Here is a 230,686-nt window from a genome sequence, read left to right as displayed (position 1 = left end):
TCTCTTCAAGCCGGAGATTGATTTCCTGGTGCTCGACGGCATTCCGCGCAACATTGACCAGGCAAAGTTCATGGAGGAGGACATCGAGGTGCTGAAGGTCTTTCACCTGTCCTGCCCGGACCGCACGGAGCTGGCGCGGCGGCTGCGCAAACGCGCGCTGAAGGACAACCGTTTTGACGATGCCAATGAGAGCGTCATCCAGCAGCGCTTCGCCACGTATGAGGCGGAGACCAAGCCTATCCTGGAATATTACAAAGGCGACCGCATCAAGGAGATCGATGCCAGCCAGCCCCCGGCCAAGGTGCTTTACGACATCCTGGAAGGCGTGATGACGCTGCAGGCCTGGCGTGACATTGAGCAGATGAAGATTTAAAGAAGGGCCATGCGCATCCTTTTTATCGGCACCGGGTACATCGGCCTGCCCTCGCTGGAATGGCTTCTCTACACGCCCAAGCACCAGGTGGTGGGCGTCGTCACGCAGCCGGACAAGCCAGCCGGTCGCAAGCTGGTGCTCACCCCGCCGCTGGTGAAGGTGCGCGCCCTGGCCGCCGGCATCCCCGTCATCCAGCCCGTGAAAATTCGCAACGCCGTGGAAGAACTGAAAGCTTTCAATGCCGATGTGGTCGTGGTGGTGGCCTACGGGCAGATCCTGTCTCGCGAGGTGCTGGACGTGCCCAAGCTGGCCTGCCTGAACATCCACGCCTCTCTGCTGCCCAAATATCGCGGGGCATCCCCCATCCAGGCCGCCATACGGGCGGGGGATGAGCAGACCGGCGTCACCATCATGCACATGGATGAAGGCTTGGACACTGGCGACATCCTCCTAATGGACCGGGTGACCATTGATCCCACCGACACCGGCGGCACCCTGCATGACAAGCTGGCCCTGGCCGCCCCAGCCAGCCTGGAGGAGGCGCTGGATCTCATAGATTCCGGCCCCGCCCCCCGCAAGGCGCAGGAAAACCAGTTCGCCAGCCACTGCGGCAAATTGAAGCGCGAAGACGGCCGCCTGGACTGGACAAAAAGCGCACGCGAGCTGGAACTGCTCATCCGCGCTTATAACCCCTGGCCCGGCACCTTCACCCTGCTGCCCGGCACCGACAAACCCGTGCCCCTAAAAGTCCACCGCGCCCGAGTCATCCCCGACGCCGAAGCCTGCCCCGCCCCCGGCACCGTCGTCTCCAGCGACCCCAAGACCGGCCTCATCATCGCCTGCGGCGAGGGCCTCCTGAGCCTCGAAGAAGTCCAGTCCGAAGGCGGCAAACGCCTCCCCGCCGCCGACTTCCTGCGCGGCAAAGGCGTGGAGACGGGCGTGGTTTTGGGGTGAGCTTTTTTTTGAGGTATGACCGCACGGTTGCGCTCAGAGTGTCCGGATGATACCCTGTCTGTCATGAGCACCAAACAGCAAACCCTGTCCTGGCTGGCTGACCTGCCGGAGGAGGCAGAGGTATGGCGCGAGCTTCATGAAGATGCCCGCCTGCTGCGTGACGTCGCAGCCGCAGAGGAGGATGTCCGAAGCGGACGTGAGCGTCCCCTGGCCGAAGCAAAAAAACTGCTGGAACAAAAATGGGCTCAACGTCGTTCCATGTCCGCCTGACTGATTCGGCGCTTAATGATCTCTACGAGATTGACGATTACTGGTCCCTGAAGGGTGAACCAGAACGGGGTGAACAATACGTTCGCAATCTCATGGAAACCGCTGAGCGGGAGCTGTCATCTCTTTTGCGTGCTCAAAGTGGTCGTCTTGTACGTGTCGCCATATTGCCCGAAACCCGGGAACTCCTGGTCTTCAAAGGCAGCTATAAAATCATATACCGGGTCAACGCCGCAGAAAACATCGTCCACATCCTGCGCTTCTGGCATAGTCACCGCGATGAGGTGGATTTAGGTCAAATGGGCGGGCTGTAGTGACGCCGCAGGCCAAACTGCATCTCGCGGAGAATAGGTATGTTCGCCGAAGACCTTCTGTACATTGCCAGGATAAACGAAAAGCTGAACCATGCCCGTCATCAGTGACACCTGAACAAGAGAGAGGAGCTCTAGGGACTTATTTGCAGAGTATAGATGGGTGGGCTTTCTTTGTCCTCCCCCACCGTTCTACTCTTTACCTTCATATTGATTTGAATCCAGCGGTCGAGGGCGGCCAGATCGCCAAGCTGGTTTCCTGATATCGCCCGTGCGCCATCATAAATTTCTCGGGGAGAAGGAAGTTCCTTGGCTACCACCATGGAATCCTGGCCTTGGGCCGTTAAGGTGACTGCATACTGGGGCGTCGTACCAGTATCAAACGCCCACCGGTTAGTGACAAACTTCATTTCGCCAGCTGGTCGAGTCTCGATGTCTTGGGTGCTGATTTTGTCTTGCAGGAGAGTGAAGGACCGCTCTTGAGATTGATGAAAGCCCATGAGTTTTTGTTTGGCTAAGCCATAAGGCTCGTCAACCTGATAACGAGTCATTCGGGCATACTGCGGCGCACAAGAAGCGAGTGCCATTGCAATGAGGAAAAGGGAGCGTTGCAGTGGTTTCATGGGAAGCAAGCCTGACTCATTTTTTCTCCACCGCTTCCTCCACCTTTGGAGAACCGGTGATTTTTTCGGCGACGGTCTGGACGACGACATAGAGCCAGGGGATGAAGAAGACGCCGATGACGGTGGCGGCGGCCATGCCGAAGCAGACGGCGGTGCCAAGGCTCTGGCGGCTGGCGGCCCCGGCACCGGTGGAGATGACGAGGGGGACGACGCCGAGAATGAAGGCGAGGGAGGTCATGACGATGGGGCGGAGGCGGAGCCTGGCGCCTTCCAGTGCGGCTTCGCGGATGTCCATGCCCTGCTCACGGCGGGTGCGGGCGAACTCGACAATGAGGATGGCGTTCTTGGCAGCGAGGCCGAGCAGCATGACGAGGCCGATCTGCACGTACACATCGTTGGTTAGTCCGCGCAGCCAGGCGGCGGCAAAGGCACCGAAGATGCCGATGGGCAGACCAAAGATGACGGCAAAGGGCACGGCCCAGCTCTCATACTGGGCGGCCAGGACCAGGAAGACGAAGAGCAGGGCGAGTCCGAAGATGGTGGTCTGCTGGCCGCCGGACTCTTTTTCCTGGAGGGCAGTGCCGGTCCACTCATAGCCGAAGCCTTCTGGCAGGTGCTTGGCGGCCAGCTCCTCCATGGCGGTGATGACCTGGCCGGAGCTGATGCCGGGATTGCCGGTTGCGCTGATCTCGGCGGTGCGATAGACGTTGTAATGCGGCAGGAGGTCGGAGCCGGTAACGGTGTCCACTTTGGCAAAGGTGCTGAAGGGGACCATGCCGCCTTCGGCATTGCGGGTGAAGATGCCGTAGATGTCCTCCGGCTTCATGCGGTACTCGGGCTCGGCCTGCACCTTGACCTGGAAGCTGCGGCCAAAGAGGGTGAGGTCGTTCACATAGATGCCGCCCAGGTAGGCCTGGAGGGAGGAAAAGACGCCGTCCAGGGGGATGCCGAGGGTTTTGATTTTATCGCGGTCCAGCTCCACAAAGGTCTGCGGGACGCGGGTGCTGTAAAAGCTGAAAACACGGGCCAGTTGGGGATGCTGGGAGGCGGCGGCGATGAAGTCATCCGCCACGACCTGGAGCTGCTCCGGCGTGCCGCCGCTGCGGTCCTGAAGCTCAAACTGCACCCCGCCGGCATTGCCCAGGCCCTGGATGGGCGGCGGGGCTGTGGGGATGATCATTGCCTCAGGAATCTGGCTGAGTTTGCCAAAGAGGGCGGGCACAAGCTGGGGGATCTGCTGAGCGGGGTCGGTGCGGTCCTTCCAGTCATGCAGGGAGACGATGCAGACGCCGGCGCTGGAACTGCGGGCGCCGCTGAGCAGGTTCAGCCCGCCGATGGTGATGACATCGCGCACGCCGGGCGTCTCCTGCAGGATGGTTTCCACTTTGCGCAGCACCCGGTCCGTGCGCTGCTGGGAGGCTCCGTCCGGCAGGGTGGTGATGACAAACATATAGCCCATGTCCTCATCCGGCAGGAAGGAGGTGGGCAGCCGCGCCAGCAGGCCAAAGATGCCGGCATAAATGCCCAGCAGAAGCACGGCGGTAATGACTGCATAGCGCATCATCCAGCGGCAGATTTTGACATAACTTCCGGTTAGGCGCTCGAAGGTGCGGTTAAACCAGTCCAGGCCGCGGCCCAGCGGTCCCTTGTTAGTTTTGCGCGGGCGCAGAAGCATCACGCAGAGGGCGGGCGTGAGGGAGAGGGCCACCAGGGCGGAGATGAGCACGGAGACGGACAACGTCATGGCAAACTGCTGGTACAGCTTTCCCGTGATGCCCCCCATGAAGGAAACCGGGACAAAGACGGAGCACAGGACAAGGGCGATGGCGATGACGGGGCCGGAAACCTCCGTCATGGCCTTTTGCGTGGCCTCCAGCGGACTGAGGCCGTGCTCAATGTGGTGCTCCACGGCCTCCACCACCACGATGGCATCATCCACGACGATGCCGATGGCCAGGACGAGGGCGAAGAGGGTGAGGGTATTGATGGTGAAACCGAGGACGCCGAAGAGGGCAAAGGTGCCGATGAGGGAGACGGGCACGGCCAGCATGGGGATGAAGGTGGCGCGCCAGTTCCCCAGGAAGATGAAGACCACGAGGACGACGAGGATGAAGGCCTCCGCCAGCGTATGCATCACCTCCTCCAGGGAGGCGGTGACAAAGAGGGTGGTGTCAAAGCTGACCTTCGCCACCATGCCGGGCGGGAAGCTTTTGGACAGCTCCTCCATGCGCTCGCGGCAGGCAATGGCGGTGTCCAGTGCATTGGCCGTGGGAAGCTGGAAGATGCCCACCAGCGCGGCGGGGGCGCCATTGATGCGACCAAAGCTGGCGTAGTCCTTCCCGCCCAGTTCTGTGCGGGCCACATCCCGCAGGCGCACGACGGTGCCGTCCGGAAGGGTGGTGAGGACGATGCTGCCAAACTCCTCCGCATTCACCAGGCGGCCACGGACATTGACGGAGAACTGGAACTCGGTGCCGTCCGTGGCGGGTGGTGCACCGATCTGCCCGGCGGCTGCCTGGATATTCTGCTCTTGCAGGGCCTGGGTGACATCGGTGGCGGTCAGGCCCAGATTGGCCAGCTTGTCCGGCTGCAGCCAGACGCGCATGGAGTAGTCCTTCTGGGTGAAAATGTTCACTGCGCCGACGCCCGGCACGCGGTTCATCTGCGGCTGGAGGTTGAGAAAGGCGTAGTTGTTGAGGAAGAGGTCATCGTATTCGCCATTCTCCGAGCTGATGGCAAAGACCAGCAGCATGTCCGGCGACTGCTTGGTGACGGTGATGCCGTTTTTCACCACATCCGCTGGCAGTCGGGACTGGGCCCGGGCCACGCGGTTCTGCACGTCCACGGCGGCGTCATCAATGTTTTTTCCCACCCGGAAGGTGACCTTAATGGAACACTGGCCGTCGCTGGTGCTGCCGCTGGACATGTAGAGCATGTCCTCGGCCCCGTTGATCTCCTGCTCCAGCGGGGAGGTGACGGTCTCCTCCACCACCTGGGCGCTGGCGCCGGGATAGACGGCGGTGACCTGGATGGTCGGCGGCGTCATGGTGGGATACCGGGCGATTGGCAGGCCGGTGAGGCCCAGCCAGCCCACCAGGACGATGAGGATGGACAGCACCATCGCAAAGACCCGGCGTTTGATGAAAAAATGAGCCATGGCGTTCAGGTGTCCGGTCAGGGGTTACTGGGCGGCAGGGCCGGGAGCGGGGGAAGGGGACTTTGCATCCCCTGCCGGCTTTGCTTCGGCAGGAGGATTCGTTTCACCGGGTGGCTTCACCTCGGCAGCGGGCTTGGATTCACCCTTTTCTTCAGGGGCGGCTTCGCTCTCGGTCTTGGGATTGACCACCATGCCGGGGCGGGCTTTTTGGACGCCTTCGATGATGACGGTCTCCCCGGCCTTGACACCACTGGCGACGATGAAGAAGTCCTCGTAGCGGCCCTCCGTCTTCACGGCCCGTTGCTCCACTTTGTTCCCCTCTCCCACGATGAGCACAGATTGCAGGCTTTGGGTCTCGGTGACGGCGCGCTGCGGCACCAGCAGGGCGTCCGGACGCTCTTCCGGCTTGGCGCGGACGCGGGCAAACTGGCCGGGGCGCAGCAGGTATTCATCGTTGGGAAAGCTGACCTCAATCTTCAAAGTGCCCGTGCGGGGATCCAGGGCGCGATCGGCAAATTCAAAGATGCCTTTGTGCTCGTAAACGGAGCCGTCGCTGAGGATGAGCTCAAACTCCATTTTGGCGCTGTGCTCCTCCTGCGCCACTTCATCCCCCATGAACCGCCGCTGGAAGCGCAGGTAATTTTGCTCCGCCACATTGAAGGTCACGCGCATGGGGCTGGTGGTGGAGATGGTGGCCAGCAGGGAGTTTTCCGCACTGCTGCCGACGTAGTTGCCCACATCCACATTGCGGGCGCCGATCATGCCGTCAAAGGGGGCCGTCATGGTGGCGTAGCTGAGGTTCAGTTCCGCTGTGGCCAGGGCGGCCTTGGCGGCCAGGAGATCTGCCTCGGCAACCTTGGCGGTGGTGGCGGCATTGTCGCTTTCCTGCTTGGAGATGGCACTGGAGGCGACGAGCGGAGCCAGCCGGACGACGTCCGCCCGGGCGCGCTCCACACTGGCCTCGGCCTTGGCCACATTCGCCATGGACTGGTCCACCACGGCCTCATAGGCACGCGGGTCTATCTTGAAAAGCAGGTCGCCTTTTTTTACCAGGCTGCCTTCTTTGAAGGGCGCATCCGTAATGAAACCGGTCACCCGGGCGCGGATCTCCACCGTCTCCGCCGCCTGGGTCTGGCCGACGTTTTCCACATAGATGGGAACCGTTTTCTGCGTGACCTGGGCAACGATGACGGCCGGTGGCGGCGGTGCCGGGGGCGCAGGCGGTGCGGCGGGCTTGCAGGCCGTGATGAACAGGAGGCCTGTCAGCGCCCCAGGAATCCACAGTGACGAAGGCAGGCTCTTGATGGCGTTCATAAATGATGATGAGAGCACCGGCCATTCCAAATGCCAGTCGTTCTCATCTTTAAAACGTGTCTATTCCGTCTCCCGGCCCTTTTTTTCACGGCTGGCAGGGGGAAAATAGCGAGGTGGTGCGCAGGTGGATTTTACAAGGAGGCCGTCATCGGCGCCTTGATGGAATCCCGCGTGACCTGGTAAACCTTGGTCTCGATGTCCTCCACCATGCGGCGGACATGCGGCCAGCGGGTGCGGTCGCGCATGATGTCCATGCTGCGCTGGTAGGAGCCCCACTGCAGCACCTCGATGTCCACATGGCGCACGCCCCAGTCATTCATCTGGCCCTGGGTGGGCTTGTAAAGGTCAATGGTGCCGGTGCCCACCAAGGCGCTGCCGTAGTCATCCACTTCATAGACCACATCCGGCTGCCCGGCGATGCGGAAGCGTGTGCCTACCGGGTAGCGGGACCAGTCTGCGGCTGCACTGCGCACGGAGCCGAATTTCAATGGCGTGCCGATGGCGTTCTTCACCCCGTAGGCGATGTGGTCATCCTCATCATGGCAGTAGGCGGTGGTGCGGACGGTCATGCGTTTCCCCGGGGTCTGGGCGGCGGCCAGCATGGGCGGGCGGGGCGTCTCCATGACAAAGTAATAGCGCTTCATCTCCTGCGGTCGGAAGGGCACCCCGGCAGCCAGCGCCTTGCGCACCTCATAACGCACTCCGGCCTGAAGCGGTGCCCCGGCCTTCGGTTTCGGCTTAGCATTGGCCCAGCCCAGGGTCTCCAAGGGCAGCGCGCAGGAAGTCAGTGAGGAAACCGTCAACGCAGTGGTGAAGGACCAGCAAAGGAAGCGTTGTGCATTCATGATAATATTAATGATTTCCAGACAATTTAGCGAAGCGCCTGATCTTTTTCAATATAAAAACCATAATATCCATTAATTTAATCGCAGTTGTAGGTCGCGGCATCACTAGAGGACTAGAGGTAGGAGGACCCCGAGAAGGTGGGTGTTATTCAGTCGGCGGTTTCTTTTGGCGAACGCCGGTCTTGCGCATCAGAAGGTTTGCCGGAGCGCAGGATGGCAAAGACCTGCGCATTATTTGAGCATCGAAGCCCTCCCCAATCCTCGTTATGTCTTGCCAGGCCTTTTTTCTTGGGGTCAGCGGTGGCTTTTCTGGCTGCGGAGGAAGGGAAGGACCCGTGATGACCAATCAGATCTGAGGGATGGCTTCCTTTTCAGCCTGTTCGCAACCATAGAGGGGGCAGTGGCTGGTCAGCGTCAGTGGCAGGGGCCGGGCTCGCCGCACCCCGTCCTGCGGCCAGGAGGTCCACTGCCCAGGCAGGCGCAGGCCCAGTCCGGATTTCTCCACCTGCACATGGGTCATTTTCGCCCCCGGCTCACGCGGATCAATGATCATTTCTCCCACCTTGCGACGGTTAGTGGGGAAGAGTTCCAGCAGGGAAATCTCCACCATCCAAAATAGGTCTAGCGGGATGGTGTCCAAAATCGCCTGGATGTTTTCCGGGCTCAGCTTTTCCTTCTCATCCCAGCCTTCGATGCTTTTCAGGTGCTTCTCATATTGGTCCTTGGTCAGAAGCAGGGAACGCAGTACAAGCTGGCGTTCCGCCAAGTTTTCCAGCAGGCGCTTTGTCCATATTTCCTGATGTTTTTTGAGTTCCTGAGTGCGCAGTTGCAGTACGCTTGTGCAGATGGGTTCCGCCTCCACGCTGCGCAGCCTTACCCCCTTGGGCAGCGTGGTCAGCAGCCAGGCCACCCCCTCTGTGGACATGCTCTGAGGGTGCTCCATGGCGGCTGAGCGCATGCTGCGCAGATAATGCCGTGGGATGCTGTAATGCGGACCGAAATTGTCATCATGCCCGATCAGAGAACCCAGCCAGAAATCACTGGGGATGAAGCCCAGTGTGCGGCCCAGGTTAAAGCGCGCGCGCTCCACATGCGGCAGCCACATGTCCGGATTGAAGGTGTGACCGAAGACGGGAACGGCGTGAAGAAACATTTCCGTTTCCGCAGTTTCGCGCAGAGTGGAATCTCCAAAGATGAGCATGGCCGGATAGCCGGATTCCAGGCTTCCGTAGGCCAGCCTCTGGTACGGTACTTTGTTCACGGGCAGAGCCAGGTCATTGTAAGCATAAACGGAGATTTCCGCCCCTGTTGTCTCCAGCAGACTGGCTATTTCGTGGGTCAGCAGGCCGTTGGAAATGTCCTCCGGCTGCTTTGCCAGCATGTCATTCATCTGCCGGAAGGTCAGCACTTGGTCCTCCGGGCTGAAGCAAGCAGCGATGGTGCGTAATGCGGCGTGGGAGCAGACATTGGTCAGCGCATTCTGTTGGAAAAAGGGGTATCCATGGGCCGTGAAGAAATGGTCCTGCACGCGGCAGCGCCAACTTACCCCGCCTCGAATGTGGATGTAAGCGTGGTCAGGTGGAGGCATCACCGCTTCATACACGCGTCCTGAGGCTTTTCGCTGGCTCCTGGTGGTGTAGTCACATTTCCACAGAGCATAACCGATAAAAGAGGTCTGGGGCTGATTCGGGATATCAGCGGGCTCAGAAAAAGGCTGGCTGAAAAAACTGATGCGCAAAACCGGCGGACCGCCATGCCAGACCTTTAGTTTGGACAGATCTTCATTCTCCTCGGTGATCTCACCGGCCTTTTCCAGTTCCTCAATGACTACCGTGGTCACTCCCAGACGGCGGGCCAGGGAGCACACCCGGTGCAGTGGTGTGGAGAGGGAGGCCGTCTGTCCAAACTCCTTCCTCAGCAGATCAAAAAAGCTCTTCGGCCTGCGTAGATCCCGTACTTTGCAGGAAGCAGCTTGGGCCAGTCGGGCTGAATACTCTGGCATTAATGTTTACTGGCTGGGTATTGAACTGCCGCACTTCACCGCTCTATGCAGCTTAGCGCACCCGCAGCACGGTCATGCGGGACCGGTTCTGATGAGCTGCCAGCGAGCGCATGAATTGCATCACCTCAGAGATACAGGCCTTTTCGTCCGTCTGTTGCAGACGGCTCTTGGCTGCCGCAGTATTCGCCTTGCAGGCTGTCCCTACCTGGCCTGCACGCGCACTTGCGCGCCGCTGCTTGGCGGAAGCTTTTGCCCGGGAAACTGTTGTCTTGGCCATTAAAAGTAAGTTAGGGAATAAAATGGCATAAATAGGCTTTGGAGCTGAAATGCAAGCTATTTATGCAACCGGTTGCAAACCCAGAAAGCACTGCCCGTGTGCCAACCAAGTATCGCGGGAGGGCCAGAATTTGAGGGCATGACCTGTCTTGCCTGAGTTGGAAAAGGCTGTGCGCCGTCTACTAACCTGCCCCATTTCTCGTCAATGTCCAGCATTGGCTAATAGCAGCCAGGCGGCGTTCGAATGCACTGCGTCTCTCTGTGACATTTCGCGTTTCAAGGAGCCGGACTTGTCAAGTCCGCCGCTACACTTTCATGCCGTCCCGACACCCCCACCTCACATTCGCCGAAATTTCATTCCAGCGGCTTCGTTTCAGTGGGCCATCCAGTGCATTTTATGATCCGCTCCCTGCCTTTCCTCCTGCTTGTTCTCGGCCTCAGCGCTCCTTTGCGGGCGGATGAGGCGGCTGATGTGCTTCAGCAATCCGGCGTAAAGGGCGGCATTGTCGTCCATGTGGGCTGCGGGGACGGGAAGCTGACGGCGGCACTGCGGGCCAATGAGCGCTATCAGGTCCAGGGACTGACCCAGGACGCGGCGGCGGTGGACAAGATCCGGGAGGGCATCCATGCCGCCGGTCAGTATGGCCAGGTGGCCATTGAGGCCTGGGACGGCAAGCACCTGCCTTACATTGAGAACTTTGTGAACCTGCTGGTGGTGGAGGACGGGGCGGTGACGAAGGAGGAAATGGACCGTGTTTTGACTCCCCTGGGCGTGGCGCTGGTGAAGAAGGGCGGCCAGTGGGAGAAGACAGTGAAACCCTGGCCGAAGGGCATGGATGAATGGACGCACTACGCCTATGACTCCAAGGGCAACACCACCTCCAAGGACATGCTGGTGGGCCCGCCCACGCGCATGCAGTGGGTGGGGAATCCGCGCTGGAGCCGTCACCACGATCGCATGAGCTCAGTGAGCGCCAAGGTTTCCTCCGGCGGGCGCATTTTTTACATCATGGATGAAGGCAGCCGCATCTCCATCCTCATGCCGGCGAAGTTCATGCTCATCGCGCGGGATGCTTTTAATGGCACGGTGCTTTGGAAAAAACCCATCCCGCAGTGGAGCACACACCTGTGGCCGCTGAAGTCCGGCCCCACGCAGCTGACCCGCCGCCTCGTCTCTGTGGGGGACAAGGTGTATGTGACCCTGGGCATCGCCGCGCCGGTGTCCTGCCTGGATGCGGCAACGGGTGAGGTGATCCGCGAGTATCCGGAGACGGCTGGCACAGAGGAGATCATCGTCAACAACGGCACGCTCTATGCCCTGGCCAATCAGGAGCCCTGGCGGCTGAATGAGGAATTTGCCGTCAAGGCGCAGAGCGACCAGAAGCGCGTGGAGACGGAGTTCAACTGGGATGGCAAGCCGCGCAATCTCTTCGCCATCGAGGCGGAGACGGGCAAGACCCTTTGGAAAACGGAAGACCGCATCGCCCCGGTGACGCTGTGCCTGGATGACAAACGCATCGTTTATTACAACGGCGACGGCCTGGCCTGTCTGGATGCAAAGACGGGCAAGACGCTGTTTGCCGATACACCGGCGGAGCGTCGCAAGCTGTATGAGTTTAACTTTGCCCCCCGGGTGCTCCTGCACAATGACGTCATCCTTTACGCCGGCGGCGATGGCAGCATGAAGGGCGTGAATGCGGATACGGGCAAGGACATGTGGACCGCCAGCCATGAGAAAAGCGGCTACCGCAGCCTGGAGGACCTCATCGTGGCCCAGGGCCTGGTGTGGAATGCAGGCACCCTCAGCGGCAACCAGAGCGGCGAATACACCGGGCGCGATCCGCTGACGGGCGAGGTGAAGAAACAATTCTATCCCGATGTGCCGGAGGGCACCTACTGGTTCCATCACCGCTGCTACCAAGCCAAGGCCACGGAGAAGTTCCTGATGCCCTCCCGCACCGGCATTGAGTATGTGGACATGGAGAAGGAGCACTGGGATCTCAACCACTGGGTGCGCGGAGCCTGCCTGTATGGGGTGATGCCCGCCAACGGCCTGACCTATGCCGGGCCGCACAATTGCGCCTGCTATCCTGAGGCGAAGCTGGACGGCATGGCCGTGATGGCCTCTGAGCCGCGTTACCCCATGCCCCCGGCCACGCCGGATGCGCAGCGCCTAACCAAAGGTGCTGCTTATGCTGAAACGGTGGAGGAGGTGGACGCCACAAATCTGGACTGGCCCACCTATCGTGCTGACAATGCCCGCAGCGGTTCGTCCAGCCAGGATTTGAAAAAGGATCTCGGCATGGCCTGGGAGGTGAAACTGACGCCGCCGCTGAGCACCACCTCCAGCGCCGCCGGGCTGACCTATGTGGCAGAGGTGGACAGGCACACGCTGCATGCCTTTGATTCCGCCATGGGCAAAGAAGCCTGGCACTACATCGCCGGCGGCCGCATTGACTCGCCGCCCTCGTATTGGAAAGGCCGCGTGTATTTTGGCGGCAAAGATGGTTATGTCTATTGTCTGCGCGCCAAAGACGGCGCTTTGCTGTGGAAGTTTCAGGGCGCGGTGAGCCGCCTGTCACACGCCGCGTGGGAGCAGATGGAAAGCGTGTGGCCCATCCACGGAAGCGTGCTGGTGGAAAACGGCCTGGTCAGTTTTGTGGCCGGGCGCTCCTGCTTCCTGGACAGCGGCCTGTGGTTCTACCGCCTGGATGCGAAGACGGGGGAGATCAAAGTCAAAGAACACTACGATGACCGCGATCCCGAAACCGGCGGTGACCTGAACGACCGGCACAAGACCCTGCAAATGCCGGTGGCCTCCAATGACATTCTGAGCAGCGACGGCAAGTGGACGTACCTGCGCACGCAGAAGATCGGCACGGATGGCAAGCGCGTGGAGATCGGCCCCGTGAGCGGCGACTTTGACAAACAGGGCGGCGCGCACAAAGGCGAGGGCCAGCATCTCTTTGCCCCCATGGGCTTCCTGGACGATTCCAACTTCCACCGCAGCTACTGGGTCTATGGAAAGAGCTTTGCCGGCGGTCACGGCGGGTACTTTCAGGCGGGCAAATTTGCCCCTGCCGGGCGCATCCTGGTACACGATGACAAGAACGTCTATTCCTATGGCCGCGAGGCCCAGTATTACAAATGGACCACGACAATGGAGCACACCCTGTTCTCCACGCCCAAAGCGCCGCCGGAGGAGGCCTACGACACGGAAACCGCCACCACCGAGCGTAAAGGTAACTCCGTGGTGCTGGGCCCGGATGGCCAGCCTCTAGCCAAGCAGCCGGAGCCTCTGGCAAAGGCCAAAAAAGGCACCAAGGGCGATGGCAAAGGCAAGGGGAAGAAAGGCGCGGCCAAAGGAACCGCCGTAGCCAAGGGCCAGCCCATTCCCGGCAGTGTGCTGTTTCCCGATGCGGACCTGCTGGATCCCACCAAGACCGCCCTCAGCATTGAGGCCTGGATCCTGCCGGACAAGGACAGCGGCACAGTGCTGCATCATGGCGGCCCGCTTCAGGGCGTGGTGCTGGACATCCGGGAAAAGAAACCCCAGTTTCATGTCCGCAGCAGCGGCAAGGTCAGCAGCATTGTTTCTCCGGAGATCCTGACAGAAGGCTGGCACCACATCGCCGCCACGCTGGCGGAGGACAAAAGCATGAGCCTGTATCTGGATGGCAAGCTGGTCTCCCAGGGCAGCGCGCCGGACCTGGTGGCCTCACGTCCTAAAAACCCCTTGTTGTTAGGCAATGGCAAAGGCGCGGCGGAGGGCGATGCAGGTCCCTACAGCGGCCTGCTGGACCAGGTGGCCCTGTATCGGAAAGCGCTCAGCGCAGGTGAAGTGGAGGCCCGCTTTGCCGCGCCGGACACACGCCCGGCGGATGCCGTGCTGGCCATCAACTTTGACAATGGCGACTCCCGCGACAGCTCCGGCAATGACCTTCACGGTGTCGGTGCCGGGGTGGAAACGGGCAAGGGAAAGGTCGGCGCCGCATTGTGGTTCAAAGGCGCGGCGGGCGGGGCCAAGGCCGGCAGCTACGTCAAGCACACCTGGGACCGCTTTGTCCCCATCGTGGCCCGCAGCATGGCCCTGGCTGGCAAGACCCTCTTCGTCAGCGGCCCGCCGGATACGATTGATGAAGAGTACGCCTTCGAGCGCCTGGCCGCCCGCGACCCGGAGATCCTGAAGGAACTCGCCGAGCAGGACGCCGCCCTCAATGGCGAGCGCGGAGCCAAGATGTGGGCCGTGAACGTGGAGACCGGAGAGCAGAGCGCCGGCCTGGAGATCACCAGCCCGCCCGTGTGGGACGGCATCACCGTAGCCAGCGGCCGCGTGTACGTCAGCACCGTGGACGGCCGTTTGCAGTGCTTTGGCAAGGATTGATGGCCTAACAATCAAAGCGACTCCGGCAGCTCCTTGAGAAGCTTCAGCCCTTCCACATCATCAAAGTGCCCGTCCGGGGAGATCAGCGTGAGCCGGGCGCGCATGGCGCAGGCGGCGATGGTGATGTCCGTCACCGGCGGCCACTTGCCCTTGCGCCCGAGATCCCAGCCGATTTGGCTCACGTGCCGCCACAGGCGCGGGTCCGTGGGGACCTCTGGGATGATGTCGAAGAACTGTTCCATTTGCTCATACCGCTTGGGTTCCTTGGTCCCGCGCAAGACCTCCGCGCGGACCACCCCACAACTGTAGAGACTGCCCGCACGAAGGTAGGGGCCAAGGACATGACGAGGGTCTTTACCGGCTCTCATCAGCCCAATGTAAACGGCGGAATCAAGGAGGATTTCCATGGCTTATTTCGATTTGGCCCGGGGTTTCTTTTGATATTTAACCGGCACGGAGCTGTTCCGGATGGCGATGATGTCATAGTCAGGATCCACGGCATTCCGGGCTTCCTCGGGTGACCAGGGGTTTTCCATGATGTGGTTGATGGTGGCGATTCTGACAGCCTCATTCAATGCCCAGTCCACGGCTTCTTTCATGGTGCTGATGCCGGTCATCCTCATGATACTGCCCAATTTTTCCTCGTCTATTTCGATGGTTGTTTTCATATGGCCATAAATACGGGCATATGACCCATACGACAACTTTTATTTTACATTTCTTCCACTCTTTCGGTTATTCCGGCAGCAGCACCTCAGGGATCACGACAGGCTGGCTCTGGCCGATGCGGCCGCTGTAGAGATCAATCGTGCGGCGCGCCAGGATGTCCACAATGGCGGGTTGTAGGGTGCGCGCGGCGACGTTGGAGACGGCCACACCGGCCCACACCATGGGGGATTTGTATTTCACCACCTGCCACACGGGCAGCAGGCGGCGGTACCAGCGGCCCGCCGTCTGCATCGCCTCATGGTTGGCGATCTTGTGGGTCATCTCCCAGGTCTTCAGCGCGGTGCTGGCGCTCACATCCACCAGCCGGCCGATGGAGCGCGTCTGCAGGAAATCCGAGATGTCCATGGCACCCAGATGCACCGCGCGGGTGAACTGGCTGAGGCCCGGCGCCAGCAGCGGGTCCGGATGCTGCGGATGGTAGATGCGGGCGATCTCCCGCACCAGGCGCGGCACCTCATCCACCAGCGGCGGCAGCCACTCCGGGTTCACCTTTTTCTGCCAGCGCAGCCGGTTCTTGCAGGCCTCCACCGCCTTGCGCGCCTCGATGTCCTTCGGCGATTCGGCCGTGTTTAAATAGTCCGCCACCTCCGCGCGCACCGCCTTCACATCCGTGATGAACCGGAAGGCCATCCACAGCAGCCAGGTGGCCGTGCCGCAGATGAAACCCGCCAGGAAGGTGAGAAAATAGGTCATGGTGGGGCAGGGGAGGAGAGCAGGAGATGGACCGGGCGAGCAGGCCGGACAGAGACTTTGGAAACCTGCTGTCCAGTGTTCGTTGAGGCGTGGCCCAGCGGCCCCCCGCGCCTACATTTCCAGAAAGTTTTTCAGCAGCTTTTTGCCCTCTTGCGTCAGGATGGATTCGGGGTGGAACTGGACGCCGTGGATGGGCAGCTCCTTATGCTTCAACCCCATGATCTCGCTCTCGTCATCCCCGGCCACGGCGGTGATCTCCAGGCAGTCTGGCAGCGTGTCCCGCTTGACTAACAAAGAATGATACCGCGTGGCGGTGAAGGGCTGCGGCAGATCCTTGAAGACGGACTGGCCCGTGTGTTTGATGACGGAGGTTTTTCCGTGCATCAGCCGCCCGGCCCGCACCACCTCCCCGCCGAAGACATGGCCGATGCTCTGGTGCCCCAGGCACACGCCCAGGACCGGCGTGCTCTGCCCAAAGGTGCGGATGACATCACAGCTGATGCCCGCCTCCTTCGGCGTGCAGGGGCCGGGGGAAACACAGATGTGGTCCGGTTTCATCTTCGCGATCTCCTCCAGGGTGATCTGGTCATTGCGATGAATCTCCATCTGCGCCCCCATCTCGCCAAAGTACTGGACGAGGTTGTAGGTGAAGGAGTCGTAATTGTCGATGATCAAAAGCATGGCTGCCCGGACCATCCGCGCCCGGCCCAGAAATGCAAGCTGCGGCCACCGTCAGATCCTGCAAAGTCGGACGCGGCGCAGCGCGTCCCTACCATTCTTTGTCAGATCATGCCGTTTTCGCGGAAGCTGAAGTACGGCTGGCCCCGGTGCTCCCCCGGCAGGCCGATGATGACATGGTCCACAAAGTTCAGCCCCAGGATCTCCGCCCCCTCTTTCAGCCGCCGGGTCAGCGTCTTGTCCGCCGCGCTCGGACTCGGGTCCCCGGACGGATGATTGTGCACCAGGGCAAAGCCGAATGCCTTATGCACCACCGCCACCTGCAGGATGTCCCGCGGGTGCGCCACGGATTCATTCACCGTGCCGCGAAACAGCTCCTCATCCCGCTGCAAATGCAGGCGCGTATTCACCAGCAGCACCCGCACGGATTCATGCGCCAGGCACTGCATTTCTGCCGCCAGGTATTTATAAATCAGCTCCGGCGCATTCATCGGCACCTCCCGCGCCCACTCCCGCTCCGCCCGCTTGCCGATCTCAAACGCCGCCGCCAGGTGCGCCGCCTTCGCCGGGCCCAGTGCTCGGCTGGAGGCCAGCTCCGCCGGGCTTGTGCGGGAGAGCTGCCGCAGCGTGCCCACCTCCCGCAGCAGCCGTTGCGCCACCTGGATGGCATTCTCCCCCTTCACCCCTGTATTGATAAAGATGGCCAGCAGTTCCGCATCCGTCAGCACGCCCGGCCCCAGCCGCAGCAGGCGCTCACGTGGGCGGTCATCCTCAGGTAGATCATGAATGCGATGGCTCATTCCCACTTAAAAAGACGGATGCCCGCCCCCTGAAAAGTAAAAAATGCATGAGACTGCCCCTTTTCTGCCGTTAAAGCTGCGCCTGCCCTGCCGCTCCGAATGCTGAAAACCCTTCATGCCCTGCTGATCCTCCCTGTGCTCATCGTGCTCGGGGTGCAGGAGATCCTGCCCGGCACACTGGCCCTCGCGACTGGCAGCAGCAGCCCTTTCGATCTGGACATCTTCGGCCAGGAGCTGACCTCCGGCTTCCGCCACATCCTGCCGGACGGCATGGACCACATGGCCTTCATCCTCGGCCTCTTTTTCCTCTCCCGCACCCTTCCCGTCCTGCTCGTCCAGACCACCCTCTTCACCCTGGCCCATTCCCTCATGCTCGGCCTCGTCATTTTCACCGGCCTGCAGGTGCCCAGCCGCTGGGTGGAAATTGGCGTCGGCCTCAGCATCGCCCTCCTCGCCCTGGAGGGGCTTTATGCCGGCCGTCTGGAGCGCTGGCGGCCGCTGATGATCCTGATTTTCGGCAGCATCCACGGCCTCGCCTTTGCCCACAGCCTAGCCCAGGCAGAAAACATCCGCCGCAGCCCTCTGGCCGCCCTGTTTGGCTTCAATATCGGCGTGGAGCTCGGCCAGCTGGTCCTCATCGCCGGGCTGGTCATCGTTTTCAGCCCCTGGTGGCAGAAGGCCTGGTACCGTGCCCGTATCAGCCTGCCCGCCCTCACCCTCATCGCCCTCTCTGGCCTGCACTGGGCCTGGACCCGCTGGTGATAAGTCGCCCACATCACCAAAAGCGCGCCCGGCTGGATTCGAACCAGCGACCATCGGATTAGAAATCCGGTGCTCTAATCCACTGAGCTACGGGCGCTTTTTCTTGGTTTGGAATGGCCTACGTTTGTTCCACAAGTTTTGCAACTTACTTTTCGAGGTGCGGGCGATGGAAGGCGCTTCTTGATTTCTGGCAGGACACGCGCCTGGCCGATGCGGGCGGCGGAAGCTGGATGAGCCCGCTGATGGGGGAGGAAGTGCAAGCCGCCCCCGGCCTGCTGAACGGCTTTGCTCTGACCCTATTCAATATTACTGGATAAGCACCCCGGGAGGCCTGCTGCGCCTCCCGGGATTGCATCTACCCCAGCCTCACTTGCTGTTCTCAGCAAACTGCGCATCGAAGATGATCTTCGAGGGCGGGAAGTCGAGCTTCTTGACGTAGGCGGCGGATTCGGTGGCGCCGAATTCGCGGTCCATGGCGCCGTCTTCCCACTCGACGCTCAGCGGGCCGCCGTATTCGATGTCGTTCAGCGCGCGGATGATCTTTTCAAAGTTGATGTTACCACGGCCCACGGACTTGAAGTCCCAGTAGCGGCTCGGTTTGTGGAAGTCCACATGACCGCCAAAGACGCCGGCGTCCACGCCCAGGTTCCAGGCCACGTCCTTCATGTGCACGTGATAGATGCGGTCGCTGAATTTGTACAGGAACTTCACATAGTCCACGCCCTGGTAGCCGAAGTGGCTCGGGTCATAATTGAAGCCAAAGGCGGGATGGTAATCCACGGCCTGGAGGGCACGCTCGGCACTGGCGATGTCGAAGGCGATCTCAGTCGGGTGGACTTCGAGGGCGAAGCGCACGCCGAGTTTCTGAAACTCGTCAAAGATGGGGATCCAGCGTTTGGCGAAGTCGGCATAGCCGGCGTCAATCTGGCCGGGCAGGTTCGGCGGGAAGGAATACACCAAGTGCCAGATGGAGCTGCCGGTAAAGCCGTTCACCACGCTCACGCCGAAGCGCTTGGCGGCGTGGGCGGTTTTGATGATCTCCTCGGCAGCACGCTGGCGCACGCCTTCAGGATCGCCGTCGCCATAGATGTGGGCGGGCAGGATCTGGGCGTGGCGGGGGTCAATGTTGTCACACACTGCCTGGCCGACGAGGTGGGTGGAGATGGCATGGCACTGGAGGCCGGCTTCTTTCAATGCGGCGCGTTTGGCATCGCAGTAGGCCTGGTCGGCCTTGGCCACTTCAAAGTGGTCGCCCCAGCAGGCGAGCTCCACGCCGTCGTAACCAAAGGCCTTGGCCTTCTGCAGCATGGTGTCAAAGGAGAGGTCGGCCCACTGGCCGGTGAAGAGTGTGACGGGTCTGCCCATAGGAATTGTCAGGTTCGGTTTTCGTGGTTAGGAATCGGGGTCGGATCAACCGACGTGGGGCGATTGTCTTTAGCCAGGGGGGATTGGCAATCAAAATGTCACCCGCAGTCGCTTTCAGCATGTGCATTCCCGATAGTGCCCGGTGCGTAAATGGGCTTCCCAGCGGGCGTTCATATCGCATAACATGAAACCTACCATGAAGCGTCTCATCCTGGCGGTCGCCTTTCTTTCGTCCACCCTCCTTCCTCTCGCCACCCATGCGGCGGAGCCACTGCGCATTTTCATTCGCGGCGGAAAAAAATCCCATGCCCCCGGAGCGCATGAGCATGAGCAGTTTGTCAAAGACTGGGTGCCCCTGCTCAACGAGCGCGGGGCCAAGGCCAGCGGCGGACTGGAGTTTCCCACGAAGGAGCAGCTTGAGCAGACCGACGTGCTCATCCTGCATGCGCAGGAGGCGGGGAACATCAAAATTGGCGAGGAGCGCAAGAACCTGATGGCTTTCCTCAAGCGCGGCGGCGGACTCGTCGTCCTGCACGCGGCGGCGGTTTCAAGAGACCACGACTGGTTCAAGGGCATCATTGGCGGGTCCTGGCACTTTGGCCAGACGAAGTGGCTGGAGGCGCCCATGAGCCTGTATTTCACTGACCGCGACAACCCGATCACGCGGGAGATCTCCAACTTCGACCTGGATGATGAGATCTATTATGACATGGACATGCTGCCGGACGTGAAGATCCTGGCCGCCGCCTACACGCCGAAGGCGGCCGATACCGGCGGCAAGGGCAATAAAGAAGCCCAAGAACGCGCTGCCGAGGCCGTGGCGAAAAGGAAGGCGGTCAATATCTACGACATCCAGCCGCAGATGTGGACGTATGAAAAGGACGGCTACCGCGCCTTCACCAGCATTCCCGGCCACTGGTATAAAAACTTCAGCCATGTGGGCCTGCGCACCGCCATCCTGCGCGGCATCGCCTGGGCAGGAAAGCGTGAGAATGTGGACGAGCTCTGCAAGCCTGACGAACTCGGCGATGCTTTACGTTATGCCGAAGGCGGTGTGCCGCGTCCGCAGGAGATGCCCAAGCATCTGGAAATCCATCCCGAGTTTGAGCTGTCCCTGGTCGCTTCCGAGCCGCTGATCAACAAGCCGATGAACATTGACTGGGATGAAAAAGGCCGCCTCTGGGTGGTGGAGACGCCGGAGTATCCCAACGGTCTGCGCCAGGCCAATGTGGAGGCCTGGAAGGACTCGGGCTCCGTGGAGCCCGGCCAGTATGAGCGTGAGCCGCTGGACCGTGTGTCCATTCTTGAGGATACCGATGGCGACGGCGTGATGGACAAGAAGACCGTCTTTGCGGACAAGATCGAGCTGGCCACCAGCAGTGTGTTTTATAAAAACGGCGTCATCGTCTGCGCCGCGCCGGACATCTGGTACTTTGAGGATACCGACGGCGATGACAAGGCGGACAAGCGCACCAAAATCTATACCAACCTGGGCACGCGGGATACCCATGCCGTCATCAACAACATGCGCTGGGGCCTGGATGGCTGGGTGTACGCCACTCATGGTTATTCCAGCACGGAGAATGTGACCACGGGCGATGGCAGCCAAGGCTTCGGAGCCATAGGCGCAGGCGTCGTCCGCTTCAAGCCGGACGGCAGCGCCTTTGAGCAGTATGCCTCACGCGGCGGCAATACCTGGGGCTTGGACATCACCACGGATGGCCAGGTTTTTTACACCCAGCCGACCAGTGGCAACCATTTCATCCATGTCGTGCTGCCGGAGTATGTGCTGGCCAAGGGCAAGCTGCCGGGTGTTATCGGTACGAATGGCATGCTGCCGCGCGAGCCTACCTTTCCCGCCATGCAGTGGGAGCAGCAGGCCTATGTGCAGATTGACCAGGTGGGCAGCTATACGGCCGCCGCCGGATGCGCCATCTATGAAGGCGGCACCTGGCCGGCCAAGTATAACTACAGTTACTTCACCACCGAGCCGACGCTGAACATCGTCAGTCACTTCATGGTGGAGCCGGATGGCGTCACGTATAAGGCCAAGCGCGAAGCGGGCCGCGAGCAGACCGAATTCATCCGCAGCACCAACCTCTGGTTCCGCCCCATTGAAAATCGAGTGGGCCCGGATGGTGCGCTGTATGTCGTGGACTTCTGCAACCAAGCCATCATTCACAACGACACCCGCGGCCCCACGCATGGACCCGCCAATGCTGCCGTCCGCCCAGACCGCGACCATTATTATGGCCGCATCTGGAAGGTGAACCACAAGCAGGCAAAGAAGGTTTCCACTTCTGCAACGGCCAGCGCCAAAGTGTCTCAGGGCAGCGCAGCCCAAAAGGCTTATGAGGCCTCGCTGGAGTCCGTTAAATCTAACGAAGGGCGCAACAAAATCCTCGGTCTTTATGCCGCTGCCAAAGATGACTGGACGCGCTCCGCTCTCATCGCCGCCTGCGCTGGCGAGCCGCTTTCTTGCATCCAGGCCGCACTGGCGAGCAACGCCCCGGCCAACCTGGAATCCTTTGTCGGCAGCCTCTTGCCTTTGGCCTTGCCCGCCCATGCGAGCACACTCATCGCTGCCTGCGCATCGGCTGATTCCAAAGCGGACCTTCTCAAAAACACCCTCCTGCGCGGCATCGCCCAGCAGGTGAATGAAGCGCCGGAGTTCACGCCAGAGCTGACGGCCTCCTTGAAAAAACTGCTCGCTCAGCCATCCCTCGCTGCGGCAACTTTGCCGCTGATCACCAAGTGGGACAAAGCGGGTGCGCTGGCCGCTGAAGTGAAAGCCCAGCTCGCCACGCTGAATGCCACCTTGGCCGATGCCTCCGCTCCCGTCGAAGCCCGCATCAATGCCGCCAATGCCCTGGTGGCCGTGGGCGGGGATCTCAGTGGTTCTGTCGTCCCGGTTTTAGCCGGTGCTGACTCCCCGGAAGCCCTGCAATCCGCCATCATCGCCGCGATGGATGAAAGTGGGCAGGTGGGCGACCTCGTGCCCGCCATGAGCCGCCTAAAGGCAGGCCTGCAGAACAAAGCCTTCGAGGCGGTGTTGAAGCGGCCTGAGGCGGTGCGGACTCTTTTGGAGGCCGTGAAGGCGGGCAGCATTGACCGCGCGATTTTCGCCCCAGGCGATGTCGCCCGCTTGCGCTCGCACCCCAATAAGGGCATTGCCAGCGAGGCTAACCAATTGTTTAAAATCAACAACGCGGCCAAGGATGCCATCATTGCCAAGCTCACGCCCGAGGTGGAAAAGCCGGGCAATGCGGCCAATGGCAAGATGCTCTTCGGCGCGGCCTGCGCAGTCTGCCACAAATTCGGCGACATGGGCGCACCGGTCGGCCCGCCGCTGGATGGCATGGGTGCGCACGGTCCTGCGGAACTGCTCATCCACATCGTGGATCCGAACCGCGAGGTGGACCCCAGCTTCTGGGCCTTCAACATCATCACGAAAAAGGGCGAGGCGCTGCAAGGCGTCGTCACCAGTGAGAACAGCGCCACCGTCACCCTCGCCACCCAGGTGGGCGTGAGGGAGATCGCCAAGGTGGACATTGAGCGGAAAGAAAATACCCGCCGCAGCCTCATGCCCGAAGGCCTGGACGCCCTCGGTCCGGATGCCATGCGCGATTTGCTTGCCTACATTTGCGGCGATGCGATGAAGGAGTTTCGCATCCTCAGTCTGAGCCAGGCTTACACGGCGGACAGCCGGGGCGGGGTCTTCGCCGGCACGGGTCCGCGCCAGGGCCAGGTGCGCCTCTCCAAATCTGGCGATGTGAAGATCCAGAACGTGCCGTTTTACCTCCAGGACGCGGCCAAAAGCGCCACGGGCATGAACCTCATCGTGCTGAAAGGCGGTCCGTCAGGCACTTACAGTTCCAAGCTTCCGGCACGGGTGGAGATCCCGGTGAATGTGGAAGCCAAACGCCTGCAACTGCTTAGCGGCATCTCCGGCTGGGGATGGCCTGCGGTGAAGGAAGAAGTGCCCGTGCTCAAGGCGACCGTGCTTTATGCAGGTGGTGAAAAGGAGGAGTTCATTCTCCGCAACGGCATCCATTTTTCCGACTACATCCGCAAGGTGGAGGTGCCCGGTTCCTCGTATGTGAGCGGCCTCACCGACGGCCAGCAGATGCGCCTCATCTCCCTGGACCTGACGAAAAAGGCGGTGGCCGAAAAGCTGATCCTGGAAAGCCCTGAAGGCAATCCGACCGCGCCCGTCATTGTGGCCGTCACGGCGGACATTACCGGCAAGGGACCCGTTCCAGGCAGTACCGATGTTTCCACCCGGCCCGAGCCTGAGAAAGGCCCTGCTCCTGCGGAGGCTCCTAAAAAAGGTCCCGGCAAGGGCAAGGGAAAAGGCAAGGGCATGGCTGCGAAAGGTCCGCTGCCGCTCACTGGCCCCAAAGAAGGCGGCCAGGGCGACCGCCCGCTCCTGCCCGCCAGTGACCCTCAATGGGAAGCTGGCAAGACCAAGGTCCTGGTCATTGGCGGTGGCAGCTCCCATGATTTCGCCACCTTCTTTGGCACCACGGATGTGGCCACTCTGAAGGCCGCCGGTTTCAGCGTCCACTACACCGAAGACCGCGACCAGGCCCCGCGTGAGCTGGCCAATGCCGACGTGGCCATCATCAGCGTGAACCGCAAATTTTTCGATACCGCCGCCTATCGCAAGGCGCTCATGGACTTCGCCGCCGCAGGGAAGGGGATCATCATGTACCATCCCGGCACCTGGTATGGCTACGCCAACTGGCCGGAGCTGAATGCGCAGATTGTCGGTGGTGGCGCACGCGGGCATGACAAGATCCACCCCTTTGAGGTGAAGACCGTCAAAGACCATCCCATCATGGAAGGCGTGCCGGCCAGCTTCACCGTCGAGGACGAGCTTTATTACGTGAACGCCGAGCCTGAAAACATCCCTCCCGGTACCGCCAAGATCGAGGTCCTGGCCGAGACCAGCCCTAGCGACAAGTATAACAAGCCGCACCCCAGCATCTGGATCACCCAACATCCCAAAGCCCGCATCGTCGGCATCGCCCTCGGTCACGATGAGCGTGTGCATGACATGCCCGCCTTTCAAAAGATCCTCATCAACGCCACCAAGTGGGCCTCCGGGAAATAGACCGGTGCGACTTTCATAGCATCTGTGAGACCGATGGCCTCTCGCGCAGTTGATGGTGCCTCCTGGAGAGAGAAGGTTTTTATCGTGCACTGCGTCCGGCAGGATGCTTTTGGTAAAAAGAGAAACCGGGTCTCGCGCTGCGCAAAAAACAGCCGCATTTGTGAAGTGCAGGAGGCCTCCGGGAACCGTATCCTAAGGTTATGAACCTTCCCCAAACCTTCTCCATCACCGGCATGTCCTGCGGCAAGTGCGTGGCGAAGATCACGGACAGACTGAAGGAGCATCCGGAGATTCAGGAAGCCAAGGTGACGCTGGATCCTCCTGAGGCGAAGATCGCCACGCGGACGGCACTCGATAATGAGACGTTGAACCAGTGGCTGGCTTCGGCGGGCGACTACCGGGTGGCAAAGAATGGAGCGAAGGCTGCAGCCGCTGACCTGCCTGCCAAGAATGCGCAGACGTACCGGCCGCTGGTGATCTTGCTGGGGTATCTGGTGGCGGTGATCGTGGCCAACGGGCTGGCACAAGGGCACCTGGATCTGGCGACGGTTATGCGGCTGTTCATGGGCGGATTTTTCATCGCCTTTTCATTTTTCAAGATGCTGGACCTGCGCGGTTTCGCGGATGCCTACCGGAGCTATGACCTGGTGGCGAAGGCGGTGCCGGTATATGGCTTTGCGTATCCCTTCATCGAGCTGGCGCTGGGCCTGGCCTACCTGGCAGACTGGCAGCCGGTGCTGGTGAATGCGGTGACGGCGGTGGTGATGGGCGTGAGCCTGATCGGCGTGCTGAAAGCGGTGCTGTCCAAACAGGCCATCCGCTGTGCCTGCCTGGGCACGGTCTTCAACCTGCCCATGTCCACCGTGACGATCATTGAGGATGCCTTGATGGTGGCCATGGCGGTGACGGCCCTGGTGCTGCCGCATGGGGGATGAATGTTGAAGGACGGGCAAAGGAACGGAGCCGCATCCCTCTTGCCAGGGGCGTTTTGAAGGCGGTTAAATTCTGACAAGTTGCGTTTCCATGCGGAAAAACCTTGCCGCCGGGCAGGAAACCTCCAAGCTGGAGCTATCGCGACAGGGCGGTCACCGAATTTTCTCCCCTATATGAACTGGTATTTTACCCAAAATGGCGGTGCCCAACAGGGCCCGGTTTCGCAAGACGAACTGACCGCGAAACTCGCGAGTGGTGAATTGCGGCAAAATGATCTGGTGTGGCGCGAGGGGATGGCCGAGTGGGTGGCTGCATCATCCGTCCCTGAATTGCGTCAGGCTGCCGGAGGATCACCCATGCCGCAGACTCCGGTGTTTTCCAACCCGTATCAAACACCCCAGGCTGCTGGCGGGTTGACAGGGGAGATGGTGCCTAACTATTTGTGGCAGTCCATTGTGGTGACGCTGATCTGCTGCCTGCCATTTGGAATCCCGGCCATCATTTATGCCTCAAAGGTGGACGGGTTGATGGCCCGTGGAGATTTCGCCGGTGCCCGTGAGGCGTCCAAGTCTGCCAAAATGTGGTGCTGGGTGTCCTTTGGTGTCTTCATGGCTTTGTTTGGGATTTATATTTTGATGGTGATCCTTGGGGTGGCAGCAGGTTTGACCAGCGCTGCGGCTGAGGGTGGTGCCGGCTTCTGATTCCGGCCATGCACTGGCACCGGCTGGCACTCCTGATGGCCGTCCTGGTCATGCTGGGCTGGGGGGCGTGGCTGCTGCGCACGGAGGGGCCTGGTGGGGTGCCCTTCCTGCACGGCTGCCAGGTCCGGCGCTGGACGGGCCTATGCTGCCCTGGCTGCGGGATGACCCGGGCGGCCTCTGCCGCGCTGAACGGACAGTTCCTGGAGGCACTGCGGCTGAACCCGCTGGGCATGATCCTGCTGCCACTGGCACTGGTAGGATTGCTGCCGGAAATGACGGCGTGGGTGTCCAAAAAACCGATGGCCTGGAGGCTGCGGCCAGGGCTTAAGACGACCCGGCTCATCGTGGTGGCAATCCTTGTTTTCACGATATTGCGGAATCTGCCCGGTTGGCCGCTGGCTTAGGTTGTAGATTTCGCCACCACAGGCTGAGATTGACAATTGGGCCTAACCATGGCATACAGAGAAATGATTCGAGTCGCCCGCTCCCTATTTAACGCCATGCCAGGCATGAACTTGGCAGGCGCGGGGCCTGTGGAAGGATGAGCTGACTCAAAAGGAATCTGACTCTTGCCACCACTGCTCCGATGACCCTGGGGCGGTGGTTTTTTGTCCTGCTGCCGTCCCCTTTCTCCAACCTTTTTGCAGCAGCGTTTATGCACTCTCTTGTTTCATCCCCTTCTTCTTCAAACTCACCCCCGGAGGGCTGGCCCAGCTTTGGCCAGGAATGCCGGGCCACGCTGAAACTGTCGGTGCCGCTAGTGTCCGGGCAGCTTAGCCAGATGCTCATGGGCGTGGCGGATACGGTCATGATCGGCAGTGTGGGCGTGGTGGCGCTGGGGGCCTCCACGTTTGCGAATACTTTGTTAGCCGTGCCGTATGTGCTGGGCATCGGGCTGCTGAGCTCGGTCTCCGTCCGGGTGTCGCAGGCTCACGGGGCACAGGCTCCGGAGGATGCACGGCAGGCCGTCCGGCATGGGACCTGGCTGGCGCTGGGCCTGGGGCTGCTGGTGCTGCTGAGTACGGCGGCGCTGATCCCGCTGCTGCCATACTTTCAGCAACCGGCGGAGGTGGTGGAGCAAGCGCCGGTTTACTTGCTGACCTGCGCAGTTTCCCTGATCCCCGCGCTGATGACCATGGTGTGGAAGAACCATGCCGATGCGCTGAACCGGCCCTGGCCGGCTTTTTGGCTGATCCTGGGCAGCGTGCTGCTGAACGTGCTGCTGAACTGGCTGTGGATCTATGGCAAAGCAGGCTTTCCGGCCATGGGTCTCGAAGGGGCGGGGTATGCCACGCTGACGGCGCGCACGGTGGGAGCAATCGCGCTTTTTGTCTGGCTGAACCGCAGCCCGACGGTGCGGGAATGGAGCCCGGTGCGCTGGTTGGCGCGCACGCAGCAGCAGGGGTTCGCCTCTCTGCTGAAGATCGGCGGTCCGGCGAGCTTTCACCTGCTGGCGGAGGTGACGGCTTTTGTGACGGCATCATTGATGATCGGCTCCCTGGGAGTGGTGGCGCTGGCGGCGCATCAGGTGGCGCTGACGTGCATCGGCACGGCCTTCATGGTGCCGCTGGGCGTGGCCATGGCTACGACGGTGCGCGTGGGGGAGATCGTGGGTGCGCAACAGCGGGAGCGACTGCACCGTGTGCTGGTGGGGAGCTGGCTGTTTGCCGTGCTTTTCATGTCGGTTTCGATGACGGTGTTTTTCATCTTTGGGCAGCCGCTCGCTGCGCTGTTTGTGGGTGATGCCGATGTCGTCAAGGCAGCGGCGGCACTGCTGCTGGTGGGCAGCCTTTTCCAGCTCTTCGACGGCCTGCAAGTGGTGTCCGCAGCGGCACTGCGAGGGGTTGATGATGTCAAGGTGCCGGCCTGGATCGCCGTGCTCGCTTACTGGGCCATCTCCCTGCCCCTGGGCTGGATGCTGGCCATCCGGATGGACTGGGGCGCGACCGGCGTCTGGGCCGCCCTGGCCGTGGGCCTGGCGATCGCGGCGGTGATGCTGATGTGGCGGGCTTGGCGGTTGCTGGGGGTGGGAAAAATTCCCTTATCAGCGCAATGAAATATCCGGCTTGCCAGCAAATTCAATCATCGGTCCAAACTTCCTCAAACAACAAGCCGGTGAAACCATGTTTATCGTAACAGTGTTTGAATTCATTGTCTGGAACAGCCATCCCTTCATAGCAGTATATGTCTTGATGTGGACGGCTTTCGATTCTGAACAGGCACCCGATATAGCGCATATCACAGATTTTGGAGGGATCATCTGAGGGCGGTAAAACATCGCGAGGATGAATCACGCGAAAAGCATTTCCTCCCGCTTGTACTGACAGTAACTCAAGATCATTCTCGGTAATCACGTAATACATCTCCATGCAGTGTACCCAAGCTTGTTCCGAGATCGCAAAAGCATTGCTACCGACTCGATAAAACTGCTTCCACTCCTTGACCTCTGAAACCTTCCCTTGGAATGACTTATCAGGGGAAAGATGGATGACCGATTCACCCAGCAGTTGTTCTGCGACCGATCCATCCAGGATCAACTCAGGGGCCAATGGATCAGGCAGGACTTTATAGATTGTAGCCATAGATCAAAGCAGCCATTCGGAGTATTACTCCCCCGCCATGGACTTCGGATCCAGGGCGTCTCGTAGCGCATCGCCGATGAGATTCAGGGCGAGGAGGGTGGCGCTGAAGAAGAGGCCGGGGCCGATGAGCAGCCAGGGGTAGGTTTCCATGTTGTCGGCGCCTTCGCGGATGAGGACACCCCAGCTGGCATTCGGGGGCTGGATTCCGAGGCCGAGGAAGCTGAGGGTGGCCTCCAGCAGCATGACGCCGGGGACGGTGAGGCTGGCGTAAATGATGACGGGGCCCATGACATTGGGCAGCATGTGCTTATACAGGATGTGCCAGAAACCGGCCCCGCTGGCTCGGGCGGCGAGGACGAATTCCAGGTTCTTTAAAGCCATCACCTGGCCGCGTACAACGCGCGACATGGTGAGCCATTCTACCGCACCAATAGCGACAAAGATGAGCCACAGCTCCCGCCCGAAGATCACCACCAGGATGATGACAAAGGTGATGAAGGGAAAGGCATACAGGATATCCACCAGGCGCATCATGAGAGCATCCACACGGCGGCCGGTGAGCCCGGCGATAAGGCCGTAACCGACACCAATGACGGAGGCGACGGCGGTAGCCAGGATGCCGACGAGGAGGGAGATGCGCCCGCCGACGAGGATGCGCGTGGCCAGGTCACGCCCCAGGGGATCCGTGCCGAGCCAGTGGGCGGCGGAGGGCGCGGTGGCCTGGAGCTCCAGGTCCTGATCGTTCTGACCATAGGGGGAAAAAAGCGGGCCGAGGAGGCAGAGGGCGATGAGGGCCACCAGTGAAAGCATGGCGGCGACGGTGATGCGGCTGCGGGTGAGCCGACGCCAGGCGCGCTGGCCGGGGGATTCGGAGGTGACTGTGCTCATCCTTTAAAACCGATGCGGGGGTTGATGAGCGCCTGGAGGAAGTCCACCAGGAGATTGAAGCCGATGATGAGGACGGCGTAAAAGGCGGCCGTGGCCATGGCGAGAACGAAGTCCCGGTTTACCGCTGCACCGACGAAGTGCTGGCCGAGGCCGGGGAGCTGAAAGACGGTCTCGATGACGATGGAGCCGGTCATCAGGCCGGCAGCGGTGGGGCCGAGGTAATTCAGCACGGGCAGACAGGCGAGCTTGAAGGAATGGCGGAAGACGATGGCCATTTCCGAAGCGCCTTTGGCCCGGGCGGTGCGGATGAAATCCTGCGCCAAAGTTTCCCGCAGACCGCCTCGGGTGAGCCGGGCGATGTAGGCGCTGTAAATAATGCCTAACGTCAAGGATGGCAAGATCCAGTCATCCCAGTCATACCAGCCGGAAGCATTGAACCAGCGCAGTTTTAAACCAAGCACCAGGGCGATCACCGGCCCCAGGACCATGCTGGGCGTACAGATGCCCAGGGTGGCGATGAACATGCACGCCCGGTCATCAAAGGTATGGGCACGGACAGCGGCCAGCGCCCCCATGGGAATGCCGACGCCAATGGCGATGGCCAGCGCCGCCAAGGCAACGGTGGCGGAGACAGGAAAGGCCTGGATGATGATCTCATCCACGCCACGTCCGGGATTCTTGGAGGAAGCGGGGAAATCAAAGGTCGCAAAGCTGACGAGATGCCGCCAGAACTGCACATACACCGGCTTGTCCAGACCAAGCACAACGGCCTGCTGCTGGCGGATATGCTCGGGGATGTTCCGCTCGCTCTGCATCGGCGATCCAGGGGCGCTCTTCAGCAGCACGAAGGTGATGCAGAGCACGCCCAGGATGACGATAAAGCCCTGCAAGAGGCGGCTGAAGAGGAAGCGGAGCATGGGGGAGATTCAACAGGGAAGCAGACGCAGCATCAATGCCAAATCACCCTCAGGCCAGCAGCTTCTCCAGCGCTTCCCCGGAAGTGACAGGGGCCTGGCAAGTGTAGTTTTGGCAGACGTAGGCGGCGGGTTTTCCATTCACGGGCTGCATGGCGGCAAGGGCTTCGTTTTTGCTGCCCAGCCATGCCTGGCCTGCGCCGCCATCGGCGTGCAGAAGCACGGCGTGAGGCAGCAGGCGGTGATGGACGATGGCGGCGAGCGCCTGGAATTCGGGCGAGGACTTGTCCCCGGCGAGGACGATCTGCTGCTTGCCGCGCTCCAGGAAATCCGCCGCCATGACGAGGACGGGGACGGCGGCGGGGCTTTCCTGAAGTGTCTTGCCAAAGAGGGTGATGATCTTTGCGGCCTCGTCCGCATAGGCTTTGTGGTCGAGCATGGCGGCGAGGCGGGCGAGATTGAGCGCGGCGAGGGAATTCGGCGAGGGCTCGGCACCGTCGTAGTCCTCTTTGATGCGCAGGACGGAATGGGCCATGTCGGTGTGGACGCTGTAGTAGCCGCCGTTTTTCTTGTCGAGAAAGAGGCTGTCCATTTCTTCCTGAAGGGCGGCGGCCCATTGCAGCCACTTCGCATCGAATTCGGCCTGATAGAGATCCAGCAGGCCGTGAATGAGGCTGGCGTAATCGGCGGCGAAACCTTTGGGGCCGCGCTCGCCGGCGCGCCAGCTCCGGTGCAGGCCTTTGCCGGGGGTGGCGCAGAGTTCGTCATGGAGAAACTGCGCGGCCTCGGCGGCGAGTTTGAGGAAGCTGGCTTCTCCTAAGGCGGCCCCGGCACGGGCCAGGCCGGAGATGAGGAGGCCGTTCCAGGCGGTGATGATCTTGTCATCCAGATGCGGGCGGATGCGCTTGGCGCGGGCTTCGAAAAGCAGCTTCAAACCCCGGGCCTGGATGTCCAAGATCTCCTCCGGAGTCTTCTTGAAGAACTCGGCGGTTTTCTTGATGGAAAAAGCGCGGAAGAGGGTGTTCAGGCCGGTCAGCTCGTTGTGCGGATCGCTCTCCGGGCGGGCATTGCCATCGCGACGGGCACCGAAGGAGTAGCGGAAAATGCTTCCCTCTTCCTTGCCGAGAATCTCGTCAATCTCGCTGGCCTTCCAGACGTAAAACGCGCCTTCTTTTTTATGGTCGTCGCCTTCCTGGGCATAACTGTCGGCATCTTCAGCAGAGTAAAAGCCGCCTTTTTCATGGCGCATGTCCCTCACCACATAGGTGACAATGTCACGCGCCACATCCGCGAGAAAGGGGGACTGGGTGATGAGGTAGCCATCCGCATAGGCCCAGAGGAGCTGGCCCTGGTCATAGAGCATTTTTTCATAGTGCGGGATGTGCCAGTAACCATCCACAGAATAGCGGTGCATGCCGCCGCCCACGTGGTCCCACATGCCGCCATTGGCCATGGCGCGCAGGGTTTTCACGGACATCTCAGCGGCCCAGTCGGCCTCGCTTTTGCGGGCCTCATCCTTCTGCCAGGCGAGGTGGATGCGCAGGAGGAGGCTGATGGGGCTGGAGCGGGGGAATTTGGGCGCGCTGCTGAAGCCAGCCTCGTGGTAATCGTAGCTGCTGGAGAGGTCGTCATAGGCCTTTTGCACCAGGGCATCGGTCTCCACCGGGGTGTCGGCGTTTTCGCCGTCCAGGTATTCCTGGAGTTTGGAAATGGAACGGTCAGAGCTGGCCAGGACTTTTTCGCGGTCCTCCATCCAGGCTTTTTGCAGCTCGATGAGCAGGTTTTTAAAACCGATGCGGCCCTGGGCGTTTTCCGGCGGAAAATAGGTGCCGCCGAAGAATGGCTTCAGGTCCGGCGTGAGGAAGACGGACATGGGCCAGCCACCGCCGCCGCTGGCGGCCTGGACATACGTCATGTAAGTGAGGTCCACGTCCGGACGCTCCTCGCGGTCCACCTTCACGGGAATGAAGTGCTCATTGATGTATGCGGCGATTTCCTCGTTTTCAAAAGATTCCCGCTCCATGACGTGGCACCAGTGGCAGGTGGAGTAGCCACTGGAGAGGAAGATGGGCTTGTCCTCAGCCTTGGCCCTGGCGATGGCCTCGTCCCCCCAGGGCAGCCAGTTGACGGGATTGTGCGCGTGCTGGAGGAGGTACGGCGACTTTTCGCGGATGAGGGCGTTGGTGTGTTTGGGGGTTGGGTCGCTCATGATATGTATGAAACGTGGCGATGAGGGCCGGGGTTGCAAGCGGAGGACCGCTTGGTGGTTGCGTTTGGGGCGGCATGTGCTTGTATCCAGCTCCGAAAAACCAAGCCATGTCTGCGCATCCCCATCCAACTTCTGAAGAATCCGGCTCCATCTGGAAAATCATCAATGTCATCCTGGCCGTTGTTATCGCCGGTTTCACCCTGTTCTGGGCGGTGACACTGCTGATCGGCAGCAAGGCTGAGACCTCCGGCTGGAACGATGTGGAGGAGGTGGCCGAAGCTGCCCCAGCCGCCACGACTGAGGCAGCGGCGGCTCCTGCTGCTGCGGCTCCCGTGGCGGGCACAGATCCCGCCCCGGCTCCTGCGCCCGCTGCGGATGCGGCCCCTGCGGTCACGGCTGCCGGAACGACGCCTGCCCCCGCCGCTGCTGAAATTACCATCAAAGTGGATGTGGCCAACCCGCTGGCCTATGACCTCAAAGAATTCTCCGTGAAAGCCGGCCAGGCCGTGAAGCTGACCTTTAACAACGTCCATCCCGCCGTACCCCAGATGCACAACCTGGTGATCGGCGTTCCCGGCTCCAAGGACAAGCTGCTGGCCCTGGCCATGCAGATGGCCACCTCCCCGGATGGCATGGCGAAAGGCTACGTGCCTGAATCCCCGGACATCCTTTACCACACCAAGCTGCTGCAGCCCAACCAGAGCGAGACGCTCGAATTCACCGCCCCTGCCGTGGGCGAGTATCCCTACATCTGCACCTTTCCCGGTCACGGCGTGATCATGAACGGCGTGATGCGGGTGGAGTAATCGTGCCCTTTCAATGACAAAAAAGCCCGGGTGATGAGCCCGGGCTTTTTTATTTCGTTTTTCCTCCTCATCATGATCAACGGCCAGGAGAAAGGGTATCAGGAATGTCTCCCCTGGCCTGTCTGTCCCCCACCTTGAAGTAGCCTAGAGGTTTCCCCTGGAGGGAACGGAATTCCCAAACCACCCCTGGACGCGACTTTCGCTCTTGGGTCTTGGCCGGATGGAGGCGGCCAAAGGGCTTAGCCTCCCCAGCCGGTGAAATCCAAAACATGTCCACCGGCTCCTCCCGATGATTGACGAAAGTGATACTCAAAGGGTTGCCGTCAGGCTGGGAGGGCGGAGAAGGGTCAGCCCCCGCCGGATACCAAGGGAGTGCAGGCAGTGAGGCAAGCGGAACGGCCGGAACGGGGACAGCCTTCGCAGGTGCGTGGCTGCGAAGCTCCGTGGCCCGCCTCAGATGCTCTTCTTTGGGCGTGCTGTGGAGGAGATTTATTTTTTCGTAGGGGTCGTCAGCTGTGTGATAAAGTTCTTCATCACCGTTTTCATAATGGATGTATCTCCAATGAGCCTGGCTCACGGAATAGCTTTCAGGATGGCTTAGTTGCGTGATAGCTGAGTGTGGCCAATCTCCCTGAGGGGCCTTCAACAGGGGAACCAAGCTGGGCACTTGCGCCTGCGGCAGAGAGGGAATCCCGCAAAGCTCGCTCAAGGTGCGGTAAAGACTGGTTAGGCTGACGGATTGATCACAGACAGACCCAGCTTTGGTGCCGCCTGGCAGGCCTGGGCAACCGGGAGGCACGTGAATGATGAGGGGTACACGGGTACATAGCCTCCATGCTGTGAATTTTTGCCAGTGCTCTTTCTCCCCCAGGTGCCAGCCATGGTCACTCCAGAGGACGACGATGGTATTTTCCCGCGCCGGGCTTTTCTCCAGCGCATCCAGGACACGTCCGACCATAGCATCGGCATAATAAATAGACGCCAGATAAGCCTGGATAGCCTGTTTCCACTGCCCTTCCTTTTGAATATGCTCAAAGTAACGATTCCGTGCGACCTGTCGTCCGGCAGTCGGCACATCCTCCAGGTCGTTTGCCTCATAACCGGGACCGGTCTGGATGGAGTTTAAAGGAAATGGCTCATAGTACTTCCGGGGGACAAACCAAGGCTCATGAGGCCTGTAGATGCCGCAGGCAAGGAAGGAGGGTTTGTCGTGTTTGCGTTGGAGTTGCTCGCCGATCCAGCGGCTCACCAGCCAGTCTCCACCATATTCTTCATCGCTCAAATCCAGGGCAGCCCAGTCGGTTTCCACGTACTGCCACGCACCTGCGACTGGCAGGCTGACAGGGCGCTTTGAAGGAACGTAAGTACGGGGAAAGGGATAGTCTTTGGTCTTTTCAGGGAAGTAATCGTCCCAAGAGGAGGGATCAATGATGTAGTGCAGCAGCTTGCCTGAACCTGCAGACCAGTAACCGTGATCAGAAAAATGACGAGGCAGCAGGACCTTGTCCGGGAGTACATCCCGCAATTTTTGGGAGTTGTTATAAATGCCTGATTGGTGAGGAGGAATACCGGTGAAGACAGCCGCCCGCGAGGGGTTGCAAGATGGGGCAGCACAGTGCGCGTTCGTAAAGAGCATGCCGCTTTGCGCCAAGCGGTCCATGTTCGGTGTCCGGGCCTGGGGATGACCACCGAGGAAACCTGTCCAATCATTCAGGTCATCCAGAACAATAAAAAGCACGTTGGGCTTCTGCTCCGCCAGCCCCTGGGACGGTGTGAGGACCGCCATCAAAACGAAGACGGCGTGATGAAAAAGGTGACGGCACATGTTAGGACGCTCTTGGATTTGAGCGTGACCAATAATGAGGCGCGGCCCAAGTTCTGCCAACCCCAAATACGCTAACACGGTGAGCCGCCCTGGAGCAACCCACCGTGTGCAGTAAAGGAGAACCCAATCAGGCGAACAGCTTCGTCACCGGCTTGGCCTTCACCAGCTCGCGGGGCTGGTTGAGGTGGTTGTAAACGATGGTCTCAGGATCAATGCCGACGGCGTGGTAAATCGTGGCGAGAAGCTCCGTGGGGTGCACGGGGTCTTCGAGGGGTGACGAGCCGGTTTTGTCGGACTTGCCATGGATGTAACCGCGCTTGATGCCGGCACCGCCAATAACGGCGGTGTAGCAGTAAGGCCAGTGGTCGCGACCGTCGGCGCTGTTGCCGTTGCCGGAGGTGGAGACGCCTTTTTCCGGGCTGCGACCGAATTCGCCAAGGGCGACGACGAGGGTTTCATCCAGCAGGCCGCTGGAGTCCAGATCTTCAAAGAGGGCGCTGAGGCCCTGGTCCAGCATGGGGCCGCTCTGGTTCTTCATGCGCTGGGTCAGGCCGACGTGGTGATCCCAGGAATGGTTGTCCGAGTTGGCGACCTTGGGCCAGATGAGCTCCACCACGCGGGTGCCAGCCTCGATGAGACGGCGGGCGAGCATGCAGCTCTGGCCGAACGTGTTGCGGCCATAGCGGTCGCGCAGTTTCGGAGATTCACGGTCCAGGGCGAAGGCATCGCGGGCACGGCCGCTGGCGATGAGGTTCAGGGCCTGGTCATAGTAGCTATCGAGGCTCATGTCCTTCACAGCGGCCTCGATAGTGGGCATCTGGTCATTGATGGCATCGCGCAGTTTGGCACGGCGCTGGAGGCGGACACTGAAGAGGTCCGGGCGGAGCTGGAGATCTTCGATTTTAATGCGGTCCATCTTGCCCATGTCCAGGTCGTCGCCGTCCGGATAGAGGGTGTAGGGATCATAAGCCTTGCCCAGGAAACCGGCGGTACCGCCTTTGCCGACGACGTTGGATTCCTGCAGCGGGCGCGGCAGCATCACGAAAGGAAGCATGGGCTCATCCATGGGCTTCAGGCGGATGATGTTGCTGCCGAAGTTTGGGAAGTCCTTGGCGTTCGGTGGCTCAAGCTGGCCGGAGGGGCTGACCTTGTCCGTCGTGTAGCCGGTCATGATCTGGTAGATGGCAGCCGTGTGGTTGAACAATCCGTTAGGCGTGTAGCTCATCGAATTGATCATGGTGAACTTGTCGTTCACCTTGGCCAGTTGCGGCAGGATCTCGGTGAAATGATGGCCGGGAACTTTGGTGGGGATGGTCTTGAAGGCGGAGCGCACCTTGTCCGGCACGTTTTCCTTGGGATCCCAAAGGTCCAGGTGGCTGGGGCCGCCCTGGAGATAGATCATGAGGACGTGCTTGGCCTTGCCCCAGCCGACACGGCCGGCGGCGGGAGAATTGACGGAGGCGGCCTGCGCACGGAACATGCCGTTGAGCGTGAGGCCCATCATGGAGGCACCGCCCACACGCAGGATGTCGCGCCGGGTCATGCCCAGGTCTTTGTCACACAGGTCTTTGCCGAGGGCTCCAGGAATACGAAACATGGCGTGATGGGGATTGAAATTGAACAACTAAAGTTAACAGCCTGGCCTAACCAAGCCAAGAATAAAAATCAGGACACTGCGGATACGACACCCCTTCTCCATTCTTGCGAAAGTCAGAGACATCCTTGTCAGTCCGTAGGAAAGTCCATCACAGGGGTGGAATCGGCCATCGGTTGAACATCCGCTCCACCCCGGACATCCAAGCTTCACCCGCCATGCGCCATTGCCTTTTTGCCCTTTTGATTCTCTGCACCTCCTCCTGCAAAGCGGACCCGGCGGATCAGGCGGCGGCCTCCCGCGCCCGGCTGCCGAATGCAGAATCCAGCCTGGCAGTGCGCCTTTGCCACGCGGCCCTGGACCGGACCGCCGCCACCGTGCGCTATGACGGGGCCTACGTGCGCATCTCCTACCCTGGCGGCGATGTGCCAGCGGATACAGGAGTATGCACCGATGTGGTGATCCGCAGTTACCGGGCACTGGGCCACGACCTGCAAAAGCTGGTGCATGAGGACATGAAGCGGCATTTTTCCGCCTATCCGAAAAACTGGGGCCTGGCCAAACCGGACACGAATATTGATCATCGGCGCGTGCCCAATTTGCAGACCTTTTTCAAGCGCCAGGGGGCCTCCCTGCCCGCCACACAAAATCCGGCCGACTACCTGCCCGGCGACCTCATCACCTGCACCGTGGCCGGGAGGCTGCCTCACATCGCCATCGTGGTGCCTGCGCCTGATGGCGGGGAGACGCCCTGGATCGTCCACAACATCGGCAGCGGACCCAAGCTGGAAAACCGGCTCTTTGAGTTTCCGCTGACGGGGCATTATCGGTGGTTGCCGGAGTGAGCGGGCTCTATGTTTTCCCGGGTCCACCCTCTTGATAAATGTACTCAGCAATACCTGCGATCTCCCAAAACAGTCTCCCAAATGAAAAATGCACTGCCTGTCCTAATTCTGTTATTTGCCATCGGCATAGCGGGGTGCAAGAAAAGCATGTCAACCCATACCACGAGCGATGCCTTCAGCACGCTTGCTTCGAAGAAGGCATTTTTAGAACAGTATGTAAATTTCCGCCGCAGCTATGAGGACCTTCATTTTGAGATTGCTTTTATGGATGGCGGCACCGGAATAATCCCAGGTCCGAGCGAGTGGGATATCCGTCTGCTGGCTGTCATCCCGGCTGAGGAAATGGATGCATGGGTTCATGGACTCGCCGCTTCAGATTCCCCGGATATGGAGTGGGTTCAGCATCTTCCAAAAGCACCAGTCGATTTGGGGCGTTTTGTATGGTTTGCGGATCACAGCCGCCTCGTCGGCCTTGACCGCATTAACCGGATGGTCCTGTATCGGAACCAAGTCTTTTAATCGAGATGGGAGCGCAGCTCGCGCAGCAGCGGCTCACGCGCATGTTGCAGGCCTTTATAATGGGCGATGTTTTTTTCCATTGTTTCCAAAGCTCTTGTTAGGCCAGCCGCAACCTCTGGATCAGCGGCCAGTTCATCCAGCCGGTGATGACTGACGCGGATGCCAAAAAGCAGGGCTTTGCTCAACGGCAGACGCGTCAGGAACTGGCGTTCCAGACGCAGCCAGGTGGTGTGCAGGCGGGCACTCGCATCAAGACCGGGCAGATTTCGGGACGGGTGATGATTCAGCTCGGCATCGGCACTGAGACCCCAGTTGTCCCGCTCCCAGGCGGCCTCGGGCTGGATGCGGGAAAGGAAAGTTTGGATGGCTTTGCCCAGGCTGGCTTCCAGGCCGGGCACGGGGCCATGGACGGCGGAAAGCGGCAGCCCGACTTTTTCAGGCAGGGACCAGGAGGAGGGAAACACGACCTCCCCGCCGAGCACGCGCGGCTCATCACGGAGGCCGTCTGAAAGGACGATCCAGTCCGGCTCGCAGGTGGCGGTCCACTGGCGGATCCAGGTGCGGGCTTCCGCCAGGGCAGGCGCGCCATCGGGGATTTCGGCCCGGTAGTGAGCGGAGTCCAAATCCAGCCAGGACTGGCGCTCGGAGTACACTTTTCCAGTCGCATCCTGCGTGCTCCAAAACGAGCGCGCATCGCCCAGACGCAGGCCCATCTGAAAACGATGGTCCGTGGCGGGGAAAAGGCGCTGCCAGTCTGGGGACATGGAAAAAGCTAGCATGGATGGCTGTACTCCGCACTTGCCTAACGACGAGTAAACTCTCTAGTCTGGCGCGCATGCGCCTTTTATTGTCCTTACTTCTCTTCGCTCAGACGCTGGCATTCGCTGCGGACCGGCCACTGGCAGAGGTGGCGGAGGAAGCCGCCAAGAAACTGAAGGCGGGCGGCATCGCCACCGGGGAGAGCGTTGACGGGAAAGTGACCCTGGCAGGTTTTGCCTCGCCCAAGGAGAAGAAGGAGGACTACGAAGGGAAGGTGCTGTTTGAGATAGGCTCCATCACCAAGGTCTTCACCGGGCTGCTGCTGGCACAGGCGGTGGTGGAGGGGAAGGTGACGCTGGACACGCCCATCGCGAAGCTGCTGGATGCGAAGCTGGAGTTTAAAGATCCGCGTATCGCCGCCATCACGCTGAAACAGCTCTCCACGCATACCAGTGGCCTGCCGCGGCTGCCGGGAAATCACGGCGCCGGGGTGCGCGAGGGTGATCCGTATGCGGCCTATGACGAGAAGCTGATGGTGGAATTTCTGACCCAGGCCAGGCTCAAAGGCGAAGCGCCATTTCCATGCAGCTATTCCAATCTGGGCGTGGGCCTGCTGGGGCATCTGCTGGGTAAAGTCTATAGCATGAGCTGGGAAGATGCGGTGGTAAAAAAAATCTGCGTGCCGCTGGGACTGCAGGACACGCGCATGACCATCACAGGGAGCAAGCTGCCACTGGCCCCGCCTAACCAAGAAGAGAAACGGGTGAAGTCGTGGCACTTCGATGCCGTGGCCGGTGCGGGAGCGCTGAGGTCCACGACGGCCGATTTGGTGAAATTTGGCCAGGCATTGGCAAAGCCAGAAAGCACGCCGCTGGCGCAGGCGATTGCCCTGGCCATGCAGCCGCACGCGGAGACGGAGGTTGGTGGCCACATCGGCCTGGGGCCGTTCATTGGCAAACAATACGGCCAGACCTCCTGGACCCACAGCGGCGGCACCGGCGGCTACCGCACGGGTCTGCAGGTGATCCCGGAAAAGAACATCGTGCGGGTGACGCTCATCAATAACACGCAGATGGACGGCATGAGCGTCATCTCACAGACCCATGTGGAACCGCCCCGGGTGATGCCCAAGGAGGTGACGCTGGGGGCGGCGGTGATGCAGGAGTATCCGGGGGTGTATGAGATGGGTCCTGATTCAAAATTCACCATGCTGATGCATGAAGGCCAGCTCTGGGGCCGGCTGACGGGCCAGTCTTTCCTGCCGATGTTTGCCAAAGAGAAGGACCATTTTTTTCTGAAGGTGGTGAATGCAGAGATCCGCTTTAACCGGGAGGAGGACCGGGTGAAGTCCCTGACACTGTTTCAAAACGGCCGTGAAAAGGTGTGGCGGAGGACGGAGGCGCCGGCTCCAAAAATCACCCTGCACACGGCGGAGGAGCTGAAGCCCTATGCAGGCACCTACTTTGTGTTAGGTATGAAAAAGATGGCGCTGACGGTGCGCGGACGCACACTCTACGCGCAAATGGAAGATCAGGGAGCGGCACCCGTTTTTGACATGGGCGGGGAGAGGTTTGAATTCGACGTGGTGGAGGCCGCACTGGTCTTCAACCGTAATGCCGATGGCAAGATCCTGGGGCTGACGCTGCTGCAAAACGGCCTCGTTTTGCCTGCGGTGAAGGAAGTTAAGAAGAAGTGAGATGCCTGCATTCTAAAACGCATCTGGAAAATATCTCCGGAGACGCAGCCTGCGCCGTGATTTTCATCGTTGGCTTTGGCAATGGTGTGACGACCAGGCCGCTGATGCCGGAGATGAAGAAGATGATTCTGCTGGCCTTATTTTTTGAGCAGCAGCATGACATCCGCTTCGCTCCGGGTGATGAGACGGAATGGACTGGCCTGGGGCACTTGCACCTGATCGCCAGCCCGGAGGGCATGGTCACACCCTGCAATGCGGGCGCTGGCCTCGCCAAAGGTAATGATGACCGTGGCATCCTCCGGGAAGCAGGCCTCAAAGCTGGTGCAGCCGGTCTTCAGTCCCAAAAGATGCGCCTGCACGCAGTCGTTCCAGAACAGGCAGCGGTGGGCATGGTTGCCAAAATCAATGTTCCGTCTCATGCGCCAGACATCGCCCGTTCTTGCAGGCGATGCTGTGGCGCAAATGCGCTGCTTTGACGGTGAAATGATGTCTGGCTTAAAAAATCATGTCCAGGCCCCAGGCCACAAACAGGCCGGTGATGCCGACCAGTGTCTCCGTAACCGTCCAGGTGCGGAGCGTCTGGCCGACGGTCATGCCGAGGGTCTCTTTGACGATCCAGAAACCGGCATCGTTCAGGTGCGAAAGGAACAGCGATCCGCAGCCGATGCCGACGACAACCAGCTCCGGATTGACATCCGGATTGCCAATGACGAGGGGGGCCACCAAGCCGCTGGCGGTGACAATGGCGACCGTGGCGGAGCCGGTGGCTACGCGCACCATCGCAGCGCAAACCCAGCCAAACACCAGCGGCGGCAGGTGCGCCGCCTGGGCCATGTCGCCAATGGCATTCGCAGCGCCACTGGCCTCCAGCACACCTTTGAATCCGCCACCACCGCCCACCACGAGCAGCGTCATGCCCACCGCAGCGATGGCCTTTTCTCCAATCTTCAGCGACTCGCTGCGGCTGAACCGGAAGACCAGGCCGGCAAAGATGACGGAGATGCCCAGGGCCACGGTGGGATTGCCAATGACGGCGGTGATCTGGCGCATGATATGCTCAGGGTTCTCCTCCAGCAGCTCGGCCGCCGTCTGGGTCATAAGCAGGAAAATGGGCACCGTGAGCACAGCCACGGTGACGGCCAGGGACGGCAGGCGGCGGTTGGCCATGGAGGGATCAATCGGCGGCGGCTCCGGGGCGATGACCTGAACATGGCGCACGGCCCAGCGCGCGAAGATGGGCCCCGAAATGGCGGCCACCGGCACGGCGGCGAGCAGGCCCCAAAGCATGACCTTGCCCAGGTCCGCGCCCAGCGCCTGCAGGGCCACCACTGGCCCCGGATGCGGCGGCATGACACCGTGCATGATGGACAGCACGGCCAGCATGGGGATGGCCAGTTTCAAAAACGGCTCCTTGGTTTCCTTGGCCAATGTCAGCAGGATGGGCAGCAGCATCACCAGGCCCACGGCAAACCAGGTGGTGAGACCGATAAGCAAAGCCAGCACCATGAGACACCAGTGAACGCGCTTGGGACCGAAGAGATTAATCAGCGCCTTGGCCAGCACCTCCGCACCTCCCGATGCCGCCAGCAGGCCACCTAAAATGGTGCCCAGGCCCAAAATCCCGGCGATGCCGCCCAGAGTGCCGCCCATGCCGCCTTCAAAGGCCTTCACCATCTTCATCGTCTCCATGCCCGAGCCTATCCCCATGACCATGGAGGCCAGCAGCAGAGCCAGAAAAGCATTCATCCGCAGCCAGGCGATGAGGATGACGAGCACGGCCACGGAGCCGATGGAAAGATACAGAAGTTGGATGGATTCGGGAGTCACGGCAGGAAGAAAGACAGAAACGCGGGAGCGGGTCAATCCTTCAACGCGATTTATTCAACAGCCGCAGCGGCATCCGGTTCACTCATCCAGGTCCGCACCTGGGCGAGGCGGAGGCGCAGACCGTTACCCGCGTGATTGTTTTCCAGCAGAGCCTCATCCAAAACCAGCGTGGTGAGCCAGTGGCGCGGCGCCTCCTGCTCCATGGCCCCCAGCGCATCCCACCAGGCACGCATGGAGACATTTTCATGCAGCACATGGCCGACAAAACGGGTGATTCCCAGCGTCAAAGCATGCTCCCAAAGCACCGCCAGCAGCAGCGTGCCCACGCCTTTTCCCTGAAACTCATCCGCCACGGTGAAGGAAATCTCCGCCGCCTGCGGATCATCCTTCAACCGCCAGAACGAGCCTCCGCCGATGCCTGGAATGTCCTCCCGCGTTTGATGCCTGGCCACCCAGGCGACGTGGTCCTTCTGGTCCGGGGAGCAGATGGAATCAATCAGCTTCGGATTCAGCTCCCGCACCCGCGTCCAGAAGCGGAAGTACCGTGCCTCCGGCGACAGCCGGCGAAAGGCCTCCGCAATGAAATCACGGTCCTCCGGCCGGATGGACCGCACGCTCAGCGGCGTGCCGTCCTCCAGCGAAAAATGGAGCTCACGATGCGGGTCAAAAGCCATGGCCCATGGTGCGCCACGCCAGGCGACTTCACAAGCGGGATGCACCATCGGGGAGGTGTACGCCACTGGAAGACGCACGCAGGGTACGGGTGCTTTCATCAGGAAGCAGGGCCTGCCATGCATGATGCCTCATGCAGCGACGAGGCTGCATGAGGCATGACGAGAATGAAGGCTGGGTGAGAAACCGGGCTGCTTAGCGCCCGTTAAGAAACTCACGAATGAGATCCTGCAGCATCTCCTCCGTGGCAGTGGTCTCCACCTCGATCTGGATGACCTGCTCTCCGTCCGGTGCATCCTTTTCCAGCGGCACAGGGGGGCGCCATGGCTCCAGTCCTTTCTGTTTTAGGTGATCCAGGAACCGGTTTGCCAGAGGTTCTTCCACATGAAAGGTGAAGACGGACTGCTCGTGCGTGGGGGGGATGAGATTAATGGGAGTCATAAGAGTGCAAAAGGGGTGGTGAATGATTTTTTGTTAGGCACGAGCGTCATGCTTTTTACGGGTCTGCCTGCGCAGCGGGTGCTTGGGCAGGCGTGCCAGGGGGCTGCGGGTTGGACGGGTTGTTCGGAGCGGCGGGTGCCTCTGGCTGGCCGGGTTTGGCAGGGAGGCCGGGGTTGGCGGGCACTTCGGGCAGGTTCGGTTTGGTGGGGTTGGTCGGCGCGGTCGTTTCTCCCTCTGTCGCTGGGGCTCCGGTGCTGGAGGTGGCTTGAGGAGTCGCCGGTGCCGTGGCGGGATCTCCGCCCACCCCGGTTTGCATTGCCTGGCCGCTCACGCCGGTGGCGCCCGTGGCCCCGGTGATGCCCGTGGTGCCGGTGTTGGCTGCGGTACCCGCGCTGCCCACGGATGTCATGCGCTTGAATTCCTCCGGGCTCAACTGGCCGTTGCTGTCAGTGTCCAGCCTTTGGAAAAGACCGTCCGGATTGTGCAGCAGATCTGAAATGGCCTGGTTGATGCCCACCTTCATGCTGGCCTCATTGCCCCGGTCGCCCTCCTTCACTGAATTGCTGGCCGGAGCACGGTTGGTATTCATTTCGCGGTCCTGGGCAGGCAGCAAAACGGGGGAAAGCAGCAGGGCGGCAATGCCCAGACGATGATAAAGGGAAGTGTTCATAACAGGAAAAGGGTGGGGTGAAGTTTCAAAAAGGCTTCGCAAGAAAGACCCTTCCCGGATGTCTTTTGTGAACCCCTGAAGACCCGGTCACGGCCGCCCCAACAAACTTTATCACAAACATACATCCGCCTTCTCCCAGGCTGCCGAACTGTCTCAGTCCCCCGCTGGTGTGAGCGATGTTCTCCATGGCTGCGGGATGCCTAACCAAATATCTTGTTATCATGAAAAATACCTTCGTTAAATCTCTGCTCATCGCAGGCCTGGCCTGCACACCCCTGATGCTTTCCGCACAGACCAAAGGCGGCACCGCCAGCGGTGCTGGTCCGGCCTCCGGAACTGAAAGCGGCACCAATGCCGGCGAGGCCGCCCGCCCTGCCGCCGATCGCAAACACGATGCAGACAAGACCGATGCAGCCAAAAACACCCCGGACCGCGCCCGCAACAACGCTGCCATGTTTGACCGCCTGGATGTCAACAAGGACGGCAGCATCAGCCGTGAAGAATTCTCCAAAATGGGCGCCCAGCGTGAACGGCCTAACAAGAACCGAAACAATACGGAACGTCCTGGCCGTGAGCGTGTGAACCCCAAGGCAGACACTGACGCCGCCACGGACCGTCCAGCCACCGATGTCAAAGACAAGGACGTGAAGGAAACCACCACACCCTCCGCTGAGGCCGCCACCCGCAGCACAGGCACCACTGGCGGCACCGGCAGCAGTGCCAGCGGTGCCGGCCAGAGCGGCAGCGCCAACAGCGGCACCGGCGTCCGCCCCCAGTAACGCCTGAGGTTCGTCCTTGCTCCAGGAGCCGGACTGCCAATGCGCGCCCCCCTCCGCCCCGTGGATGCCCTTTCGCATTCATGGGGCTTTTTGCGTCCGCACCTCTTCCCTTGAAATGCTCCACCCTTTTCTGCGTTCCATGCGCCACCATGATCCGCACCGCATTCCTCCTTGTCATCGGCCTCGCCAGCCTGCTCGCCGCCGGCATCTCCCCGGCGGCGGAGGCCCCGCCTAACCATCTGCTCATCATCACCACGGATGACATGAGCTGCGATTCCGTCGGCGTTTACGGCTGCAAGCTCCCTGGCACCACTCCGCACATGGATGCGCTGGCAGGGCAGGGGATGCGCTTTGCCCAGGCCCACGTGGTGGTGGGAAACTGCATGCCCTCCCGCAATGTCATGTGGTCTGGCAGATACCCGCATAACACCGGTATCCAGGGTTTTTCCGCTCTGCCCAAAGAGCAGGTCAAATACCCCGTGCTGGGGGATCTCATGAAGGCCGGCGGCTGGTTCACCGGCATCCGGGGAAAGGTCCCCCACTCCACCCCCTACGTGCCTTATCCCTGGGACATCGTGCTGGATACCGATAACGAAGGCAATAAAGTGCACCCGAAGGACGCCCCCTCCTATGCCGCCTCCCTGCGGCAGGGCATCGCCGCCGCCAAAGAGGCCGGCAAACCCTTCTGCCTCATGATGAATGTGGCCGATCCTCACAAACCCTTTTATGCCGAGGGCAAAGGCGGTGCCATGGTGCCAGATGCGCACGTTCCCTCCAAGGTCTTCACGCCCGAGGAAGTACCCGTCCCCGGCTTCCTGCATGACGACCCCATCATCCGCAAGGAACTGGCCCATTATTACTCCTCCGTCCGCCGCGCGGATGACTGCGTGGGCGCCATTCTCAAGGCGCTCCAGGAATCTGGTCAGGCGGACCGCACCGTGATCCTGTTTTTGTCAGACCACGGCATGCCGCTGCCCTTTGCCAAAACCCAGCTTTACCATCACAGCTCCCGCACGCCCCTCATGATCGTCTGGCCGGGAGTCACGCGTCCCGGCAGCGTGGATGAAGACCACCTCGTCTCCGCCGTGGACCTCCTGCCCACCCTGCTGGAGATCACCGGCCAGCCGCTGCCGGAGGGCATGGACGGCCGCTCTTTCGCTCCCGTTCTCAAAGGGGAAAAACAGGCCGGGCGTGACATGGTCTTTAAATCCTACCATGAAAACTCCGGTGGCCAGCGCACGCCCATGCGTGCCGTGCAGACGAAGGACTTTCTCTACCTCTTCAATCCCTGGTCCAACGGTACACGCATCATGAGCGGTGCTACCATGGGCACGTCCACCTACCGCCAGATGCGCGCACTGGCCGCCAAGGACGAGACCATTGCCGCCCGCGTCGCCCTATTTGAAAATCGTACGCCAGAGGAGCTTTACGACATCCGCTACGATGCCGATGCCCTGACCAACCTCGTGGACCTGCCCGCCCATGCAGCCCAGCGCAGCACCCTGGAGACCGCCTTGGAAGAATGGATGGCCCGCACCGGTGACCCGCTCCTGGAAGTCTTCCGCAAACGTGACGATCCTGCCTTCCGCGAGGCCTGGATGCAGGACCTGGAAAAAACCACGGTCAGCCGCAAGGCCCGCAAAGCCGCCGCCGGTGCGAGCAAAAAGGCTGTCAATGCGCCTAACAAAAAGAACGCCAAGGGTGCTTCCAAAACCGGTCTGAAGACCCCTGACGGCCCGCCCCTCATCCAGATGCAGGTGCCGGAGGCCGTCCACCCTGGCCAGCCCGCCATCGTCAAAGTCAGCCATGACTTCCCCGCAGCCCTGGGAGAGAAAACCGTCCTCGTCACCCTCAAAGGCGGGGATGGCAGCCGCATTGAGAGGAAAACGCTCAAGGCAAGCGGGAAGGGAATTTTGGAAGTCACCTTCACCCTTCCGGCCACCCTGGACGTCAGGCAGGTGAACTTTGCCGCCCTTGTGGGTGAAAACATCCAGTCGGCCCTCCAGCACCTGCAAAGCGCCAACATTCCAGCCGGCGAATAGCCGGATGAGCCGTTCCCTACCTGCCAGCCTGGAGCTCTTTACTTGAAAATGCGTTTGAAGGTATCGCCCGTTTTCTGGAAGAAGCCGGGTTCCTCTTTGGGCGGAGTGCGCTTGCGATAACCGGAGGAACTGCCGCTGCTGTAAGAAGGGGCCCAGTCAGGTTTGTCCGGCTCGGCGGAAAGGTTCAAAGCGGCAAGAGTGGGCAGATCCAGGAGGCCGTTCGGGATGAGATTGTTGCGCACCTGGAATATCACGATGGCACTGTGAGTGCCTGACCCAGCCGCCCCGTCCAGGGTGGATTTATAAAGGCCTGCCTCTTTCAGCACCGTCTGCGTGCGGTACAGCAGGTGGCGTTTGCCTTTGGCGGAGTAGGAGGCATACGGCAGCACAGGAAAAACCTGCTCGATGGTCCAAAAACCAGACGCCGGCTGCGGCACGTCCGGCTGCGTCAGTGGCAGTCCGGTTGGCGGGGCCTCATATCCAGGAGGCATCGGCGGCAGATTGGGATCGGCAGCAGGTGCTCCAGGCGTGGCCACCGGGGCCATGGCGGCTAGTGCGCCAGAGGTGGCCGTGGCTGGATCCGGCGTCAGCGTCAGCTCACCTGGGGCAGGCGGTGTTCCTGCCGCGCCGGTTGTGGCAGGCGGCATGACCGGTGAACCAGCATCTGTCACTGCTGCTGTCGTTGCCGGAGGGGCGTCGGAGGTGTTGGCATTGGGAGCAGCGGGCGGATTCTCCACAGCCGGGATTCCCCCGATAAATGGGGCTGGCGCAGTGGCGTCAGGCGTGGCTGCCTGGACTGCGGTCATCGGCACTGTGCTGGCTCCGGTTGCAGGCTCTGCTGGAGTTTCTGTGGCCGGGGAGGATGCAGGAGGTGTCTCTGCCGCCGGTGTATTCACCGCAGCCACGGTGGGGCTGGCGGCTGGAACGGTGGCTGGCATCGGGGACGCATCACCTGTGTCAGTGACTGCGACGGGGCCGGTTGTTGCGGGCAGATCAGCGGTCTCTTCCGTTTCGCTCGCAGTGATCACCAGACCGCCTGCGGGAGCATTCTCCTCAGAAGTCTGGTTTTCAGTCTTTTTGGATCTGTCCTCGGCCACCACCGGGGCGGTGGTTTCAGCCGCAGCATCCACGGGCGGCGTGCTCATCAAATACCAGGCAGCGGCTCCCGCTCCCACCAGGATGGTGGCGGCAGCGGCGATCATGGGCGCGCGGGTGGCCGCTTTTTCCGGCATGCTGCGGGAAGCTGCTGTGGCGGCGTAGGTGCCCGTGCGGACAGAGACGGTGGACGGCTTCAGTCCCAGCATTTCCGCCATCACTCCGGCACAGCTTGGGCGCATGGTCGGCTCCTTGTGAAGGCAGGCGGCCAGGGTCTCCTCCCAAAGCTTTGGAATGGGTTCCTTGACGTTGATTTCCAGCTCCTGGCGGCGCTCCTGGACCGTGGGCGGAATTTTGGAGTTGATCTGGGTGGGCAGGTCACCCCGGTAAAAAGGCGGCTTGCCGGAGAGCAGCTCATAAATCGTCGCCCCCAGGGAATACACGTCATCCGTCGGCTGCGGACGCTCCCCCATTGCCTGCTGCGGGCTCATGTAGGGCAGCGTGCCGCTGGTGCCGATGTGCGCAGCGGACAGCCGGCTCATCGTATCTGAAAGACTGCGGGCGATTCCAAAGTCGGCGATCTTCGCCACCTGGTCCTTGCCGGCCAGCATGATGTTAGCGGGCTTCAGGTCCCGGTGGATCAGCTTGCGCTGAAAGTGGGCATAGTCCAGCGCATCGCACACGCCCAGTAGCCAGCGGGAGATGTCATCCACAGTAAAAACACCGTTTTCTGTGGCCATGCGCAGCTCGGACAGCGTCTTGCCATCCACAAACTCCATAGAAATCGCCGCCGCATCCTCATCATCCACAAAGTCATAGATGCGCACGATGTGCGGATGGGAAAGCTCCAGGCCGCGCCGGGTCTCCGTCTTCAGCTCCTTCACCGCTGCCGGGTCCAGGCCGATGAGGCTGGGCAGAAATTTCAGCGCCACGGGCCGCTCCAGCTTCAGGTCATCCGCCAGCCACACCACGCCCATGCCGCCCCGTCCCAGCACCCGCTCCAGCTTGTAGCGGTTAAAGACCGTCATGCCGCTGCCCGGCGTTTTAAACTTGATGGTCTGGTCAAAGTCCATGTCCCCGCCGCCTGTGCCGGTGCCGGGATGGAGAGTGTGCGACGTCACTTCCGCAGAACGCGGAGCGGCCACTTTGCCAAAACCTGATGGAGACGGGCTATCCATGACGACGAGTAAATTTGTGGCTCAGTTTAATTCCCCAGGCGCAACTGTCACCGGATAATTTCATTAGATGTGAATACGCTTCTAATGGCGCATGCTCTGCCCTGAAATGGGAACAGCGTAGCCATCATCGGAATCCTGGGCCATCGTTTCACGCAGGGTTTTGGCACTTTTTATTTCGTCTTTTTGCTCTTGGAGCTGGTCCCCAAGAGCCTCCTGAAAGTCTTTCTCCAGTTTTTTTTCCACCTTGGCACCGTCTGCTTCCAGGCTGGCGGCGGGCTCCCCGGGTTCCTGTCCTCTCACTGCCTGGGCCACCCGTGCTGCCCGCTCATTGGCGGCTTTATTGAGCACATCCCGCACGCTTTTGCCTGTTTCCTTCAGTTCATCCACCATGTTGTGGCGGTCTTGAAAGACTTTTTCCCCTCCCTGCTGGTATTCGCGGGCCATGCCGCCAGTCTTTTCTGTGCCCCGGTCCAGCGTGAACTTCACATTGTTTAAGTTCACGCCCTTGGTCTCCAGCTCACTCAGGGTCTGGGTGGTCTGGGCCTCCCCCGGTTTGTAGTGGCCACTGCGGTCAGTCACCTCTTTTAAAAAGCCATCCTGGCCCACCTTCATCTCCCCGGCCCCCGCCACATCCTCCCCGGCCAGAAAGCTGGAATGATGCACATGCACTCCCCGTCCGGTTTCATCCTTTTGGCTCAGGGCGGCCTGGGCCTCCTTCGCATAGATCTCCCCCGCACCATCCATCACAAAAATGTGCTCCTCGCCTGCTTCCATCCCACCGCCGTCCAGGCGGGCGTTCACTGCGCCCGTTGCGTCCACATCCAGGAGGAAGTCCACCTGATGGTCTGCGCGCTGGCTGTCATTCATGTACTGCGTGGTGGCCACATGTGCCTTCCAGACCTCATCTGTTACCGCCGGCTTGTTTTCGCTGGCCCGCCTGGCGTCTGTCTGCTGGCGCAGCCAGTCCTTTTCATGCACCTCCACCGTCTGCCCGTCCATTTCCACCTGCTCGGCGGGGGTGTTCTTTTCACCTGCCTGGTAGTCTGCCCCCAGAGGCTGCATGACAAAGTCACGCACGGGGGAGGATACGCCAGTCTGGGCGGTGGAGAGACTGCTCCTGCTGCCCGTATCCGCAGACGGAGATGTTTTGACGGACCCGGCTGCCGGCAGGTCGGGCACCGAATAGCCGTCCGCATCTGGGAGATCGGGGTTGGAATAACCGGAGGGTGGTCGTGGAGCTGGCATGGCTGCGATGTATCAGACTTTTCGTCAGGAGGCTGTTGTTTGGTACCGCTACTTCCGGTTGCCCAGGCCCAACCCCGGCGCTTGGGTGGGAGCGGTTCTTGTCCACTGGATGACTGCATTGTCCTTGGTCTTGTTGGAATTGACGGAAGCATCCGCATCCACGGAGTTGGAAGAGGATGAAGAGCCGTCATTCAGGGAGCTCGACAAGGAGGAAGAGGTCTCGATAGCGTTGGACGAGGAAGATGCGCCTGCATCCAGCGCATTGGATGAGGAGGAAGGCGCTGCATCCAGCGAGTTCGTGGCGGCGGTGCTTTTGAGGGCGCTTTTCAGGGGGCGCATTTCATCCCGCACGCTCTGTGCCTGGCTGGGCCGGGCACTTTTCCAGCCGCCGTCCGGGTTGTTTTGGGCCGGGTTTTGGGCGGCCCGGTCCAGGATGGCCTTCTGTCCGTGCAGAGCCTGGATGTCCTGGGCTGCCTGGGCCTGGACATCTGTAAATAGCTGGTTCTGCTCTGCCTGCAGCGCCTGGATCTGGCCTTCCACCCGCTCCCGGGTCCTGGCATCCACGGTCCAGCCGCCCTCATTGTTGATCTTTTGCTCCAGTTTGGCGATCTGCTCGGAAATGGCGTTGCTTTTCTGAATCAGTGCCGAGAACTCGGTCTTTACAGACGATGCGTCCCTGGCACCGAGCTGGGCGGGCGCGTTGTTTTTGAGATGACGGATGACGTCATTGTTGCCCAGGGTGGGGTCGCGGGCCAGTTCATCCAGCATCCGCGCGGCGAGGTGGGCTTTGACATGGCTGGTCTTGATCTTGGCTTCGACGTTGCCGTCCACTTCCACGGCGGTGTCGTCAAAGCTGACGCGCGGCGTGTCCGCCCCCGGCAGCTCCTGGTTCCCGGCAGACTGGCTTTCCTCCTCCACCCAGGCAGCATTGGCGCGGGCTGCATCGGCCGGACCGCCAAGGCGCACTGTGGTTTCCAGGGAGGCCATGCGCTGGTTCACCAAATTCAGCGAAAGCTGCTTGTCCGCCAGGGCCTCTTTCATGGCCGGCAGGGCGGCATGGGCTGCGGGATCATCGCTCTTCTCCATCTTGCGGATTTTGAATTTGTCCGCCTCGATGCTGGCCATCAGGGGCTGCTTGATGTATTGCTCGGTCAGGGCTTTTTCGATGAGGGCGATGTTTCCTTTGCCTTGGATGTCCATTTGCCGGGCGCAGTCCTTCGCCAGCTTGTCCATCACCAGTTCATCCTCGCGGAATCTTCCGATGAAGCCTTTGTCCATGTAGGCGCGGTAGAGGTCTGCATCTGCGATTTCCGGACGGTTGCTGGACTGTGCGATCAGGTCCGGGGCGATTTCGTCAACGATTTTGTCAAGTTGGTCAGTGGTCATGGGAAGGGATTGCGGAGAGGGGATGGATGATGGGGAACTGGGGCGGAATGCTGCCCAGGACCGGCTCAGCCACCTACTTTTCTGACAGGGGCGGACTCGCCGATGGAGGTGTCTTTATCTGAGGCGGAAAAGGCGACCGGTGTGGTGTCTGCCACGGTGGGTTTGGTGCCGCCTTTGTCAGCTTTCAGCCCGCCGGGGCCGCCCTCGGCAGCATCCGGCGTGGCGGTTTCCATCGCGGCTTTTTTCTCCGCCTTCAGCAGCTCATCCTGGATTTTAAATGGGTTGGCGGTGACAGTTCCGGGCCGCAAGATGTCACGCACGCTTTCACTGCGTTGCAGCTTCGGTGCCTGGCCGGCCTCATCTGGCAGCGGGGGCAGGGTGGTGGGCGGCGGGCGCGACAGCTGGGAGGCCGGGCTGACTTCGTCCGGAAGCGGTGGCAGGGTGGTCGGCGGAGGGCGCGACAATTGCGGTGCGGGGGTAGGCACCTGGAGGTCATCCACGTCCACTTCATCCACATTCATCTCGTCCGCCTGGAGATCGTCCACATCCACCTCATCCACCTGGATGTCATCCACATTCACCTCATCCACCTGGAGGTCGTCCACATCCACCTCATCCACCTTGTTCAGCTTGTCTGCAGCGGCTTGCAGCTTGCCGCGGTCATCGGCAGAGACGTAGGACGAGCTTTTTTTCGCCATCTCCAGCTGCACCAGGTTGGGGTGTTCTCCCTGGCTCAGACGGTCCTTCAGCTGGTTGTTGGCTGCGATGTCGGCAGCACGGTCATTGATGGCTCCCTGCAAGGAGTCTTTCGCAGCACCCGGTGCCAGGGTATCAAGCCGGGCCAGATCCCGGTCCTGAATGCGCTGGAGCTGCGCATTCTGCTGATCCAACTGTGCGGTGAGATCCTGCGCTGAGCTGCCCAGGATGGATTTCTGGGTGCTTGGGCCCGCCGGGGCCTGCGGTGCCGGTGCCGGGACGGGCACCGGCTGGGCGACGCCCGGGGCGGCCACTTCATCCGGCAGGGGCGGCAGGGTGGTCGGCGGCGGGCGCGACAGCTGCGGTGCCGGGGTGGGCACCTGGAGGTCATCCACATCCACTTCATCCACATTCATCTCGTCCGCCTGGAGATCGTCCACATTCACCTCATCCACCTGGATGTCATCCACATCCATCTCGTCCGCCTGGAGATCGTCCACATCCACCTCATCCACCTTGTTCAGCTTGTCTGCAGCGGCTTGCAGCTTGCCGCGGTCATCGGCAGAGACGTAGGACGAGCTTTTTTTCGCCATCTCCAGCTGCACCAGGTTGGGGTGTTCTCCCTGGCTCAGACGGTCCTTCAGCTGGTTGTTGGCTGCGATGTCGGCAGCACGGTCATTGATGGCTCCCTGCAAGGAGTCTTTCGCAGCACCCGGTGCCAGGGTATTAAGCCGGGCCAGATCCCGGTCCTGAATGCGCTGAAGCTGCGTGTTCTGCTCATCAAGCTGGGTGGTGAGATCCTGCGCTGACTGGCCCAGGATGGATTTCTGGGTGCTGGGGCCCGCCGGTGCCTGTTGTGCCGGTGCTTGTTGTGCCGGTGCCTGTTGTGCCGGTGCCTGTTGTGCCGGTGCCTGTTGTGCCGGTGCCGGGGTAGCCACTGGCTGGGCGACGCCCGGTGCCGGAGTGCTCACCGTCTGGGCCTGGGAAGCACTGGCTGCAGCTTGCGCCACCTTTTGTGCAACATAGGGTTTCATGATGTCGCGCATCTCCTGTTTGATGCCTTTGATCTTTTCCTCCGCACTTGCGATGGTGGCGTCCGCTTTTGCCAGATCCTTCTTTACCCGGCTCAGTTCGGCTTCGGGTGAACTTGGCCTGAGGATACGGTTGAGATTGCGCAGCACGGCGTTTTTGTTGCCGATCTGCTCCCGCAAAGCCTGCTCTCTCTCCTGCAAGTTTTCTTGATCCTGCCGGGCCTGATTCAGCCTGGCATTCTCAGGGGCCAGTTTTTGGGCCTGGCCTTGGATTTGATTCACCTGGTCAGGCACCGCTTGTGACAGGGAGGCGGGATCGCTGTAGATACCGTTGCGCACGTTGTAGAGCTCCTGCCGCTGGTCCTCCAGTGCCATGTACTGGTCCCGGATTTTGAGCGTGGTGTCATTGATTTGAATGTCGCCATCCACTTCCGCGCCATCTTGGATAAAACGGCTCAGTGTGGAGGTCACCACTGCGACCGGCGGCTTCTTTTGCTGCTCTTTATAAAAATCCGTGAAATCCTGCGTGAAATGTTGTTGCAGCTGTATTTTGCAATTCTCCATCTTGCTGGAGATCTCCTGAATCTGGCTGTCAAAAGCCTCCACCCACGCATCGCTGGCGAGCTCGTCTGCTGACCTGTCATCGGGCATAAAAGGCGGTGTGTTTGGGTCCGCACCCGGGGCTGAGGAGCTGGATGTATTTTTGGATTTCGCCATGGGATGTAGGAGTTGTCGGTTTGAAATGATCGGCCTGAAGGATTGGCAGCGGTGATCATCAGCCTGCCGGTGCATTCTTGGAACCGCAGGAAGCGACCCTGTCATGACCATTTAACCCGCAGGGTTCAAAGGTGTGACACATTTTCTCCCGCAGCACCTTCACCAGGACCGGAATTCCCGCGTCCATTCCGCCCTGAATTCGCTCTTCTGAAAGAACTTTTGTCACAACCCGCCGCCAAAGCGCAAATTCAAGGTCAGGCATAGCGTTCCCTTGCTCTTGTGAAATCGTCCGCGCGGCTATAGTCACCCTTCTCCTGCCCCATTTGTCCTCATGTTCTCCTTTCTAAAATTCCTCACCGCCGCCGCCCTGGCCACCTTTGGCATCTGGTATGCCATGGTCAAACACGACATCCAGGACATCAACGAGGTCACGGGCGGTGTGGCCTTCATTACCGTGCTGGGCGCCTTTGTGCTGCTGAAGTGGCAGCCGGACCTCAGCAAAAAGGAATACATCGTCCAGTATAAAAACCTGAAGTGGCTGCCGGGGGAGTTCACCCGCCACTGGCTCATCACCGGGGATACCGGTGTGGGCAAGACGACCTCCGGTTTCAATCCCCTCCTGCATCAGATCAGCATGAGCCGGCCCAACTGGGGCGGCCTCATCCTCGGTGCCAAAGGCGATGAGCACTTCTTCGCCATGGAGCACGCCGCCGGCCACGGCCGCCCGGAGGCCATCTGCGTGCTCGCCGTCCGCCCGGACCGCCTGGACCGGAGCTGGAAGCCCAAGGAGCGCTACAACCTCGTCTCCGATCCCCGTCTCCCCTACACCACCCATGCCAAAAACCTGGTGGACACTGGCGCCTCGCTCACGGAGGGGGAGCAGTCCTCCTTCTTCAAACCCGCCGCCCAGCAGGCTCTCACCAGCGCCTTTGAACTCCTGGAAACCCTCGGCCGCCCCGTCAACGTCCTGCGTGCCTATGAGATCCTGACAGACAGCAGCGCCCTGGAAAAAATATTCGAAGAGCTGCTGGATACCGACAGCACCCCGGAGCGCATCAAGCTGGCCAAATACTTCGACCAGACCTTCCTCAGCGCCAAGGCCGCCGAGCAGAAAGAAGGTCTTGTCGGCACCCTCAAGGTCATGCTCGGCTTCTTCACCCACCCGGACATCGCCGAGGTCTTCTGTTCAGACGAGCCGAACACCATTGACATCACGGATGTGGACAAAGGCCGCATCTTCTGCACCGCCCTGCCGCAGACCTTCCAGACGGAGCGCCGCTACATCAATACCTACATCAAGCTGCTCTTCTACACCCACGCCATGATGCGCTTCGACAAACCCAAGTCCGAGCGCAAAGGAGAGAACCTTCTCATCGCCCTCATGGATGAGTTTCAGGCCCTGGCCACCGCCAGTGAGGACGGCATCTCCGACCACAACGTCATTGACCGTCTGCGGGCCGCCAACTGCTGCCTCATCCTCGGCATGCAGAGCGATGCCTCCCTCTTTCCCGTGCTTGGCAAGGAGACCGCCCAGGTGCTCACGCTGAACTGCCGCTCCCGCATCGCCTTCCGCCAGCCGGATCCCGAAGGCGCGCTCGCCGTGGCCGAGTTCATCGCCAAAGTGGAGAAGAAAAAAGTCTCTAAATCCTCCGGTTTCATGGGCAAGGACGCCAGCAAAACGGTGAACAAAGAATGGGACTACGAAGTCCAGCCCGGCGAGCTCATGAAGATGCCGGATGCCACCGCCTGGATCATCCACCCCTCCAAAAAGAAGATCAAAATGCGTATTCCTGCCATGGATGGCGCCGGCAAGATCCCCGACTGGTGGAAGTAAAGACCAAACCCGAAAACGCATCCCTAACTAATTATGAACGACGACATCCAAGATCTCCACCGCCAGCAGCAACGCTCCGTGCCTACTTCATCAGATGATGGAAAACTTGGATGATCCCAAGGTCAACGAACCACCTGCGCGTCCTTGCAGCACCTGATGCCGCCAACCAGCGGCCCGGATCGATTTCCCATCCCCTTTAAAGTTCCGTTCCACCCAATTCAACTACTCCATTATGCCAAGCCCCCAAGTCGATGCCGCCGGCAGGTCTTGCCGGGCGGACACGAATCCTCACAGCGCCCGAGCCGCTCTGCCGTGGTCAGGCCAGGGGCGGATTTCAAGGCGTCAAGCCAAGGGTTCTTTTTTTATGTCACACTCCGGCACGTCCGGCCTAACTCCAATGTCAGCATTCAACTGACGGGAATGCTGCTGACCAGGACGCTGGCCGGTCTCTGAGATTCCTTCCATTTTATGGCGGCTGCCCAAGCGGGAATACATCACAAAACCAATTCTTAATATCTCATTCATTATGGCAGACGACAACAACCCTCCATCGCCAGTAGATCAGCACGTCACAAACATCCTTGCCGACCTCAGGACCAATCCAGGTAACACGGAGCATGGAAAGGCGGTCTTCAAGGCTGCGGAGGACACACTGCCTCCGCATCTGAAACAGAGCGTGTATCAGAAAGTCGGCATGGCCGGGGTGGAGGCCGAATGCCAGGCGGCGAACAACCAGGTCGGCACCCTCATGCGCGGGGCCACTTCCTACCAGGGTTTCAACACCCAGTTCATGGCCACTTATGCCCAGGATTATAGCAATGCCGTCGCCTATCAGACCATTGAGGCTCTGAAGGCGGCTCAAAACGGACCGGACATGCCCACCCAGGATCTGGCCGGCAATCCGCTGACCAGCAGCAACATTCGCGGGCCGCAGCTTCCCAATGACATGGATGTCGGCTCGCAAAAGTGGAATGACTTCTATGCGGATGCCAATGCTGACCTGACGGCTGCCGTGCAGACGCAAATGCCCAAGCTCAGCCCGGAGGCACGGGACTTTCTGGCAGCCTGCTCGGAAGGTGCCAGAAAGGGTTTTGCCGGTGCAGACCCTGTGGTCCAGCAGCAGGCCGTTAATAAGGCGATGGGGAACACCCTCATCCTCCGCTGCGCTCTGCCAGCCGTCATCAATGAAGCGAACCACCTCGTCGCCAACGGGCCGGCTGAGCAGGATCGTATTCTCGGCAAGATGCTCAATTCCACGGCTTCGCTGACCCAGACTCTGGTGAACGGCGCTGCAGACGGCCGGCTGAACGCCGCTACCGCAGCAGGCCATGTGTGCAAATCCATGACGGACAAAGACCCGACCATCACCCAAGGTCTGACGGCGTCGCTGGAAATGGCCTCGAATGGCACTATCCCGATTGCGGCTCCTGCCCAGCTTGCGCCGGATAATGCCGGGGATCTGCTGCCCAGACAAACAGTCCCTGTGGTGGCTCCGGCACCCGCCCAGGAGGCGGACTCGCCCGCGGCCAAAACCAGCGTGCGCGACATGCTGAAGTCCGCTGCCTCCTCCCTGAAAAACACGATCAAGGAAAAGCTGGGTCTGGATGACCAGAGCAAGCTGGAGCGGATGGAAAAGCAGCTCGCCAAGCGAGAAAACCATGTGGCCGACCTGGAGAAGCGCAAAGCCGCCGTGGATCTAACTCTGAAGGACCCGGACATCGCAGCCGCGCTGAACAAAAAGTATGACCTGGACAAACACATGAAAGGCACCGGCCCTGAGCGCGCCGAGCAGATGGAGATCAAAGAAGCGCAGGACCTGAAAAAGGCGTCCGACAAACTGGGCGGCCGGATCGACAAAAACGAAGACAAGGCCCAGGAGCTCAAAGACAAGATCGGAGCCCACAAGACCAAGATGGTGATGAAGGCCGCCCTCAAGGAGACCCCACAGGACGTCGGCGCAGCCGGCGGGGTCAAGGTTTGATGCAGGCCCGGTCGTAGAATCCCCTAACCCGTTTTACTTCACCCTCCAGTTCTCCACCTGCAATGTCAAACATGGACCAGATCAGCAAACAAGCCGCCGAGAGCAAGTCTCTTGGGGAAAAGGTTGGCACCACGCTACTTAAACCCATCCGTGTGCCCCTGGGCATGGCTGCCAACCATGTGGCCAAAGGGGAGATGCTGGAGAGTTTTGTTGCCAACACCAACCTCCCGGCTCCTGCGGTGTGGGACACGGACTTGAAAAACGCCCAGGGCGACAAGGTCCGTGATATCAACAACAAAGTGGTTCAGGATACCCGGCAGTTTGAAATTTCTAAGCTGGACTTCAAGCCCAAAGGCGGGTCGTCACAATCAGTCGAAGGCTGGGTGATGCCAGCCCAGCCTGGAAACCCCACGGTGGTCTTCTTTGGCGGCAGTGATTTTGACCGGAGCAAACAAAGCTATCAGGACGCCATCAAAACCATGGCCTATGAGGCCAAAGAACGTGGCATGGGCTTCGCTGTCTTTGACTACCCAGATGGCGTCAATGAAAAGACGGCCAGACAATACGTCAACCAGCTCCAGCAGCATCTGGCGGACCAGGGCATCCCGCTGGATCAGCAGGCCTATTCAGGTTACTCGCAGGGGAGCTTTGCAGCCACCTATGCCGCTCAGAGCAATGTCAACGCCGCTGGTCTGCAAATCACCTCCGGCTTTAGCTCCGGTCGCATGGCGCAGAAGGACAAGATGCAGGAAATTCTGGATGAAAATAACATCGGGCCGCTCTCTTCACTCATCGAAAAACGCCAGTTCACCGAAGTCTGGGACAACATTCCTCTGGCGGAGGAAATCGGTACGCGGCGCGCCCAGCAGCAGGCAGACGGTACCCCGGTCATGCCCATCGCCGCCGTTTACGATGATCAGGAGCTGTTTGGCCAGGATGGAAACCGCCACATGACCCCGTTGATTGCCGCCCTCTCCAACAATGATCCCACTTTCCAGGCGCGGATCACCAGCGGCAAAGACCACCTTGAAATGCTAGGGACAAGCGCCCAGCTCGCCTCCTTCCAAAACTTTGCCCAGGAGGCCAAAAATTTTGCCAACAACCCCAACCGCCAGCTTTTAGAACAGGTGGTGCAGGTGGACGTGGCGGTGGAAGCGCCCAAGACCAGCGTGCGCGACATGCTGAAGACCGCTGCCTCCTCCCTTAAAAACACGATCAAGGAAAAGCTGGGCCTGGATGACCAGAGCAAGCTGGAGCGGATGGAAAAGCAGCTCGCCAAGCGAGAAAACCATGGGGCTGACCTGGAGAAGCGCAAAGCCGACGTGGACAGGGCCCTGGCCGACCCCAACGTCGCAGCCGCGCTGAACAAAAAGTATGACGTGGACAAACACCTGACCGGCACCGGCCCCGAGCGAGCCGAGCAGATGGAGATCAAAGAAGCGCAGGCCCTGAAAAAGGCGTCCGACAAACTGGGCGACCGGATCGACAAAAACGAAGACAAGGCCCAGGAGCTCAAAGACAAGATAGGTGCCCACCAGACCAAGATGGAGATGAAGGCCGCCCGCCAGCAAAACCAACAGAACGTTGGCGTAGCCGGCGGGGTCAGAGTTTGATGAAGACCAAGTCCGTAGTGGCTCCTTAACCCTTTTTACTTCACCCTCCAGGCTCCGCCTCGCCTCCTTTCATCCTGAGCGGGGCGGAATCTTGATCGGCATATATTGTCTTGTTTTTGGAGCTCCCCGCTTTTTGTTTAACTCAACTTCCCTCACATCCCCATGCCTTCCCTGACCCCTCTCCTCGCCAATTTCACGCCCCAGGAACTCAGCCTTCTTTCCAGCTTTGGGGACTCACGCTCCTATGAGGCGGATGAGGTCGTCATCCGCCAGGGGGATGAGAATGATCATCTCTACCTGGTCCTCAAAGGCCAGCTCGATGTGTATCAGGATGTGGACGGCGTGAACAAAAAAGTGGCCAGCCTGGAGGCCGGTGATTCGCTGGGGGAGGTCAGTGTCTTTGATCCCGGCCCGGCCAGCGCGACCGTCTGTGCCTGCAATGAGACCGAGGTGTGGCTCATCACCCGGGACAGCCTGGACCGCCTGCACGCGGCCAATCCCAAGGTGGCCTACCGCCTGCTGAGCCGCATCACCACCTGCCTGTCCAAGCGCCTGCGCCAGATGAATGACAAGGTGGTGGACCTGGTGAACCGGTAGAAAGGTACACGCAGCCAGGGCTGCAGAAACGATGTGCAGGCGTGTGCACGCGCCCTTCACTCCAAAGGCGCAGGCCGCTTCTCCCCCTGTTCCATGCTGCGGCCCATTCTGAAAAAATTCATCAGTCTCGTTGCGGAAACCTACCGCCAGTGGGATGCGCATGGTGGACCGCGCATGGGGGCGGCGCTGGCCTTTTATACCGCCTTCTCCCTGGCCCCGCTGGCCATCCTGGTGCTGACGCTGGTCAGCCTGGTGGTGGAGCGGAATGCAGCCCGGGAGGAGATTGTGGAGCAGTTTGAATCCTTTGTCGGCAGCCAGGGAGCGGAGATCATGAAGATGATCCTGACCACCACCTCCCCGCATAACACCAGCTTCATCAGCACCCTGTTCGGATTCACCGTTCTGCTGGTCGGGGCTTCCGGGGTTTTTGCGGAGCTGCAGGGCTCACTGAACCAGATCTGGGGCATCTCCTCCCAGCGTCATCCGGTGTTCCTGCTGGTCAAGGAGCGCATCTTCGCCTTCATCATGGTGTTCGTGCTGGGCTTCCTGATGCTGCTTTCGTTCCTATTTTCCGCCTTTATCGGAGCGGCGGGCACCCTGCTGCTGGCGCGGTTTCCAGAACTGGACGGGCCTTGGGAGCTGGGAAATTCCGCCTTCTCCATGGTGGTGGTGACGCTGCTCTTTGCGTTCATTTTCCGCGTCGTGCCGGATACCAAAATCACCTGGCGGGATGTCGGCCCGGGGGCTTTGTTCACCGCGCTCCTGTTTGTCCTGGGGAAGCATGTGCTGGGCTTTTACTTTGGGCGCAGCGCCTTTGCCTCCAGCTACGGGGCGGCCGGGTCGCTGGTCATCATCCTGGTTTGGGTCTATTATTCCGCGCAGATCCTGTTCTTCGGCGCGGAGTTCACCAAGCTTTATACCGTGCGGTTTGGCTCGCGCCGTCCGGACCCGAAGCCAACAAAATGAAAGTTCAGCGACAATAGATGCAGAGGATACGGCTTATCCGGCGGTGACATGCGATGGTATAGTGCAGCGCGTAAGCTGGCTGCCTGCGCATATCCCTTCTTGCCATGAACGAGTATCCTTCATCCACCGAGCCTGTCTCCTCCGCCCAGCAGATCCTGGACGATGTCAAAAAATTTGCCCATGACGATCCCCCCATGGCCGCTGCGGCGGCGTTTGGTGTGGGGCTTCTCATCACCATGCTGCCTGCACGCGCCCTGCTGGGCACGGCGGCGGTCGTGGGCGCCACCCTGCTGCGACCGACCCTGCTGACGCTGGGTCTGATCAAAGGCATGGAACTCTGCTGTAAAAAACAACCCCGTCTGCCCAAGCCATGAATCCCAACGAAAACACCCCCGCCAACGTCTGCAACAACACGATTGAAACCCTGGAGAACCGTGTGCGTGAGCACCCCGCCAGCACTCTGCTGATGGTGGCAGGCCTGGGCGTCGCCGCCGTCTTCCTGGCCCGCGCACTGATCCCAGCCCCCACCCCGCAGAGCCGGGCCATGGACGTTCTGGAAGACATCCAGGACCGTCTGGCCGAGCTGGCGGAAGAAGGTGCGCTGGCTGTGCGCCGTGGTGCTGACCGGGTGGGCGATCTGCCCATCGAACGCACACTGAACCGCATGAGCCGGGGCCTGAAAGGCCTCTTCCATTGATTCCCAAAACCTGACCATTATCACTATGACTCCAACCACCCAACGCATCCTCCGGCTTGCACTCATCACCGGCCTGTTTGCCATCCTTGGCACCAGTTGCAACACGACTCGCGGCTTTGGCCGTGATGTGCAGAAGACCGGCCGCCACATCGAGCGCGCTGCCAACTAGGCCGCCTGCTTTTGAAGATCTGGCGCTGTCATCCGGCACACATGGCCGGTGGCAGCGCCTTTTTTGTACTTTCAAGTTAACTGCAAATCCCGTATCAGAATAACCAATTATTTAGAATTACCCATATGAAATTTCCTTCCAGCATCGGCATGATCACTTTGGCGATATATCTTGTCCTTGTCGGCCTCATCGGCGTCTTTGGGATCAGCCTAGGGCAGCTTAGCATTGTGGTTCCTGTGCTTGCCCTGATTGCCGGCATTGCGATCCTGGTGGGCCGGTAAGAGTTACTTTTTTACCGGCAGGTCACCGTCCTTGCCCTTGGCGCTGCGCAGGCGGGCGGTGAGCTGCTCCACGGTTTCGGCCTGGGCGGGCTGCTCGCTGAGGTTGATGTTTTCAGCGGGATCTCTGGTGTGGTCGTAGAGCATGCGGGCGGTGGGCTGGCCCTGGTTGTTGGAGTATTCGGTAAAGCGATGCTCCTCCGTGCGGAGTGTATCCCCGGCCATGAAACGGCCAATGGCCTGTTCCTTCCATTGCATGCCGGGTGTCTTCATGAGGGGTACAAAGCTGCGGCCCTGGACGTGCGCAGGGGTTGGCACGCCGGCGAGCTCGCAGAGGGTGGGATAGACGTCAATGAGCTCGGTGAGACCGGCGGTTTTGAGGCCACCTTTGAAGCCGGGGGCGCGGATGATGAGGGGGACCTGCATGGAGGTCTCGTAGCAGCTATGTTTGCACCAAAGGGTGTGCTCCCCCAGGTTCCATCCGTGATCGCCCCAGAGGATGACGATGGTGTTTTCGGTTAGGCCGAGGCGGTCCAGTTCTTCGAGGACCTTGCCGATCTGGGCATCGGTGAAGCTGACGCAGGCCTGGTAACCCCGGATCATGTTCAGAGCCATGTCTTCGGGCAGGGGGCCGGTTTTGGGAATGCCCTTGTAGGCTCGCAGCTCGCCGGAATTGTGGATGGATTCGGCGGGCGCGTCTTTGGGGGCGTGGTAGTTGGAGGGCAGTTTGATGCTGTCTTCAGGGTAGAGGTCCCAGTATTTTTTAGGGGCAATGAAGGGGAGGTGGGGCTTGAAAAAACCGGCGGCGATGAAGAAGGGCTGGTCCTGGTCCTTCAGGCGGCGGAGGTCCTTGATGGTCTTTTCGGCGACGAGACCGTCGCTGAGCTGGTGATCTTCCAGCGGGGAAATTTCATAGGGAACGCCACGCTCGGGTTTGCCCTTTTTGGCGGCGCCTTTGCCCTTGCCTTTGCCTTTGTTTTGGCCGGAGGATTTTTCCGGGCCATTGGCGGCTTTTTTCTTTGGCATGTCCTCGGGGGCGGTGGCGCCGGGTTTGCCAGGGCTGGGCCGCCAGGCGGGTTCGGTCCAGCCGATGGCGCTGTCTTCTGGGTGGTGGAAGATCTTGCCGTTGGAGACGGTGTGGTAGCCGTTTTCCTTGAGGTGCGTGTTCAGGGTGGTGATGCCAGGGGCGTCCTTTTCCGCATACGCCAGATGGGTGACGAAGCGCTTCGGCGCAGGGCGGATGCTGGTCATCAGGCTGGCGCGGGAGGCCCCGCAGGTGGGCACCATGCAGTAGGCGCGCTGGAAGAGGGTGCCCTGGGAGGCGAGGCGGTCCAGGTTGGGTGAATGGATCTGGCTCTGCCCATAGCAGCCGAGCTGCGGACGGAGGTCATCCACGGCGATCATGAGGATGTTAGGCCGGTCGGCGGAGAAGGCGGCGAAGGGCAGGGCCGCGAGGAAAAGGAGGAGAAGGGATTTCATGGTCAAAAGTGAATAACAAACTTTAGGGAATGGAGGCGGCGGATGGAAGAATAACTTCGACATCATTGGTCAGGTCCGTGCCGGGAGTGCTGCGACCTTTTGTGATCTGCTGCTTTAACAACGCGAGGAGGCGGGCGGCTTCGGCTAGACGTTGGGTGATGAGGTTGGTGGTCTCGCCAGGATCTGCCTGGAGGTCGTATAGCTGGGCATCGGGGAGGCCTTGTTTTTTGGCGTCTTCGTCGGTGGGTTTGCCCCAGCCACCGGAGGCGGCACAGAGGTTCAATTTCCACCGGCCTTCGCGGATGGCGAACTTGCCGGCGATGCTGTGATGGACGATGTGACTGCGGCCTTGGGCACTGGCGGTGGCTCTGAGGAGGGGCAGGAAACTCTGGCTGTCGGGGGCGGCGGTTTCAGCCAGAGGCTGGCCGAGGACATCGGCGACGGTGGCCATGAAATCCCCCAGGCAGATGAGGGCATCGCTGCGGCTGGCGGCGGGGATGGTGCCGGGCCAGCGGGCGAAGAAGGGCACGCGGTGGCCGCCGTCCCAGATATCCGCCTTATACCCGCGATACTGCGCACTGGCAAAGTGGCCCTGTTTTTCCAGCCCGGCCGTGTCCGCCTGGGGGGAGCAGCCGTTGTCGGCGGAGAAGAGGACGAGGGTGTTCTCCGCAAGCTGATGCCGGTCCAATGCGGCGAGGATGCTGCCGACGCTGGCATCCGTCTGCATGACAAAGTCGCCGTATTTGCCGAGGCCGCTTTTGCCCTGCCATTCGGCACTGGGCACGATGGGCGTATGCGGGGAGGTGAGGGGCACGTAAAGGAAGAAGGGCTTGCCAGATTTGGCAGTGGCGGCCTGTTCATCCAGATATTCGACCGCGCGCCGGGTGAGGCGGGGCAGCATGTCCACCGTGGGCAGGTCCTCCACAACGTGGTCCTGGATGATGAGGGAGGACATGGTGCGGGCATTGGAGCAGCCCCAAAAGAGGTCAAAGCCGCGTGTGATGGGGCCGCCGATGATCCGGGCGCCCAGGGGCAGGCCGCTGCGGCCCATGGCGTTTTTGTCTTTGCCTTTGCTCTTCGTTTTGGCGTCGGGCTTGAGGGTGGGGGATTCGGAGTTGAAACCAAGGTGCCATTTGCCGATGCACGCGGTGGCGTAACCCTGCTGCTGGAGGAAGGTGGCGACGGTGAGGCGGTCTGCGGCGATGAGAGGATCGTCATTGCCGCCATCCAGCACGCCTTTCTGCAAACGGGTGCGCCAGGAATAACGGCCAGTGAGCAGGCCGTAGCGCGTGGGGGTGCAGACGGAGGAGCCGCTGTGGGCATCGGTAAAGGTCATGCCCTGGCCGGCCAGGCGGTCCAGATGCGGGGTGGGGATTTTTCCACGATCCGGATTCAGGCACTGGACGTCACCGTAACCGAGGTCATCGGCGAGGATGAATACAATGTTAGGCCGGGAGGGGGAAGGGGGTTGGGCGGGGGATAGGGAGGGGAGGGAGATGAGCAGCGTAACAAGAAGGATAACAATATGCTTGGGCTGGCTCATGGGAGGGCGGCGATTCGGGGAAGGGGGCTTGTGCGCTGCGCTTACTTCGCGCCTCACCCGGAGAGTGAGGAGTACTGTACTGCTGGATTACCTGGCTTTCTTTTCCTTTGGCTGCTTGACGATGACAGGTTCGAATTTGGGGAAGGTGTTGCGGACAGTGGGCCAGGTGGGCTGGACATCGGGCTTGATGGTCCAGAAGGTGACATTGTCGAGCTCGACGCTGCCGCCTTTGGGACCGGCGACGCCCATGCCGGGAGCGCCGCTGGGCGGGGGCAGGGCATAGGAGGGGTGCCGGGCGTAGAGGGTGGGGCCGCCGGCAAAGCGGACGAGGAATTCCTCCCCCCTCAGCTCGGCCAGGGCGTGGTACCATTTGCCGGGTTCGTATTTAAGGTTGGTGTTTTCAGCGACTTTGAGACTGTCGTGGTCGGCCAGCAGGAAAACGCTGTCAGCGGTGAATTTGATGCGGGCGACGTGGTGGCCAAATTCCACAAAGGGCACGATGGCGGCCTCCTCCCCGTCCAGGAAGCGGACGGAAAACCGGGCGATGAACTGGGCCGGAGTGGCAGGGGAGCTGATGCGGGGCTCGAGGCCCTTGTGATCCGCTTTTGAAGCCTGGTATTCCGGGGTGGATGGGAGGCCGCGCAGAACACCGTCGGCCACGGTCCAGCGGGTGCCCATATTGGGTTTCCAGTGGGCTTTGTTAAGCTGGGCGGGATCTGAAAAGTCATGCTCCAGGACGATCTGGTCCGGCACGGCGAGGAGCGGTTTTAAAGATGGGGGCGGTTCCGCTGCATGACCCAGGGTGGCCGTGATGAAGGCGAGAAGGTAAGAAACTTTCATGGATGCAGGCGAGGGGCAGCGGGTTATGAACGGCCTGGCCACCGGGCCAGGCCATAGGTGAGGGCAGGGAAACTCCTGGCCAGGCTGGCTCAGGAGTGATTAGCACGCAGGGTTACTCTGACTTTTCCTTGGACTTGTTTTTGCCTTTGCCTTTGCCTTTGCCCTTCTCTTTTCCTTTTCCTTTGGCTTTGTTCCGGCCGCCGTTGTTGTCACGGACGGAGGGGACCTCGGTGCCTTCGGGGGGCAGGTGGGAGGCAAGTTTGGCTTTGACCTCGCTCATGCCGACCTCACCAGCCAGGTTGGTCCATTCATGGGGGTCTTGGGTGTGGTCATAAAGTTCTTCGCTGCCGTCCGCATAGCGGATGTAGCGCCACTGCTCATTTTTCACGGCGTGGTTGCCCTTGTCATGGGTGCAGATGGCCACGCCGTCCCAGGCGGCTTTGGGGTCTTTCAGCAGGGGCACCAGGCTGGCACCTTTGACATGGGCGGGCACGGGCAGGCCGGTCAGCTCGCAGAGGGTGGGGTAGATGTTCATGTAGTCCACGCCGGCATTGCAGACGCTGCCGGGTTTGGAGACACCAGGGGCGACGATGGAGAAGGAGGTGCGGGTGGTGTCTTCCCAGAGGGCAAATTTGCGCCAGTGCTGCTTCTCCCCCAGGGCCCAGCCATGGTCGGTCCACCAGACGATGATGGTCTTGTCCTTGCGCGGGCTGGCGTCCAGGCCGTCCAGCAGGCGGCCCACCTGGTCATCCAGGTAGGAGGTGGTGGCCAGGTAGGCCTGCACGGCTTTTTTCCACTGGTCACCCTTGACGACTTTGGCGTGGTCGCCTTCCGGTTTGGCCATTTTCACGCCGGCGGCGGGAATGTCAGCCAGGTCATCCTCCTTCACTTTGGGGAGCTGGATGCTTTCCAATGGGAAGCGGTCGAAGAACTCCTGCGGCACATACCAGGGCAGGTGCGGTTTGACATAGCCGGCGGCTAAAAAGAGCGGCTTGTCCAGGGGGGCGGTCTTCAGCTCGTTGATGGCCCAGTCGGTCATCTTGGTGTCGCCCATCTCCTCCGTTTTGGCGTCCAGCACGCCCCAGTCGAAGTGCCCGCTGTTGAGGCCGTTCATGTTGGATTCATGGGTCTTGGTGCCGGGGAACAGGTTTTTCCAGACGGTCCAGGTGTCTTCCCGGCCTTCGCTTGGGCCGCCGTGGTAGATTTTGCCGCCGCCCTGGGTGTTATAGCCCTGAGCCAGGAAGTGGCGGTTGATGGTGACGATGTCCTTGATGATGCCGCCGGCGGTGTCGTCATTCGTGTAGATGCCCGTCTGCCAGGGGCGCAGGCCGGTCATCAGCGCGGCGCGGGAGGGGTTGCAGGCTGGGGCGGCGCAGTGGGCATTGGTGAAGGCGGTGCCCCGGGCGACCAGGCGGTCAATGTTGGGCGTCTTCGCCTGCGGATGGCCTCCCAGGTGGCCCACCCAGTCGTTCAGGTCATCCACGGCGATGAAGAGCACGTCCGGCTTTTCAGCTGCGGGCAGGCTCAGAGAAAAAAGACCCAGCAGGGCAGGGAGGAGGCGCGTCAGTTTCATGCGCGCTGGAGAACGCTGCCGCCCTCACGCATCTTCCGCGAAAAACAATTTCCTTCTTGCTCCGCCGCAGGCTGCCGGGTTGATTTGTGCCTGTCATGAACCCGCCACCTGAGTCCGCTGCCATACCTTTGTCCCAGGCTGCCAGTCCGGCTACAGGACCTCTGCTGATCCGGCATGAAGGGCACACCGCCCGGGAACGCAGCACCTGCGGCTGGCGGGACCGCCTGATCAGCCATGAGGATGCCCCTCTGGCCCCGGCCGCCTGGGCGCATGCGGTGGATATTGACGGAGCCAGGCTGCACTATCACCGCCGCTCCACGGAACTGTATTACGTGCTGGAGGGCAGCGGCAGTGTGCTGCTGGATGGCGTGGAGCAGCCGGTCACACGCGGTTCTCTGGTCCACATCCCACCCGGTGTCATCCATGGCGCGCGTGGCCACATGCGCGTGCTGGTCATTGGCATCCCCGACATCGCCGAGGATGACTATTTCGAGGCGGAGAGGGAGAATGCAGAATGACGAATGATGAATCAATGTCGTTAAGATAAGGGTTTCACAAATTTTTATACGCGGTGGGTGGCATGCGTTTGGCGCGCGGCTTGCGCGGATTGGAACGACCCGGTCTCACCAGACATCGCGCTCGTTCGAAGAAGCTGTTTAGTGCCCGCAACGTTTTGTCCAGCAGGTGTTCCAGCCCCCGCCCCAACAACCCGTGCAGATGACGAAACACCGCCGCCAGTGCGTGCGTGCGGTTGATTTGCTGCGCGCGGCACTTCAGCAGCTTGTAACCGCTCTCCATAGAACTCACGCACGCAAAGCTCGTTGAGTTCGATGAAGGCCGTATGCCGCAGCTTGGCCCGCGCCTGGCTCAGGGCCGAGGCGGTGACCATGGCTTCTGCAGGACCGTCGATGGCTTCCAGCAGTTCCTCCAGATTGCGTTGCAGACTGCTGAGCATGAGGCGCAGTTGGAGCACCACAAGCATGACGAAACTCAGCCCGCGATGGCGTGTGATGTCCTCAGCCCGCCCGCGATGGGAGTGACAAAACGCAGGCATAGTGATGTGCTTGCGAAGGCATTGAGCCAGCGACCTCTGGTAAATGCAGTATTTTGAGGTCCCTGGTAATTATAGAGGCTCAGAATCCCGTAGAATCAAGGCTTCCTGCCGTCCCCCTGCTTCGCCCAGTCTTCTTCCGTTTCAAGGCTTTTGTATCGCGTTTCCTTATCTTAACAACATTGAATGCAGAATGACGAATGGTTCAGCAAGCGGGGTGAGGACGAGGGGGAGCCCCTGCTCACATCTTGCCGATCTGGCTGACCGTGAGGCCGCCATCGATGGTGATGATTTCGCCGGTGAGGTAGCGGCCGGCGGGGGAGGTGAGGTAGATGACGGCGCCGGCGCAGTCTTCGGGGGTGCCGACTTCGCCCAGGAGGATCTTTTTCTCGTAATGGCGGAGGAGGTCCTGGGCGCGGGGCTCCATCCAGGTGGAGGTGAGGGGGGTGCGGATGAGGCCGGGGGCGATGCCATTGACCCGGATGCCGAGGGGGGCGAGGGAGACGGCGAGGCTGCGGGTGAGCATGACCAGGGCGCCTTTGCTGGAATCGTAAGCGCAGGAATCCGCCTCGGCCTGGAAGCCATTGGTGGAGGAGGTGATGACGATGCTGCCAGGCACCCCGCGTGCGGCGCACTGACGGGCGAAGGCCTGGGCGAGGAAGAAGGTGGCGGTGACATTGAGCTGAAAGGTGCGGTCCCAGAGCTGGCGGGTCATTTCGAGAACAGGCAGGTCAAAGAAGCTGCCGGCATTGCAAACGAGGATGTCCACGTCCCCGGCGGCATCCATGAGGAGCTGGGGGCCTTCGGGATCGAGGAGGTCGGCCTGGACATAACCGGCGGCGGGGGAGAGGTCTGCGGGGCGCTCCTGCAGGCCGTGGTGGACGACGGTGGCTCCAGCCTCCTGAAGGCCGAGACCGATGGCGAGGCCGATGCCCTGGGAGGAGCCGGTGACGAGGGCGCGGTGGCCATCAAGCGAGAATGCTTTCATCTTTCAGCTTCAAATAGGCGCGGGTGTTGGTTTCGGCAATCCTTTGGACGACATCGGGCGGATTCTTTTTCAGCGCGGTCAGCTCCTTTTCATAGGTGCAGATGAGGCGGACGATCTCCTGGTCAATCTCCGCCGCATAGCTGTAAAAGGGAGAGTCGCTGCCCCACATGAACTTGGTGGGGTAGGCGGCGGCGAGGTCGGCGATGACGCGGGCGGGGTCGCTGTAGTCGCTGTCGAAGCGGCGGTCGCGGGGGGCGATGAAGGGCATGTCTTTGACCGCGCCTTCGCAATGGATGCAGTGGGCGGAATTGTCGAACCAGGTGTTAGGCAGAGCATTGACACGATCCAGGCACTCTTTGTCAAAGCGGCAGGAGTGGGCCAGGCAGAAACGGATTTGCGGGTTCTCTTCGGCGATGTCCAGGATGTCGCTGGCCTGGGCCCAGAGGTCGCTTTTGGCGACGCTGGAATGGATGAGCAGGGGCAGGTCCCATTCCTCCGCGAGCTCGAGGAAGACCTTGCCCCGGTCGCGCAGGTGCTTGATGTCGGATTGCAGGATGGTGGTCTGCATCTTGATGCCGTAAAAGGCGTATTCCTGGCGCAGGCGGCGGAGTTCCTCGGCCTGGGCGGCGGGGTTGCGCATGGGGTCCACCATGATGAAGGGCAGCATGCGGGGGGCGTATTCTGGAAAGAGATCGTAGATCTCCTTCATGAGGCGGCGGTTCTCCAGCGCGTAGGGCACCTGGGTGAGCTGCATGCCGCCTTCGCGGACCTCATGGGTCAGGAAGCCGCTGGCATCCAGGGCCATGTGGCTGACGAAGGGGAAGACGATCCAGCGGTCCACGCCATGCGCGCCGCCTTCCTCGACCATGGAGACGAGGTGCTGGGCATACGGGAAGTCGCCGTGAAGATAGAAGAGGACGTCCACGCCGACATGATTGTGACAGTCAATGATCATGAGGCAGAGGTACGCAGCTCGCAGGCGGGTACATGCAGGGAAGGGTGGGGCGGTTAAGAATCAGTTGGGGCCCAACTGAACTACTTGCGCTTTTGATGCTCCATGAAGGCCTCGCGGGCTTCGCTGTTGCGGCCGGCTTTTTTATAGGCGTGGGCCAGGTTCATCCAGGCATGGGGGTGGTCCGGGCGGAGGCGGACGGTGTTGCGGTAGGCTTTGGCGGCCTCGGCGGGTTCGTTGCGTTTGTCCAGCAGGAGGCCTTGGTAGTACCAGGCTTCGGAGTAGCCGGCGTTGAGCTTCAGGCTTTGGGAAATGGCGGCCTGGGCGGCATCGTAGTCCCGCAGACGGCCGCGCACGTAGGCCTGGAGATAGTGCGCCTGGGCGTAGTCGGGGGCGAGGAGGGTCACGCGGCGCAGGGCGTCATCGGCTTTGCCTAGATCGCCATCGCGCACATGGCGGCTGGCCAGCAGCAGCCAGGCGAGCTGGTCGTTGGGGCGCTGATCCACGGCCAGTTGCAGGGCCTCCAGATCCTCGCTGCTGGTGGGGAGACCGTCTTTGGCCTCACGCAGTTTGGCAAAGGCGAGCTGATGCCAGTACAGGCCGGCTTTGGGGTCCAGGGCCACGGCTTTGCGCTGGCAGTTCAGCGCCTCAGGAGCCGCGCCGAGGTAGGTGGCGCTGAGGCCGAGCAGGGCCCAGCACTCTGCGCTGCGCGGATACTTGCGGGTGAGCTGCACGAGCTGGCGCATGGCGGCTTCCACGCGCTTTTGCTGGAGAGTGTTAAAGGCGGCGATGAATTCGGGATCGGCCACCACTTCGCTGATGCGCGGTTTTTGGGGGAGGTTTTTCAGCGGCTGCAGGGCCACGCGCTGCTGGCGGATGGCCAGCGCGGCGGCATCGCAAGGCAGGGCAAAGTTCATCCAGCTTTTCAGCGGTACTTTCATGCCGACGATGGCCATGACGCGGCCGTCCGCACTGAGCACCGGGGAGCCGACCCCGCCGGGGGAATCCGTGCCGCGCAGGTTCAGCCAGCCCTGGCCGGTAAGGGCGGCATCCATCTGCACGGTGGCGTCTGCGAGCACCAGGCCGCGCTTTTCAGAAACGGCCAGGACATGGCAGGGGCGTTCTTGGGAGAAGTCGGTGCCCGGCATCATTTCCAGCGGCACGGTTGCCTCAGATTCGCTTTGCAGGAGGGTCACACCGCTGGTGAGGTCCGCCTGGTAAAAGCCGATGATACGGTGGCTGGTGCCGGCTGCGCCGATGGTGGTGATGTAGTCCACCTTGGCGGCGATCTCCGGATGCAGAAGGCCAGTGTCCGTGAGGATGACGCCGTCCGGGCTGACAAAGAAACCGATGCCGCTGCTGAGCTGAGTGCCGAATTCATCCCACACGCGAATGCCGACGACGGAGCTGGCCACCTTGCTGCCGAGGGCGCGGAGCTGTTCTTCCTCCGCCGTGAGCGGGCGCGCGGGCGCTACCTCAGGCACGGGTTCCCCGGGCAGGTAGGGGGAGATGGGCGGGAGCAGTTCCAGGTTGTCCTCATCGGCCAGGGGCAGGTCGCGTTTTTCCCCCTGGAAAAGCAGGAGCGGGTTTTCATAATTGTTTACATCCACAGGAAAGCCGGCCTCGCTGGGCAGGGCGGGCTCTCCGGGGGCGGTGGGGGCGGTGGGGGCAGACGGGGAGATGGGGTCCAGCACTGCGGAGGGCAGGGGGGCTTTGGCAGCAGGCTCCTGGGCAGCAAGCTGGGTCGTGAAAAGGGCGAGGCAGATCCAGATAAAGACGCGCATAACAAGGCGTCCAGTGTGACCTGGATGTGACATTTCTGCGGCGATTTGTCTGTGACGAATTCTTCACATGGAACTGATTTATGCGGGGCGTGAGGCGCATTAATACAGCGCCGTCCCACTCTCACTCCCCTCATGCGTTCACTAGCCCTGCTTGCCCTCTCACTCTGTGCCGCCGCTGCTCCGGCGGCTGAGCTTGAACTGAAGTCCCTTGGTGGTGGGGAGGCCGCGGCGGTGAAGCGGAAATTTGGTCCTTATGTGGGTGTGGCTGTGGGGGATTCCAATGGCCAGGAAGGCCGGGTGAAAATCTCTGACCGCTCCTTCAATCTGGATAACAATGACGGCGCGGCCATCTTCAGCATGGAAGTGGGTAAAAGCTGGCGGATGAAGCGCTTCCCCATCTTGGCATCTGTGGATGTGGAGGGTACTTTCATGGCCACTGAGCTGACCGGCCGGTCCAACGACGCGCGCCAGGCGGCAGGTGCGGGCGGACGGCTGGCGGATGACACTGTGTCCTACGCCACGGACATGAACTCCCTGATGTTTACCCTCAACGGTACCCTGGCTTTGGATCTGTACCGTTACCGGGCGCGCATCGGCAAGTTTGCCGCCGGGTTCAAACCTTACATCGGTGGCGGTCTGGGCGGCGGCCAGGTCTGGTATCGCAATGCGACCGCCAAGTCACGTGCCCAGTTCAACGGCACCGGCACGAACAGCCCGCGTGACACGCCGTTCAGCATTGATGAATTCATCAACACCTGGAACTGGTATGCAGGCGTGGAGTGGAGCTGGAAAGACCAATATTCCATCTTTGTGGAATACCGCGATACGAGCTTTGGCGACCTGGACCAGCTCACTGAATTCTCCACCGACGGCTACCTGGTCGGCTTCCGTTACCGCTACTAAAACCTGTTTCGTTTTCCCATCATTCTCCCCTCCCACATGAACTGCTCCCGCCTGTTTTTTCTGGTCCTTGCCATCGGCTCCCTTGCCTCTTGCAAGACTGTCTCCTCCCAGCGTTTCGCCTTTGCCAATGAGCCGGTGAGCTACCAGCTCGTCAGCGACATGATTGATGAAGAGACTATCGAGCACACGGTCAAGTTCCGCAATCTGGGCAACCAGGTGCTGAGCTTTGACTACACCATTGGCGATGAGCCGGGCATCCCCCACATTGACTGCCTGGGGCCAAACTCCGGTCTGATCGAAAACCTCTACCCCGGCGCAGAAGCCCAGGTGAAAAATCCGGTCAACAGCATGCGTGGCGTGTACGTCACCATGGGCCGCGTGACCTATGGCAAGAAGACCAGCGAGCAACTGGCCAAGCAGTACAAGCCCAGCACACTGCCTCCACCTGGCACCGGTCCGGCCACGCTGCCAGTCCTGGAATCTCTGAATATGCCGGGCGAATGAGCTCAGGAGCTTTGACAGCCTTCATTCTTCGCAGCCCTGTTTTTGCAGGGCTGCTTTGTTTTTTTGTCTGCGCGGGCCCGTGCCCTGGACGGGAGGATGACCAGGCGCGTGTACTTTATGCGCGTGCGCAAAAGCTGTTGTCCGAAGGTGACCCTGACGAGGCTCTGGACCGCTATCTGACACTGCTGAAAAAACATCCGCGCACCGAGTGGTCCGCCCTGTCTCTCTGGGATATGTACCGGATCTACATCCACCAGGATTCCCCGGAGCCGGCCTTTGAGGTGCTGAACCGCCTCATCGTCGAGCAGCCGGGCCACTTTGAAAAAGCCCACGCCGCCCAGCTGCAGCTGGTGCAGCGCATCCTGGGATCGGGCAAAGAGGCGCGGACTAACCTGGAGTCTGTCAAAAAGAAAAAGCCCCTGCCGCCGGAGATCGTGGTGGAGATGCTGAAGACGGTCATCAAAAACGGACCGCACAGCGAGGTGGGCATCCAGGCGCATTATTACCTGGCCATCGCCCGCGAGCAGGCCGGGGAGAAAACGGAGGCCATCGCGGCCCACGAAGATTTTGCCGAAACCTATTCCTCGCATGAACTGGCGGATGATGCCGGCTACCAGTCCGCCTACATCGCCTACAAATCCTGGAAGAGCATGCGCAGCACCGGGCCGCACCAGCGTGAAAATGCAGCCGTGGCGCTGGCCTGGTTCATCGCCCGGTTTCCGGAGAGTGACAAGGCGGCCCAGGCCAGGTCCTGCCTTGCGGAGGTGCGTGCGGCGGAGCTGAGTGAACTGCTGGGCCTGGCGCGGTATTATGAAGCCAGGTCCAATCCGAAAGCAGCGCTGATTTATTATCAGCAGATCGCATCCCGCTTTCCGGAGGTCATCCAGACGGATGAGGTCCTGCGTGACAAAATCCTCAGCCTCAAAGGCGCTGAGGAGGTGGTGGGCCCTGTGCGATGAGATTTTTCCGGTAATGAGGTATGAAAAACCGCCAGATTGCGTGTCGAAAACGTTGCTCAGAACAGGTTGCCTTTGTGACGTGCATTGGTGCCGCAGGCTCAGGCTGCAGCGGTGGTGGCCGGAGGCGCGGTGAAGGTGACAAAAGTGTTACCCTGGAGGTTTTGTGACAAGGGGGGATGTGGGTTCATATCAGGTCAGCCTGCTCTCACCTTGAGTCAGCTCATTCACCGCCTTCACACCAAAACAATGATTCGACCTCCACTCACCTTGTTAACCCTGCTTGCCCTGACGACGTTCTGCGTCGGCACGGTACGTGGCCAGTCTGACATGCTGCCAATGAGCCGCACCGTAGGTTCCATTAGCCTGACACTGCCGAAGAACGCCACCACCCTTGTGGCCCTGCCAAACGTCAAGATCGTTGCCGATGGCACCATCTCTGCCGTCGCAGGTGATAACCTGACAGTGGCCTCCACGCCGGCTGTCCTGCCAGATGTGAGCGGCTCTGCTTACGCCATCAAGATCACCAGCCGCAACAGCCATGCTGCCGGCAGCACCAACGCCTACGGCCTTTCCGCCACCATTACCGCCCAGGCCGGGCAGGAGGTCACAGCGGATCTGTCCACCGCCCCGAACGTCGGCGACAGCTTTGTCATCTATGAGCTTTCCACGATTGCTGACATCTTCGGTGCCAACAACAGCGCAGGTCTGCACGGCGGCATCACCCCGGCAGTGGCTGACATTGTCAGCCTGACCAGCGGTGGCGAGATCATTGGTTACTTCTATAACACCTCCGCCAATGCCTGGAGATTGGTTTCTGCACCGGATGGTGCAAACCAGGGTGATACCGTGATTGAATCCGGCTCCGGTGTCATGGTGACCCGGCAGGATGAGGGGTCGGCCATCACGCTGCGCCTTTCAGGCGAGGTGGTGACTGGCCGTCACGCGGCCAATGTCGGCAGCGGGTTTTCCATCGTGAACAATCCTTTCCTGATCCCGACGACGCTGGCTGCCAGCTCTCTTCAGGACAACATCACCGGCGGCACGGGCCCTGGTGCTGCGGACATCGTCTATCTGGAGTCCGCCGGTGAGCTCACCGGTTATTATTACAAGACCGGCGGCATCGGCGGCACCGGCTGGCGCGCACTCGGTGACAACGTCACCGACCAGGGTGCAACCATCATCGCCCCAGGCAAGGCCATCCTCTTCAAGGAAATCGCTGGCAGCGCCGGCTTCGCCCTTCCTGAGCCCTTCGCTGAATAATTTTTACACTTCACCTTTCCTCACTCAGACACATGAAAAAATTTGTTTTATCCGCCCTGCTGCTGCTGAGCTCCCTCGGCAGCACCCAGGCTGCGAACCTTTTCGCGTCCAATTTGGGCACCGGCATCACCTTGCGTGATTCGGTGACTCCCCTGTCCTCCGGGACGGTACGCTTCGGCGTTTTCCCTGCCGGCTTTGATGTCGCTGCCAATGCCAATGACATTGCTGCCCTTGATGAAGCTTTCATCACGGTTTACAGCTTCACCGGCAACCTGAATGCCCAGTCTGTTAACGGCTTCTTCGAAACCGCCCACGAATACGACACCTCTGCCACCTACGGCGGACTGCCATACGATTCATCCGCCGGCTCCACAGCCGAAGTGGCGGGCGACATCGCCGGCAGCGAAGTCTATGTCTGGGTTTACAATGGTGTGTCTCCTGTCGCCTCCTCGGAGCAGGCCATTTTTGTGACCGACCAGACCTGGGTGGATGCCGATGATTTCGTGGCAGACACTTTTGTCAGCATTGACGCCGGCGCCCTCGGACGCACTGCCATCGCGGGTCAGCTTAGCACGGGTGCCGACATCGGCGCCGGTGCCGCTTCCAACCGTGCAGGTGGTGTGCTGCTTTCCGTGACCATCGCCCGTAATCCTGGTGACGTCTCCGTCCTTCCTGGCACGGCTGTGACCTTCACCAGCAATGTCATCGGCGGTCTGGGGCTGGAGTTTGAGTGGTTCAAAAACGGTGCTAGCATCGAAGGCGAAACAGACTCCACTCTGGTGATTGATTCCGCCGTCATTGATGACACGGCCGACTACTCCGTCGCCGTGACAAGCGGTGCGACAACCGTTGAAAGCAACGTGCTGAATCTGACGGTCTCCGAGACACCTCCTTCCGGTGCTCCGACGATTGTGCAGCAGCCTGCTCCTCAGATCGTTGCAGTCGGCGATTCTCTTGACCTCAGCGTCGGTGCAGTGGGCCCAGGCACACTTCGTTACCAGTGGAAAAAAGGCGCCAACGTCGCCGGCGCAACAACGCCTTCCATCTCCATCCCGAATGTGACTCTGAAGTCTGCCGGTGCCTATTCCGTCCAGATCTCCAACACACCGGGCGCAGGCACGGGCACCGTCACCAGTGCCAAGGCTGAAGTTGCTGTCGTGGACACCACGGACCGCATTATTGCTGTCGCCGTTGGCGGCACCGCCAAGCTCGCTGTTGCCGCTTCTGGCAAAAGCCTCACCTACCAGTGGTTCAAGGATGGCGTTTCCGTCTCCGGTGCCACCAAAAAGGCGCTTTCTGTGAAAGTCACGGATGCAACTCTGGCTGGTGAATACGTCTGCGTCGTCACCGCTCCTGGCGGCTCCCTGGAGTCCGGCGTCCAGAACGTGGTGCTGATCTCTGAAGCTCCTGTCTTCACGGGCGGTTCCAGCATCACACTCCCAGCGGGTGTCGTCGGCGGCGATTACAGCGTGGAGATCTATCCTCTCATGGACCAGACTCCTGCCAAAACACCGCTTTCCTTCAAGGCCACCAAGCTGCCTGCAGGTGTGAAGATTGATACCAAAACCGGTGTCATCAGCGGTCGTCCGACCAAGGCTGGCACTTATTCTGCCACCATCACGGCTGTCACCAGCAAAGATCTGGGCGGCAGCGTCGTGACCACGGCTTCGATCACCATCAGTGATTTCCCGTCCGGCCTGGCCGGCACGTATGTGGCCTCGGTTGAATCCGACGAAGTGGTGGGCGCCGGTCTCGGTGGCCGCATTGACTTCACCATCACCACCAAGGGTGCCCTCAGCGGCAAGCTCCTGCTGGGCGGTGACAAAGTGGTACCTTTCAAAGGCTCCCTGGTCATCCCAAGCGGCGGTGGCAACCCTGTGCTGGACATTGACATCATCCGCAAGACTTCCTACCTGCCTCTGAACTTCTACACAGAATTCAACACCACGACCGGTCTCCTGGAAGGTGCTGAGCTTTCTCAAGAAGGCGGCAGCGCAGACGTCCAGGGCTGGAAAAACACCAATGTCGGTGCCACTTATGCAGGTCTGACCACCTTTGGTCTCCAGATCCCTGTGGATCTTGAAGGCAATGTCAACGTCCCTCAGGGCGTCAGCTACGGCACCATCACGGTGAAGGCTCCTGCCGGCACCCTGAAGATCGTTGGCAACACCGCTGATGGCCAGAAAATCACTGGCGCGACCTTCGTGGGTCCTGATGGCCAGGTGGTCATCCACAATGCCCTCTACATTCCTTTCAAGGGCTCCCTCAGCGGTGTGCTTGATCTGAACCGTGGTGCTACGGCTGCTGAAGACACCATCACAGGTGATGATGTCTTCTGGACACGCCCTGCTGCCACAACTCCCAAGTCCAAAATGTATCAGGCTGGTTTTGGCCCTATCGCTCTGACCCCTGTGGGCGGACGTTATGTCAACACCACTGGTGTTTATCTGGACGTGGCCGCTGGCACGACTGCTGAACTGGTTTTCGAAGAAGCTGGCATCAATCCTGAAGCCAATGATCCAAGCGTGGAACTCACCCTTGATGCCAAGAACAAGTTCACCATCGCGGCGAATCCTGAGAACACCAAGCTGAAGCTGGTGTCCAAGACAGGCGCTTTCTCTGGTAACATTGTCCAGCCGACCAACCGCAAAGCCAAGTTCCAGGGCGTGGCCGTCCGCACCAGCCCCACCACGGTGGACGGCCTGGGTTACTTCACCATCCCGCAGGTGGATGACACAACCCTCTCCGGCTATGTCGGTCTCTCCGTCCTCCCTCCGGTCATCGAGTAAGCAACCCTTAACTTCCCTCCGGTGAATTCACCTTTGAATAACACAATGAAAACTTCTCTTCAAAAATCCATCTGCGCGGCAGCCGCCGCCCTGGCGCTCTATGGCGGCCAGGCCCAGGCAGACTTCATCACGGTTGGCACCGCCACCGATAACCGGATCCAGACGGATACCCGCTGGACCCGTGACAACGTTTACATCCTCGGTCGCGTCATGTTCGTCACCAATGGTGCTACGCTTACCATTGAGCCGGGCACCATCGTCCGCGGCCTGCCTTCCAGCCTAACAGGTTTCGCTGAGGAACCCGGAACCCTGGTGGTCTCCCGTGGCGGCAAACTTATCGCCAACGGCACGGTGGACGCTCCGATCATCTTCACCACGATTGATGATCCCAACGTTCCTGGCGGCCTGAACACGGTCCCGGATTCGTTTACCAACGTTCTCGGCGTCAACATCCAGGTCAAAGGCGAAGGCCGTGCTCCGGAACTGAATCTGAACAACTACACCCCTGGTGGTCCGGAAGGCGATAACGGCTTCTCCAAATCAGGTGACTGGGGCGGCATCATCATGTGTGGTCGCGGCCACGTCTCTGCCAACACTGGCAACCTGGACGCCAATGCCGATGGCATCTGGGACCTGCATGCAGCCAGTCTGGCTGAAAGTGCCGGCCAGTTTCAAAACCAAGGCGTCGGCACCGACTTCCCAGAAGGTCTGGCCAGCGGTTCCGGCAGCCAGGTGCTCAATGCCAACCTGGCCCTTTATGGTGGCACGGATGACAATGACAGCAGCGGTGTGCTTCGTTACGTCGTGAACCGTTACGGCGGTTTCGTCCTCGGCGCGGCTGCCGTCGGTAACGAAATCAACGGTGTGACGATGTGCGGCCTGGGTTCAGGCACGGTGGTTGAGCATGTGGAAGTGTATCAGAACAAGGACGACGGATTCGAATGGTTCGGTGGCACGGCCAATACCCGCTTCCTCTTCTCCAGCGCCAACCAGGATGACTCCTTTGACGGAGACGAAGGCTTCCGCGGCAACCACCAGTTCTGGACCGCCATCCAGGGCACCATCAACACCACACCTGACGCCTCCTTGCGCGCCGGTTTTGCTGTGAACCAGCCCATTGGCCAGGTTGAAACAGCCTCAGACTATCGTTATGACAAGCTGCTGGAATGGGACGGTGGCGAGCCCAACAACGGTGACCGCCTGCCTCGGACCAACCTGAAGGTGTTTAACTTCACCTTCCTGGCTGGCAACGCTAAGAAAGAAGGCTTGTCCATCGTCTTGGAAGCCCTGGTCGGGGTGCATAACGGCATCATTGAAAATGCCAGCAGCATCAGCCGTGGCAGTGAATCCGCTGGCGGTATTTTCACCACCCTGCTGACCTGGAGCAATGTGTTCACCTACAACTCGGTCACCACCGGTGGTGTCATTGTGAAGCAGGACGCCACACCAGGCAACCTGGTCTCCACCGTTGCCATGGTTGACTATGACATCGTTGATCAGATCACACCTCTGACACCGACGAATGTCTCCCAGATTGCGTCCCCATGGAGCTTCTCAGCCACGGCCACCGTTCCGGTGCCGAGCCCGATCTACACCAAGAACGGTCTGGACCCACGCCTGGCTCCGGCTGCACCTGCTCGCACCAGTGCCTACGCTGTGGATCTGCCTGCCGGCATGGTGAACGCTGGCTTCGCCGGTTCCATGCGTGACAACAACCAGATGTTCGGCTGGACCTCCCTGCACGCCATGGAAGTCCTTGTGGAAGACAACCTGGCCCGTCCTGTGGTGACCCTGGGTGAAGATGAAGGCAACCCAAGCATCTCCTTCCCATCCGCAGGAGCTGACATCAAATACGTGATCGAAAAATCCACCGACGGCATCAACTGGACGGTCGTGACCGAAACGCCCGTGAGCGATGCCACCACGGTCTCCTTCACCGATGTGACAACCGAGATTGATGAGCGTGTTCTGTATCGCGCTTATGGCCTGTAACAGTCTGAAAAAAATCAGCTAACCCGGGTGGGGGACGATGCCAAAACATCGCCCCCCACCTTTTACTTTCTCTACACGAATGACTTCACGCTTGAGTTCCGCCTTTATTTGTCTCCTGGCCGCCGGGGCCTGTTTCTTCACCCCGCTGTCCATCCACGCAGTCCATGCCCAGGATGCTGAGGTGGCAAAGGCGCTGTCTGGACTGCCTCCTGAAGTTCTCAAGCACACGCGACTTGCACCCCCGGTGCCATCCGTCGCCCATTTTTCCGCCAAGGACCCCTTGGCCATTGCCATTGACTTTTCCGGTCGCATCACCGGAGATGACGATGTCAAAAACCGCATGAGATACGAGTGCGGTCTCCAGGCCCTGCGGCAGGGGAGAAACGCCACCGCCCGTGAACTGGCGGCCCAGATGACTGATTACCGTGCGGCGCTGCTGCTGCTGGAGATCGCTGAAAAGGAAGTGCGGAGCGACCGCACCCACGCCGATGAGATGGTGCAGACGGCAGCCGGCCTTGTGCGCCTGACGAAATCCTGGCAGGCCGACCTTATTCTCTCCCGCCTGGTCATTACCGGCACCATGCTGGAGCTGGATGAACAGACCCTGGGGATCTGGTTCAAAGGCATCAAAGATGAGGAAACCAGACGCATGGCCACCATCGGCATTCTGGGCTTGAATGCCGGCAAGACGAGCGTCTTCGACCTGGCGGCGCTGAAGGCCGAGCGGGACCGGTTTGGAGCCACCAAACCCATGCCCGGCCTCCTGGATACCGCCCGCAACCTGTTTGACCTGGCTTTGGAGCATCAGAAATCCGAAGATCCGGCCAGCCATGCCAAGGCCCAAGGGCTTGTGAATGCCGCTCTGGAAGTACTGGCGCTTTCCAACGTGGTGCGTGCGGAGGTGCTGCTCGAAGCAGCGGCCGATTTTTGGAAAGCCGGTGGCGAGGAGCTGTCTCAGAAACTCTTTGAACTGGCCGAAAAGGCCTTTGGGGCCCCGCATGAGGAGATGGCGCGGCTTAACTACAAGCTTGTCAAGCTCTGGCACCTGCGCGGTCGTGCGGAAATGATGCTGCCCGTGCTGGAAGAGGCAGAAAAAAAGGCCCGTGGACTGGAGCAGATGTACCGCCCCTTTGCCTACTCCTGGCTGGCCGCCTCCTGGGAGCTGGCAGGGAATGAAAAGCATGCTAAAGAGCTGCAGTTGGAAGCCATGAAGGAAGCTGTCTCCAACGTCAATCCCAGGACAGGCATGGTAGGTGCCGTGCATATTTGCCTGAGCCACGCCAGCACCGGGCGAGAACTTTCCGAAGAGGTGCTTAAGCTTGCCGGAAAATGGGCTCAAGGAAGCCTGCCAGGACAGTAAAGAGAGGCCAAATTCAAGCCCCCCCAGATGCGCAAATCAACTCCCGAACTGGTTCGTCGTTCACTTATCATTCATGCCTGGTTTTTCATCTGCCTGCTGCTGCTGTGCAGTGCAGGGCTGATCCTGGCCCAGGAGGGCCTGCGCGGCGGTCTGCGCGGTGCCATCAAAGATGCTGACTTTTATGTCGGTGTACCGGATGTCACCGTTATGCTGGAGCCTGGCGGGCAGACCGTCCGCACAGACAAAGAAGGCCGTTTCTTCATCAATGACATCCCTCCGGGCGTGTATCGCCTGGCGGTCAGTGGTGAAGGCTACATCCGCACCAGCCAGAGCGGCGTCGTGGTCACGGCCGGCAGCGTCCGTGAGGTGGATGTGGACATGACGGCGGAGGTGGTGGAGCTGGATGAATTCACCGTCCAGGAACTCATCTCCGAGGACAGTACGGTCATGCCTCTCAGCATTGGTGCATCCCTTCAAAGCTTTGCCAGCGCCATCTCTCCAACGCTCCTGAAGAGCGGCGGTGCTTCTGGAGATATTGGCAGCGCGCTCAAGCGCCTCTCCAGCACGGCCGTGGTGGACAGCCGCTACGTTGTCGTCCGCGGTCTGAGCGACCGGTATAACGTCGTGGTTCTCAATGGCGCACGCCTGCCCAGTTCCGACCCGGACAAGCGCGCGGTGAACATTGACATCTTCCCAACGGGCCTTTTGGAAACGGTGGTCAGCTCCAAGACCGCTGTCGCCTCCATGCCTGGGGAGGTGACGGGAGGCTATCTGAACATCATCACCAAGCGCATCCCTGCGGAGCCCTTTTTCACCATCTCCATGTCCACCGGCTACAATACCGAATCCACCGGTACCGGGCGCTTTCTGAGCTATCGCGGTGGGGGCACAGGGTTCCTGGGCAGTGCGGACACCCGGGCCCTGCCCAGCATCATGCAGGACATCAATGCCCTTCCCTCGGGTAACGGTACCCGTACTTATCTGGAGCCGGACGGCAGCCCCGGTGCGCCTGCGCAGACGCCGACTGACATCGCCAACGCCCAGTTTTCCGCCAACCGCCTGGCCGCCGCACGCGCCCTGAGCGGGCGGGGCATGGGCACCAGCTATAAAGATGCCCCCATGGATTTCAGTTTCAGCGCCATCGGCGGCACGCGCATTGACGACTTCATGGGCGGAACGCTCGGCCTCATTGGTGGCGTCACCTATGGGAAGAAGTACATTACCGAGACGGGGATTCGTGGTTTCGCCAACGTTGGTGCAGGAACACCCGCCCCGACTGAGCAGTTCGTTTTCGAAAAGGGCCAGGAAAGCCTGCTCGCCGGTGCCCTGCTTAGCGGCTCGCTGGAGTTCTCCCCCGGCAACAGCGTCACGCTTACTTACTTCGCCAACCTTTCGGCCCAGGATGATGCCATCTTTAGCTATGGTGAGACTGCCGCCCTTGGAACTCTTGGCAACGGTGTGCCTCTGGACCAGGAGGAGATCATCATCTTCAAAGAGTTCCAGTTTTACACCGAACGCCGGTTGCAGACCTTGCAGCTCGCCGGAGAGCATACGCTGGAAGGCATGAGCGACATCAAGATTGACTGGCAGGCTGCATACAGCATGTCCTCCCAGGACCAGCCGGACCTGCGCAAGGCCAACTACGCCTACTCCTATGATCTCAACAGCATCGTCGGCACCGGGGACCCTGCCCCGCCAGATCTCGAGCGCACCTGGCGCCGGCTGGATGACACCAATTTTAACATCGCCTTCAATGCCGAGATTCCTCTGGATGAAGGTGCCAAGAACGGGGGCACCGGCACCAAGTTCAAATTCGGTGGCAGCTTCGATCACAGCAAGCGTGACTACGTGACCGATAACTTCGAGTACGTCGGTCTTCCCTCAGATATCCTAATCCGCAATTACCTGGGTCTGACGCCTGACCAGGGCTACCTCGTGCGCCCGCCGACGGCGGATAACAACCTCAACCTCAGCCTGGGAGATCTCATCGGCGACCTGGACCAGATTGACCGCACGACTGTGCCTAATCCGTTCGTCCCCGGCACCAATACAGTGCGCGACAACTTCTTTCTGGCGCGTGCCTTTAACATCCCCCCGCGCGAGTCGTATCAGGCCTACCAGACCATTCCCGCTTTTTATGGCTCGCTCACGTTCTCCATGATGGACGACTTTGAGACCACAGTCGGCGCACGTGTGGAGGTGACCCGCATGGAAATCCAGGTGGATGTGCAGAGCGCCGGCGGCAGCAGTGCCACCGGGGATTTCCTCAGCCAGTTTGACAGCCTCGACTTCGAGCTCAACCGCACCGATCTCCTGCCCTCCCTTTCCAACCGCTGGAAAATCGCCGATAACATGGCGCTGCGCAGCTCCATCAGCCGGACCGTCGCCAGGCCCACCTTTAAAGAAATCGCTCTGGTCTTTTCACGAGATCCGGAAACCGGCAACTTCTTTGTCGGCAACCCCGGCCTGGAAATGTCCTCCATCATGAACTACGACCTTCGCTGGGAGTGGAATCCCAACCCTGGCGATGCCTTTGCCCTCTCGTTCTTTGCCAAACAGATCGACAAGCCGATTGAATTTGTGAACCTGGGTGTTTTCAACACCGCCCGAAATGAAGAAAGCGCCGTGCTGTTCGGCTTTGAAGTGGAGGCATACAAAGAACTCGGCAGCCTCATTCCTGCGCTGGAAGGTTTCAGCCTGGGACTCAATTATGGCTTCGTTTATTCCAAGGTGGACCTGAGCACCGAGAGTGAGGACATCCGCCGCCAGGCCGGCCTGTCTCTGGACCGTCCGTTGCAAGGCCAGCCTGAATACACCTTCAACGCCAACCTCAGCTACGACATTAAAGACTGGGGGCTTACCAGCGCCGTTTTGCTGAACGTCACCGGACCGCTGCTTTACACCGTCGGCGGCCGTTTTGAGAGCAACCTCACACCGGACATCTATCAGCGGCCGTTTACTTCTTTAGATCTGGCCTTCTCCAAAAGAATCACCGATGCCTGGAGTTTTAACTTCCGCATCTCCAACCTTCTCAACCAGCCGCGCGAACGTTATTTCGACGGGGGCCTGCCTTTTTCCGTCACCACCGTTGGCACCGGTTACTCCATCGGCATCACCGGGAAGTGGTGATCTAAAGAATTTCCTAGCTTGAACTTGGAGGACGCATAAGGCATGATAAGTGCTTATCCCCCCCTGCAAGTCATGCCTCTTGTTTCCATCGTCTGCCCTCATTGTGAGACTCCGGTTCGCGTTCAGGTCACCGATGTGGCCCGGTCGCGGACCTGTCCTTCATGCAGCGTGCCTCTGATGCTGCAGGTTGCAGAAAAAGAAGGCGGGGCGAAACGGAAAGCCCTTTTGGTGGGTTCCGCACCTGGGGCGGAGGAGGCACCCGGTCTGAGCGGGCAGCGCCACTTTCCCGGCCAGCCTTATCATCGCATGAAGTCAGATCCTGACCTCGCCCGCGCCAGCCGCCGCCTGTTTATGGGCCTCGTATCCGTAGGTGTTCTGATATTGGCCGTCACCCTTTGGAGCCTGGTCACTACCTGGAAGACCGGCCCCATCGTGGCGGTGGAAATGGATAACAACGTGGTTGCCTACGAAACACCTGCCACCCCGGAGCCACCTGCTGAACGCCAGAAACTGCCTCCCAAGTTTTCTTCGCAGATGGATTTTGAGCAGATAGTCAAGCGGCGTCAGATGGAACTCTCAGGGATGAAAGAGCAGGGCAGCGAATAATCGGGCCAAAAAAAACTTTTTCCGATTCTGCAAGAAGGATGGGGGCCACCCGTAATTCCTACTGATTCAGATCAAATAACCCCTCCTCCCGCGCTATGAAAATGCACCCCAATTGCCAAGGCAATCACCTTGACCTCCGATCCGGAGCCAGTCGCCGCGACTTCCTTTACGTCGGGATGCTCGGCGGCCTCGGCCTCACCCTGCCGCAGATGCTGCGTCTGCAGGCCGCGCAGAAAATTGCCGATGTGGAGTCCTTCAGCCCCATCGCGGATTCCATCATTCACATCTACCTTCCTGGCGGCATGGCCCAGCACGAGTCCTGGGATCCGAAGCCCTTCGCCTCCCCGGACTATCGCGGCCCCTACACCCCCATCAAGACCTCCATCCCTGGAGAATACGTGGGTGAGAAATTCCAGAACATCGCCAAGATCATGGACAAGCTGACGGTCATCCGCAGCATGACCCATGGTGAGGCCGCCCATGAACGTGGCACGCACAACATGTTCACCGGCTACCGTCCAAGCCCTGCCATCAAGTTCCCCAGCTTCGGCTCCATCATCTCCCATGAGATGGGTTCCCGCAACAACCTGCCTCCATACGTCGCGGTGCCAAACATGGTCGCTCCAGACCAGGGCACCGGTTACATGAGCAGCGCCTACGGCCCCTTTGCCCTCGGCAGCGATCCGGCGGACAAGAACTTCACCGTGCGTGACCTCCTGACGCCCAAGGATGTGGATGACAAGCGCTTCGAGCGCCGCCGTTCCCTCCTGGGCACTGTGGATGAGCACTTCCGCACTGCTGAAAAGTCCGACGCCATCACCGCCATGGACAGCTTCTATCAGGCCGCCTATGGCCTCATCAGCAGCAGCCAGGCACGTGAAGCGTTTGACCTGAACAAGGAAACCGACAAGCTGCGCGATGAATACGGTCGCAACAGCGCTGGCCAGCGCTTCCTGCTCGCCCGCCGCCTGGTGGAAGCCGGCGTCCGCATGGTCTCCGTCAACTACGGTAGCTGGGATCACCACAGCAATATCAAAGGCTCCTTTGACCGTCAGGCCCCGGACTTTGACAAAGCCTTCGCCCGTCTCATCACCGACCTCGCCGACCGCGGCATGCTCAAGAAGACTCTGGTCATGGTCAGCTCAGAATTTGGCCGCACACCGAAGGTCAACGGCACCAATGGCCGTGACCACTGGCCGCGCGTCTTCTCGGTCGCCATGGCTGGTGGCGGCGTCAAGGAAGGCTACATTCACGGTGCCTCCGATGCCCTCGGTGGCGAGCCTGATCGCGATGCCGTCGGCCCGGAAGATCTGGCCAAGACCATGTACCGCCTCCTCGGTATCAATGGTGAAAAACGCATCATGTCCGATGGTGGACGCCCTGTGGACATCGTCAATGGTGGTCGCGTCATGAACGAGTGGATCGCCTGATGCGTCCTCCACGGGTCTGAACTTTGAAGGCGGTGTGGAGCCATCCATGCCGCCTTTTCCCTTTCTAACACGCCCTGCCACCGTCTGATTTCTGCAATAAATCTCTTCCAGGGTCACGTAATTACCCACAGCTCCTTTTTCCGCTCATGAATCTTCGCCACCTTGCCTCCCTGCTTTCGTTGCTCATCCTCGGCAGCCTTCCCTTGCAGGCTGCCTATCCTGAATTCACCTCGACTCAGCCCCGGGGCATCCAGCGTGGCACGGAAATGAAGCTCACCATCACGGGCAACCGCCTTGAAGACTTCGAAAGCCTCATCTTCTTCTCCCCCGGCTTCACTCAGAAAAGCGTGGAAAAAGTCGAGGCCAGAAAAGTGGAGCTCACCATCGCCGTGGATGCCAGTGTCGAGCCTGGCAACCATCTCATCCGCATCCGCACCCGCACCGGCATCTCCCATGCCCGCCAGTTTTTCGTCGGCCCATACCCGAACGTCGCTGAAGTGGAGCCCAACTCCGAATTCGACACTGCCCAGGCCATCTCTCTGGATCAGACCATCGAGGGGCTGATCACGTCTGAAGACGTGGATTACTACAAACTGAACGTCAAAAAAGGCCAGCGCATCAGCCTGGAAGTGGACGGTCTCCGCCTCGGCTACACCGTCTTTGATCCTTACATCGCCATTCTCGACAAGGACCGTTTCGAAAAAGCTTTCTCGGATGATTCCATCCTCCACCGTCAGGACGGCTACTGCTCCTTCGTCGCCGAATATGATGGCGAATACCACATCATGGTGCGCGATTCATCCTATCGCGGCAGCAATCTCAGCTTCTACCGCCTCCACATCGGCAGCTTCCGCCGCCCGGACGTCGTCTATCCTGCCGGTGGCAAGCTCGGCAGTAACATGAAGGTCAAGTTCATTGACAAAGACGGCGCGTTTGAAGAGGCGGTCACCCTCCCAACGGTCGAAAACCCCGGCTTCAACATCTTCTCCAAAGGGGCCGAAGCCGCCCCTTCCGGCAATCCCTTCCGCCTCGTCTCCTATGACAACACGCTGGAAACGGAGCCCAACAACGACCAGGCCACCGCCACCGCCGTTACTGTCGGCGAGCCTGTCGCCCTCAATGGCATCATTGATGCCCCCGGTGATGTGGATTTCTTCAAAATTTCCCTCAAAAAAGACCAGCAGGTCATTCTCCAGGCCTTCGCCCAGAGCCTCGGATCTCCTTTGGATACCGTCGTCAGCATCTTCAACGCCAAAGGCAGCCGGCTCGCCTCCAACGATGACGGCGGTGGCCGCCGCCGCCTGGACAGCAAGCAAACCCTGAAAGTCCCCGCCGATGGTGAATACGCCATCAGCGTGTCCGACCACCTGGGCCGTGGCGGACCGAATTTCGTTTACCGCATCGAACTCGCCGCCAGCCAGCCAGAGCTGACGTTTGCCTCCCCCAATTACACCGTCAATGATTCCCATTACCGCCAGTTCGCCGCCGTCCCACGCGGCGGGCGCATGGTCCTGCTGGCCAATTTTTCCCGCACCAATGTCAGTGGTGATTATCAGTTCCAGGCCCCTAACCTCCCTGCCGGCGTCAAGCTCATCACTCAGATCGCCCCCAAGGACCAGCCGGGCATCCCGCTGCTTTTTGAAGCCGCCCCGGATGCCCCGCTCGGCCATGCCACGGTGCCGATTCAGCTCACCTCTGTGGACCCGAATGTCAAAGTCGTCGGCAAAATGCGCCAGGAGTTCGATGTCGTCCGCCAGGGCAACGTCATTTATTATACCGAGGTGCGTGACCATCTCCCCGTCGCCGTGGTGGAAGAGGCACCGTATTCTTTGGAAATCGCCAAACCTTCTGTGCCCCTCGTCGCCGGGGGCGTGCTCAACTTGAAAGTTGTCGCCAAGCGCAAAGAAGGTTTCAAAGCCCCCATCCGCGTCTTCTTGCCCTGGAAGCCAAACGGTATCAGCACCCTTGGCGAGCAGACCATCGCGGAAGGCAAGGATGAATGCACCTTTGTTCTCGATGCCAAGGCCACCACCCCTGCAGGTACCTGGAATTTCGTCGTCATGGGCGAGGCGGATGCCGGCAACGGCCGCGTTTACAATGCCTCACCATTCTGTGAGGTCACCACCGCGCCTGCTTATGTGAATGCCCCGGCCATCCCCCTCGTCGCCGTGGAGCGCGGACAGGAAGCCCTCATGGTCGCCAAGATTGAATCCCTCCTTCCTTTCGAAGGTGAAGCGGAAGCCTCCGTTGTCGGCGTGCCCGACACCATCCCGATCGAGTCCGCCAAAATCAACAAGGACACCAAGGAAGTCGTCTTTAAAGTCACCACCACTGAGAAATCCCCCGTCGGCAAGCAGGGCAACCTTTTTGTGCGTGTGGAAATTCCCGTTACCGGCGGCACCACCACCCACCGCATCGCCTTGGGCTCCACCCTGCGTATTGATGCACCCCGCAAAGTTGTCGCCAAGCCTGCTGTCGTGGCCGAGGCCAAGCCGAAAGAAGAAGCCAAGCCCGCCGCTCCCAAGCAGCTCTCCCGCCTGGAGCAGCTCCGCCAGGAAGCCGCAGGCAAATAACGCGATATAGTTTCGCAACAGTCTCCAGGCGGTGAAAGCTGTGCTCTCAATTTCCCGTAGCGTGGGAATGAAAAGACGCCGCTGTTTATCCCTCCTGGTGGCTGCTCCCACAATGGCAGCGGCTGCTGCCCCGGAACCTCTTTTCATTGAAGGGTATGCCGGACGCCTCAGCGTCGCCCAGGGGGAGGAGCTTCCTCTTCACGTCAACACCAGCGCGGCGAAGTTTGATGTCGAGATCGCCCGCATCGGTGCCAAACGCGAAATCGTCTGGCGGAAATCCGGGGTCGCAGGACAGCTCAGTCCCGTGCCCGAGGATGCCTCCGCCAATGGCTGCCGCTGGCCGGAAAGTCTGCGCGTGCCGGTAGCCCAGGACTGGAAATCTGGTTACTATGAGGTGTCCTTGCGTGCCGCCGATGCCGGTGGCAAGTGGACCCACCGCAGCCGCCGCACGGCGGAAGGCAGCGCCTTCTTCATCGTCCGTAGCGCTACTCCAGGCAGCCGCTCCAAGATCCTCCTTCAGCTCGCGACGAATACTTATAACGCGTATTCCAACTGGGGCGGCTTCAGTGTTTATGCGTATAACAGCGTTTCGAACAACCAGGGCCATCGAGTCAGCTTTGATCGTCCTGTCGCATCGCAGTTCTCACGATGGGAGCTGCCCTTTGTGAAGTGGGCCGAGGCCAGCGGATACGAGCTCGAATACGCTGCGAATTCAGATCTCGAGTTTCATCCGGAGATGCTCGGTGCGTACAAGCTCGTCCTCAGCGTCGGGCATGATGAATATTGGTCCACCCCCATGCGGGATCATCTGGAGTCCTGGATCGGCTCCGGTGGCAACGTGGCCTTCTTCAGCGGCAACACCTGCTGCTGGCAGGTCCGCAGCGAGGACGCCGGCCGCGCTTTTACCTGCTGGAAGCAAAATTACCATCTGGACCCCGTGTTTCAAACCCGCGACTACAAAACGCTCACTACCCTCTGGAGCCATCACCTCCTCCAGCGGCCGGAAAATTCCCTCACCGGCGTTGGTTTCCTCTGGGGCGGGTATCGGCGCAGCCACGGCCAGTTCATGGAAGAGTCCGCTGCTTATACCATCCATCGTCCAGATCACTGGGTGCTGGCCGGTGCCGGACTGAAGCAGGGGGATGAGTTTGGAGACAAGGATACCGTCGTCGGATACGAATGCGACGGCTGCGAACTCGAGTGGCGGGACGGCCTGCCATTCCCCACGGGCAAGGACGGCACCCCGCCGGACTTTGAGGTCCTGGCCACCTGCCCGGTACGCTGGCATCCGGACGATGCCGAATGGTATGACCGCTGGGAAAAAGGCCGCACCGGGGCCGCCTGCATGGGCCTTTATACCCGGGGCGGCACCGTCTTCACCGCCGGCACCACCGACTGGTCCCACGGTCTCCAGGGAGCAGACCCCGCTGTGGACCGCATCACCCGCAATCTCCTGGACCGTTTGTCCAAATGAGCCCAGTCCGCCTGCCAGTTATCCTGGCCATCCTCTTCATGGGGGCATCCGCCCTGGCCGCGCTGACCCTGGAGGAGGCCCGCCAGATCGCCCCGCTGCCCGCCTCATCCCAGCATGGAGGCCCCTTGTTTACCGACCTCAACAATGACGGACACGATGACCTCATCGTCTCCAATCCCCACAGCTACGGCGTTTATCTCTTCAATCCCGTCGAGAAAAAGAACGTCCAGTGGGATCGCGGCTGGTCCCATGTCTTGCGCGAGGGCAGGGCAGGGGATGCCAACAGCCTCCCTCTCTTCGTGGATGCCCAGGGGCAGGCCACGGGGCTGCATTTCAGCAAAGGTGCCTTGAGAAAGGCGGATGGTGCCGTGGCCGTATCGCTGGAGGAGCTGCTGCGCGTTCCTGGCCCGGCTCCCCTGTCCCCAAAAGAGTCCTTTCAGGCCCTGCGCGTCAAACCGGGTTACCGGGCTTCCCTCATCGCGCATGAGCCCCTCGTCCAGGATCCCATTTTCATGGACTGGGATTCCCAGGGCCGCCTGTGGGTGGTGGAAATGGGGGACTATCCCTTTGCCCCCGGCGAGACCACCCGTGATGGCCGCCTGGGTGCGCCGCAGGTCTCCCCTTTGCAGACCGGCCGCATCAAAATCCTCCAGGATACCGATTGCGATGGCCTCTATGACCGGGCCAGCCTTTTTCTGGACGGCCTGCGCCATCCCACCGGCCTGGCCTTTTGGAAAGGCGGCGTCTTTATCTCCACCATCCCGGACATTCTGTATGCCGAGGACACCGATGGCGACGGCATCTGCGACCGGCGCGAGCCCTGGTTTACCGGCTTCACGGCGGGAAATCCCCAGCATCTGGTCAATGGCTTCTGCTGGGGCCTGGACGGCTGGTTTTATGGAGCCAATGGCGACAGCGGCGGCAACATCACCGTTTTAAAAACCGGCCAGAAGATCCTGCTCGGCACCAGTGACTTCCGCTTTCACCCCGTGACGGGTGAGTTCCAGCTAGAGGCCGGGCGGATCCCAATACGGCCGCTGGCGCGATGATTTCGGCAACTGGTTCGGCAATAACAACACCTCCAGCGGCTGGCATTATCACCTGCCACTTCGTTACCTCGAAGTCCATCCCAAGCGGGTGGCCGGTTCCCTGCGCGGCATCCTCAATACGGATGGAAAAGTCTTCCCCATCAGCGCGCCCGTGCGTCGTTTTAACTGGGCCAGCGCCACCCAGACGCTGACCGCCGCCTGCTCCCCCGTGCCCTGGTTTGATGGGCAGCATTACACCATGCTGGTCTGCGAGCCTGCCCATAATTTGGTGCATCGGGAGGTGCTGGACTATACCCGCTTTCCCCTCACCACCCGCCGCCACCCGGAGGATGAAACGGCGGAGTTCATCGCCAGCACGGATCACTGGTTCCGTCCCTCGCTCGTTCGTGAAGGGCCGGACGGAGCGCTCTATCTGGCGGACATGTACCGCCTCGTCCTGGAGCATCCAGAGTGGATACCGGACGGCATCGCCCGGGGGCTGAATCTGCGCGCCGGTGAAGATCGCGGCCGCCTTTACCGCATCGCCACTCCTGCGTCTGCGAGTAAGCTTTCCACCCTGCCGCTGCCTCCCGCGTCGGCCATGCGGTCGCCACACCGATGGCAGCGGGACACGGCCCAGCGCCTCCTTTTAGAAAAGGCGGATCCCACGGCTGCCTCCTGGCTGCGTGAGCTGGCCGCCGATTCCTCCGCCTCCACCGCCGTTCGTATTCAGGCCGCCTGGACGGTGCATCTGCTCACGGGCCAGGACCAACCCGCCCTCGTTGCTCTGCTGCGTTCCGCCCATCCTCAGGTTCGCGGTGCCGCCCTCACCACCGCAGGCGATTTCGATATCCATGCGGATGAACTCGCCTCCTGGTTTCCTGAAAAGGCCGCCCCGGTGGCCGCGCCCGCCCTTCCTGCCATCACCCACACCAGCCCGGACCGCGCTGCCGTGGTGGAAAAATATCTGGCCGCCATCGCTCCGCTGGAGGGGGATGCCCGGCGCGGAGACCTCGTCTATCAAAAAGCCTGCATGGCCTGCCACCGCCTGGGCAGTGCCGGAGCGGAAGTCGGCCCCGACCTGGCCACCGTCGCGGCCAAACCGGTCGCCCAGATCCTTGAAGCCATCTTTGACCCCAATCGCGCCGTCGAACAGCGCAACGTCACTACGCAGATCACCCGCACGGATGGCAGCATCCTCGCAGGCATCCTTTCGGCTGAGACTCCTTCCGCCATCACGCTCCGCCTTCCCGGCGGTGTAGATTTCCCCGTTCCAAGGGCGGACATCCGCTCCCTGAAAACCCTCCCCACCTCCCTCATGCCAGAAGGCCTGGAAAGCATCCTCACCCCGCAGGAAACAGCCGACCTCATCCGCAGGATCCAGTCTTCCTGATTTTTGGGTGTGGGATTTTCGGCAGTCCGTTCGGGTTGGTTTGAAATCATATCATCGGATTCACGCCCAATTTTCGCTTGAACGATCCTGTTCTAATCCCCACCCGTTTTGTGTGATTTTTATCCATTATCGAAAAAAAGTAAAACACGGAGCGTAGGTACTTCCCAAGCCCCCTTCTCGTCACCATGACACGCCCCCGCCTCGCCTATCATCTCACCTTGCTCAGCCTCGCTGCGTTGCCCTCCCTGGCACTGGCCAGCCCTGCCGCAGCGCCTGCACCCGTTCCGGCGGCTGCCGCAGCCCCTGCACCGGTGGACTTCACCCAGGTCCAGGCCGTTTTGGAAAGCAAGTGCCTGGAATGCCACAACCCTGACAAGGTCAAAGGCAAGCTGCTCATGGATACGGCCGAGGCGATGATCAAAGGCGGCTCCTCCGGCCCCTCTCTCGTCCCCGGGAACCCGCATGAAAGCGAGCTGCTCAAGCGTGTGCTCCTGCCCGCTGACGATGATGACATCATGCCCCCCAAAGGTGGCCCTCTCGATCCCAAAGAAATCGCCCTGCTCCAGCAATGGATCGCCCAGGGTGCCCAGTGGCCCCAGGGTCTGACCCTCCGGCATAAAAGCCCCGAGGAGATCAAAGCCCTGGCTGACCTAAACGCCAAGCTGCCCTCCATGACCAAGCTGGAGATCTTCCCGGAGAAGTTTGCCCTGGAAACCAAGCGCGACTTCCATCAGGTCGTCGTCATGGCCACCTTTGACGATGCCACCACCCGTGACGTCACCAAGTTTGCCAACCTGCGTGTCGCCGATTCTAAGATTGCTGTCCTCAAAGGCGATGTCCTCAACCCCGTCGCTGATACTGGAGCCACGGAAGTTGTAGCCACCCTCGGGAGCAGCACCGTCAAGGCTCCCGTCAGCCTCAGTAACGGTCACAAGGACCGCCCCATCTCCTTTAACCTGGATGTGATGCCCGTCTTCCTGCGCGGCGGTTGCAATTCAGGCGGCTGCCATGGTGCTGCCCGTGGCAAGGACGGATTCAACCTCAGCCTTTTCGGCATGGACCCTGCCGGCGATTACAACCGCCTCACCCGTGAGATGGTCGGCCGCCGCATCAACCTCGCCATTCCGGAAGAAAGCACCCTGGTGGAAAAAGCCACCGGTGCCGTCCCTCATTCTGGCAACCAGTGCTACGAGCCGGATTCCCAGTATAACAAGGCCGTCCTCGAATGGATCAGCAATGGCGCCGTTTATGATGGCAAGGACATCGCCAAGGTGACCGGCATTGAGGTTTATCCCAAGCAGATCGTTCTGGAAGGTGCCAACAGTACCCAGCAGGTCACCGTCCGCGCCACCTACTCGGACGGCACGGACCGCGATGTGACCAAGCTCGCCCTGTTCATGTCCAACAATGACCCGACGGCCACCATCAACAAAGATGGCCTCGTCACCAGCGGTGAGCGCGGTGCCGCTTTCGCCCTGGCCCGCTTTGATGTCTATAGCGTCACTTCCCAGGTGCTCGTCATCCCGGCCAAGCTGGAGTATGAGCGGCCCAAGCTGGTGGAAAACAACTACATTGACACGCTGGTCAATGAGAACCTCCACAAGCTTCGCATCGTCCCCAGCGGCGTCTGCACCGACGAGGAGTTTGTCCGCCGCGCTTACATTGACGTCATCGGCATCTATCCGAAGCCCGATGAAGTCAAAAGCTTCCTGGCTGATGCCAATCCGAAGAAGCGCGAAGCATTGATTGACACCCTGACCCAGCGCAAAGAGTTCACCGAAGTCTGGGTCATGAAATGGGCCGAGCTTCTCCAGATCCGCTCCGACATCGCCGGTAACAACAACCGCCCGCCCTTCTATAAAAACGCCCTTTTGTATTACAATTGGTTAGGTGACCGCGTGGGCAAAAACGTCCCGCTGGATGAAATCGTCATCGAGCTGCTCTCGGCCACTGGCGGTACCGTTTCCACCCCGGCGGTGAACTTTTACCAGACGGAGCTGGACCAGCTCAAGCTCACCGAAAACGTCGCCCAGGTCTTCATGGGCATGCGCATCCAGTGCGCCCAGTGCCATAACCATCCCTTCGACCGCTGGACCATGGATGACTACTATGGCTTCAAGGCCTTCTTCTCCCAGGTCGGCCGCAAAGCCACAGATGACCCGATGGAAGTCATCATCTTTAACAACAAGAGCGGCGAATCCCGTCACTTCCTGACCAAGGCCGTCATGAAGCCCAAGTTCCTCGGTGGCGAAACCCCGGAAATCCAGCCCGGCGAAGACCGCCGCAAGGTGCTGGCCGAATGGATCGCCTCCCCGAAGAACCCTTACTTCGCCCGCAACATCTCCAACATCGTCTGGTCGCACTTCTTTGGCATCGGCATCGTGGATCCGGTGGATGACGTCCGAGTCTCCAATCCTCCCTCCAATCCTGAGCTGCTCAGCGCGCTGGCTGAAAATCTGACGAACTATAAGTATGACATGCGCCGTCTGGTGAAGGACATCTGCAACTCCATGACCTACCAGCGCAGCACCAAGGTCAATGAGACCAATGCCGGCGACCTGAAGAACTTCTCCCACGCCCAGGTCCGCCGCGTCCGTGCCGAGATCCTCCTGGACGCCATCTCCCAGATCACCGAGACGCCTAACAAGTTCCAGGGCCTGCCCCTCGGTGCCCGCGCCGTCCAGATCGCCGACGGTGCCGTCAGCAACTACTTCCTGACCACCTTCGGCCGTGCCAAACGCGAGTCCGTCTGCTCCTGTGAAGTCAAGATGGAGCCCACCCTTTCCCAGGCCCTTCACCTGATGAACGGCGATGCCGTCAATGACCGCATCAAGCAGGGCAAAGTCGTCGCCAACCTCATCGCCGCAAAGAAGACCGATGCTGAAATCGTCGAAGACCTTTACCTCCGCGTCTTTGGTCGCATGCCCAAGGACAAGGAAAAAGAAGCCATCCATCAGACCCTGGCCGGTGCCGCCGACCAGCGCCAGCAGGCCCTCGAAGATGTGTTCTGGGCTCTGATGAACTCCAAAGAGTTCTACTTCAATCACTAATCGGAGCGCGGACGCCCCCGTCCGCATTCCCGTGCAAACCTCTCCGTCCCCCACGATCCGCGTCATCATCCACGCCATCTCACCGGAGTGCGGACGCCCTTGTCCGCATCTCGCTGATCCCTGATCTCTCCCCGCCCTCCGCCCCCATGAAAACCCACGCCAAGATCCTTTCACTCACCCTTTTTTCCGCCACCGCAGCGGTCGCCCAGGATGCCGAAAAGATCACCTATGAGGACCATGTCCGGCCCCTGCTGGAGAACAAATGTTTCTCCTGCCACAGCCCTGACAAAAAGAAAGGCGACCTCGACCTCACCAGCTTCGGTTCTCTCATGACCGGCGGCAGCGGCGGGGCCATCGTGGAGGCAGGCAATTCGGACAGCAGCCGCCTCTGGGCCACCTGTGCCAAAAAAGAGGAGCCTTTCATGCCGCCAGAAGGAACGGCACTCAATGCCAAGGAGCTGGAAATCCTCGCCAAATGGATCAGCGGCGGCCTTCTCGAAACCAAGTCCAGCGTCGCCAAAAAGTCCAGCAAACCCAAGGTGGACATGACCGTCGCCGTCACCAGCGGCAAGCCTGAAGGCCCCATTGCCAAGCCGGAACATGTTCTCCTTGAGCCGGTCATCGTCACCCCCCGCACCACGGCGGTTGTGGCCATGGCAGCGAGCCCCTGGACCTCCCTCGTCGCCATCGCCGGCACCAAGCAGATCCTCCTGTATGACACGGATACCCGCACCCTCGCGGGCATCTTCCCTTATGAAGAAGGCTATGCGCGCAGCCTGCGCTTCAGTCGCAACGGTTCCCTCCTCGTCATGGGCGGCGGCAAAGGCGGCAAGATGGGCCATGCCATCGTCTGGGATGTGAAGACCGGGAAACGCATCACCGAGATCGGCAAAGAGTTCGACCAGGTGATGAGCGCCGACATCAGCGCAGATCACAAAATGGTCGTCATTGGCAGCCCCTCGAAAAAGGTCAAAGTCTATGACACGGCCAGCGGCGAGGAACTTTATGTGATCAGCAAGCACACCGAGTGGATCATGGGCACCGCCTTCAGCCCGGACGGCGTACTTCTTGCCACCTCGGACCGCAACGGCAACGTCATGGTCTGGGAAGCCTCCAATGGCGGTGAGTTCTACATCCTCGGTCAGCACAAAGCCTCCTGCACCGACCTCGCCTGGCGCGCCGATTCCAACATCCTCGCCTCCTGCTCGATGGACGGCACCATCAGCGTCTGGGAGATGAACGAGGGCAAGCAGATCAAGAATTGGGCAGCCCATGGCGGCGGTGTCCAGTCCGTCTCCTTCACCCCCGATGGCAAGCTCGTTTCCAGCGGCAACGACGGCCTCATCCGCACCTGGGACATCAATGGCAACAAGACCGGCGAGGCCGCCAGCCAGGGCGATATCGTCACCAAGGTCATCGCCCTTCATGACTCCAAGAGCACCGTCTCCGCCAACTGGCGTGGTGAGATCAAAGTCTGGTCTGTCCAGCCCAAGATGCTGGAAGTCGGCCAGCTCTCCAGCAACCCGCCGCTCATCGCCCAGCGCATCGTCGAGTCTGAAAAACTCGCCACCACCCTCGTGGCCGAGCTTCCTGGAGTCGAAGCCAAATTGAAGGCCGCCCAGGATGCCGTACCCGCCGCCGAAGCAGCCCTCGCCGCAACCAAACAGAAAGCCGCCGATGCCCAGGCTGCTGTTGCCGCTCTCGAAGCCGAGATCAAGAATCTGCCTGCCCAGATCGCCGCGGCTGAGAAAGCCGTGCCAGATGCCCAGGCCAAAAAAACCGCCCAAATTGAAGTGCTGAAAAAGCACGAGAAGTCCCTCGCGGAACTCAAGGCCGCTGAGGCCGCCATCGCCAAGCTGACCGCTGAAAAAGCCGCCCTCACCATGCCAGAGGACGCGCCCAAAGTTGCCGCAGTCACCAAGTCCCTGGAAGAGCAGACAGCCAAGCTGGACGCACTGAAAAAAGCCACCGCCACCGCCCCACAGCCCATCGCTGATTTTGACAAGGCCATCAAAGCCACCCAGGACCAGGTCGCCGCTCTCAAGGCCGCCAAACCAGCCAAAGAAAAGCAGCTTCCTGAGCTGAAGAAAGGCCTCGAAGCCTGGCCCGCCGCCATCACCGCCAGCGAGAAGAAAATCGCCGATGCCAAGACCGCCCTCGCCGCCGCCCAGGCACTGCTTGCCGATCATAAAAACCAGATCGCCGTGATGCAAAAGCTGCCCACCATTTTGAAGGCCGCCCAGTTCAATGTCGGTGTCCTCACCGAGAAAGAGAACCTCGCCAAACTGGAAGGCAACTTCAACGACTACACCGCCGCCAAAAAGGAAAACGAAGAGGCCAAAGCCGCCAACATCGCACGCATCGAAGCCTCCAAAAAAGCCATCGCCGAAGCCGTCAGCCAGATCCCCCAGCACGAGGCCACCCTGGCCAGGCTGAAGGCCGAACTCGATGGTATTGAATCCGCCACCACGCCTACCCGCACGGTGGATGCCTCCGCTGCTGCCAAACTGGACGAAAGCAAGAAAACCATCGCTGCTCGCGAAGCCGAAGTTGCCGCCCTGGCCAAGGTCCGTGATGAAGGCATCGCCGCCGCCAAGAAGTCTGCGGATGACATCCAGAAAAAGATTGATCCCCTGACCAAAAAGCTGACTGAAGTCGCCGCCACACTGAAAGTGCCACAGGAAAAAGTCCTGGCCGCACAGGCCGCCCTCACCAAGCTGCAAGCCGACCTTGCCGCCGCCAAAAAATCCGTCGCCGACCTCACCGCCGCCCTGCCAGCCCAGGAAAAAGCCGCCAAGGACGCCGAAGCCCCCCTGACCCAAACCACGGCAGAACTCCAGGCCGCCGACAAAGCCCTGGCCGAAGTCCGCCTGGCCACTGCCAGCACCGGTCGCACTATCCAGGCCGCCCGTGCCGAAGTGGCCAAAACCGAAAAAGCCCTGGCCGATGCCAAGGCCAAAAATGAAGCCCTGCCTCCTCACGAGCGGGCCCTTGCCGCCGCCCAGGCCAAGCTCGCCGCTACGGAAAAGCAGGCCACCGAAGCCACCCTCAAACTGGCCGATGCCCAGACTGCCTTTGATGCCCGCAATGCCGCCTGTCAGGCCGCCGAAAAAGCCCTGAACGCCGCTCGTGCAGTCGTCGCCCAGACCAAAGATAGCTTAACCAAATCTGCCGCCAATGTGACCCAGCTTGACAAACAAATGCCCGCCGCCCAGGCCGCTCTCGCCGCAGCAGACAAAGCTGCCGCTCCTCATCGCGGCCAGCATGAAAGCATCAGCAAAGAGATCACTGCCCAGAAGGCCGCCCTCGCCGCCAAGCAGGCCATCCCCGGCGCCTTGGAGCAGGAGTTTGCCGCCAAAGCCAAGCCTCTGAACGACGCCATTGCCCAGCTCAAAGCCGCCCAGCCCGCCCTTGAAAAAGCCTTCGCCGAAGCCCACACCAAACTGGAAGCGGAGCTGAAAATCCTTGATGCCAAAAAAGCCGAAGTTGCCCAGTCCGCCGCCGCCCTCGCCGCCGCTCAGAAGAAGAAAACCGACTCTGAAGCCGCCATCGCCGCCGCCAAAAAAGACAATCCCGTCCGCGACCAAAACCTCGCCGAGATCACTGCCGAGCTCGCCAAAATGGAACCCCAGCTCGCCCCCCTGCGCGCCAAGGTCAAACAGATGGAAGAGCAATACTTCACCATGCTGCCAAAGTAAGCTTGGAGTCAGTTTTCGGACTCCCGTGCCGCATGCGGCACGGCTCAATGGCGGTCGCGACCTCAGCCATCCCGCATGAAACCCGCCCGCCTCCTTTTTCTCCTCCTTACTCTGACGGCCACTGGTCCTGCCGGAGCGGCTGATTCCAAGCCCAACATTCTGCTCCTTTTCGTTGACAATGTCGGATACGGCGACCTCGGCTGCTATGGCAACCCGGAGGTGAAGACACCCCATCTGGACCGCCTGGCTGCGGAGGGCGTGCGCTGCACAGACTTCTATACTGGAGCTCCCAGTTGCACCCCTTCACGCGGGGCCATCCTCACCGGCCGGCATCCTGAGCGCAACGGACTCAATTACCAGCTGAGTCCTGAGGAGAATATGGGCGGCACCGGCCTGCCCCTCACGGAAAAGATCCTTCCTCAATATCTGAAGCCGCTGGGGTATAAGACCGCCGCCTTTGGCAAATGGAACCTCGGTTTCGCACCCGGCTATCGCCCCACTGACCGGGGCTTCGATGAGTTCCTCGGCCACATGTCAGGAAATATCCATTACTACAAGCATCTCTATCGCGGTCAGAACGACATGCGCAAAGGCAGCGAACCCATAGACCTGACGGGCCGGTATGCCACGGACCTCTTTGCGGATGCAGCCATTGACTTCATTCAGCGCCAAAAGGCCAGCCCCTGGTTCATCTACATCCCCTTCAACGCCGCTCATTTCATCAGCACGGCGAATACCGAACCCGGAGAAAGCATCGAATGGCAAGTATCCGCCAAATACCTGGCGCTATACGGCAGTCCGCCGGATGAGCCGGATCAAAAGATCCGATTCCAGGCCGTTCTCACCGCGCTGGATGAGGCTATCGGCCGCATCCTCACCGCCGTAGATGCGGCGGGCGTCCGCGAACAAACGATGATTTTGTGCATCTCGGACAATGGCGCTTTTATGCTGAAGGACCGCGGCCTGGAAGTGCAGTCAAACCGGCCTTTGCGCGATGGCGGCATCACCACCCATGAAGGCGGCATCCGCGTACCTGCCATCGTGCGCTGGCCTGCCAAAATCAAAGCCGGCACCGTCTGCCAGCATATGCTTTCCAGCCTGGATGTCCTGCCTCTCGCCCTCGCCATCAGTGGTGGAGATTTGCCTCAAGACCGTTTCATTGACGGCAAGAATCCGCTGCCAGCCCTGCTCGGCGAATCGCCCTCGCCACACACCGCCCTGCACTGGGTCTGGAACCAGGGACGCAAAGAACAATGGCGCAGCCTCCGGGATGGAAACTATAAACTGACCCGCCGTGCGGATACAGAACCTTGGCAGTTGTACGACCTTTCCAAGGACATCAGCGAGACCCATGACCTCGCTTCGTCCATGCCGGAGAAGGTGGCATCCATGAGTGAAAATTTGTCCGCCTGGCACAAGTCCGTATTGGACGATCCCACCCGCAGCCGCAGCCTGCGTGATCGTCCCGAAAGCCGATGAGCCACGCCACGCCCAGCCTTCCTTCCCTCGCGGAGATCCAGTCCGCAGCCGCGCTCATCAGCCCGCACATTCCCCCAACTCCTTGTTATGCCTGGCCCTTGTTGCAGGAAAGCACCGGTTGCGAGGTCTGGGTGAAGCATGAAAACCATACCCCGTTAGGCGCCTTCAAAGTGCGCGGGGGCATGGTGTATCTGGATGAGCTTTTAAAGACTCGGCCGGATACCCCCGGCGTCATCGCCGCCTCCACCGGCAACCATGGCCAGTCCATCGCCTGGAATGCCAGCAAGCGCGGCGTCCGCGCTGTGATCGTTGTGCCAAAGGGCAACAACCCGGACAAGAACGCCGCCATGCGGTCGCTCGGCGCAGAGCTCATCGAGCATGGCCGTGAGTTTCAAGAAGCTTTGGAGCACTCCCGCGAGTTGGCCGCCAGGGAAGGCTTGCACGCTGTGCCCTCCTTCCATCCCTGGCTCGTGCGCGGAGTGGCCACGTATGGTCTCGAGTTCTTCGAGTCCGCCCCTCCCCTGGATGCTGTGTATATCCCCATCGGCCTCGGCTCCGGCTTTTGCGGCGTCGCTTCTGCGCGGGAGGCACTGGGTTTAAAGACCCGCCTCATCGGCGTCGTCTCCGCCCAGGCTCCCGCCTATGCCCTCTCCTTCCAGCAGCAAAAGAAGGTCATTCAAACAAGCACCACCCGCGTGGCCGAAGGCGTCGCCTGCAGCACCCCGGATAACCTCGCCCTCCAATGGGTGATGCGCTATGCCGATGACATCGTCACCGTCACCGATGACGAAGCCCTCACCGCCATGCGCGACCTCCTCCAGGCTACGCACAACCTCGCCGAAGGGGCGGGTGCACTGGCCTATGCCGCCATCAAAAAACATCAGTCCACCCTGAAAGGCCAGCGCATCGGCTGCGTCCTGAGCGGCGGCAATGCCAGCCTCACCCTCCTTGCCCAGGCCCTGAGTCCATGAAGTCCAGGCTGGGCGAAAGGAACCTGGCTACAGCCCGTTTTCCCTTTCCGCTTTGTTCCTACCTTGCATGAAAATCAGCCTTTCCATTTTCCTCGCCGTGATCGGCCTGGCCGCGCCAGTCAGCGCGCAGGTCGAGTTTAACAAAGGCGATTCCATTGCCATTCTGGGCAATGTCCTGCCTGACCGCTCGCAGCATTATGGCTGGCTGGAGGCGATGATCATCCAGGCGAATGCAGACAAGGACCTGACTTTTCGAAACCTGGCTTTCTCAGGAGATGAGGTGCAGACATGGCATCGCGTGGACAACTTCGGTACGCGCGATGAATGGCTGGCGAAAGTGAAGGCGGATGTCATCTTTGCCTTTTACGGCAACAACGAATCGTTCAGAGGATACGAGGGGCTGGACGAGTTCAGGAAGAACCTGGATACCTTTCTGAAGGAGACAAAGGCGAAGAACTTCAGCGGCCGGGCCTCTCCGCGCATTGTTCTTTTTTCACCCATCGCCCTGGAAAAGCTGGCCAGTCCAAGCCTGCCACCGGTGGATGAAAAGAACACGAATTTGCAGAATTATACCGCTGCCATGAACGAGGTGGCTGCAGCCAATGGCGTGACCTTTGTGGACCTCTTCGCCCCCTCTGCGCAAATCCGGTTAGGCGATCCCATGAGCCTGAACGGCCTGTATCTGAATGAAAAGGGAGACAAAGCCGTGGCTGAAGCCGCCTTTAAATCGCTGGCCGGCCAGGAGGCTCCGCAGGTGAATGAAAAACTGCGCCTGGCCATTGTGGACAAAAACTGGGAGTGGCATCAGCGCTACCGCACGGTGGATGGTTACAATGTTTACGGAGGCCGCAGCGGCCTGGCGTATGCGGCCGGAGTCGGCGGATTTAAGCAGAACGAAAGAACCCCCGAGAAACCCTACATCTCCAATTACCAGGTCATGCAGCAGGAGATGACCCAGCGTGATGTCAAGACCGCCAACCGCGACCTGCGGGTGTGGGCCATCGCCAAAGGCGGAGATCTTGTGGTTAAGGATGACAACCTGCCGCCAGTGGAAAAAGTGCCCACCAACATGCCTGATCCCAAGGAAGGCAAGGAGTTCAACAAGGTGCCGATGACCGGCATGACCTTCACAGAGGACGGTCTGGTGGCCATCCCGGATGCCACGGAAAAGATGAAGGATATCCAGGTGCACAGCGGCATGAAGATCCAGCTCTTTGCCGATGAGAAAATGTTCCCGGAACTGGTAAACCCGGTGGCCATGCAGTGGGATACCCGAGGCCGCCTGTGGGTCAGCGCCTGGCTGAACTATCCTGAGCGCACGCCGACCAGCAAGAAAGGGGACAGCCTGCTCATCTTTGAAGACACCAATGGGGACGGTCAGGCGGACAAGATGACCACCTTTGCTGATGACCTGAACTGCCCCACCGGCTTTCAGATTTATAAAGACGGCGTTATTGTGATGCAGTCACCCAGCCTGGTTTACCTCGCCGATACCGATGGGGATGGCAGAGCTGACAAGCGCGAACGCATCCTCATGGGCCTGTGCGCAGCGGACAGCCACCATGAGACATGCTACCTGAGCTATGACAACGGTGGTGCCATCTATCCCAGCGATGGTGTTTTCCATCGTACCCAGGTGGAGACCATCAATGGCGTGGTACGCAACACCAACGGAGCCATCTACCGGTATGACATCAACCGCAACGAGCTGGAGCGTTTCACCACCAATGCAACGGTGAACCCCCATGGGAAAATCTGGGACCGCTGGGGCAACTCCTATTTCACCGATGCCACCGGCAATGTGAACACCTTTGCCGAGGCCTCCTCATGTTACCTCCCGCGTGAAGGCGGCGGCAGCGCCAAGATGAATCCCTTTTGGGACCGGCCCGCACGTCCGAGTCCGGGCAATGGCATCATCAGCAGCCGCCACTTTCCTGAGGAGTTTCAAAACAACTTCCTGAATTGCAACGTCATCGGCTTCCAGGGCATCTGGCGTGTTAAACTTACGCAAGATGGCTCCGGCATGAAGGGGGAAACGGTGGAGGATCTCGTGAAGGCGGATCCCGCTGCCTACCCGACTTTCCGTCCGGCCTGTGTGAGCGTAGGCCTGGATGGAGCGCTGTATTTCTGTGACTGGTCCAATGCCATCATCGGCCATATGCAGCATCACCTGCGCGACCCGAACCGCGACCAGAAACATGGCCGCATTTACAAGATGACCTATGAGGGCCGCCCTTTGCTGAAGCCCAAGAAGATTCATGGTGAACCCATCGCCAATCTGCTGGAGCTGCTGAAGGAATGGGAAGATATCACCCGGCAGCTCGCCAAGGTGGAGCTGGCCAAACATGACGCCAAGGAAGTGGCAGCCGCGGCCAAAAAGTGGGCGGCGGCCTTGGACAAGTCAGACCCCGAGTATGAGCACCATCGCCTGGAAGCGCTGTGGACGCATCAGTGGGTGGACGTCTTGGATGCAGACCTCCTCAGACAGGTGCTGGCTTCTCCGGATGCCCGCGCCCGTGCCGCCGCCACCCGCGTGCTCAGTTATTGGAAGGACCAGGTGCCCGGTGCCCTGGATCTGCTGCGCGCCGCTGTGAATGATGAAGATCCCCGCGTGCGCATGCACGGCGTGCGCGCCCTCAGCTTTTTCCAACCCAGCCCGGATGCGGAGAAGGCCTTGGAGATCGCTTATGACGTGCTGAAACAGCCGTCGGACTATTACATTGACCACGTCTTTGGCGAGTGCCGCAGAGGGTTGCAAAGCGTGCTGAAATCCAGGCTGCTGCCGAAAGATCCTGAGGCTCTGGCCGAGTACATTTCCAAAAGCAGCGATGCCGATCTCAAAGAGCTGCCGGACATCCAGCCCGTGCTGATGGAAAAGCTGACCCGTCCCAAGCTGCCTGCCGACGTCCGTGCCAATGCCCTGACGGAACTGGTCAAGCTCACCGGCAATGACCGCACGCTGGAGATAGTGAAACTGCTGCAGATCATTGATGCCGCGGGAGGCAGGCTGAATACGACCGGTGAGGAGATCGGCAAGATGCTGGTGCTGGAAATCCAAGGCCACCTGCTGCGCCATCGTGAGGCCATCCTGGCCCTGGCCACCGAGGGCACACAACCCCCGGTCATCCGTGCCGCCTATGCAGCGCTGGTCATCACCGATGCCAGCCCGGATGAAATCTGGCAGGCGAGTACGGGCAAGGCGCGGCTTTATCTGCTGGAATCCATCGCCCAGATCCCGGCCACGAAGGCCTCCCTGCGTGCCAAGTTTCAGCCTCTGCTGACCGCGCTGCTTGCGGATGGCAAAGCGGATGCCGCCACCCTGCGCGCGGTGTTGGCCGCACTGCCGCTGATGAGTCCGACCCAGGCCTCGGCCAACTTCGCCATTGCTGCGGACCATCTGATCGCCGGCAAGGAACGCACTGCAGCGGCCAAGGCGCTGCTGAAGTTCCCCAAAAAGAACTGGGATGCCGCCAAGGCGAAGCCGCTCACCGACAGCGTCCTCGCCTTTGCTAAAACCGTGCCTCCGGCTGACCGCTCCGGCCAGGACTATGTGGAGATCATCACCGCCGCCAAGGAGATGGCCGCCCTCCAGGGGGATGCCGCCGAAACGGTGCTGAAAGCCCTGAGCGCCGTCAGCGTGGATGTCTTCATCGTCCACACCGTGCATGAGCAGCTGCGGTATGACACGACCAAGCTCACGGTAAAGGCGGGCCGCTCCTTTGAGGTCATCTTTGAAAATGATGACGTCATGCCACATAACTTTGTCATCGTGTCGCCAGGAAAGCATATGGACATCGGCAATGCCGCCATGACCATGACCCCTGACAAGGTGGACAAGCAGGGCCGCGCCTACCTGCCCGCCAAGTTTGAAAAGGACATCATCGCCGCCACCCGGCTGCTGGAGCCCGGCCAGAAAGAGCAGCTCAAAGTCCGCGCCCCCAGCCAGCCCGGCGACTATGAATTCGTCTGCACCTTCCCCGGCCACGCCCTCATCATGTGGGGCACGCTGACGGTGACGAAGTGATTTTTAGCTGCACCCTTTTTCCATCCCATCCATCCGCCCATATCCCTTATGATCCGCCGTACTTTTCTGACCCTGGCCGCCGCGCTTCTATTCAGCGCCTGTTTTGCTGCCGATGACTTCCTGAGCTACGAACCCAAAGGCGAGGCCAAGGGCAAGCATGTCGTCCTGCTGGCCGGGGATGAGGAATACCGCAGCGAGGAGGCCATGCCCATGCTCGCGCGCCTGCTCAGCGAGCGACATGGCTTCAAGACCACGGTGCTGTTTTCCGTGGATGCGGAGGGAACCGTTGACCCCACAGCGGGAGGTAGCCTGACGAATCCGGCGGCACTGGATTCTGCGGATGCCATCATCATGCTGTTGCGTTTCCGTAACTGGGACGAGGCCACGTTGGGCAAGTTTGATGCAGCGGTGAAGCGTGGCATTCCGATCGTGGCCCTGCGCACCAGCACCCATGCCTTTTCGGGCATCCCGAAGGACAGCCCCTATGCCGCCTGGAACTGGAACCAGGACGGCGGCTGGGGCAAAAAAGTCCTGGGCGAGACCTGGGTGAGCCACTGGGGCAAGCACAAGTTCGAGGCCTGCGAGGGTGTCATCGAAGAGGCAAACGCAACTGATCCGCTTCTGCGTGGCGTGACCGATGTCTTCGGCACCAGCGATGTCTATGAAGCCTATCCGCCCGCCGATGCGAAGATACTGATGCGCGGTCGGGTGCTCAAAGGCATGACTCCCGATTCCGGACATGCGGATCACGTCAAACCCCGCGCCACCGACAAGAAGGAGCAGCCCGTGAACGATCCCATGATGCCCATCGCCTGGACCCGCCTGGTGAAAAATGGGGCAGGCACGGAGAACAAAGTGCTCACCACCACCATGGGCGCCGCCACCGATCTCACCAACGAAAGCCTGCGCCGCCTTGTCGTGAACGGTGTTTATTGGGGTCTTGGCCTCGAGGTCCCCGCGCAAGCGGATGTCTCCCTGGTCGGTGATTACACCCCCACCGCTTACGGCTTCAAAGGCTACAAGCAAGGGGTGAAGGTGACCGATTTAAAGTGAGTGCCGAAGCAGGGAAGGGGGCTGAACGGGTCGAGGTCTGAAGCCAAGGGTTCAGACCTTCAGCCACGCCTCATAGTCTCCATTGATCACGCAGTCCTCCCCCAGCGCGTCTTGGAGCGGATCCACCGCATTTGCGCTGAAGCCCAGGTGCAGATGCCGCCGCCAGCCTTCGGCATACTTAAACTGCCCGGACAGCTCCCCCACCTTCAGTGAGGCCTCGTCCATGCTGACCAGGTAGGAGTCCATTCCTTGGGTCACGTCCAGCCAGTCCTTCTGGCAGGCATGGGCTGCCAGCGCCTCGCGTTTGGTGGCATGCACCTTCGTCGTGTTCACATACGCCCCGGCATGGATGCATTTGCGCAGCGGATCACACAGCCCGTGCGGCATCGCATGATACACCGTCACATCATGCAGAAAGGAATCGCGCGGCGGATCCGTCACAAAATTCTGGATCGGATGCGCAAACGCCGCCGTGCATGCCAGCCGTTGCGCATTCTGGTGGTCCTCCATGTAATCGGCGGGGGAATGCGTCAGCACAATCGTCGGCTTCACCTCCCGCACCACCGCCGCCACCTTGCGCAGCAGCGGCACACTGTAAACCAGCTCCAGATCATCCGCGATCGGCGGATAAAACTTAGCCCCCAGAATCCGCGCCGCCTCCTCCGCCTCCGCCAGCCGCGTGCGCGCCGTCGTCGGCCCGTCCATTTCCACCGATCCGCCATTCCCCGTGCACATGTTCATGTAGTGCATGTCCCAGCCGCGCTCCTTCAGCAGCAGCATCGTGCCGGCGGCCACGAATTCAATGTCATCAGGATGGGCGAATAAGGCGAGTACAGAGGGCATAAAGGATGAATACCATGCTACGTCACAATTCCCATCCACTTGTCACACATTCACATGCGTACGAACTGGTTTTGTTCCCATGGACGCCACGTGCCTTTCATTCAGTCAGCCGCCCTGGGCCTTGTCGAGCACCGCCCTTTTGAACCACGCCGGGATCTGCTCCGTCTTAAACTCCATGCGGCTGCCGTCCGTGATCTCTGCCAGCCACGTATGCGTGTTGTCAGCATTGTCGGTCGAATTGTCAAAGATGTAAGCCCGGTGCGTGTAGCGGATGGCCTCCATCAGCAGTTCCAGCGAACGGTAATATCGTTTCACCACAAGATCAGCAGGTACATCATGCCCATTGAGCTTCACCCGGTTCTCCACCCGCGAGATGTTGATGGCCGGATCATCCGTGGCCACGTAGTAGAGATAAGTCCGGTAGCCAGCCTCTTGGGCCTGTTTCAGCATATCCACTTTGCTCGGGTGGGACATCACCGTTTCAAAGGTAAAATTCATCTGCATCTGCAGCAGTTTCTTGCGCAAAAAAGCCGTCGTCACAGAGGCCAGGTACGAGTCCATCCCTCCACCTGGAAAATGCAGCCGATGATCCTCAAAGCGTAATGCTTCAGCCGCTGCGGATCGTCCTTGCTGCTTTAGCAAAGCCGACTCCTGGAAAAACGGCAGGATCTCCTCCACCGTGGTTTCAACCCCAAATGCCTGGAGATCTAAAAATCCGAGGTGCTTCACGCCTGTTTCGATTTCATCGGCGTTCAGATAAACCCCCAGGAGAGGTGTCGGCAGATAGGACTTCAGAACACTTTTCCCAGAACCATTCGGCCCGGCAAACATTCGCATTCGGAGGGCCTCCATGCGGCTTAACGAAGGATATAAACTTTCTTCAGATCCACCTGCACCGGCGGGTCGATTTCCTTCAGCTTCCTTTTGGTTCCGTCCGGAAAGACCCGAAAGACAAAGCCACCTTCAGACTGGAGCACACTCTGGCCAGATTCCAGAACCCGTCTACGGGCGGCAGCAAACGCCTCCGTGGACAAGGAGGGAAACTGGTTCTCAAGCCTTTGAATCTCCAGATGTGACATGGCGTGTCTTTCCTTGATAATCTGAATATACCCTACCTCGGCTTCCTGGCAACCAACACCTGAACCTCGACAGAGTCTTCTCGCATCACTGGAGCGACCAAGAATATCGACCTGAAGCTGCACGCAAAGAGGCACAAAACCCGCCTCCCCTGAAAGCTTCCCTCCCGGCCCCACGTCACCTCTGCCTTATGCACGCACCGGCCTTCCTGTCTCGCATGGGCGTTCACGCCTGGCTCATCCTCGGCCTCTCGCCCTTCGCCGCCCTCGCCGATGAGCTGCCCCAGCCGCCCGTCGCTGCCCGCGAGAACTGGCAGGCCGCCGCCGCCGCTCATGCCCACATCCTCTCCCAGGTAAAATGGACCCCTGTGGCCGGCACCATGCCGTCGCGAAAAGGCGGCTTTTTCCAGCAGGGACAGGAATACACCGGCGTCCCCTATTCCAGCGTCAAGTCGGAGGGCCGCTACATCGGCTTCGACATCAACCTGCGCACCTTCCTGGCCGCCGTCCAAAACCCGCTCAGCGTCCTTTATTCGGAAAACCTCGCCGACAAGACCCCGAACTCAGCCGGCTTCTACGGCACCGTCTGCTCCTCCTTCACCAGCTATGCCCTGCAGTGCGCCATTCCTGAGGTCAGCCGCCGCCACGGGCCAGGCGTCGGCCAGGGCGTGGAGCTTGTCCAGCCGCAGACCGCGCAGGCCGCCCAGGTCGGTGATGTCATTTACACCCCCCATGCCTCCGCCACCTCCGGCTCCCACATCGAAATGGTCACCGCCGTCACCAAAGATGAGCAGGGCCAGGTCGTCTCCGTCCTGGTCGAAGAAAGCCGTCCTCCCACCACCAAAACCACCCAGCGCAGCCCTGCCGACTTCGCCGCCCACCTGGCACTTAAAAACAAACAGCTTTTCCGCATCACCGATCTCGATGCCTGGAGGGGCAGCAACCGCGCCGAATCCCTCCTCTTTCCCAACTACTTGTTAGACGCCACCCCACCGCAAATCAACCGCACCCTCCTGCTCGACCTCGGCGACTGGGTGCCTTATCAAAAAGGCCAGCCAGTCAAAATCAACGTCATGGACCACGATGCCCTCGGCGTCAAAACCCTCGTCATCAGTCGCAATGGAAAACCCGTGGAAGAGATCCCCCTCACCCGTCCCGGCCTGGTGGAACGCACCTTCACCACCTGCGGCAACTACACCGCACACATGGTTAGACCCGACGGCACCCCCAGTCCTGCCTGCCAGTTCGCCATTGCCGACCTCCACCTCCGCCTCCCCCCCGGCACCGCCCCAATAGAGAAGGATTGGACCGTCCACTTCACCTCCGAAAACATCGAGATCGCCGCCATCTATCTCTATAACGAAGCCGACAGCTACGGCCGCCACCCCCTCGTCCTCACCCCCGAGCAGCGCCGCCAAGGCCAAGCCACCATCCCCGCCCACCTGCTAAAAAAACCCGGCACCCTCCAAGTCTGGCTCATCGGCCAGCACCCCCTCGGTCGCCTGAAAATCCGCCAGGACATCCAGGTCACCCGCAAAAGCTGATCCGATTTAGCCTCAATATGGGCAATCCCGGAATCTCAGCATGGAGCACGGGCGTCCCGCCTGTGTCTGACAGCGTCCATGGGATTAAAACCGTCTGAGACTGGCAAAAAGTTGTTTGGTAAAAAATGGAAAACATCCCCCTCTTTATCTTTTACCAGACATCTTTTTGCCATCCGTTTTGCCGTTGTTGACGCGAGCCGGAGGTGCCGTGCCCTGCGGGGAGTGGAGATGGACCACGCCCTTGCGGGCGCAGCGACGCAAGGGGAGCACACGCGCCCCCGCGTGTTCCGTGGTGCGCCCTCGCGCCACGGCCTTCCAGGTACCCTCTGAAGGCACACCCCCCGATAGCTGAACCTCATGGAGCTTCGACGGAAGGCGGGGGCGCCTTCCCTAGCACGCGAGGGCGCGTGCGCTCCCCACCCGCCTCGCTCAACCTGCACCGTTGGGTAACAGTTTGCTGTCGCGAAGCGACATTTGATCCGTAGCCGGGGCGTTTTTAACCCCCGGAATGATGTCGGCGATTTCGCTTTCCAAGGGGTGCGTCACGAAGTGACGCCTGAACCCGGCCAGATGACGATATCCTGTCAAAAAGGACGCGACTACTCCTGGTTCTGTTGTCAGATGGGTGAGATACGAGTGAAAGTTCATATCTGACAAGAATCGCTTCCTGAACCCGTTTTTGGATGCCGGAGGCATCCCCGCAGGTAGCCAGGAGTAAGCGAAGCGCACTCCTGGTAAAGGGCTCAACCCTCGTTCTCAAGGTCGCATCCCAGAGGGATGCCAGCGGTGTACCTCTCGGTTGAAAATGCTGCCAGACAGCAATTCCAGACCCCACGCTATCCCCTTTTATCCCCCAGCCCCAAAGGGGCGAAACAACGAAGCCCAGGGCAAGCGTAGCGCAGCCCTGGGGAAGGTGCCGCACCTCCTAAAGGACCCAGAGCCCCAAAAGGGCGAGACACCCCGCCCACGCTCCCACCCCTCATCCTGATCTTCAAAATATTACCTGACCCCGCTACCCCCAATTCTCTCTCCCACTGGATCGCAGCGCTTGCACCGTCATCCACCCACCATCAAATCGATGCCGCCAAACGCGCACACGCCGGAGTCAGTAATTCATGAAATAATTGCTGATAATCAACACTTTGAACTCAAATTCTCACCATTCGCCTAGCACCTTATCGAATATTACAAAAACAGTATTCTATTAAGAATAAATAAAATAATATTGATCAATAAAATATTGATGTAATAAGATGAATATATGAGCCCCGAATCTCCCGCTAGAAGACTTGTAGCAGCGCTTCATCAGTACGCCGAAGAACTTGAGGCAATCAAAGTTTCTCTTGAGGGCTCTATGATGCTCTTCACCTATATTACCATGGAGAAAGAGCGAGAAATGAAAGAGTTCGCTCAAAAGTATGGAACTGAAGTTGAAGATACTGAGGAGCTACTCCGATTTAACATCCCTCCTTCCAAAATATCAGACTACCGACGTCTGAATTCGCAACTTATGAGCATGAGATCGGCTCATCGGCTGATGCCTCGAAATTTACTAGTGGCTTTGGTATGCACCTATGATGCATTTCTTGGGAAATTGATACGATTTATCCTCGAAGTTCAACCTTCGATCTTGGATTTATCTGAACGGCAATTATCATTTTCGGAACTCCAGAATTTTGAAAGTATTGATGCGGCACGTGAGTTTATTATCGAAAAGGAAATTGAAACAGTTCTGAGAAAGAGTCATATCGACCACTTTAAGTGGCTAGAGAAAAAATTGGAAACTCCTTTTAATAAAGGACTGGAAAGTTGGCCGAACTTTGTAGAACTCACAGAAAGGAGAAATCTTTTTGTACATACGGACGGAAAAGTTTCATCGCAATATCTTAAGGTTTGCGGTGATCATAAATGTAATATCGATCAGGGAACAGTTATTGGGACGACGCTTGGAATGCCAAGTGGTTATTTCGATAATTGCTATAATTGCCTCTATGAGATAGGGATTAAACTTGCTCACGTCGTTTGGCGTAATTTATTGAAAGATGATCTAGTTAATATCGACACTAATCTGAACGACATGTCTTTATCCCTCATTGAGAAAGGTAATTATCAAATATCCATAAAGGTTTTAGAGTTTTTCACTCAAAACCAAATGAAACATAAAAGTGACGCTTCAAAGAGAATTATGGTTATTAATCTAGCTCAGGCATATAAATGGAATGGGCAAGATGAAGCATGTTTAAAGCTTCTAGATAAGCACGATTGGTCTTCTTCAATGGGTAAGTTTAGCCTTGCAGTTGCTGTGTTGAAGGACGATTGGGATGTGGCTTTCGAATATATGAAAAAGCTAAAACATGACTCTGATTTCGATAAAGTTTTTTACAAATCCTGGCCTCTTTTTAAGAGGCTTAGAAAGCACGAAAAATTTCCTGAAATCTACCAAGAATGCTATAACGAGCATTTCGAGTCTCGAGAAGAGTTACTTACTTCGGAAAATCCATCAGATAAGATGCCAGGCAAGAATGGTACATAGTTAAGCGCAAAAACTGCACTCGGCCCCTCATTGTCCGTTGGTTAACTGTTAGAAATTTATGCAGTCACGATAATTTTCCAGGTAAGCTATTTATGGTTAATCAAATTTAGTTTTTGATTAGCACTGCAATAAAATACATGAAAACAAGCCTTAAAGTGAAAATCTTGGAAGCATTTGAATCGGAGTTCGGATTCATGAACGATAAATTTGAAATTATGGATTTGCTTTCAAATAACTCGTCAATGGATTATGAGATAATAGATGGTTTGAAGCTCCCTTCGGAAGTTAATAATATTGTCTGGCATCCAGGGGTATATTTTTTTATTGGCAATGATTCTTTGTATCGTGTCGGAGTTAGTATGAACAACAGCAGGGCTAGGGTTATGCAGCACCTTGATGCATGCACAATGAATAGTGAGCATGGAATTTGGGATATTGATAAATTTGATGACAAAGCGATTTTGTTAATCAATGTGAAGAATAAAATCGACAGGCATTGGTTATTGGCTATCGAGGCATTTTTTGAAATAAATTTTCATCCTAAGATTAGGGCAGGAAGAATCGGGTGATCTTGGAGGAAAAGCTCAGCCCCCCTGACCCGAATTTCGAATTCGGCGGCCTCTCCATAGAGGGTTCGTTGGGCTTTTCCCAGCCTAGATCCGTCATGCTGCCCCCGAAAACATTGCAAGTTTTCCGGCCATTCACGCGACTGCATCATGAAATTAAGCCGCTGCAATCCGCTCCAAGCCTTGCAAAAGCATCGCAGACGTTGAAAATCGCCTGTCTTTACCTTTCCCAACCCACCAACCATGTCCAAAAAAGCCGCCGCCAAAGCCCCTCGCCCCGCGCCTCCTGCCTCGAGTCCTCCTGCCGCCAAGGGCGGCATCCGGCCGATCAAGAAGCTGATGGTGGCGAACCGTTCCGAGATCGCCATCCGCGTGATGCGGGCGGCCACGGAGTTGGGGCTGAAAACGGTGGGCATTTATGCGGCGGAAGACCGGTTTTGCCCGCATCGCTTCAAGGCGGACGAGGCCTATGAGCTGAACAAAAACAAAGGCCCCTTGGGTGCCTATCTGGACATCGAGGGCATCGTCACCCTGGCCAAGGAAAAGGGCGTGGATGCCATCCACCCGGGGTACGGTTTCCTTTCGGAGAACCCCCAGTTCGCCCAGGCCTGCGCGGATGCGGGCATCATCTTCATTGGCCCGGAGGCCAAGATCCTCGACATGATGGGGGACAAAACCGCCGCCCGAAACGTCGCCCGCAAAGTCAAGGTGCCCATCCTGGAAGGCACGGACGACCCGGTCAGCGACCGCAAGGAGGCTGTGGCCATCGCCAAGAAGATTGGCTTCCCGCTCATCATCAAGGCCGCCTTTGGCGGTGGCGGGCGCGGCATGCGGGTGGTGCGTGAAGCCAAGGACCTGGAAAAGCTCCTGGACGAAGCCCAGACGGAAGCCCTGCGTTCCTTCGGCAACGGAGCCGTGTTCCTGGAAAAATTCGTCGGCAAGGCCAAGCACATTGAGGTGCAGATCCTGGCGGACAAGCATGGCAACGTTTTGCATCTGCATGAGCGCGACTGCTCCGTGCAGCGCCGCCACCAGAAGGTCATCGAGCAGGCCCCCAGCTACGGTTTGAAACAGGAGGTCATTGACGGCCTGTGCGATGCCGCTGTGAAACTGTCCAAAGAGGTCAACTACACCCACGCCGGCACCGTCGAGTTCCTCGTGGACCACGAAACTGGCGAATGGTTCTTCATCGAGATGAACCCGCGCATCCAGGTGGAGCATACCGTCACGGAAGAGATCACCGGCATTGACATCGTCCGCAGCCAGATTCTCATCGCCCAGGGTTACCAGATCCATCAGGAGCCGCTGGCCCTGCCACCGCAGGACCAGATCGAAAAAAGCGGCTTCGCCATCCAATGCCGCATCACCACGGAAGATCCTGAAAACGGCTTCACACCCGACTTCGGCAAGATCCTCACCTACCGCAGCCCCGGTGGTTTTGGCGTCCGTCTGGACGGCGCGCTCGGCGCGACGAATGCGGTCATCACTCCCTATTATGACTCCATGCTGGTGAAGATGACGGTCTATGGCCGCACCTATCAGCAAGCGCTGGACCGCATGGACCGTGGCCTGCGTGAGTTCCGCATTCGCGGGGTGAAGACCAACATCCCGTTCCTGATGAACGTGGTGCATCATGAAGACTTCAAGACCGGCCAGGCCACCACACGCTTCATCGATAACAACCCGGACTTGTTGAAGTTTGTCGCCCGCAAGGACCGCGCTTCCAAGCTGCTCAACTACCTTGCGGATACCATCGTCAACGGCAACCCGTTTGCCAAAGGCCACAAGATCAACAAGGCCTTCCTGGGTGCGCCCATCCCTCAGTGGGACCACAAGGTGGAGCCGGCCCATGGCACCAAGCAGATCCTCACCGAGATGGGGCCGGAGAAGTTCTGCAAAGACTGGATCGCCAAGCAGAAGCGCCTGCTCATCACCGACACCACCATGCGCGATGCCCACCAGTCCCTGCTGGCGACCCGCATGCGCACCTTTGACATGCTGGCCGTGGCGGATGCCGTGGCTCGCCGCACGCCTGACCTTTTCTCCCTGGAAATGTGGGGCGGCGCGACCTTCGATGTAACCATGCGCTTCCTCCGCGAAGACCCCTGGGAGCGCCTGCGCGACATCCGCGAAAAGGTGCCTAACATCCTGCTGCAAATGCTTTTCCGTGGCAGCAATGCTGTGGGTTATACCAACTATCCGGACAATGTGGTGAAAGGCTTCATCAAACATGCCGCGCAGAACGGCATGGACATCTTCCGCATCTTCGACAGCCTCAACTACCTGCCCAACCTCACCGCCGCCATGGACGCCGTGCGCGAGGACACGACTTCCATCTGTGAGGGCACTCTTTGTTATACCGGCGACATCCTGGACCCGAAACGCGACAAGTATGATCTCAAGTACTACGTCCGTCTGGCCAAGGAGCTGGAAAAAATGGGCGCGCACATGCTCTGCATCAAGGACATGGCCGGCCTGGTGCGCCCCTATGCCGCCAAGAAACTCGTCAAGGCACTGAAGGACGAAGTGGGCATCCCCATCCACTTTCACACCCATGACACCAGCGGCCTGAACGCCGCCAGTATCATCGAGGCCGCTGAGGCCGGTGTGGATGTATGCGATGCCGCCATCGCCTCCATGTCCGGCGGCACCAGCCAGCCGAACCTGAACTCCATCGTCGCCGCCCTCCAGCACACCCCGCGCGATACAGGCCTCGATACCGCCGCCCTCCAGGAGTTCAGCGACTACTGGGCCGCCGTCCGCGCCTTCTATAAGCCCTTCGATACCAGCGAGCCCTACGGCACCGCCGAGGTCTATCTCCACGAGATGCCCGGCGGCCAATACACCAACCTCAAGGAACAGGCCATCGGCATGGGCCTGGGGCCACGTTGGCCGGAGATCGCCCACGCCTATGCGGAGGTGAACCAGCTCTGCGGTGACATTGTTAAAGTGACCCCTTCTTCCAAAGTCGTCGGCGACCTGGCCATCGAATGCGTAGCCCGTGGCGTGAAGCCTGGCGACATCTTCCAGCTTACCGGCACCAAGTGGAGCAAGGACGTCACCAGCATGTTCGAAGGCTGGCTGGGCGAGCCCTTCTACGGCATGGAGGCTGACAAGGCCGCCGACAGCCGCAAGAAGTGGAACTCCCTGGCCGATGCCATCGTCGGCAAAGGCGGCAAGCGCATCAAAGGCCGCCCCGGCACCCACGCCGCCAAGGTGAAGCTGGAGGACGTGCGCGCCGAGCTGGAAACCAAGATGAAGAAGAAGCCCAGCGAGGACGATGTCTGGAGCTACCTCATGTATCCGGATGTGTTTCTGAAGTTCGCCGAGTTCCGCAAGACCTATGGCGACATCTCCGCCCTGCCCACCCCGGCCTATTATTATGGCGTGCAGCAGAAGGAAGAGATCAACATCGAGCTGGAAGCTGGCAAGACCCTCTTTGTCCGCCTGCTCAACATGACCGAGCCCGATGCCAACGGCCAGCAGACTGCCATCTTTGAGCTCAACGGCTACCCACGCCACACCACGGTCACGAACAAGGCCCTCGCGGTCAATGCCGTCTCCAAGATCAAAGCCGATCCCGCCGATGCCTCCCAGGTCGGAGCCCCGATGCCCGGCATGGTCGCCAGCATCGCCGTCAGCGTCGGCCAGAAGGTGAAGGAGGGCGAGACCCTCGTCACCCTCGAAGCCATGAAGATGTTCGCCGCCGTCTCTGCCCCGAAGGCCGGGACTGTGGAGGAAATCTGCGTGAAGATCAGCGAGAGTGTCGAGAGCAAGGACCTGCTCGTCAGGCTGGGCAAGTAGGCTGCATTATCCTTGGATGCCGCCGGTCTGTTTAGACCGGCGGCATCTTCATATCCGGCTATTCACTCCTCCACCGGCTGGGCTTTTGGAACCGCGCGGTAGGCGGTGCCGACAATAAGGGATGAAATGCCGGGCCTCCACTGGTATCCGACCCCGAAGGGCAGGTCACCGGAAACGGCGGCCTTAAAGGCTTGGTCGAGATCGGTTTGGAAGTGCTGTTTGAAGAGCTCAATGGGGCCGGGATAGTTGCCATAGAGACTGACCATCCACTGGTTGGGGTCGAAGTATTTCAAAGGGATGCCGCTGTCGTCTTCAATGAGGTTGCGGCTGTTGGCTAACAAAAAGTTACGCACGCTGCTAAACTCATCCATGTGCATGAGGTAGGAGGCGGCTTTGACAAAGGCATTGCCCTGGCCCTGCTTTTTGCAGAACTCCATGTAGCCCGGATTGTTCTTGATGCCCCAGTTGGAGAGGTCGGTGGTGAAGTAGTAAAGGGTCTGATTGCGCCCGCTGCGGCCGATGAAGCTGATCTTCACGCCAGGAGTCTTGGACTTGCCGCTGGTGAGGTTGCCGGCATCGTCCAGTTTGACGAGTTCTGCATCCGTGATGCGGCAGCCGGCGCGGGCCAGGAAGACATACAGGACAGGGATAGTGCCGCTGAGCTGCGTCTGGCTGAGGTCGTTCTTCATGTCGGCGGTGATGAAGAAGCTGAAGCTGAGGATGGAGTTCAGGGCCGTGCGCAGGTTGCCCAGCGCTGCGGCCCGGGTATCAGAGCTGAGGGCGGTGACCTCCGGCAGGCTGCCGACAGGCTCGCGCCCGCAGAGGATGTAGGTGCTGGCGTTGGGAAAGAAAGCATTGGCATAGAGGAAGTCGGGTCCGCTGAAGGTATAAAACAGCGGGCTGGTATCCTCATAGATGTGGTTCAACGTGTTCGGCATCCACAGGCGGATGTTGGCGAGCTGGCGCTCCTCCAGGTCCAGCCAGGCCCGGTGAAAAGAGGAGGCATGGACCTGCCAGGATTCTTCGCGGGCCTCCGGCTCCAGCTCCGTGGCATCTACGGCCAGACCTGCCAGGAAACGGGCCTGATGGTCAGGCGGAGCGGCGGCCTGGAGTGAGAAGGACAGGCATAGCAGGCTGAGGAGAAGTCTTTTCATGCGGTGGGGGAAAGCGTGGCTGTGCTGATTATACAGCAGCAGGCCCGCCAGCCTTGCCAGAAGAAATCCAGAGGGGTGAAGCGGTTCAGGCTTTAGCGGTGACGATGCCGTAGGCGCGGTCCACGAATTTCCAGTTCACCAGCTTCCACCAGGCATCAATGTACTGCTCGCGGTCATCTTTGAACTGCTCGTAGTAGCTGTGCTCCCAGAGGTCCAGCGCCAGGATGGGGCGGCCGCTGTTCTGCCAGGGCACATGGTCCTTCATCAGAGGATTGTCTTCATTTGACGTGCTGCTGGCAATCAGGCAGCCGTCCTGCCGGTAGGTCAGCCAGGCCCAGCCGGAGCCATTGCGATTCATCGCCACTTCCTTGAAGACCTGACGGAACATGCGCTCACTGCCAAAATCCTCCTGAATGGCGCGGCTGACACGGCCATTGGGGCTTTTGGGTCCTTTTCCTGGCGGGCAGAGGAAACGCCAGAAAGCGGTGTGATTGATGTGACCGCCGCCTGCACGGCGGATGGACTGAACGGTTCTGTTGGAGGCAGTCTGCGGAGGCTGGAACGACTGGCCCAGGCTGGCAAGACGGCCAAGCGGCATGCGGGAGTCCGTGCGCTGTGGCAGAATGACCCGGTCCATTCCAGGCATCAGAGAGACGACATTACCGACGGTCATGCCTTCTGCTGCAAGAGTGTTTTGCAAATCAAGGAGCAGGCTGGCATGGTGCTCTTCATAATGGCGGCGCAGCATGCTGGCTTTCATATAGGGCTCCAATGCCTCAAAAGCGAAAGTCAGCGGCTCTTGCTTCAAGGGAACACCCATTCGAGCGTTCGGGATTCCTGATTCTGCGTAAAGACTGCCTGCCAGAGCAGAGATGGATGCATTGATAAATCCTCGACGCGAAATGCTCATATTTAATGAATGGAACCGAGTTTAGCAAAATTCGAAAAAAAGGAGCAATAAGTAATTCATTTATCGTTGTAATTTTGTCTAATGCTGATCACCTAACTTTCGTTTTCTTGCATTTTGCCTTTTGGAGAGACGAAGTAAATCAACAAGCCCACCCCAATCGTGGCCAGACCGGCGAGGGATTCTTCAGGGCGCTCTTGCCAGACAAAGATGAGCATCCACAGGCTGATGCCCAGGAAAATGAGCGGCGTCAAAGGGTAGCCCCAGCAACGGACAGGACGTGGAAGATCAGGCTGCGTCCAGCGCAGAATCATCATGCCGAGAACGGTGGCAAAAGAGCAGAGCTGAATGCTGAACTGGACGTAATTCAGCACGGAATCAAAGGTGGAGGTGAGCAGCAGCGTCACCACGATGAGCAGTTGAAAAATTAAGGCGGTGACCGGGACATCGCGGGAGGATTTTTTCGCAAACGGACGAAGTAGCACCAGATCCTGCCCCATGGCCATGGTGACACGCGGCCCCACCCAGGTCATGGCACTGATGCTGGAGACCAGCCCCAGGCAGATGAGGCCGGACATGAGGTTGCCGCCCAGCTTGCCAAAGATAAAATCCGCCGCAATATGGCCCACCTCATTCTTGCCTTCCAGCTCGCTGATGGGGGCGGCGTACAGGAAAACGGCATTCAAGGCCACGTAAAGAACAGTGACCAGGCCGGTGCCCAGGGCGATGGCCTTGGGGACATTGCGGGCCGGGTCGCGGATCTCGCCAATGATGTAGGTGGCAGCATTCCATCCGGCATAGGAGTACATGACGTAAACTAGGCTGATGGCAAAGGCACTGCTGGTGAGGAGCGCACCATCCCCCTCCACCGGTGTGAAGGAAATAGGCTGATCACCACCGAGGATGGCCCCGGCGATGATGAAGACAAGAATCAGGGTGACCTTGCCCCAGGTGGCCAGGTTTTGAAACCGCGCCGCCACCTGGATACCGAAAAGATGGATGAGGGTGACCGCCACGGAGACGCCGATGGAGAGCTGCAGGGCGGACGCTCCGGGAAAGATGCCGGTGTAATATTTGCCAAAGGCCATGGCCGCCAGCGCGATCGGCGCGGCAAAACCGACGGTGGAAGACAGCCAGCCCGCGACAAAACCTGCGGCAGGATGAAAGATGCGGGAGAGGAAATGGTATTCCCCGCCGGAACGGGGCAGAGCGGCAGCCAGCTCACCATAGGCCAGAGCACCGCAAAAGGCGCAGAGTCCGCCCACGGCCCAGAGGACCACAATGGCAAATCCTGAAGGCAGCCCTCCCACCTGATAGCCCAGGCTGGTGAAGACCCCTGTGCCAATCATGTTGGCCACGACTACAGCAGTGGCGGTGAGGAGAGAGACGCCAGGGCGGGAAGAGGACATGGGAGTTATGATTTAGGATTGATGGCTTATGATTTTCGCATGTCCTCTGGGTAACTATCGAAGCGGCTCGGCGCTTGGCAAGCAGCGGAAAGCCGGCTCCCAGCCACTTTTTGAACATATCAGGCTAGGATTTGCAAATGTGCCGGAACTGGCCATAATTTCCATAGCGCAATCCCCTATGCCTTCCTTTTTTTCATACGTCTTGGGCGTGAGCCTTCTCGGGGTCACCTCATTTCAAGCCGTCGCCCAGTCCCGAATCCCTTCTCATCAGCGGCAGGAAAGCGGACGTGAGGCCAGGGATTTTGAGGAACGGAGTGAGCATGACGACCTGCAAGCGGCCGCCCGCTACTGGTATGAAAGCCGGAATCCGAAACAGCTCCCGGAAATGGAAAAGGCGCTCGCCGGAATCCTGCCTCTGGCACTGACCCAGTCTCCCTGGGTCACCAGTCTGCCCACTTGGGAAGAGGCGCACTGTCACCAGGCCTATCATGATGCCGGGGCCATCCTTCTGGCCAAATGTTACGCCCTCCTCTATTACGGCCGGGTGGAAGAAGCCAGGTCTGCACTGGAACTGGTGGATGCCAGGTTTCCTCACGCCTTGCTGCTATAGTACCGTCATCCAGGTGCGCAAAACGCTGCGTTATCATGAGCAGGCCTGTGCCCTTTATGCAGGCATCATCACAAAGAAGATGGACGTTTTTGTCTTCCCGCCAGAGCGTGATGAATTTGATGCAGGCGCGCAGCGCAAGGCCTGTGAAGACATGGCCATGCTGCGGCTGAAGGAAGGCGATTACGACTCGCTGGAACACTACGCCATGCAGGCCCGGGTACGCCAGTTGAAGACAGCCTCCGGCCAGTGGGTGTCGGAGCTGATTTATCGTGGCATGCACCCGCTGGAAAATGAACAATGGTCATCCTCAGCCTGGGAGGAAATGGGAGACCGGATCCAAGAGTGGCGCAAGTCCAAGCCCACCTCCATCGACGCACGCATCGGAGAAATGGTCTATGAAATCTACCAAATGGTCAGATTTCCGCCGCCGGACAGGCCAACCAGGAAGGCCTTGCTGGCCCGCCAGAGGAAGAAGCTGGAAGAGGTCGGCCCTGTAAGCCCCATCATCCCCCAGTTGCAGATGGTCATCAGCATCACCCTCAAGGAGGACCTCAGCATCGCCGCAGGAAACTTTCACGCGGGTTATGAAAAATTTCCAGACTATCCGAGCAGCCTGATGGTCATGTTTTTGCGCCTCATGTATGACCCCAACGGCCAGACGTTATGCAAACAGTTTTTGGAGCATCTGGCCGCCTCCGATCATCCTGAATCCATGGCGATCCTTCTGGCCGCGTTGCCTCCTGAGCTTGGCCCATTGTTGAATGTGTGGGTGGACATCCCCAAGCTGGAAACCTCCATCCGGCGCACGCTTGAACTTTATCCTCACAGCCTGGAGGTGCGCAATGACCTTGGCCGCCTGGCCGTGATCCTGAAAATGCCAGACCTCGCCCGTGAGGTCATGGTGCCTGTCGGCCAGCGATGGGACCGCACCAAATGGAAAGGCATGGAAGAGCAGGCCGTCAGTGTCACTGAAGAAACCTCCCCAACGACCAGGAGGGTCAAAACCTGACTCGGCTAACGGCGGCGGCGGGTGAGCAGGAAGCCGAGGGCGAGGAATGAGAGCAGGGCGCGGGAGGGTTCCGGTACGGAGGCAATGCCATCGAGCGTGGGGCTGTTGCCGCCGGTGAGGGAGATGCGGGTGGTGCTGAAGACAAAGCGGTCAATCGCGACGCCAGCCTCGCGATTGGCAATGGTGAAGGTGACATCAAGCGGATTTTCCTCGCTGGCGCCGGAGACGACGTAGCTGTGCACGGTGGAAACTGGTGAGAGGGTGGCTTCATCCCAGTAGAAAAACTGGCCTTCATTGGGATTGGGGCTGGCGTTGTTGGCAGGTCGGTGGCCCTGGTTGGACAGGCCCTGGTTGTACCAGTCAACGTCCGCACCCCCTCCCGAGGTGTCATCAATTCCAAAATTACGGGCCACGTAAAACGAATCTTCGTTTCCATAACTGGCAGCGTCATTGACGGTGCGGTCATACATGGAATAGCGCGTGTAGAGGTAATAGGTGCCATCCGTTGTAAACTGGAGATCATAGGTGACGAAGGAGGTGAGCCCGCCGCCGCCGCTGTTATAAATGGCGTCTCCTACGGCATTGGTGCCGTCTGGAAGGGTCACGGTGCCGGTGGTGGTGCTGATGGTGGACCAGTTGGCGTTGTTCTTGGTCGAATAGTCTTCGGCCTCAAAGGCAAAATAGCCTGCGTCCTGCTGAAGCAAGGTCGCAGAATAGGCAAAAGGTGTGGCAAAGAGGGCAATCAGGCAGCCCAGGAAGGATCTATGCATCGGCATACAAATCATGGGGGAAGAGCGGATTCAATTATCCTTTTCTTTACATCAAGAGTCCGAGGATGCTGTGCTCATGGAATCCGCAGCGAACGGATTCACCGGGATGGCGACGCACCGAAGGCACGCTCGGCGGCTTCCAGGCGGAGGAGCTCGACCTGATGAATCTGGCGGTGGGCGTCTGACTGAAGATGGGGGAGGTCCAGGCCCGTTTCCACGCATTGCAGGGAGCGCCAGAGGCGTAGCTTGCCTTCAATGCCCAGAACGAGGGCTTCCAAGGTCTGGAGGATGTCAAAGTCATCTGGGGAGGTGTTGACCTTCAGTTCGAGCGCTTTTTCTGCAATCCAGGCTCCGGCTTTCTTCAACGGACTTTCCTTGGCCTCGAACCTGTCCATCAGGTCTCTGAGAAGCTGCTGGTCGTATTCCACCTCTGTTTTGAGCGTGCGGATCTGGACGGCTTCCGGGCGCTTTCCATAAACGGCCATGAGATGATCCAGCATCTGGATGGCTGCGACGGAACCGGCGAGATGGTCTGTGAGGTACGTGGTGAGGCTGGTGGTATTCACGCAGGAATATCGTATGACGATGCGAGGTTGCGCGTAAAAGGCAGCCCGGGCAAAACCGGGTGTTATCACAATAAGACAGCCCTTGCGCAGGAACGCGGAAGTTTTCGGGCTTGGCAAAGCGGCCGTTGGGCGACAAACTGGAGAATCCTGGTGCGTTTGTCTTATTTAGACGCGTCTGTCATTTTGCAATCTCACATCCCGAACTGAACCTATGCCACGCAAACTCAGCCACATCGCCCCCGACTGGTGGGACTACACCACGCTCGACAATGATCTCATCAATGATGCGGCGCGCCTGACGGAGCGGGACCTGCGCCAGCTTTCCCGCCCTGGGTTCAAGGTGGTGATGTATGATACGCTGGAGGATTTTTACCTGGCGGAAGCGCTGGAATACATCCATGCCTGGAAGCAGGCGACGGCGGACAACCCGGCGGGCATTTGCGGCCCGGTGGGACCGACTGAGCAAATGCCGCTGGTGGCCCGGCTGGTCAATGACCTGGGCATTTCCATCAAGGACGGCCATTTCTGGGGCATGGACGAATGGTATGATCCGGAGACGAAAAAAGAGGTCTCCATGGAGCACCCGCTGTCCTTTGAGAAAGCGGACCGTGAGCTGTGCTTCGACCGAATCCAGAAAAAGCTGGTGATGCCGGATGCGCAGATGCATTTCCCGAAGGCGGATGTGACGGAGTATGTGAAGAGCTGGCACTCCGGCGTGCGCTGCATTGTGATGCAGGGCGGGCAGGGGGACATCAAGCACTGGGCCTTCAACGATCCCCTGAAGCGCACGGGCAAATGGAAGACTGAGCCGCCATCGCCCGCAGAATACCGGAAGCTGGGCACCCGCATCGTGGACCTGCACCCGGTGACGCTTTCCCAAAATGCCCGTACTTCCGGCGGCGGAAACATCACCATGGTGCCGCAGATGGCCATCACCGTGGGGCCAAAGGAAACCTGGATGGCGGAGAAGGTCAGCATCTGGCAGGCCGGTATGCATGACAACCCCCTGGGCCAGCGGCTGACGGCGCTAATGATCTCCAAGAGGCTGGCGGATGCGGCGGTGCCGATGTCCCTGCTGGCGGACCACCCGAATGTGCAGTTCAATTATTTCCGCGGCGGGCTGGGAAGCTGCGCTGTTGAGATGCACTGAAGCTGACCTCCTTATGATGACCGTCCAGTTCCTTCGGGCTGGGCGGTCTTTTTTTGGGTTGAAAGCTCGCTATGTCAGGGGGTGGCACGACTTTTGAAGCTGGGTTGTTAAATTTTGTAGCTTCTTGTCAGCACACGCTGACAAGATTCTCTGCACATTGTGAAGAAAGCTGCTGTCAACAGGCGTTTAGCGCCTTTTTTGCGTACCCATTTTAGGCGTTGGAGTTGCTGAAATAATCCTTGAAAGGCACAATTTTTCACCTCGCCAGCGAAATTGCATTTTGCATCATTGTTGGGCCGGGATCCTTTAACCATGGGTGGCACGGAAACAAAATAGTTGGATCTGCTGGCAAATAATGTTTCAGAATGGATAACACGTATTCGAAATAATTGCAACAACCACTTGGTAATGAACAAGTTAAGTGATGGAAATAGAACCCTGTGGCAATTTTTGGATGGCGGCGGGCTACGTGCCAATCTTGTCACCAGCCGCTATGGCATAATGACCGCTCAACGTTGATTCTCTGTGGATTGCCAAGGTTTGAGGCTCAGCAAAAGAAGCACCAGGGGAGTTTTTTCTTTCCGTTTGTGAGCACTGTGAATAACTTGTGAATTGATGTTGTTAACCAGGGCATTTTTTGCGAAGAAGAAGCCCGGACCGCCATGGATGGCAGCTCCAAAATGTTGAAACTGAACCATGAAACGCTGGCGAATCGCAGGAATAAATTTTGAACATTTTCACATGGGTGATTTGTTGCGCCAGGCTTCTGCGCACCCCAATGCGGAGGTGGTTGGTATCTGTGATGAGGAGCCGGAGCGGATGCAGGGGGCGGTGAAAAATTTCGGGCTGGAGGCTGACCAGGTTTTCACCGACTACCGGGCCTGTCTTGAGCAAACGAAGCCGGATATTGTCGTGTTATGCCCGGCCGCATCCAAACACGGGGAGTGGGTGGAAAAAGTGGCTCCGTATGGGACGCATCTGTTAATGGAAAAACCCTTTGCCGCGAGCCTCGCTGAGGCGGATGCGATGGTGGCGGCGATGACACCCACGGGAAAGGTGCTGGCGGTGAACTGGCCGCTGGTGTGGGATGCCGGGCAGCAGACCGCCCACCGCCTGATCCTGGAGGGACTGATCGGCGAGGTGCGTGAATTCCATCACCACGGGGGCAACCGGGGGCCGCTGTATCACGGGGCAGACAAGACGGAGCATGAGCCAACCGCTGCGGAGAAGGCGGCAAGCTGGTTTTACAGCCGTGAGCAGGGCGGGGGATCCCTCCTGGATTACATGGGCTATGGGGCGACGCTGGGCACCTGGCATCTGGGTGGGAAATCCCCGCTGGAGGTCACCTGCACCTGGGACCACCCGAACGGACTGGAGGTGGATGAGCATAGCATCACGGTGATCCGCTATGCAGGTGGTTTGAGCAAAACGGAGACACGCTGGGGGACCTTTACGGATCCCTGGACATTCCAGCCCCAGCCGAAGTGCGGGTTTGTGCTGAGGGGGACCGATGGGACGATTTCCTGCTACGATTATGAGAAGACGCTGAGGGTGCAGACTGCTAAGCGGCCGGAGGGATATGAGGTGCCTGTGGATGAGATCGCTGCCCCAAACCGCAATCCCATCGAACATTTAATCCATTCGCTGGAGACGGGAGCACCGCTGATCGGGCCGCTCAGCCTGGAAATCAGCCGCATCGGCCAGCAGATTGTGGACACCGCGTACCTGAGTGCGCAGGAAAAGCGGACACTGCCTCTGCTGGGTTGATTCTGTCAGCGGACTCTGCCATTGCTAAGCCAATGATCCACCCGACTGCAATCATCCATGACTCTGCGAAAATTGACCCCTCCGTGGAGATCGGCCCCTATGTGATTGTGGACGGGGCGGCGGAGATTGGGGAAGGCTGCCGGGTGGAGGCGCATGCGCAGATTGTGGGCCAGGTCAAAGTAGGCGCCCGGACCGTCATCGGGCGGGCGGCCATCATAGGCGGAGACCCTCAGGATCTGGGATTCAAGCGGGAAACGGAGAGTGGGGTGATCCTGGGGGAGGACAATGTGATCCGCGAGCAGGTGACCATCCACCGGGCGAGCAAGGCGGGGAGCCACACCCGCATGGGGAATGGCAATTTCCTGATGGCCGGAGCGCACCTGGCCCATGATGTCATCTTGGGGGACAAAAATATTTTGGCCAATGCCTGTCTGCTGGCGGGGCACATCACCGTGGGCAGCAATACCTTCATTGGGGGAGGGGCGGTGTTTCACCAGTTCATCCGCATTGGGGATTACTGCGTGGTCCAGGGCAATGGGGGCTTTGGCAAGGACATCCCGCACTTTTGCGCAGCGCACCGGATCAACCGGCTGATGGGCCTGAACGTGATCGGACTGCGGAGGCAGGGTTTTAATGCGGAGCAGCGCGCTGTGATCAAAGAGATGTTCCAACTGCTTTTCAGGTCCGGTAAAAATCTGTCCCAGGCCGTGGAAACTGCGAGGGAGCGGGAATGGCCGCCAGCGGCGCAAAGGTTGCTGGATTTTGTGGCAACCCCGAGCAAGCGTGGCATTTGCGCGTTTGGCGGCACGGATGCGGAGGATGATTGAGAAAACGGAGCCGCAATTTTCCCCTGCTTTTTCTTGTCACCCTCGGGGCGGTGGCCTATTGAATGGCCAGCCGAGAAAAAGTTCACACTCCCTTTCGTCTTTCTTGGCCGTTTTTTCAATCTCCCACGGTATCATGACATTCTCCCGACTGTGTGTCGTCCTCGGCTTTGCAGCCCTGATGGTCGCTCCTGGCCTGCGCGCCCAGGCTCTGCTAGACTCTCTGACCAGCAACCTCAACATTGAGGGGCTGGAGACCACCTATGATCCTGAAACCGGGCTGGCGACGGCAAAGGGTGATGTGCGCATCAGCTACACGGATGTGGAAATCCGCAGCGGCACGGCCAGCTACAATGCGAGCACCGGGGAGGTCATTGCACGGGACGGGGTGGTGATCTGGAAGGCGGGAACGACCTACCGTGGAGAAAACATCATCTATAATGCCAATACCGGGGAGCTGAGCGGGGATGCGGTGCGCAGTGCGATGCCGATGGAAATGGGATCGTTTTTTTATGATACCAAAGGTTTTGAGACGGAGACCAAGATGATCGAAAAAGTGGAGGGTGGTGACACTTACTTTACCACTCATGACGTGCAGAACCCAAACTTCCGCCTGCGCGCACGGAGGCTGACGATTTATCCTGAGAACCGGGTGGTGATGCGTAATGTGACCGTGCTGGCGGGGGATACGCCGGTGTTTTATTTCCCATACATCTCCCAGCCGCTGAAGGATGAGGTGGGCTTTCGTTTCACTCCAGGCTACCAGAGCCGGTGGGGGGCGTTTTTGCTTCTGCAGTATGGGATGATCCATGGGGATCATACACTGGCGAAGTACCGGCTGGATCTGCGTTCCTCCCGGGGAGTGGGCTTGGGGGCGGATTTTCACTCCCTGCGGCATGCAGACAACCGGAGCAACTTTGGCAATTTGAAGCTGTATTATCTCCGGGATGCAGATCCGGAAAACAACCGCACAGGTGAGCTTCGCGGCCCGGTCGGAGAAGACCGGTATCGCATCAACTTCCAGCACCGGATTTACCTGCCAGGTCCGGAGAAAAGCACCTGGTATCTGGATTTTGACGTCAACAAAGTCTCTGACGCCCATTTTTATGAGGACTTTTACTTCAATGACTTCCGGGAGACGCCGGAGCCGGAAAACCAGATTTCCCTGGTGCATACGGACCCTGCGTATGTGGCCACACTGATGGCGCGCTTCCAGGCGAACGATTTTTATACGGTCGGAACCAAGCTGCCGGAACTGGCCATTGACTGGACCCGCCGCCAGTTGTGGAACACGGGGATCTTTCATCAGGGGACATTCAGCGCTGGCATTCTTAAAGACGAACTGGGGGATGAAGAGGAGGAGGATTTTGCCAGGCTGATCCAGGTAGGGCGGCGCCAGCTGGGCGGGGGAGCTGCGGTGACGGAAGATAATCTGGCGAGCTATCAGTCCCTGCTTGGACTGAATCCGGGGACGGCGCTTTCGAATGCGGACCTGGCTCGGGGCATTGACCTCTTTTCGGCCAGGCTGGAAGGGGCGGGTTTTGGCCGCGTTCATACCTATCAGGAGCTGCTGTATCCGAAGACTTTCCTGGGCTGGTTAAACGTGACACCCAGAATTGGAGCCGGACTGACCCATTACACGGACATTGACGGTTCCCGTCCTGATATGTCAGACCATACCAAGACGCTGTTCCATGCCGGTGTGGATGTCTCTTTCAAGCTGACGAAGAGCTGGGAGGATTTTCAGAAGCCTGAGTGGGGGTTGGACGGGCTGCGGCATGTGATGCAGCCATATCTGAATCTTTCTTATCTGGATGCTTCCCAGGAGGAGGGTTTTCGTGGCATTGACAGGCTTTCCCCGACAACGCGCCCCCGCTCCATTGATGTGCCTCTCTTCACGGCTGTGGATGATCTGCAATCATGGAACATTGCACGTATCGGGATGCGCAATCTCCTGCAGACACGCCGGGACTACACCTCCGCCAGCCGGGGAAACTTTTTCTCCGCGACGACGGAGCCTGTGCAGACTTATACCTGGGCAGGTCTGAACACGTATGTAGATGTGTTTATGAAGGATCCGGAGTTCGACCGGAGCATCTCCAATTTGTACAATGAACTGTTCTTCCGCCCCGTGCCATGGGTGAGTTTTTGGATGGACTGGCAGATGCCGCTGCAAAGCGGAGAAGGCAGTTTTACGGAGCTGAACCAGGGCATCACCTTCATGCCGGGTAAAAATGTGCAAATGACGTTAGGCCACCAGTATGTGAGCGACAGTCCGTTCTTTGTGGATTCCAGTCTGGTGTTCTCCCGGATCTACGCACGCCTGACGGACAACTGGGGCTTCTCCATGAACCATATCTTTGAAATGGATGACGGGACGATGGAGTTCCAGAGTTACAGCGTCTCCCGCGATCTTTCGAGCTGGGTGGCATCCGTCGGTGCCATGGTGCGGGACAACCGCAACGGCCTGAATGACTTCGGGCTGATGTTTTCCCTGACGCTGAAGGACTTCCCGCAGCTCAGTGTCCCGCTCGACATTGATCCAAATCCTTCCGGTCGTGGTGGCAACCAGTGAGGCCCGTTTTTGAGGTTGAGAGCAGTTGTCTTCCGGCACACTGTTGGGGACCTGAGGTGTTTTTGGCGCAGGCCGCCGGACGCAGGGTATCTACCACCATTTCATGAAGCTTTCCATCATCGGTTCTGGATACGTCGGCCTCACGACAGGTGCCTGTTTTGCTGAGGCAGGCCACCATGTGCTATGTGTGGACAGTGACGCGGAAAAAGTGAACTCTTTGAAAGCAGGGGAGATTCCCATTTTCGAGCCGGGTCTGGAAGCGCTTGTGAAGAAAAATGTAGCGGCACGCCGGCTGGGTTTCACCACATCCACCGAGGAAGGGGTGGACCACGGGGAGGTGCTTTTTATCGCCGTGCCGACGCCGCCGCTTGAGGATGGCAGCGTGGACCTCAGTTACATGGAAAAAGTGGCGCGTGAGATCGCCCAGCATCTGAGCAGCTACCGGGTCATCGTGGACAAAAGCACGGTGCCGGTGCGGACGGGGGAGCAGGTGGCAAGGACCATCCGTGAACACGCGAGGCCGGGTGTCGAATTTGACGTGGTGAGCAATCCTGAGTTTCTGCGGGAAGGCAGTGCGGTGGCAGACCTGATGAAGCCGGACCGGATTGTGATCGGCGGCAACAGTGACCGGGCGCTGGCGCTGATGCAGAAGATTTATGAGCCTTTCATGGCGCCGGTGCTGGTGACGGATATTAACAGTGCTGAGCTGATCAAACACGCGGCCAACAGCTTTCTGGCCCTCAAGATCAGCTACATCAATGCGCTGGCGGAGATCTGTGAAGTAAGCGGTGCGGATGTGAAAAAAGTGGCAGAGGGCATCGGAGCGGACCGGCGGATCGGGCGCGGTTTCCTGAACGCCGGACTGGGGTATGGAGGATCTTGCTTTCCGAAGGACATTGCTGCGTTTATCGCCATCAGCGAGCAGTGCGGGCAGCCCTTTGAGCTGCTCAAAGAAGTGCAGAGAATCAATGACCGCCAGTTGAACCGTTTTCTGGATGGGATTCGTGAGGCCTTGGGCACCATGACGGGAAAAAAAGTGGCCGTGTGGGGACTCAGCTTCAAACCTCATACGGATGATGTGCGGGCATCGGTGGCCGTCGAGCTTGTCGAAAGGCTTGTGGCGGAGGGGGCGCTGGTCAGTGCCTATGATCCCAAGGCCATGAGCAAGGTGCAGGAGCTGCCCGTGGCCGCAAAGATCCGTCTGGCGGCAAGTGCACTGGATGCAGCCAAGGATGCAGATGTGCTGGTCCTGGCCACTGAATGGCCGGAATTCGCCTCTGCTGACCTGGAGGCTTTGCGCAGCACCATGAACAGTCCGTTGATTTTTGACGGGCGCAACCTGCTGGACCCGCTGGCCGTGCGTGATTTCGGCTTCCAATACCGAGGCATTGGCCGTGGTAACGTGGCTGAGCGTGGCTAAGGGCCAGATTCTTTATTTGCCGCCGTTGATATAAGACAGATTTTTCCCCCAACCTGATTCCGCTGAAAACCCTCCATTCATCTTCCCCCGCCACCAGTGTGCGCCACCATTCCCTGGATGTGCTGACCGACTGGCAAAAATCCGGACGCTTCGCCACCGACCTGCTGGACGAACGGGTGCGCCGTGCGGTGCTCTCGCCGCCGAACTCGGCATTTCTGCATGACATCGTTTTTACGACGTTGCGCCATTTGAGCCTGCTGGACTTTTGGGCGGACCAGCTCACGGATGGCAAGCATCTGGATCATCGCACACGCTGGCTGCTAAGGATAGGCCTCTGCCAGCTCCTCCTGCTGGGGGTGCCGTCCCATGCAGCCGTAAATGAGACCGTGGCTGCGGCGGGGCGCTCCGGTGCGCTGGTGAATGCAGTGCTGCGCCGGGCGGGACGGGAAGAAGCCAGGCTTAAGGCGCTGGTGGAGGAGCAGCCTCTGGCGGTGAAGTATTCCCACCCGGAATTTCTGGTGCGCCGGTGGATTAAAATCATGGGCAAGGCAAAAGCTGAAGCCTTGTGCCAGTGGAACCAGGAGCCGCCGCCTGTGTTTGTGCGGCTGAACGGACTCAATGAAGAGGCGGCCGGGCGGCTGGCCAAAATGCCGGAACTGACAGACATTGGCGAAGGTTTTTACCAATGCGAAAGCGCACCGCGTGAGGCCCTGAAGCACGGTCTCTGCTATGCGCAGGACCCGAGCACGGCGCATGCCCCGCGGATGCTGGCGCCGAAGCCCGGTGAGAATGTACTGGACGCCTGTGCGGCACCGGGCGGCAAGACGGCTCTGCTGGCGGAGATCATGTGCAATGAGGGCCGCATTTTTGCCTGCGATTCTTCCCCCCTTCGCTTGACGCGTCTGCGGGAGAACCTGACGCGGCTGAAGGTGCGCATCGCCCATGTGCATACTTTTGATCTGCTGGGAGATTCGCCGCCGCCATTCGGGGATCTGCTGTTTGACCGCATCCTGCTGGATGTGCCCTGCTCCAACTCCGGGGTCATGCGCCGGCGGATTGATGTGCGCTGGAGGCTGCAGGAGGAGGAATTTGCCGCCCTGGCGGATGTGCAGCTCCGGTTGGTGAAATCCGCCCTGCGGTTTTTGAAGCCGGGCGGCTCTCTTGTCTATAGCACGTGCAGCATTGATCCGGATGAAAACCAGGGAGTGGTCAAAGCCATCCTCGAAGCGCATCCTGAAATGGAACTGCTGGAAAGCCGCCTCATCTTTCCCCCCAAGGAGCAAACGGACGGTGCCTTTGCCGCGCGGCTGGTGAAGAAAGCATGAGTGAGCCGGTCCAGACGCAGCGGGCAGACAAGTGGCTGCATCATGTGCGGATTTTCAAGACCCGCAGCTTGTCCACGCAATCGTGCACCAAAGGCAATGTCACCCTGGACGGCAAGCCCGTGAAACCCGCGCGGGATCTGCGGGCAGGGGACATCCTGGAGGTGGTGCGCGGCGACCTGCTGATCAGATTAAAGGTGACTGCCTTTGCGCCCCGTCGGCTCAGCGCCCCCCAGGTGGCGGATTTTTATGAAAACCTGACGCCTTTGGAATGGATCCAAAAAGCGGCGGAACTGCGGCGGCAGAAGGAGCTGGAGACCCCGCGTGAACACGAAATGCTGACCAAGCCTAACAAGCAGCAACTCCGCCAGCTGCGGGAATGGGAAGAGCAAAATCACTCGATGTAAATGGTGAAAATAGAATGAAGGCACGTGCCTTCGCTTGCCGGCACGGCCCACCGCAGCGTTTACACTTATGACTCGCATGACCGCATGGAAACGGCTAAACTACAGCCTGTGAATGCCCCCCTTCTGGCAGAGGCCGCCTATGCACATTACCCCGACAGCCCTCGGCTGCACACGCTCACGCGTCCCCTGGCTGGCGGCCAGGCCCTTGTCGGCACCTGGGGCTGGGATGTCCAGTCGCGGCTGGATGCGGTTCAGTGGACGCGCGGCTCTGCCGTCACCGCCTCTTATGACTACGAACTGAACACGGCTGGACGGCGGACCCTTGAAACCCGGCATGACGGCACCCGGCTGCGGTACGATTACAATGACCGCGGGGAGCTGGATGAGGTCCGGCGCGAGCGCGTGGCGGACTCCAGCCTGAGGCCCGACTGGAGCCATGACTACAGCTACAACAACATGGGCGACCTCACCTACACCTACACCCCCGATGGGAATGGGTTGTCATATGCCTTCCAGCTGGCCGGAACCACGGGCGAATATCAGCTCACCAATACCAAACCCTCCTGGCGCTGGTTGCGCGGGCGGGCCAATCCGGATGCCCTGGTGAAAGTTGGGGAGGCCACGGCCGAGCGTGAGGGCGAACTCTGGCGCTACCGGCTGAACCTTCCTGCCATCCCTGCTCCCCAGCAGGTGGTCATCAGTGCAGGGAGGCCGGATCTCCAGCCCGCCCCGCTGTCGCAAACCCAGGTGGTGACTTTTCCCCGCATTCCCACGGCCCGGCAATTCAATCTCCAGGGCAACCTGGCCTCTGACGGCGTGTGGACCTATGCCTGTGATGCGGAAAACCGTCTCGTCTCACAGGAGCAGGCATACCCAGGGGTCAGCGGTGAAGGAGCCAAGGCGGTGAAGCGACTGGAATTTGTCTATGACGGATTGGGGCGTCGGATCGCCAAGCGGGTCCTCACTGGCATCAAATCCCCGAACGGTACTTTGCAGTCCCCAGGCTGGACGTTTTCCCGTGAGACGGTGTTTATCTGGCAGGACTGGACGCTGCTGGCGGAGCTGGTGCGGATGAGCTCCGGCGGCCCGCTGAGCCTGCGCCGCAGCTATCTGTGGGGGATGGACGTCAATGGCACACTCGGCGGGGCAGGCGGCGTCGGCGGCCTGCTGTGGGTGGCGGAGTATGTCCCGGGCGTGACCGGGAGCAACCGCCAGCTTGCCCCCTGGTATGACGGCAATGGCAACGTCATGGGCTGGTTGGAAAACGACGGCACGCAGCCATTGCCGCTGCACCGTCTGGAGTACGATGCCTTCGGCAAACTGCTGGTGGAAGACGAGGTGCGGGTGGTGCGTAACCAGAAGCAGCGCGACCTGGGTGTGGGAGCCGAGTGGCTGGAGCGTCCGCCCTTTGCTTTCAGCACGAAGTATGAGGACTCGGAGAGTGGGATGTTGTACTACGGCTACAGATACTATGCGCCGGAAATGGGGAGGTGGATCAGCCGGGACCCCATTGAGGAACGAGGCGGCATCAACCTCTACGGGATGGTGGGCAATGATCCGGTGAATCGGTGGGATTATTTAGGTTTATGCAAGTGTGGTCCAGATGCCACCGATTGGTTCATGTTGGAACTGATGAAGGTTTATTTGTCTCACATTAATTTGCCGAGTTCAGAAAAGGGACCGATTGATGGTGCTCTTTTCCTTTTACGCAATGGAGTGAATATAGATGCAATGCCAGCGCCTTCAAAAGAGTTGCTCGAAGGATGCGCTGGCGAAGGGTGTAAAGATACTTATATGCTCTTAGATAAGTGTGTTAGCAAGTGGACGATGAATAATATTCTTTATGGATTTGTGAGCAAGATGATGAAGGTTCCGCCGGGGATTAGGAATGATGGTGCGGAAATTAATAATCTTGCAAAAGGTCAAGGTTTAGAAGGATTAAACCAGAAGGGGGCATATGCGGCTGGCTCTAGGGCGGCGGGGCCGTACCTTGATCCCTCCCGCTCGATCACACCTTATGAACTGAAAAAAGAAATGAGCCAGTACCTTGATTTGATCGAAAAATTGCCCTGTAAGCCTTGTGGTAAAAAGCTACCCACCAATACTCCAGGTAAAAAATACAGTAATTCAAAACCGATTCTTTCGGGGGGGATGTGATGAAATACATGATTTTATTTGGGATTGGGATGCTGATTGTTTTTCTCACATTCAAGACATCGATTTCTTTGGAGAAAAAGGTTGAATGGGAAAGGAATAAGTCTGTCGCACGTGAATTTGCTCTTTTTTTAGCTCAGATACCTTACCAAGATAATTATGTGTTTCCGACAAGAGAGCAGTTGATACAAATGCCGGGAGCAGCCGCATACTTTGATGAAATAGTTTATTTGCCCCCTGATTTACGCTCATTAAAAAACGTACGAAATTCCCGACGTTTTGTTGCGTGGAGTTATGGAAAAAATCCAAGCAACGATGGCAGGTTGTTTGTGATGGAAAATTTTAATATTCATACTGCGCTCGATAGAGATATTGATTGGGTTAAGCAAGAGCTTAAGCCTTAGTCACGAAGTTTGTCTTTATGGCACAAATCTCACCGGCGAAGTGGTCTTGGGACGTGGGCATAGTGGGTCTTCAAGCCATCCGCCGCGCTGCGGCGGAGCCAGGTCTAACAAGAGGTTGAAAAAAAGATGCCAGGCATACAGTGCTTGACGTTAGCCCCAATTCCTGCTAATTTCGCTTCATGAAAGCGACTCAAACCATTGATCCGCAACGCGATGAACTGGAAGCCCAGCTCGTTGGAGTGAATGCGAAGACGGCTCCCTATCCTGCCGCGCGGTCCTGGTCAGGCGGCCGGAAGCGGGTCGTGGGAAAGGGACCCTATGAAAGCTATTGCTACCACGTCATGTCGCGCACCTGCGGCGGCGAGGTCTTTTTTGATGAGGTGGAGAAGGAGGCGCTCAAGCGGCTGATGTGGCGGCTGGCGGACTTTTGCGGGGTGAAGCTGGTCACCTATTGCCTCATGGGGAACCACTTTCATTTGCTGGTGGAAGTGCCCAGGAGGGACGCCTGGCTGGAGCGGTTCTCTGGTTCAGAAGGAGAAGAGAAGCTCTTGGAACACCTGTCCATACTCTACAGCAAAACCTATGTTGGGCTCCTGCGTCAGGACCTGTCGGAGCTTCGCCGAATGGGCATGGAAAATCGCGTCCAGGAGAAACTGAAGGCGATCAAGAAGCGGTTTTGCGACCTGTCCATTTTCGTCAAGGAAGTCAAAGAACGCTTCAGCCGCTGGTTCAACAAGCGCCAGGGCCGAAAAGGCACTTTGTGGATGGACCGTTTCAAAAGCGTCATGGTGGAAAGCGGGGGCGAAGCCTTGCGGACGATGGCCGCCTATATTGACCTGAACCCCGTCCGCGCCAATCTCGTCGAGGATCCCAAAGACTACCGCTGGTGCGGGTATGCCGAAGCCCTCAGCGGCAGCCGACGGGCGCAGCGCGGCCTATGCAAAGCCGTCGCCAAACCGGTGGACGGATGGAAGACGCATGATGCTGGCGACGCCTACCGGAGCCTCCTGTTCGCCAGCGGAATTGAGGTGCGCGATGCCCAAAATGAGAACATCGCCCGGCCAGGAATCAGCGTGGAGAAGGCGCGGGAAGTGCTGGCTGAAAAAGGCAAGCTGAGTCCGGCCGAACTCATCCGCCTGCGGGTGCGCTACTTCAGCGATGGCCTCGTCCTGGGCAGCAAGGAGTTTGTCGAAAGCGTGTTCCAGGAAAATCGTTCACTTTTTGGCCCCAAGCGCAAGGATGGAGCCCGGCATCTAAATGAGTGTGAAGGAGAACTGTTTTCCCTGCGACGATTGCGGGTGCGTGCGGTGGAGTGATTATGGAAATGGTAAAGGTTGACTGCTCCCTAGGCATGTTCTGAACCTTGAACGGAGGGGTGCGCGCGCTTGGCCGGTGAGTTGCGTTGAGGCTGGCCTGTGGCATCAAATTATAAGACGGGTGAATCAGGGGGGGAGACGGCTTTTGTGGAAGGTGAAGAGGTGACAATCCCCGGTTGCCCCTGGGCGATGAGGTGCTAAGGAGAGGGTGCCCTATGCTGCGTTTCCCCCGCTTTTTACCCCTCTCAAAATGCGTCTTCGCCAGCCTCTGCCTCGGCAGTGCCTGGCTTGTCCTGACTCCCGGGTCTGCCCTGGGCCAGTCAGCGGTTTTGGCGGCGGACAGCTTTAACCGCAAAATCCATGTGGCCAGCCAGGCCAATGACAAACGAGCGGTGGGCGGGCTGGCTAAAATCGCCACGGCGATGGTGACTCTGGACTGGGCGGAGGCCTCCAAGGCCGGAGTGAACATCCTGGCGACGGTGCCCGCCTATGCGCCGCAGATTGCCGGGAGCAACACTTTGGGGTTGCAACCTGGGGACCGGCTGACGCTTCGCGACCTCATCTATGCCACGATGATGACGGCGGATGACATTGCGGCCATCACCCTTGGGGATTTTGTGGGACGCGACCATCTTCAGCGTCTGCAGCGCGGGGGCGAGCCAATGAATGAGTTTGTGCGCCAGATGAACCAGCTGGCGGTGCGTGAAGGGGCTACCAATACACGGTTCACCAATCCGCACGGTTTTGAGAACACGCGCACGGCTCCGTACTCGACTGCTGCGGATATGACCCGTCTGGGGCTGTATGCCATTTCACGTCCGGCCCTGCGCTTTTACACCAACCAGCGGTCCCGTGATATCACTGTGTACCGGCCGGCCGGCCAGGTGAGCCTGCCGCTGAACAATACCAATCAATTGCTGGGGGTCTCCAGCATTGACGGTATCAAATATACCTCCACTCCGCGTTCGGGCGGCTGCATCGTGGTCACAGCGGAGCGCCCGGCCTCGGTGACTAAGCAGCCGGACGGCTCCAGTCTGATCTACCGCCACCGCATGGTGGTGACGGTGGTCGGGTCGGCCAACCCGGCGGCGGAGGCGCACGCGCTGCTGCAGCAGAGCTGGGCAGCCTATGACCGCTGGCTGGCGGCTGGACGTCCAATCACTGACAAACGTCAGCTTTTGAATCATTTTTAACCCGGCGTCCTGGCGGCGGCGTAACCACTTGTTATTCACCATCCACCCCCTAACGAAAAAATGCGAATTGGTATCCTGAACAGTGGCGGCGATTGCCCCGGACTCAATGCAGTGATTCACGGCGTCGTCGGCGCAGCCCACAATCTGGGTTGGGAAGTCGTCGGTTTCCGCGATGGTTTTGAAGGCCTGTTGCCTCCTGGCGATTACATGATGCTGGACCCCAGCCGCACGGTCGGCATCATGAAGCTGGGCGGGACCATTCTGGGCACCACCAACAAAGGACATTTTGTGGCCAAGGTGGGGGAAGGCAATGTGGCTGAAGTGCCGAAGGAGATCGTGGAAAAGGCTAAGAACACGCTGCGCCACCTGGAGATTGGCGCCTTGATCGTTGTGGGAGGAGACGGCTCGCTGACCACTGGTCTGCAGCTTTACAACATGGGTGTGCCGGTGATTGGCGTGCCGAAGACCATTGACAATGACATCCAGGCCACGGCGATGACCTTTGGCTTTGATTCCGCCTGCCATGCGGTGGTGGATGCGCTGGACCGCCTGCACACGACCGCAGAGAGCCACAAGCGCGTCATTGTGCTGGAGGTCATGGGCCGCCATGCGGGCTGGATCGCCCTCTACGGGGGCATGGCCGGCGGGGCGGATGTCATTCTGCTGCCAGAAATTCCCTTCCAGATGGACCATGTGGCGGATGCCATCCGCCAGCGCGATGCCCGCGGCCTGCACAGTACGCTTGTCGTGGTGGCTGAAGGAGCCCGCATTGAAAGCGGTGAGCTGCTCAAGAAAGAAAATGTTGGCGGCAAAGGCGAAGACCGCCTTGGCGGCATCGGCGATCACGTGGCCAAGAAGATCGAAGCGATGACGGGCAAGGAAACCCGGGCCTGCACCCTGGGCCACTTGCAGCGCGGCGGGGCGCCTACAGCGCTGGACCGCATCCTCGGAGTGCGTTTTGGAGCCAAGGCGGTGCATCTGATCGAAGAAGGCAAGTTTGGCCGCATGGTCAGCTACCAGCATTATCAGGTGGGCGATGTGAGCATCGAAGAGGCTGTGAACCAGCTTCGCCTGGTGCAGCCGGAGAGCGAAATCATCCGCGCTGGCCGCAGCATCGGCATCTGCTTTGGCGACCGTCAGGTGGGCCGCGACTGATCAGGCCCAGGTTTTTATTTCGTGTCAGGGCAAGGGGACTCCATCCTTGCCCTGATTTTTTATGCCCGAGCCAGGAGTGATTTGGCATAAAAAAACCGCGCTCTGCAAAGAGCGCGGTTTATTGTGAAGTTTTTTAAATTGAGAAGGCTTATTCAGCAGAATCTTCGGTATCAGCAGCACCTGCGTCCGACTCAGCGATAACGGTGAGCTTGAGGAAGCAGTTCACGTCGGCGTGAAGCTTGACAGGGATCTCGAAGGTGCCGGTGGTCTTGATCGGCTTCTCGAGCTGGATCTGGTGACGGTCCAGCTCCACCTTGGCGGCGCTGTCGGCCACAGCCTTGGCGATGTCCATGTTGGTGATGGAACCGAATGCCTTGCCGCCCTGACCGGTTTGAAGGGTCAGTTTCAGTTTCAGCTTCTTCAGCTTGGAGGCGACTTTTTCGGCTTCCTGCAGTTCCTTGGCCTCACGCTCGGCGCGGATGGCTTTCAGATGATTGAGGTTGCGAAGATTGCCTGCGCTTGCGTCATAAGCCTTGCCCTGAGGGACGAGGAAATTGCGTGCGTATCCACGTGCCACGCGCACGACATCGGCTTCAGCGCCGAGGCCTTGGATCTTCTCTTTGAGTATTACTTGAACGTTTGCCATAAAGATTGCCCTCCCAGGGAAAGGGGGGCGATTGTACACGCTGTGGCACGGCTGTCAAACGGTGAGGCCAGATTTTCACAGGGAATCACGCTTGACGAACTCCGGCATGACCTTGGTCTCCCCCTTCACCCCCGGCTGGCGCACCAGGCGGAAGATACGTTTGGCAAAGGTCCCGGCCGTGATGCTGTAGCGGGAGATCTGCGGGACCGTCTCATCCAGAAAGATGTCATCATCCCGGCAGACGAGGGCCATGTCCTGCGGAATACGGATTCCCCGGTGCAGCAGGCCGGTACAGACCGTCAGCGCGCTGGAGGTGCGTGCGATGAGCAGTGCCTGCGGCCTTTGGCGCGCGGAGATGAGCCGGTCCAGCGCCTTCAGCGTGCCCTCCCGGCTGCCGTCATGCCGCTGGATGAGACCGGTCACGCCGCGCGCGGCAGCGGCCTGGATGCCTTCTTCAAAACCGGCCTCGCTCTCCCGGTCTCCGGCAAATTGCGGTTCCTGGATGACCAAAGCCAGCCTTTGATGGCCCCTGGCGGCCATCAGGCCCACCGCATGGCGGCACACGGCCCGGTGGTCGCGGTCCACGGAGGGCAGGGTCAGGCCTTTGAAAACCGAGCCCACCACCACGCAGGGGATCTGCTTTTGCTCAAACCACTGCTGCATGGCCTCTGTGCTGCGATACAGCACCCAGGCACTGGCGGGCACCGTGGTGGTGAGCGTTTGCAAAGCGCGGGCCGGGTTTTTGCCTCCGGACCAGGCACGGCCCACATGCACCTGCAGCAGGTGCCCCTCGCTGGCCAGCTGGCTGCGCAGCTCATCCACCCACAGCAGGACAAAAGGCGGCATGCCATGCAGCGGCTCCGGGCTCAGCAGGCCCACCGTGAGTGTCTGGGAAGGGGCGCTGGTGATCGCGCCTTCCGGCGGCTGGCACACCCGTGTCGGCTTTCCTTGTGAGATGGTCACCAAGCCCTCAGCGGCCAGGGCTGTCAGCGCCGCGCGCAGAGTGGGGCGGCTGATGTGCCACTCCTCGCACAGCCGCCTTTCCCCCGGCAGCTCATCTTGCCAGCGCCCTGCAGCGATGGCCTCCCGCAGCACACGCAGCGTTTCAGCCACCAGGGAGGAGCGTTGGGGAATGGTGGAGTTCATGGCGGTCAGAGAAGGGGCGGGGGATTGCTCTCAGCGTTGGTAATCCAGGCCACCGCCTCCTGGTATTCTTCGAGAGCCTCCTTTTGGAAGACGTATTTCATTAGCGGGCAGGCAGACCATACTCAGCACGAATCTGCGCCAGTGCCAGGTCACCCTGAATGTGTTCCACCTCGCCGGCATTACTCGCGCTGACCCGGCGGCCAATTTCATTCCAAGTGGATTCCGGGAAGATGGCATCGTCCTGTGTCTGAACAGCATCCCACAGACGCTCGGCCAGGTCACGCCGTGAATCTGCATCCAGCGACATGGCGGCGGTGAAAACACGTTCTGCAGATTCGGTAATCATGATCATGATTTTATTCCTGGTTCGGAGCGGGCTCAAGGACAGATGCACGGTGAGGTCAGCAAATCTAACCAGTGAGACCCTCTCGGATGCAAGCGTTTTATGCGTTCCATTCACCTCACCATGCCCATCACCCATTCCGAAATCCTGCAACTGAAACGCTGGAACACGCCCACCATCTACAATGGCTGGGAGCAGATCACGAAAGCGGACGTTGCAGCCGATGCTTTTAATCTGGAGGAGACGCGGGATTTCATGCCGCAGATGGGCCCCATGGTGGGTTACGCCGTGACGGTGGTCATCCAGCCTTCAGACAAAAGCCACCGCGAGGCGAACCCGGACGCCTGGAATGAATACCGCCGCTATGTGGCCAGCGTGCCGGGGCCAAAGATTGTCGTGGTCCAGGATCTGGACAAACCGCGCGTCATCGGGGCTTTTTGGGGCGAGGTGAACAGCAACATGCACCGCGCCCTGGGCTGCGTGGGCACCATCATTGACGGGGCCATCCGCGATGTGGATGAGATGACCAATGCAGGCTTCAAGGCCCTGGCGCGGCGCTTTTGCGTGGGGCATGCCCATGTGCATCCCATCCGCTGGGGCTGCGAGGTGGAGGTCTTCGGCCGCAGCATCCAGCCGAGCCAACTGATCCATGCGGACAAGCACGGCTTTCTGGCCATTCCGCAGGGGGAGGAAGAGGGGCTCTTAGATGCCTCGCGTTTCATGGATACGAATGAGTGCGAAACCGTCATCCCGGCGGCACGTGGCAGTGCCGGGCTTTCCATGGACCAAGTCATTGACAACCTCAGCGCGGCAGGCCGGCAGTTTGGCCTCAATGCCAGGCAGAAGTTCCAGCGGGAAGGGGAGTGGTAACCAGTCCCGCCTTGGCTGCCATCAAGCCGTCACCGCCGTGCCCCAGCGCATGGCGGGGACGGAGCGGATTTTGGCTTCGGCATTGAAGGCGATGAGCAGCAGGGCGCTGAAGCCAAGGTCACTCATCAGCGAGTTGCGCAAAAAGGTCCAGCTAGGCGGATATCCAGGAAGACCGCTCGTGAGGCACTGGACCAGTCCGGCCAAGTCCTTGGTGTATTGGGGCATCGTCCACCAGGACATCACATTGGTGACGACATAAAAAACGATGCTGCAGGTGAGCACTCCCAGCAGGGACTGAAGGATGCCCGCTTTGCCACGCATCCGGCTGGCGGCCAGGGCGGCGACGGCATACAGGCCATAGGTCAAAAAGATCTCGGCACGGCCTGCTTCCAGGGACCAGAGCTGGCCGCCCATGACGGCGGAATCCACGGCCAGCAGCATCAACGGCCAGGACCACCACGGCAGGCTGCGGCGGGGGAAGACCAGCGTGCCGGTAAAGGCCAGCGCCATCCACGGGGCAAAGTTAGGCAGCAGAGTCATGCCTTCGCTTTCCAGCTTCATCCAGCGCAGCCCCAGGGCCAGCAGGACAAGGATCATCGGCACCCAGAGCAGGGGTGTGGAGGCGGGGCGGGAGTCTGGCTTCATGAAAGCGGAGATTAATGGGGCCTCACGCCCCGCGCAACCGGAAGCTCAAGCATGGAGCACGGGCGTCCCGCCTGTGTCTGCAAGCCGTGGCTGAGGCTCTTATAAATCAAAGCTTCTCTGGCTCCTGCAAAAGCTGCGCCACACGCGCCAGCAGGCGTCCGGCACCGCCGCCATCCAGGATGCGGTGGTCAAAGCTGAGCGTCAGCTCCGCCTCCGTGACCGGGATGAATTGCTGCACTTCATCGCTCCAGCGCGGCACCTTGCTGCCTGCGCCCAGGCCAAGCACCAGGTTCTGCTCCGGCAGGGGGATGGGCGTGGCCCAGACGATGCCAAAGGTGCCAAAATTCGTCACGGTGGCGATGCCGGGGCGGTTCACATCCATGGGCAGGCGGCGGGCGCGGGCCTGCTCCACGAGCTTGTTATAGGTGGGTACCAGTTTCACCAGCGGGGTCTTTTCCACCTCGCGCAGCACTGGCACCAGCACCCCGTCATCCACCTCCACCGCGAAGCCGATGTCAATGGCACGTGGATGCACGATGCGGCTGCCAATGAGGCGGCCCGCCACAGCGGTATTCTCCGCCAGCGCCAGGGCTAGCGCGCGAATGGCATACAGGGCAGGGCCGGGCTTCGGATCAGCCCGCTTGCGGTGGGAAAGGATGGCATCGAGGATCACCGGGCTGCCCACAGTGGCAAGCGGGCGGCTCCAGCTCCGACGCATGGAATCCGCCACCGCGATGCGCATGGGGGAGGCGGGCGTCAGGCGATGCTGCTCCAGCCCGCGCAGGAAATTTTCAAAGTCCTCCACCGTCACCCGCCCGCCGGCCCCGGTGCCGGCGATACCTGCCAGGTCGGAGGCATTCAGGCCCAGTTCGTTCATCCGCGCCCGCATCCGGGGGGAGATGTAGCTGGCCCCGGTGGCCCCGGCTGGCACAGGCAGCGCTCCGCCGACCACAGGTTCCACTTTCGGCTGGTAGCCAGTGATGTTGTCCTCCTCATTGAACTGGAAATGCAGGGAGTCGGCGCTCGCATTGCTGTTGTTCTGTGAGGACTGAGACTGTTGCGGCGGGGGGGAATCCGTAAAGCCCATGGAAAGCGCGTCGTCGTCCGTGACATCAAAGGAGGCCAGGTTGGTGCCCACGGCATAGCTTTTTTGAACCTGCGCCGTGATGCCCGAGACGTGGCCAGCACAAGGAGAGCTGACCGCCATTGTGGCCTTGTTGGTCTCCACCTCGAAGATGTCCGTCCCGGCTTCGATCTGCTGCCCGGGCTCGATGAGGATGCGGACGATGGTGGCCTCGGCGATGGACTCGCCCAACTGGGGCATCAGGATGGGAATGGTCGGCATGTGGGAGGAGAAAAGGGGCGGGAGCAAGATGGAAGCAGGCGGCAGTCCGTCAAGGCGCGGTCAGAGGCGGATGACAATCTTTCCAAAGTGCCTGCCGCTGGCGATGTGCTCAAAAGCTGGCACAGCATCCTTGAAATCAAAAGCCGAATCCACCACCGGACGCATCTTCGCCTGCGTGATGGCTTTGAGCATCTGGGCAAACATGGCACGTGAACCCACATAGACTCCGTCCAGGCGGATGCCCTTGCGCAGGATGCCCACCGTCTGCACATCCCCCGCCGTTCCGGTCAGCACGCCGATGAGCGCAATGTGCCCGCCAAAGCGCGTGGCCTTGATGGACCGGTTTAATGTCTCCGGTCCGCCGATCTCAATGACTTTGTCCACTCCCAGGCCTCCTGTTTGCGCCAGCGCCCAGTCATCCCAGGCCGGGTCCTGGCGGTAGTTGTGCACCGCTTCCGCCCCCATCTCCTTCAGCCGCGCCGCCTTGTCATCACTGCTGCTGATGGCCAGCACCCGCGCTCCGGCCATTTTGGCAAACTGGAGCGCAAAGACCGACACGCCGCCGCTGCCGAGGACCAGCACACTTTCCCCCGCCTGAAGACCTCCCCGCACCATCAGCGCATCCCAGGCCGTGACGGCCGCACAGGGCAGTGTGGCTGCCTCTTCAAAAGAAAGATGCTTCGGGATGCCCAGCAGGCTGGCTGCAGGAAGGCAGGCTTCTTCGCATAGCAAACCGTCCACCGCTCCGCCCAGGGCCTGACCCGCATGAGCTTGAGTGAAGCCGCCATCCAGCCACGTGGGCATGAAAGGCACCACCACCCGGTCACCTTTTTTCCAGTCCGTGACCCCCTCTCCCAGCTCAACAATCTCTCCCGCCCCGTCTGAGCACGGGATGCGCGGAACCGGCCCTGTCACACCCCGGATCCCACACACATTCATGTAGTCGCGGTAGTTCAGCGACACCGCCCGGATGCGGATGCGCACCTTTCCATGGCCGGGGGCGGGGGAAGGAAGCTCGACCTGTTTCAGCGAGGCCAGACCGTCAGTGCCGGTGATGTGATAAGCTTTCATAAAGTGAGATCAGATTCCTAGCGGGCACCGGTGCCAGCGGCAAGAACGACTTCAAGTGGCAGAGGCTTCCTCATGTGGCGAATACAGCCGCTGCTCATGCCCATATCCGCCCTCTAACCACCATCGGGCGACTGATCCTTTCCATAAAGGCTGTCTTTCTCCATTTGACGTTGTCATGGGCGCGGGCTAAAAAGCCCGAACATTCCGCGATCACGCGGGTCTAAGCTGATTCTATGTATTCCGCCCTTCCTCTGTTTCGTCTTTCCGTGGCTCTGAGCTTTCTGGCCCTCGCCGGTTCATCCTTCGCCACCCAGCTGTCGCTTGACCATCCCTGCGCAGGTCTGGTAAAGAAATACCTGGAGAGCGTCGTCGCCCAGGACTGGAAGACGGCTTCCGTCATGCTCCTCCCCAGCTCTCTGGAGCGAAAGCAGAAGGAAACCATCGCCATCATCAAGACCGCCCCCACCATGACGGAGGAGGCCCAGATGCTGGAGCGTTTCGGTGTCAAAGAAATCCGCGACCTGGAAGTGCTCACCCCCCAGGAATTTTACATCACTGACCGTGAAGCCTGGCACAAGCGCGTCAATGCCGCCCCGGAAGTCACCAGCAAGAAAAAGGACACCCTCAAAATTGATGTGCTCGGCCTCGTGGAAGAAAAGGACAAGCAGTATGTCCACGCCACAGTCCGTACCTCCCAGGAAACGCTGACTGACCGCATCGAAGAGCTCTTCCTCATCTCCTTCGTCAAAGAAGGCGACAAGTGGGTCATCTGGCCTGAAATGAAGGACCGCCCCATCATCACGCCTCTGGATGGCGCGAAGACGGACGCCGCCAAAAAGTAAGTTCCAGGCCAGGCCTGCACTTTTGCTCGCTGCCTCGCCATGCTTCAGGATACCATCGCCGCCATCTCCACTTCCATGGGGGAGGCGGCCATCAGCGTCATCCGTGTCACCGGTTTGCAGGCCTTTGCCGTGGCCAGAAAGGTGTTTCGCACCCCGCAGCCGCTGCCAGAATTAAAACCTCGTCACGCCCACCTCGTCCACGCTTTGGACCCGGACGGCGGTACCCTGGACCAGGGCCTGCTTCTGCTCTTTCGCGGCCCTGCCAGTTATACTGGGGAGGATGTGGTGGAGTTTCATGGTCACGGCGGTCTGCTGGTCACTCAAAAGTTATTGGAGTCACTCCTCGCCGCCGGAGCCCGCTCTGCGGAACCGGGGGAGTTTACCCAACGTGCCTTCCTGAATGGCAAGATGGACCTCACCCAGGCGGAGGCTGTAATGGACCTCATCCATGCCCAGAGCACCCTTGCCCTCAAAGCCGCGCATGAGCAGCTCGGCGGGGCCATTGGCAAAGAGGCTGCTGCTTTGCGCGAGGAGCTCCTGCCCGTGCTCGCCCATGTGGAAGCGTACATTGATTTCCCGGAGGAGGACATCTCCCCGGATACCGGGGCCGCCCTCGTCGCCAAAATGGACCTCGTCCTGGAGCGCACTCGCCGCCTCATTGATACCAGTGAGCAGGGCCGCATCCTCCGCCACGGCGCCCGCACCGTCATTTGCGGAGAGCCCAATGTGGGCAAGTCCAGTCTATTGAACCTTTTGTTAGGCTTCGAGCGCGCCATCGTCAGCCCCACTGCCGGCACCACCCGCGATACCATCGAGGAGATTATCCAGGTCCACGGCATCCCCCTCCGCCTCGTGGATACCGCCGGTCTGCGAACCAGCACCGATGACATCGAGAAAGTCGGCATCGAGCGCACCCAGCGAGAACTCGAGCGTGCCGACCTCATCCTCGAAGTCGTGGACGGCAGCCTCCCACCCGCCAGCTCCCATCGGGTGGCACTCACCGCTGGAGGCGAATCTCGCCGCATCCTTATCCTGAACAAAGCTGACCAGGGCCGGCATCCCGGTTGGCTGGACGGCATCACCCTTTCCTGCCTGGACAACACCGGCGTGGAGGCCCTGCGCGATGCCATTCGCGCCGTCATCATGAGCGCAGGCACCCTGCAGGCTGACCATCCCATCGCCATCAATGCCCGTCACAAAGCCTGCTTTGACCGCATCGCCACCCAGGTGCAGGCCGCCCGCACCGCCCTCCTCGCCGGATCTCCCCCCGAATACGTCGCCCTCGACCTCCGCGAGGCGCTTCAGTCTCTCGGCGAAGTTGTCGGCGTCGTGGATGTGGAGCAGATCCTCGACGTCATCTTTTCCTCCTTCTGTATTGGCAAGTGACGGCTTTTCCCTCAGTGAACAGGAGTACGTTTGATCCCGGCTTTTCTCAGGATGCCATCCAGCACATCGGGCGAGGGATCAAGTTCAAGCGTTGTGGCGAAATAGATGCCGCCCACATGCTTGCCGTTGACATAAAGGACTGCGCTTGAGCATTGATAACAGATCACCAAGTCGTGAATCGTGCCCTCGCGCATGACTCGTATTCCATGCCTGGGTGAGAAACATCCTGCTACAGCTCCCATCCAGTTTTGTCCGGCCGTATCCAATGCTTGGATAACATACCGCAGCTTTTCGTTCTCCTGCATGACTAATTTGCCGAGGATCGGGAAGTTATGGAACTCCTGATCTGGAGGCACCTTCCTTTTAGGTTCCCCGGGAGGTTCAGTATTGCTTTTGGTTTTCTGGGCTTCTTCAGATCCCGGTAGTGGAGGTGGTTTATTGAATAGATCTTCTCCTTCATTCCGCCGCCAGGGATATGGATCCAGGGAATAGAGAATCCATTCTTCAGCTTCGAGATAAGGCCTCAGGTACTCCGTTTTGTAAGCATTTTTGTGGATCTCCACCTTTGTTGAAGGTTCAAGCAGATAATTGCCCAAGCGATTGAGCAAAACGAAACCGATGGCTGATGCCAGACACAGCACGATGAAGAACCGCCGGTGGGCGTGGGCCATACGGTTCGGTCCTGTCTCTGGGGTTGAACTCATGGTTGCAGAACCGACGTCGGCCCCCTCACCGCCGCGCCTCAAACGCATCATAGTATCCCTTTTCAAAACTGCGGCGATACCTTGGATCATAGGCCCCCACGTGCGCTCCGGCATCCGCCTGTCGTCCGGCCACCCGGTCGCGGAGGCCGTATTCATAGCCCTGGCTGTAGCCCGGGTCATTGGACTGCTGGCCCGACGGTGGTACCGGTGGGGTATAGCCTCCCTGTCCTGGATAAACCGGTGCCTGCCCCGGCGGTGCATAACCCTGGCCCTGCCCAGGATAAGGCGGTGCATTCAGCCCCGGCCCGCTTTGCTGCGGCGCTGAGCGGTAGCCCTGTTCATACCCATCTATGTAGGCCCGCCCTTGGGTGGAGGTATAACCATACGGGTTCCTTTGCGTATTCCGGGGCAGGCCGCTGCGTGCATCATCGGTGCCTTCACGAATGCCGCGCTCATACGCCTGCTGCGCCATCCCCCGGTCCTGCTCCCGCATGTCCGTCCGATACTGCTCCCGCCCGTCCGTATAGGGCCTCGGGTTACCTGGACCAAACGGCGACATCGGGTTCCCATACGGATCCACACATTGGGTCAAAACCACAGACAGGCAGCAGAGAGGCAGAAATCGCATGGCCAAAAGCTAGCCCATTTTTCCTCCCCGTGCCAAGGGGTTTGCGCAGCCTTGGCTTCTTTTCAAAACCACCACCTTTCGGGGTTTCGAGTACCGTATTCATGCAGAAAATTGTGCGATGGTCTCCTCCATGTTGAGGCTGCTCCGACTTCAAGCCAGTCCAGAGCAGGTCCATTCATTCTGCACCACGCACTTTTGATAAATGTCGAATGTGTGTTTGAAGAGTCAAAACGTCGTCAATCCTGATGCCAAATTTTGATAATCTCCGTTCCTTATCAAGGGGCTCGTCGGACCAAATGCCCTTCTTCCCCTGTTGGGCGATCAAGGAAGCCGCTTTGAGACGGGCTCGCTCCACATCAGTCAGACCGGATGAATCTTCAAACGACGCATATCCCATGGCCACGATGAGCTCATTCAAGTTATGTTGCTCATAGTGAGCTTCCACGGGATCATTCCCACACCAATGCAAGATCCGGGGCTCACAACGGAGCATTTGTGAGGATGGGTTGACTTGGCGTATGACCTCAATGCCTTGAGCTGTACACAGCCGCAGAAAAGTAAGTGCGGCGGCAAGATCTGACGTATTTTTGGGGATACAGATCCCGGCGAGTCTAAATGAGCCTTTAGCCGTGAGAATCTCATCTCTAGTAATGTCAAAAACCGGATCAGGAGCCGTTAAAGGGTTCTCACGCACAACCTTTCTGATCAGAACCCCACTGGGCGACATTTCGATCAGGAAGCCATATAGCAGTACGCCAAAGATCAAAAGAGCAATCAGCCCCTTGCTTACCAACCTGAGAATGTTATTCCGGCTGCGTCGTAAACGTTCATGGGCGAGGAAGAGTGATTCATTCACCTGAAGTATGACCTGGCCAGATTGTCGTTTGTTCGATCCACTGCCGTGGGAGATTCTAATGAGTTCTTTTATGCCAAAATCCCCTTCACCACCTTCGCCTCCTCCACCCCCGTGAGCCGGAAATCCAGCCCCTGGGACCGGAAAGTGAAGCGCTCATGTTCAATGCCCAGGAGGTGCAACACCGTGGCATGCAGATCCCGTACATGCACAGGGTTCTCCGCCACGTTGTAGCTGAAATCGTCGGTCGAACCATAGGTTAGGCCGGGTTTCACGCCGCCGCCGGCCATCCACATGGTGAAGCAGCGCGGGTGGTGGTCGCGGCCGGCTTCCGGGCTATCCCATTTGCCCTGGCCTGCCACACCGCGTCCGAATTCACCGCCCCAGATGACCAGGGTTTCATCCAGCAGACCGCGTTGTTTCAGGTCCTTGATCAGTGCCGCGCTCGGCTGGTCCGTGTCCCGGCAGCGGGCGGTGCACCAGCTGGGCAGGCGGCTGTGGTGGTCCCAGTCCGGATGGAAAAGCTGGATAAACCGCACCCCACGCTCCGCCAGGCGACGGGCCAGGATGCAGTTGGCCGCATAGCTGCCCGCGCGCCGTGAATCCGGGCCATACAGATCAAACACATCATCCGGCTCCTCGCTCAGATCGGTGAGATCCGGCACACTCGCCTGCATGCGGTAGGCCATTTCATACTGGCGGATGCGCGTGGTGATCTCGGCATCCTGAGTCTGCTCAAAGCGCATCTGGTTCAGCTCCGCCATACCGTCCAGCATGCCCCGGCGCAGATGCCGTGGCAGGCCGTCCGGATCGCGCAGATAGAGCACCGGGTCCTTGGAATTGCGCAGCTTCACTCCCTGATAACGCGATGGCAGGAATCCGCTGCCCCAGTAGTGGTCATAGAGCGGCTGGTCGCTGGGCCGCTGCATCTTGGAAATCAGCACCAGGTAGTCCGGCAGGTTGCGGTTCAGGCTGCCCAGCCCATAGCTCACCCAGGCACCCATGCTCGGCTTGCCAGGGATCTGGTTGCCAGTGAGAAACTGGGTCATCGCCGGTGCATGGTTGATCTGGTCCGTCGTCATGGACTTGATGAAACACAGGTCATCCGCCACGGACCCCAGATGCGGCAGCCATTCGCTCACCGTGGCTCCGCTTTTTCCGTGCCGGGAAAACTTGGTGATGCCCGGCAGGATAAGCTGCTTCTGGTTGGCCGTCATCGTCGTCAGCCGCTGCCCCTGCCGCACCGATTCCGGCAGCTCCGTTCCCGCCCATTTCATCAGCCCCGGCTTGTGATCATAAAGCTCTAGTTGCGACGGTCCGCCCGATTGTGTCAGGAAAATCACCCGCTTTGCCTTCGGCGCAAAATGCGGCAGCCCCGGCAATCCTAACGCAGGTGCTTCACCAGCCGATGACTTCTGGCCTAACAAAGAAGACAAAGCCATGGACCCCACCGAAACCCCGGTGCATTGCCCGAGAAAATATCGGCGTGTCGTGTGAAGAGATTGGGAAGACATGGGCTAAAATGGAGTCGATGTTCCGAACTCGGTGGTCCTGAAATTAACCACAGATGACACAGATGTACACAGATGTAAGAAGCCAGGACAGCCGCTCTCTTGAATCTTATCTGTGTATATCTGTGTCATCTGTGGTTAGTCAGGGCTGGTTTCGTTTTATCCTTACTCGTGCGTGATCGCCTCATCCAGGTTAAGAACAAGGCTCGCCACCAGAGTATGAGCCGCGAGGGCTGGCATGACCTCGCGTTTAGCCTTCACCCCAGGGATCGCAGAAAGGTATTTGGCGGCGTCTTCGGGCTTCTCCCGGTAGTAGGCAAGCGCACGGTCAAGCGCACGGGCCAGCACGGCCAGTTCCTTGTCCGTCGCCTTCCTTGACAGCACCCGCAGATAAAGGCCCTGAAGCCGCTCCTCCTGGCTTTGGTCATGACGGATCATTGGTTGGGCCAGGGTCGCCGCAGCCTCCATCATGCTGGTGTCATTGAGCAACGTCAGGGCTTGCAAAGGCGTGTTGGTGCGGCTCACGCCCACTTCACAAATGCGTCTTTGAGCACTGTCGAAAAGGAAAGTTGGGGCGATGCTGCGCCGCCAGAAGGCATACAGCGTGCGCCGGTACTGGGCCGCGCCTTCACTTGGTTCATAAGTGAAGCGGCCCATGAAGTTTTCTTCCCACACACCGTCCGGCTGATACGGCCTCACTGGAGGTCCGCCCAGCGCCGGATTCAACAGCCCGGAGGCCGTCAGAGCCGCATCGCGCAGCATCCAGCTTGCCAGACGAAAGCGTGGACCCCGCGCCAGCAGCCGGTTCTGAGGATCGCGCGAGATGAGCTCCTCATTCGTGGCCGAATCCTGCTGGTAGGCCTTGCTGGTCACGATCTGCTTCAAAAGCCGCTTCACATCCCAGCCATGCTCCATGAAATCCACCGCCAGCCAGTCCAGCAGTTCAGGATGCGTAGGCCGCTCACCTTGCAGACCAAAATCATCCGGTGTCCGCACCAGGCCCGCGCCAAAACACATCTGCCATAGATGATTCACAAACACCCGCGCCGTCAGCGGATTCTCCTGGGACGTGATCCACTTGGCCAGGCCCAGGCGGTTGCGGGGTTCACCTTGCGGCCAGGGCGCGATGGCCGCAGGTACGCCATGGCTGACTTTCTCGCCATGTTTGTCCCACACCCCGCGCACCAGGACATGCGTCTCGCGCGGCTCCTTGCGCTCAGACAGGACCATCACATTCAGTTTGCCCGCCGCCGCCTTGACCTCCTTAAGCTGTGCCGTCGCCCGATCCAGCGATGCCTTGGCCGTCTGATAAGGTGCATGATCTTCCAGAAACTGCGCGAACAAACGATCACGCAAAACCGGCTCCACCTGGCCAGGGTCCGCTACCTTAGCCTGCGCAAGTTGCTCCAGCGGTGCGGGTTCCAATCCGTTCACCGCAGGCCCCGGTTGATCCGTCACCGAGACTCGAAAGCGGCCGATGTTCATGTCCCCATCCGTGGACCGGTGCAGCATCTGGAAAATCAGCTCCTCATCCGCCTCCAGCACCAGTGGCGTAGCCAGGGCATAAACGCCTAAGTGCGGCTCCGTCTGCGCTGCGCCTTTTGTCGTCCAGCCATTGCGCGGATCATCATCCAGCGTGCCCTTGATGTCGCCATACACACGCGCCCCTTTGTCCGCTTTCATGAATGTATCCGCCACCGCGCCGGTGACCGGGATATCGCGAATCTGCGAGCTGCCCTTTTTGCGCACCTGCACCTTGATGTCCGTCAGGATAAACTCACCCGTGGCACCTCGCGAAAGCCCGCCCTGGGTGTGCGATGAATGCGGAAACACCTCCAGCTTCAACCCCGTGATGCGCGGCAGGTTGATAGGTGAGATGAGCCGGTAATCATCCTGCCTCGGATTCGGCCCGCTGGCCTGGATGATGCCATCCTTCTCCTGCGTGAGCACGGTGCCTTCTTCAGATTCCAGCTTTCCATGGATGCGCTGCCAGGCCTGAAAGCCATCCTTCACTTCCGCATGTCGCGCAGCCAGCCACTTCGAAAAAGGTTTCTCTGCGGCCGCGCGTGCCTTGGCCTCCACCGGAGTTCTTTGGGCCACAAGCGCCTCAGCTTCCGTGACGGCACGCTGAGCCATGGGGGACTGATAGCTCAGGTAAGGTTTCGCCTTGGTGCCTGCGGAGCCGTCTTCCTCAATGCTGTTAAAGAAGGCCGTCAGGCTGTAATAATCCGCATGGGTGATGGGATCAAACTTGTGCGTGTGACACTGCGTGCAGCCGAGCGTCAGCCCCATCCAGACCGTTCCCGTGGTGTTCACCCGGTCAATCACATAGTCCACGCGCGACTCCTCCTTGTCCCGGCCGCCTTCACCATTGGTCATGTGGTTGCGGTGAAAACACGTCGCTACTTTTTGTTCGGCAGTCGCATCGGGAAGCAGGTCCCCGGCGAACTGTTCCAGCGTGAACCGGTCGTAGGGCTTGTTGTCATTAAAGGACTTGATCACGTAGTCACGCCAGGGCCAGTTGGTGCGGTTGGCGTCCGCCTGGAAACCGTCCGTATCCGCATACCGCGCCGCATCCAGCCACCACATGGCCATGCGCTCACCAAAGTGAGGAGACGCCAGCAGCCGGTCCACATTCGTCTCATAGAGTGAAGGGTCAAAAGCCGTCACCTCCTCAGGCGTCGGCGGCAGCCCGGTCAGGTCAAACGACAGCCGCCGGAGTAGCGTATGCGCCGGGGCCTGGGGAGCCATTTGCAGGCCCGCTTTGGACAATCGTGCTGTCACGAAGTGATCCACCGGATGCCCCTTCACCTCCGTTTTGACCGGCTTTTCAAAAGCCCAATGCCGGCCCCACACGGCCCCTTGGGCGATCCAGCGCCGCAGGATGTCCGTCTGCTCAGCTGTCAGACGTGGCTTGTGGGATTTTGGCGGCGGCATCAGTTCATCCGGGTCTTCCGTGAGGATGCGTGCCAGGAAGTCACTGGCCTCCGGGCTGCCCGGTTTGATGACGCTCAGCGCGCCCTCATGGGTATCCAGCCGCAGGTCCGCCTTGCGATGTTCTTCATCCTGGCCATGACAGCTCAGGCAATTGTCCGAGAGAATTGGCAGCACATCTCGGCTGAAACGCACCGCTTCCTCACTGTGGGATAGGAGCGGCAGCAGTGCAGCGAGGGCGGTGGTCAGGCGAACGGACATGGACAATACCATGACATAGAGTACGTCACCCGCCATGAAGGGTGCAGGCATAGCCTTTGGATTATCCGATCATTCTTTGAAGGGGTTCCAAGGAGAGGCACTTGCCAAGTGCCGGGTTCGAAGAAGGGACTTGGCAAGTCCCGCTCCTTGCATCCATGAAGTCCCGGAGTTTGTGAGTGCCGATGAGCCAGGGATGCTTCATGCAACTCCATGATCCTCATGTCTTTCTTTTCCCTGCCTGCCTTATCGCTCCGCGATTACCGATGGCAATTCCATACCCGGAAGCACCTGGTGAAACGTCACCTCGGGCGGGGCCGGAGCCTGGGGCAAGGTTTCATCCAGCGGCCCTTCTAGCAGCGTCCAGGTCAGGCCTGTTTTGTAACGAGAAGTCCACACACCGCGATGCACCAATGTATCCGCCGCACCATGGCGCAGGTATGGGAAGTGTTTCTTATGGCTCAGCGCCAGGCGCAGCGGTGACAGATCATTAGTTAGGCTGACGATGTGCATGGGCCGCACGGGACCTTTTTCCGCCTCTTCTTCATAGGCCAAAATGGCCGCAATCGCAGCCGCGCCCGCTCCCAGGCCGATGTCCCACACGATCAGCGGCATCGCCTGCTCAGGCGTTTCGCCCGCAGGCAGTCGCAGATGCTGGGCCAAATGCGCATCCTCTGTCCAGGCCGCTGCGGTGACATCCGTGCTGACCGTGTGAGCCGTGCCAATGTGGAAGATGCGCGCCGCTTCACCTGGCCGCAGTTCCAATTCATAGTCTCCCACCCGCTGCGCATGGTCCGGGCTGATGACGGGAGGCTTCACCGTGGTGATGGGATGATCCACATCCTCCACCTGCAGGATCTGCCGCTTCTCGTGATACAGTTTTAGAAAACGGTCTTCCAAAATGCTCGCGCGGATTTCCCGCATGAGTTGATGATAAAAATGGATGTTATGCTGCCCCATGAGCTGCCAGCCCAGCGGCTCCTGCGTCTTGGTGAGATGATGCAAATAGGCCCGCGTGTATTTCGCGCAGACCGGGCAGGCGCAGTCAGGGTCAGCAGGCTCTTCGGAGAATTTATACACCGCGCGACGCAATTGAACGATGCCGCGTGAAGTGAACAGCGATCCACGTTTGGCCACCTGCGTGGGAATGATGCAGTCGAACATGTCCACGCCGCGATGCACCGCCTCCAGCACATCCAGCGGTGTGCCCACGCCCATCAGGTAGCGCGGTCGGTCAGCAGGCAGCAGACAGGCCGTCATCTCACAAGTGTCCTCGCGCTCCGCCTTCTCCTCCCCCACCGCCAGACCTCCAATGGCAAAGCCGTCAAACGGCAGCTCCATCAGCCCCGCCGCGCTTTCCCGCCGCAGATGCGGATACAGTGCTCCTTGTACAATCGCGAACATGGACTGCGGCGAATCCTCCCGCGCCGCCAGGCTGCGTGCCGCCCAGCGTTGCGTGACTTGCAGCGCCTTGCGGGCTGCCGCTTCATCCGCCGTGGAGGGGATGCACTGGTCCAGCACCATCATGATGTCACTGCCGATGGCCATCTGCGTCTGGATGCTCAGCTCTGGGCTCAGCAGAATGCGCTGGCCGTCCACATAGCTTTGGAAAACCGCCCCCGCCTCCGTCATGGAGCGCGAATGCGGCAGCGAGAAGATCTGGTAACCGCCCGAATCTGTGAGCACCGATCCTGGCCACTGCATAAACTTGTGAATGCCGCCCATCCTTTTAAACACCTCCGGCCCCGGTCTCAGCAGCAGGTGATAGGTATTGGCTAACAAAATTTGCGAACCGGATTCATGCAGCGTCTCCGGGAGCTGCGCCTTCACCGTGGCCTGTGTGCCCACCGGCATGAACAAAGGTGTGCGGACCGTACTATGCAGCGTGCGGAAGGTCGCCGCACGGGCACGCGAACCGCTGGCCTGGGCTTCCAGTTGAAAATCGAGTCGGGAAGGAATCATCTGTCGCAGCAAAGCCTGGCGAACCAACCCATCAGCCGCGCCGGATTTCCGATCCCTTGAAGCGGATGCCAAAGCGGAAAACCTTCTTCTTGCGGCACTGAATCTCCCCTGTTTGGAGGTCAAACTTCTCCGGGATTTCAATGTGATGCAGATCCACAGTTGCGTGGAAACCGCGCTCCGAAAAGATGTCAATCAGGATGGTCAGGGCCTGGGGATCATGGAAAAGCTTGTCCTCGGAATTGACGTCTGCCCGGCCGGAGATGGCGTGCCGCATGATGATGGGCATCATCTTGACTTCGATAAATTCCACCACGGCCGCCATGAGCTCGGGTTTCTCCACCTTGTAGCCATCCAGCCGGCGCACCAGGTCCTGCCGTGCATGACGGACGATCTCGCTGGCCAGCGGCAGCTTGCGAAGCTGGTCAAAGGTGCGCGGATCCAGCTCCAGGGAGCTTTGGTATTCCAGCTCACGCACGATGTTTTCCTGCACCAGCGCCAGCGGAGCCTGGGCATTGATGAAGTGATAGTGAAAGATCTCCTTCAGCGAGACCAGGGCGTCGTAGGTCTTCTCTTTGAAGACCTTGTAGCGGTTCCGCGCCAGCCCGGAATCGAAGTCCGTGGCGCGTTCCTCCCAGAGTTCACCCAGACCGGAGCGGCGCACTTCTTCATTGTGCGCCAGCACCTCCTGGCCGCGCTTGAGCTGGCGGGCGATGCTTTCCGCCTCGTCCACAAACAGCACCATGATGTGAAAAATGGGCTGCTTGTAATGAGAGGCCTCCGACGTCTCGGCGAAATCCCGGCGCAGGTTCATCATTTCATCAAAGAGCAGCTTCAGGCATTCCACCTGCACCTTCGTGCGCGGGAAGCCGTCCAGAATGGCCCCATTTTGCTGCTCCGGCTCCAGCAGCTTGCGCAGCAGAATGCCCACCACCTCCCGGTCCCCCACCATGCCGCCCTGCGACTTCAGCTTTTGTGCCTCCGGGCTGTCCAGCAGCGCGCTCACCACGATGGGTTCCGCCGTGATGCCCCGCAGCTTGCGGATGAAGTTGGTATTGGTGCCTTTGCCTGCTCCTGGAGCACCGCCCAGAAGAATCAGCTCCTTGGGAAAGCGCAGGTTCTCCCGGCCATAGTCTTCCTCCAGTTTTTTCCACACCTGGTAGAAGATGAGATGTGCATCCTTGATTTCCAGATCCGCCGGAGCGGCAGGTTTGGAGGCGGGCGTTTCTGGGGGCACGGGCGGCATGGCATGGGCTTATCCCAAGGAGCGGCACTTGCCAAGTGCAGTTTCAGGTTCAAGGAGCGGCACTTGCCAAGTGCCGGGTATTAAGAAGGGACTTGGCAAGTCCCACTCCTTGGGTCCTCATCCCACGGCCTGCGCCAGCGCACTTTCCCACAAGGTGAATTCTCCCTCCTTCAAACTTGCTTTGGTGGGATTTCGCCGGATGTAACGGATCACGTTCCTCAGATGATCGCCATCCCGAATCAGTCGGTCGAAGTAATCCCGCTGCCAGAACGGGCCAGTGACGCCCAGACTCTCATTGATCACTCCTGCTGTGCGACGTTTCCAGGTGAAGATAACTTTTTCCAACGACCAGTCGGGGTGGATCATCAAGAGCCCATGCACGTGGTTTGGCATGATCACATAGGACAGCATTTCATATCGCTGGCCATCAAAGAACTTCAGGGACTCTTCAATCTTCAGCCGGTAGCAAGTCTGCCGTAGGACGCAGGAGCCATGCCCTTGATCCAACCACTGATCAACCCTGGCAGAGAAGCGCTTGTGGTATTCAGCCTCCTCATCAGGAGATAGCGGCGGCGGATGGTTTTGCTGCCACAAAAGCCGCTCCGCCTCCAGTTCTTCGAGCATCCCGACAGGCAGCGAATCTGCCATGCGAAAGGTGATGAAGTAGGGTACTCCAGGCTGCTGCCAATGTGGCAGATGGTTCCGGGTGACCTTGATGTCTTCGAACGGATTGAAGAACTTCATCGAGATGGTTTAACCAAGGAGCGGCACTTGCCAAGTGCCGGGTATTAAGAAGGGACTTGGCAAGTCCCACTCCTTGGGGCACTGGCTTGGCAAGTCCCTCTCCTCGCCCATCTTACCCTTTCAGCGTCATGAGGTAGGCCAGCAGGTCGGCGGCGCTGTCCTCGGGCAGGGCATCCAGGAGGCCTTCGGGCATGAGGCTGCGGCGGATGTAGCGGGTGCTGCGGATGTCCTGTTTGTTGATCCGCCGGTCAGGCAGGCCGGGCTGGCGGATGATGGTCGCCTGTGCGTCCTCGCTAACGAAGAAGGCGTCAATGAGATCGCCGTTCTTCATCTCCACCCGGTAGATGCGATAGCCGGGCTCCATGGCCGCATTGGGGGTCAGGATGTTACGCAAAACGGCCTCCAGCCCCATCGCTCCGGCCCCGCTCAAATTCGGGCCGATCTGCCCGCCGGTATTGCCGATCTGGTGGCAGGCGATGCACAGGGCAGCCAGCGGTTTGCCCTTCTCGGCATCTCCCTGGGCGGCCAGGGCGGTGTAGCGGGTGAATTGGGCATCCAGCTTCTGGGCCTGGGCCTCGGTGAGCAGCGGCGGGGTATCGAGGGTCTTGGCGATGCGTGCACCCTTGCCGTAGAGCTTGGGCGTGGCGGGCTTCAGGTCGCGGGCGGCGGTGAAGTCCAGGCCTCCGGTGGCGGGGGGCAGGATGCGATCGAAGTGGGCGCGGATCTGGGCCTCGGTGCGGGCCTGTTTCCACACGCGGAATTCGCTGAGCGCGCCGTGGGTGCCCTGGTTGGGGCCGCTCCAGCCGATGCGGCAGTCCTTGAAGGAGGCAGTGGATTTTTTGCTGCTGGTGGCTTCCAGCTCGCCGTTTTGATACAGGCGGAAGGTGCCTCCGGCATCGCGGGTGATGGCCACGTGGGTCCAGAGATCGGGCGTCATCGGTTTCTGCGCGACGGCGACATCGCCGATGCCATCACCGAGCCAGACGCGAAATTTGGAGCCGAAGAAATTGAAGTCGATCTGTTGGGGCGAGCCGAGGATGCTGTCCTGATTTCCGATACCTCCGGTTAGGCGGACCCAGGTCTCGACGGTGAAGGGACCTTCAAGGGTGAGCTTGGAATCCACCCAGGCGCTGTCCTGGCCATCAAGCAAAAGCACCTCGCCAAACACACCGCCGAGCTGCTGCTGAAGCTGGGCCAGGGCGGGATCTTCGCCCAGCACGGTGGCGAGGCGTTCGAGCACGGGACCATCGAGATCAGCCTGGGGGATGGTTTTGCCGAGGATGGCGGTGAGCAGGCTTTTGGCTCCGCCTTCGGCCTGGCCGGAGAGGGCATTAAGGGTGCGCTTGCGCTGGGCCGGGGTGAGCTTGGGGTAGAGCTTGAAGAGGCGTTCGCAGGCGCTCTCCACGGAATTGGTGCTGGCGGCGATGAGGGCATCCAGCGCGGCATCGCGGAGAGTGGCGTCGGGATCGGATTCGGCTAGGACGTAGAACAGCAGGGTCTCAGGCGAACGGATGGCGGCCAGGGCGGCGAGGCGGAGGGCGAGTTCGCCACTTTCATCCTGGGGGACGGGCTGGCCTGCAAAGACCTGATGCTGCCGCTGGGCGAGGGGCTCGATGATGTCTTCCTCGGCAGGAATTTGAAAGCCGCTGCACAGCACAAGGGCTTGTTTGCGGGTGGCCAGGTTGTTGCTCTTCAGCATGCTAAGGGCGGTTTCTTTGAGGATGGGGCCGACGCGGGAGGAGTCCAGCGAGGTACGTTTGGCCAGGAGTTTTTCCGCGACGACGGCCCCAGAAGTGGGCTGGGCGAGCAGGGTCTTCAGGGCTTCGCCCACGCCGGGTTCTTCCGGGAACTGGGCCAGACGTAAAAGCTCCTCATCATTGGGTGACCGGTCCAGTTGTGGCAGGAGTTTGGCGACGCGTGAAGCGCTGGTTTTCGGTTCCAGGGCCAGGGCGGCGAGGACGCAGGCTTCAACCTGGAGAGCTGTAGCAGCCTCGGAATCGAGAAATCGCGCCACCGCCTCAGGATGCCGCTCCAGGAACAGGCGGACCAGGAACCTCTCAAACTCCCGGTCATAGGCTTCGCGAACGGGGATCTTTTTGGGCGCGCGTGAGGACTGGATGGTGGGGCCGTTGGGGAGGGAGGGTTTGGCGAAGGCGAGGAGCTTGGCGATGTTTTCATCCGTGGGGTTTTTCGCCAAGGATCGCACTTCTCCGGTGAGGGGTGGGGCAGCGTATTCCTGGCTGGACCAATGGTTCTTTGGCAGCATGTCCCGATCCGCCAGCGTCTGCCAGGCGAGGTGTGCCCTGCCAGTGGGCTTGGTGCCCAGGAGGGCGATGAGGTCATCCGTGCTGAGTTTCGTGAAGTCGGGGATGGTACAGTACTCATCACTCTCCGAGTGATGGACCCCGGACGTGGCTGCGGAGGAAACTGGCGATGGAACAGCGGCTGTTTGGGGCTTCGCATCACTCGGAGAGTGATGAGTACTGTACTTCACGCGCCAGATCCGCCCCCTCGTCTTATCCCGGTCCGGATGCGCCCGAGGCACTTCATTGTGGGAGATGATTTTGTTATACCAGTCCACGATGTAGAGGCAGCCGTCCGGTCCGTTGGTGAGGGCGACGGGCCTGAAAAAGGGGTCATCGCAAGTGATGAGGTCCTCCTTCTGCTCCAGCTTCCAATAGGGGCCGTCCCGGTGCATGGCGAGGGTCTGGACTTTGGAGGTGATGGGATTGGCAACGGCCATCGTATAAGCCGCCTTGGCGTCCTGCAGCGGACCGCTCTCAATCAGCGCCAGCCCGCTCAGCCCCGTCCCACCCATGCGAAACTCCGCCTGCGGGGGGAAATCCGGCTGGTAGCTCTTCTTCAGGGCCTCCATGCCGCCGGGGTAGTAGGCGTATTCGTGGAAGGGCATGACGGGGTAGCCGTAATCGTTGGCTTCCTGGATGAAGGTCTCGCCCTCGCCAGTGATGACGAGTCCCCAAATGTTGTTAGGCCCGGTGCTGGTGACTTCAAAGTCGCTGCCGTCAGGTCTCATGCGGGCCATGCCGCATTTGGGGTAGTCCACCTTTTGGTCGCTGCCGGGTTTGTGGACCTGGCTGTTGTTAAAGAGGCCCTGGGCCATCCAGATCCAGCCGCCAGGGGCGCGGGTGAACTGATGCGGAAAAAGGTGGCTGTCCTGCACACCGAAGCCGGTGAGGATCACATCGTGTGTATCCGCTTTGCCATCGCCATCGGAGTCTTTGAAAAGCTTCAGGTCATGGCCATGTTGGATGTAGCAGGCATCGCCATTGCCCCAGGGCAGGATGCCCAGCGGGATGGCCAGTCCATCCGCATACACCGTTGGATGGGTCAGGCCGCCAGGGGGCAGGTGAGCATTCAGCGCCTCGCGGGGATAGACGAGGACTTTATCCTTGCCGGGACTTTTATAAATGGCCTCGGCTGCGGCCGGGTTTTCATTGGCATCCACCGGATATTCAAAGGCGGTCTGAGTCCAAAGACGTCCACGCTGGTCGAAATAAACGCTGACGAATTTGCCAATGCCGTCGCTCTCCTGGACGACGAGTTCGATCTCGTACCCTTCGGGCAAATGAAACAGCTTTTGCTGTTCGGCGGCGGTTTTGGGTTCCCCGGTCACGGCATTGTAGCTGATGTCGCGGCGACCTTTGGACTTCTTCGCCGCTCCCGCTTTGGCCTTCGGCTTGGGCAGCGGGGCGACGAGCTTGCGCGCGGCCTCCACGCCGCCCAGGGACTGCCAAGTGGGGGCGCCGGGCGTGACGGGGAGTTCCTCAAGGGTGATGTCCTTTACCTGCACCAGGCAGGCCCCGCCGCTGTGGACCTGCGGGCCAAGTTGGCCGTCTAGCGCGACGTTTTTGTCCGTCTCGGTGTAGTCAATCGCAGCGACCCCGTTGATCCAGACCTGGATGCGTGCACCTTCGGCGCGGATGCGGTATTCGTTCCAGCCATAGATGTCCACGGCTTTGTCCAAAGCAGCGGCATCCAGGGGCTCGGCGATGACTTTGTTACGGCGGAACTCATCGTAAATTTTGCCAAACCAGCCATTGCCGCAGTCCACCTGGTAACCGCTCATGTGATGGCCGCCAGGGACGCGCATGCTGCGGATCTGAATGCCGCTGTTGAGCATGCCGGTGGCGGGATCGCCGCTGCATTTGATCTTCAGTTTGAGGTCAAAGTTTTGGTAGCTCTTGTTTGTGCAGATGAAGTAGTTCTGCGTGACTTTTTCGGTGAGAGAGCCGCCGGTCATGAGGCCGTCCTCAACACGCCAGACGGCGGGGTCGTAATCCCAGCCGGTAAGGGTCTTGCCATCAAAGAGCGAGACGGGCTGGGCCTGGAGGCCAAGGGCTGTGGTGAGCAGCAGGCAGAAGAAAGCTAGGCGGCGCATGGTGGTGGAAAGGATATAACGCCGGGATTTCATCAGATTCGCCCGAAGGCGTCCACAAAGAGGTGACCAAAATGCACTCCGGGGCAGGGGGGAAGGGGACCGGAGCCCAAGTGATCTGCGAATCTAAAATGTGACAGACTGCTTGTCCGCTGCTTCTTTGATGCCTGTTTACAACCCATGACTTCGCTCGCTTTGTCCCCCTTCCTCAAACGTGTGCTACGCTGGCGCAAAGAGCCGATGATTTTGGCGACGCTGCTGCTGATTGCCTGCGGACTGTGGGGGTTCATTGAGCTCGCCGATGAGGTCGGAGAGATGGAGTCGCATGGATATGATGAGAAGATTCTGCTGGCGATGCGAGAGGCAGGAAATCCTGCGGACCCCATCGGCCCGCCGTGGATGGAAGAGATGGGTCGTGATCTGACGGCTCTGGGCGGGTTTACCATTCTCACGGGGCTGACGGCGGCTTCGCTGGGACTGATGCTGCTGCTGGGGAGGCACCGGCTGGCACTGCTGACACTGGTAGCCATCGCGGGCGGGATGCAGGCTTCGGCCATGTTAAAGGAGTTTTTCGACCGGCCGCGCCCGGACCTGGTTCCGCATGGGGTGCTGGTGACGAGTGCCAGCTTTCCCAGCGGGCATGCGATGATGGCGGCGGTGGTGTATCTGACGCTGGGGGTGCTGTTGGCGCGCACGCAGCCGCATCTCAGGCTGCGGCTGTTCATCATCACGCTTTCAGTGATTATTACACTTTTGGTTGGGGTGAGCCGGGTTTACCTGGGTGTGCATTGGCCCACAGATGTGCTGGCAGGCTGGATGGTGGGGGGCATCTGGGCGCTGACGTTTGGGCTGATCGCCCTGAGAATTTCACCGCGAAAGGGAGCCGGGGAAAATGTGGGGCCTGACGTGCCGGAGAGGGTTGAAGATGAGGCATCAAACGCGGGCCCGGTAATCTGATGGCAGGCAGCCTGCCCAGCGGCGGAAGGCGCGGGAGAAGGCAATGGGGCTGCGATAGCCCACGTGCAAGGCGATGACCTCCTGCTTGTCCTGCGTGTTGCTGAGCATCTCCTGCGCGGCCTGGATGCGCAGCGAGGTCAGGTGGGCCATGGGGCTGCGGCCCAGTTCCTTCCAGCAGAGGCGGCGGAAATGCTCTTCACTGACATGCGCGGCGTGGGCCAGGGAGGCAAGTGTCCAGTCCTCGGCCAGACGGGTTTCCACCTCCTGCCAGAGGCGGCGCAGGCGTTCATCGCGACGCCAGGGTTCCGCCAGGCGGCGGGTGTGGTGCTGGAGGAGTTCCGTCCAATGATGGAGGGCCTTCACATCGCGGGTGCTTTCCCACTCGCCCCTTAGCCCGGCCCAGATGCGGTGAAGCTGGGCGGCATCCACCTTCAGCCTGACTGGGGAAGCAGCGCTAACCAAAGGCGTGACAAAAGATGGCTCGTCGTAACGGATCCAGAGAAAGCTCCAGGGCTTGCCCGGCAGGGCATGAAAGGCATTTGGCACACGCGGCGGAGCCATGCAGGCGGTGCCAGGGCCAATTTTGTGCCAGCGGCCGTCAAGAAGAATACTGCCGGTGCCGCTGAGGCAGACCATGATAAAACTGCCGCTGGGGGATAGCCGCACCCGTTCATAAGGAGCCACGGCCTCATCCATGCCCAGGCGGGCGATGCGGTGGGTGGCAAAGGCCCGGCAATCTGCTGCCTCCAGTACCCAGCGTGTGGTCTTGGGACCGTCGCGGGTAGTTTCAGTGAGGGCTGGAGGCGGGGTGGGCACGAAGAAGAATCTAGACAGGATTACAGGATGGGCAGGACCGGAGATGGGGGAACTTCAAATGGACTTTAATCAAGAATGAAAACAGTGGCTCCACGGGCACCGTGGGCACCGATGACGAGACATTGCTCGATGTCCGCGGTCTTGGATGGTCCGGCGAGGAAGAGGCCGAAACCGGTGCCGATCTTGGCGATGCGGTCATAGGCTTGGTGCAGCGTAGGAACGAGGTCGCTGGCGCGGAGGACGATGAAAAGATGTTCGGCGATGAAAGGAAGTACCCGATGCGGGCCAAGCTCCGTTTCATCCAGCCAGACAGCCCCGTTTTCACAAACACCAAAACGCGCGGGAAGGATGGCGGTGTGGATGCCGTCCAGGGCGTGAGGATCACTAATGGCCGTCAGATCCATCGTGCCGGGAAGCTCCGGGATGGTGGAGGCGAGCGATGCGGTGGCCGGGACGTTTTCGCGCAGCCATGTGGCGGCTTCCGCCAAGCTGCGGCCCCGGATGACACGTGCCCCGATGAGATCCAGCGTGGCGATGAACTCCGGCATGCCTGCCGCATTCGGCAAGTCATGGAGAGCAGCGACAGCCGCCTCCGGCATCGGGACGGGAGTACCCTGGGCCTGGCGGATGGCGGTGAGGATGGTGCTGCGGCTCATGATGATATCAAGGAGAGGCACTTGCCAAGTGCCGGGGTGGAGTGCGCTTCTCCAGAAAGGTCAATTTTCATCAGACTGTTGGTTATACCATTGGCGAAAGGTCTGCGCGGGTGGCTGCGGCAAATCTCGGGATTGGGTCCAGGGATCTAGGCGTAGGAAGCTGAGCATCCGAGCCGACTTTCGCATGAACCATCCGCCAAGCCGGAAGAGCGCTGGGCGGCGAACGACATAGGCAGTCATGAACATGGCCGCCTTTTTCCACCACGGTGCATGGCCTGCGGCGGTGATGTCCTGACGCCATTTGAGAAGCTGCGCGTGGATGTCAATCTTCACCGGACAGACGGCGGTGCAGGAGCCGCAGAGGGTGGAGGCGAAGGGCATGCTGGAATGGGCTGCCTTGTCCACATTCGGTGCGAGGATGCTGCCGATGGGCCCGGCGATGAAGTAGCTGTAGCTGTAACCGCCACTGCGGCGGTAAACGGGGCAGGTATTAAAACAGGCGGCGCAGCGGATGCAGGCCAGGGATTTGCGGTAATCCGGCCTGGCTAGCTGACGACTGCGGCCATTGTCCACAATGACGATGTGTATCTCCTGGCCAGGGCGCGGTTTGAGAAAGTGGGAGCTGAAAACGGTGCTGGGCTGGCCGGTGGCGCTGCGGGCCAGCAGGCGCAAAAAGACCCCCAGATGCACCTGCTGCGGGATGATTTTTTCAATGCCCATGCAGGCGATGTGAACCGGGGCAAGATGCGCTCCCATGTCCGCATTGCCCTCATTGGTGCAGACGACAAACGCGCCCGTCTCGGCAATGGCAAAGTTGACCCCGGTGAGTGCGGCATCGGCGGTGAGAAAATGATTTCTCAAATGCTGCCGGGCAGCCTCCGTAAGCTGCTGCGGATCATCCAGGCCGGCGGGAGTGCCGAGGTGCTCATGGAAAACCTCGCCCACCTCCGCCCGCTTCAGGTGGATAGCGGGCATGACGATGTGGCTGGGCGGCATCTTCTGAAGCTGGACGATGCGCTCGCCGAGGTCGGTATCAATGACCTCAATACCATGCTTCTCCAGATGCGGATTGAGGTGGCATTCCTCGGTGAGCATGGACTTGCTCTTCACCAGCTTCCGCGCGCCATGCTTCTGCAAGATGCCCTGAACGATGCGGTTGTGCTCCTCGCCATCGGCTGCCCAGTGGACGTAGATGCCGTTCTCGGCGGCGTTGTCTGCGAACTGTTCCAGGTAGTCGGCCAGCCTGGACAAAGTGTGCTCCTTGATCCGCGAGGCCGCCTCGCGGAGCTGCTCCCATTCGGGCACACGCGTCGCCATGCGGTCGCGCTTGGCACGCACCATCCACAAGGTCTGGTCATGCCACGCAGCGCGGGCGGGATCGCGCAGGAATTCATGGGCGGCTGTGGAGTGGGTCATGAAGAGGGAAGTTAATTCTTACAGCGTCTTGAGAAACCATCGCCATCTATGGCAAACCATGGCCATCCATTGCCAGCTCTCCTCCGGCCAGGATCTCCGCAATGTGCAGCACTTTCACCTGCGGAGCCTGGCGCGAGAGAAGGCCGCCGAGGTGCATGAGGCAGGACATGTCCGCGCTGGTAATGTATTCAGCCCCGCGGGAGAGGTGATCTTGGATCCGGTCGCGACCCATCCTCACGGAGACATCTTTTTCAAAGACGGAAAAGGTGCCGCCGAAGCCGCAGCATTCATCGCAGCGATCAAGAGGAACGAGTTCCAGACCGGCCACCATTTGCAAGAGACGGGCAGGTTTGGAAAAGGTGGGGACCATGCACTCGCTGGGGCTGCCGAGACCGAGACCGCGGAGGCCGTGGCAGCTCTGGTGCAGACCCACCCGATGAGGGAAACGGGCGGGCAGGGAATCCACCTGGGCGATGTCGTGGAGAAACTCACACAGCTCATAAACCCGATGGGCGAGAGGCGAGTGTTGCGCCTCCAGGCTCTCTTTTAAATGCAGGACACAACTGCCGGAGGGCGAGACGATGTGGTCAAAAGCAGCATATTCGCGGGCGAAATCGGTGATGCAGCCGGTACCAAGACGGGCATAGCCTGAATTCGACATCGGCTGGCCACAGCAGCTTGGGCGTTCCGGCACCTTCACCTGGTGACCCAACCTACTGAGCAGGGAAAAGGTTGCCCGGCCCACCTGGGGATAGAGTTGATCGATGTAACAAGGTATGAAGAGACCCAGGGTCATGCGTGGAATGAATTACGTGTCATGGCGTGCGAGCCTAGCAAGAGGCTGCGCACGCTGTCATGACTGAAATGCACATCAGCGTCCGGCTTTGAGGATCAGCATTGCGGCCAGCATCCCCAGACCGGCGGTGATACTCCATAGCAGAATGGGATCGGTTTCATAAAGATGCAGGGATGCCACCGAAGTGACAATGCCTCCGATGGACCAGGCAAAGCTGAGAAAGCCTGCATATCGTCCCCGCATGTCTTCCGGTGCCAGGCTGGCGGCATAAGCCTGCTGACGCGAAAACGCAAACATCTCGCCGATCGTGAAGGCGATCATGGTGACTGTGAACAGCGCAATGGTGCCACCGCCCAGCAAGACCAGGAAGCTGCCGCCCATGAGCAGATAGCCCAGGGCCAGCATCACCCGCACCGGCCAAGCCCGAGTGGAGGCGGCCAGAGGGATTTCCAACACGCAGATCATTACACCATTCATCGCCAGCACAAGCCCGCACCAGGACATGGGGAGGCCGCTGCGCTCAAAGTGCAGGGGAAAGGTGGTGGAGGTCTGCCGGAACACCCACGCGACACACAGACAGGCGGCAAAGAGCGCAAGGAAAGGCGGGTTTTTGCGAATGGACGCCAGAGCGACTCCCCATCCTGCCAAGTGGGCCTCGGTGCGGTTGCCACGGGGCAGGCTGGTCCAGGCGATGATGCCAAAGAAGGCCGAGGTGGCCGCATCCACGGCAAAGACCCAGAAGAAAGAGCTCTCCGCCAAAAGGCCCGCGACTGCCGGACCGAAGGACCAGCCAAGATTGACCGCAAAACGCATCACGGCAAAGGCGAGCACCCGTTTCTCCGGCGGCACCAGGTCCTGGACCAGGGCGCTGCCCGCAGGTTGTCCGGCCTCGCCTACCAGGCCTGTGGCAAAGGCAATGGCGGCCAGAATGCGCCAGTCTGTGGCCTGGGACAGGGCCATCATGCACGCCGCGCTGCCGAGCGAGGCCAGGCCCAGCGTGACATTGCGGCCGAGCCGGTCGGCCAGCCAGCCGCCAAGGGCGGCGGCGCCAAAGGAGCCGATGGAGTAACAGGCGATGGCCCAGCCTGCCTCGGCGGCGGTGTTGCCGTTACGGGTGATAAAGATCGTCAGGAAGGGCCAGACGAAGACGCCGAAGCGGTTGACGAAAGTGGCTCCTGCGAGAATCCAGAAGGGCCGGGGTAAGGTGCGAAGCTGCGAGAGATACGATGACATGGTTGGGCGCGATTGACCGAACGCGCGACGGTGGGAATAAAAAACTATGAAGGTGAAGGAGGCTGCAGCAGGGCGGGGAAGGCCTGCCGGCCGGAGTAGCCGGTGTGGACGAAATGATTGACACGGAGTTTGTTATTCATGGGGGATGTGTTCATGGGATTGGGGGCGGGTGCTATTTCTGCTGCTTACTTTGGGCGGCGGAGCCGGGATGTTGATGAGGCGGACATCCGTGTCCGCGCTCCTTTGGGGGAGTGATGGTTACCGAAAAGAAAACGGGCCGGACTCTTGCGAGCCGGCCCGTTTGGGTTTGAAAGGTTTGCTGTGTTCTCTTGAATTACAGGCCTTTGCTCACAATGTATTTCACCAGGTCAACGACGCGGTTGGAGTAACCCCACTCATTGTCGTACCAGCTGACGAGCTTGAAGAACTTGCTGTTCAGCTCGATGCCGGAGCCGGCGTCAAAGACGGAGCTGCTCTGGTCGTGGATGAAGTCGGTGCTGACCACTTCGTCCTTGGTCCAGCCGAGGATGCCTTTGAGGTAGGTCTCGCTGGCCTTTTTCATGGCGGCGGAGATCTCGGCGTAGCTGGTTTCCTTCTCGGTCTTGACGGTGAGGTCAACAACGGAGACGGTCGGCGTAGGAACGCGGAAGGACATGCCGGTGAGCTTGCCCTTCACTTCCGGGATGGCCAGGCCGACGGCCTTGGCCGCACCGGTGCTGCTTGGGATGATGTTGATGGCGGCGGAGCGGCCACCTTTCCAGTCCTTGGCGCTTGGGCCGTCCACCGTTTTCTGGGTGGCGGTGTAGCTGTGGATGGTGGTCATGAGGCCTTCGGCGACGCCGAAACCTTCTTTCAGCAGCACGTGCACGACCGGAGCCAGGCAGTTGGTGGTGCAGGAGGCGTTGGAGATGACGTGGTGGTTGGCCGGGTCATACTTCTCATGGTTCACGCCCATGACGATGGTGATGTCCTCTTCTTTGCCTGGGGCGGAGATGATGACCTTCTTTGCACCGGCGTCAATGTGGCCCTGGGCCTTGCTGCGCTCGGTGAAGAGGCCGGTGGACTCGATGACGATGTCCACGCCGAGCTCTTTCCAAGGAAGGGCGGAAGGGCCTGCACGGACGGCGAGGCACTTGATCTCATGGCCGTCCACGACCAGGATGTCGTCTTCTGCCAGGTCTGGGCTGCTCTTTTTGGAGGAAACTTCTTCCTTGGCCTTGCCCTGCGTGGAGTCATACTTCACGAGGTAGGCGAGGTTGTCAGCAGGCACGAGGTCGTTGACGGCGACGACTTCGATCTCCTTGCCCAGGAGGCCCTGATCACAGATTGCGCGAAATACGAGGCGGCCGATGCGCCCGAAACCATTGATGCCGATTTTGACCATTTTTGTGTGGGAGTGGGATTTACGTGTGGCCGATGCAGCAGAAAGCGCGCCGGACTCCAGTGGATAATGCAGGACGGGGGGGGCGTCAACTGGCGCGTTTGGAAGGGGGAGCAGTGGGAAATGTCGAATGCAGAATGTCGAATGACGAAGGCGGCGGAGAATGGGGGCTGGGTTTGAAGAGGGTTTTTTTTTGACAGGATTGCGATTGTCAGGATTTACAGGAAAGACAGGGGAAGTGAGTGCGTCTGTTTTGTATTGGGACGGATGCGATTTTATATGAAGTTACTTATTACGATTCTGGGTGCCTTTTCACTGGTGTTTGCTGCGGTGGGTGCTGAATCTGTTCTGGAGCTCAAGGGGACGGACGGGAAGATGCATGCGCCGCTGGCGGCGGGGGACAAGAAAGCGGTGCTGCTGTTTTTTGTGTCGCCGTTTTGCTCGACGACCCGGCCGTTCATGCCGGAGATCAATGCCATCGCAGCGGAATATGGGGACCGGGTGGCGGTGAGCCTGGTGCATTCGGACCCGGAAATCACGGTGGAGGTGGCGCTGCAGCATGCGGACATGAGCGGGGTGAAGGCGCGGGTGGTGGTGGACAAGGAGCAGACGCTGGCCCGGCAGGCGGGCGCGGCGGTGACGCCGGAGGCGGTGCTGCTGTCGCCTGCGGGAGAGGTGATTTATAAAGGGCGGATCAATGACCTTTACCTGGGGCCGACAAAGCGGCAGCGGGCGGCAACGACGAAGGATCTGCGGGAGGCGCTGGACGCGGTGCTGGCTGGGAAGCCAGTGGTGGCTCCGCAGCCTGAGGCCCAGGGCTGCAAGATCAGCGGAATGAAGTGACGGGAGCGAAGTGATTGCCAAGCATCAGGCTTGACGCGAGGGGGCCGATTTTGGGAGGATGGGAGAATCATGATCAAACGGCGCACACTCATCGGCTTGGGCCTGGCAACATTGGCGGGCGGCTGCCGGAAGAAGGTGCCCATCGCCCCGCTGGAGGGTTTCACCGTGGAGGAGCTGGCAAAGCAGCTGCGCGAGGGAAAAGTGCAGGCGGGGGCTGTTTTGGACCATTATTTGCAACGTATCGTGGCGCTGGACCAGGCGGGACCGCAGTTGCGGGCGATCATTGAGCTGAATCCGGAGGCGAAGGCGACGGTGGGAAAAGGGCCTCTTCAAGGCATCCCGATCCTGATCAAGGACAACATCGAGACGGCTGACCGGATGGAGACGACGGCGGGCTCGCTGGCTCTGCTAGGGGCGCCGAAGCCGGAGCAGGATGCCACCGTGGTGAAAAGGCTGCGAGACGCCGGGGCGACGATCCTGGGCAAGACGAACCTGAGCGAGTGGGCGAACATCCGCAGTCCCAATTCCACCAGTGGCTGGAGCGCGCGCGGCGGCCTGACGAAAAATCCGCACAATCTGGCCTACAGTGCCAGCGGCTCCAGCAGCGGCTCCGCCGTGGCGGTGGCAGCAGGGTTGTGTGCGGCGGCCATCGGCACGGAGACGAACGGATCCATCGTCAGCCCCGCCAGTGCCTGTGGCATCGTGGGGCTGAAACCGACGGTGGGACTCATCAGCCGGGCGGGCATCATTCCCATCACCCGCTGGCAGGACACACCGGGGCCGATGACGCAGACGGTGAAGGATGCAGCGCTGCTGCTGAACATCCTGGCCGGCAAGGATGGGCGGGATTCCTTCACTGAAAAGGCACAGATCAGCACGGACTACACCTCCACCCTGAGCGCGGACGGTTTAAAAGGAAAGCGGCTGGGCATGCTGCGTTCCATGAGTGGGGAAAATACGCAGGTGAAGAGGCTGCTGGCGCGGACGCTGGACCAGCTCAGGGAAGCCGGGGCGGAGATCGTGGAGGATGTGACCATCCCCCATTTCCGTGAAGCGGGGTCGGCCGCCTGGATCGCCATGCTGACAGAGCTTCGGCAGGATTTGAATGCCTACCTGGCGGGACGCGGAGGCGTGGTCAAATCCCTGGCGGAACTGATTGAGTATAACGAAGAGTATCGCGACCAGGAGCTGGTGCATTTTAACCAGGAGTTCTTCGTCGAAGCCGAATCACGCGGCACGCCGGAACATCTGGCCAAGGCGGAGAAACTGCGTGAAACGGCCCTCCGCCTGGCCGGGCCTGAGGGTCTGGATGTGGCCATGCAAAAGGATAAGCTGGACGCCCTCATCTGTCCGACAAATGACCCCGTGGGCCGCATTGACCTGGGCATGGGCGATGCAAATACACGTGTCTTCAGCACCACGGCCGCCGTGGCCGGGTATCCGCACCTGACGGTGCCCATGGGCCTGGTGGGAGACCTGCCCGTGGGGCTGTCCTTCATCGGTCCGGCCTGGTCAGAGGCGCTGCTGCTGCAACTGGGGCACGCCTTTGAGAAGGTGCGGGAGTATCAGCCGGTTAAGCTGTATGTGTGAGAGCCAGGAGATTTGGAAAAATGACGGTGATTTCTACTCGCAGCTTCACGCCGGGTATCGAATGTGTGTACATGATCAAGCCTCTTCTTAATTTCAGCCTGCTAACCCTCCTGGCCCTTCTTCCCGCCTGCACTTAGGAATCTCAAAACCAGATGAGCCGGTCCATTCAAAACTGGACAGGGGTCAATGGCGTGCTGGAGATCTATGCGGGGGAGAAACTGGTGCGAAAATTCATCCAGGTGGACAAGCTGACGACGGCCACGGCGACGACGGATACGGTTTCTCGGCCCTACCGGTTCGGCTACGGGGTGCTGGATGAGAACCTGGATGGAGTGAAAAACAATGGGGAGAAGCGGGTGTATTTTGAATTCAGCGATTACTCCACGAACTACATCTTCTTTGAGAGTCCAAGGTGAGCGCTTTGTATGAAAACACGATGGCGAAGTTTTTTTTGAATCCATCGGCTGTACCAATTCCGAATCATCAGGCGGACGTCCCCCCCGATCTGTCTCTGATTCTTTGACTTATGCGCCGACTTTATGACCATGTTGACCTGCGGGTATCTTCTCTGCAGGAGGTGACTTTTTTCTATGAGACCCTGCTGCCCGTGCTGGGCTTTGGCAGGCGGGTGGAGGTGGAGGGGTGGCTGCAGTTCGAGGGGTCTGACCACGGCGTGACGGCCTTTTTTGGCATCACGGAATCGCCCTCACATGTGCCGAATGAAAACCGGCTCGCCTTCTGGGCACCCAGTGTCGAGGATGTGGACCAGATCGCCGAGGTGGCTATGCAGGCCGGTGCGCTGAATCTGGAAGGGCCGATGGCTTATGCGCCGGGGTATTATGCGGCCTTTTTTGAAGACCCGAGCGGCAACCGGTTTGAGGTGTGCCACCGAGTGCAAATGTAAAGGAACTGATATAAAATGTTCAAATGAACATTTGATTGTTGGCCATTCTCTGGCAGCATTTTAGCCTGCCCGGTCTGTTCATACTCCCGGCCTGGGCGAATGCCAAATGCAGGTTCGCCAGTCACATCCCTCCCCCCTCATCATCCTCTCCGGCGGACAGACTGGGGTGGACCGCGGTGCCTTGGATGGGGCGCTGGATTTGGGCATGCCCTGCGGCGGCTGGTGTCCGGCGGGGAGGGTGGATGAGGATGGCACGATCCCTGACCGTTATCCTTTGCGGGAGCTTCCGCAGGGGGGATACAAAGCACGGACGATCCGAAATTTGCTGGAGGCGGACGGGACGCTCATCATCTACTTTGGAGCGCTGGAAGGCGGCACTGAACTGACTGCGCTGCGTTGTATTCAGCACCGCCGGCCCTACCGTCTGATCGATGGCTGGGAGATTCCCCCGGAGCGGGCGGCGGAGATGGTGCGGGCTTTTGTGATGGAGAGCAACCTGCGCTCGCTGAATGTGGCAGGGCCACGGGCGAGCCGGCGTCCGGAAGGGCAGGCGTATGCTTATGAGACGGTGTGCTGTCTGCTAAGGCTGCTAAACAGGCCGGACTTGGCGGGCGCTTTTAAACAGTGAAGGCGGGCAGCTTGACGATCTTGCCTCCGGCCAGGGCGGACTCGTGGGCGCAGAGGCCCACGCAGGTCCAGTTGGCGGACTGCTTGGCATCCGGGAAGGGGGCGCGGCCTTCCTTGAGGGCGGTGGCGAATTCGTGGGCTAGGTGCGGATGGCTGCCGCCGTGGCCGCTGCCCTGGACAAAACTGAGGTGGGTCTTTTTACCCAGGTCATAGACACCTTTGGTGGTGAAGTCGCGGATGGCCTTGGGCAGGCGGCTGGCGTAGTCAGGGGCTTTGACCAGCTTGGGAATCTTGTGCTCGGGCAGCTTGGCGGTGTGCATGACCAGAGGCTCGTGCTCGATGAGCGGCCACTCGATGGAGGCTTTGTCGCCATAGACGTCAATGCTTTCGCGATACTGGCGGGCGGTATCGAAGAGGCTGCGGATAACGCGGGCGGTGAGGTCGCTGTCCTTGAATTTGACGTGGGCGGTCTCGACGGCAAAGGGGGAGCCGTATTCTTTCACCAGCTCCGGCCGGATGGTGCCGGAGCCAAAGCAGCTCACGTATTCCGCCGGGGTGCCGGCCAGGGCGGCCACGGGGCCGACGCAGTGGGTGGCATACCACATGGGCGGCAGGCCGGGCCAGTAGTTAGGCCAGCCGTCCATGTCCTGCTGATGGCTGGACTGAAGGAACTGCAGCTTGCCCAGTTTGCCCTTGTCCACCTGCTCCTTCATGAAGAGGAACTCGCGGGCATAGACCACGGTCTCCATCATCATGTAGGTGAGGCCGGTCTTTTTGACCAGCTCGCAGATTTTTTTGCAGTCGGCGATGCTGGTGGCCATGGGGACGGTGCAGGCCACGTTCTTGCCGGCCTGGAGGGCCTCGATGGACATCCAGCCGTGGTCGGGGATGGGGGAATTGATGTGGACAGCGTCAATGGCCGGGTCCTTCAGCATTTCCCGGAAGTCTGTGTAACGGACCTCCACGCCGAAGGCATCGCCGATGTTGTGAAGCTTCTTGGGATCGCGCTGGCAGATGGCGTAACAAAGAGTATAGGGATGACGCTGCCAGATGGGGATGAATTCGGCACCGAATCCGAGACCGACGACGGCAATGTTAAGCTTCTTTTTGGAGGGCATGGTGTGCCCGTTATAGCGGAGCACAGAGCCTGGGATAAAGGACAAAATTTAGTGTCAATCGGACACGGGGCCGCCGCAGGGAGTTATGACTTGGGAGGACGCGGCTTTTTGGACCTGGAACGTGCGCCGGATTTGGAGGATTTGGGTTTGGAGGCGGGTAGAATATCCCCAACGGGCGCTGCTGGGCGGGGCGCTGCCTCCTGGACGATTGAGACGGGAGCAGGAGCAGGCGCAGGCGCGGACTCACGGGCTGCTTTGAGTTCGTCAGAAAGACGGAGGATCTCCTTTTGAAGCTGGGACTGGCGGTCGTTGGATTCCTGGAGCTCAGCCTGCGTTTCGGTGAGTTTCTGGCGCAGTTTTTCCTCCAGCGCACGGGCGGCATCGCGCTCCTGGCGTGCGGTCTGGGCCTCGATGTTTTCCGCATCAATCTGCCTGTCCTGGGCGCGGTGATCGCGCTGGCTGTGATGGCCGCGCCAGCGCCAGCCGAGGATGAAAAAGAGCACCGCTGCCGCAGTGATGAGCGGCAGGGTTTGCAGCAGGAGCCAGAGGAAGCCTTCCATGAGGGGTGGGGAGATCAGCGGGTGGGGTTTTCCGGAGGGGGGGGGGAGGCGGTGCTCCAGTGATGGCGGAGGTGGTCGTAGGCCTCAGCGGCAAAGGTGTCCTCCGCCATGGCGGCAGGAAAACCGGACGGAGTGAGGCCGCTTTTGGCAAGGGCACCGGGCGTCAGCAGGGCCTCCGTGGCGGGCTGGCTTTTCCAGACCTGGCCGGGACGTGCAAAGGCGATAACAGGAGCTTCGCCCTCTTTTGGCAGTGGCGGCAGGCTGCGGACGGTCTGCTCCACATCGGCCGTGGGCTCGCAGGTGCCGCGGGCCAGGAGCGCATCTGAAAACAGTACGGCCTGGCCAGTGTAGGCGCGGCGGGCGGCTTCAATCAAGCGGGTGCGCAGGCCTTCCTCTGCCAACTGGCCGGCCAGGATGACCTTGTCTGGCAAAAGAGTGAGCGTGAAAAAGCTGGGCTGCGCAGGGATGGGCAGCGTGGGGATGCCCTGGGCATTTCCTTGCAGCCATTGGGTGACCATGCGGCTGTCCTCCTGCAGCAGGGCAGGGGGGAGGTCCGGCGGCAGCAGCGGTTTCCAGGGCTGGGAATCGTCACCCACCTGCCAGTCTACAAACTGCCAGGCATTGCCAGAAAGGCCCAGGGCCATGGATTTGCCGGAAGATTCCTCTCCAAGCGGCAGCAGGGCGGTGGTGATGGGGCCAAATTCCGCCACGGCGCGGCGCTGGTCATTCACCCGCAGGTCATCCAGCACCCGCCACTCCGGGAAGCTGCCGATGACGACATTTAAAAGCTCGCGCTTGAGCTTGAGTGTGGCCACTTCTCCGCGCAAAAGCAGGCGCTGGTCGCGTGCGGCCAAGAAGACATGCGGCGGCGGCAGTTTGGACTGGTGTTCCTCTTCGGCGATGCGGGCGCGCTCAGCCTGCTGATACCGGCGTGTCTGAGCCAGGGCGGGAACCACGATATTTTGCCATTCTTCATCGGTGATGGGATAGGTGGCGAACTGCTGGCGCAAAAGGTCGTCTGCGGCATCCAGGGTCAGCCTTTCCCAGCCGCTGCCAGGCCGGGCCAGATGCACCTGGGCGGCATCGCCACCGCCTTGCATGCGGGGCGCAGGCAGGTGGTCCAGCGTGGGCTGGATGCCGGGGGCTTCATCGAAGCGGGTGGGATCCTCCTTCACCTCGCGGGTGATGCGGCCGCCGTTTTTCGCCCATTGATCCTGGAGGAGAAGTGACAGGTCGCGGGCTTCATATTCCGTGGCCAGGGTACCGTAAACCGTGGCCAGAGGGCCTTGCGCGGCGATCATGAGCCAGCCGGTGGGATATGGAACGACCTCAATGCCATTGCTCACGGCTGTGACTGGATTCAGGTCGGTCCCAAAAATGCCAGGGCTGCGCAAACGGCTGGTGATGCGGGATTCCATTTCCTGGCGCTCTTCTTCGTGGCGTACCTTGCCGGTCAGATGAGCCTTCTGCCCGCTGAACTTCACGGTGACGGCGGGATAACCTGTTTCCACGCCTGTCAGCAATGCACGCCCCTGTTCATCCAGCCGCCGTTGCAGCGCAGGAGCCCAGACTGCGCAGGCGATGAGCCAGAGCAGCAGGAGCCAGGAGCTGGCGATGATCCAACGGGTGCGCGTCATGCAGCCACATTGGTAGCAAGGCCCGGCGGAGAGGCAAGAAGGATGGCGTTTATGATGTCCGCCTGCGGGACTTACAATAGGGCGTTGCCATGCGTGATCGCGGCGAGTTGGGCTGGGGACAGGGCGGATTCCTGGAGCTTCAGCCTTGCCGATTCCCAGTAGAAGAATGGCGCGTGCGAGCCAAAGACGATTTTATCCGCCGGCCAGTCTTTGAGCAGGTTTTCGACGCCGCCCACCCCCTCCAGCATGGCGATGTCTATCCACACCGGCAGGCCACGCAGGGTGGTCATGGACATCACCCGGCTGGCATTGAGGACCATGATGCGCGCCTGCGGCATTTTGTCCAAAGCGGCGGCAAGCGGCTTCAGGTCCACCGGGGCAGCTTGCATGAGGGAATGCTGCGTACGCTGATCCTCAAGCTGAGCGACGATCTGGATAAAAAGACCTTCCTTCGTCGCAGCCTCCAGCAGTTCCAGAAAAGCGGGGTCATCCAGCTTATAAGCATGATAATTGGGATGCAGGCGGATGGCTTTCATTCCGTGAGTTCTCATACACTGCTCCAGGTCATGCCGCCAGTCTGGCAGCAGGGGATGGATGCTGCCGACGGGCATCAGAAGGCCGGGTCCATGCTGCGCGCATTCCTCCACCAGGCGGCGGTTCACGCTGGCAATGTCCCGGTGCAGGATGCCGTCAAAGCTGCCGCACCAGGCCAGCGTGACACCATTTTTCCGCAGACGTTCCATCATGTCCGGCGTTTCATCCCCCACCAGGCGGCGAAAAGGCCAGTGGGAGAGGGTGACGTTGACATCAATGAAGGGCGAACCGGGGGCTGGCGGCGCAATGCCTGCGGAAGCTGGCAGAGGGGCCGCTTGAACTGTCGCCGCAGTTTGGGTGCCTAGCGCCGTGGTGACAGCGGCCAGTGAGCTTTGCAAAAAAGTGCGGCGCGGGATCGGGTTCATAGGAAGAGCTTGGGACGAAACGGGAACTGCCGAAGCAACCTGTCCGTTTGGGCAGATCTTTATCAATGCTCTGAACTGGACGTTTCGTGATGTGGGTGTTCTTTCTCACTACGAACCATGCACTCAGGCCGCTGAGGCTTCCCAAAACGAACCAGACGGGGATGCAATAATGGAGAGGTGTCTCAAAGAAGAATCGTGCGATCAGAACCTGGCCAGCCAAGCCCAGCCATAAAAGTGCAGACAGCGGTGCGCCTGTGGCCACATGGCCAAGCCCTGGTAAAGAAGGCTCGAGATCACGACTGCGAAATCTCTCTGGGGTGGTTTTGTGGGATCGGGAGTGCCCTTTTTCATGCCTGAATCACGTGACGCCGACAAGACGAAACGCCAGCTTGAGTCGCGAAGCGTCCCGGAGTGCGGGTGAAAGCGCAGAGCGCATCACCGCTCTTCTTTGAAGGTGGCCAATGGCCTAACAAATAATGTGACTATAAGGTCGCCCGGCCAGGGCCACTCAGGCACGGGCGGTGATGACTGATACTTCCAGGGCTCCGACGAATGCGGCGCTGCCGAGTCAAGCGACTTGCGTCTTGCCTCTCTGCGCCGCACTTCGGGACGCTCCGCGACTGCACGGTCATGGAAGCCGGGACTTGGCAAGTCCCGCTCCTTGATGAGGTCACTTTTTATCCTTCTTGGCCTTGGTGTTTTTCTTCTTCGGCGGCTCAGGCTTTTTCCACATCTCGACGGGGACGTCGTTGGACTGGTTTGCACCTGGGGTGCTGCGGCCGTTGGCGATGAGGGTTTCGAGCTTCTTGGTCAGGCTGGCGACGATTTCCGGTTTTTGTGTGGCGAGGTTGTTCTTCTCGCCCAGATCGGCTTCCATGTCGAAGAGCTGGACGGGAGGGGCGTCTTTGGGCTCGGTGCCGGGGCGGGGATCGCTCCAGCCGCCGGAGCCGGGGCAGAGGGCCAGCTTCCATTTGCCTTCGCGGATGGCGAAGATGCCCTGGATGCTGTGATGGACGAGGCTGGGGCGGGCTGGCTTGCCGGTTTCGCCGAGCAGGGTGGGCAGGAAGCTGAAGCTGTCTTCGGCAGCATTCTCGGGGATAGTGGCCCCAGTAATCTCTGCAGCGGTGGCCGTGAAATCCGTCAGGCAGGTGAGCTGGGCGGTGGTTTGGCCGGGTTTGATCTTGGCAGGCCAGCGGACCAGGAAGGGCACGCGATGGCCACCGTCGTAGATGTCGGCCTTGTGGCCGCGCAGCTTGCCGCTTGGGTTGTGACCTTTGGCGAGAAGGGCAGGATAGTCGGCACTGGGGGAGCAGCCGTTGTCGCTGGTGAAGATGACGATGGTGTTTTCGGTCAGGCCATTGTCATCCAGCGCCTTGAGGATGCGGCCGACAGCGTCGTCAGTTTCCATGACAAAGTCGCCGTATTGGTTGAGGCCGCTTTTGCCCTGCCATTCAGGATTGGGCAGGATGGGGGTGTGGGGTGAGGCGAGGGGGAGGTAGATGAAGAAGGGCTTACCAGCTTTGGCATCGGCTGCTTTTTCGGCGATGTAGGAGGTGGTTTTCTCAGCGAGAACCGGAAGGACTTCGTAACCGGTGAAGCCTGGGGCGGCGGGTCCTTTGCGGGTGAAGCGGGCCGATTCACCCTGCACCATTTCCAGGGCGCGGTCCTCGGTGGGCTGGGCGGTGACGCGGGTGTTTTCAATGAAACAATAGGGCACCATGTCCAGCGAGGCGCTGATGCCGAAGTAGTAGTCAAAACCGGCCGCATTGGGGCCGTTCTTCGCTGGCTGGGTGAAGTCCACGCTCCAGGCCTGGTCGGCAGATTCGATGCTGAGCTCCGAGACGGTCTGTCCTTCTTTGACCTTCCAGTCCATGCCGAGGTGCCATTTGCCAATGGCGGCGGTGTGGTAACCCTGCGCCTTGAGCATGGAGGCGACGGTCAGGCGGTCCGTGTCGATCAGGTGCGGGCTGAGACCGCCGAGCACTGACTTTTGCAGCTTGCTGCGCCAGTTGTAGCGGCCGGTGAGGGTGCCGTAACGGGTGGGCGTGCAGACACTGGACGGGGTGTGCGCATCGGTGAAGGTGATGCCTTCCTTGGCGATGCGGTCCATGTTGGGCGTGGGGATCTTGCCTTCAGGATTCAGGCACTTCACATCGCCATAACCGAGGTCATCGCAGAGGATGAAGATGAAGTTAGGCTTGTCAGCAGCGGAGGCCGTGGCGGTCAGGGCCAGGCCGAGAAAGGCGAGCAGAGGGAGGCATTTCATGGTTGTTCAGAATCAAGGATGAGGCCCTTTTCAGGATGAGGGCGGGCGAGGCGGAGCCGGGCGGTATTTCCCACTCCTTTGGTGGCTTTGTTTTCAGCGATTAAAAATTGGTTGGGCGCGATGCGGACGATGCCAACGGAGGCATTGAATTTCCATCTGCCGGTGAACTGGAATTGGTCATCCGCACGCAGCAGGATGGCGGGCTTGCCGTAACAGCCGAACCACCAGAAGCCGTCGGCGTATTCGGCAGTCTGGATGCCTTTGTCCGTGTGGCCGCTGGCGAGGACATGCCGCTGGATGAACTTCAACTGCCCGTCGTATTCATAGAGGTAGTTTTCTCCCGTCTCCGGAGGCAGGCCCCCGACGATGAGGAAACGGCCGTCTTTGCAGGCCATGCCACCCGCCCCGTGAACGAGCTCCGGCACGGCATGGCGGGAAAGCTCCTTGAGGGTGTCGCCATCGAACACAAAGACCCATGAATCGGCCTTGCCGGCAGGTTCGTTAAACTTGCCCAGATTGACCGCGACATACACTTTGCCGTCGTGGAAGCAAAGGTCGCCCTGGTGGCTGGGGGCGGGGACTTTTTTCTGGATGCGGCCATCCAGGCCGGTCTTGACGATGGCGTCCGTCCACGACCAGTAGATGGCATCCTTGCCATTGGTGCAGATGCCTTGGAGATGCTTGGGATAAGCACCTTCACAAGCCGCAGGCTTGAACGGGGAGGCAGCGTCAAGGGTCGTGGCCAGGAAGACAAGAACCACGGAAAGCAATGTAGCGATAGGAGATGAAGTCACAGTTCAGGTACGTGGAACGCTTTCCGTGTGTTCAGTGTTTTTCGCCTGTCCCGCGACGCGGCGATGGTTGTTTCGTTGGAGCGGGCGGGGCACCCGCACTCCGTAGGATGTGGAGCGTCCGCGCTCCGGGACATTACTGGGCTTGCTTCTTTTTGCCTTTGCCCTTCCCCTGGCCTTTGGACGCTTCAGGAAGCTGGGGCTCGTTGTCGAAGGGCTTGCGACCGTGGGTGGCGCGTGGCGGGGGGACCGTTTCTTTGACCTCAGTCTGAAGACGGGTCAGCTCTGCTTTCAGCTCTTTGACGGTGTCTGCATAGGCAGGGTCATTGTAGAAGCTTTTGGTTTCGTTCGGGTCTTTCTGGCGGTCCAGAAGCTCCCAGTCATCCACATCAGGCGCGTAATAATGGACGAGCTTGTAGCGGTCCGTGATGACACCATAATGAGGCCTTACACGGTGCGGGACGGGGAACTCGTAGTAGTGGTAGTAGAAGGACTTGCGCCAGTCGGCCGGAGTTTCGCCTTTGAAAAGCGGGACTAGGGAGCGCCCCTGCATGTCATCAGGCTGAGGCAGGCCTCCGATGTCCAGGAAGGTCTGTGCGAGGTCCAGCAGGGAGACGATTTCGCCATTGGTTGTGCCGGGTTTGGCGACGCCGGGCCAGCGGACTATGAAAGGCGTGCGAAGGGATTCTTCAAAGATCCAGCGTTTGTCAAACCAGCCGTGCTCACCCAGGTAGAAACCCTGGTCGCTGGAGCAGATGATGACGGTGTTTTCGGTGAGGCCTTCCTCGTCCAGATAGTTCAGCAGCTTGGTGATGGCTTCATCCACGGCTTTGACCGTGCCGAGGTAGTCGTGCATGTAGCGCTGGTAGCGCCATTTCACGAGCTCCTTGTCGCTGAGACCGGCTTCGAGAAACTTTTTGTTACGCGGCTCGTAGTAGGCGTTCCATTGGGCGAGCTGCTCGTCATCAATGCCGGCGGGGGGGATCAGCTTGGCATCGCGCTCAGTAAAGGTGCGGTCCAGGCCCATGTCGTGGTCGCTGATGGCCTTGCTGCGGCCTTCATAGGTGTCAAAAAGCGTGGGTGGCTCAGGATACACGCGGTCCTTGTCCCAGCCGAGATGGCGCAGGGCAGGGGCCCACTCGCGGTGGGGGGCCTTGTGCTGGCTCATGAGCATGAAGGGCTTGGTCTTGTCGCGGTTTTTCAGCCACTCCAGGGTCAGGTCGGAAATGATGTCCGTGGTGTAGCCCTTGTGAGTCACCTTCTTGCCGTTGTCAATCATCGGCGGATTGTAATAGATGCCCTGGCCGGGAAGGATGTGCCAGTAGTCAAAGCCGGCGGCCTCTTCGCCCAGGTGCCACTTGCCAATGACGGCGGTGGTGTAACCGCCTTTTTGCATGAGCTTGGGGAAGGTTTGCTGGCTGTGGTCAAAACGGCTGTTGCTGTTGTTGTGATAGCCGTTGAGGTGTGAGTATTTACCCGTCTGAATCACGGCGCGCATGGGGCCGCAAATGGAATTGGTGACCAGGCAGCGGTCAAAGCGGATGCCCTCTTTGGCGATGCGGTCCATGCCCGGAGTATCAAGGAGCTTGCGCTCATCGCCATAAGCCGAAATTGACTGCGTGGTCAGGTCGTCCGAGAACAGGAAGATGATGTTCGGCGGGCCCTTGGGCGCCGCAGAAAGGGAGGTGGCCAGCAGGCCTGCACAGGTGAGGAGGAGTCGTCGCATCATGGTCAGAGCCGGGTAACGACGGGGAAGGGGACGAGATTGCAGGGAAATGTACACTGAGGATATTCGACGGCGTAGTTGCTGCGAGAAGATTATAGGGCAGGTTTGGTTCTATGCCTGAAATCAGCCGGTTCTTTGGAATCCGCGTGGAGATGTTTTATGACGATCATCTTCCTCCGCATTTCCATGCCCGTTATGAAGGCGAGCGTGCTGCTTTTACCCTGGATGGTGGGTTGATGGAAGGTTCCTTCTCTGGCCAGGCCCACCGTCTGATTCGTGAGTGGGCGGACCTGCACGCGACCGAACTGGCTGAAAACTGGGATTTGGCAGAGAAGCATCTCCCCCTTAAACGTATCTCTCCGCTGACCTGACCGCTCATGAGCACCATTGCCCCCACCCCTCTTTCCCTGGAAGACTGTGAAGTTACCTCATTGAGGGTCACAGGACCTCACCGGATCAGCCTGCATTTCCGCGATGACTATGTGGCGGAGCTGGACTTTGCCGATTACGGGCATGGAGGCGGCCCGTTACGCCGCGCCCTGTCGGACCCTGCCTTGTTTGCAGAAGCCTATCTGGCCTACGGAATTGTCTCCTGGCCAAACGGTTATGACATAGCTCCCGAAACGCTACGGCGTTACGCACAGCAAGGCTTTGTTGGCTAAAGATCGATCAATACAGCTCCACAGGCGACCGTTTGCCGTCTTCGATACTTTTGTTTTTGGCCAGTTCCTCACCCAGGGTGGCGACGCGGAGATCCCAGATGTCGCGGTTGATTTTGGCGAAGCGGTCGAGGCTGAAAGGATCGGGGGCGACGAGGCGCTTTTTGGTCTTCTCGATGCGGACGAGGGTGTCGTGAAGAATGGGGGCTTCGACCCCTTCGAGGTGCTGGCGGGCGAGCTCCACCATCTCCAGACGGTGGCAGATCATGACGAGATCATTGCCGGCGCGGACGGCTTCCTGGATGGCCTGTTCAAAGGTGACTTCGTTGAGGATGGCGCCCATGTCCAGGTCATCGGTCATGGCCAGGCCTTCAAAGCCTAACTGGTCGCGTAACAATTTGGTACACACATTGTGGCTCAGGCTGGCGGGCCAGCGGGGGCGGTCGGGATCGTAGGCGGTGTAATTGCTGTGGCAGGTCATCACGCTGTCAATCTCCGGCAGCAGCGCGGTGTAAGGTAGGAGCTCCGACTCGAGCATTTGCGGATGCGTTTTATCAATCACGGGCAGGAACTCATGCGGATCGCACTCGGCGGGGCCGTAACCGGGGAAGTGCTTGGCGCAGCTCAAGACGCCTTCGGCGCGCATGGCGCGGTTGAAGACACCGGCGTTGTTAATGACCTGCTGCGGATCGCGGCCCCAGCAGCGGCCTTTGAGGGAATTGTCGGCGGTGTCATCATAGGAGATGTCCAGGACAGGGCAGAGGTCCAGGTTGAAGCCGAACAGGCGCAAAATCTGGCCGGTGAGCTTGCCATGCTGCTTGATGAGCTTGACGTCGCCTTTGTCCCGCAGCGACTGGGCGTTTGGTGGCTCTTCGCCAATGAGCCGTAGCCGGGAGACGCGGCCGCCTTCCTGATCAATGGTGATGAAGGGCTCGATGTGGGAAAGGTCGCGCAGGTCATCAATGAGCTTCCGCACTTGCTCAGGCGAAATGATGTTGCGGCCAAAAAGGATGAAGCCGCCGGGCTGCAGCTTTTTAAACCGGGCGGCGGTTTCAGAATCAAGTTCAGGACCGGGAACGCCGGTGAGGAGGAGCTGGCCGAGGGACATGGCGGAGGGAAGGGAGAAGAAGAGTGCTCAGTGCGCAGTTTTCAGTGCGCAGTCAAGAGGGGAGACGGGCGATGACTGATCTGGTAAAAAGATTATGGGTAGAAATATTGGCTTTGATTTTTTTACCCAACATCTTTTTTCGAAACTGCTAGGGCAAGGCGGCGCTTATTTGGACAGTTGAGAGAGCAAAGCCTTCGCGCAAGCCTCCGCAAACCCTGGCGCATTGATCTCACAATCGAGTTCCTGGACTGGGATGTCTGCGCGGAGGTGGGTCTTGAGGGCTGTGAAAAGGGCAGTGTCCGCAGCTGGATCATGGAAAGGCTTGCCGGGGGCGCTGATGACGCTGATGGCGCGCAGCGGCAGCAGCACGGTGACGGGGGCTGTGTAGGCGTTGATCTTTTCCGCGAGGATGCGGCCCAGCTCGGTGCACTCCTCCGGCGTGGTGCGCATGAGGGTGACCTGAGGGTTGTGCTGATAAAAAAGGCGGTCTTTGAACTTCTCCGGGATGCTGGCGGGCTCGCCGAAATTCACCATGTCCAGACAGCCGGGGGTGACGATGGCCGGAGTGCCTGTTTTGCCAGCGGCCTCCAGACGATGCGGGCCGGCATTGAGCACGCCACCCACCAGCTCATCCGCCCACTCCGTGGTGGTGATGTCCAGCACGCCGGTAATGAGGCCGCTTTCGATGAGGCTTTCCATGATGCGACCGCCCATGCCGGTGGCGGCGAAGACGAGGACCTCATACCCCGCGTCTTCGAGGATGGCCTTGGCGGCATTCACACACTCGGTGGTATTGCCAAACATTGAGGCGGCGATGAGCGGCTTGTCCGTGGCAGGCGGTACCTCCATTTCCACCATGCCGCAGATGGCCCCGGCAGCGCGTGCCAGGAGAGTGCGGGAAAGGCGGTTCAGGCCGGAGACATCCACAATGCTGGGCATCATGACGATGTCCTTGGTGCCGACGTAAGGGGCGACATTGCCCGCCGCCAGAGTGGATACCATGACCTTGGGAAAACCGATGGGCAGGGCGCGCATGGCACGGGTGCTGATGGCCGTACCGCCACCGCCGCCCAGGGAAATGACCCCTTGGATGAGCCCTGTCGAAGCGAAATTCGCGAGCACCTTGGCCGAAGCTTCCGCCATGGCCGTCACCGCCTCCCCACGGTCCTGCCGGGCCTGGATGCCTGCCAGGTCAATGCCTGCAGCAGCCGCGATTTCCTCCCGTGTGATGTCAGGATCCACCGTGGGCGCAGCGCCGCTGCCCGTATCCATGAGCAGTGTCTGATGCCCGCGCTGGCGAATTAGCTCCGCGACATACGCGTGCTCCGGTCCTTTCGTGTCAAGTGTGCCGAGAACGGCGATGGTGGCCATAGGGGGACCGTTTTAGACGAAGAGGGCCGAGGGCGTCAAGAAACGGAAAACCCCATGTCGCTATCTGAAAGCGGCATGGAGGTCCAGTTTGCAGTATGCGGTTTTCAGTGTTCACCGGGAGGCAACCACTTCTGAAGTCTGAATACCGAAAACTGAAAACTGTTTACTCGGCCTCCGGCATCACCGTCACGATGTGCGCCTCGGCCGGGTTAAAGTAGGTCTTCGCGGCGCGGCGGAGGTCTTCGTCGGTCAGGGCTTCGATCTTGGCGGGGAGCTGGCGGAAGTGTTCGTAGCCCAGGCCGTTGATCTCGTTCCAGCCGTAGGAATCGGCCAAGCTGCCATTGCCCTGCTGCGCGCGCAGCCAGCCGGAGCGCCAGGTGGTCTTGGCACGCTGGATTTCATCGGCAGCCAGGCCGTTGGTGACCAAGTCCTGGATCTGCGCCAGCATCTCCTGCTGGGCGAGCGGGGCTTTTTCTGGATCGGTGCCCACATAGAAATAAAACGCACCGGCACCGAGCGCGGAGAAGTGCTGGGCACCTACATAATAGGCCAGCCCGAGCTCCTCGCGGATGCGGTTGAAAAGGCGGCTGCCCATGTCGCTGCAGGCCTCGTCAATGAGGGACAGAGCCTGGCTGTCCGGATGATGCAGACCCACGGTGCGGAAGCCGATGACGATGATGGCCTGTTCCTTGTCCAGGCGCAGCTCATGGCGGCCGGGTATGACGTCGGCAGTCAGCGGGAATTTGGTTTTGGCATCGTAATGCGTGCTGCCTTTTTTGAGCTTGCCCAGGGCCTTTTCCACCTGCTTGAGGATGGTCGCCGCCTTGACGTCGCCATGGATGGAAAGGACACCATTGGCCCCGACGATGGACTTGCTGAGCATGGCCCGGCAGGTGTCCACCTTCAGCGCCTTCACGGATTCCTCCGTGCCCAGCGCGGTGCGGGCGAAGGGTGTGCCGGCAAAGATCTCCTTGCGTGCGTGGCGCATGGCCACGGTGAGCGGATCTTCTTTCTCTTCCAGAATGGAGGCGATCTGGCGCTTTTGCACTTCCTTGAGCTGCGCGGCCGGCAGGGTGGCGTTTTGGAGGAGGTCGGCGATGAGGTTCAGCCCCTTCGTTTCATCCCCGCGCATCACGTCCGTGCCTAACAAATAACGATGTGCATCGGCGGTGCATTGCAGAGAGCCGCCCAGGTTCTCCAGCTCGGAGGCGATCTGCGCGGCGGTGCGGGTCTTGGTGCCTTTTAAAAGCATGGCGGCGGAGACCTGCGTGGCTCCTCCATTGGCCGCTGTTTCTGCGGGCACACCGGCCAGGAAGCTGGCGCGGATGGAGACCAGCGGCAGGCGCGGATTTTCCCCGATGAGCACGGTCAGCCCGTTGCCCAGGACAAAGCGCTGCACCTCGTTTTTTGTGCTGGTGCTCTGCAGCGTGCTGGAGGTCTTTTCCACATCCGGACCCACGAGGGCGATGCTGCAGGAGGCCGGGTTCAAATAACGGCGGGCGATGTCGCGGACAGCTGTTGGCGTGAGGGCGCGGACGGCGGCCAGATAATGCTGCGCCTGGTCCAGAGTACCTGCATTCAGCCAGCTGCTGGCCAGGGAGGCGGCCTGCCCTTTGGTGCTGGTGAGGGTGCGGACCTGGCCGCCGATGGTGGCGCGGACCGCCTTGGCCAGCTCTGCCGCCGTGGGGCCTTTGGTCTTGAAGGTTTCGATGACCTCCAGCATGGCCTTCTGGCAGTCATCCGCATCTTTTGGATCACACTCTGCCTCGGTATTAAAGAGGCCGCATTCCTGCGCTCCCCAGGCCCCGGCCCAGACGGAGTGCGCGATGCTGCGTTTTTCCCGCAGCTCCTGATACAGGCGCGAGCTGCGCCCGGATCCGAGCAGGAAACCGAGCACGTCCAGTGCGGCCTTGTCCTCATGCCCTTCGCCGGGGATCTGCCAGCCCAGCGCGATGCGCGTCAGCTCGGTATCAAAGTTTTTCCGGCCTTCCCTGCGTCCGCGCTGCGGGGCCTCTTCTGGCAGCAGGATGGGCTCATACGGGCGGCGCTCCCAGTCGCCTAACAAACGTTGCGCAGCGGCAAAGCAGGCTTCCGCATCCACCGCGCCCGCGATGACGACAAAGCAGTTGTTCGGCACGTAATGCCGGCTCACAAAGCCCGCCACATCGTCGCGGCTCACCTGGTCAAAAATGGCCCGGTGGCCGATGATGGGGTGCTTCAGCGGATGCTGGCGGAAGGACGTGCTCTGCACCAGATGCTGCACGGCGGAGCCAGGGTCATCATTGTCCATGGCCATTTCCCGGCGGATCACGTCCTGCTCCTTTTGCAGCTCCAGGGGGTCAATTTTCGAATGGCGCACCATGTCCGCCAGGATGTCCAGATACCCTTCGGTCTGGTCGGCCAGGCCATCAATCCAGTAAACCGTGCGGTTAAAGGTGGTGTAGGCATTTACATAGCCGCCCAACTCTTGGATGCCCTGGGAAATCTGCGAAGCGCTGCGCCGGACCGTGCCCTTGAAAAGCATGTGTTCCACACAATGCGCCAGGCCGGCCCCGGTCCATTTTTCCTCATGCAGGCTGCCGGCTTTGACCCAAATCTGCACGCTGACGAGCGGATGCTCATGGTCCTCGCGGACGATTACATCCAGGCCGTTTTCAAGCGTGCGCACCTGGGCGGTCAGGGGCGGAACGGTGAGGTCCGCACCCGCTGACGCGGAGGAACGGGGGGATTTGCGGGCGGGGGTGGAGCGGAGACGGCGGGCAGGCATGGAAAAAAGGACATTGGCGCGGGGAAGCCCGCTGGCAAGGGAAGGTGTCGGAGGATCCGGCCTCCCTGGATACGGCCCGGCCGGCCGCTTGGTACCCCGTGGGTTGCGGTTCTCTGGCAACCCAACCTTGCACCGGGCATCATTCTTGCTTCTATTCCATACTGGTTAACCACAAATACATCCCGAAATGCCCGTCGCCACCCCTGCCCAATACCGTGCCATGCTTGATGCCGCCCAGAAAGGCGGTTACGCCTACCCGGCCATCAATGTCACCTCACTTCCTACCATCAACGGTGCGCTGAAGGCATTCGCAGAATCCAAGTCCGACGGCATCATCCAGGTTTCCACCGGCGGCGGTGAATTCGCCTCAGGCACCTCCGTGAAGGACATGGCCCTTGGTGCCATTGTCCTGGCCGAGGCCGTTCACATCCTGGCTGAGCGTTATGACATCCTGGTGGCCCTGCACACCGACCACTGCCATCCAAAGAACGTCGAAAAATTCCTCAAGCCCCTCCTGGCCGCCACCAAGGCCCGCCGTGAGGCCGGCAAAGGCAACCTCTTCAACAGCCACATGTTCGACGGCTCCGAACTGCCGCTGGAAGAAAACATGCGCATCTCCAAGGAGCTGCTCCAGCAGTGTGTCGAACTGGACATCATCCTGGAAATCGAAGCCGGCGTCGTCGGCGGTGAGGAGGACGGTCATGACACCTCCGGCGTCTCCAACGACAAGCTTTACACCACGCCAGAAGACATGCTGGTCGTTTATGAGACCCTCAATGGCATCGGCAGGTTCATGTTCGCCGCCACATTTGGCAACGTCCACGGCGCTTACAAACCCGGTGCCGTGAAGCTGAAGCCCACCATCCTTAAGGACGGTCAGGCCGCCGTCATGGGCAAATATGGCGACAATGCCGAAATGGACCTCGTCTTCCACGGCGGCAGCGGCACCCCTCTCGAAGAGATCCGCGAGACCCTGGATTACGGCGTCATCAAGATGAACATTGATACCGACACCCAGTACGCCTTTACCCGCCCCCTCGTGGACCACATGATGAAGAACTACTCTGGCGTGCTCAAGATTGACGGCGAAGTGGGTGATAAAAAAGCCTACGATCCGCGCAGCTACCTGAAAAAGGGCGAGCAGGGCCTCTGCGAGCGCATGAAGGAAGCCTGCGACGACCTGCGTAGCACTGGCAACACCATCTTTGGCAAGGTCTAGTCCGTCTGACTCATTCCATTCAGTCAAAGCCGGGCCGATGAAAATCAGCCCGGCTTTTTCGTAAAGTGGTGTTCAGGTTGAAGCCGGGGGCAAAGCGGCTAAATGGAGCGGATGCCGTTTTCCCCCCTCTGGTCACCCACCTCCCTGCACAAGGGAATGCTGGTCCTTAGCGTGCCGCTGCTCGCTTCCTGCGGGCTGTTTCCTCCGTTGGGAACCAAGCGCCTGAAAGAGGATGTGTACGAGATGCATGCCCTGGCCCCGGAGAACTGGGCGGCCCTCCCCTCCCTCCCTGAAAAGGCCTCCACCGGCTGGCTGGCTGATTTTAACAGTCCCCGGCTTAGCGCCCTGGTGACACAGGCCATCGCCGCGAATCCGGACCTCACCGCAGCGGCGGAGCGTGTGCAGCAGGCCTATGCCGAGACTATCCAGGCCGGGGCCGCCCTGTATCCGGCCCTGACCACCAACTACAATGCCAGCCGTTCCCAGAGCCCAGGGGACCAGCGTTTCCCAGGCCTCACTCCGATCGCCAACCGCTTCCGTCTTCCCCTCAATATGACCTGGGAAGTTGATTTCTGGGGGCGCATTGCTGATGAGCGCAAGGCCGCCAAGGCCAACCGCCTGGCAGCGGAGGAAAATTTTCACGCCGCCCGTCTTTCCCTCGCCGCCAATACCGTGCGTACCGCCACCACCCTGGCGGAGGCGCAGGCCCTACTGGCACTCGCTGACGAGAACATCCGCACCCGCCGCATGCAGCTAGGCATCCTGGAAAACCAGATGGACCGCGGCATCGAGCCGGACCGCGCCGCCCTGGACGTCAGCCTTGCCCGTGCCGACCTGGCCCGCACGGAGGCCACGCTGAAGCAAAGACAGGCCGCCGTGGACCAGACCCGCCGTGCACTGGAGGTGCTGCTGGGCGGCTACCCGGCCGGCAAGGAAGCTGGCATGGGCAGTCTGCCCGTGCTTCGCCGCAGCATCCCGGCCGGTCTGCCTTCCGAGCTGCTCTTGCGCCGTCCGGACCTGCGTGCCGCCGAGCGCCAGCTTGAAGCCGCCGTCAGCCGCGAAAGCTCCGCCAAAAAAGCCTTTCTGCCCAGCTTCCGCATCACCGGGGAAAGCGGCCGCACCTCGCAGGACATGGACAATCTTCTCGTACCCGAATCCGCCATCTGGTCCATCGCCGGCAACACGGCCATGTCGCTCTTCCAGGGTGGCCGGCTCGTCGCTGGCGTGAGGCTGGAGCGCGCCCGCTATGAGGAACTTCTGGCCACTTATAAAGGCAGCGCCCTCACCGCCTTTCAGGAAGTGGAGACCGCCCTTGCCGCTGACCGCTTCTTATTGGACCAGGCCTCCTCCCTTTCCCGTGCCGCCGAAGAAGCCGAAAGGTCGGAAAAACTGGCGCTCGGTCAGTATGAAAAAGGCCTCACCGATGTGCTGACCCTGCTGGAGGCCAGCCAGCGCGCCTTTGATGCCCGCAGCGCCCTCATCGGCGTCCAGGCGCAGCGCCTGCGCAACCGCGCGGATTTGCATTTGGCGCTCGGTGGTGAATTTTAAATGTGATGTACCCCGTGTCGAATTTTGCCGTTTACCACACCCTGCTGATGGCGGCGGCATGCCTCCTGGCCGCCTGTGGCACGCACCCCAAAAAGAACATCCAGCAGACCCTGGCGGTCTCCCGTTCCGATCCCGTCACCCGGTTTTCCCAAAGCTCCTTCCCTCGTTACCAGGGCACGGATTTCCTCTCGTTTGAAGAATTAAAAACACTGGTCACCACTCCCCAGCCTGGCGGCGAACTGGAGTCCAAAGTCGCCCGGCTGCTGAACCGGCCCATCATTTCCAATGAAGCCTATTATCAGGGGAAAAGGCCCTCCCGGTTGCAAAATCCCCAACAGGGAGACTTCCTGCGCGTGGCCACCTGGAATGTGGAAAAATCTCTCCGCATGCGGGAGGTGACCCAGGCCCTTTCTTCCCAGGCCGGCTTTGAGTCTTTGATAAATCTCAATGCATCTCCCAAGGGCAGTGCTGCCTATGACGAGCTCATGCGCGAGCGAGATCGTCTGGCTTCGGCGGATGTGCTCATTCTTCAAGAAATGGACATCGGCATCAGCCGTTCAGGCTATCGGGATGTGACCCGGGACCTGGCCCAGGCGCTCGGTATGAATTATGTCTATGCCCCCCAGCAACTGGAGATTGATCCTGTTCTGCTTGGCCTGGAGGACATTTCCGATGGTCGCGGTGGCAAGGTCCGTCACCAGCCGGATCAGGCTCGATACAAAGGCGTGTTTGGTCTGGCTGTGCTGTCCCGTTATCCGATCAAACAGGCCCAATGCTTCCAACTCAGAGCGCAGCCATACGACTGGCATGCAGGCGAAAAGGCCAGCACTGCCCTGGCAGAAGATGCCCGCCGTCTCGCTACCGAATTCGTTTTTGAAAACCAGATCATGCGGGAGATGAAAGTCGGTGGCCGCATCTTTTTCCGCGTGGATCTGGAGGTGCCTGGGCTGCCAGGGAACACCCTGACCATCATCAACAACCATCTGGAGATCAAAGCCCGCCCGCGTGACCGTGAGGCCCAGATGGCGGAGATCTTGTCCTACATCCGTGATATCCCGCACACAGTCGTCATGGCCGGAGATCACAACACCGCCCATGAAGACCTGAGCCCCACTTCCGTCACCCGTATTTTCTCCCGCACCTCCACCAATCCGGAGACCTGGCTCGGCGTCAGCATGAACCTCCTCATGGCCGCTCCCATCGCCCTGAATTCTGGCCGTGTTCTGCTCAACACGGCCAAAAATTTCCACAGTCCCATGGCCCTCCACATTCCCGTCATCCTGCCTAACAAGACGCGCGGACTCTTTAACCGCGTTGAAGAATTCCGCTTCGCCGATGGCGGCCGCTTTGACCTGCGCGGGGACAAGGAGCGCTCCATCAACCGCTCCAACGCCAAACTGGCCAATTCCAATGAAAAGGCCATCAAAGGCCAGACCCCCACCTTCAGCGTGCAGCGGCCCATCGGCCCCATCGGCCGCTCGCGGCTGGACTGGATGTTTGTCAAAGCTCCCCCCTCCGCCCAGACGGAGGGCAGCGGCTACCGCCTGGCTCCGCATTTTGGCGAGACGCTCACCGGCATTGTTCAAGGCCTGACCGTCAGGCTCTCAGACCACAGCCCCTGTGTGCTGGACATTCCCATCACTGAACCTCCCGGCATCTGATCAAGGAGCGGCACTTGCCAGGTGGCCGGTGCAAGCAAGGAGAGGCACTTGCCAAGTGCCTTCTTGGATCTCTACTCCCGCCCCAATAGCTCCCTGAGCTTCCTTCTTAGCGTCGCCCGGTTCATGTTCAGGGCGGCAGCCATGCGCGTGGGTTTGTCATCAAACCGTGTCAGCAGTTCCCCCAGGAGCAGCTTTTCCACGGCGGCCAGCAGCGTGTCATACTCGGGCATCGCCCTTTCCTCACAGGTCAGCTTCTGGTCCAGCCAGGCCACCAAGGCGCGGTCAAGTGACTGCTCCAAATGGGTGGAGGCCACAATCACGTCCGGCAAATGGCGTGGCAGCACGGGAGGTGCCGGACAGACGGCTGCCACATGCTGCATGGCGGTGGCCAGCTCCCGCACATTCCCCGGCCAGGCATAAGCTTTCAAGCTCGCCAGAACCTCCTGGGACAGAGACAGCTCCCGCTCGGGTGCATGCCGTAGCAGCATCGCTGTGGCGAGAGCTGGAATGTCTTCTGTACGTTCCGCCAGGGCGGGCAGAGCCACATGCAGCACACTGAGCTGATAATAAAGATCTTCGCGGAAACGTCCTTCACGCACCATTTCCAGCAGAGGCATCGAGGAGGTTGCCAGCACCCGCACACCACCCTTCGTCAGCGCATTGGAAAGAACTGCCTGAACTGGCAGCGGCAGAGAACCTGCCTCCTCAATGAGCAACGTGCCTCCTTTGGCTCGCTCCAGGCTTTGGACCAGCATGTCTCCCGCCTGTTCGGCAGTCCATTCATCACAGCGGAAACGTATGGGCGCATGTCCCCCGTGGCGGGTGGCGATAACCTCCGCCGCCAGCGTTTTACCAGTCCCGGGCTGGCCGGTCAGCAGCACCGGCACCTGGGTGGCGCAGGCTTGGGCGATCACAGAAAAAGCGCGCTGCATCAGCGGCGTGCTGCCTGTCATGGAGGCGGGGCCTGGCACGGCAGCCTCTGCCTGCGTCTCCTGCCGTGGCAGGGTCAGCAGCGCCCTCAGTTGTGGCTGGATTTCAGCCAGGTTCAGCGGCTTTAAAAAGTAATCATGCGCCCCCAGCCGCCTTGCTTCCAGGGCATTGTCCAGCGTCCCATGGGCCGTGATGACCAGCACGGCGGGTGGGTCCGGCTCCTTTTGCAGCTCTGACAGCACCTGCAGACCGCTCATGTCCGGCAGACCGATGTCCAGCAGCACGGCGTCGAACTTCTGCTTTCGCGCTTTGTCCAGTCCCCCCTGGCCCGAGGCCGCCACCACCGGCTCCGCCCCCAGCCGCCTCACCACGGAGGCCAGCGCCGCTGCCAGGGCGTATTCGTCTTCGATGATCAGCACTCGGTTCATGGGCATGATTCACGGTCATGAAATGACCATCGGCAAAGTGATCTCCACCCGCGCTCCGCCTTTGGGATGATTTTTGAGCATCATCTTTCCTTCATGGGCAGAAATAATCTCTCTGGCCACATTCAGGCCCACGCCCATGCCACCTTCCTTTTCGGAAAAAAACAGCTCCGTTCCGTGATGGAGCGCAGCTTCCGTAAATCCGCGGCCTTCATCTTCGAGGACCAGCTTGAATTCTTTCTCACCGGCCTGGGCCTCCAAAAAGATACGCAGTTGCCCGCCCCCAGGCATGGCCTGGATCGCATTGAGAATCACATTTCGCAGCGCCTGCTGCAGTCTCAGGCGGTCGCCCAGGGAGCGTGAGTTTGTCACTGCCCGGCTCTCCGTTTCCATCGTCACTCCGGCATGGGCCGCCTGCGGCCTCAGCATAGCCACCGTTTCGTCCACCAGGGGCATCAGCTCCAGAGGCTGTTTTTTCGGTGAGGCTGGTCTTGCCAGATACAGCCACTGGTTCACCAGCCCCTCGATCACCTGTACCTCCGCAAGCAGATGCCCCAATGAAACCTGCGATTCCGCATCCAGATCCACACGGTCCATGAGCTGGGCATGGAGCTGGATGCTGGCCAGCGGATTCTTGATCTCATGCGCCAGCCCGGTGGCCACCCGCCCCAGCAGTGCCAGTCTTTCCGACTGCTCACGGCGCTGCCTTTCAATGAGGAGGTCATCCCTGGCCTGGGTAAGCGCGCGCGCCAGTTCGCCTATTTCATCCTTTCTCCGGGTCTCCGGCAGTTCCTTTCCGGCCGGGTCAAAAAAGTCTGTCAGCCCTCGCGTCAGCCTTCTCGCCGGACCCACCACCTGCTGTCCCAGGATCCAGGCAAAGACCGCTGAAAACAGCCAGAAAGCCATCAGCGCATACAACGTCGCCGGATGCCACAGGCTGAGCATCAGTGCCGTTGGCTCGCGGATAAAAATCATCTCATGCGCATCATCCAGCCGCATCACCAGCGCCTCACGTCTTGATGACAGGAGGTGGATATCCGTTCCTCCCGTCACTTGGCGGAGGTCCTCTTCTTCCTCCGGAGGCAGCGCGGGTTCCGTCTCTCCGGCCCGGTTGCGGAAGTGGATGTCCATCCGCAGAAGTTGCCGCAAATCTGCCGCCAGTTTGGCACTGCGCGGCAGGTTCAGGCGCTTCACAAAATCCACATCATTTTGTGAGACGGTCACAAACACCCGGCGCGCTTCTTCCTGCTGGTGATGCCCAAGCCAGGTTACCAATAGCAGCGATCCCACCGCTACAAACCCCACCATCACCACGCCGTATCGCGCCGCGAGACTTTGATGCCAGCGCCTCGTCGTTTGCATAATCTCAGGCCCTTCCCAGGCGCTTCACCACTTCCTCCACAATCTCCTCAGGAGTCTGCTCCAGTGACACATTCCAAAGATCCGCAGACTCCTCCAAAATCGCAAACTGGCTGTCCAGCAGCGTCACCGGCATGTAGTGGCCCTCCCGTTTCGCCATGCGGGAAAAAATCACTTCCTTGGGACCCTTCAGATGCACAAAGATCATGTCGGACGCCGCATCATCCGCCCGCAGCTTCTCCCGGTAGATCTCCTTCAGCGCCGAGCAGGCCAGGATATAAAGCGGCGTCTGTTCCCGCATCTCCTCAATCCGTGCCCGCAAGGCTGCATACCATGGCCAGCGGTCCTCATCCGTCAGCGGGATGCCCGCCCCCATCTTCTGCTTGTTGGCCGCTGAATGAAAATCATCCGCATCCTCGCACACACCGCCCAGCCGTTCCGCCAGCAGGTTGCCAATGAGGGTCTTTCCGCAGCCGCTCACACCCATCACAATCAGGGTGCGCGGCAGGGGGGCAGGGGAGTCAGGGTTGGGCATGGGCGACATGGGTTCACTCAATCCGCTGCTGGGACAAAGTCCAGATTTACCTATGGTGCATCCTGCCCGGATTCCGCCGCTGCTTCGCGCTGGGCCGGAGGCGTGATTTTGAAGATGGGCGAATACCCGCCCTTCCACTCCCGTGTCCACCATTCCCCGGTTTGCAGCCGTGTGGCCATGTCCGTAAAACGGTATTGATACAGCACGGCGCGGATCTCACGAATGTCGTCCATCGGCATGGGCGGCGGCTCCATCAGATCCCAAACCGGCTGTTTTCCCTGTGCCAGACCTCCCAGGAATTCTCCAAACCAAAACAATGGCGATCCCGGCTGCGCATCCCGGTTGGGCTGAAAACCGGGATACAAGGCTGCGAACCACATCTGCCAGTCCAGCCGTGGCTGGTGTGGCGCCACCTGCCCAGGCCGCCGCTTCAAGTCACCCGGTTTCCATGGGAACTCCAGCTCCAGCCACCGGTAGCCGTCATCACTTACCTCAATGACGATTTCCGGCCGCTCCTCCGTCATGTCCTGAAAAAGTCCATACGCATTGAAGCTGCGCAGACCCTGCACCGGCGCATAAAGCGATGCCTGCCATTCCACCGGCAGCTTCGCCTTCCAGCCAGGGATGCGCCCGGCCAGGAATCCGTCTGCCGCCAGCAGGCTCAGCAGCAGGGCCGGTCCCGCGACCAGCATCGCCGGCCAGTGCCGCCAGTGCCAGCGCGGCTCCGCCTCACCTCGGCTCTCCTTCACCAGCCGTCTTTTCAAGCTTTGCGGCCACCAGGAATCATCCAGCAAGGCCAGCGCCAGTGCCACCGTCAGCAGGTTGAAGAAATTGTAATTCCCCGTCGCAAATATCGCCACCATCAGAAGGCTGAATCCGGCACACGCACTCATCCTCCCCCAGCGGCCCAGGAAGATGGCAAAGGGCAGCAGAAGCTCGATCCCGTACATTCCCCGGCAGCTCCACGCCAGCGCCCAGTCCGGCAGCTGGTGCATCCACCAGGCCAGCATGTTCGGCAGCGGCTGCGTTTCAAAATGATAGCGCAGCGCACTCATGTCCTCCCACACATTGTCGCCTCCGGCGATCTTCACATACCCCGATAAAAACATCAGCCGGAAGAGCAGAAAATGCAGCAGAAACACCGACCCTTTGGGTGGGGAAGAATGTCGTGCCGGGAGGCGCCACGTCCACCACCGCCAGGGGGCCAGCAGCACCGCGAGAAGGCCCGCCTCCAGCAGCAGTGCATCCCATTGATAGCCCATGAAAATTTCCCCGGTGCTGGCGATGGACAGGTAGCCAAACCACAGCGCCAGCAGCAGCGGCCCCTGGAGCACCCCCGCTATCACCAGCAGCGACAGGCAGACCCCCGCCCAGCAGAGCCCATGCGCCAGCGCGTCACTGTACTGCCAGTGGTAAAGGGACGGATAGCTCCAGAACAGCGAGGTCTCTTCCACCTCCTCATACTTTTGGATGTTTTCCATCAGCCGCCCCGTGGGCAGGATGCCCTCCTCACCGCACAGCCCGTCCAGCTGCACCTCCCAGGATAAAAAGGCGATCACGTATATCCCCGCCAGCAGCCTGGGGAAAAGCCAGCGCACCACGCGGTAGGAAGCCGCCGGTCTGAACCGTGAATAAACGTCGCTCAAAAGCGCCTGGAGCCGTGTCATGTCCGCAGGGTGGCATGAAGCGCCCCACATGAAAAGCCGGGAGGTAAAACGCCGCCAGTCAAAGTCTTATTTCCTTGGCCCCTAGCATCGCATAATCCGCAGGCGTGCAGGTCAGCAAAATGATCTGCAGGCCCCGAGTGGCAGCCAGGTCCAGCATCCTTTGCAGATGCTGCACACGGTCCGGGTCCGAGTGGGCAAAGGCATCGTCAAAGACCACCGGCAGGCACCCGTCATGCGCCTCCGCCAGGATCTCCGCCAGCGCCAGCCGGAAGGCCGCCGCCACCTGCTCTTTCGCGCCGTTGCTCAGGCTGTCAAAGTCGAACGCGCTTTGCCCTGCCCGGCTCACGGTCAGCTTTTCAAAAGCATTCCCCTGCAGGCTCACTTGCACCAGCACATCCGGGCCGAACAAACGTTGCAAATACCCCTCCACCCTGTCTGCCAGGGGACGGGTAAACTGGTCCGCCAGCTTCTGCTGTTCCTCCAGGATGAGCTGGTGAACCCGGCGCAGGGCCTCGGCCTGCCGGCCCGCCGCTTCACGGTGGGCCTGAGCCGCCTGGCTGCGTGCGCACGCCAGCGCCAGCGCAGCTTCCGGGTCATTGCTGCCATCACTGCGCAGCATCGCCGCTGCTGCGATGCGTTTTTCATGCGCACTGCTTTTCTTGTCGCTCTGGGCCTTCCATGCCCGGTCATATTGCGCCTGCTCCGCATCCAGGAATTGCGGTTGCAGTTTCTCCAGCGCCTGCCGCGTCCCGGCCAGCGCCGCTTCCGCAGACGTCTTCTGTGCCAGCCTTTGCTGCACAGCCAGCGCACGCGCCGCATCATCGCCTTCACGCTCCAGCAGCACTTTCAGATGGATCTCCAGTTCCATCATTTCCTGCTCCGTTTTCCGCATGGATTCCGCCTGGGCAGTGAGAGCGGCTTCCGCTTTTTTCAGAGCAGCGGCACACTGGTCCCTCTGCATACGGCTGGCCTGCTGGTCACGCTCTGCCTCCGCCAGGATCTTTTGCGCCTCCGCCAGGGCAGGGGAGGACTCTTCGCAGGTTTCACGGCGCCGTTCCGCTTCTGCCCTGGCCGCAGCCAGTTCACGGCTGGCCGCCTTCAGCTCGGCAGGAATCTTTTCAGCCCCCAGCCCCTTCAGCTCTGCGAGCCTGGCTTTGATTTCACCCTGCACCTGCCCCCGCCGCGCCAGCACCTCGCCTGCTTCTTCCAGCGACTTCAAGCCCAGCCTGGCAAAGGCATCCTCCATCACCCGCCGCGTATCCAGCTCCTTCTTCCGCGCCTGGGCCAGCGATGTCCCCCCGCCCGGCAGGATGCGCAGCCGGCTGCCACCGATGCGCAGTTCTGTTTCCGCCGTGAGCGTGCGTTTCTCTCCTGTTGCAAGAGCCTCCTGTCCCAGGCGGATGTCTGCATCGGAGGTCAGCACTTCAATGCCCGTCGCCACACTGTCCAGGACCGCCTGCGCCTGGCCCAGCGCCTTTTCCAGATCCTGCAGTTGCTTTACCGCCCCCGCATCCACCGGCGGCAGTGCCGCCAGCTGCGTTTCCAGATTTGTTTTTTGCGCCGTCAGCGCTTGCATCTGCCTGTCCCTTTCCCGCAGGCGGTCATGACCACGGATCTTTTCCTCCACAGTGGCCAGCGCCTGCGCCAGCTCCGCAAGACTGCGCGCTGAGCGGTGCCGTGTCTCTGCTTCCACGTACTTTTCCTCCGCTTCCGCCGCCTCTCTTTGCGCCTCCGCCAGCCGGGTTTCAAAACGCCCCAGGTCCTCCCGCTGCGGGGCCGCAGCCGCTTGTTTGGCTGCCAGTGCCGACCTCAATTCCGATACTTTTTGTTCGGCGAGAAGCCGCTCCTCATACGCCCGCCGCGCCTCCTCCGCCAGCCGCGCCTGGTTTTCCTCCTCGCGCTTCAGCCCGGCCACCTGGACCGCCCTCTCCTCCAGCGCCACGCGCTGGCCCTCCATCATTTTCAGCGCCTCCTCCGCCTCCTCCATCTGGCGGCTGGCCTGCTCATGCTGCATCACTGCCTGCTGCAGGTTCTCCAGCACACCGCGAGCCCGCTCCTCCACCTCCTTGGCCTCCTTTTCCGCCTGGATGGCCTGGCCGTAGTCAGATCCTTTCTTTGCTTCTCCGCTGGTCTTGTGAAAAACAGCCTCCACCTGCGCTGCAAAATATCCCGCCACCTTCGTATCCAATGCGGACTGGATCACCGCTGCCCCGCCCTGGGATTGCAGGCGCTGCACCAGGCTGTCCCGCTCCGCCTCCGCCTGCGTCAGCGGGTCATGGGCGGAGCTGCCCTGCCACACCCACAGGTGCCCCCACTGCTCCTGCGGCTTGCGGCCTCCAGCCCCTATTTTCAGCAGTTGCGCCAGCCTTTCCTCCGCCTCATCCCCCTGCCAGCTTCCGCCTCCGGCCTCCGTCAGCCGCACCGTCCCACTGGCTCCTTTAAAGCACTTCACCAGATGGTACCGCTTCGCTCCCGCCTCAAATTCCACCTCCACCTCCGGCTTCCCCGCATACGTAAGGGAGGTCATCCGCCGGTGCACCTCAGAGTTCCCTTTGGCCTTTAAAAAAAGCGCCCGGTGCACGGCTTCCACCAAAGTGCTTTTGCCGGATTCATTCGCCCCGCCGATCAAAGTCCGCTCCGCATCCAGCTCCACCCGCAGCTCCTGGTGGCGGCGGTAATTGCGGAGAGTGATGGCGTGCAGGCGCATGGCTTTGCCTCAAAGAGCCAGGGTGCGCTGGATTCTCTGCACCGTGCTTTCTTTTCCAATCAAAAAGGCAATCGTGCTGACACCCGGACCGCGTGACTGGCCGCTGAGGGCAAAGCGCAGCAGTGGCATCAGGGCACCGGGTTTGACGGCAGCCTTTTTGGCGGCTTCCTCGATGGCCGTGTGCACCGCAGTCTCCGTCCAGTCGGGAAAGGCGGCAAAGGTGGTCATCGCAGCTTCCAGCAGGGCCGTGTTTTCCGGCTTGGCCTTCAGTTTCGTGACGACTTCATCTTCATAAGGGTAGTCTTCGCGGAAGAAGTAATGTACCCAGGCCGGGATCTCCGTCAGCAGGCTCACCTTTTCCTTCACACTGTAAACCGCAGCGGCGGCCATGGCCTCACCACGGATGTCCAGGCCGGCCTGGTCCAAAAACGGACGGGCTGCATTAAACAAGGCTTCCGGACTCAGGGCGCGCAGATACTGCGCGTTGAACCAACTGCACTTCTGCATGTCAAACCGGGCATTGGAGCTGTGGATTTCACCAGGCTCAAACAAGGCGGTGAGAGCTTGACGGTCCAGAACTTCAGCTTCCGTGCGGGGCGTCCAGCCCAGGAGGCAGAGGTAGTTGAAAACGGCATCCGGAAGGAACCCACCGTTCATGTAGCTGCTCTCGATGGCGCTGCCCGCATCCCGTTTGCTCATCTTGGAGCTGTCACTGTTAAGGATGAGCGGGATGTGCGCATACGTGGGCGGGGTGGCCCCAAAGGCATTGAAGAGGTCAATGTGCTTCCAGGTGTTGGAGAGATGGTCCTCGCCGCGAAACACATGGGTCATCTTCATTTCAATGTCATCCACCACGTTCACAAAGTGAAAGATGTAGCTGCCGTCTGGCCGACGCACGGTCATGTCCGGCTCCTCGGTCGGGGCAAAGGTCACATCTCCGCACACCATGTCATGGACGGTGATGGCCGTGCGGCTGAACTTAAATCTCACCGCTCCATTTTCCTCCACATAGGTGCGGCCCGCCGCCTCCAGCCTGGCCAGATAGGCGTCATAAATGTCTTTGCGCTGGCTCTGATAATAGGGGCCGTAATCGCCCCCCTTTTCAGGACCCTCATCCCAGTCCAGTCCCAGCCATTTCAGGCCTTTCAAGATGCCGGCGGAGGCCTCCTCCGTATTGCGGGCACCGTCCGTGTCCTCAATCCGCAGGATAAAAGTCCCGCCATTCTTGCGGGCATAGAGCCAGTTGAACAATGCCGTGCGGGCACCGCCGACATGAAGGTCACCGGTGGGAGAGGGAGCAAAACGAACGCGGATCATAAAAAAATAAAACAGGATAAAAAGCAGACTGAACCCCGCTCATCAGGGCATGGTCAGGTTAGAAGGGCAGACATTAAAAAGGCGAAATTGAAAAGCGATTGCTTTTGTGAGCGCAATCAGCGCATCCAGGGACCGGACCAATAAAAAAGGCACGGGGATTTCTCCCCGTGCCATTGCATTCAGTCTTGGACTGTTACACTTCAGGGAGGAGGCGCATCCTCTTCCTCGCTCAGCTCAACCGTGCCGCCGAGAATCGGGCTCGTCTTGGCCGTTTGATCCCCCGTCGGAATTTGGGGCAGCATGAAGTAGCCGGCACCAAACTGCTCGCTCCCGTCGTTGATCAGCGCCCCCAGGAAGCTGGACTTGCGTCCGTCTTCCAGCGACAGCGTGCCGGTGAAGAGACCCTTGGATGCATTCAGCTTCAGCTTCGCGATCTTGCTGGTCTGAGTGATCTTGTTCTTCTCACCCAGCGTCACGGTGGTGTTGGCCTGTGTGCCGATGCCTGCACCGCTGAAGAGCAGATCAAGCGTGATTGGAGGTGCCTCGGTAATTCCAAAGATCAAGCCCTCAGGTTTGGCATAACCTGAGCCGACAGCGTCGAGTTCCACCGGTGTGGTCACAGGCGTGCCCTCCAGCCCGAATCCGTCCTGGTAAGCGCGTGATTTGGTGGAAGTATTGGGCGGGCGCACCCAGTCCATGGAACCTGTGATCAAGTTGTCAGTCGGGTCTGAATTAAGAGTGTCATTAATGGCGATGTCCCCCATCATGGATCCTCTGATTTTGGTGTAGAGCGGCTGGTAGAAAACGACCTGGCCTGTATTGCTGACAATCGAGGCACTGGTAATTTTCTCCCCGTCTGCCGTGCGGCCGACGAACTTCAGCTTGCCGTCCTTGCTCACTTTGAATGAGGCAAAGCTCCAGCCCGGAGGCACCTGGGTGAGCAGGGGATCAACCAGCTCCATGGCCATGGTGTAGGAGCCCGTATAGACGGGGGCCCTCAGTTTTTCCACCTTCTTCCAACCCGTGACCAATGCCGTTTCGGCACCGGCAGTCAGGGTGTTGGTGATCCCTCCAAGGTTGGTCAGCTGACCGCTCAGGATGTCAAACTCCAGGTTAAGCGTCATGGCCGGAAGCCCGCTCTTGGCGGACGGTTTCAGGTCCACCTCAGCAGACGGACGGGTGTTTTCGGATGCACGGAGGATGTTCATGCCTCCCTTGACCGGGATGCTGTTGCCGCCCATGATGAGTTTGCCGGTGAAGGTGCCTTTGCTGTTCAGGGTCAGGTCCAACCGTCCGCCCAGATCGCCGTTGATCAGGCTGTTACGCTCCACCGTCGCCGAATACACACCATCCAGACCTTCCGGGAAATTTTCGATGGTCACGATCTGTGGCGGCGACGTGGATGTCCCTGCCAGGTTCCGGGCCGTAATCAGAATGGCCGAATAGGAGCCGCTTTTTAACGGACGGCCTGTGATCTCTCCTGTCTTGCCGTTCATCTTCAATCCTGGAGGCAGTCCCTTGGCTGAATAGGATTGTGGAGTTTTAAGCGGATCCGTGTCAATTTTTACTTTGTGATAATAGGAGCCGCCCACGACACCGTCGGGCATGCCCTGGAGATCCAGAATCGCTGGCGCTTGGGTGAAGACATTCACCTGGGTGGTCCCGCCGATGCGGCTGCCGCCGGGGTTGCTCACCTCACACGTGTAAAGGGCGGTATCTCCCGTTACCAGGCCCCTGATCACCAATGTCTTGCTCTGGGCACCCGATATTCTGGAGTCGTTATTCAGCGGCACGCCGTTTCTTCTCCACTGGTAGGTCAGCAGATTGCCGGCGGCGACCACCTTGATGTTCACCGAGCCTGCCACAGGAGCACTGAGCACCAGCGGAGTCAGGTTGTCCTGCACCACGCCCAGCTCACCGGAATTGCTCACCGTTTTGTCATTGCTGCCTTCAACCGCGATATTGTAGCTGCCAGCATCTTTGAGCGTAATGCCAAAGACATCATAGGTGGTGGTGAGCGGTGCAGGACCGGAGACGGGGAGGCCGAGTTTGGCAGATTTTTTTCTCCACTGGGCCGTCAGCGTGTCAGCCTCGTCAGAGGTCGCTGTCGCAGTGAAGCTGGCCGATTCCCCGACATACGCCATCTGGGAGCCCGGATGGGCTGAGATGTAGGGGTCCTTGTCACCATTGCCACGCAGTGTCAGAACAAAGGGATTGGTATCACCGTCATTGCTGAAAATGGACAGGGTGGCTTCACGCACGCCGCCTTCTTTAGGGGCAAACATGACTCCGAAGACGGTGCTCTCGTCTTTGGTGACGGATTTGTCCGCCTTAGGTGCTGTGAGCTTGAACTCCGTTTTGTTCGCACCGCTGATCACGATTTTGATGTTGCTCAGGGTATTGATCCCCGTGTTTTCAATCGTCAGTTCCAGCGGCGCAGATTTTTCCTTCATGGCCAGCACGCCGGGGAAAGTCACCACGTCATTCTCAGCCAGAATGGTCTCTCCCTGTTTCACCTGAATATTGGAACCGATGAAACCTGTGCGTGGCTCCACGCCGGCTTCCGGATCAGCGGCGACGTAAAGCAGCTGCCCCTGGAAGGGGGTGAAATCAGTGGGATTGGAGGAGGCGCTGGCTGGAGCCAGGTTTTCCAGCATCGTGGTTCCTTCGGCAGTTCCATCAGAAATCCAAACTTCCCGGCCATTGATTCCATCGTCTGCGGAAAACACCAAAATGCCATCCACGTTGGTCATGCCCTGGATATCAGGGCTTCCTGTTCCCTCAATGATGTCTTTGACCATGACCGTCCCTGCAGCAGAGCCGTTGCTGACCCAAAGTTCCCGGCCATTAGTGGGCGTCTGAGCCGTGAAAAAAAGCTTTCCATCCACTTCAGTCAACTGTTCAGGATTCGAGCTGCCTTCCCCCACCACGATGTCTTTGAGAATTTTCGTTGTGGCCAGGCTGCCGCCGCTTCGGAACAGTTCCCGGCCCGTCGTCAGCCCCGTTCCGCCGGGGCCACCCGTATTGGCGACGAAAAACAGCGCATTGCCTACCACAGTCAGCTGCTCAGGGTTGGAGTTGCCTCCACCTGCATTGATGTCAAAGCACTCTGTGCCCACGTTGGTGCCATCACTTCTCCACAGTTCTCTTCCCCGTCCGGGAAATTCTGCGGCAAAATACATCCGCTGGCTGGTGGTGGTGGTGCCCATCACCAGCAGTTCCTTGGGATTCACCGGTCCTGCCGTGTTGGGGAAGAGGGCATCCTGAATGGGGATGTTAGGGGTGGCTTCACTCCGCAGCCGTATGCCCTGGCCCAGCGCCGTTGAGACAAAGTAAACCGCACCTCTGTATCTCACGAACTGCTCCGGATCCGAACTGCCGTTCCCAGGCACCAAGTCTGCAATCCGGGTGGTGCCGGCCAGGGTTCCATCCGTGCGCCAGGGTTCCCGTCCGAAGTTGGCGCTGATTGCAGAGAAGTAAAGGACGCCATCAAGATCCGTGAGATGCAAAGGGTCACTGGCGCCTGACGGATTGATCTCCTGATTGTTGTTTGCGATGACGATCTGTGTGCCCAGGCTGGTGCCGTCAGACATCCACAGCTCCCGGTTGTTGCTCTGGGCTGCTGCAGAAAAGAAGGCCCAGCTTCCGGAGGTAGTGATGTTCGTCGGGTCGGAGCTTGCCAGTCCTGTCCGGATGTCACGGACCATGGATGTCCCGTTGGCTGTTCCGTCGGACTTCCACAATTCGCGGCCATTGAGGCCGTTGTTAGCTGAAAAGAAGGCCGTTGTTGAATTGCCCAAAGTGGCAAAATTGGAAGGGAAAGAGCTGGAGCTGCCATCCTGGAAATCTTTCACCATTAAGGTGCCCGATGCATTTCCATCCGTGACCCACAGTTCAGAGCCATTCACCAAAAAATAAATCCGGTTATCATCCGGATCTTCTTCTTCACCGTTGTCCACAATGAAGCTGCTGGCCAGGGCACCTACACCAAAATCGGCCAGCAGCACGGGGATGTCTTCAAGAACAGGCAGGTAGTAAAGGCCCAGCCGGTTGTTTGCATTCAGGGCAGTAAACACCAGTTTCGTCTCGTCGCCGTCGAAAGGTGTCAGGTTCTGCGGATTGGATCCTGGCGTGGAGCCGGACACAATGTTCGTGTTGTTTGTTCCTGGCTGACCTGCGGTCCGGTAAAGGGCGCGGCCGGCTCCGGCGTCAGCAGTGAAAAACAGCAAGTTGGCCATCACGGTGAAGTCTGAAGGACCAGGCGTGGTTTGGTCTGTGGCGATGTTTCTCATCAGAACGGATGTGTTGCCATCCGAACGGTAGAGCTCCTCACCGCCGCCGCTGCGGTCATTGGCTGCAAAGAACAAATAGTTCTGTCCGGCCACGGACATCACTGTAAACGACCTTGGATCCGCGTCCAGGTTGCCCGGGGCAACATCGCTTTTGGGTTCATATGAGCCCTGGCCGTCGGTCCTGAAGATCTCACGGCCAATGGTAGCGTTGCGGGCGGCAAAATAAATATAGGGGTTGGTGACATTCGACTCGAAAGTTGGCATGAAGGTCATCCCAATCGGCGAACCTGCTGAGGTCGTTCCTGGCAGGCCGGAAGTCGGTCCGTTCTCTGTCTGGATGTAAATGTCGGATGCCAGGGCCGGGTTCATGCGCCACAGTTCCCGGCCATTGGTCGGGTCATAGGCGGTGAAATAGAGGAACTGGTCATTAAAATTGTAAAAATCTGCCGGTCCTGATGGCTGGCCGGCGGCAGGGTTGATGTTCCGGCTGATGACCGTGCCTGCCGGAGTTCCGTCTGACTTCCACAACTCACGTCCGTTGGCTGCGTCGGTGCCTGAGAAAATCAACGAGCCGTTAAAGGCCGTCAGGTTGGTCGGATCCTCGCCGACAGCGAAGCTTTTCAGCAAGCGCGTGCCTGCTGCCTGTCCGTTAGTGACCCAGAGATCGCGGCCCAGTTCAGCATTGAGTGCGGTAAAAAAGACCCGGTTTCCCACCACCGTCAAATTTCGCGGCTCCGATCCTCCAATGCCAGGCACGATGTCCAGTACGAGCTGGGTGCCTTCCAGAGTCCCGTCACTGCGCCACAGCTCTGAGCCGGTCAGAGGTGTGTCAATCGCCAGATAAAGTGTGTTACCCAGCTTGACCATGGACTTGGATGATTCATCAGCGACGGGCGTTTCCTGGTTGACGTCTTTGAGAATCTGAGTGATTTCCTGCCCTGTTGTCAGACTGGCGGACAGCCAGAGTAGCGCGGTGGCAGTGAGGGCGGATGAAAAGGTTTTTTTCATGATGTATAGACAGTGTATTGACATGCGGAGTGGAAGGCAATCCTAAAATGTGAAGAATTTTGATCGCCGGAGGGGGACGCGTCATAGGAATAGGACCGAGTTGAGGCGGCTTTTGCTCAATCATACGGTCTGTCCTTGCCCGCGCCGCCTTCTTCGTCCATAAACCCGGCCATATTTTATGAGCCGAACGTACAAACTCGCAGTCCTCCCTGGTGATGGCATTGGCCCGGAAGTCATGGCTGAGGCCATCCAGGTCCTTGATACCCTTGCCTCCAGGGCAGATTTTTGTTTCGAATATACCCACCAGCTTGTTGGCGGCGCCGCCATTGATGCCGTCGGCAAAGCCCTGCCTGCCGAAACCGTCAGCGCATGCGAAGCCAGTGATGCCATCCTTTTCGGTTCCGTCGGCGGTCCCAAGTGGGAAAAACTGCCCCCCAATGAGCAGCCTGAGCGCGGTGCCCTGCTCCCCCTGCGCAAACATTTTGGCCTCTTTGCCAACTTGCGCCCCGGCCTTTGCTACCCGGCACTGACCGGCTCCTCCCCCATCCGGCCAGACTTGGTCGAAGGCGGTTTCGACGTCCTCTGCGTGCGTGAACTCACCGGCGGTCTCTATTTTGGCCAGCCTAAAAGCCGCACAACATTGCCGGATGGTGACATCGAGGTGATTGACACGATGGTTTATAAGAAGAGCGAGATCGAGCGCATCGGCCATGTCGCCTTCAAAGCGGCCCAGCTCAGGGGCAAGCACGTCACTTCCGTGGACAAAGCCAACGTCCTGACCAACAGCGTCCTGTGGCGGGAGACCATGATCGAAATCTCCGCCCAGTATCCTGATGTCACCCTGGCCCATCTGTATGTGGACAATGCCGCCATGCAGCTCATCAAGGCCCCCCGCAGCTTTGATGTCCTGGTCACTGAAAACCTCTTTGGTGACATCTTGAGTGATGAGATGGCCATGATTTGCGGCAGCCTGGGCATGCTCGCCAGCGCCAGCCTGGGCCAGCCGAAAGGGGACGGCCTTTATTTCGGCCTGTTCGAACCCAGTGGCGGCACCGCCCCGGACATTGCGGGAAAAGGCATTGCCAACCCCATCGCCCAGATCCTCTCCGCCGCCCTCCTGCTTCGTTTCTCCCTTGGACTTGAAAAAGAGGCTGCCGCCATCGAGAACGCCGTCCGCAAAGTCATTGGCGACGGTCTCCGCACCGGTGACATCTTCACCGGCATTGAGGGCACCCGCCAGGTCGGCACGCGGGAGATGGGCAATGCCATCGTCGCCGCTCTTTGATTCCCCTGCGGATTCAGGTTGCAGCCAGGGGTGGGTGCGTTCCATCATGGCTGCATGACTGACTGGGAAAGCTGCTATCAGGAAGGAAACACACCCTGGGACAAAGGGGCGCCCTCGCCTCCTTTGTCCGCCTGGGTGAAAAAAAACCATCCACAAGGGCGTGCTCTGGTGCCGGGATGCGGAACCGGACATGACGTCGTGATGCTGGTGGAAGCCGGGATGGATGCGGCCGGGGTGGATCTTTCTTCCACCGCAATCGAGAAGGCGCGTGGTATTTATCCGGCTTACGCGGCCCGCTTTCATCTGGGAGATCTGTTTCAGCTTCCGGCAGACTGGCATTGCGCCTTCGATTACGTCTTTGAGCACACCTGTCTTTGTGCGCTGCCGCCACAATGGCGTTCCGCCTATGCGGCCACGGTGCATGGCCTTCTGCGCCCTGGCGGTTCATTGGCCGGCATCTGGTTTGTAGATCCTGAAATGGATCCCGGAGAAACCGGGCCGCCCTTTGGCATTTCTGTCCCGGAGCTGGATGGGCTGTTCCCGCCGGAACTGTGGGAAATGGTGGAAGATGATATTCCGGACACGGCTTATGAAGGGCGTGCCGGACGCGAGCGGCTGCGGGTATTGCGCAAACGGCCATGACAGATACCCCCGGCAGCGTTGATTCCGACGAGGAAGAACTCCGGCCCACGCGTGTGGAGGTGGATCTGGATGTGCTGACCGCCAACCTGCGTTCCATCAGGGATCACGTCGGGCAGGCCCGTGTGATGGCCATTCTCAAAGCCAATGCCTATGGTCATGGACTGGTGCCCGTAGCCTGCCACATGGTCCGCCAGGGGGTGGACTCCATCGGCCTGGCCCTTCTTGAAGAAGCCGTGCTGTTGCGCCGCGCAGGCGTGGAGGTTCCTATCCTGGTTTTCGGGGGCATCACGGTAAAGCAGATGCCGCAGTTCCTCGATCACGGTCTCACGCTGACGGCTCCTTCCGTGGAAAAGCTGCGCTTTATTGATGCCGCTGCGGCAGCACGCGGAGTGCAGGCCAGGGTGCACCTGAAAGTGGATACCGGCATGGAGCGCATCGGCATTCATTATTACAGTGCCCGGCAGCTTCTGGAAGCCAGCCTTACTTGCCGCCATGTTATTGTGGAAGGCATCTATTCCCATTTCGCCAACGCCGATTCGGCAGACCTTGGCCATGCCCGCCTTCAGCTTGAACGCTTTTTGGAAGTGCTGTCGTTTTATGACAGTCGCAGCCTTCCCATGCCCGTGCGTCACATTGCCAACAGTGCGGGCATCCTTCAGATGCCGGAGAGCCATCTGGACATGGTCCGCCCGGGCATCCTCTTATACGGTGTTTATCCAAGTGACGAATGCGTCCGCGCAGTCAACGTCTCACCGGCTCTCACATGGAAGAGCAGGGTCGCTTATTTTAAAGTGGTGCAGCCTGGTCATCCTGTCAGCTATGGGTCCACCTGGCAGAGTGACCGTCCGGTGCGTGTCATCACCATCCCTGCCGGATATGGGGACGGTTATTTCCGGTCTTTGTCCAACCGGTCGGAGGTCATCGTGCGCGGCCGTCGCTTTCCCGTCGTCGGTCGTGTATGCATGGACCAGATGATGGTGTGCCTGGAGCAGGGGACCGCTTATAATGGAGATGAAGTCATCCTGCTAGGGCAGGGAGATGGAGATCAAGGGGGCATCTCTGCGGCAGATCTCGCCACATGGGCCGGAACCATTCCGTATGAAGTGCTGACCTCCATCAACACGCGTGTACCCCGGGTTTACCGGGGGGGATGAATGCCGCCATGGCGAGGCCAAAAAAAAGCCGGCCATGATGAACATGGCCGGCGTGGTGAAGTGAATGGCTGGCTGTCAGTTTAGCGCCAGGAAGTGATGTCGTCCTTGGTGAACTCGCTCTTGTCCGGGCCGAAGCTGTAGATCGCCGTGCTGCTGTTGAGGAACTGGGGAGCCCTGCCGGAAATGTTCTGGTCCAGGTTGCTCTTGTCCGGATTTTCAAGGCGGTTGTCGTAATTGGTGTCCATCAGCATCTTATATGGCAGGCCCCAGGTGTCCACCAGCTGAACGGGAGTTCCATCATTGGCTCCGCCGCTGGGATCGATGATCCCGAACATGTTGTTGCGGGCGAAGGGCAGGTCCAAAAATTTGATCTGCTTTGGATTCATGTTGGTGGAGGCGCCGCTGGTGTCCACATTCGCCATCAGGATGTTGATCGTCGGATGGGTGCTGCCGTCTGTCAGGAAGGGCTCGATGTCGCTCTCACCACCGCCGAGGTCGTTGGGATCAATGGGGAAGCGGTTGTATTCAGTGCGGTAATGGCCGACGGCGACCTGGATGTCCTTCAGCGTTGCCTTGATCTTCAGTGTCTGGGCTTTGCCCATCACTGTATTGTAAGCAGGCACGGCCAGGCCGACGAGAATCGCGATGATGACGATGACGACGAGAAGCTCGATGAGGGTGAAGCCGCGGTAGGCTGCGGATGTGAATGAGGGGGGTGTTTTCATGGATGAAACTGTGGAGGTTCTGTGCGCCGAGGACCGTTCACGATTGAGGGTGGGCGGTGCCGGATGATGATTTTATGTTAAATCAAAAACCCGCCTGCAAGTCAATACGCGATCATCAGAACCGTTGTCTTTCCAATGCTCCGGCATGTCACGTTTGGTGTTATGTCATGCCTCTCAAACGTCATGCACGGGGCATCCCTCCAACTTTTGATTGTCAACTAGTGCTTGCATCCTATAATCGGCGGACAATTATCGGCGCTGAGTCTCACTCAACATAACCAATAAGCACCGATACAGAACAACAACCTCTATGGCAAAAACAGCGAGCAAAGGCAGCAAGGCAATCAAATACGTTTATTCCTTCGGAGCAGGAAAAGCGGATGGAGACGGCTCCATGAAACCCCTCCTCGGAGGCAAAGGGGCAAACCTTGCTGAGATGAGCCGCATTGGCCTGCCAGTGCCTCCAGGGTTCACGATCACCACCGAAGTCTGCACGTATTATTACGACCACAAGCGCACCTATCCGGTGGAGCTTCAGAAGCAGATGGAAGCCGGCATTGCAGCCATGGAAAAAATCATGGGAGCCAAGTTTGGTGATGCCAAAGGCATGCCGCTTCTCGTCGCCGTCCGCTCCGGCGCACGCGATTCCATGCCTGGCATGATGGACACGATTTTGAACCTGGGCCTGAATGATGACACCGTCCTCTCCCTGGCCAGCGTGACGAAGAATGAGCGCTTCGCCTGGGACTGCTACCGCCGCTTCATCCAGATGTATGGTGACGTCGTCCTCGGCGTGCAGAAGCGTGAAGGCGAAGACCATGAGCCTTTCGAGACCGTCATCGAAGATTACAAGCACAAGGTCTATCACAAGGACATCGTGGACAGCGACCTGACCGCCGCTGACCAGCAGGAACTCGTCCGGCTTTTCAAGGCGCTCGTCAAAGAGCGCACTGGCAAAGTGTTCCCTAACAATCCATGGGACCAGCTTCGTGGTGCCGCAGGCGCCGTCTTCGGTTCCTGGATGAATGACCGCGCGATTGTTTACCGCCGCAAATACGGCATCCCTGCCGAGTGGGGCACCGCCGTCAACGTGCAGGCCATGGTCTATGGCAACACGGGCGACGACTCCGGTTCCGGCGTGGCCTTCACCCGCAACCCGGCCAATGGTGTGGACGAATTTTATGGTGAGTTCCTCATCAATGCCCAGGGCGAAGACGTCGTCGCCGGCGTGCGCACTCCTGAGCCTGTGCTGAAGCTGAAGGAAGTGATGCCCAAGTCCTATGCTGAACTCCTGAAGGTCCGCACAACCCTGGAGAAGCATTTCAAGGATGTGCAGGACGTGGAATTCACGATCCAGCAGGGCAAACTGTTCATGCTTCAGACCCGTAACGGCAAGCGCACCGCCGCTGCCGCGCTGAAGTTCTCCATTGATATGGTGAAGGAAAAGCTCATCGACTGGGAGACCGCCGTGCTGCGCAATCCTGCCGACCAGCTTGACCAGCTCCTGGCTCCGATCTTTGACGTCGCCGACGTCAAGAAGGCCAAGGCCATCGCCACCGGTCTGCCAGCCGGCCCGGGTGCCGCCTCCGGCAAGATCTACCTCAATGCTGACCGCGCGGTCATCGCTGAGCAGAAGGGTGAAAAAGTTCTCCTCGTCCGTAACGAAACCAGCCCGGAAGATCTTCGCGGCATGATCGCTGCGGAAGGCATCCTCACCGCCCGCGGCGGTGTGTCCTCCCACGCCGCTCTCGTCGCCCGCCAGATGGGCAAGGTTTGCATCTGCGGTGCTGCTGCGCTGGAGATCGATTATGACGCAAAGACCGTCACCGTTGCCGGCCAGACTTACAAAGAGGGCGACTTCCTCTCCATTGACGGCACCAGCGGCATTGTCTATGGCGGCCAGCTCAAGACGGCTCCTTCCGAAATCATCACCGGCATGATCGGTGGCGACAAGGCCGCCCAGGCCACGGAGAAGTTCAAGAGCTTCAACCAGCTCATGAAATGGTGCTCACAGGCCACCCGCCTGCAGGTCCGCACCAATGCTGACAATCCGGAGCAGACGCAGAACGCGATCGCCTTCGGCGCCCAGGGCATCGGCCTGACCCGCACGGAGCACATGTTCTTTGAAGGTGACCGCATTGACGCCGTCCGTGAAATGATCCTGGCGGATACCGTGGAAGCCCGCAAGGCCGCCCTCTCCAAGATCCTTCCCTACCAGCGTGAAGATTTCACCGGCATCTTTGAAGCCCTCAAAGGCCTGCCTGCGACCATCCGCCTGCTTGACCCGCCGCTTCACGAATTCGTTCCTCATGATGAGAAGTCCCAGGAGGACCTCGCCAAGAAGCTTGGCGTGACCAAGGAAAAAGTCGTCTCCCGCATCAACGCTTTGCATGAGTTTAACCCCATGCTGGGCCACCGCGGCTGCCGTCTTGGCATCGCCTATCCTGAAATCACGGAGACCCAGGCCCGCGCCATCTTTGAGGCTGCCGCTGAAGTCCAGAAGAAGGGCATCAAGGTCAAGCCTGAAGTCATGATCCCTCTTGTTGGTTTCAAGAAGGAGCTCGACCTTCAGGTCGCCATCGTGCATGAAGTCGCCGCCCAGGTGCAGAAGGAAATGAAGGTGAAGCTCAGCTACAGCGTGGGCACCATGATCGAAGTCCCTCGCGGTGCCCTCACTGCGGACGAGATCGCCCAGACGGCTGAGTTCTTCAGCTTCGGGACCAATGACCTCACACAGACCGCTCTCGGCATCAGCCGTGATGACATGGGCAATTTCTTGCTCCCCTACACGGAGAATGAGATCTTCAAAAAGAACCCCTTCGCCAGCCTGGACCAGACCGGTGTCGGCCAGCTCGTCAAGATCGCCATTGAGAAAGGCCGTGCCACACGTCCTGACATCAAGCTTGGTATCTGCGGTGAGCACGGCGGTGATCCGGACAGTGTCAAGTTCTTCCACTCGGTCGGCCTGAACTATGTCAGTTGCAGTCCTTTCCGTGTCCCGGTCGCCCGCCTTGCCGCTGCGCAGGCTGCGATTGAGGAAAAGCGCGCCGCCGACAAGGCCGGTGCCCCAAAGAATGTCCGTAGTGGCAGCTCTGCTGCACCTGCGGCAAAACAAACAAACAAAGCAACCAACAACAACAAGAGGAACACTAATATGGCTAAGAAAGCTGCAAAGAAAGCCGCCGCCAAGAAGGCTGCGCCTGCGAAGAAGGCCGCTCCTGCCAAGAAGGCAGCAGCTCCTGCGAAGAAGGCCGCTCCTGCCAAAAAGGCAGCTGCCCCTGCTAAGAAGGCCGCTCCAGCCAAGAAGGCTGCTCCAGCCAAGAAAGCAGCAGCCCCTGCCAAGAAGGCCGCCCCTGCCAAGAAGGCTGCCAAGAAGGCTGCGAAGAAGAAGTAATCGAGGCGCGTCCCACCGGGACGCCACCTGATCGGCGAAGCAATTCGCTTCCAAAAGCCCTGTGAGGTATCCCCTCACAGGGCTTTTTCCTTTCCATCACCAGTTTCGCCTGCGTGAATCTTATCGATAGATAACGACCAGGAAAACCAGCGCTTCATCCTGCCCCAAGTTCACAATCGCGTGCGGGACATCCACCGGGTATGTGCCGGAATCTCCTTTTTCCAGCTCCTCGCCCTCGCCGGCCGTTTCCACCCGCACCCGTCCATCCACCACGGTTAAAAACTCCCGCGTACCTTCAAAGTGTGCCTGGCTCCTCAGTGCTCCGCCCGCCTTCAGTTTCAGTTCATAGAACTCCACATCCTTCTCCAAATTCAGCGGTGACAGGGTGCGGATCTCGCATTGCTTGTCCATGCGGTACACCTGGCCCCGGTCTCCTGCGCGGGTTACCTGGATCTTTGCCACCTCAGCCTCCACGCTGCCGATGAGTTCCTGCAGGCTCATCCCAAATGCACGGGCAATACGGAAGGTCACGGTCAGCGTCGGATTTGCTCGCTCGCGTTCTATCTCACTGAGCATGGAGCGGCTCACGCCGCTGGTCTGGGCCAGTTCCTCCAGGGACCAGCCACGGTCCGTCCGCAGCTTCTTCACCCGTCGGCCGACAAACTCCCCTATTTCTTCCGGGGCCATCTCCGTTTTGTGAACCGTCTTTTTCTTCGCCATGATGCATGCAATATCCCGGATACTCTTCCTGTAAAGTGGATTGCCCCTCGTTTAGAGGGTCTTCATATCTGAAACCTGAAAAACCGGACACTGAAAACCGCATCCACCCCACCCCTTGCCAGCTTTCCATTCCAGCCTTAAACTCGTCGCATGCCAGACTGGACACCTCCAACCTCCGTCAATCTCGTGGACCTTGGATTCATGGATTCACGCAGCAAGCTCATTGACCTCGCCGCTTTTTTAGACCGTGTCCAAAGGGCAGGGCAGGACGATGATTTTCGTGTGCATGCGCTGAAGAATGCCATCGCATTGCTGTCTCTGGACGAGCCGGAGCGCGCGAGGGAGGTGCTGCTGAGCTTCAGTGACCCGAGCGCTGAGCCCGTTGAAAAAGCGACCATGCAAGGTGCCATCGGAGCGTTCAAAGCCTAAGTTGGCCATGGTTGGCAGTGGTTTGCATCGTTGACCATTGTTTTAAAACAACCGTCATTCCCTCGCCAGCTATCGCAAACCTTCCCCTCTTTCCTCCATGAACTACATTGAACCTCACGGCCACATGGTCAGCCGCACTACGGATGACTATGAGCGCATGGCCATCGCCGGCTGCCAGGCCATCTGCGAGCCCGCCTTTTGGGCCGGGTTTGACCGCGCCTCCGCCGATGGTTTTTATGATTACTTCCGCCAGATCACCGAATACGAACCCAAGCGCGCGGCGCGCTTTGGCATCCAGCATTACTCCTGGCTGTGCATCAATCCCAAAGAGGCTGAGGACATGAAGCTGGCGGAGGATGTGATGGCGCTGATCCCGCAGTTTTTAGACAAGCCCGGAGTGCTCGGCATTGGCGAGATCGGCCTGAATAAAAACAGCCGCAATGAGCTGCGCATCTTTGAGCAGCATGTCCAGATCGCCCAGGATCATGACCAGCTCATCCTCATTCATACGCCGCATCTGGAGGACAAGCTGAAGGGCACGCGCCTCATCGTGGACGCGCTAAAAAACTTCTCCGGCATCAATCCCGCGCGTGTCATCATTGACCATGTGGAAGAGCACACCATTGACCATGTGCTAGACCACGGCTTCTGGGCCGGCATTACGCTTTACCCGGAAAGCAAATGCACGCCCCACCGCGCCATTGACATGCTGGAGCACCGCCACGCCGAGCGTATCTGGATGAACAGCGCCTGCGACTGGGGCATTAGCGACCCCCTGGCCGTGCCCAAGACGATGCAGGCCATGCGCCAGCGCGGCTGGACGCCGGAGATGATCCAGCGCGTCGCCTGGGAAAACCCGCGCGCCTTTATGGGCCAGTCCCCCAAGTTTAAGCTGTAAAGGCGGAGTTGACTGTTCAAACGAATCAGGCCAGTTAGCTTCCATCCCGTGAACCCCGCCCTCAACGAAGCCGACTCCCCGTTTGATCTCGCCCTGCGTCCGGGTGACTTCGATGAATTCCACGGCCAGACCAAGGTGAAGGAAAACCTGCTGGTCATGGTGGAGGCGGCGAAGATGCGCAATGAGCCCCTGGATCACGCCCTCCTCTGCGGCCCGCCCGGATTGGGGAAAACGACGCTGGCCAATCTCATCGCCAATGCCGTCGGCTCACGCCTGCACACCACCAGCGGCCCGCAGATCGAAAGGGCAGGGGACCTGGCCGGCATCCTCACCAACCTGCAAGAGCGGGACATCCTGTTCATTGACGAGATCCACCGCCTGCACCCCAGCATCGAAGAATACCTCTATCCCGCCATCGAGGACTTCAGGCTGGACATCATCATTGACCAAGGGCCCAAGGCCCGCACCATCCGCATTGACCTGCCGCCCTTCACCCTGGTCGGTGCCACCACCCGCGCGGGCATGCTGACCGCGCCGATGCGCAGCCGTTTTGGAATTCCGAACCGCCTGGATTATTACACCACCGAGGAGCTCCAGCACATTCTTCTGCGCAGCGCCCGCCTCATGAAGGTGGAGATGGATCCAGCTGGTGCCATCGAGATCGCCCGTCGCTCACGCGGCACTCCGCGTATCGCCAATCATTTGCTGCGCTGGGTGCGTGACTTCGCCCAGGTGAAGTCCCAGGGCACCATCACCGAGGACGTCGCCTGCCAGGCCCTCACCATGCGGGACATTGATGAGACCGGCCTGGATGAAATGGACAAGCGCTTCCTGGAAGCCCTCATTCACAAATTTGAAGGCGGCCCCGTCGGCCTCAACAGCATCGCCGTCTCCGTCAGCGAAGACGCCTCCACCCTGGAGGATGTGCATGAGCCGTATCTGGTGATGCAAGGCTTCGTCAAACGTACCCCCCGTGGCCGTGTGGCCATGCCGGCGGCGTATCGCAAGCTCGGGCTGATTCCGCCGGTAAGCGGGCAGCCGGATTTGTTTTGAGGAGCTCTTGATCCGGGGGGCCTCTGCTTCCTTTGTACCGTTCTGGGCAAGGGGGATGGAAAAGAGTTTTTGACCTGTCCGGGAGGCGCTGCCAAAGATTCCTCCATCTGGGCTGCGCTGAAATAACTTTCAGCCTGTAGTGGAAATTCGGCCTCAAATGTGCTCCATAGACAGATTGTCATTCGCTTATTCCACTTCATGAATTCTTTATTTCGCCTGCATATTTACCTCATCGTTCTGGCTGTTGTTTTCAACAGTGTGAGCTGCAGCGGCCCTGCCTATCGTGAAGTGCGCCGGCCTATCCCTGGTGGGGGATATTATGTTCAGCGGATCGCCATTGAGCCGCAGGAGCGTGCACGCCTCAAAAAACAAAAGAAGGACAAGAGGAAAAAGGATGATGAGCCCGTGGATGACGGCTCTTTCTGGCGTGGGGAAGGGGTGGAGGGCAAGCCCAGCATGCGAATCAGCCTGAGTGAGCAGAAGGTTTATTTCATGAAGGGCGGGCAGATTGTTGGCATGTCGCCCATCTCCTCCGGCCAGGAGAGCCACGCGACCCGCCCAGGGAAATTCAAGGTCATCGAGAAGGACATTGACCACAAATCCAACCTGTATGGGGACTATGTGGACTCAACCGGGTTCATCGTGAAAAAGGAGGTGGATGTGCGCAAGGACCCGAGACCCGCAGGTGCCAAATTTGACGGGGCCAACATGCGGTATTTCATGCGCATCACCGGGGCCATCGGCATGCATGAAGGGTATCTGCCGGGTTATCCGGCCTCTCACGGTTGCATCCGCCTGCCCACGAAGATGGCGCAGATCTTTTACCACGAATCATCCCTGGGCACGCCTGTGGAGATTGTGCCGTGAGGCGGCTCAGGTGGACGATAGGGCAGGGGAGTCTGAGGCGTCTATAAAAGGATGCATTTTATCAACACCTTGTCCGCCTTTGCTCTCCTGTCATGCCTGGCCATCCAGGCTGCGGAGCCTGCCGCTTTATCCACTGAAGAAAAAGACCAGGGCTTCAAGCGGCTCTTTGACGGACGCACGTTTGAAGGCTGGGAGCACAAGGGCAACTGGGTGATCGAGGATGGGGCCATGGGCTGCCCCACGCGCGGGGGAGACATCACTTATACCGTGGCCCATGTGCCGGATGACTTTGAGCTGCGCTTCGACTGGAAGGCATCCAAAGGCTGCAACAGCGGTGTGTACTACCGGCCCGGCCAGTATGAATACCAGGTGCTGGACAATGCCAACAGCCACTATGCCGACAACCCTCGTACAGCCGCCGCTTCGCTGTTCTTTTGCATGGCCCCGAGCAAGGACAATGCGCGGCCGCATGATGAGTGGAACGAGGCCCGCATTGTCTGCAAAGGCAGTGTCATCCAGCACTGGCTGAACGGGGAGGCGGTCATCGATTTTGATTACACGGATCCGCGCTGGGAACGTGAGGTGGAGGTGCTGCGCATCCGCGGGGGCGACCTGACCAAACGCGGAGCGCGTCTCCGGCTCCAGGACCACGGCCAGCCCGTCTGGTTCCGCAATGTCCGCCTGCGCAGCATTCCTGCGGAGGAAAAACTGGTGCCGTCCCCTGATTTTAAGCCCATGCCCATGTCAGCCAAGGCTTTGGAGATTGAAAGCGCGCGCATTGAGCAGCTGCTCAATCCAAAGCCTCGCGCACCCACGAAATAAAAACACATCTCACAGTCTCCTTACAACCCTCTTACCGGCACCTGACTCAATCCTGTCAGGGGGTGGCATGGTTGCAGAAGATTGAAGAACGCAGTGCGGCTTTCAGTCACGATTTTCAGTGAGAGTGGGTTGTCTTCTGGCTGTTGGTAACCTTCCAAAAAAACAGGGCGGACCGGGTGGTCCGCCCTGTTTTTTTTTGCGCATACCTCCTGGCAAAGCTTTTGCTGGAAAAATGTTCACTTGAACACTCTTCTTTTGGCCGTTATCTTCCTCCATGACGCCCGTTCCCAGTCCCTCCGCCGCTGCGCCTTTGCGCTGGCTGTTTGTGGACCTGAACAGCTACTTTGCCAGTGTGGAGCAGCAGATGCGCCCGGAGCTGCGGGGCCGCCCGGTCATCGTGGTGCCTGTTATGTCGGACCACACCTGCGCCATCGCCGCCAGCTATCAGGCCAAGAAGTTTGGCGTCAAGACAGGCACGAATGTCGGCGATGCGAAACGGATGTGCCCCGGCATCGTCCTGGTGGAGGCCAGCCATGACCGGTATGTGGATTTTCATCACCGGGTCATTGATGAGATCGAGCGCCATTACCCCGTGCAGGTCATCGGATCCATTGATGAAATGGGCTGCCTGCTGGACAACAAGCGGGCCATTGAAACCGAGGCTGTCGCGCTCGCCCGACGCATCAAAAAAGGCCTGCTGGAGCGTGTGGGCGAGGTCATCACGTGCTCCGTCGGCATCGCCCCCAACCGCTATCTGGCCAAAGTCGCCAGCGACCTCACCAAGCCCGATGGGCTGGAGGTCGTCCGCTCTCAGGACCTGCCGGGCCGCCTGGAGCACCTTAAGCTGACGGACCTGCCCGGCATCGGCCGGAACATGGAGCCCCGGCTGCATCAGGCGGGCATCCGCACCTTTCTGGATCTCTGGCAGGCCCCGCCGCGCACCCTGCACCAGGTCTGGGGTGGCGTCGGCGGCGACCGCTTCTGGCATCAGCTTCACGGCGGGGACCTGGATGACGTGCCGGTGCAGAACCGCAGCATCGGCCACAGCCACGTGCTGTCGCCGGAGTTCCGCCAGCCGCCGCAGGCGGTCATTGTTTCCAAGCGCCTCCTGCTGAAGGCCGCCAGCCGCCTCCGCCGCATGGGCTACCGCGCCAGCGCCCTCTCCCTCAGTATCCGGGCCGAAAGCCCCCGGCGGGCTGAGGCCCATCAAAGTTTTCTGCCTGTTTCCGACAGCTTTGCCCTTTCCAAAACTCTGGATGTGCTCTGGCTGCGGGTCATGGACCAGCTCGGCTGGGGCCGGGTGAAAAAGATCGGCGTGACCCTGCATGGACTCGAAGCCACCAGCGCCCCGCAGCAGCTCGATCTCTTCCCCGACCTCGGCAGCCCTATCCAGGCCGATGTGCAGCGCCGCGACCGCCTCTCCAAGATCATGGACGACCTCAACCAGGAATACGGCCGCGACAGCATCGCCCTTGGCTTCGCCCCCGATGAAGTGAAAACCTTCTCCGGCACCAAGATTGCCTTCACCCGCATTCCTGATCGTCAGGAGTTTAAGGAATAGTGCAGCAGGGTTCATCGTCCCGCCACAGGCTGTTAAACCACTAATGCTCACTAATATTCACTAATGTCAGAAACAGCAGATGGGGGCATTGGATGAATGGAATATTAGTGCCTATTGCTGGGCATTGGGGTTTTAAAAATGCCCTCGCCCCCTCCAACCAAATAAACCACAGATGTCACAGAGAGCACAGATAATGAGGAACTGAGCTAGCAGCACTCTGGGATCCTATCTGTGTTAATCTGTGTCATCTGTGGTTAATCAAGCTTTGAGTTCCGTTGTTCCAGACCCTCTTAAACCATCGCCGCAGTCGCGGGACAGGCTAGACTAATGGCTACGCATGCTCATTCATGTCAGAACCAGAAGATGGACCACAGATGTCACAGAGAGCACAGATATTGAGGAGCTGAGCCAGCCAATCTCTGAGATCCTATCTGTGTTAATCTGTGTCATCTGTGGTTAAAGGATGGGCAGCTTTGGGACTTCAAAGAGGGACCACAGATGTCACGGAGAGCACAGATGGCGGGGGGCTGAGACGGCCAATCTCTGGGATCCTATCTGTGTTTATCTGTGGCATCTGTGGTGAAAAAAGTTTGAGTTCTCTGCTCCCCTCCGTCATTCCACTCCCATGAAAACCATTCTCTGCTTTGGCGACTCGAACACCTGGGGTTACGACCCGGCCAGCATGACGGCGCCGTTTCCGCGCCGTCATCCTCATGATGTCCGCTGGACGGGCGTGCTCGCGCGTGAGCTTGGCTCCGGTTACCGGGTCATTGAGGAAGGCCAGAACGGGCGCACCACGGTCCATGAGGACCCGTTGAACCTCTGCCGCAAGGGCAAGGACTACCTCCCCGCCTGCCTGGAGAGCCACAAGCCCCTTGATCTGGTCATCCTGATGCTCGGCACCAATGACCTCAAAACCCTCTTCAACCTCCCTCCCAGCGACATCGCGGCCGGAGCTGGCGTTCTCGCCCGCATGATCCTCTCCAGCGAATCCGGCCCCGACAACCGCCCCCCGCAGCTCCTCCTCCTCTGCCCGCCTCTCATTGGCGACCTCACCCACCTCCCCGAAACCGCCGCCCGCGTCCACGACGGCCCCGCCCGCAGCGCCCAGCTCCCCCGTTATTACGATGCCCTCGCCACCACACTCCGCTGCCCCTACCTCAACACCCAGCCCCTCCTCACCCCGAGCCCCCTCGACGCCGTCCACCTCGACGCCTCCCAGCACCAAATTCTCGGGGAGTCCCTCGCCACCAAGGTCAAAGAACTTTTCTGACGCCAAGAGGATCGCGGATGCCCTCGTCCGCATCCACGCGAAGCGGAAACTCTCCCGGACGCCTTGGGCATTTGTTTCCGCACGCGGAATCATTCGCCATCCGTCCAAATCACCTCCCCCCGTATGGGACGGTACAGTCTGTGCCCAGGGCTATTTTGTCAAAAGTCGCCCCCTGACCCATTTCCTGACCCCATTTCCACGGAGTTTTAATATTTGTTAGGGTGGCATGCTGACATGCCTGCTATGAGTTGTCACTGTTATGGTATAACTCTACACTGCCACCTCCAAAAATGGCGGTTTTTGATCCTCTGAGTAGGCTACAAAGCGAAGCATAACGCTTGGTGATTTCCCAATCAAAGCAGCTATCCCTGCTTCTTTGGCTGCTTCAACAAGCATCGTGGCATACGAACGATTGATCTCTGAAAACTTGTCGCCTTCTTCAAACTCATTCTCATCCAGTGCTTCAAAATCACGGGCAAGTTGATGCAGGTCAAGACGTGCCCAAGCCACTCGGAACGGTGGCTCTGCTGATTGTTGTGGATAAACGCTGATGCCCCCATCGATTCCACGCACGTCTATCAGCAAATGATCCCAAACATCCATTGGGGTAAGGGGCAATACATCAGTTGTAACACCATCCCAAAATCTTGCCATCTCGTTGAGTATTGCTGTTCGGTCGGTCTGTTTAACCACAAAGCTGTGGCATTCATGCTGCACTTTATCCCATTGCATAGGTGAAGATGATGGTTGCTTTGTTAGGGGAAAACGGGGTCATAGCGCCAAGATAAACACAGGCAAGGAGGAAATCAGACAAACAGTCAAATGAGAGTTAGAACATGGAAACCTTGTAACGCCTCCCAGCGGGTAAGAACCCCGCGCGGCAGAGCCTGGAGCCAGGCAGTCGGGGGCAGAGGGGCAATTGGAGCAGAGAATGAATTGGGGAGCAGGGAGGAGGCGGCCTGTCGGGGTGCAGGCGGGGCGTGGGTGTCTCGCCCTTTCAGGGCTCTTTGCGACAGTGAGGTGCGTTGCCTGTGTACCCAGGACTGCGCCCTGGGGCTTTGTTGTTTCGCCCCTTTGGGGCTGGGGAGAGGGGGGGATGGGTTAATTTGTCAGGAATCGTTGCCTGACCCCGTTTTCCATGACCCCGTTTTCCACCTCGTCTAATATTCTATTACACTTGTGAACCTAGATCCAGATAAGAAAACATTCCGTGTCGGAGGAGGATGTCCTGAATTCGTTGAGTCCGCGCCACAACGGCAGCTTCTCTGGCTATGCTTCCTCGGGCTAAGAGAGGTTTGATTTCATCTTCTCTGTATGTCCAAGAAAGTATCCTGGTTTCCTTTGAGAGAATCAACTCGAGAATCTCTATGCATGGACCAAGTTTCACAGGGTCTTGAGACAATTTTTCAAGGGTCTGCATTGTTAATGAAGACTGCGGAGCACGTTCAATAAGTCGCAGGGCTTGGAGTACACGCTCGTAGCGCCATTCAAATGGGTGACACTCGCAGCTAAGCCATTCGACAAACGCGCTCAATTCCTCGTGCACATCCTCTGCAGAATACGTGCTGTTTGTGCGGCGCAGTGTTACAATTGAAAATCGGCGGTCCCATAGATCGCGGGCTCGCTGGAAGCATCGTTCGTGCCTCTGCTCTGCTTGAGCTTTGCGGAAAATATTTGCGATGCTACTAATGGCGCGACTCCTCTGGGAAGGTTCTGCAACAGCGAAATAACGTTCAATTATTGCGTCTCCGTCGGACGAAGATGGATATGCGTCATTCCAGAAGTAATACGCTAGATGAGTGCCTAGCTGTGCTCCAAAATCGCCAGACTGCTGCTCACGATCAAGAAGCCCCTTGGCATTCATCTGAACGAGACACTCGAGTGCGGACGTCGGAAAAGCGGGAAGCGTTTCAATTAAGGCCACTTGTGCTTGGCTATATTTCGTCAAGGCAAGAATGAAAGCAATTTGGGCCTCGCTGTTTGGACCTGGTAGTAGAAGAAAGGGCTCTCGTTTGAATTGTTCAGCGAAAAGATGGAGTGCGATATTCAGTCTCGCACCCATAATCGAGAATACGGCCTGTGACGGACCATCCTTGACGAGAAGGTCTCTTATCAGTACCCACACCCAATCATCGGGTGATTGCCCATTTCGATCTATTTTTTGCTGTAAGGCCAAACGCATGAGTTGCTCTACAGCAGTTCCGCGAACTGAATTGATCGCTGTGGTGAACCAATCTTTAAGTATTGTCTTATCACTGGAGTCTAGCCTTTTATCGGGCGCAACAACGAATTGACGAATGAGGATGCCAATTTGTGATCTCAGATTTTCAGGTACAGGAAAGCGAGGAGTAATCGTTGCTGCCAAGAATTTCACAGCTATTATCCGTGCCCAGTTCCAGTCGTCACCTTCAGTGCGAAGTGGGTCCCCACTCTCTTCAGCATCCGTTGTACCGGAGGACGCGATCCACTCTACAAGCCCAAACCAGTTGCGCCATTCGTTTTGTGAGGGAGGCTGAGCAGCCATGTGTACGTCCGTTTGGTCTGAAATGCGAACTGTTGCCATTTCCAACGGTGGGTAGAGAATGTCGGGACGCATCAGGTTTCGCCACCACTCCCTGGATGCTTGGAACCTCGCCGGTTCGGATTGTAACAAGTGTGCAAACTTTCGCCCAAGAGCGCTGACGTGTTCCTCAATCCACCATTGGTCAGAGTCGAAACGATTGGTTGCCGGTTTCCAAGTATTCAGGAAAGACCACAATTCATCTTCTGTCATCTCGGCCAATCCATCGGCCTCTTTTGGTGCGACATGTGTTATCTCATGCATCTCGCCGCCGGAAGAGAATTGTTTATAACTTGTCATCTGCAAGTCGAAATTGTCTTTTGCCAGTGCGCCGAAGTTTTCTAGGGGGTATCCGCAAAGCAAACTGCGAATTGGGTGCAGTTGCTTCCTCTGAAATATCTGAACATAAGGTTCCTTTACGACCTGCTCGCCCTCGTAGTTAAACGGGCCTGCCATAACACTTTCATAGTATTCTTGGATCTCTGCTGGACTGAGAAAGCTTGGCCCATTTGCGATACTTTGAGTTTCGAGCATCTGGGCCATTTCAAAGCAGTGGGCGCTATCATAGTAACCGAATTTTGGGATACGCGGCAAGACATCTTTTCGGACCCACTCGAGGCTCCTAACGGGATGATCAGCATAAATTTGGTTCTTCCGAGATTCCTGTGTGATCAGCAGGTGGGTTTGAGATCGAGTTTGCCACAAAAAAACAGGATGCGCGCGCGGTAGCTGGCAAAGCTTCGGAACCCCCTTGCCCCTGCCTTGATCTGCTGGATCACGCTGTTGAACCCTTCGCTCATTGCGTTGGTGATGCGCCAGTCAAAGTAGTTGAGCAGTTCCTCCAGGCTTGATTCCAGACTCCGGGCCAGCCTGACAAAATGCGGCAGCCGCGATCTCACGGCCCGGTTCTTCCACTTCTTGAAAAAGGCGCGTCCGGTCGCTTTGTCAGGCTGCTTCCAAAACCCCTCAAAAATCGTCTTCAGCTCCCAGGCACGGCTGGTTTTGAGGTTGATCTGCACCAGGCTCTCAAAGCTTTTCAAGGCATCCTCCCCCATTCTCTCCAGCCCGCTCAACCACAGATATTTGGTGCCTTTGAGCCTTTGGTCTCCCTCGCTCATGAGCTTTTTGTTCTCGGCTCTGCGCACCTCGTCTACCGCTTTGTTCTGCTCTGCGCTGATGTGGAAGCGGTCATGCACGATAGCCGCCTGCGGGACGGCTTTGCGGGTGCCTGAGATCATCGCCTTGCCACGGTCCATGGCCACGGCCTCCACCTTCTCCCGCTGTTCCGTAATGAGCGTTTCCCAGAGGGCTTCCACTTCCTTGGCCCCGGCTCCTTCAACCACTTCAAGCACCCGCGCTTCTTGCAGGTCGTTCATCACGGCGATGTAGTCATGGCCTTTGCCAAAGCTTTTTTCATCAATGCCCACCAGGCTCACTTGCACGGTTTCACGCCTTTGCAGCCCGCGTTCCACCGCCCGTTTTATGATCCGGTCACATGCGTCCCAGCCCAGCCTCAGCAGGCGGCTGCCGTCACTGATGCTGCGCGTGCGCTGCAGCACTTCGATGGCCCAGGCTTCAAACTGAAGGGTCCAGCGGCTCAGCCCCTCGGCCCAGGGCACGGCGGCGGTTTCGGTCGCTCCAGTGGCCGGGTCGCGCAGACGCGGCACTTCCGCCTCAATGATGGTGCGGCACTGCCACAGGTCCAGATGCCGCCAACGGCGCTTTTCCCAGCCATGCACATGGAGCGGGTGCTGCCCGTTCAACCAGGCGGTGCGGTCGCATTTGACCCGCACCATGACTTCCTTGTTCTCCACATCCACCGCCATTTCCGCCACGCTCCACGGTGCTTTGATTCCCAGCAGTTTCTCCCATGCTTCAGTGTCCATGCGATTTCATAGCCCACCCTCAGGGTTTTGCACCCGCAGAACGGTTGGCTAACTATTATTGCTCAATACCGATCACACGGAAAAGTCTGAATAACCATAAATTTGCCATCGTAGCCGGGAAAAGAGTTCCCAGTTGTTTGATCGGAGCAAATCGTCAAACTCTCTTATTGTGGTTTCATTTCCATTTGCGAAAATTAAGGAGCCGATAGAAAACATGCGAATGGCAAGGATCTCTTCCAATTCATAATTACGGGAACTGCGACGATGAAAGTCCTCAATTCTGTATGTGGGAGGTTCGTTGGCTGCAATATCTACAGTATTGGCAACAGAAAACTCTTCCAGTTTGCCAGGTTCTGCCGCTCTCAATTCGATGTGGTGAAGTCTCCAGAAACAGAGCGCTCGAAAAAGTACTTTAGCCAGGGCTAATGGATGTAATGTGGCAAGAGGTTCCAAGAAGTGCCGATCTATTTCGTTGAATTGCCAACCACCGCCTGATTCATATCGATTTTGCTGCTGACTAATCTGAGAATGAATATATTCTCCTATTAGATCAATGGTTTCATTAGTATTACGCCAGCCGGTCCATTTCTTGAGTATTTCTTCAATCCATATCCACCCATGTCTCCCAGGTTGTTTCAGGAGCTTCTTGAGAAGTTTTAGACAGTCTGGGATGAGAGATTGGTCCTCAATCCCAGCTATACACCGCATAATCTGGTCTGGGACTTGCGGATTCGATGATTGAGGCAGGCGTTTTAAAATACCAAGCACTTTTGCGGGGGCCTTATGTGATAGTCGGGCTAGACAGGACAGTGTCCGATCCGCCCGATAAATTGTTCCTTCTTCGGTAATTTCCGCCTCCTGTAATCGGCTGAATAAACCTAGCCTTTCCATGAATGGTAACCAACTGATGTCCGCTAATCGCTCTAGAAAGAAAATGAGATTAGCGCCATTGTGTAGGAGCAGGAAGTTAAGCCGTTCTTCAGCGGTTGTTGTTGATGGGCATTCGATTATTTTCAAGATTTCATTTTGCTGCGCCACCGATACGGGCGTCAGGTATGAGATGAGAATATCTTCGAAAGAGGCAATTTTTGAATTGAAATCGCTTTGTTCCGCTAAGGTGTTGTGGTGCGCCACATTTTGGAAATACTCCCCCAAACTCTTGAATGCCCTGTCGCGTGCCTTGCGATGTTCAGGGGCTATTCCCTTACTGTAGGGATCCCGCATCTCGAGAGCGGCCTTCAAACGATGAGTTCGCGGTGTAGCCTCAAATATTGGTCGAAGAGATTCAAGTTCGACCAATATTTCTGACAGTGAGTCGGTGATGATTTGGCCGTTCCACCCGTTGGAATAGTCTGAAACTCGCAATTTGAGGAGACTGTTAACTGCCTTACGGGTTTTAGGCATGGGAGTCTCAAACATTGGAACTCCAATTCTCGAGGGTAGACGGTCACAGATCTCACGAATGGAATGAGCAGACTGGGCTAGTGCGTCTGCGGTCTCAGTTCGCACGGCTTGCAACGCGCCTAGATACCACCGGCCAAAATGTTCATGACCTTCAGATACGTGCTCCAGCAAATCAAACACAGTTCGTTGCCTTTCCGTAAACTGGAAAGGTTCGTCTGGCAGTGGCGGGCTAAGGGGCTCCATTTTAGAGATAACCAAACAGAAAGCAGGCCGGGAATCAAACTCTGCCTGAGAATTTTGCCAAAAAGCTGATTAGTCAGTAACGGGGTAATGGGGTCAGTGAAACGGGGTCAGGCGACATGAAGCCTGATAAATCAAGGGTTCCAGCGGTATTTCCTGGGTAAAAGCGCGTTTGTTATAGTGGCGGTGTCATGAGCACT

General features: G+C 59.6%; 176 protein-coding genes, 1 tRNA gene and 1 pseudogene (1 of these 178 cut by a window edge). 90 read left to right on the top strand and 88 right to left on the bottom strand.

The window, feature by feature from the left end; translation table 11 throughout:
- The 4 genes from WJU23_RS19205 to WJU23_RS19190 all read left to right on the top strand — a co-directional run.
- Window positions 1-373, top strand: partial view of a nucleoside monophosphate kinase gene (locus WJU23_RS19205; RefSeq protein WP_346334236.1) — the 3' portion only. It extends 257 nt beyond the left edge of the window; the window shows 373 of its 630 coding nt (coding positions 258-630); its start codon lies beyond the left edge, outside the window; it ends in the stop codon at window positions 371-373.
- A 9-nt stretch (window positions 374-382) separates the two neighbouring features.
- Complete coding sequence (fmt, locus tag WJU23_RS19200; protein ID WP_346334235.1) at window positions 383-1,327, top strand: methionyl-tRNA formyltransferase; 945 nt, start codon at window positions 383-385, stop codon at window positions 1,325-1,327.
- Between the two features lie 63 nt (window positions 1,328-1,390).
- Window positions 1,391-1,597, top strand: a complete 207-nt coding sequence (locus tag WJU23_RS19195; protein ID WP_346334234.1) for a hypothetical protein — start codon at window positions 1,391-1,393, stop codon at window positions 1,595-1,597.
- A complete protein-coding gene (locus WJU23_RS19190) occupies window positions 1,567-1,908 on the top strand; it encodes a type II toxin-antitoxin system RelE/ParE family toxin (protein WP_346334233.1) in 342 nt (113 codons plus the stop codon). The genes WJU23_RS19195 and WJU23_RS19190 overlap by 31 nt, the downstream gene beginning before the upstream one ends.
- 131 nt (window positions 1,909-2,039) lie before the next feature.
- Here the strand turns inward: WJU23_RS19190 and WJU23_RS19185 are convergent, their stop codons facing one another.
- The 5 genes from WJU23_RS19185 to WJU23_RS19165 form a co-directional block, all read right to left on the bottom strand.
- Window positions 2,040-2,528 (bottom strand): hypothetical protein, encoded by a 489-nt coding sequence (locus WJU23_RS19185; protein WP_346334232.1) that lies wholly within the window; start codon window positions 2,526-2,528, stop codon window positions 2,040-2,042.
- 16 nt (window positions 2,529-2,544) lie between these two features.
- On the bottom strand, window positions 2,545-5,685 hold the full coding sequence (locus WJU23_RS19180) for a multidrug efflux RND transporter permease subunit (RefSeq protein ID WP_346334231.1): 3,141 nt from the start codon (window positions 5,683-5,685) through the stop codon (window positions 2,545-2,547).
- 24 nt (window positions 5,686-5,709) lie between these two features.
- Window positions 5,710-6,999: an efflux RND transporter periplasmic adaptor subunit gene (locus WJU23_RS19175; protein WP_346334230.1), complete on the bottom strand. Its 1,290-nt coding sequence runs from the start codon at window positions 6,997-6,999 to the stop codon at window positions 5,710-5,712.
- A 131-nt stretch (window positions 7,000-7,130) separates the two neighbouring features.
- Complete coding sequence (locus WJU23_RS19170; protein WP_346334229.1) at window positions 7,131-7,844, bottom strand: 3D domain-containing protein; 714 nt, start codon at window positions 7,842-7,844, stop codon at window positions 7,131-7,133.
- A 346-nt stretch (window positions 7,845-8,190) separates the two neighbouring features.
- Window positions 8,191-9,846 carry a hypothetical protein gene (locus WJU23_RS19165; RefSeq protein ID WP_346334228.1) on the bottom strand — a complete coding sequence of 552 codons (1,656 nt, stop codon included), beginning with the start codon at window positions 9,844-9,846 and terminating at the stop codon, window positions 8,191-8,193.
- Window positions 9,847-10,519: 673 nt separating this feature from the next.
- Here WJU23_RS19165 and WJU23_RS19160 point away from each other — a divergent pair.
- Window positions 10,520-14,506 (top strand): PQQ-binding-like beta-propeller repeat protein, encoded by a 3,987-nt coding sequence (locus WJU23_RS19160; RefSeq protein WP_346334227.1) that lies wholly within the window; start codon window positions 10,520-10,522, stop codon window positions 14,504-14,506.
- 11 nt (window positions 14,507-14,517) lie between these two features.
- On the opposite strand, the gene WJU23_RS19155 is transcribed toward WJU23_RS19160, so the two are convergent.
- The 5 genes from WJU23_RS19155 to radC all read right to left on the bottom strand — a co-directional run bounded on the left by WJU23_RS19155 (window position 14,518) and on the right by radC (window position 17,406).
- Window positions 14,518-14,913: a PIN domain-containing protein gene (locus WJU23_RS19155; RefSeq protein WP_346334226.1), complete on the bottom strand. Its 396-nt coding sequence runs from the start codon at window positions 14,911-14,913 to the stop codon at window positions 14,518-14,520.
- Between the two features lie 3 nt (window positions 14,914-14,916).
- Entirely contained in the window at window positions 14,917-15,174 is a 258-nt protein-coding gene (locus tag WJU23_RS19150) for a type II toxin-antitoxin system VapB family antitoxin (RefSeq protein ID WP_346334225.1), read from the bottom strand.
- A 67-nt stretch (window positions 15,175-15,241) separates the two neighbouring features.
- Complete coding sequence (locus WJU23_RS19145) at window positions 15,242-15,928, bottom strand: hypothetical protein (RefSeq protein WP_346334224.1); 687 nt, start codon at window positions 15,926-15,928, stop codon at window positions 15,242-15,244.
- A 111-nt stretch (window positions 15,929-16,039) separates the two neighbouring features.
- Window positions 16,040-16,609, bottom strand: coding sequence for an aminodeoxychorismate/anthranilate synthase component II (locus tag WJU23_RS19140; protein ID WP_346334223.1), 570 nt, complete (start codon window positions 16,607-16,609; stop codon window positions 16,040-16,042).
- A gap of 101 nt (window positions 16,610-16,710) precedes the next feature.
- Window positions 16,711-17,406: a DNA repair protein RadC gene (radC, locus tag WJU23_RS19135; protein ID WP_346334222.1), complete on the bottom strand. Its 696-nt coding sequence runs from the start codon at window positions 17,404-17,406 to the stop codon at window positions 16,711-16,713.
- A 99-nt stretch (window positions 17,407-17,505) separates the two neighbouring features.
- Here radC and WJU23_RS19130 point away from each other — a divergent pair, with 99 nt between their 5' ends.
- Window positions 17,506-18,168: a HupE/UreJ family protein gene (locus tag WJU23_RS19130; protein ID WP_346334221.1), complete on the top strand. Its 663-nt coding sequence runs from the start codon at window positions 17,506-17,508 to the stop codon at window positions 18,166-18,168.
- Between the two features lie 23 nt (window positions 18,169-18,191).
- On the opposite strand, the gene WJU23_RS19125 is transcribed toward WJU23_RS19130, so the two are convergent.
- Together WJU23_RS19125 and WJU23_RS19120 are read right to left on the bottom strand one after the other, a co-directional pair.
- A tRNA-Arg gene (locus WJU23_RS19125) sits at window positions 18,192-18,265 on the bottom strand.
- 269 nt (window positions 18,266-18,534) lie between these two features.
- On the bottom strand, window positions 18,535-19,533 hold the full coding sequence (locus WJU23_RS19120; RefSeq protein ID WP_346334220.1) for a sugar phosphate isomerase/epimerase: 999 nt from the start codon (window positions 19,531-19,533) through the stop codon (window positions 18,535-18,537).
- A gap of 196 nt (window positions 19,534-19,729) precedes the next feature.
- On the opposite strand from WJU23_RS19120, the gene WJU23_RS19115 reads away from it, so the two are divergent.
- The 5 genes from WJU23_RS19115 to WJU23_RS19095 all read left to right on the top strand — a co-directional run bounded on the left by WJU23_RS19115 (window position 19,730) and on the right by WJU23_RS19095 (window position 28,339).
- Window positions 19,730-24,649, top strand: a complete 4,920-nt coding sequence (locus WJU23_RS19115) for a PVC-type heme-binding CxxCH protein (RefSeq protein ID WP_346334219.1) — start codon at window positions 19,730-19,732, stop codon at window positions 24,647-24,649.
- Between the two features lie 200 nt (window positions 24,650-24,849).
- Window positions 24,850-25,584, top strand: a complete 735-nt coding sequence (locus WJU23_RS19110) for a MauE/DoxX family redox-associated membrane protein (protein ID WP_346334218.1) — start codon at window positions 24,850-24,852, stop codon at window positions 25,582-25,584.
- Between the two features lie 171 nt (window positions 25,585-25,755).
- Entirely contained in the window at window positions 25,756-26,283 is a 528-nt protein-coding gene (locus WJU23_RS19105; RefSeq protein WP_346334217.1) for a CD225/dispanin family protein, read from the top strand.
- An 8-nt stretch (window positions 26,284-26,291) separates the two neighbouring features.
- The gene (locus tag WJU23_RS19100) at window positions 26,292-26,687 is read left to right on the top strand and encodes a DUF2752 domain-containing protein (RefSeq protein ID WP_346334216.1); all 396 of its coding nucleotides are present in this window, start codon (window positions 26,292-26,294) and stop codon (window positions 26,685-26,687) included.
- A 251-nt stretch (window positions 26,688-26,938) separates the two neighbouring features.
- A complete protein-coding gene (locus WJU23_RS19095; RefSeq protein ID WP_346334215.1) occupies window positions 26,939-28,339 on the top strand; it encodes an MATE family efflux transporter in 1,401 nt (466 codons plus the stop codon).
- 22 nt (window positions 28,340-28,361) lie between these two features.
- Here the strand turns inward: WJU23_RS19095 and WJU23_RS19090 are convergent, their stop codons facing one another.
- The 4 genes from WJU23_RS19090 to WJU23_RS19075 are packed head-to-tail and all read right to left on the bottom strand — an operon-like array spanning window position 28,362 to window position 32,876.
- The gene (locus WJU23_RS19090) at window positions 28,362-28,865 is read right to left on the bottom strand and encodes a hypothetical protein (RefSeq protein ID WP_346334214.1); all 504 of its coding nucleotides are present in this window, start codon (window positions 28,863-28,865) and stop codon (window positions 28,362-28,364) included.
- A 24-nt stretch (window positions 28,866-28,889) separates the two neighbouring features.
- Complete coding sequence (locus WJU23_RS19085) at window positions 28,890-29,753, bottom strand: ABC transporter permease (protein ID WP_346334213.1); 864 nt, start codon at window positions 29,751-29,753, stop codon at window positions 28,890-28,892.
- Window positions 29,750-30,670 carry an ABC transporter permease gene (locus WJU23_RS19080; RefSeq protein WP_346334212.1) on the bottom strand — a complete coding sequence of 307 codons (921 nt, stop codon included), beginning with the start codon at window positions 30,668-30,670 and terminating at the stop codon, window positions 29,750-29,752. The genes WJU23_RS19085 and WJU23_RS19080 overlap by 4 nt, the downstream gene beginning before the upstream one ends.
- A gap of 49 nt (window positions 30,671-30,719) precedes the next feature.
- Entirely contained in the window at window positions 30,720-32,876 is a 2,157-nt protein-coding gene (locus WJU23_RS19075) for a thioredoxin domain-containing protein (protein ID WP_346334211.1), read from the bottom strand.
- Window positions 32,877-32,983: 107 nt separating this feature from the next.
- On the opposite strand from WJU23_RS19075, the gene WJU23_RS19070 reads away from it, so the two are divergent.
- Window positions 32,984-33,682 (top strand): plastocyanin/azurin family copper-binding protein, encoded by a 699-nt coding sequence (locus WJU23_RS19070; protein ID WP_346334210.1) that lies wholly within the window; start codon window positions 32,984-32,986, stop codon window positions 33,680-33,682.
- A gap of 76 nt (window positions 33,683-33,758) precedes the next feature.
- On the opposite strand, the gene WJU23_RS19065 is transcribed toward WJU23_RS19070, so the two are convergent.
- Together WJU23_RS19065 and WJU23_RS19060 are read right to left on the bottom strand one after the other, a co-directional pair.
- A complete protein-coding gene (locus WJU23_RS19065) occupies window positions 33,759-35,507 on the bottom strand; it encodes a sulfatase-like hydrolase/transferase (RefSeq protein WP_346334209.1) in 1,749 nt (582 codons plus the stop codon).
- Window positions 35,508-35,634: 127 nt separating this feature from the next.
- Window positions 35,635-37,104, bottom strand: coding sequence for a DUF1501 domain-containing protein (locus WJU23_RS19060; RefSeq protein WP_346334208.1), 1,470 nt, complete (start codon window positions 37,102-37,104; stop codon window positions 35,635-35,637).
- A gap of 215 nt (window positions 37,105-37,319) precedes the next feature.
- Here WJU23_RS19060 and WJU23_RS19055 point away from each other — a divergent pair, with 215 nt between their 5' ends.
- A complete protein-coding gene (locus WJU23_RS19055; protein ID WP_346334207.1) occupies window positions 37,320-37,946 on the top strand; it encodes a DUF1287 domain-containing protein in 627 nt (208 codons plus the stop codon).
- A gap of 81 nt (window positions 37,947-38,027) precedes the next feature.
- Window positions 38,028-38,465, top strand: coding sequence for a hypothetical protein (locus WJU23_RS19050; RefSeq protein ID WP_346334206.1), 438 nt, complete (start codon window positions 38,028-38,030; stop codon window positions 38,463-38,465).
- Here the strand turns inward: WJU23_RS19050 and WJU23_RS19045 are convergent.
- The gene (locus tag WJU23_RS19045) at window positions 38,462-39,244 is read right to left on the bottom strand and encodes a heme-dependent oxidative N-demethylase subunit alpha family protein (protein ID WP_346334205.1); all 783 of its coding nucleotides are present in this window, start codon (window positions 39,242-39,244) and stop codon (window positions 38,462-38,464) included. The two genes, WJU23_RS19050 and WJU23_RS19045, sit on opposite strands and share 4 nt — an antisense overlap.
- Before the next feature lie 56 nt (window positions 39,245-39,300).
- Between WJU23_RS19045 and WJU23_RS19040 the strand changes: the two genes are divergently transcribed.
- Complete coding sequence (locus tag WJU23_RS19040) at window positions 39,301-40,920, top strand: serine hydrolase domain-containing protein (protein ID WP_346334204.1); 1,620 nt, start codon at window positions 39,301-39,303, stop codon at window positions 40,918-40,920.
- Between the two features lie 137 nt (window positions 40,921-41,057).
- Here the strand turns inward: WJU23_RS19040 and WJU23_RS19035 are convergent, their stop codons facing one another.
- The 5 genes from WJU23_RS19035 to WJU23_RS19015 form a co-directional block, all read right to left on the bottom strand.
- Complete coding sequence (locus WJU23_RS19035; RefSeq protein ID WP_346334203.1) at window positions 41,058-41,339, bottom strand: hypothetical protein; 282 nt, start codon at window positions 41,337-41,339, stop codon at window positions 41,058-41,060.
- Window positions 41,340-41,415: 76 nt separating this feature from the next.
- Complete coding sequence (locus WJU23_RS19030; protein ID WP_346334202.1) at window positions 41,416-42,747, bottom strand: gluconate:H+ symporter; 1,332 nt, start codon at window positions 42,745-42,747, stop codon at window positions 41,416-41,418.
- 50 nt (window positions 42,748-42,797) lie between these two features.
- Window positions 42,798-43,520 (bottom strand): GNAT family N-acetyltransferase, encoded by a 723-nt coding sequence (locus tag WJU23_RS19025; RefSeq protein ID WP_346334201.1) that lies wholly within the window; start codon window positions 43,518-43,520, stop codon window positions 42,798-42,800.
- Window positions 43,521-43,614: 94 nt separating this feature from the next.
- Entirely contained in the window at window positions 43,615-43,860 is a 246-nt protein-coding gene (locus tag WJU23_RS19020) for a hypothetical protein (RefSeq protein ID WP_346334200.1), read from the bottom strand.
- A 55-nt stretch (window positions 43,861-43,915) separates the two neighbouring features.
- Complete coding sequence (locus WJU23_RS19015) at window positions 43,916-44,530, bottom strand: hypothetical protein (protein WP_346334199.1); 615 nt, start codon at window positions 44,528-44,530, stop codon at window positions 43,916-43,918.
- Between the two features lie 221 nt (window positions 44,531-44,751).
- Here WJU23_RS19015 and WJU23_RS19010 point away from each other — a divergent pair, with 221 nt between their 5' ends.
- Together WJU23_RS19010 and WJU23_RS19005 are read left to right on the top strand one after the other, a co-directional pair.
- Window positions 44,752-45,309, top strand: coding sequence for an EF-hand domain-containing protein (locus tag WJU23_RS19010; RefSeq protein ID WP_346334198.1), 558 nt, complete (start codon window positions 44,752-44,754; stop codon window positions 45,307-45,309).
- A 149-nt stretch (window positions 45,310-45,458) separates the two neighbouring features.
- Window positions 45,459-47,351, top strand: coding sequence for a sulfatase (locus WJU23_RS19005; protein WP_346334197.1), 1,893 nt, complete (start codon window positions 45,459-45,461; stop codon window positions 47,349-47,351).
- Window positions 47,352-47,389: 38 nt separating this feature from the next.
- On the opposite strand, the gene WJU23_RS19000 is transcribed toward WJU23_RS19005, so the two are convergent.
- The 4 genes from WJU23_RS19000 to WJU23_RS18985 form a co-directional block, all read right to left on the bottom strand.
- The gene (locus WJU23_RS19000) at window positions 47,390-49,624 is read right to left on the bottom strand and encodes a protein kinase (protein WP_346334196.1); all 2,235 of its coding nucleotides are present in this window, start codon (window positions 49,622-49,624) and stop codon (window positions 47,390-47,392) included.
- An 81-nt stretch (window positions 49,625-49,705) separates the two neighbouring features.
- Window positions 49,706-50,869, bottom strand: coding sequence for a hypothetical protein (locus WJU23_RS18995; RefSeq protein WP_346334195.1), 1,164 nt, complete (start codon window positions 50,867-50,869; stop codon window positions 49,706-49,708).
- A 48-nt stretch (window positions 50,870-50,917) separates the two neighbouring features.
- Window positions 50,918-52,255 (bottom strand): hypothetical protein, encoded by a 1,338-nt coding sequence (locus WJU23_RS18990; RefSeq protein WP_346334194.1) that lies wholly within the window; start codon window positions 52,253-52,255, stop codon window positions 50,918-50,920.
- Window positions 52,256-52,320: 65 nt separating this feature from the next.
- Window positions 52,321-54,699 carry a hypothetical protein gene (locus tag WJU23_RS18985; RefSeq protein WP_346334193.1) on the bottom strand — a complete coding sequence of 793 codons (2,379 nt, stop codon included), beginning with the start codon at window positions 54,697-54,699 and terminating at the stop codon, window positions 52,321-52,323.
- 331 nt (window positions 54,700-55,030) lie between these two features.
- Between WJU23_RS18985 and WJU23_RS18980 the strand changes: the two genes are divergently transcribed.
- The 9 genes from WJU23_RS18980 to WJU23_RS18940 all read left to right on the top strand — a co-directional run bounded on the left by WJU23_RS18980 (window position 55,031) and on the right by WJU23_RS18940 (window position 62,837).
- On the top strand, window positions 55,031-56,533 hold the full coding sequence (locus WJU23_RS18980; RefSeq protein WP_346334192.1) for a type IV secretion system DNA-binding domain-containing protein: 1,503 nt from the start codon (window positions 55,031-55,033) through the stop codon (window positions 56,531-56,533).
- A 526-nt stretch (window positions 56,534-57,059) separates the two neighbouring features.
- Window positions 57,060-58,514 (top strand): hypothetical protein, encoded by a 1,455-nt coding sequence (locus tag WJU23_RS18975; protein ID WP_346334191.1) that lies wholly within the window; start codon window positions 57,060-57,062, stop codon window positions 58,512-58,514.
- A 71-nt stretch (window positions 58,515-58,585) separates the two neighbouring features.
- A complete protein-coding gene (locus WJU23_RS18970) occupies window positions 58,586-60,127 on the top strand; it encodes a hypothetical protein (RefSeq protein ID WP_346334190.1) in 1,542 nt (513 codons plus the stop codon).
- 162 nt (window positions 60,128-60,289) lie between these two features.
- Window positions 60,290-60,724 (top strand): cyclic nucleotide-binding domain-containing protein, encoded by a 435-nt coding sequence (locus tag WJU23_RS18965; RefSeq protein ID WP_346334189.1) that lies wholly within the window; start codon window positions 60,290-60,292, stop codon window positions 60,722-60,724.
- 93 nt (window positions 60,725-60,817) lie between these two features.
- A complete protein-coding gene (locus WJU23_RS18960) occupies window positions 60,818-61,690 on the top strand; it encodes a YihY/virulence factor BrkB family protein (protein ID WP_346334188.1) in 873 nt (290 codons plus the stop codon).
- Window positions 61,691-61,794: 104 nt separating this feature from the next.
- Entirely contained in the window at window positions 61,795-62,064 is a 270-nt protein-coding gene (locus WJU23_RS18955; RefSeq protein ID WP_346334187.1) for a hypothetical protein, read from the top strand.
- Window positions 62,061-62,387 (top strand): hypothetical protein, encoded by a 327-nt coding sequence (locus WJU23_RS18950; protein WP_346334186.1) that lies wholly within the window; start codon window positions 62,061-62,063, stop codon window positions 62,385-62,387. Before WJU23_RS18955 ends, WJU23_RS18950 begins: the two co-directional genes overlap by 4 nt.
- Window positions 62,388-62,412: 25 nt before the next feature.
- The gene (locus tag WJU23_RS18945) at window positions 62,413-62,556 is read left to right on the top strand and encodes an entericidin A/B family lipoprotein (RefSeq protein ID WP_346334185.1); all 144 of its coding nucleotides are present in this window, start codon (window positions 62,413-62,415) and stop codon (window positions 62,554-62,556) included.
- A gap of 125 nt (window positions 62,557-62,681) precedes the next feature.
- Window positions 62,682-62,837 carry a hypothetical protein gene (locus tag WJU23_RS18940; protein WP_346334184.1) on the top strand — a complete coding sequence of 52 codons (156 nt, stop codon included), beginning with the start codon at window positions 62,682-62,684 and terminating at the stop codon, window positions 62,835-62,837.
- A 3-nt stretch (window positions 62,838-62,840) separates the two neighbouring features.
- Here WJU23_RS18940 and WJU23_RS18935 read toward each other — a convergent pair whose 3' ends face one another.
- The 4 genes from WJU23_RS18935 to WJU23_RS18920 all read right to left on the bottom strand — a co-directional run bounded on the left by WJU23_RS18935 (window position 62,841) and on the right by WJU23_RS18920 (window position 68,269).
- Entirely contained in the window at window positions 62,841-64,313 is a 1,473-nt protein-coding gene (locus tag WJU23_RS18935; RefSeq protein ID WP_346334183.1) for a sulfatase, read from the bottom strand.
- Window positions 64,314-64,335: 22 nt separating this feature from the next.
- On the bottom strand, window positions 64,336-65,856 hold the full coding sequence (locus tag WJU23_RS18930; protein WP_346334182.1) for an arylsulfatase: 1,521 nt from the start codon (window positions 65,854-65,856) through the stop codon (window positions 64,336-64,338).
- An 87-nt stretch (window positions 65,857-65,943) separates the two neighbouring features.
- Complete coding sequence (locus tag WJU23_RS18925) at window positions 65,944-66,696, bottom strand: hypothetical protein (protein ID WP_346334181.1); 753 nt, start codon at window positions 66,694-66,696, stop codon at window positions 65,944-65,946.
- Window positions 66,697-66,808: 112 nt separating this feature from the next.
- Window positions 66,809-68,269, bottom strand: coding sequence for a sulfatase (locus WJU23_RS18920; protein WP_346334180.1), 1,461 nt, complete (start codon window positions 68,267-68,269; stop codon window positions 66,809-66,811).
- 95 nt (window positions 68,270-68,364) lie between these two features.
- Between WJU23_RS18920 and WJU23_RS18915 the strand changes: the two genes are divergently transcribed.
- On the top strand, window positions 68,365-68,787 hold the full coding sequence (locus tag WJU23_RS18915) for a cupin domain-containing protein (protein ID WP_346334179.1): 423 nt from the start codon (window positions 68,365-68,367) through the stop codon (window positions 68,785-68,787).
- A 44-nt stretch (window positions 68,788-68,831) separates the two neighbouring features.
- Here WJU23_RS18915 and WJU23_RS18910 read toward each other — a convergent pair whose 3' ends face one another.
- The 4 genes from WJU23_RS18910 to WJU23_RS18895 all read right to left on the bottom strand — a co-directional run bounded on the left by WJU23_RS18910 (window position 68,832) and on the right by WJU23_RS18895 (window position 73,044).
- Window positions 68,832-69,251, bottom strand: a complete 420-nt coding sequence (locus WJU23_RS18910; RefSeq protein WP_346334178.1) for a hypothetical protein — start codon at window positions 69,249-69,251, stop codon at window positions 68,832-68,834.
- A gap of 310 nt (window positions 69,252-69,561) precedes the next feature.
- A complete protein-coding gene (locus WJU23_RS18905) occupies window positions 69,562-70,308 on the bottom strand; it encodes an SDR family oxidoreductase (RefSeq protein ID WP_346334177.1) in 747 nt (248 codons plus the stop codon).
- Entirely contained in the window at window positions 70,289-71,263 is a 975-nt protein-coding gene (locus tag WJU23_RS18900) for an amidohydrolase family protein (RefSeq protein WP_346334176.1), read from the bottom strand. The genes WJU23_RS18905 and WJU23_RS18900 overlap by 20 nt, the downstream gene beginning before the upstream one ends.
- Window positions 71,264-71,343: 80 nt before the next feature.
- The gene (locus tag WJU23_RS18895; protein ID WP_346334175.1) at window positions 71,344-73,044 is read right to left on the bottom strand and encodes a tetratricopeptide repeat protein; all 1,701 of its coding nucleotides are present in this window, start codon (window positions 73,042-73,044) and stop codon (window positions 71,344-71,346) included.
- A gap of 132 nt (window positions 73,045-73,176) precedes the next feature.
- Between WJU23_RS18895 and WJU23_RS18890 the strand changes: the two genes are divergently transcribed.
- The 20 genes from WJU23_RS18890 to WJU23_RS18795 all read left to right on the top strand — a co-directional run bounded on the left by WJU23_RS18890 (window position 73,177) and on the right by WJU23_RS18795 (window position 108,719).
- The gene (locus tag WJU23_RS18890; protein WP_346334174.1) at window positions 73,177-73,947 is read left to right on the top strand and encodes a hypothetical protein; all 771 of its coding nucleotides are present in this window, start codon (window positions 73,177-73,179) and stop codon (window positions 73,945-73,947) included.
- Between the two features lie 36 nt (window positions 73,948-73,983).
- A complete protein-coding gene (locus WJU23_RS18885) occupies window positions 73,984-74,451 on the top strand; it encodes a hypothetical protein (RefSeq protein WP_346334173.1) in 468 nt (155 codons plus the stop codon).
- On the top strand, window positions 74,448-75,410 hold the full coding sequence (gene bamD / locus WJU23_RS18880) for an outer membrane protein assembly factor BamD (protein WP_346334172.1): 963 nt from the start codon (window positions 74,448-74,450) through the stop codon (window positions 75,408-75,410). The genes WJU23_RS18885 and bamD overlap by 4 nt, the downstream gene beginning before the upstream one ends.
- Before the next feature lie 267 nt (window positions 75,411-75,677).
- Entirely contained in the window at window positions 75,678-76,670 is a 993-nt protein-coding gene (locus WJU23_RS18875) for a hypothetical protein (protein WP_346334171.1), read from the top strand.
- A gap of 32 nt (window positions 76,671-76,702) precedes the next feature.
- A complete protein-coding gene (locus WJU23_RS18870; protein ID WP_346334170.1) occupies window positions 76,703-79,459 on the top strand; it encodes an immunoglobulin domain-containing protein in 2,757 nt (918 codons plus the stop codon).
- A 45-nt stretch (window positions 79,460-79,504) separates the two neighbouring features.
- Window positions 79,505-81,451 carry a hypothetical protein gene (locus tag WJU23_RS18865; protein ID WP_346334169.1) on the top strand — a complete coding sequence of 649 codons (1,947 nt, stop codon included), beginning with the start codon at window positions 79,505-79,507 and terminating at the stop codon, window positions 81,449-81,451.
- A 79-nt stretch (window positions 81,452-81,530) separates the two neighbouring features.
- Entirely contained in the window at window positions 81,531-82,811 is a 1,281-nt protein-coding gene (locus WJU23_RS18860) for a hypothetical protein (RefSeq protein WP_346334168.1), read from the top strand.
- A 27-nt stretch (window positions 82,812-82,838) separates the two neighbouring features.
- On the top strand, window positions 82,839-85,940 hold the full coding sequence (locus WJU23_RS18855; RefSeq protein WP_346334167.1) for a TonB-dependent receptor: 3,102 nt from the start codon (window positions 82,839-82,841) through the stop codon (window positions 85,938-85,940).
- A gap of 72 nt (window positions 85,941-86,012) precedes the next feature.
- Window positions 86,013-86,546, top strand: a complete 534-nt coding sequence (locus tag WJU23_RS18850; RefSeq protein WP_346334166.1) for a hypothetical protein — start codon at window positions 86,013-86,015, stop codon at window positions 86,544-86,546.
- Between the two features lie 95 nt (window positions 86,547-86,641).
- Complete coding sequence (locus WJU23_RS18845) at window positions 86,642-87,976, top strand: DUF1501 domain-containing protein (protein WP_346334165.1); 1,335 nt, start codon at window positions 86,642-86,644, stop codon at window positions 87,974-87,976.
- Between the two features lie 146 nt (window positions 87,977-88,122).
- Entirely contained in the window at window positions 88,123-90,549 is a 2,427-nt protein-coding gene (locus WJU23_RS18840) for a peptidase (RefSeq protein WP_346334164.1), read from the top strand.
- A 67-nt stretch (window positions 90,550-90,616) separates the two neighbouring features.
- Window positions 90,617-92,023 (top strand): N,N-dimethylformamidase beta subunit family domain-containing protein, encoded by a 1,407-nt coding sequence (locus tag WJU23_RS18835; RefSeq protein ID WP_346334163.1) that lies wholly within the window; start codon window positions 90,617-90,619, stop codon window positions 92,021-92,023.
- A complete protein-coding gene (locus tag WJU23_RS18830) occupies window positions 92,020-93,072 on the top strand; it encodes a PVC-type heme-binding CxxCH protein (RefSeq protein ID WP_346334162.1) in 1,053 nt (350 codons plus the stop codon). The genes WJU23_RS18835 and WJU23_RS18830 overlap by 4 nt, the downstream gene beginning before the upstream one ends.
- Before the next feature lie 88 nt (window positions 93,073-93,160).
- Window positions 93,161-94,444 carry a c-type cytochrome gene (locus WJU23_RS18825; protein ID WP_346334161.1) on the top strand — a complete coding sequence of 428 codons (1,284 nt, stop codon included), beginning with the start codon at window positions 93,161-93,163 and terminating at the stop codon, window positions 94,442-94,444.
- Window positions 94,445-94,629: 185 nt separating this feature from the next.
- Window positions 94,630-97,494, top strand: a complete 2,865-nt coding sequence (locus WJU23_RS18820) for a DUF1549 domain-containing protein (protein ID WP_346334160.1) — start codon at window positions 94,630-94,632, stop codon at window positions 97,492-97,494.
- 146 nt (window positions 97,495-97,640) lie between these two features.
- On the top strand, window positions 97,641-101,192 hold the full coding sequence (locus WJU23_RS18815) for a c-type cytochrome domain-containing protein (protein WP_346334159.1): 3,552 nt from the start codon (window positions 97,641-97,643) through the stop codon (window positions 101,190-101,192).
- Between the two features lie 75 nt (window positions 101,193-101,267).
- Window positions 101,268-102,671, top strand: coding sequence for a sulfatase-like hydrolase/transferase (locus WJU23_RS18810; protein ID WP_346334158.1), 1,404 nt, complete (start codon window positions 101,268-101,270; stop codon window positions 102,669-102,671).
- Complete coding sequence (locus tag WJU23_RS18805) at window positions 102,668-103,642, top strand: threonine dehydratase (protein WP_346334157.1); 975 nt, start codon at window positions 102,668-102,670, stop codon at window positions 103,640-103,642. The genes WJU23_RS18810 and WJU23_RS18805 overlap by 4 nt, the downstream gene beginning before the upstream one ends.
- A 67-nt stretch (window positions 103,643-103,709) precedes the next feature.
- Window positions 103,710-107,666, top strand: coding sequence for a PVC-type heme-binding CxxCH protein (locus tag WJU23_RS18800; protein WP_346334156.1), 3,957 nt, complete (start codon window positions 103,710-103,712; stop codon window positions 107,664-107,666).
- Window positions 107,667-107,714: 48 nt separating this feature from the next.
- Window positions 107,715-108,719: a ThuA domain-containing protein gene (locus WJU23_RS18795; RefSeq protein WP_346334155.1), complete on the top strand. Its 1,005-nt coding sequence runs from the start codon at window positions 107,715-107,717 to the stop codon at window positions 108,717-108,719.
- A 51-nt stretch (window positions 108,720-108,770) separates the two neighbouring features.
- On the opposite strand, the gene WJU23_RS18790 is transcribed toward WJU23_RS18795, so the two are convergent.
- The 3 genes from WJU23_RS18790 to WJU23_RS18780 form a co-directional block, all read right to left on the bottom strand.
- On the bottom strand, window positions 108,771-109,562 hold the full coding sequence (locus tag WJU23_RS18790; protein WP_346334154.1) for a PIG-L family deacetylase: 792 nt from the start codon (window positions 109,560-109,562) through the stop codon (window positions 108,771-108,773).
- A gap of 105 nt (window positions 109,563-109,667) precedes the next feature.
- Window positions 109,668-110,414 (bottom strand): zeta toxin family protein, encoded by a 747-nt coding sequence (locus WJU23_RS18785; protein WP_346334153.1) that lies wholly within the window; start codon window positions 110,412-110,414, stop codon window positions 109,668-109,670.
- Window positions 110,415-110,419: 5 nt separating this feature from the next.
- Window positions 110,420-110,764, bottom strand: a complete 345-nt coding sequence (locus WJU23_RS18780; RefSeq protein WP_346334152.1) for a hypothetical protein — start codon at window positions 110,762-110,764, stop codon at window positions 110,420-110,422.
- 65 nt (window positions 110,765-110,829) lie between these two features.
- Here WJU23_RS18780 and WJU23_RS18775 point away from each other — a divergent pair, with 65 nt between their 5' ends.
- The 4 genes from WJU23_RS18775 to WJU23_RS18760 all read left to right on the top strand — a co-directional run bounded on the left by WJU23_RS18775 (window position 110,830) and on the right by WJU23_RS18760 (window position 119,085).
- Window positions 110,830-112,182, top strand: coding sequence for a hypothetical protein (locus WJU23_RS18775; protein ID WP_346334151.1), 1,353 nt, complete (start codon window positions 110,830-110,832; stop codon window positions 112,180-112,182).
- 1,261 nt (window positions 112,183-113,443) lie between these two features.
- Window positions 113,444-114,715, top strand: a complete 1,272-nt coding sequence (locus WJU23_RS18770; protein WP_346334150.1) for a hypothetical protein — start codon at window positions 113,444-113,446, stop codon at window positions 114,713-114,715.
- 137 nt (window positions 114,716-114,852) lie between these two features.
- Window positions 114,853-115,284 (top strand): hypothetical protein, encoded by a 432-nt coding sequence (locus tag WJU23_RS18765; protein ID WP_346334149.1) that lies wholly within the window; start codon window positions 114,853-114,855, stop codon window positions 115,282-115,284.
- 240 nt (window positions 115,285-115,524) lie between these two features.
- Window positions 115,525-119,085 carry a pyruvate carboxylase gene (locus WJU23_RS18760; protein ID WP_346334148.1) on the top strand — a complete coding sequence of 1,187 codons (3,561 nt, stop codon included), beginning with the start codon at window positions 115,525-115,527 and terminating at the stop codon, window positions 119,083-119,085.
- 62 nt (window positions 119,086-119,147) lie between these two features.
- On the opposite strand, the gene WJU23_RS18755 is transcribed toward WJU23_RS18760, so the two are convergent.
- From WJU23_RS18755 to WJU23_RS18745, 3 genes are all read right to left on the bottom strand, one after another.
- Window positions 119,148-120,239 (bottom strand): hypothetical protein, encoded by a 1,092-nt coding sequence (locus WJU23_RS18755; RefSeq protein WP_346334147.1) that lies wholly within the window; start codon window positions 120,237-120,239, stop codon window positions 119,148-119,150.
- Window positions 120,240-120,324: 85 nt separating this feature from the next.
- Entirely contained in the window at window positions 120,325-120,987 is a 663-nt protein-coding gene (locus WJU23_RS18750; RefSeq protein ID WP_346334146.1) for a superoxide dismutase, read from the bottom strand.
- 254 nt (window positions 120,988-121,241) lie between these two features.
- Entirely contained in the window at window positions 121,242-122,555 is a 1,314-nt protein-coding gene (locus tag WJU23_RS18745; RefSeq protein WP_346334145.1) for an amino acid permease, read from the bottom strand.
- 208 nt (window positions 122,556-122,763) lie between these two features.
- Here WJU23_RS18745 and WJU23_RS18740 point away from each other — a divergent pair, with 208 nt between their 5' ends.
- Together WJU23_RS18740 and WJU23_RS18735 are read left to right on the top strand one after the other, a co-directional pair.
- The gene (locus WJU23_RS18740) at window positions 122,764-123,165 is read left to right on the top strand and encodes a hypothetical protein (RefSeq protein ID WP_346334144.1); all 402 of its coding nucleotides are present in this window, start codon (window positions 122,764-122,766) and stop codon (window positions 123,163-123,165) included.
- The gene (locus tag WJU23_RS18735) at window positions 123,134-124,174 is read left to right on the top strand and encodes a hypothetical protein (protein ID WP_346334143.1); all 1,041 of its coding nucleotides are present in this window, start codon (window positions 123,134-123,136) and stop codon (window positions 124,172-124,174) included. Before WJU23_RS18740 ends, WJU23_RS18735 begins: the two co-directional genes overlap by 32 nt.
- Before the next feature lie 5 nt (window positions 124,175-124,179).
- Here WJU23_RS18735 and WJU23_RS18730 read toward each other — a convergent pair whose 3' ends face one another.
- Both WJU23_RS18730 and WJU23_RS18725 read right to left on the bottom strand, forming a co-directional pair.
- Window positions 124,180-124,944, bottom strand: a complete 765-nt coding sequence (locus WJU23_RS18730) for a PEP-CTERM sorting domain-containing protein (protein ID WP_346334142.1) — start codon at window positions 124,942-124,944, stop codon at window positions 124,180-124,182.
- A 98-nt stretch (window positions 124,945-125,042) separates the two neighbouring features.
- On the bottom strand, window positions 125,043-125,510 hold the full coding sequence (locus tag WJU23_RS18725; RefSeq protein ID WP_346334141.1) for a hypothetical protein: 468 nt from the start codon (window positions 125,508-125,510) through the stop codon (window positions 125,043-125,045).
- Window positions 125,511-125,721: 211 nt separating this feature from the next.
- On the opposite strand from WJU23_RS18725, the gene WJU23_RS18720 reads away from it, so the two are divergent.
- The 12 genes from WJU23_RS18720 (at window position 125,722) to WJU23_RS18665 (ending at window position 141,197) form a co-directional block, all read left to right on the top strand.
- A complete protein-coding gene (locus WJU23_RS18720; protein WP_346334140.1) occupies window positions 125,722-126,660 on the top strand; it encodes a glucosamine-6-phosphate isomerase in 939 nt (312 codons plus the stop codon).
- A 696-nt stretch (window positions 126,661-127,356) separates the two neighbouring features.
- Window positions 127,357-128,427 (top strand): Gfo/Idh/MocA family oxidoreductase, encoded by a 1,071-nt coding sequence (locus WJU23_RS18715; protein ID WP_346334139.1) that lies wholly within the window; start codon window positions 127,357-127,359, stop codon window positions 128,425-128,427.
- Window positions 128,428-128,459: 32 nt separating this feature from the next.
- Window positions 128,460-129,254 carry an acyl-ACP--UDP-N-acetylglucosamine O-acyltransferase gene (gene lpxA / locus WJU23_RS18710; protein ID WP_346334138.1) on the top strand — a complete coding sequence of 265 codons (795 nt, stop codon included), beginning with the start codon at window positions 128,460-128,462 and terminating at the stop codon, window positions 129,252-129,254.
- 133 nt (window positions 129,255-129,387) lie between these two features.
- A complete protein-coding gene (gene lptD, locus WJU23_RS18705; RefSeq protein ID WP_346334137.1) occupies window positions 129,388-131,826 on the top strand; it encodes an LPS assembly protein LptD in 2,439 nt (812 codons plus the stop codon).
- Between the two features lie 103 nt (window positions 131,827-131,929).
- Window positions 131,930-133,246 carry a UDP-glucose/GDP-mannose dehydrogenase family protein gene (locus tag WJU23_RS18700; protein ID WP_346334136.1) on the top strand — a complete coding sequence of 439 codons (1,317 nt, stop codon included), beginning with the start codon at window positions 131,930-131,932 and terminating at the stop codon, window positions 133,244-133,246.
- Between the two features lie 98 nt (window positions 133,247-133,344).
- A complete protein-coding gene (rsmB, locus tag WJU23_RS18695; protein WP_346334135.1) occupies window positions 133,345-134,571 on the top strand; it encodes a 16S rRNA (cytosine(967)-C(5))-methyltransferase RsmB in 1,227 nt (408 codons plus the stop codon).
- Window positions 134,568-134,975, top strand: a complete 408-nt coding sequence (locus tag WJU23_RS18690; RefSeq protein WP_346334134.1) for a S4 domain-containing protein — start codon at window positions 134,568-134,570, stop codon at window positions 134,973-134,975. The genes rsmB and WJU23_RS18690 overlap by 4 nt, the downstream gene beginning before the upstream one ends.
- Before the next feature lie 24 nt (window positions 134,976-134,999).
- On the top strand, window positions 135,000-137,132 hold the full coding sequence (locus WJU23_RS18685) for an RHS repeat-associated core domain-containing protein (RefSeq protein WP_346334133.1): 2,133 nt from the start codon (window positions 135,000-135,002) through the stop codon (window positions 137,130-137,132).
- Window positions 137,132-137,533 carry a hypothetical protein gene (locus tag WJU23_RS18680; RefSeq protein WP_346334132.1) on the top strand — a complete coding sequence of 134 codons (402 nt, stop codon included), beginning with the start codon at window positions 137,132-137,134 and terminating at the stop codon, window positions 137,531-137,533. The genes WJU23_RS18685 and WJU23_RS18680 overlap by 1 nt, the downstream gene beginning before the upstream one ends.
- A gap of 179 nt (window positions 137,534-137,712) precedes the next feature.
- On the top strand, window positions 137,713-138,849 hold the full coding sequence (locus tag WJU23_RS18675; RefSeq protein WP_346334131.1) for a transposase: 1,137 nt from the start codon (window positions 137,713-137,715) through the stop codon (window positions 138,847-138,849).
- A 215-nt stretch (window positions 138,850-139,064) separates the two neighbouring features.
- A complete protein-coding gene (locus WJU23_RS18670; RefSeq protein WP_346334130.1) occupies window positions 139,065-140,042 on the top strand; it encodes a serine hydrolase in 978 nt (325 codons plus the stop codon).
- A 60-nt stretch (window positions 140,043-140,102) separates the two neighbouring features.
- Window positions 140,103-141,197 carry an ATP-dependent 6-phosphofructokinase gene (locus WJU23_RS18665; RefSeq protein WP_346334129.1) on the top strand — a complete coding sequence of 365 codons (1,095 nt, stop codon included), beginning with the start codon at window positions 140,103-140,105 and terminating at the stop codon, window positions 141,195-141,197.
- Window positions 141,198-141,345: 148 nt separating this feature from the next.
- Here the strand turns inward: WJU23_RS18665 and rplI are convergent, their stop codons facing one another.
- The 3 genes from rplI to WJU23_RS18650 form a co-directional block, all read right to left on the bottom strand.
- Window positions 141,346-141,843 (bottom strand): 50S ribosomal protein L9, encoded by a 498-nt coding sequence (rplI, locus tag WJU23_RS18660; protein ID WP_346334128.1) that lies wholly within the window; start codon window positions 141,841-141,843, stop codon window positions 141,346-141,348.
- 75 nt (window positions 141,844-141,918) lie between these two features.
- On the bottom strand, window positions 141,919-142,989 hold the full coding sequence (locus WJU23_RS18655; protein WP_346334127.1) for a substrate-binding domain-containing protein: 1,071 nt from the start codon (window positions 142,987-142,989) through the stop codon (window positions 141,919-141,921).
- 100 nt (window positions 142,990-143,089) lie between these two features.
- Window positions 143,090-143,335, bottom strand: a complete 246-nt coding sequence (locus WJU23_RS18650) for a hypothetical protein (RefSeq protein WP_346334126.1) — start codon at window positions 143,333-143,335, stop codon at window positions 143,090-143,092.
- A 120-nt stretch (window positions 143,336-143,455) separates the two neighbouring features.
- Between WJU23_RS18650 and WJU23_RS18645 the strand changes: the two genes are divergently transcribed.
- Window positions 143,456-144,202, top strand: coding sequence for an RraA family protein (locus WJU23_RS18645; RefSeq protein ID WP_346334125.1), 747 nt, complete (start codon window positions 143,456-143,458; stop codon window positions 144,200-144,202).
- Window positions 144,203-144,223: 21 nt separating this feature from the next.
- Here WJU23_RS18645 and WJU23_RS18640 read toward each other — a convergent pair whose 3' ends face one another.
- The 3 genes from WJU23_RS18640 to WJU23_RS18630 form a co-directional block, all read right to left on the bottom strand.
- Entirely contained in the window at window positions 144,224-144,847 is a 624-nt protein-coding gene (locus WJU23_RS18640) for a DUF6580 family putative transport protein (protein ID WP_346334124.1), read from the bottom strand.
- A 106-nt stretch (window positions 144,848-144,953) separates the two neighbouring features.
- Window positions 144,954-146,192, bottom strand: a complete 1,239-nt coding sequence (locus tag WJU23_RS18635) for a 2-oxo acid dehydrogenase subunit E2 (RefSeq protein ID WP_346334123.1) — start codon at window positions 146,190-146,192, stop codon at window positions 144,954-144,956.
- Window positions 146,193-146,252: 60 nt separating this feature from the next.
- The gene (locus WJU23_RS18630) at window positions 146,253-147,263 is read right to left on the bottom strand and encodes an NAD(P)-dependent alcohol dehydrogenase (protein ID WP_346334122.1); all 1,011 of its coding nucleotides are present in this window, start codon (window positions 147,261-147,263) and stop codon (window positions 146,253-146,255) included.
- A 233-nt stretch (window positions 147,264-147,496) separates the two neighbouring features.
- Between WJU23_RS18630 and WJU23_RS18625 the strand changes: the two genes are divergently transcribed.
- Together WJU23_RS18625 and mnmE are read left to right on the top strand one after the other, a co-directional pair.
- Complete coding sequence (locus tag WJU23_RS18625) at window positions 147,497-148,105, top strand: hypothetical protein (RefSeq protein ID WP_346334121.1); 609 nt, start codon at window positions 147,497-147,499, stop codon at window positions 148,103-148,105.
- Window positions 148,106-148,144: 39 nt separating this feature from the next.
- Entirely contained in the window at window positions 148,145-149,491 is a 1,347-nt protein-coding gene (gene mnmE / locus WJU23_RS18620; RefSeq protein WP_346334120.1) for a tRNA uridine-5-carboxymethylaminomethyl(34) synthesis GTPase MnmE, read from the top strand.
- Between the two features lie 11 nt (window positions 149,492-149,502).
- Here the strand turns inward: mnmE and WJU23_RS18615 are convergent, their stop codons facing one another.
- The 9 genes from WJU23_RS18615 to WJU23_RS18575 all read right to left on the bottom strand — a co-directional run bounded on the left by WJU23_RS18615 (window position 149,503) and on the right by WJU23_RS18575 (window position 164,727).
- Window positions 149,503-150,195 carry a hypothetical protein gene (locus WJU23_RS18615; RefSeq protein ID WP_346334119.1) on the bottom strand — a complete coding sequence of 231 codons (693 nt, stop codon included), beginning with the start codon at window positions 150,193-150,195 and terminating at the stop codon, window positions 149,503-149,505.
- A gap of 25 nt (window positions 150,196-150,220) precedes the next feature.
- Window positions 150,221-150,823, bottom strand: coding sequence for a hypothetical protein (locus WJU23_RS18610; RefSeq protein WP_346334118.1), 603 nt, complete (start codon window positions 150,821-150,823; stop codon window positions 150,221-150,223).
- Window positions 150,824-150,998: 175 nt separating this feature from the next.
- On the bottom strand, window positions 150,999-151,679 hold the full coding sequence (locus WJU23_RS18605; RefSeq protein ID WP_346334117.1) for a hypothetical protein: 681 nt from the start codon (window positions 151,677-151,679) through the stop codon (window positions 150,999-151,001).
- Between the two features lie 68 nt (window positions 151,680-151,747).
- Window positions 151,748-153,190 (bottom strand): DUF1501 domain-containing protein, encoded by a 1,443-nt coding sequence (locus tag WJU23_RS18600; RefSeq protein ID WP_346334116.1) that lies wholly within the window; start codon window positions 153,188-153,190, stop codon window positions 151,748-151,750.
- A 162-nt stretch (window positions 153,191-153,352) separates the two neighbouring features.
- Complete coding sequence (locus tag WJU23_RS18595; protein WP_346334115.1) at window positions 153,353-156,433, bottom strand: PSD1 and planctomycete cytochrome C domain-containing protein; 3,081 nt, start codon at window positions 156,431-156,433, stop codon at window positions 153,353-153,355.
- A 192-nt stretch (window positions 156,434-156,625) separates the two neighbouring features.
- Entirely contained in the window at window positions 156,626-158,341 is a 1,716-nt protein-coding gene (gene tgt, locus WJU23_RS18590; protein ID WP_346334114.1) for a tRNA guanosine(34) transglycosylase Tgt, read from the bottom strand.
- Between the two features lie 31 nt (window positions 158,342-158,372).
- Entirely contained in the window at window positions 158,373-159,584 is a 1,212-nt protein-coding gene (locus tag WJU23_RS18585) for a nucleoside monophosphate kinase (protein WP_346334113.1), read from the bottom strand.
- 117 nt (window positions 159,585-159,701) lie between these two features.
- Window positions 159,702-160,328 carry a transposase gene (locus WJU23_RS18580; protein ID WP_346334112.1) on the bottom strand — a complete coding sequence of 209 codons (627 nt, stop codon included), beginning with the start codon at window positions 160,326-160,328 and terminating at the stop codon, window positions 159,702-159,704.
- Between the two features lie 112 nt (window positions 160,329-160,440).
- Window positions 160,441-164,727: a family 16 glycoside hydrolase gene (locus WJU23_RS18575; protein ID WP_346334111.1), complete on the bottom strand. Its 4,287-nt coding sequence runs from the start codon at window positions 164,725-164,727 to the stop codon at window positions 160,441-160,443.
- Between the two features lie 177 nt (window positions 164,728-164,904).
- Here WJU23_RS18575 and WJU23_RS18570 point away from each other — a divergent pair, with 177 nt between their 5' ends.
- Window positions 164,905-165,681, top strand: a complete 777-nt coding sequence (locus WJU23_RS18570) for a phosphatase PAP2 family protein (protein ID WP_346334110.1) — start codon at window positions 164,905-164,907, stop codon at window positions 165,679-165,681.
- Here WJU23_RS18570 and WJU23_RS18565 read toward each other — a convergent pair.
- The 6 genes from WJU23_RS18565 to gap all read right to left on the bottom strand — a co-directional run bounded on the left by WJU23_RS18565 (window position 165,658) and on the right by gap (window position 171,982).
- Window positions 165,658-166,497 (bottom strand): AraC family transcriptional regulator, encoded by an 840-nt coding sequence (locus WJU23_RS18565; RefSeq protein WP_346334109.1) that lies wholly within the window; start codon window positions 166,495-166,497, stop codon window positions 165,658-165,660. The genes WJU23_RS18570 and WJU23_RS18565 overlap by 24 nt on opposite strands.
- Before the next feature lie 65 nt (window positions 166,498-166,562).
- Window positions 166,563-167,153, bottom strand: coding sequence for an LUD domain-containing protein (locus WJU23_RS18560; RefSeq protein ID WP_346334108.1), 591 nt, complete (start codon window positions 167,151-167,153; stop codon window positions 166,563-166,565).
- A 60-nt stretch (window positions 167,154-167,213) separates the two neighbouring features.
- The gene (locus WJU23_RS18555; protein ID WP_346334107.1) at window positions 167,214-168,569 is read right to left on the bottom strand and encodes a lactate utilization protein B; all 1,356 of its coding nucleotides are present in this window, start codon (window positions 168,567-168,569) and stop codon (window positions 167,214-167,216) included.
- A 46-nt stretch (window positions 168,570-168,615) separates the two neighbouring features.
- Entirely contained in the window at window positions 168,616-169,365 is a 750-nt protein-coding gene (locus tag WJU23_RS18550; RefSeq protein WP_346334106.1) for a (Fe-S)-binding protein, read from the bottom strand.
- A 75-nt stretch (window positions 169,366-169,440) separates the two neighbouring features.
- Entirely contained in the window at window positions 169,441-170,598 is a 1,158-nt protein-coding gene (locus WJU23_RS18545) for an MFS transporter (protein ID WP_346334105.1), read from the bottom strand.
- Window positions 170,599-170,932: 334 nt separating this feature from the next.
- Window positions 170,933-171,982 (bottom strand): type I glyceraldehyde-3-phosphate dehydrogenase, encoded by a 1,050-nt coding sequence (gene gap / locus WJU23_RS18540; protein ID WP_346334104.1) that lies wholly within the window; start codon window positions 171,980-171,982, stop codon window positions 170,933-170,935.
- A 276-nt stretch (window positions 171,983-172,258) separates the two neighbouring features.
- Here gap and WJU23_RS18535 point away from each other — a divergent pair, with 276 nt between their 5' ends.
- The 5 genes from WJU23_RS18535 to WJU23_RS18515 all read left to right on the top strand — a co-directional run bounded on the left by WJU23_RS18535 (window position 172,259) and on the right by WJU23_RS18515 (window position 175,944).
- Window positions 172,259-172,822, top strand: a complete 564-nt coding sequence (locus tag WJU23_RS18535; RefSeq protein ID WP_346334103.1) for a redoxin family protein — start codon at window positions 172,259-172,261, stop codon at window positions 172,820-172,822.
- Window positions 172,823-172,891: 69 nt separating this feature from the next.
- Window positions 172,892-174,412, top strand: coding sequence for an amidase (locus WJU23_RS18530; protein ID WP_346334102.1), 1,521 nt, complete (start codon window positions 172,892-172,894; stop codon window positions 174,410-174,412).
- A gap of 152 nt (window positions 174,413-174,564) precedes the next feature.
- Window positions 174,565-174,828 carry a hypothetical protein gene (locus WJU23_RS18525; protein ID WP_346334101.1) on the top strand — a complete coding sequence of 88 codons (264 nt, stop codon included), beginning with the start codon at window positions 174,565-174,567 and terminating at the stop codon, window positions 174,826-174,828.
- A 110-nt stretch (window positions 174,829-174,938) separates the two neighbouring features.
- The gene (locus WJU23_RS18520; RefSeq protein ID WP_346334100.1) at window positions 174,939-175,316 is read left to right on the top strand and encodes a VOC family protein; all 378 of its coding nucleotides are present in this window, start codon (window positions 174,939-174,941) and stop codon (window positions 175,314-175,316) included.
- Between the two features lie 106 nt (window positions 175,317-175,422).
- Window positions 175,423-175,944 (top strand): putative molybdenum carrier protein, encoded by a 522-nt coding sequence (locus WJU23_RS18515; RefSeq protein ID WP_346334099.1) that lies wholly within the window; start codon window positions 175,423-175,425, stop codon window positions 175,942-175,944.
- On the opposite strand, the gene WJU23_RS18510 is transcribed toward WJU23_RS18515, so the two are convergent.
- The 7 genes from WJU23_RS18510 to WJU23_RS18480 form a co-directional block, all read right to left on the bottom strand.
- Window positions 175,934-177,061, bottom strand: coding sequence for a Gfo/Idh/MocA family oxidoreductase (locus WJU23_RS18510; RefSeq protein WP_346334098.1), 1,128 nt, complete (start codon window positions 177,059-177,061; stop codon window positions 175,934-175,936). The genes WJU23_RS18515 and WJU23_RS18510 overlap by 11 nt on opposite strands.
- 83 nt (window positions 177,062-177,144) lie before the next feature.
- Window positions 177,145-177,621, bottom strand: coding sequence for a hypothetical protein (locus WJU23_RS18505; protein WP_346334097.1), 477 nt, complete (start codon window positions 177,619-177,621; stop codon window positions 177,145-177,147).
- A 14-nt stretch (window positions 177,622-177,635) separates the two neighbouring features.
- Window positions 177,636-179,258 (bottom strand): hypothetical protein, encoded by a 1,623-nt coding sequence (locus tag WJU23_RS18500; protein ID WP_346334096.1) that lies wholly within the window; start codon window positions 179,256-179,258, stop codon window positions 177,636-177,638.
- A 71-nt stretch (window positions 179,259-179,329) separates the two neighbouring features.
- Window positions 179,330-180,217 carry an amidohydrolase family protein gene (locus tag WJU23_RS18495; protein WP_346334095.1) on the bottom strand — a complete coding sequence of 296 codons (888 nt, stop codon included), beginning with the start codon at window positions 180,215-180,217 and terminating at the stop codon, window positions 179,330-179,332.
- A 670-nt stretch (window positions 180,218-180,887) separates the two neighbouring features.
- Complete coding sequence (locus WJU23_RS18490) at window positions 180,888-182,483, bottom strand: arylsulfatase (protein ID WP_346334094.1); 1,596 nt, start codon at window positions 182,481-182,483, stop codon at window positions 180,888-180,890.
- Window positions 182,480-183,244 (bottom strand): hypothetical protein, encoded by a 765-nt coding sequence (locus tag WJU23_RS18485; protein ID WP_346334093.1) that lies wholly within the window; start codon window positions 183,242-183,244, stop codon window positions 182,480-182,482. Before WJU23_RS18485 ends, WJU23_RS18490 begins: the two co-directional genes overlap by 4 nt.
- A 166-nt stretch (window positions 183,245-183,410) precedes the next feature.
- The gene (locus tag WJU23_RS18480; RefSeq protein WP_346334253.1) at window positions 183,411-185,000 is read right to left on the bottom strand and encodes a sulfatase; all 1,590 of its coding nucleotides are present in this window, start codon (window positions 184,998-185,000) and stop codon (window positions 183,411-183,413) included.
- Window positions 185,001-185,113: 113 nt separating this feature from the next.
- On the opposite strand from WJU23_RS18480, the gene WJU23_RS18475 reads away from it, so the two are divergent.
- Complete coding sequence (locus WJU23_RS18475; RefSeq protein ID WP_346334092.1) at window positions 185,114-185,371, top strand: DUF4160 domain-containing protein; 258 nt, start codon at window positions 185,114-185,116, stop codon at window positions 185,369-185,371.
- 6 nt (window positions 185,372-185,377) lie between these two features.
- Complete coding sequence (locus WJU23_RS18470; protein ID WP_346334091.1) at window positions 185,378-185,662, top strand: DUF2442 domain-containing protein; 285 nt, start codon at window positions 185,378-185,380, stop codon at window positions 185,660-185,662.
- A 7-nt stretch (window positions 185,663-185,669) separates the two neighbouring features.
- Here WJU23_RS18470 and WJU23_RS18465 read toward each other — a convergent pair whose 3' ends face one another.
- From WJU23_RS18465 to WJU23_RS18455, 3 genes are all read right to left on the bottom strand, one after another.
- Entirely contained in the window at window positions 185,670-186,767 is a 1,098-nt protein-coding gene (locus WJU23_RS18465) for a glycoside hydrolase family 3 N-terminal domain-containing protein (protein ID WP_346334090.1), read from the bottom strand.
- Between the two features lie 165 nt (window positions 186,768-186,932).
- Entirely contained in the window at window positions 186,933-188,138 is a 1,206-nt protein-coding gene (locus WJU23_RS18460) for a Tm-1-like ATP-binding domain-containing protein (protein WP_346334089.1), read from the bottom strand.
- A 163-nt stretch (window positions 188,139-188,301) separates the two neighbouring features.
- Window positions 188,302-190,905, bottom strand: a complete 2,604-nt coding sequence (locus WJU23_RS18455; protein ID WP_346334088.1) for a pitrilysin family protein — start codon at window positions 190,903-190,905, stop codon at window positions 188,302-188,304.
- 187 nt (window positions 190,906-191,092) lie between these two features.
- Between WJU23_RS18455 and fbaA the strand changes: the two genes are divergently transcribed.
- From fbaA to WJU23_RS18440, 3 genes are all read left to right on the top strand, one after another.
- Entirely contained in the window at window positions 191,093-192,124 is a 1,032-nt protein-coding gene (gene fbaA, locus WJU23_RS18450; protein WP_346334087.1) for a class II fructose-bisphosphate aldolase, read from the top strand.
- A gap of 111 nt (window positions 192,125-192,235) precedes the next feature.
- Window positions 192,236-193,672, top strand: coding sequence for an efflux transporter outer membrane subunit (locus WJU23_RS18445; RefSeq protein ID WP_346334086.1), 1,437 nt, complete (start codon window positions 192,236-192,238; stop codon window positions 193,670-193,672).
- A 14-nt stretch (window positions 193,673-193,686) separates the two neighbouring features.
- A complete protein-coding gene (locus tag WJU23_RS18440) occupies window positions 193,687-195,333 on the top strand; it encodes an endonuclease/exonuclease/phosphatase family protein (RefSeq protein ID WP_346334085.1) in 1,647 nt (548 codons plus the stop codon).
- 71 nt (window positions 195,334-195,404) lie between these two features.
- Here WJU23_RS18440 and WJU23_RS18435 read toward each other — a convergent pair whose 3' ends face one another.
- The 7 genes from WJU23_RS18435 to WJU23_RS18405 all read right to left on the bottom strand — a co-directional run bounded on the left by WJU23_RS18435 (window position 195,405) and on the right by WJU23_RS18405 (window position 209,573).
- Window positions 195,405-196,691, bottom strand: a complete 1,287-nt coding sequence (locus WJU23_RS18435) for a response regulator (protein ID WP_346334084.1) — start codon at window positions 196,689-196,691, stop codon at window positions 195,405-195,407.
- 15 nt (window positions 196,692-196,706) lie between these two features.
- The gene (locus WJU23_RS18430) at window positions 196,707-198,050 is read right to left on the bottom strand and encodes an ATP-binding protein (RefSeq protein ID WP_346334083.1); all 1,344 of its coding nucleotides are present in this window, start codon (window positions 198,048-198,050) and stop codon (window positions 196,707-196,709) included.
- A gap of 4 nt (window positions 198,051-198,054) precedes the next feature.
- Window positions 198,055-198,582 carry a gluconokinase gene (locus WJU23_RS18425; RefSeq protein ID WP_346334082.1) on the bottom strand — a complete coding sequence of 176 codons (528 nt, stop codon included), beginning with the start codon at window positions 198,580-198,582 and terminating at the stop codon, window positions 198,055-198,057.
- Window positions 198,583-198,632: 50 nt separating this feature from the next.
- Window positions 198,633-200,249 carry a lipase maturation factor family protein gene (locus WJU23_RS18420; RefSeq protein ID WP_346334081.1) on the bottom strand — a complete coding sequence of 539 codons (1,617 nt, stop codon included), beginning with the start codon at window positions 200,247-200,249 and terminating at the stop codon, window positions 198,633-198,635.
- A 58-nt stretch (window positions 200,250-200,307) separates the two neighbouring features.
- A complete protein-coding gene (locus WJU23_RS18415; protein WP_346334080.1) occupies window positions 200,308-202,956 on the bottom strand; it encodes an AAA family ATPase in 2,649 nt (882 codons plus the stop codon).
- A 9-nt stretch (window positions 202,957-202,965) separates the two neighbouring features.
- Window positions 202,966-204,273 (bottom strand): glutamate--tRNA ligase family protein, encoded by a 1,308-nt coding sequence (locus tag WJU23_RS18410; protein ID WP_346334079.1) that lies wholly within the window; start codon window positions 204,271-204,273, stop codon window positions 202,966-202,968.
- Between the two features lie 200 nt (window positions 204,274-204,473).
- A complete protein-coding gene (locus WJU23_RS18405) occupies window positions 204,474-209,573 on the bottom strand; it encodes an ELWxxDGT repeat protein (protein ID WP_346334078.1) in 5,100 nt (1,699 codons plus the stop codon).
- A gap of 178 nt (window positions 209,574-209,751) precedes the next feature.
- Between WJU23_RS18405 and leuB the strand changes: the two genes are divergently transcribed.
- From leuB to alr, 3 genes are read left to right on the top strand one after another with little or no spacing between them, the layout of a single operon-like run.
- Complete coding sequence (gene leuB / locus WJU23_RS18400; RefSeq protein WP_346334077.1) at window positions 209,752-210,858, top strand: 3-isopropylmalate dehydrogenase; 1,107 nt, start codon at window positions 209,752-209,754, stop codon at window positions 210,856-210,858.
- A gap of 54 nt (window positions 210,859-210,912) precedes the next feature.
- Window positions 210,913-211,500 carry a methyltransferase domain-containing protein gene (locus WJU23_RS18395; RefSeq protein WP_346334076.1) on the top strand — a complete coding sequence of 196 codons (588 nt, stop codon included), beginning with the start codon at window positions 210,913-210,915 and terminating at the stop codon, window positions 211,498-211,500.
- Entirely contained in the window at window positions 211,497-212,654 is a 1,158-nt protein-coding gene (gene alr, locus WJU23_RS18390) for an alanine racemase (protein WP_346334075.1), read from the top strand. The genes WJU23_RS18395 and alr overlap by 4 nt, the downstream gene beginning before the upstream one ends.
- Window positions 212,655-212,734: 80 nt before the next feature.
- Here alr and WJU23_RS18385 read toward each other — a convergent pair whose 3' ends face one another.
- The gene (locus WJU23_RS18385) at window positions 212,735-213,379 is read right to left on the bottom strand and encodes a prepilin-type N-terminal cleavage/methylation domain-containing protein (RefSeq protein WP_346334074.1); all 645 of its coding nucleotides are present in this window, start codon (window positions 213,377-213,379) and stop codon (window positions 212,735-212,737) included.
- Window positions 213,380-213,689: 310 nt separating this feature from the next.
- On the opposite strand from WJU23_RS18385, the pseudogene ppdK reads away from it, so the two are divergent.
- Window positions 213,690-216,422 (top strand): annotated as a pseudogene (gene ppdK / locus WJU23_RS18380) (pyruvate, phosphate dikinase); the annotation flags it as partial.
- Between the two features lie 471 nt (window positions 216,423-216,893).
- Here ppdK and WJU23_RS18375 read toward each other — a convergent pair.
- A complete protein-coding gene (locus WJU23_RS18375; protein ID WP_346334073.1) occupies window positions 216,894-217,493 on the bottom strand; it encodes an XRE family transcriptional regulator in 600 nt (199 codons plus the stop codon).
- A 150-nt stretch (window positions 217,494-217,643) separates the two neighbouring features.
- Here WJU23_RS18375 and WJU23_RS18370 point away from each other — a divergent pair, with 150 nt between their 5' ends.
- The 7 genes from WJU23_RS18370 (at window position 217,644) to WJU23_RS18340 (ending at window position 224,396) form a co-directional block, all read left to right on the top strand.
- Window positions 217,644-217,922, top strand: a complete 279-nt coding sequence (locus WJU23_RS18370) for a hypothetical protein (RefSeq protein ID WP_346334072.1) — start codon at window positions 217,644-217,646, stop codon at window positions 217,920-217,922.
- A 97-nt stretch (window positions 217,923-218,019) separates the two neighbouring features.
- Window positions 218,020-218,820, top strand: coding sequence for a TatD family hydrolase (locus WJU23_RS18365; RefSeq protein ID WP_346334071.1), 801 nt, complete (start codon window positions 218,020-218,022; stop codon window positions 218,818-218,820).
- Between the two features lie 48 nt (window positions 218,821-218,868).
- Window positions 218,869-219,873 carry a Holliday junction branch migration DNA helicase RuvB gene (gene ruvB / locus WJU23_RS18360; protein ID WP_346334070.1) on the top strand — a complete coding sequence of 335 codons (1,005 nt, stop codon included), beginning with the start codon at window positions 218,869-218,871 and terminating at the stop codon, window positions 219,871-219,873.
- A gap of 198 nt (window positions 219,874-220,071) precedes the next feature.
- Window positions 220,072-220,740, top strand: a complete 669-nt coding sequence (locus WJU23_RS18355) for a L,D-transpeptidase family protein (protein WP_346334069.1) — start codon at window positions 220,072-220,074, stop codon at window positions 220,738-220,740.
- Between the two features lie 69 nt (window positions 220,741-220,809).
- Window positions 220,810-221,562, top strand: coding sequence for a DUF1080 domain-containing protein (locus WJU23_RS18350; protein ID WP_346334068.1), 753 nt, complete (start codon window positions 220,810-220,812; stop codon window positions 221,560-221,562).
- A 274-nt stretch (window positions 221,563-221,836) separates the two neighbouring features.
- Entirely contained in the window at window positions 221,837-223,123 is a 1,287-nt protein-coding gene (locus WJU23_RS18345; RefSeq protein WP_346334067.1) for an impB/mucB/samB family protein, read from the top strand.
- A gap of 625 nt (window positions 223,124-223,748) precedes the next feature.
- On the top strand, window positions 223,749-224,396 hold the full coding sequence (locus WJU23_RS18340; protein WP_346334066.1) for an SGNH/GDSL hydrolase family protein: 648 nt from the start codon (window positions 223,749-223,751) through the stop codon (window positions 224,394-224,396).
- A 270-nt stretch (window positions 224,397-224,666) separates the two neighbouring features.
- Here WJU23_RS18340 and WJU23_RS18335 read toward each other — a convergent pair whose 3' ends face one another.
- The 4 genes from WJU23_RS18335 to WJU23_RS18320 all read right to left on the bottom strand — a co-directional run bounded on the left by WJU23_RS18335 (window position 224,667) and on the right by WJU23_RS18320 (window position 230,246).
- Window positions 224,667-225,128 (bottom strand): hypothetical protein, encoded by a 462-nt coding sequence (locus WJU23_RS18335; RefSeq protein WP_346334065.1) that lies wholly within the window; start codon window positions 225,126-225,128, stop codon window positions 224,667-224,669.
- Between the two features lie 439 nt (window positions 225,129-225,567).
- Window positions 225,568-227,490: a hypothetical protein gene (locus WJU23_RS18330; RefSeq protein WP_346334064.1), complete on the bottom strand. Its 1,923-nt coding sequence runs from the start codon at window positions 227,488-227,490 to the stop codon at window positions 225,568-225,570.
- Window positions 227,491-227,627: 137 nt separating this feature from the next.
- Entirely contained in the window at window positions 227,628-228,842 is a 1,215-nt protein-coding gene (locus WJU23_RS18325; protein WP_346334063.1) for an ISL3 family transposase, read from the bottom strand.
- 72 nt (window positions 228,843-228,914) lie between these two features.
- Complete coding sequence (locus WJU23_RS18320) at window positions 228,915-230,246, bottom strand: hypothetical protein (RefSeq protein ID WP_346334062.1); 1,332 nt, start codon at window positions 230,244-230,246, stop codon at window positions 228,915-228,917.
- Window positions 230,247-230,686 lie beyond the last annotated feature (440 nt).

Origin of the sequence: Prosthecobacter sp. SYSU 5D2 (assembly GCF_039655865.1) — a bacterium.
Lineage (GTDB): Bacteria > Verrucomicrobiota > Verrucomicrobiia > Verrucomicrobiales > Verrucomicrobiaceae > Prosthecobacter.
Note: the sequence above shows the minus strand (reverse complement) of the source record. Positions and strands in the feature narration are given on the sequence as shown.

What these genes read in the sequence shown, in the direction of transcription:
- fmt (WP_346334235.1), top strand. Translation starts at nt 383, where the DNA reads ATGCGCATCCTTTTTATCGGCACCGGGTACATCGGCCTGCCCTCGCTG.
- WJU23_RS19195 (WP_346334234.1), top strand. Translation starts at nt 1,391, where the DNA reads ATGAGCACCAAACAGCAAACCCTGTCCTGGCTGGCTGACCTGCCGGAG.
- WJU23_RS19190 (WP_346334233.1), top strand. Translation starts at nt 1,567, where the DNA reads ATGGGCTCAACGTCGTTCCATGTCCGCCTGACTGATTCGGCGCTTAAT.
- WJU23_RS19185 (WP_346334232.1), bottom strand. Translation starts at nt 2,528, where the DNA reads ATGAAACCACTGCAACGCTCCCTTTTCCTCATTGCAATGGCACTCGCT.
- WJU23_RS19180 (WP_346334231.1), bottom strand. Translation starts at nt 5,685, where the DNA reads ATGGCTCATTTTTTCATCAAACGCCGGGTCTTTGCGATGGTGCTGTCC.
- WJU23_RS19175 (WP_346334230.1), bottom strand. Translation starts at nt 6,999, where the DNA reads ATGAACGCCATCAAGAGCCTGCCTTCGTCACTGTGGATTCCTGGGGCG.
- WJU23_RS19170 (WP_346334229.1), bottom strand. Translation starts at nt 7,844, where the DNA reads ATGAATGCACAACGCTTCCTTTGCTGGTCCTTCACCACTGCGTTGACG.
- WJU23_RS19165 (WP_346334228.1), bottom strand. Translation starts at nt 9,846, where the DNA reads ATGCCAGAGTATTCAGCCCGACTGGCCCAAGCTGCTTCCTGCAAAGTA.
- WJU23_RS19160 (WP_346334227.1), top strand. Translation starts at nt 10,520, where the DNA reads ATGATCCGCTCCCTGCCTTTCCTCCTGCTTGTTCTCGGCCTCAGCGCT.
- WJU23_RS19155 (WP_346334226.1), bottom strand. Translation starts at nt 14,913, where the DNA reads ATGGAAATCCTCCTTGATTCCGCCGTTTACATTGGGCTGATGAGAGCC.
- WJU23_RS19150 (WP_346334225.1), bottom strand. Translation starts at nt 15,174, where the DNA reads ATGAAAACAACCATCGAAATAGACGAGGAAAAATTGGGCAGTATCATG.
- WJU23_RS19145 (WP_346334224.1), bottom strand. Translation starts at nt 15,928, where the DNA reads ATGACCTATTTTCTCACCTTCCTGGCGGGTTTCATCTGCGGCACGGCC.
- WJU23_RS19140 (WP_346334223.1), bottom strand. Translation starts at nt 16,609, where the DNA reads ATGCTTTTGATCATCGACAATTACGACTCCTTCACCTACAACCTCGTC.
- radC (WP_346334222.1), bottom strand. Translation starts at nt 17,406, where the DNA reads ATGAGCCATCGCATTCATGATCTACCTGAGGATGACCGCCCACGTGAG.
- WJU23_RS19130 (WP_346334221.1), top strand. Translation starts at nt 17,506, where the DNA reads ATGCTGAAAACCCTTCATGCCCTGCTGATCCTCCCTGTGCTCATCGTG.
- WJU23_RS19120 (WP_346334220.1), bottom strand. Translation starts at nt 19,533, where the DNA reads ATGGGCAGACCCGTCACACTCTTCACCGGCCAGTGGGCCGACCTCTCC.
- WJU23_RS19115 (WP_346334219.1), top strand. Translation starts at nt 19,730, where the DNA reads ATGAAGCGTCTCATCCTGGCGGTCGCCTTTCTTTCGTCCACCCTCCTT.
- WJU23_RS19110 (WP_346334218.1), top strand. Translation starts at nt 24,850, where the DNA reads ATGAACCTTCCCCAAACCTTCTCCATCACCGGCATGTCCTGCGGCAAG.
- WJU23_RS19105 (WP_346334217.1), top strand. Translation starts at nt 25,756, where the DNA reads ATGAACTGGTATTTTACCCAAAATGGCGGTGCCCAACAGGGCCCGGTT.
- WJU23_RS19100 (WP_346334216.1), top strand. Translation starts at nt 26,292, where the DNA reads ATGCACTGGCACCGGCTGGCACTCCTGATGGCCGTCCTGGTCATGCTG.
- WJU23_RS19095 (WP_346334215.1), top strand. Translation starts at nt 26,939, where the DNA reads ATGCACTCTCTTGTTTCATCCCCTTCTTCTTCAAACTCACCCCCGGAG.
- WJU23_RS19090 (WP_346334214.1), bottom strand. Translation starts at nt 28,865, where the DNA reads ATGGCTACAATCTATAAAGTCCTGCCTGATCCATTGGCCCCTGAGTTG.
- WJU23_RS19085 (WP_346334213.1), bottom strand. Translation starts at nt 29,753, where the DNA reads ATGAGCACAGTCACCTCCGAATCCCCCGGCCAGCGCGCCTGGCGTCGG.
- WJU23_RS19080 (WP_346334212.1), bottom strand. Translation starts at nt 30,670, where the DNA reads ATGCTCCGCTTCCTCTTCAGCCGCCTCTTGCAGGGCTTTATCGTCATC.
- WJU23_RS19075 (WP_346334211.1), bottom strand. Translation starts at nt 32,876, where the DNA reads ATGAGCGACCCAACCCCCAAACACACCAACGCCCTCATCCGCGAAAAG.
- WJU23_RS19070 (WP_346334210.1), top strand. Translation starts at nt 32,984, where the DNA reads ATGTCTGCGCATCCCCATCCAACTTCTGAAGAATCCGGCTCCATCTGG.
- WJU23_RS19065 (WP_346334209.1), bottom strand. Translation starts at nt 35,507, where the DNA reads ATGTGCCGTCACCTTTTTCATCACGCCGTCTTCGTTTTGATGGCGGTC.
- WJU23_RS19060 (WP_346334208.1), bottom strand. Translation starts at nt 37,104, where the DNA reads ATGTTTCGTATTCCTGGAGCCCTCGGCAAAGACCTGTGTGACAAAGAC.
- WJU23_RS19055 (WP_346334207.1), top strand. Translation starts at nt 37,320, where the DNA reads ATGCGCCATTGCCTTTTTGCCCTTTTGATTCTCTGCACCTCCTCCTGC.
- WJU23_RS19050 (WP_346334206.1), top strand. Translation starts at nt 38,028, where the DNA reads ATGAAAAATGCACTGCCTGTCCTAATTCTGTTATTTGCCATCGGCATA.
- WJU23_RS19045 (WP_346334205.1), bottom strand. Translation starts at nt 39,244, where the DNA reads ATGCTAGCTTTTTCCATGTCCCCAGACTGGCAGCGCCTTTTCCCCGCC.
- WJU23_RS19040 (WP_346334204.1), top strand. Translation starts at nt 39,301, where the DNA reads ATGCGCCTTTTATTGTCCTTACTTCTCTTCGCTCAGACGCTGGCATTC.
- WJU23_RS19035 (WP_346334203.1), bottom strand. Translation starts at nt 41,339, where the DNA reads ATGAGACGGAACATTGATTTTGGCAACCATGCCCACCGCTGCCTGTTC.
- WJU23_RS19025 (WP_346334201.1), bottom strand. Translation starts at nt 43,520, where the DNA reads ATGAAAGCACCCGTACCCTGCGTGCGTCTTCCAGTGGCGTACACCTCC.
- WJU23_RS19020 (WP_346334200.1), bottom strand. Translation starts at nt 43,860, where the DNA reads ATGACTCCCATTAATCTCATCCCCCCCACGCACGAGCAGTCCGTCTTC.
- WJU23_RS19015 (WP_346334199.1), bottom strand. Translation starts at nt 44,530, where the DNA reads ATGAACACTTCCCTTTATCATCGTCTGGGCATTGCCGCCCTGCTGCTT.
- WJU23_RS19010 (WP_346334198.1), top strand. Translation starts at nt 44,752, where the DNA reads ATGAAAAATACCTTCGTTAAATCTCTGCTCATCGCAGGCCTGGCCTGC.
- WJU23_RS19005 (WP_346334197.1), top strand. Translation starts at nt 45,459, where the DNA reads ATGATCCGCACCGCATTCCTCCTTGTCATCGGCCTCGCCAGCCTGCTC.
- WJU23_RS19000 (WP_346334196.1), bottom strand. Translation starts at nt 49,624, where the DNA reads ATGGATAGCCCGTCTCCATCAGGTTTTGGCAAAGTGGCCGCTCCGCGT.
- WJU23_RS18995 (WP_346334195.1), bottom strand. Translation starts at nt 50,869, where the DNA reads ATGCCAGCTCCACGACCACCCTCCGGTTATTCCAACCCCGATCTCCCA.
- WJU23_RS18990 (WP_346334194.1), bottom strand. Translation starts at nt 52,255, where the DNA reads ATGACCACTGACCAACTTGACAAAATCGTTGACGAAATCGCCCCGGAC.
- WJU23_RS18985 (WP_346334193.1), bottom strand. Translation starts at nt 54,699, where the DNA reads ATGGCGAAATCCAAAAATACATCCAGCTCCTCAGCCCCGGGTGCGGAC.
- WJU23_RS18980 (WP_346334192.1), top strand. Translation starts at nt 55,031, where the DNA reads ATGTTCTCCTTTCTAAAATTCCTCACCGCCGCCGCCCTGGCCACCTTT.
- WJU23_RS18975 (WP_346334191.1), top strand. Translation starts at nt 57,060, where the DNA reads ATGGCAGACGACAACAACCCTCCATCGCCAGTAGATCAGCACGTCACA.
- WJU23_RS18970 (WP_346334190.1), top strand. Translation starts at nt 58,586, where the DNA reads ATGGACCAGATCAGCAAACAAGCCGCCGAGAGCAAGTCTCTTGGGGAA.
- WJU23_RS18965 (WP_346334189.1), top strand. Translation starts at nt 60,290, where the DNA reads ATGCCTTCCCTGACCCCTCTCCTCGCCAATTTCACGCCCCAGGAACTC.
- WJU23_RS18960 (WP_346334188.1), top strand. Translation starts at nt 60,818, where the DNA reads ATGCTGCGGCCCATTCTGAAAAAATTCATCAGTCTCGTTGCGGAAACC.
- WJU23_RS18955 (WP_346334187.1), top strand. Translation starts at nt 61,795, where the DNA reads ATGAACGAGTATCCTTCATCCACCGAGCCTGTCTCCTCCGCCCAGCAG.
- WJU23_RS18950 (WP_346334186.1), top strand. Translation starts at nt 62,061, where the DNA reads ATGAATCCCAACGAAAACACCCCCGCCAACGTCTGCAACAACACGATT.
- WJU23_RS18945 (WP_346334185.1), top strand. Translation starts at nt 62,413, where the DNA reads ATGACTCCAACCACCCAACGCATCCTCCGGCTTGCACTCATCACCGGC.
- WJU23_RS18940 (WP_346334184.1), top strand. Translation starts at nt 62,682, where the DNA reads ATGAAATTTCCTTCCAGCATCGGCATGATCACTTTGGCGATATATCTT.
- WJU23_RS18935 (WP_346334183.1), bottom strand. Translation starts at nt 64,313, where the DNA reads ATGAAATCCCTTCTCCTCCTTTTCCTCGCGGCCCTGCCCTTCGCCGCC.
- WJU23_RS18930 (WP_346334182.1), bottom strand. Translation starts at nt 65,856, where the DNA reads ATGAGCCAGCCCAAGCATATTGTTATCCTTCTTGTTACGCTGCTCATC.
- WJU23_RS18925 (WP_346334181.1), bottom strand. Translation starts at nt 66,696, where the DNA reads ATGAAAGTTTCTTACCTTCTCGCCTTCATCACGGCCACCCTGGGTCAT.
- WJU23_RS18920 (WP_346334180.1), bottom strand. Translation starts at nt 68,269, where the DNA reads ATGAAACTGACGCGCCTCCTCCCTGCCCTGCTGGGTCTTTTTTCTCTG.
- WJU23_RS18915 (WP_346334179.1), top strand. Translation starts at nt 68,365, where the DNA reads ATGAACCCGCCACCTGAGTCCGCTGCCATACCTTTGTCCCAGGCTGCC.
- WJU23_RS18910 (WP_346334178.1), bottom strand. Translation starts at nt 69,251, where the DNA reads ATGCTTGTGGTGCTCCAACTGCGCCTCATGCTCAGCAGTCTGCAACGC.
- WJU23_RS18905 (WP_346334177.1), bottom strand. Translation starts at nt 70,308, where the DNA reads ATGAAAGCATTCTCGCTTGATGGCCACCGCGCCCTCGTCACCGGCTCC.
- WJU23_RS18900 (WP_346334176.1), bottom strand. Translation starts at nt 71,263, where the DNA reads ATGATCATTGACTGTCACAATCATGTCGGCGTGGACGTCCTCTTCTAT.
- WJU23_RS18895 (WP_346334175.1), bottom strand. Translation starts at nt 73,044, where the DNA reads ATGCGCGTCTTTATCTGGATCTGCCTCGCCCTTTTCACGACCCAGCTT.
- WJU23_RS18890 (WP_346334174.1), top strand. Translation starts at nt 73,177, where the DNA reads ATGCGTTCACTAGCCCTGCTTGCCCTCTCACTCTGTGCCGCCGCTGCT.
- WJU23_RS18885 (WP_346334173.1), top strand. Translation starts at nt 73,984, where the DNA reads ATGAACTGCTCCCGCCTGTTTTTTCTGGTCCTTGCCATCGGCTCCCTT.
- bamD (WP_346334172.1), top strand. Translation starts at nt 74,448, where the DNA reads ATGAGCTCAGGAGCTTTGACAGCCTTCATTCTTCGCAGCCCTGTTTTT.
- WJU23_RS18870 (WP_346334170.1), top strand. Translation starts at nt 76,703, where the DNA reads ATGAAAAAATTTGTTTTATCCGCCCTGCTGCTGCTGAGCTCCCTCGGC.
- WJU23_RS18865 (WP_346334169.1), top strand. Translation starts at nt 79,505, where the DNA reads ATGAAAACTTCTCTTCAAAAATCCATCTGCGCGGCAGCCGCCGCCCTG.
- WJU23_RS18860 (WP_346334168.1), top strand. Translation starts at nt 81,531, where the DNA reads ATGACTTCACGCTTGAGTTCCGCCTTTATTTGTCTCCTGGCCGCCGGG.
- WJU23_RS18855 (WP_346334167.1), top strand. Translation starts at nt 82,839, where the DNA reads ATGCGCAAATCAACTCCCGAACTGGTTCGTCGTTCACTTATCATTCAT.
- WJU23_RS18850 (WP_346334166.1), top strand. Translation starts at nt 86,013, where the DNA reads ATGCCTCTTGTTTCCATCGTCTGCCCTCATTGTGAGACTCCGGTTCGC.
- WJU23_RS18845 (WP_346334165.1), top strand. Translation starts at nt 86,642, where the DNA reads ATGAAAATGCACCCCAATTGCCAAGGCAATCACCTTGACCTCCGATCC.
- WJU23_RS18840 (WP_346334164.1), top strand. Translation starts at nt 88,123, where the DNA reads ATGAATCTTCGCCACCTTGCCTCCCTGCTTTCGTTGCTCATCCTCGGC.
- WJU23_RS18835 (WP_346334163.1), top strand. Translation starts at nt 90,617, where the DNA reads ATGAAAAGACGCCGCTGTTTATCCCTCCTGGTGGCTGCTCCCACAATG.
- WJU23_RS18830 (WP_346334162.1), top strand. Translation starts at nt 92,020, where the DNA reads ATGAGCCCAGTCCGCCTGCCAGTTATCCTGGCCATCCTCTTCATGGGG.
- WJU23_RS18820 (WP_346334160.1), top strand. Translation starts at nt 94,630, where the DNA reads ATGACACGCCCCCGCCTCGCCTATCATCTCACCTTGCTCAGCCTCGCT.
- WJU23_RS18815 (WP_346334159.1), top strand. Translation starts at nt 97,641, where the DNA reads ATGAAAACCCACGCCAAGATCCTTTCACTCACCCTTTTTTCCGCCACC.
- WJU23_RS18810 (WP_346334158.1), top strand. Translation starts at nt 101,268, where the DNA reads ATGAAACCCGCCCGCCTCCTTTTTCTCCTCCTTACTCTGACGGCCACT.
- WJU23_RS18805 (WP_346334157.1), top strand. Translation starts at nt 102,668, where the DNA reads ATGAGCCACGCCACGCCCAGCCTTCCTTCCCTCGCGGAGATCCAGTCC.
- WJU23_RS18800 (WP_346334156.1), top strand. Translation starts at nt 103,710, where the DNA reads ATGAAAATCAGCCTTTCCATTTTCCTCGCCGTGATCGGCCTGGCCGCG.
- WJU23_RS18795 (WP_346334155.1), top strand. Translation starts at nt 107,715, where the DNA reads ATGATCCGCCGTACTTTTCTGACCCTGGCCGCCGCGCTTCTATTCAGC.
- WJU23_RS18790 (WP_346334154.1), bottom strand. Translation starts at nt 109,562, where the DNA reads ATGCCCTCTGTACTCGCCTTATTCGCCCATCCTGATGACATTGAATTC.
- WJU23_RS18785 (WP_346334153.1), bottom strand. Translation starts at nt 110,414, where the DNA reads ATGGAGGCCCTCCGAATGCGAATGTTTGCCGGGCCGAATGGTTCTGGG.
- WJU23_RS18775 (WP_346334151.1), top strand. Translation starts at nt 110,830, where the DNA reads ATGCACGCACCGGCCTTCCTGTCTCGCATGGGCGTTCACGCCTGGCTC.
- WJU23_RS18770 (WP_346334150.1), top strand. Translation starts at nt 113,444, where the DNA reads ATGAGCCCCGAATCTCCCGCTAGAAGACTTGTAGCAGCGCTTCATCAG.
- WJU23_RS18765 (WP_346334149.1), top strand. Translation starts at nt 114,853, where the DNA reads ATGAAAACAAGCCTTAAAGTGAAAATCTTGGAAGCATTTGAATCGGAG.
- WJU23_RS18760 (WP_346334148.1), top strand. Translation starts at nt 115,525, where the DNA reads ATGTCCAAAAAAGCCGCCGCCAAAGCCCCTCGCCCCGCGCCTCCTGCC.
- WJU23_RS18755 (WP_346334147.1), bottom strand. Translation starts at nt 120,239, where the DNA reads ATGAAAAGACTTCTCCTCAGCCTGCTATGCCTGTCCTTCTCACTCCAG.
- WJU23_RS18750 (WP_346334146.1), bottom strand. Translation starts at nt 120,987, where the DNA reads ATGCTGCGCCGCCATTATGAAGAGCACCATGCCAGCCTGCTCCTTGAT.
- WJU23_RS18745 (WP_346334145.1), bottom strand. Translation starts at nt 122,555, where the DNA reads ATGTCCTCTTCCCGCCCTGGCGTCTCTCTCCTCACCGCCACTGCTGTA.
- WJU23_RS18735 (WP_346334143.1), top strand. Translation starts at nt 123,134, where the DNA reads ATGCCAGGTTTCCTCACGCCTTGCTGCTATAGTACCGTCATCCAGGTG.
- WJU23_RS18730 (WP_346334142.1), bottom strand. Translation starts at nt 124,944, where the DNA reads ATGCATAGATCCTTCCTGGGCTGCCTGATTGCCCTCTTTGCCACACCT.
- WJU23_RS18720 (WP_346334140.1), top strand. Translation starts at nt 125,722, where the DNA reads ATGCCACGCAAACTCAGCCACATCGCCCCCGACTGGTGGGACTACACC.
- WJU23_RS18715 (WP_346334139.1), top strand. Translation starts at nt 127,357, where the DNA reads ATGAAACGCTGGCGAATCGCAGGAATAAATTTTGAACATTTTCACATG.
- lpxA (WP_346334138.1), top strand. Translation starts at nt 128,460, where the DNA reads ATGATCCACCCGACTGCAATCATCCATGACTCTGCGAAAATTGACCCC.
- lptD (WP_346334137.1), top strand. Translation starts at nt 129,388, where the DNA reads ATGACATTCTCCCGACTGTGTGTCGTCCTCGGCTTTGCAGCCCTGATG.
- WJU23_RS18700 (WP_346334136.1), top strand. Translation starts at nt 131,930, where the DNA reads ATGAAGCTTTCCATCATCGGTTCTGGATACGTCGGCCTCACGACAGGT.
- WJU23_RS18690 (WP_346334134.1), top strand. Translation starts at nt 134,568, where the DNA reads ATGAGTGAGCCGGTCCAGACGCAGCGGGCAGACAAGTGGCTGCATCAT.
- WJU23_RS18680 (WP_346334132.1), top strand. Translation starts at nt 137,132, where the DNA reads ATGAAATACATGATTTTATTTGGGATTGGGATGCTGATTGTTTTTCTC.
- WJU23_RS18675 (WP_346334131.1), top strand. Translation starts at nt 137,713, where the DNA reads ATGAAAGCGACTCAAACCATTGATCCGCAACGCGATGAACTGGAAGCC.
- WJU23_RS18670 (WP_346334130.1), top strand. Translation starts at nt 139,065, where the DNA reads ATGCTGCGTTTCCCCCGCTTTTTACCCCTCTCAAAATGCGTCTTCGCC.
- WJU23_RS18665 (WP_346334129.1), top strand. Translation starts at nt 140,103, where the DNA reads ATGCGAATTGGTATCCTGAACAGTGGCGGCGATTGCCCCGGACTCAAT.
- rplI (WP_346334128.1), bottom strand. Translation starts at nt 141,843, where the DNA reads ATGGCAAACGTTCAAGTAATACTCAAAGAGAAGATCCAAGGCCTCGGC.
- WJU23_RS18655 (WP_346334127.1), bottom strand. Translation starts at nt 142,989, where the DNA reads ATGAACTCCACCATTCCCCAACGCTCCTCCCTGGTGGCTGAAACGCTG.
- WJU23_RS18650 (WP_346334126.1), bottom strand. Translation starts at nt 143,335, where the DNA reads ATGATTACCGAATCTGCAGAACGTGTTTTCACCGCCGCCATGTCGCTG.
- WJU23_RS18645 (WP_346334125.1), top strand. Translation starts at nt 143,456, where the DNA reads ATGCCCATCACCCATTCCGAAATCCTGCAACTGAAACGCTGGAACACG.
- WJU23_RS18640 (WP_346334124.1), bottom strand. Translation starts at nt 144,847, where the DNA reads ATGAAGCCAGACTCCCGCCCCGCCTCCACACCCCTGCTCTGGGTGCCG.
- WJU23_RS18635 (WP_346334123.1), bottom strand. Translation starts at nt 146,192, where the DNA reads ATGCCGACCATTCCCATCCTGATGCCCCAGTTGGGCGAGTCCATCGCC.
- WJU23_RS18630 (WP_346334122.1), bottom strand. Translation starts at nt 147,263, where the DNA reads ATGAAAGCTTATCACATCACCGGCACTGACGGTCTGGCCTCGCTGAAA.
- WJU23_RS18625 (WP_346334121.1), top strand. Translation starts at nt 147,497, where the DNA reads ATGTATTCCGCCCTTCCTCTGTTTCGTCTTTCCGTGGCTCTGAGCTTT.
- mnmE (WP_346334120.1), top strand. Translation starts at nt 148,145, where the DNA reads ATGCTTCAGGATACCATCGCCGCCATCTCCACTTCCATGGGGGAGGCG.
- WJU23_RS18615 (WP_346334119.1), bottom strand. Translation starts at nt 150,195, where the DNA reads ATGAGTTCAACCCCAGAGACAGGACCGAACCGTATGGCCCACGCCCAC.
- WJU23_RS18610 (WP_346334118.1), bottom strand. Translation starts at nt 150,823, where the DNA reads ATGCGATTTCTGCCTCTCTGCTGCCTGTCTGTGGTTTTGACCCAATGT.
- WJU23_RS18600 (WP_346334116.1), bottom strand. Translation starts at nt 153,190, where the DNA reads ATGTCTTCCCAATCTCTTCACACGACACGCCGATATTTTCTCGGGCAA.
- WJU23_RS18595 (WP_346334115.1), bottom strand. Translation starts at nt 156,433, where the DNA reads ATGCCTGCACCCTTCATGGCGGGTGACGTACTCTATGTCATGGTATTG.
- tgt (WP_346334114.1), bottom strand. Translation starts at nt 158,341, where the DNA reads ATGATTCCTTCCCGACTCGATTTTCAACTGGAAGCCCAGGCCAGCGGT.
- WJU23_RS18585 (WP_346334113.1), bottom strand. Translation starts at nt 159,584, where the DNA reads ATGCCGCCCGTGCCCCCAGAAACGCCCGCCTCCAAACCTGCCGCTCCG.
- WJU23_RS18580 (WP_346334112.1), bottom strand. Translation starts at nt 160,328, where the DNA reads ATGAAGTTCTTCAATCCGTTCGAAGACATCAAGGTCACCCGGAACCAT.
- WJU23_RS18575 (WP_346334111.1), bottom strand. Translation starts at nt 164,727, where the DNA reads ATGCGCCGCCTAGCTTTCTTCTGCCTGCTGCTCACCACAGCCCTTGGC.
- WJU23_RS18570 (WP_346334110.1), top strand. Translation starts at nt 164,905, where the DNA reads ATGACTTCGCTCGCTTTGTCCCCCTTCCTCAAACGTGTGCTACGCTGG.
- WJU23_RS18560 (WP_346334108.1), bottom strand. Translation starts at nt 167,153, where the DNA reads ATGAGCCGCAGCACCATCCTCACCGCCATCCGCCAGGCCCAGGGTACT.
- WJU23_RS18555 (WP_346334107.1), bottom strand. Translation starts at nt 168,569, where the DNA reads ATGACCCACTCCACAGCCGCCCATGAATTCCTGCGCGATCCCGCCCGC.
- WJU23_RS18550 (WP_346334106.1), bottom strand. Translation starts at nt 169,365, where the DNA reads ATGACCCTGGGTCTCTTCATACCTTGTTACATCGATCAACTCTATCCC.
- WJU23_RS18545 (WP_346334105.1), bottom strand. Translation starts at nt 170,598, where the DNA reads ATGTCATCGTATCTCTCGCAGCTTCGCACCTTACCCCGGCCCTTCTGG.
- gap (WP_346334104.1), bottom strand. Translation starts at nt 171,982, where the DNA reads ATGGTCAAAATCGGCATCAATGGTTTCGGGCGCATCGGCCGCCTCGTA.
- WJU23_RS18535 (WP_346334103.1), top strand. Translation starts at nt 172,259, where the DNA reads ATGAAGTTACTTATTACGATTCTGGGTGCCTTTTCACTGGTGTTTGCT.
- WJU23_RS18530 (WP_346334102.1), top strand. Translation starts at nt 172,892, where the DNA reads ATGATCAAACGGCGCACACTCATCGGCTTGGGCCTGGCAACATTGGCG.
- WJU23_RS18525 (WP_346334101.1), top strand. Translation starts at nt 174,565, where the DNA reads ATGAGCCGGTCCATTCAAAACTGGACAGGGGTCAATGGCGTGCTGGAG.
- WJU23_RS18520 (WP_346334100.1), top strand. Translation starts at nt 174,939, where the DNA reads ATGCGCCGACTTTATGACCATGTTGACCTGCGGGTATCTTCTCTGCAG.
- WJU23_RS18515 (WP_346334099.1), top strand. Translation starts at nt 175,423, where the DNA reads ATGCAGGTTCGCCAGTCACATCCCTCCCCCCTCATCATCCTCTCCGGC.
- WJU23_RS18510 (WP_346334098.1), bottom strand. Translation starts at nt 177,061, where the DNA reads ATGCCCTCCAAAAAGAAGCTTAACATTGCCGTCGTCGGTCTCGGATTC.
- WJU23_RS18505 (WP_346334097.1), bottom strand. Translation starts at nt 177,621, where the DNA reads ATGGAAGGCTTCCTCTGGCTCCTGCTGCAAACCCTGCCGCTCATCACT.
- WJU23_RS18500 (WP_346334096.1), bottom strand. Translation starts at nt 179,258, where the DNA reads ATGACGCGCACCCGTTGGATCATCGCCAGCTCCTGGCTCCTGCTGCTC.
- WJU23_RS18495 (WP_346334095.1), bottom strand. Translation starts at nt 180,217, where the DNA reads ATGAACCCGATCCCGCGCCGCACTTTTTTGCAAAGCTCACTGGCCGCT.
- WJU23_RS18490 (WP_346334094.1), bottom strand. Translation starts at nt 182,483, where the DNA reads ATGAAATGCCTCCCTCTGCTCGCCTTTCTCGGCCTGGCCCTGACCGCC.
- WJU23_RS18480 (WP_346334253.1), bottom strand. Translation starts at nt 185,000, where the DNA reads ATGCGACGACTCCTCCTCACCTGTGCAGGCCTGCTGGCCACCTCCCTT.
- WJU23_RS18475 (WP_346334092.1), top strand. Translation starts at nt 185,114, where the DNA reads ATGCCTGAAATCAGCCGGTTCTTTGGAATCCGCGTGGAGATGTTTTAT.
- WJU23_RS18470 (WP_346334091.1), top strand. Translation starts at nt 185,378, where the DNA reads ATGAGCACCATTGCCCCCACCCCTCTTTCCCTGGAAGACTGTGAAGTT.
- WJU23_RS18465 (WP_346334090.1), bottom strand. Translation starts at nt 186,767, where the DNA reads ATGTCCCTCGGCCAGCTCCTCCTCACCGGCGTTCCCGGTCCTGAACTT.
- WJU23_RS18460 (WP_346334089.1), bottom strand. Translation starts at nt 188,138, where the DNA reads ATGGCCACCATCGCCGTTCTCGGCACACTTGACACGAAAGGACCGGAG.
- WJU23_RS18455 (WP_346334088.1), bottom strand. Translation starts at nt 190,905, where the DNA reads ATGCCTGCCCGCCGTCTCCGCTCCACCCCCGCCCGCAAATCCCCCCGT.
- fbaA (WP_346334087.1), top strand. Translation starts at nt 191,093, where the DNA reads ATGCCCGTCGCCACCCCTGCCCAATACCGTGCCATGCTTGATGCCGCC.
- WJU23_RS18445 (WP_346334086.1), top strand. Translation starts at nt 192,236, where the DNA reads ATGCCGTTTTCCCCCCTCTGGTCACCCACCTCCCTGCACAAGGGAATG.
- WJU23_RS18435 (WP_346334084.1), bottom strand. Translation starts at nt 196,691, where the DNA reads ATGAACCGAGTGCTGATCATCGAAGACGAATACGCCCTGGCAGCGGCG.
- WJU23_RS18430 (WP_346334083.1), bottom strand. Translation starts at nt 198,050, where the DNA reads ATGCAAACGACGAGGCGCTGGCATCAAAGTCTCGCGGCGCGATACGGC.
- WJU23_RS18425 (WP_346334082.1), bottom strand. Translation starts at nt 198,582, where the DNA reads ATGCCCAACCCTGACTCCCCTGCCCCCCTGCCGCGCACCCTGATTGTG.
- WJU23_RS18420 (WP_346334081.1), bottom strand. Translation starts at nt 200,249, where the DNA reads ATGACACGGCTCCAGGCGCTTTTGAGCGACGTTTATTCACGGTTCAGA.
- WJU23_RS18415 (WP_346334080.1), bottom strand. Translation starts at nt 202,956, where the DNA reads ATGCGCCTGCACGCCATCACTCTCCGCAATTACCGCCGCCACCAGGAG.
- WJU23_RS18410 (WP_346334079.1), bottom strand. Translation starts at nt 204,273, where the DNA reads ATGATCCGCGTTCGTTTTGCTCCCTCTCCCACCGGTGACCTTCATGTC.
- WJU23_RS18405 (WP_346334078.1), bottom strand. Translation starts at nt 209,573, where the DNA reads ATGAAAAAAACCTTTTCATCCGCCCTCACTGCCACCGCGCTACTCTGG.
- leuB (WP_346334077.1), top strand. Translation starts at nt 209,752, where the DNA reads ATGAGCCGAACGTACAAACTCGCAGTCCTCCCTGGTGATGGCATTGGC.
- WJU23_RS18395 (WP_346334076.1), top strand. Translation starts at nt 210,913, where the DNA reads ATGACTGACTGGGAAAGCTGCTATCAGGAAGGAAACACACCCTGGGAC.
- alr (WP_346334075.1), top strand. Translation starts at nt 211,497, where the DNA reads ATGACAGATACCCCCGGCAGCGTTGATTCCGACGAGGAAGAACTCCGG.
- WJU23_RS18385 (WP_346334074.1), bottom strand. Translation starts at nt 213,379, where the DNA reads ATGAAAACACCCCCCTCATTCACATCCGCAGCCTACCGCGGCTTCACC.
- WJU23_RS18375 (WP_346334073.1), bottom strand. Translation starts at nt 217,493, where the DNA reads ATGGCGAAGAAAAAGACGGTTCACAAAACGGAGATGGCCCCGGAAGAA.
- WJU23_RS18370 (WP_346334072.1), top strand. Translation starts at nt 217,644, where the DNA reads ATGCCAGACTGGACACCTCCAACCTCCGTCAATCTCGTGGACCTTGGA.
- WJU23_RS18365 (WP_346334071.1), top strand. Translation starts at nt 218,020, where the DNA reads ATGAACTACATTGAACCTCACGGCCACATGGTCAGCCGCACTACGGAT.
- WJU23_RS18355 (WP_346334069.1), top strand. Translation starts at nt 220,072, where the DNA reads ATGAATTCTTTATTTCGCCTGCATATTTACCTCATCGTTCTGGCTGTT.
- WJU23_RS18345 (WP_346334067.1), top strand. Translation starts at nt 221,837, where the DNA reads ATGACGCCCGTTCCCAGTCCCTCCGCCGCTGCGCCTTTGCGCTGGCTG.
- WJU23_RS18340 (WP_346334066.1), top strand. Translation starts at nt 223,749, where the DNA reads ATGAAAACCATTCTCTGCTTTGGCGACTCGAACACCTGGGGTTACGAC.
- WJU23_RS18335 (WP_346334065.1), bottom strand. Translation starts at nt 225,128, where the DNA reads ATGCAATGGGATAAAGTGCAGCATGAATGCCACAGCTTTGTGGTTAAA.
- WJU23_RS18330 (WP_346334064.1), bottom strand. Translation starts at nt 227,490, where the DNA reads ATGCTCGAAACTCAAAGTATCGCAAATGGGCCAAGCTTTCTCAGTCCA.
- WJU23_RS18325 (WP_346334063.1), bottom strand. Translation starts at nt 228,842, where the DNA reads ATGGACACTGAAGCATGGGAGAAACTGCTGGGAATCAAAGCACCGTGG.
- WJU23_RS18320 (WP_346334062.1), bottom strand. Translation starts at nt 230,246, where the DNA reads ATGCCTAAAACCCGTAAGGCAGTTAACAGTCTCCTCAAATTGCGAGTT.